This window comes from Acinetobacter sp. YH12131, from assembly GCF_013418635.1.
Lineage (GTDB): Bacteria > Pseudomonadota > Gammaproteobacteria > Pseudomonadales > Moraxellaceae > Acinetobacter > Acinetobacter towneri.
Genome location: NZ_VPBQ01000001.1, coordinates 1 through 230,686, shown reverse-complemented (window position 1 = coordinate 230,686; position 230,686 = coordinate 1). Strand labels below are relative to the sequence as shown.

At 41.7% G+C, this 230,686-nt stretch carries 209 protein-coding genes, 10 tRNA genes, 1 other RNA gene and 3 pseudogenes (1 of these 223 cut by a window edge); 109 read left to right on the top strand and 114 right to left on the bottom strand.

What is annotated here, in order from left to right:
• Together FTU66_RS01115 and glnA are read right to left on the bottom strand one after the other, a co-directional pair.
• Positions 1-464, bottom strand: partial view of a chorismate lyase gene (locus tag FTU66_RS01115; protein WP_131261596.1) — the 5' portion only. The gene continues 25 nt to the left of window position 1, outside the view; the window shows 464 of its 489 coding nt (coding positions 1-464); its start codon is at positions 462-464; its stop codon lies beyond the left edge, outside the window.
• Between the two features lie 208 nt (positions 465-672).
• A complete protein-coding gene (glnA, locus tag FTU66_RS01110) occupies positions 673-2,088 on the bottom strand; it encodes a type I glutamate--ammonia ligase (RefSeq protein ID WP_180112180.1) in 1,416 nt (471 codons plus the stop codon).
• Between the two features lie 854 nt (positions 2,089-2,942).
• Here glnA and FTU66_RS01105 point away from each other — a divergent pair.
• The 5 genes from FTU66_RS01105 to folE all read left to right on the top strand — a co-directional run bounded on the left by FTU66_RS01105 (position 2,943) and on the right by folE (position 6,767).
• Entirely contained in the window at positions 2,943-3,527 is a 585-nt protein-coding gene (locus tag FTU66_RS01105; RefSeq protein ID WP_218949269.1) for an aminodeoxychorismate/anthranilate synthase component II, read from the top strand.
• 17 nt (positions 3,528-3,544) lie between these two features.
• Positions 3,545-4,591 (top strand): anthranilate phosphoribosyltransferase, encoded by a 1,047-nt coding sequence (gene trpD, locus FTU66_RS01100; RefSeq protein WP_004971918.1) that lies wholly within the window; start codon positions 3,545-3,547, stop codon positions 4,589-4,591.
• A gap of 21 nt (positions 4,592-4,612) precedes the next feature.
• Positions 4,613-5,419, top strand: a complete 807-nt coding sequence (gene trpC, locus FTU66_RS01095) for an indole-3-glycerol phosphate synthase TrpC (RefSeq protein WP_104853201.1) — start codon at positions 4,613-4,615, stop codon at positions 5,417-5,419.
• Between the two features lie 16 nt (positions 5,420-5,435).
• The gene (locus FTU66_RS01090) at positions 5,436-6,125 is read left to right on the top strand and encodes a Smr/MutS family protein (protein ID WP_104853200.1); all 690 of its coding nucleotides are present in this window, start codon (positions 5,436-5,438) and stop codon (positions 6,123-6,125) included.
• 93 nt (positions 6,126-6,218) lie between these two features.
• Positions 6,219-6,767: a GTP cyclohydrolase I FolE gene (gene folE / locus FTU66_RS01085; RefSeq protein ID WP_171062567.1), complete on the top strand. Its 549-nt coding sequence runs from the start codon at positions 6,219-6,221 to the stop codon at positions 6,765-6,767.
• Between the two features lie 98 nt (positions 6,768-6,865).
• On the opposite strand, the gene FTU66_RS01080 is transcribed toward folE, so the two are convergent.
• The 5 genes from FTU66_RS01080 to hemE all read right to left on the bottom strand — a co-directional run bounded on the left by FTU66_RS01080 (position 6,866) and on the right by hemE (position 13,042).
• Positions 6,866-8,221 (bottom strand): diguanylate cyclase, encoded by a 1,356-nt coding sequence (locus FTU66_RS01080; protein WP_180112179.1) that lies wholly within the window; start codon positions 8,219-8,221, stop codon positions 6,866-6,868.
• A gap of 105 nt (positions 8,222-8,326) precedes the next feature.
• On the bottom strand, positions 8,327-10,276 hold the full coding sequence (locus FTU66_RS01075; protein WP_179990135.1) for a DUF4105 domain-containing protein: 1,950 nt from the start codon (positions 10,274-10,276) through the stop codon (positions 8,327-8,329).
• A 93-nt stretch (positions 10,277-10,369) separates the two neighbouring features.
• Entirely contained in the window at positions 10,370-10,840 is a 471-nt protein-coding gene (locus tag FTU66_RS01070) for a DUF3015 family protein (protein WP_104853198.1), read from the bottom strand.
• Positions 10,841-11,077: 237 nt separating this feature from the next.
• On the bottom strand, positions 11,078-11,899 hold the full coding sequence (locus FTU66_RS01065; protein ID WP_179991124.1) for a DUF817 family protein: 822 nt from the start codon (positions 11,897-11,899) through the stop codon (positions 11,078-11,080).
• 72 nt (positions 11,900-11,971) lie between these two features.
• Entirely contained in the window at positions 11,972-13,042 is a 1,071-nt protein-coding gene (gene hemE, locus FTU66_RS01060) for a uroporphyrinogen decarboxylase (protein ID WP_004971944.1), read from the bottom strand.
• 272 nt (positions 13,043-13,314) lie between these two features.
• Here hemE and FTU66_RS01055 point away from each other — a divergent pair, with 272 nt between their 5' ends.
• Both FTU66_RS01055 and FTU66_RS01050 read left to right on the top strand, forming a co-directional pair.
• A complete protein-coding gene (locus FTU66_RS01055) occupies positions 13,315-14,559 on the top strand; it encodes a L,D-transpeptidase family protein (protein WP_004971948.1) in 1,245 nt (414 codons plus the stop codon).
• A gap of 202 nt (positions 14,560-14,761) precedes the next feature.
• On the top strand, positions 14,762-15,454 hold the full coding sequence (locus FTU66_RS01050) for a pirin family protein (protein WP_004971950.1): 693 nt from the start codon (positions 14,762-14,764) through the stop codon (positions 15,452-15,454).
• 138 nt (positions 15,455-15,592) lie between these two features.
• Here FTU66_RS01050 and FTU66_RS01045 read toward each other — a convergent pair whose 3' ends face one another.
• Complete coding sequence (locus tag FTU66_RS01045; protein ID WP_373684813.1) at positions 15,593-16,648, bottom strand: ArsO family NAD(P)H-dependent flavin-containing monooxygenase; 1,056 nt, start codon at positions 16,646-16,648, stop codon at positions 15,593-15,595.
• A 252-nt stretch (positions 16,649-16,900) separates the two neighbouring features.
• Between FTU66_RS01045 and FTU66_RS01040 the strand changes: the two are divergent.
• Positions 16,901-17,972, top strand: a pseudogene (locus FTU66_RS01040) (sigma-54 interaction domain-containing protein); the annotation flags it as partial.
• Positions 17,973-18,035: 63 nt separating this feature from the next.
• Here FTU66_RS01040 and FTU66_RS01035 read toward each other — a convergent pair.
• The 5 genes from FTU66_RS01035 to FTU66_RS01015 all read right to left on the bottom strand — a co-directional run bounded on the left by FTU66_RS01035 (position 18,036) and on the right by FTU66_RS01015 (position 20,790).
• Positions 18,036-18,455, bottom strand: a complete 420-nt coding sequence (locus FTU66_RS01035; protein WP_180112177.1) for a DsrE family protein — start codon at positions 18,453-18,455, stop codon at positions 18,036-18,038.
• A gap of 216 nt (positions 18,456-18,671) precedes the next feature.
• The gene (locus FTU66_RS01030) at positions 18,672-19,169 is read right to left on the bottom strand and encodes a DUF2505 domain-containing protein (protein WP_104488713.1); all 498 of its coding nucleotides are present in this window, start codon (positions 19,167-19,169) and stop codon (positions 18,672-18,674) included.
• A gap of 156 nt (positions 19,170-19,325) precedes the next feature.
• A complete protein-coding gene (locus FTU66_RS01025; RefSeq protein ID WP_104488712.1) occupies positions 19,326-19,619 on the bottom strand; it encodes a hypothetical protein in 294 nt (97 codons plus the stop codon).
• Between the two features lie 9 nt (positions 19,620-19,628).
• Complete coding sequence (pnuC, locus tag FTU66_RS01020) at positions 19,629-20,207, bottom strand: nicotinamide riboside transporter PnuC (protein WP_136144112.1); 579 nt, start codon at positions 20,205-20,207, stop codon at positions 19,629-19,631.
• A 118-nt stretch (positions 20,208-20,325) separates the two neighbouring features.
• Positions 20,326-20,790: a hypothetical protein gene (locus FTU66_RS01015; protein WP_180112176.1), complete on the bottom strand. Its 465-nt coding sequence runs from the start codon at positions 20,788-20,790 to the stop codon at positions 20,326-20,328.
• Positions 20,791-21,071: 281 nt separating this feature from the next.
• Here FTU66_RS01015 and FTU66_RS01010 point away from each other — a divergent pair, with 281 nt between their 5' ends.
• Positions 21,072-21,539 carry a GNAT family N-acetyltransferase gene (locus FTU66_RS01010; protein WP_179994663.1) on the top strand — a complete coding sequence of 156 codons (468 nt, stop codon included), beginning with the start codon at positions 21,072-21,074 and terminating at the stop codon, positions 21,537-21,539.
• Between the two features lie 101 nt (positions 21,540-21,640).
• Here FTU66_RS01010 and cysN read toward each other — a convergent pair whose 3' ends face one another.
• Complete coding sequence (cysN, locus tag FTU66_RS01005) at positions 21,641-23,257, bottom strand: sulfate adenylyltransferase subunit CysN (protein WP_096900965.1); 1,617 nt, start codon at positions 23,255-23,257, stop codon at positions 21,641-21,643.
• Positions 23,258-23,401: 144 nt separating this feature from the next.
• Positions 23,402-24,310: a sulfate adenylyltransferase subunit CysD gene (cysD, locus tag FTU66_RS01000; protein ID WP_026438300.1), complete on the bottom strand. Its 909-nt coding sequence runs from the start codon at positions 24,308-24,310 to the stop codon at positions 23,402-23,404.
• A gap of 354 nt (positions 24,311-24,664) precedes the next feature.
• On the opposite strand from cysD, the gene FTU66_RS00995 reads away from it, so the two are divergent.
• From FTU66_RS00995 to FTU66_RS00985, 3 genes are all read left to right on the top strand, one after another.
• Complete coding sequence (locus tag FTU66_RS00995) at positions 24,665-25,195, top strand: hypothetical protein (RefSeq protein WP_179996876.1); 531 nt, start codon at positions 24,665-24,667, stop codon at positions 25,193-25,195.
• 126 nt (positions 25,196-25,321) lie between these two features.
• Positions 25,322-25,630, top strand: coding sequence for a type II toxin-antitoxin system RelE/ParE family toxin (locus tag FTU66_RS00990; protein WP_180050456.1), 309 nt, complete (start codon positions 25,322-25,324; stop codon positions 25,628-25,630).
• A complete protein-coding gene (locus FTU66_RS00985; protein WP_004971994.1) occupies positions 25,627-25,908 on the top strand; it encodes a HigA family addiction module antitoxin in 282 nt (93 codons plus the stop codon). Before FTU66_RS00990 ends, FTU66_RS00985 begins: the two co-directional genes overlap by 4 nt.
• A gap of 73 nt (positions 25,909-25,981) precedes the next feature.
• On the opposite strand, the gene lysS is transcribed toward FTU66_RS00985, so the two are convergent.
• Entirely contained in the window at positions 25,982-27,508 is a 1,527-nt protein-coding gene (lysS, locus tag FTU66_RS00980; protein WP_096900968.1) for a lysine--tRNA ligase, read from the bottom strand.
• 316 nt (positions 27,509-27,824) lie between these two features.
• Here lysS and FTU66_RS00975 point away from each other — a divergent pair, with 316 nt between their 5' ends.
• Complete coding sequence (locus FTU66_RS00975) at positions 27,825-28,331, top strand: YqiA/YcfP family alpha/beta fold hydrolase (RefSeq protein ID WP_026438299.1); 507 nt, start codon at positions 27,825-27,827, stop codon at positions 28,329-28,331.
• Positions 28,332-28,441: 110 nt separating this feature from the next.
• Here FTU66_RS00975 and FTU66_RS00970 read toward each other — a convergent pair whose 3' ends face one another.
• Positions 28,442-28,984, bottom strand: coding sequence for an adenine phosphoribosyltransferase (locus tag FTU66_RS00970; RefSeq protein WP_004972003.1), 543 nt, complete (start codon positions 28,982-28,984; stop codon positions 28,442-28,444).
• A gap of 484 nt (positions 28,985-29,468) precedes the next feature.
• On the opposite strand from FTU66_RS00970, the gene rubA reads away from it, so the two are divergent.
• From rubA to FTU66_RS00945, 5 genes are all read left to right on the top strand, one after another.
• Positions 29,469-29,633 (top strand): rubredoxin RubA, encoded by a 165-nt coding sequence (gene rubA, locus FTU66_RS00965; RefSeq protein ID WP_004972007.1) that lies wholly within the window; start codon positions 29,469-29,471, stop codon positions 29,631-29,633.
• A gap of 72 nt (positions 29,634-29,705) precedes the next feature.
• Positions 29,706-30,884, top strand: a complete 1,179-nt coding sequence (locus FTU66_RS00960; protein WP_096900969.1) for an FAD-dependent oxidoreductase — start codon at positions 29,706-29,708, stop codon at positions 30,882-30,884.
• 56 nt (positions 30,885-30,940) lie between these two features.
• Positions 30,941-31,879 carry an alpha/beta fold hydrolase gene (locus FTU66_RS00955; RefSeq protein ID WP_154320942.1) on the top strand — a complete coding sequence of 313 codons (939 nt, stop codon included), beginning with the start codon at positions 30,941-30,943 and terminating at the stop codon, positions 31,877-31,879.
• Positions 31,880-31,892: 13 nt separating this feature from the next.
• A complete protein-coding gene (gene oxyR / locus FTU66_RS00950; RefSeq protein ID WP_096900971.1) occupies positions 31,893-32,798 on the top strand; it encodes a LysR family transcriptional regulator OxyR in 906 nt (301 codons plus the stop codon).
• 363 nt (positions 32,799-33,161) lie between these two features.
• On the top strand, positions 33,162-33,797 hold the full coding sequence (locus FTU66_RS00945) for a LuxR C-terminal-related transcriptional regulator (RefSeq protein WP_180112175.1): 636 nt from the start codon (positions 33,162-33,164) through the stop codon (positions 33,795-33,797).
• Positions 33,798-33,918: 121 nt separating this feature from the next.
• Here the strand turns inward: FTU66_RS00945 and ppk1 are convergent, their stop codons facing one another.
• Together ppk1 and mtgA are read right to left on the bottom strand one after the other, a co-directional pair.
• Positions 33,919-36,000, bottom strand: coding sequence for a polyphosphate kinase 1 (ppk1, locus tag FTU66_RS00940; protein ID WP_180112174.1), 2,082 nt, complete (start codon positions 35,998-36,000; stop codon positions 33,919-33,921).
• A gap of 133 nt (positions 36,001-36,133) precedes the next feature.
• The gene (mtgA, locus tag FTU66_RS00935) at positions 36,134-36,808 is read right to left on the bottom strand and encodes a monofunctional biosynthetic peptidoglycan transglycosylase (protein WP_004972019.1); all 675 of its coding nucleotides are present in this window, start codon (positions 36,806-36,808) and stop codon (positions 36,134-36,136) included.
• Positions 36,809-36,884: 76 nt separating this feature from the next.
• Here mtgA and FTU66_RS00930 point away from each other — a divergent pair, with 76 nt between their 5' ends.
• The gene (locus FTU66_RS00930) at positions 36,885-37,700 is read left to right on the top strand and encodes a rhomboid family intramembrane serine protease (RefSeq protein ID WP_096900974.1); all 816 of its coding nucleotides are present in this window, start codon (positions 36,885-36,887) and stop codon (positions 37,698-37,700) included.
• A gap of 46 nt (positions 37,701-37,746) precedes the next feature.
• On the opposite strand, the gene FTU66_RS00925 is transcribed toward FTU66_RS00930, so the two are convergent.
• Positions 37,747-40,236 (bottom strand): ABC transporter permease, encoded by a 2,490-nt coding sequence (locus FTU66_RS00925; RefSeq protein WP_179988963.1) that lies wholly within the window; start codon positions 40,234-40,236, stop codon positions 37,747-37,749.
• 1 nt (position 40,237) lies between these two features.
• Positions 40,238-40,987 carry an ABC transporter ATP-binding protein gene (locus FTU66_RS00920; RefSeq protein ID WP_179988964.1) on the bottom strand — a complete coding sequence of 250 codons (750 nt, stop codon included), beginning with the start codon at positions 40,985-40,987 and terminating at the stop codon, positions 40,238-40,240.
• Positions 40,988-40,999: 12 nt separating this feature from the next.
• On the opposite strand from FTU66_RS00920, the gene FTU66_RS00915 reads away from it, so the two are divergent.
• Positions 41,000-41,629 carry an arylesterase gene (locus FTU66_RS00915; RefSeq protein ID WP_257222028.1) on the top strand — a complete coding sequence of 210 codons (630 nt, stop codon included), beginning with the start codon at positions 41,000-41,002 and terminating at the stop codon, positions 41,627-41,629.
• Positions 41,630-41,668: 39 nt separating this feature from the next.
• Here FTU66_RS00915 and FTU66_RS00910 read toward each other — a convergent pair whose 3' ends face one another.
• Positions 41,669-42,283 carry a carbonic anhydrase gene (locus FTU66_RS00910; protein WP_019837464.1) on the bottom strand — a complete coding sequence of 205 codons (615 nt, stop codon included), beginning with the start codon at positions 42,281-42,283 and terminating at the stop codon, positions 41,669-41,671.
• 296 nt (positions 42,284-42,579) lie between these two features.
• On the opposite strand from FTU66_RS00910, the gene FTU66_RS00905 reads away from it, so the two are divergent.
• Both FTU66_RS00905 and FTU66_RS00900 read left to right on the top strand, forming a co-directional pair.
• Positions 42,580-43,641, top strand: a complete 1,062-nt coding sequence (locus FTU66_RS00905; RefSeq protein WP_180112173.1) for an alpha/beta fold hydrolase — start codon at positions 42,580-42,582, stop codon at positions 43,639-43,641.
• A 17-nt stretch (positions 43,642-43,658) separates the two neighbouring features.
• Positions 43,659-44,678, top strand: coding sequence for a hypothetical protein (locus tag FTU66_RS00900; RefSeq protein ID WP_180112172.1), 1,020 nt, complete (start codon positions 43,659-43,661; stop codon positions 44,676-44,678).
• A gap of 66 nt (positions 44,679-44,744) precedes the next feature.
• On the opposite strand, the gene nfuA is transcribed toward FTU66_RS00900, so the two are convergent.
• Positions 44,745-45,383: a Fe-S biogenesis protein NfuA gene (gene nfuA / locus FTU66_RS00895; protein ID WP_168418699.1), complete on the bottom strand. Its 639-nt coding sequence runs from the start codon at positions 45,381-45,383 to the stop codon at positions 44,745-44,747.
• A gap of 157 nt (positions 45,384-45,540) precedes the next feature.
• Here nfuA and FTU66_RS00890 point away from each other — a divergent pair, with 157 nt between their 5' ends.
• From FTU66_RS00890 to FTU66_RS00880, 3 genes are all read left to right on the top strand, one after another.
• Positions 45,541-46,158 (top strand): rhomboid family intramembrane serine protease, encoded by a 618-nt coding sequence (locus FTU66_RS00890; RefSeq protein WP_180112171.1) that lies wholly within the window; start codon positions 45,541-45,543, stop codon positions 46,156-46,158.
• Between the two features lie 317 nt (positions 46,159-46,475).
• A complete protein-coding gene (locus tag FTU66_RS00885; protein WP_004972042.1) occupies positions 46,476-46,670 on the top strand; it encodes a hypothetical protein in 195 nt (64 codons plus the stop codon).
• Positions 46,671-46,922: 252 nt separating this feature from the next.
• Positions 46,923-48,470: a hypothetical protein gene (locus FTU66_RS00880; RefSeq protein WP_136144403.1), complete on the top strand. Its 1,548-nt coding sequence runs from the start codon at positions 46,923-46,925 to the stop codon at positions 48,468-48,470.
• Between the two features lie 128 nt (positions 48,471-48,598).
• On the opposite strand, the gene FTU66_RS00875 is transcribed toward FTU66_RS00880, so the two are convergent.
• The gene (locus FTU66_RS00875) at positions 48,599-50,215 is read right to left on the bottom strand and encodes an inorganic phosphate transporter (RefSeq protein WP_136144404.1); all 1,617 of its coding nucleotides are present in this window, start codon (positions 50,213-50,215) and stop codon (positions 48,599-48,601) included.
• A gap of 508 nt (positions 50,216-50,723) precedes the next feature.
• On the opposite strand from FTU66_RS00875, the gene metH reads away from it, so the two are divergent.
• Positions 50,724-54,413, top strand: coding sequence for a methionine synthase (metH, locus tag FTU66_RS00870; protein ID WP_180112170.1), 3,690 nt, complete (start codon positions 50,724-50,726; stop codon positions 54,411-54,413).
• A gap of 344 nt (positions 54,414-54,757) precedes the next feature.
• Here the strand turns inward: metH and FTU66_RS00865 are convergent, their stop codons facing one another.
• From FTU66_RS00865 to greB, 3 genes are all read right to left on the bottom strand, one after another.
• Positions 54,758-56,113: a hypothetical protein gene (locus tag FTU66_RS00865; RefSeq protein WP_179993576.1), complete on the bottom strand. Its 1,356-nt coding sequence runs from the start codon at positions 56,111-56,113 to the stop codon at positions 54,758-54,760.
• Positions 56,114-56,219: 106 nt separating this feature from the next.
• Positions 56,220-56,309 (bottom strand) — tRNA-Ser (locus FTU66_RS00860).
• Positions 56,310-56,395: 86 nt separating this feature from the next.
• Entirely contained in the window at positions 56,396-56,893 is a 498-nt protein-coding gene (gene greB, locus FTU66_RS00855) for a transcription elongation factor GreB (RefSeq protein ID WP_004972106.1), read from the bottom strand.
• A 363-nt stretch (positions 56,894-57,256) separates the two neighbouring features.
• Between greB and FTU66_RS00850 the strand changes: the two genes are divergently transcribed.
• A complete protein-coding gene (locus FTU66_RS00850; RefSeq protein ID WP_004972108.1) occupies positions 57,257-58,372 on the top strand; it encodes a transglycosylase SLT domain-containing protein in 1,116 nt (371 codons plus the stop codon).
• Positions 58,373-58,535: 163 nt separating this feature from the next.
• On the opposite strand, the gene FTU66_RS00845 is transcribed toward FTU66_RS00850, so the two are convergent.
• Entirely contained in the window at positions 58,536-58,919 is a 384-nt protein-coding gene (locus FTU66_RS00845) for an SCP2 sterol-binding domain-containing protein (protein WP_004972111.1), read from the bottom strand.
• Positions 58,920-59,167: 248 nt separating this feature from the next.
• Complete coding sequence (gene ttcA, locus FTU66_RS00840) at positions 59,168-60,088, bottom strand: tRNA 2-thiocytidine(32) synthetase TtcA (RefSeq protein ID WP_104853169.1); 921 nt, start codon at positions 60,086-60,088, stop codon at positions 59,168-59,170.
• Between the two features lie 556 nt (positions 60,089-60,644).
• On the opposite strand from ttcA, the gene FTU66_RS00835 reads away from it, so the two are divergent.
• Together FTU66_RS00835 and htpX are read left to right on the top strand one after the other, a co-directional pair.
• Positions 60,645-61,532, top strand: a complete 888-nt coding sequence (locus FTU66_RS00835) for a lytic transglycosylase domain-containing protein (protein WP_218949268.1) — start codon at positions 60,645-60,647, stop codon at positions 61,530-61,532.
• Positions 61,533-61,721: 189 nt separating this feature from the next.
• On the top strand, positions 61,722-62,627 hold the full coding sequence (gene htpX, locus FTU66_RS00830; protein ID WP_004972117.1) for a protease HtpX: 906 nt from the start codon (positions 61,722-61,724) through the stop codon (positions 62,625-62,627).
• 111 nt (positions 62,628-62,738) lie between these two features.
• Here htpX and FTU66_RS00825 read toward each other — a convergent pair whose 3' ends face one another.
• The 3 genes from FTU66_RS00825 to FTU66_RS00815 all read right to left on the bottom strand — a co-directional run bounded on the left by FTU66_RS00825 (position 62,739) and on the right by FTU66_RS00815 (position 68,078).
• Positions 62,739-63,329: a DUF4112 domain-containing protein gene (locus tag FTU66_RS00825; protein ID WP_004972119.1), complete on the bottom strand. Its 591-nt coding sequence runs from the start codon at positions 63,327-63,329 to the stop codon at positions 62,739-62,741.
• Positions 63,330-63,474: 145 nt separating this feature from the next.
• Entirely contained in the window at positions 63,475-64,809 is a 1,335-nt protein-coding gene (gene mgtE / locus FTU66_RS00820; protein WP_179988559.1) for a magnesium transporter, read from the bottom strand.
• 164 nt (positions 64,810-64,973) lie between these two features.
• Positions 64,974-68,078 carry a multidrug efflux RND transporter permease subunit gene (locus FTU66_RS00815; protein ID WP_180112169.1) on the bottom strand — a complete coding sequence of 1,035 codons (3,105 nt, stop codon included), beginning with the start codon at positions 68,076-68,078 and terminating at the stop codon, positions 64,974-64,976.
• Positions 68,079-68,358: 280 nt separating this feature from the next.
• Between FTU66_RS00815 and FTU66_RS13575 the strand changes: the two genes are divergently transcribed.
• Positions 68,359-70,233, top strand: a complete 1,875-nt coding sequence (locus FTU66_RS13575) for a hypothetical protein (RefSeq protein ID WP_257222027.1) — start codon at positions 68,359-68,361, stop codon at positions 70,231-70,233.
• 37 nt (positions 70,234-70,270) lie between these two features.
• Here FTU66_RS13575 and FTU66_RS00805 read toward each other — a convergent pair whose 3' ends face one another.
• The 5 genes from FTU66_RS00805 to FTU66_RS00785 all read right to left on the bottom strand — a co-directional run bounded on the left by FTU66_RS00805 (position 70,271) and on the right by FTU66_RS00785 (position 75,541).
• Positions 70,271-71,422 (bottom strand): helix-turn-helix transcriptional regulator, encoded by a 1,152-nt coding sequence (locus tag FTU66_RS00805; protein ID WP_180112168.1) that lies wholly within the window; start codon positions 71,420-71,422, stop codon positions 70,271-70,273.
• A 261-nt stretch (positions 71,423-71,683) separates the two neighbouring features.
• Positions 71,684-73,318: a chaperonin GroEL gene (gene groL / locus FTU66_RS00800; protein WP_168418833.1), complete on the bottom strand. Its 1,635-nt coding sequence runs from the start codon at positions 73,316-73,318 to the stop codon at positions 71,684-71,686.
• A 60-nt stretch (positions 73,319-73,378) separates the two neighbouring features.
• Positions 73,379-73,669, bottom strand: a complete 291-nt coding sequence (groES, locus tag FTU66_RS00795) for a co-chaperone GroES (RefSeq protein ID WP_004972131.1) — start codon at positions 73,667-73,669, stop codon at positions 73,379-73,381.
• 185 nt (positions 73,670-73,854) lie between these two features.
• Positions 73,855-74,628: a metallophosphoesterase gene (locus FTU66_RS00790; RefSeq protein WP_180112167.1), complete on the bottom strand. Its 774-nt coding sequence runs from the start codon at positions 74,626-74,628 to the stop codon at positions 73,855-73,857.
• Complete coding sequence (locus FTU66_RS00785) at positions 74,609-75,541, bottom strand: diacylglycerol kinase family protein (protein ID WP_257222026.1); 933 nt, start codon at positions 75,539-75,541, stop codon at positions 74,609-74,611. The genes FTU66_RS00790 and FTU66_RS00785 overlap by 20 nt, the downstream gene beginning before the upstream one ends.
• Positions 75,542-75,960: 419 nt before the next feature.
• Between FTU66_RS00785 and FTU66_RS00780 the strand changes: the two genes are divergently transcribed.
• Entirely contained in the window at positions 75,961-77,790 is a 1,830-nt protein-coding gene (locus FTU66_RS00780) for a phosphoenolpyruvate carboxykinase (GTP) (RefSeq protein ID WP_180112165.1), read from the top strand.
• Between the two features lie 293 nt (positions 77,791-78,083).
• Positions 78,084-78,518, top strand: coding sequence for a hypothetical protein (locus FTU66_RS00775; RefSeq protein ID WP_131260784.1), 435 nt, complete (start codon positions 78,084-78,086; stop codon positions 78,516-78,518).
• A 39-nt stretch (positions 78,519-78,557) separates the two neighbouring features.
• On the opposite strand, the gene FTU66_RS00770 is transcribed toward FTU66_RS00775, so the two are convergent.
• Together FTU66_RS00770 and folD are read right to left on the bottom strand one after the other, a co-directional pair.
• The gene (locus FTU66_RS00770) at positions 78,558-79,226 is read right to left on the bottom strand and encodes a methyltransferase (RefSeq protein WP_004972140.1); all 669 of its coding nucleotides are present in this window, start codon (positions 79,224-79,226) and stop codon (positions 78,558-78,560) included.
• Positions 79,227-79,496: 270 nt separating this feature from the next.
• Positions 79,497-80,345 (bottom strand): bifunctional methylenetetrahydrofolate dehydrogenase/methenyltetrahydrofolate cyclohydrolase FolD, encoded by an 849-nt coding sequence (gene folD / locus FTU66_RS00765; RefSeq protein ID WP_180112164.1) that lies wholly within the window; start codon positions 80,343-80,345, stop codon positions 79,497-79,499.
• Between the two features lie 152 nt (positions 80,346-80,497).
• Here folD and FTU66_RS00760 point away from each other — a divergent pair.
• From FTU66_RS00760 to FTU66_RS00750, 3 genes are all read left to right on the top strand, one after another.
• Positions 80,498-80,571: transfer RNA gene (locus tag FTU66_RS00760), tRNA-Cys, on the top strand.
• A 15-nt stretch (positions 80,572-80,586) separates the two neighbouring features.
• Positions 80,587-80,672, top strand: a tRNA-Leu gene (locus tag FTU66_RS00755).
• Between the two features lie 109 nt (positions 80,673-80,781).
• Positions 80,782-81,513, top strand: a complete 732-nt coding sequence (locus FTU66_RS00750) for a hypothetical protein (RefSeq protein WP_180112163.1) — start codon at positions 80,782-80,784, stop codon at positions 81,511-81,513.
• Positions 81,514-81,583: 70 nt separating this feature from the next.
• On the opposite strand, the gene FTU66_RS00745 is transcribed toward FTU66_RS00750, so the two are convergent.
• On the bottom strand, positions 81,584-83,356 hold the full coding sequence (locus FTU66_RS00745; RefSeq protein ID WP_180050640.1) for an alkaline phosphatase: 1,773 nt from the start codon (positions 83,354-83,356) through the stop codon (positions 81,584-81,586).
• 209 nt (positions 83,357-83,565) lie between these two features.
• Here FTU66_RS00745 and FTU66_RS00740 point away from each other — a divergent pair.
• Positions 83,566-83,651, top strand: a tRNA-Leu gene (locus tag FTU66_RS00740).
• 119 nt (positions 83,652-83,770) lie between these two features.
• Positions 83,771-84,196 carry a hypothetical protein gene (locus FTU66_RS00735; protein ID WP_167845853.1) on the top strand — a complete coding sequence of 142 codons (426 nt, stop codon included), beginning with the start codon at positions 83,771-83,773 and terminating at the stop codon, positions 84,194-84,196.
• 25 nt (positions 84,197-84,221) lie between these two features.
• Here FTU66_RS00735 and FTU66_RS00730 read toward each other — a convergent pair whose 3' ends face one another.
• The 4 genes from FTU66_RS00730 to rlmE form a co-directional block, all read right to left on the bottom strand.
• The gene (locus FTU66_RS00730; protein ID WP_131260668.1) at positions 84,222-84,536 is read right to left on the bottom strand and encodes a DUF5713 family protein; all 315 of its coding nucleotides are present in this window, start codon (positions 84,534-84,536) and stop codon (positions 84,222-84,224) included.
• Between the two features lie 90 nt (positions 84,537-84,626).
• A complete protein-coding gene (gene folP, locus FTU66_RS00725; RefSeq protein ID WP_096900999.1) occupies positions 84,627-85,481 on the bottom strand; it encodes a dihydropteroate synthase in 855 nt (284 codons plus the stop codon).
• Between the two features lie 177 nt (positions 85,482-85,658).
• The gene (ftsH, locus tag FTU66_RS00720) at positions 85,659-87,548 is read right to left on the bottom strand and encodes an ATP-dependent zinc metalloprotease FtsH (protein ID WP_004972155.1); all 1,890 of its coding nucleotides are present in this window, start codon (positions 87,546-87,548) and stop codon (positions 85,659-85,661) included.
• Positions 87,549-87,684: 136 nt separating this feature from the next.
• Positions 87,685-88,335 (bottom strand): 23S rRNA (uridine(2552)-2'-O)-methyltransferase RlmE, encoded by a 651-nt coding sequence (gene rlmE / locus FTU66_RS00715; protein WP_004972157.1) that lies wholly within the window; start codon positions 88,333-88,335, stop codon positions 87,685-87,687.
• A 297-nt stretch (positions 88,336-88,632) separates the two neighbouring features.
• On the opposite strand from rlmE, the gene yhbY reads away from it, so the two are divergent.
• Both yhbY and FTU66_RS00705 read left to right on the top strand, forming a co-directional pair.
• Positions 88,633-88,956, top strand: coding sequence for a ribosome assembly RNA-binding protein YhbY (yhbY, locus tag FTU66_RS00710; protein ID WP_004972158.1), 324 nt, complete (start codon positions 88,633-88,635; stop codon positions 88,954-88,956).
• 6 nt (positions 88,957-88,962) lie between these two features.
• Positions 88,963-89,502, top strand: a complete 540-nt coding sequence (locus tag FTU66_RS00705; protein ID WP_180059959.1) for a DOMON-like domain-containing protein — start codon at positions 88,963-88,965, stop codon at positions 89,500-89,502.
• Between the two features lie 125 nt (positions 89,503-89,627).
• Here the strand turns inward: FTU66_RS00705 and FTU66_RS00700 are convergent, their stop codons facing one another.
• On the bottom strand, positions 89,628-90,107 hold the full coding sequence (locus FTU66_RS00700) for a hypothetical protein (protein WP_180112162.1): 480 nt from the start codon (positions 90,105-90,107) through the stop codon (positions 89,628-89,630).
• Positions 90,108-90,430: 323 nt separating this feature from the next.
• Here FTU66_RS00700 and carA point away from each other — a divergent pair, with 323 nt between their 5' ends.
• The 6 genes from carA to FTU66_RS00670 all read left to right on the top strand — a co-directional run bounded on the left by carA (position 90,431) and on the right by FTU66_RS00670 (position 97,107).
• The gene (gene carA, locus FTU66_RS00695; RefSeq protein ID WP_180112161.1) at positions 90,431-91,570 is read left to right on the top strand and encodes a glutamine-hydrolyzing carbamoyl-phosphate synthase small subunit; all 1,140 of its coding nucleotides are present in this window, start codon (positions 90,431-90,433) and stop codon (positions 91,568-91,570) included.
• A gap of 15 nt (positions 91,571-91,585) precedes the next feature.
• Complete coding sequence (gene carB / locus FTU66_RS00690) at positions 91,586-94,816, top strand: carbamoyl-phosphate synthase large subunit (protein ID WP_180112160.1); 3,231 nt, start codon at positions 91,586-91,588, stop codon at positions 94,814-94,816.
• An 82-nt stretch (positions 94,817-94,898) separates the two neighbouring features.
• Positions 94,899-95,375 carry a transcription elongation factor GreA gene (greA, locus tag FTU66_RS00685; RefSeq protein WP_004972169.1) on the top strand — a complete coding sequence of 159 codons (477 nt, stop codon included), beginning with the start codon at positions 94,899-94,901 and terminating at the stop codon, positions 95,373-95,375.
• Between the two features lie 25 nt (positions 95,376-95,400).
• Entirely contained in the window at positions 95,401-95,703 is a 303-nt protein-coding gene (locus FTU66_RS00680) for a hypothetical protein (RefSeq protein WP_257222025.1), read from the top strand.
• 135 nt (positions 95,704-95,838) lie between these two features.
• Positions 95,839-96,477: a CatB-related O-acetyltransferase gene (locus FTU66_RS00675; protein ID WP_180112159.1), complete on the top strand. Its 639-nt coding sequence runs from the start codon at positions 95,839-95,841 to the stop codon at positions 96,475-96,477.
• Between the two features lie 189 nt (positions 96,478-96,666).
• Complete coding sequence (locus FTU66_RS00670; RefSeq protein WP_180112158.1) at positions 96,667-97,107, top strand: universal stress protein; 441 nt, start codon at positions 96,667-96,669, stop codon at positions 97,105-97,107.
• A gap of 183 nt (positions 97,108-97,290) precedes the next feature.
• Here the strand turns inward: FTU66_RS00670 and FTU66_RS00665 are convergent, their stop codons facing one another.
• The 3 genes from FTU66_RS00665 to FTU66_RS00655 form a co-directional block, all read right to left on the bottom strand.
• Positions 97,291-97,629, bottom strand: a complete 339-nt coding sequence (locus FTU66_RS00665) for an MGMT family protein (RefSeq protein ID WP_180112157.1) — start codon at positions 97,627-97,629, stop codon at positions 97,291-97,293.
• 86 nt (positions 97,630-97,715) lie between these two features.
• Complete coding sequence (locus tag FTU66_RS00660) at positions 97,716-98,621, bottom strand: neutral zinc metallopeptidase (RefSeq protein WP_168418047.1); 906 nt, start codon at positions 98,619-98,621, stop codon at positions 97,716-97,718.
• A 70-nt stretch (positions 98,622-98,691) separates the two neighbouring features.
• On the bottom strand, positions 98,692-99,621 hold the full coding sequence (locus FTU66_RS00655; protein ID WP_180112156.1) for a DUF808 domain-containing protein: 930 nt from the start codon (positions 99,619-99,621) through the stop codon (positions 98,692-98,694).
• 191 nt (positions 99,622-99,812) lie between these two features.
• On the opposite strand from FTU66_RS00655, the gene trpS reads away from it, so the two are divergent.
• Positions 99,813-100,826 carry a tryptophan--tRNA ligase gene (gene trpS / locus FTU66_RS00650; RefSeq protein ID WP_004972183.1) on the top strand — a complete coding sequence of 338 codons (1,014 nt, stop codon included), beginning with the start codon at positions 99,813-99,815 and terminating at the stop codon, positions 100,824-100,826.
• Between the two features lie 591 nt (positions 100,827-101,417).
• On the opposite strand, the gene sucD is transcribed toward trpS, so the two are convergent.
• The 9 genes from sucD to sdhC all read right to left on the bottom strand — a co-directional run bounded on the left by sucD (position 101,418) and on the right by sdhC (position 113,494).
• The gene (gene sucD / locus FTU66_RS00645; protein WP_136144279.1) at positions 101,418-102,311 is read right to left on the bottom strand and encodes a succinate--CoA ligase subunit alpha; all 894 of its coding nucleotides are present in this window, start codon (positions 102,309-102,311) and stop codon (positions 101,418-101,420) included.
• Between the two features lie 11 nt (positions 102,312-102,322).
• A complete protein-coding gene (gene sucC, locus FTU66_RS00640; protein WP_070153939.1) occupies positions 102,323-103,489 on the bottom strand; it encodes an ADP-forming succinate--CoA ligase subunit beta in 1,167 nt (388 codons plus the stop codon).
• A gap of 174 nt (positions 103,490-103,663) precedes the next feature.
• Complete coding sequence (gene lpdA, locus FTU66_RS00635; RefSeq protein WP_004972188.1) at positions 103,664-105,097, bottom strand: dihydrolipoyl dehydrogenase; 1,434 nt, start codon at positions 105,095-105,097, stop codon at positions 103,664-103,666.
• 60 nt (positions 105,098-105,157) lie between these two features.
• Positions 105,158-106,372 (bottom strand): 2-oxoglutarate dehydrogenase complex dihydrolipoyllysine-residue succinyltransferase, encoded by a 1,215-nt coding sequence (gene odhB, locus FTU66_RS00630; RefSeq protein WP_004972191.1) that lies wholly within the window; start codon positions 106,370-106,372, stop codon positions 105,158-105,160.
• Between the two features lie 16 nt (positions 106,373-106,388).
• Positions 106,389-109,211 (bottom strand): 2-oxoglutarate dehydrogenase E1 component, encoded by a 2,823-nt coding sequence (locus tag FTU66_RS00625; RefSeq protein WP_180112250.1) that lies wholly within the window; start codon positions 109,209-109,211, stop codon positions 106,389-106,391.
• A gap of 883 nt (positions 109,212-110,094) precedes the next feature.
• Complete coding sequence (locus tag FTU66_RS00620; protein WP_004972196.1) at positions 110,095-110,805, bottom strand: succinate dehydrogenase iron-sulfur subunit; 711 nt, start codon at positions 110,803-110,805, stop codon at positions 110,095-110,097.
• A gap of 14 nt (positions 110,806-110,819) precedes the next feature.
• Complete coding sequence (locus FTU66_RS00615) at positions 110,820-112,718, bottom strand: FAD-binding protein (RefSeq protein ID WP_004972199.1); 1,899 nt, start codon at positions 112,716-112,718, stop codon at positions 110,820-110,822.
• Positions 112,719-112,730: 12 nt separating this feature from the next.
• Positions 112,731-113,096 (bottom strand): succinate dehydrogenase, hydrophobic membrane anchor protein, encoded by a 366-nt coding sequence (gene sdhD / locus FTU66_RS00610; RefSeq protein WP_004972200.1) that lies wholly within the window; start codon positions 113,094-113,096, stop codon positions 112,731-112,733.
• Complete coding sequence (sdhC, locus tag FTU66_RS00605; protein ID WP_026438062.1) at positions 113,096-113,494, bottom strand: succinate dehydrogenase, cytochrome b556 subunit; 399 nt, start codon at positions 113,492-113,494, stop codon at positions 113,096-113,098. The genes sdhD and sdhC overlap by 1 nt, the downstream gene beginning before the upstream one ends.
• Before the next feature lie 1,154 nt (positions 113,495-114,648).
• On the opposite strand from sdhC, the gene gltA reads away from it, so the two are divergent.
• The 3 genes from gltA (at position 114,649) to FTU66_RS00590 (ending at position 118,616) form a co-directional block, all read left to right on the top strand.
• On the top strand, positions 114,649-115,923 hold the full coding sequence (gene gltA / locus FTU66_RS00600) for a citrate synthase (protein WP_180112155.1): 1,275 nt from the start codon (positions 114,649-114,651) through the stop codon (positions 115,921-115,923).
• Between the two features lie 196 nt (positions 115,924-116,119).
• A complete protein-coding gene (locus FTU66_RS00595; protein ID WP_004972203.1) occupies positions 116,120-116,635 on the top strand; it encodes a hypothetical protein in 516 nt (171 codons plus the stop codon).
• A gap of 355 nt (positions 116,636-116,990) precedes the next feature.
• On the top strand, positions 116,991-118,616 hold the full coding sequence (locus tag FTU66_RS00590) for an NAD+ synthase (RefSeq protein WP_180112154.1): 1,626 nt from the start codon (positions 116,991-116,993) through the stop codon (positions 118,614-118,616).
• A 143-nt stretch (positions 118,617-118,759) separates the two neighbouring features.
• On the opposite strand, the gene FTU66_RS00585 is transcribed toward FTU66_RS00590, so the two are convergent.
• Positions 118,760-118,836, bottom strand: a tRNA-Met gene (locus FTU66_RS00585).
• 193 nt (positions 118,837-119,029) lie between these two features.
• On the opposite strand from FTU66_RS00585, the gene FTU66_RS00580 reads away from it, so the two are divergent.
• A complete protein-coding gene (locus FTU66_RS00580) occupies positions 119,030-119,443 on the top strand; it encodes a hypothetical protein (protein ID WP_004972205.1) in 414 nt (137 codons plus the stop codon).
• 38 nt (positions 119,444-119,481) lie between these two features.
• Here the strand turns inward: FTU66_RS00580 and FTU66_RS00575 are convergent.
• The 4 genes from FTU66_RS00575 to coaD form a co-directional block, all read right to left on the bottom strand.
• A tRNA-Met gene (locus FTU66_RS00575) sits at positions 119,482-119,558 on the bottom strand.
• 73 nt (positions 119,559-119,631) lie between these two features.
• Positions 119,632-120,009, bottom strand: an RNA gene (gene rnpB, locus FTU66_RS00570) — RNase P RNA component class A.
• Positions 120,010-120,036: 27 nt separating this feature from the next.
• Positions 120,037-120,300: a YfhL family 4Fe-4S dicluster ferredoxin gene (locus FTU66_RS00565; RefSeq protein ID WP_004972206.1), complete on the bottom strand. Its 264-nt coding sequence runs from the start codon at positions 120,298-120,300 to the stop codon at positions 120,037-120,039.
• 1 nt (position 120,301) lies between these two features.
• Positions 120,302-120,793: a pantetheine-phosphate adenylyltransferase gene (gene coaD / locus FTU66_RS00560; RefSeq protein ID WP_004972207.1), complete on the bottom strand. Its 492-nt coding sequence runs from the start codon at positions 120,791-120,793 to the stop codon at positions 120,302-120,304.
• Positions 120,794-120,972: 179 nt separating this feature from the next.
• On the opposite strand from coaD, the gene smpB reads away from it, so the two are divergent.
• Entirely contained in the window at positions 120,973-121,449 is a 477-nt protein-coding gene (gene smpB, locus FTU66_RS00555) for an SsrA-binding protein SmpB (protein WP_004972209.1), read from the top strand.
• Between the two features lie 78 nt (positions 121,450-121,527).
• Here smpB and FTU66_RS00550 read toward each other — a convergent pair whose 3' ends face one another.
• The 3 genes from FTU66_RS00550 to rluD form a co-directional block, all read right to left on the bottom strand.
• Positions 121,528-122,097 carry a flavodoxin family protein gene (locus FTU66_RS00550; protein ID WP_004972210.1) on the bottom strand — a complete coding sequence of 190 codons (570 nt, stop codon included), beginning with the start codon at positions 122,095-122,097 and terminating at the stop codon, positions 121,528-121,530.
• Positions 122,098-122,136: 39 nt separating this feature from the next.
• Positions 122,137-122,880, bottom strand: coding sequence for a peptidoglycan editing factor PgeF (pgeF, locus tag FTU66_RS00545; protein ID WP_167845845.1), 744 nt, complete (start codon positions 122,878-122,880; stop codon positions 122,137-122,139).
• A gap of 71 nt (positions 122,881-122,951) precedes the next feature.
• Complete coding sequence (gene rluD / locus FTU66_RS00540; RefSeq protein WP_096901019.1) at positions 122,952-124,004, bottom strand: 23S rRNA pseudouridine(1911/1915/1917) synthase RluD; 1,053 nt, start codon at positions 124,002-124,004, stop codon at positions 122,952-122,954.
• A 71-nt stretch (positions 124,005-124,075) separates the two neighbouring features.
• On the opposite strand from rluD, the gene FTU66_RS00535 reads away from it, so the two are divergent.
• Together FTU66_RS00535 and FTU66_RS00530 are read left to right on the top strand one after the other, a co-directional pair.
• Entirely contained in the window at positions 124,076-125,056 is a 981-nt protein-coding gene (locus FTU66_RS00535; protein WP_180112153.1) for an outer membrane protein assembly factor BamD, read from the top strand.
• A gap of 198 nt (positions 125,057-125,254) precedes the next feature.
• Positions 125,255-127,225, top strand: a complete 1,971-nt coding sequence (locus FTU66_RS00530; RefSeq protein WP_180112152.1) for a DNA primase — start codon at positions 125,255-125,257, stop codon at positions 127,223-127,225.
• Between the two features lie 68 nt (positions 127,226-127,293).
• Here the strand turns inward: FTU66_RS00530 and hemA are convergent, their stop codons facing one another.
• The gene (hemA, locus tag FTU66_RS00525) at positions 127,294-128,568 is read right to left on the bottom strand and encodes a glutamyl-tRNA reductase (RefSeq protein ID WP_180112151.1); all 1,275 of its coding nucleotides are present in this window, start codon (positions 128,566-128,568) and stop codon (positions 127,294-127,296) included.
• Positions 128,569-128,646: 78 nt separating this feature from the next.
• Here hemA and FTU66_RS00520 point away from each other — a divergent pair, with 78 nt between their 5' ends.
• The 11 genes from FTU66_RS00520 (at position 128,647) to panD (ending at position 134,746) form a co-directional block, all read left to right on the top strand.
• Positions 128,647-130,362: a tetratricopeptide repeat protein gene (locus FTU66_RS00520; RefSeq protein WP_180059955.1), complete on the top strand. Its 1,716-nt coding sequence runs from the start codon at positions 128,647-128,649 to the stop codon at positions 130,360-130,362.
• A gap of 3 nt (positions 130,363-130,365) precedes the next feature.
• Positions 130,366-130,944: a lipoprotein insertase outer membrane protein LolB gene (gene lolB, locus FTU66_RS00515; protein ID WP_180112150.1), complete on the top strand. Its 579-nt coding sequence runs from the start codon at positions 130,366-130,368 to the stop codon at positions 130,942-130,944.
• Positions 130,945-130,963: 19 nt separating this feature from the next.
• The gene (gene ispE, locus FTU66_RS00510; protein ID WP_131260682.1) at positions 130,964-131,794 is read left to right on the top strand and encodes a 4-(cytidine 5'-diphospho)-2-C-methyl-D-erythritol kinase; all 831 of its coding nucleotides are present in this window, start codon (positions 130,964-130,966) and stop codon (positions 131,792-131,794) included.
• Positions 131,793-131,867, top strand: a tRNA-Gln gene (locus tag FTU66_RS00505). The genes ispE and FTU66_RS00505 overlap by 2 nt, the downstream gene beginning before the upstream one ends.
• 27 nt (positions 131,868-131,894) lie before the next feature.
• A tRNA-Gln gene (locus tag FTU66_RS00500) sits at positions 131,895-131,969 on the top strand.
• Positions 131,970-131,988: 19 nt separating this feature from the next.
• Positions 131,989-132,063 (top strand) — tRNA-Gln (locus tag FTU66_RS00495).
• A gap of 93 nt (positions 132,064-132,156) precedes the next feature.
• Positions 132,157-132,231, top strand: a tRNA-Gln gene (locus FTU66_RS00490).
• A gap of 36 nt (positions 132,232-132,267) precedes the next feature.
• The gene (locus FTU66_RS00485) at positions 132,268-133,221 is read left to right on the top strand and encodes a ribose-phosphate pyrophosphokinase (protein WP_004972226.1); all 954 of its coding nucleotides are present in this window, start codon (positions 132,268-132,270) and stop codon (positions 133,219-133,221) included.
• 101 nt (positions 133,222-133,322) lie between these two features.
• Complete coding sequence (rplY, locus tag FTU66_RS00480; protein ID WP_004972228.1) at positions 133,323-133,619, top strand: 50S ribosomal protein L25; 297 nt, start codon at positions 133,323-133,325, stop codon at positions 133,617-133,619.
• An 18-nt stretch (positions 133,620-133,637) separates the two neighbouring features.
• Positions 133,638-134,219 (top strand): aminoacyl-tRNA hydrolase, encoded by a 582-nt coding sequence (gene pth, locus FTU66_RS00475; protein WP_004972230.1) that lies wholly within the window; start codon positions 133,638-133,640, stop codon positions 134,217-134,219.
• A gap of 146 nt (positions 134,220-134,365) precedes the next feature.
• Positions 134,366-134,746, top strand: a complete 381-nt coding sequence (gene panD / locus FTU66_RS00470) for an aspartate 1-decarboxylase (RefSeq protein WP_004972232.1) — start codon at positions 134,366-134,368, stop codon at positions 134,744-134,746.
• Positions 134,747-134,842: 96 nt separating this feature from the next.
• On the opposite strand, the gene FTU66_RS00465 is transcribed toward panD, so the two are convergent.
• Positions 134,843-135,328 (bottom strand): DUF1289 domain-containing protein, encoded by a 486-nt coding sequence (locus FTU66_RS00465; protein ID WP_004972234.1) that lies wholly within the window; start codon positions 135,326-135,328, stop codon positions 134,843-134,845.
• A 217-nt stretch (positions 135,329-135,545) separates the two neighbouring features.
• Between FTU66_RS00465 and FTU66_RS00460 the strand changes: the two genes are divergently transcribed.
• From FTU66_RS00460 to FTU66_RS00440, 5 genes are all read left to right on the top strand, one after another.
• Positions 135,546-136,478, top strand: a complete 933-nt coding sequence (locus FTU66_RS00460) for a rhodanese-related sulfurtransferase (protein ID WP_104853141.1) — start codon at positions 135,546-135,548, stop codon at positions 136,476-136,478.
• Between the two features lie 342 nt (positions 136,479-136,820).
• Positions 136,821-137,108, top strand: a complete 288-nt coding sequence (locus tag FTU66_RS00455) for a hypothetical protein (protein WP_180112149.1) — start codon at positions 136,821-136,823, stop codon at positions 137,106-137,108.
• Positions 137,109-137,183: 75 nt separating this feature from the next.
• Positions 137,184-137,798 (top strand): DedA family protein, encoded by a 615-nt coding sequence (locus FTU66_RS00450; protein ID WP_004972240.1) that lies wholly within the window; start codon positions 137,184-137,186, stop codon positions 137,796-137,798.
• 48 nt (positions 137,799-137,846) lie between these two features.
• Positions 137,847-138,263: an ABZJ_00895 family protein gene (locus FTU66_RS00445; protein ID WP_004972241.1), complete on the top strand. Its 417-nt coding sequence runs from the start codon at positions 137,847-137,849 to the stop codon at positions 138,261-138,263.
• 225 nt (positions 138,264-138,488) lie between these two features.
• Positions 138,489-139,031 carry a hypothetical protein gene (locus tag FTU66_RS00440; protein ID WP_096901027.1) on the top strand — a complete coding sequence of 181 codons (543 nt, stop codon included), beginning with the start codon at positions 138,489-138,491 and terminating at the stop codon, positions 139,029-139,031.
• A gap of 105 nt (positions 139,032-139,136) precedes the next feature.
• On the opposite strand, the gene FTU66_RS00435 is transcribed toward FTU66_RS00440, so the two are convergent.
• Together FTU66_RS00435 and FTU66_RS00430 are read right to left on the bottom strand one after the other, a co-directional pair.
• On the bottom strand, positions 139,137-139,661 hold the full coding sequence (locus tag FTU66_RS00435) for a YecA family protein (RefSeq protein WP_180112148.1): 525 nt from the start codon (positions 139,659-139,661) through the stop codon (positions 139,137-139,139).
• A 68-nt stretch (positions 139,662-139,729) separates the two neighbouring features.
• Positions 139,730-139,939, bottom strand: coding sequence for a PA3496 family putative envelope integrity protein (locus FTU66_RS00430; RefSeq protein WP_004972246.1), 210 nt, complete (start codon positions 139,937-139,939; stop codon positions 139,730-139,732).
• A gap of 373 nt (positions 139,940-140,312) precedes the next feature.
• Here FTU66_RS00430 and rpoD point away from each other — a divergent pair, with 373 nt between their 5' ends.
• From rpoD to FTU66_RS00400, 6 genes are all read left to right on the top strand, one after another.
• Positions 140,313-142,199, top strand: a complete 1,887-nt coding sequence (gene rpoD / locus FTU66_RS00425) for an RNA polymerase sigma factor RpoD (RefSeq protein WP_004972247.1) — start codon at positions 140,313-140,315, stop codon at positions 142,197-142,199.
• Between the two features lie 113 nt (positions 142,200-142,312).
• On the top strand, positions 142,313-142,606 hold the full coding sequence (locus tag FTU66_RS00420) for a YbeD family protein (RefSeq protein ID WP_004972250.1): 294 nt from the start codon (positions 142,313-142,315) through the stop codon (positions 142,604-142,606).
• Between the two features lie 150 nt (positions 142,607-142,756).
• Positions 142,757-143,413 (top strand): lipoyl(octanoyl) transferase LipB, encoded by a 657-nt coding sequence (gene lipB / locus FTU66_RS00415; protein WP_180112147.1) that lies wholly within the window; start codon positions 142,757-142,759, stop codon positions 143,411-143,413.
• Between the two features lie 75 nt (positions 143,414-143,488).
• On the top strand, positions 143,489-144,022 hold the full coding sequence (locus FTU66_RS00410) for a hypothetical protein (protein ID WP_168418011.1): 534 nt from the start codon (positions 143,489-143,491) through the stop codon (positions 144,020-144,022).
• Position 144,023: 1 nt separating this feature from the next.
• Complete coding sequence (locus FTU66_RS00405; protein ID WP_019837059.1) at positions 144,024-145,208, top strand: iron-containing alcohol dehydrogenase; 1,185 nt, start codon at positions 144,024-144,026, stop codon at positions 145,206-145,208.
• A 267-nt stretch (positions 145,209-145,475) separates the two neighbouring features.
• Positions 145,476-146,870 (top strand): APC family permease, encoded by a 1,395-nt coding sequence (locus FTU66_RS00400; protein ID WP_178866175.1) that lies wholly within the window; start codon positions 145,476-145,478, stop codon positions 146,868-146,870.
• Positions 146,871-147,065: 195 nt separating this feature from the next.
• On the opposite strand, the gene FTU66_RS00395 is transcribed toward FTU66_RS00400, so the two are convergent.
• The 7 genes from FTU66_RS00395 to rplU form a co-directional block, all read right to left on the bottom strand.
• Entirely contained in the window at positions 147,066-147,545 is a 480-nt protein-coding gene (locus FTU66_RS00395; RefSeq protein WP_004972260.1) for a tRNA (cytidine(34)-2'-O)-methyltransferase, read from the bottom strand.
• A 92-nt stretch (positions 147,546-147,637) separates the two neighbouring features.
• Positions 147,638-149,008 carry a siroheme synthase CysG gene (gene cysG / locus FTU66_RS00390; RefSeq protein WP_180112146.1) on the bottom strand — a complete coding sequence of 457 codons (1,371 nt, stop codon included), beginning with the start codon at positions 149,006-149,008 and terminating at the stop codon, positions 147,638-147,640.
• Positions 149,009-149,071: 63 nt separating this feature from the next.
• Complete coding sequence (serS, locus tag FTU66_RS00385; RefSeq protein WP_104853137.1) at positions 149,072-150,343, bottom strand: serine--tRNA ligase; 1,272 nt, start codon at positions 150,341-150,343, stop codon at positions 149,072-149,074.
• Between the two features lie 120 nt (positions 150,344-150,463).
• Entirely contained in the window at positions 150,464-151,261 is a 798-nt protein-coding gene (locus FTU66_RS00380; RefSeq protein ID WP_131260689.1) for an RsiV family protein, read from the bottom strand.
• 459 nt (positions 151,262-151,720) lie between these two features.
• Positions 151,721-152,419 (bottom strand): outer membrane lipoprotein chaperone LolA, encoded by a 699-nt coding sequence (gene lolA / locus FTU66_RS00375; RefSeq protein ID WP_096902723.1) that lies wholly within the window; start codon positions 152,417-152,419, stop codon positions 151,721-151,723.
• Positions 152,420-152,649: 230 nt separating this feature from the next.
• Complete coding sequence (gene rpmA / locus FTU66_RS00370) at positions 152,650-152,904, bottom strand: 50S ribosomal protein L27 (protein WP_004760935.1); 255 nt, start codon at positions 152,902-152,904, stop codon at positions 152,650-152,652.
• A 19-nt stretch (positions 152,905-152,923) separates the two neighbouring features.
• The gene (rplU, locus tag FTU66_RS00365; protein ID WP_004972275.1) at positions 152,924-153,235 is read right to left on the bottom strand and encodes a 50S ribosomal protein L21; all 312 of its coding nucleotides are present in this window, start codon (positions 153,233-153,235) and stop codon (positions 152,924-152,926) included.
• Between the two features lie 472 nt (positions 153,236-153,707).
• Between rplU and sdsA the strand changes: the two genes are divergently transcribed.
• The 8 genes from sdsA (at position 153,708) to FTU66_RS00325 (ending at position 164,442) form a co-directional block, all read left to right on the top strand.
• Positions 153,708-154,685 (top strand): All-trans-nonaprenyl-diphosphate synthase, encoded by a 978-nt coding sequence (gene sdsA / locus FTU66_RS00360; RefSeq protein ID WP_180112145.1) that lies wholly within the window; start codon positions 153,708-153,710, stop codon positions 154,683-154,685.
• Positions 154,686-154,697: 12 nt separating this feature from the next.
• On the top strand, positions 154,698-156,758 hold the full coding sequence (locus FTU66_RS00355; RefSeq protein ID WP_004972279.1) for a site-specific recombinase: 2,061 nt from the start codon (positions 154,698-154,700) through the stop codon (positions 156,756-156,758).
• A gap of 142 nt (positions 156,759-156,900) precedes the next feature.
• The gene (locus FTU66_RS00350; RefSeq protein ID WP_180112144.1) at positions 156,901-157,518 is read left to right on the top strand and encodes a phosphatase PAP2 family protein; all 618 of its coding nucleotides are present in this window, start codon (positions 156,901-156,903) and stop codon (positions 157,516-157,518) included.
• Positions 157,519-157,539: 21 nt separating this feature from the next.
• The gene (locus FTU66_RS00345) at positions 157,540-158,802 is read left to right on the top strand and encodes an efflux RND transporter periplasmic adaptor subunit (RefSeq protein WP_180112143.1); all 1,263 of its coding nucleotides are present in this window, start codon (positions 157,540-157,542) and stop codon (positions 158,800-158,802) included.
• A gap of 13 nt (positions 158,803-158,815) precedes the next feature.
• The gene (locus FTU66_RS00340; protein WP_180112142.1) at positions 158,816-161,995 is read left to right on the top strand and encodes an efflux RND transporter permease subunit; all 3,180 of its coding nucleotides are present in this window, start codon (positions 158,816-158,818) and stop codon (positions 161,993-161,995) included.
• Entirely contained in the window at positions 161,995-163,440 is a 1,446-nt protein-coding gene (gene adeK / locus FTU66_RS00335; RefSeq protein ID WP_180072285.1) for a multidrug efflux RND transporter AdeIJK outer membrane channel subunit AdeK, read from the top strand. Before FTU66_RS00340 ends, adeK begins: the two co-directional genes overlap by 1 nt.
• Before the next feature lie 152 nt (positions 163,441-163,592).
• Positions 163,593-163,949, top strand: a complete 357-nt coding sequence (locus tag FTU66_RS00330; protein WP_004972285.1) for a YbjQ family protein — start codon at positions 163,593-163,595, stop codon at positions 163,947-163,949.
• Positions 163,950-163,980: 31 nt separating this feature from the next.
• Positions 163,981-164,442, top strand: a complete 462-nt coding sequence (locus FTU66_RS00325; RefSeq protein ID WP_167845835.1) for a YbjQ family protein — start codon at positions 163,981-163,983, stop codon at positions 164,440-164,442.
• A 27-nt stretch (positions 164,443-164,469) separates the two neighbouring features.
• On the opposite strand, the gene FTU66_RS00320 is transcribed toward FTU66_RS00325, so the two are convergent.
• From FTU66_RS00320 to FTU66_RS00310, 3 genes are all read right to left on the bottom strand, one after another.
• Positions 164,470-165,204 (bottom strand): hypothetical protein, encoded by a 735-nt coding sequence (locus tag FTU66_RS00320; RefSeq protein WP_096902728.1) that lies wholly within the window; start codon positions 165,202-165,204, stop codon positions 164,470-164,472.
• A gap of 115 nt (positions 165,205-165,319) precedes the next feature.
• On the bottom strand, positions 165,320-166,126 hold the full coding sequence (locus FTU66_RS00315) for an SDR family NAD(P)-dependent oxidoreductase (RefSeq protein WP_096902729.1): 807 nt from the start codon (positions 166,124-166,126) through the stop codon (positions 165,320-165,322).
• A gap of 42 nt (positions 166,127-166,168) precedes the next feature.
• Positions 166,169-166,837: a hypothetical protein gene (locus FTU66_RS00310; protein WP_004972289.1), complete on the bottom strand. Its 669-nt coding sequence runs from the start codon at positions 166,835-166,837 to the stop codon at positions 166,169-166,171.
• 251 nt (positions 166,838-167,088) lie between these two features.
• Between FTU66_RS00310 and FTU66_RS00305 the strand changes: the two genes are divergently transcribed.
• Complete coding sequence (locus FTU66_RS00305; RefSeq protein WP_180112141.1) at positions 167,089-169,983, top strand: valine--tRNA ligase; 2,895 nt, start codon at positions 167,089-167,091, stop codon at positions 169,981-169,983.
• A 64-nt stretch (positions 169,984-170,047) separates the two neighbouring features.
• Positions 170,048-170,623, top strand: a complete 576-nt coding sequence (locus FTU66_RS00300; protein ID WP_136144609.1) for a hypothetical protein — start codon at positions 170,048-170,050, stop codon at positions 170,621-170,623.
• 148 nt (positions 170,624-170,771) lie between these two features.
• Here FTU66_RS00300 and FTU66_RS00295 read toward each other — a convergent pair.
• Positions 170,772-171,160, bottom strand: a pseudogene (locus FTU66_RS00295) (endonuclease domain-containing protein).
• A 149-nt stretch (positions 171,161-171,309) separates the two neighbouring features.
• On the opposite strand from FTU66_RS00295, the gene FTU66_RS00290 reads away from it, so the two are divergent.
• Entirely contained in the window at positions 171,310-171,987 is a 678-nt protein-coding gene (locus FTU66_RS00290) for a YetF domain-containing protein (RefSeq protein WP_131260696.1), read from the top strand.
• A gap of 270 nt (positions 171,988-172,257) precedes the next feature.
• On the opposite strand, the gene FTU66_RS00285 is transcribed toward FTU66_RS00290, so the two are convergent.
• Positions 172,258-173,541, bottom strand: coding sequence for an MFS transporter (locus tag FTU66_RS00285; protein WP_179996290.1), 1,284 nt, complete (start codon positions 173,539-173,541; stop codon positions 172,258-172,260).
• 227 nt (positions 173,542-173,768) lie between these two features.
• Between FTU66_RS00285 and FTU66_RS00280 the strand changes: the two genes are divergently transcribed.
• The 5 genes from FTU66_RS00280 (at position 173,769) to putP (ending at position 178,589) form a co-directional block, all read left to right on the top strand.
• Entirely contained in the window at positions 173,769-174,422 is a 654-nt protein-coding gene (locus FTU66_RS00280; RefSeq protein ID WP_004972299.1) for a 1-acyl-sn-glycerol-3-phosphate acyltransferase, read from the top strand.
• Between the two features lie 62 nt (positions 174,423-174,484).
• Positions 174,485-175,402: a patatin-like phospholipase family protein gene (locus FTU66_RS00275; RefSeq protein ID WP_096902052.1), complete on the top strand. Its 918-nt coding sequence runs from the start codon at positions 174,485-174,487 to the stop codon at positions 175,400-175,402.
• Positions 175,403-175,532: 130 nt separating this feature from the next.
• The gene (locus FTU66_RS00270; RefSeq protein ID WP_096902094.1) at positions 175,533-176,018 is read left to right on the top strand and encodes an NfeD family protein; all 486 of its coding nucleotides are present in this window, start codon (positions 175,533-175,535) and stop codon (positions 176,016-176,018) included.
• 1 nt (position 176,019) lies between these two features.
• Entirely contained in the window at positions 176,020-176,877 is an 858-nt protein-coding gene (locus FTU66_RS00265) for an SPFH domain-containing protein (protein ID WP_004972306.1), read from the top strand.
• Between the two features lie 221 nt (positions 176,878-177,098).
• Positions 177,099-178,589, top strand: coding sequence for a sodium/proline symporter PutP (putP, locus tag FTU66_RS00260; RefSeq protein ID WP_180112140.1), 1,491 nt, complete (start codon positions 177,099-177,101; stop codon positions 178,587-178,589).
• Positions 178,590-178,692: 103 nt separating this feature from the next.
• Here putP and bfmS read toward each other — a convergent pair whose 3' ends face one another.
• Together bfmS and bfmR are read right to left on the bottom strand one after the other, a co-directional pair.
• Positions 178,693-180,360, bottom strand: a complete 1,668-nt coding sequence (gene bfmS, locus FTU66_RS00255; RefSeq protein WP_373684812.1) for a sensor histidine kinase BfmS — start codon at positions 180,358-180,360, stop codon at positions 178,693-178,695.
• A 62-nt stretch (positions 180,361-180,422) separates the two neighbouring features.
• Positions 180,423-181,139, bottom strand: coding sequence for a response regulator transcription factor BfmR (bfmR, locus tag FTU66_RS00250; RefSeq protein ID WP_070152993.1), 717 nt, complete (start codon positions 181,137-181,139; stop codon positions 180,423-180,425).
• Between the two features lie 587 nt (positions 181,140-181,726).
• On the opposite strand from bfmR, the gene FTU66_RS00245 reads away from it, so the two are divergent.
• The 5 genes from FTU66_RS00245 to FTU66_RS00230 all read left to right on the top strand — a co-directional run bounded on the left by FTU66_RS00245 (position 181,727) and on the right by FTU66_RS00230 (position 187,230).
• Positions 181,727-184,549, top strand: a complete 2,823-nt coding sequence (locus FTU66_RS00245; RefSeq protein WP_180112139.1) for a ribonucleoside-diphosphate reductase subunit alpha — start codon at positions 181,727-181,729, stop codon at positions 184,547-184,549.
• 88 nt (positions 184,550-184,637) lie between these two features.
• On the top strand, positions 184,638-184,832 hold the full coding sequence (locus tag FTU66_RS00240) for a hypothetical protein (protein ID WP_179988535.1): 195 nt from the start codon (positions 184,638-184,640) through the stop codon (positions 184,830-184,832).
• A gap of 62 nt (positions 184,833-184,894) precedes the next feature.
• Positions 184,895-185,029: a hypothetical protein gene (locus FTU66_RS13755; protein WP_004972322.1), complete on the top strand. Its 135-nt coding sequence runs from the start codon at positions 184,895-184,897 to the stop codon at positions 185,027-185,029.
• A 139-nt stretch (positions 185,030-185,168) separates the two neighbouring features.
• Complete coding sequence (locus FTU66_RS00235) at positions 185,169-186,452, top strand: ribonucleotide-diphosphate reductase subunit beta (RefSeq protein WP_178319240.1); 1,284 nt, start codon at positions 185,169-185,171, stop codon at positions 186,450-186,452.
• Positions 186,453-186,738: 286 nt separating this feature from the next.
• Positions 186,739-187,230, top strand: a complete 492-nt coding sequence (locus FTU66_RS00230) for a pyridoxamine 5'-phosphate oxidase family protein (RefSeq protein WP_104853115.1) — start codon at positions 186,739-186,741, stop codon at positions 187,228-187,230.
• Positions 187,231-187,788: 558 nt separating this feature from the next.
• Here the strand turns inward: FTU66_RS00230 and lysM are convergent.
• The 6 genes from lysM to FTU66_RS00195 all read right to left on the bottom strand — a co-directional run bounded on the left by lysM (position 187,789) and on the right by FTU66_RS00195 (position 191,567).
• Positions 187,789-188,262: a peptidoglycan-binding protein LysM gene (lysM, locus tag FTU66_RS00220; RefSeq protein ID WP_168418821.1), complete on the bottom strand. Its 474-nt coding sequence runs from the start codon at positions 188,260-188,262 to the stop codon at positions 187,789-187,791.
• 246 nt (positions 188,263-188,508) lie between these two features.
• Positions 188,509-188,745 (bottom strand): acyl carrier protein, encoded by a 237-nt coding sequence (gene acpP / locus FTU66_RS00215; protein WP_001279871.1) that lies wholly within the window; start codon positions 188,743-188,745, stop codon positions 188,509-188,511.
• 83 nt (positions 188,746-188,828) lie between these two features.
• The gene (gene fabG, locus FTU66_RS00210) at positions 188,829-189,563 is read right to left on the bottom strand and encodes a 3-oxoacyl-ACP reductase FabG (RefSeq protein ID WP_019837736.1); all 735 of its coding nucleotides are present in this window, start codon (positions 189,561-189,563) and stop codon (positions 188,829-188,831) included.
• Positions 189,560-190,546 (bottom strand): ACP S-malonyltransferase, encoded by a 987-nt coding sequence (fabD, locus tag FTU66_RS00205; RefSeq protein WP_178319279.1) that lies wholly within the window; start codon positions 190,544-190,546, stop codon positions 189,560-189,562. Before fabD ends, fabG begins: the two co-directional genes overlap by 4 nt.
• A gap of 204 nt (positions 190,547-190,750) precedes the next feature.
• Positions 190,751-190,933 carry a 50S ribosomal protein L32 gene (gene rpmF, locus FTU66_RS00200; protein WP_004972331.1) on the bottom strand — a complete coding sequence of 61 codons (183 nt, stop codon included), beginning with the start codon at positions 190,931-190,933 and terminating at the stop codon, positions 190,751-190,753.
• Positions 190,934-191,009: 76 nt separating this feature from the next.
• Positions 191,010-191,567, bottom strand: a complete 558-nt coding sequence (locus FTU66_RS00195) for a DUF177 domain-containing protein (protein ID WP_019837738.1) — start codon at positions 191,565-191,567, stop codon at positions 191,010-191,012.
• A 98-nt stretch (positions 191,568-191,665) separates the two neighbouring features.
• Here FTU66_RS00195 and FTU66_RS00190 point away from each other — a divergent pair, with 98 nt between their 5' ends.
• The 6 genes and pseudogenes from FTU66_RS00190 to rluB form a co-directional block, all read left to right on the top strand.
• Positions 191,666-192,328, top strand: a complete 663-nt coding sequence (locus tag FTU66_RS00190; protein ID WP_180064422.1) for an elongation factor P hydroxylase — start codon at positions 191,666-191,668, stop codon at positions 192,326-192,328.
• A 91-nt stretch (positions 192,329-192,419) separates the two neighbouring features.
• Positions 192,420-193,037 (top strand): L-threonylcarbamoyladenylate synthase, encoded by a 618-nt coding sequence (locus FTU66_RS00185; RefSeq protein WP_004972336.1) that lies wholly within the window; start codon positions 192,420-192,422, stop codon positions 193,035-193,037.
• A gap of 68 nt (positions 193,038-193,105) precedes the next feature.
• A complete protein-coding gene (locus FTU66_RS00180; protein WP_096902074.1) occupies positions 193,106-193,378 on the top strand; it encodes a hypothetical protein in 273 nt (90 codons plus the stop codon).
• 227 nt (positions 193,379-193,605) lie between these two features.
• Positions 193,606-194,400: a ScpA family protein gene (locus tag FTU66_RS00175; protein ID WP_096902076.1), complete on the top strand. Its 795-nt coding sequence runs from the start codon at positions 193,606-193,608 to the stop codon at positions 194,398-194,400.
• Positions 194,397-194,990: an SMC-Scp complex subunit ScpB gene (gene scpB, locus FTU66_RS00170; protein WP_004972340.1), complete on the top strand. Its 594-nt coding sequence runs from the start codon at positions 194,397-194,399 to the stop codon at positions 194,988-194,990. Before FTU66_RS00175 ends, scpB begins: the two co-directional genes overlap by 4 nt.
• Positions 194,991-195,031: 41 nt before the next feature.
• Positions 195,032-195,952, top strand: a pseudogene (rluB, locus tag FTU66_RS00165) (23S rRNA pseudouridine(2605) synthase RluB); the annotation flags it as partial.
• 404 nt (positions 195,953-196,356) lie between these two features.
• Here the strand turns inward: rluB and bioD are convergent.
• The 6 genes from bioD to bfr all read right to left on the bottom strand — a co-directional run bounded on the left by bioD (position 196,357) and on the right by bfr (position 201,743).
• Complete coding sequence (bioD, locus tag FTU66_RS00160) at positions 196,357-197,007, bottom strand: dethiobiotin synthase (protein WP_096902081.1); 651 nt, start codon at positions 197,005-197,007, stop codon at positions 196,357-196,359.
• Positions 197,004-197,813: a malonyl-ACP O-methyltransferase BioC gene (bioC, locus tag FTU66_RS00155; protein ID WP_179988531.1), complete on the bottom strand. Its 810-nt coding sequence runs from the start codon at positions 197,811-197,813 to the stop codon at positions 197,004-197,006. The genes bioD and bioC overlap by 4 nt, the downstream gene beginning before the upstream one ends.
• 8 nt (positions 197,814-197,821) lie before the next feature.
• Positions 197,822-198,979 (bottom strand): 8-amino-7-oxononanoate synthase, encoded by a 1,158-nt coding sequence (locus FTU66_RS00150; RefSeq protein ID WP_180112138.1) that lies wholly within the window; start codon positions 198,977-198,979, stop codon positions 197,822-197,824.
• The gene (bioA, locus tag FTU66_RS00145) at positions 198,976-200,259 is read right to left on the bottom strand and encodes an adenosylmethionine--8-amino-7-oxononanoate transaminase (RefSeq protein ID WP_180112248.1); all 1,284 of its coding nucleotides are present in this window, start codon (positions 200,257-200,259) and stop codon (positions 198,976-198,978) included. Before bioA ends, FTU66_RS00150 begins: the two co-directional genes overlap by 4 nt.
• Positions 200,260-200,358: 99 nt before the next feature.
• On the bottom strand, positions 200,359-201,090 hold the full coding sequence (locus FTU66_RS00140) for a hydrolase (protein ID WP_179988530.1): 732 nt from the start codon (positions 201,088-201,090) through the stop codon (positions 200,359-200,361).
• Positions 201,091-201,278: 188 nt separating this feature from the next.
• Positions 201,279-201,743, bottom strand: a complete 465-nt coding sequence (gene bfr / locus FTU66_RS00135; protein WP_004972356.1) for a bacterioferritin — start codon at positions 201,741-201,743, stop codon at positions 201,279-201,281.
• A gap of 324 nt (positions 201,744-202,067) precedes the next feature.
• Here bfr and FTU66_RS00130 point away from each other — a divergent pair, with 324 nt between their 5' ends.
• Positions 202,068-203,129 carry an aldehyde reductase gene (locus FTU66_RS00130; protein WP_180112137.1) on the top strand — a complete coding sequence of 354 codons (1,062 nt, stop codon included), beginning with the start codon at positions 202,068-202,070 and terminating at the stop codon, positions 203,127-203,129.
• A gap of 86 nt (positions 203,130-203,215) precedes the next feature.
• On the opposite strand, the gene ligA is transcribed toward FTU66_RS00130, so the two are convergent.
• From ligA to FTU66_RS00105, 5 genes are all read right to left on the bottom strand, one after another.
• Positions 203,216-205,252, bottom strand: a complete 2,037-nt coding sequence (gene ligA / locus FTU66_RS00125) for an NAD-dependent DNA ligase LigA (RefSeq protein ID WP_004972359.1) — start codon at positions 205,250-205,252, stop codon at positions 203,216-203,218.
• Positions 205,253-205,436: 184 nt separating this feature from the next.
• On the bottom strand, positions 205,437-206,486 hold the full coding sequence (locus FTU66_RS00120) for a cell division protein ZipA C-terminal FtsZ-binding domain-containing protein (protein WP_179988528.1): 1,050 nt from the start codon (positions 206,484-206,486) through the stop codon (positions 205,437-205,439).
• Position 206,487: 1 nt separating this feature from the next.
• On the bottom strand, positions 206,488-209,952 hold the full coding sequence (gene smc / locus FTU66_RS00115) for a chromosome segregation protein SMC (RefSeq protein WP_180112136.1): 3,465 nt from the start codon (positions 209,950-209,952) through the stop codon (positions 206,488-206,490).
• 10 nt (positions 209,953-209,962) lie between these two features.
• On the bottom strand, positions 209,963-210,658 hold the full coding sequence (locus FTU66_RS00110; protein WP_004972365.1) for a GntR family transcriptional regulator: 696 nt from the start codon (positions 210,656-210,658) through the stop codon (positions 209,963-209,965).
• Positions 210,659-210,877: 219 nt separating this feature from the next.
• Entirely contained in the window at positions 210,878-211,687 is an 810-nt protein-coding gene (locus FTU66_RS00105; RefSeq protein WP_004972366.1) for a sulfite exporter TauE/SafE family protein, read from the bottom strand.
• A 28-nt stretch (positions 211,688-211,715) separates the two neighbouring features.
• On the opposite strand from FTU66_RS00105, the gene FTU66_RS00100 reads away from it, so the two are divergent.
• Positions 211,716-212,483 (top strand): biotin--[acetyl-CoA-carboxylase] ligase, encoded by a 768-nt coding sequence (locus FTU66_RS00100; RefSeq protein WP_004972369.1) that lies wholly within the window; start codon positions 211,716-211,718, stop codon positions 212,481-212,483.
• A complete protein-coding gene (locus FTU66_RS00095) occupies positions 212,480-213,220 on the top strand; it encodes a type III pantothenate kinase (RefSeq protein WP_004972372.1) in 741 nt (246 codons plus the stop codon). Before FTU66_RS00100 ends, FTU66_RS00095 begins: the two co-directional genes overlap by 4 nt.
• A 136-nt stretch (positions 213,221-213,356) precedes the next feature.
• On the opposite strand, the gene ffh is transcribed toward FTU66_RS00095, so the two are convergent.
• Positions 213,357-214,766, bottom strand: coding sequence for a signal recognition particle protein (gene ffh / locus FTU66_RS00090; RefSeq protein WP_096902093.1), 1,410 nt, complete (start codon positions 214,764-214,766; stop codon positions 213,357-213,359).
• A gap of 139 nt (positions 214,767-214,905) precedes the next feature.
• Between ffh and FTU66_RS00085 the strand changes: the two genes are divergently transcribed.
• Both FTU66_RS00085 and FTU66_RS00080 read left to right on the top strand, forming a co-directional pair.
• A complete protein-coding gene (locus FTU66_RS00085; protein ID WP_004972376.1) occupies positions 214,906-215,715 on the top strand; it encodes an inner membrane protein YpjD in 810 nt (269 codons plus the stop codon).
• 316 nt (positions 215,716-216,031) lie between these two features.
• Positions 216,032-216,967 (top strand): tRNA-dihydrouridine synthase, encoded by a 936-nt coding sequence (locus FTU66_RS00080; RefSeq protein WP_180112135.1) that lies wholly within the window; start codon positions 216,032-216,034, stop codon positions 216,965-216,967.
• Positions 216,968-217,298: 331 nt separating this feature from the next.
• Here FTU66_RS00080 and FTU66_RS00075 read toward each other — a convergent pair whose 3' ends face one another.
• The 13 genes from FTU66_RS00075 to acnD all read right to left on the bottom strand — a co-directional run bounded on the left by FTU66_RS00075 (position 217,299) and on the right by acnD (position 228,486).
• A complete protein-coding gene (locus FTU66_RS00075; RefSeq protein ID WP_180112134.1) occupies positions 217,299-218,366 on the bottom strand; it encodes a DUF1176 domain-containing protein in 1,068 nt (355 codons plus the stop codon).
• A 146-nt stretch (positions 218,367-218,512) separates the two neighbouring features.
• A complete protein-coding gene (locus FTU66_RS00070) occupies positions 218,513-218,854 on the bottom strand; it encodes a YegP family protein (RefSeq protein ID WP_004972386.1) in 342 nt (113 codons plus the stop codon).
• Between the two features lie 240 nt (positions 218,855-219,094).
• Positions 219,095-219,436: a zinc ribbon domain-containing protein YjdM gene (locus FTU66_RS00065; RefSeq protein ID WP_004972388.1), complete on the bottom strand. Its 342-nt coding sequence runs from the start codon at positions 219,434-219,436 to the stop codon at positions 219,095-219,097.
• Between the two features lie 93 nt (positions 219,437-219,529).
• A complete protein-coding gene (locus FTU66_RS00060) occupies positions 219,530-219,895 on the bottom strand; it encodes a DUF488 domain-containing protein (protein ID WP_004972391.1) in 366 nt (121 codons plus the stop codon).
• 115 nt (positions 219,896-220,010) lie between these two features.
• Positions 220,011-220,388: a ribonuclease E inhibitor RraB gene (locus tag FTU66_RS00055; RefSeq protein ID WP_096901552.1), complete on the bottom strand. Its 378-nt coding sequence runs from the start codon at positions 220,386-220,388 to the stop codon at positions 220,011-220,013.
• Positions 220,389-220,573: 185 nt separating this feature from the next.
• The gene (locus FTU66_RS00050) at positions 220,574-221,506 is read right to left on the bottom strand and encodes a DUF5660 family protein (RefSeq protein ID WP_180079618.1); all 933 of its coding nucleotides are present in this window, start codon (positions 221,504-221,506) and stop codon (positions 220,574-220,576) included.
• A gap of 281 nt (positions 221,507-221,787) precedes the next feature.
• The gene (locus tag FTU66_RS00045; RefSeq protein WP_104853295.1) at positions 221,788-222,453 is read right to left on the bottom strand and encodes an RluA family pseudouridine synthase; all 666 of its coding nucleotides are present in this window, start codon (positions 222,451-222,453) and stop codon (positions 221,788-221,790) included.
• Positions 222,454-222,618: 165 nt separating this feature from the next.
• Positions 222,619-223,332, bottom strand: coding sequence for an SIMPL domain-containing protein (locus FTU66_RS00040; protein ID WP_180112133.1), 714 nt, complete (start codon positions 223,330-223,332; stop codon positions 222,619-222,621).
• Positions 223,333-223,415: 83 nt separating this feature from the next.
• The gene (locus FTU66_RS00035; protein WP_179989198.1) at positions 223,416-223,667 is read right to left on the bottom strand and encodes a DUF6868 family protein; all 252 of its coding nucleotides are present in this window, start codon (positions 223,665-223,667) and stop codon (positions 223,416-223,418) included.
• Between the two features lie 571 nt (positions 223,668-224,238).
• Positions 224,239-224,811, bottom strand: a complete 573-nt coding sequence (locus FTU66_RS00030; RefSeq protein WP_168526271.1) for a DUF4126 domain-containing protein — start codon at positions 224,809-224,811, stop codon at positions 224,239-224,241.
• A 106-nt stretch (positions 224,812-224,917) separates the two neighbouring features.
• Positions 224,918-225,061, bottom strand: coding sequence for a zinc ribbon-containing protein (locus FTU66_RS00025; protein ID WP_004972403.1), 144 nt, complete (start codon positions 225,059-225,061; stop codon positions 224,918-224,920).
• 120 nt (positions 225,062-225,181) lie between these two features.
• On the bottom strand, positions 225,182-225,763 hold the full coding sequence (locus FTU66_RS00020) for a hypothetical protein (protein WP_180112132.1): 582 nt from the start codon (positions 225,761-225,763) through the stop codon (positions 225,182-225,184).
• A 116-nt stretch (positions 225,764-225,879) separates the two neighbouring features.
• Entirely contained in the window at positions 225,880-228,486 is a 2,607-nt protein-coding gene (gene acnD / locus FTU66_RS00015; RefSeq protein ID WP_178867332.1) for a Fe/S-dependent 2-methylisocitrate dehydratase AcnD, read from the bottom strand.
• A gap of 256 nt (positions 228,487-228,742) precedes the next feature.
• Between acnD and FTU66_RS00010 the strand changes: the two genes are divergently transcribed.
• Together FTU66_RS00010 and FTU66_RS00005 are read left to right on the top strand one after the other, a co-directional pair.
• A complete protein-coding gene (locus FTU66_RS00010) occupies positions 228,743-229,465 on the top strand; it encodes a folate-binding protein YgfZ (protein WP_180112131.1) in 723 nt (240 codons plus the stop codon).
• Between the two features lie 186 nt (positions 229,466-229,651).
• A complete protein-coding gene (locus FTU66_RS00005) occupies positions 229,652-230,458 on the top strand; it encodes a tetratricopeptide repeat protein (protein WP_026438287.1) in 807 nt (268 codons plus the stop codon).
• The last annotated feature ends 228 nt before the right edge of the window (positions 230,459-230,686 follow it).

Here is a 230,686-nt window from a genome sequence, read left to right as displayed (position 1 = left end):
AAACGCGGTAAAAAAGTTTCTTGCACAATAAATTTACAGCCATGCCAAGTATAGCAACTCTGTCGTGTCCAGCCTTCATCGAGCAAAACCACACGCCTTTGACACAACGGATTGGTACGCTGAAATAAAAACCAGCCAATGGGTTTATTGCCAATATGCTGAAATAAACGGGCTTTGCTTTGCAAACTTAGAATCGGAAAAATACTTTTGGCTTTGACCCATGGCTGTTCATCACACCCATATAAATAGCTTTCACGCACCCATGAAGTGTGCCAATGTGGCATTTGCATCCACTGGGCATCTTGTAAATTTAAACGCTGAAAAGATTGCTGCAGTGGTTCAACTTTAAATTGTCCGCCTGCGAGCTGAGTCAGTTGTTGGGTCAAAGAACCTGCTGCATATAGCCATGTTTTTAATTCAGAAGGCAGATTTTCCTGCTTGGGAAAAATAGGCTGTGTTCGCATGTTCCGCCACCTTAACAAGATAGCCTAGTGTAGCCCAAATTTAGGCAAAGTTTTGTGACCGATGGCGCAATTCCCTGCAATTATCCAAAAAAAATTAAGCGAATTCTTATATTTTGATAAAATCCATGCCAACTTAAAACCATGATTACCCAATCTAAAACAAAAAACCCGCCGAAGCGGGTTTTTCAAACTTGAGATTTTCGATGTCTTACAAGCTGTAGTACATATCAAATTCAACTGGGTGAGTCGTCGTGTTCAAACGACGTACATCTTCAGTTTTCAATTCGATATAAGCATCAAGCATGTCTTTGGTGAATACACCACCTTTTAATAAATAGTCGTGATCTTCTTTCAAAGCATCAAGCGCCATTTCTAGGTTGTGTGCCACAGTTGGGATTTTCGCTTCTTCTTCAGGCGGAAGGTCATACAAGTTTTTGTCTGCAGCTTCACCTGGGTGAATCTTGTTTTGAATACCGTCAAGACCTGCCATCAACAATGCCGCAAAACCTAAGTACGGGTTCATCATTGGATCAGGGAAACGCGCTTCAATACGTTTGCCTTTCGGGCTAGACACGTAAGGAATACGAATAGATGCAGAACGGTTACGCGCTGAGTAAGCCAACATAATTGGTGCTTCAAAGTGCGGTACTAAACGCTTATATGAGTTGGTCGATGGGTTAGTCAACGCGTTCAAAGAGCGGGCATGTTTGATAATACCGCCAATGAAGTACAACGCCATTTCTGACAAACCTGCGTATTCATCGCCTGCGAATAAGTTTTTGCCATCTTTAGAGATAGACATGTGTACGTGCATACCTGAACCGTTATCGCCTACCATTGGTTTAGGCATAAAGGTTGCAGTTTTTGCATATTGATGCGCAACGTTCCAAACTGCATATTTGAACTGTTGCACTTCGTCAGCCTTACGCACCATAGTATTGAAGCTCACACCAATTTCTAACTGGCAAGATGCAACTTCATGGTGATGTACTTCTACACGACCAGGCCCCATGATTTCTTCAATTTTTGCACACATATCTGCACGCATATCTTGAGAAGAATCTACTGGTGGTACTGGGAAATAACCGCCTTTCACACGTGGACGGTGACCTGAGTTACCAGCTTCGTAGTCTTTACCTGTAGACCATGCAGCTTCTTCAGCGATTAATGTGTGGCGCGCGCCAGACATATCGATGTCCCATTTTACTTCGTCAAATACAAAGAATTCTGGTTCTGGGCCAAAAAAAGCAGTATCACCAATACCTGTCGATTTTAAGTATTCTTCTGCACGGCGAGCGATTGAACGTGGGTCACGGTCATAACCTTGGCCAGTTGAAGGTTCAATGACATCACAAGTCACAACAACTGTCGGCTCAGCGAAGAACGGGTCGATAAAACCTGTTTCAGCATCTGGGCGTAAAATCATGTCTGACGCTTCAATGCCTTTCCAACCAGAGATTGAAGAACCATCGAACATTTTACCGTCTTCAAATGTATCTTCATCAATAGTGTCTGCTGGGTAAGTCACGTGTTGCTCTTTACCTTTAGTGTCTGTAAAACGGAAATCGACCCATTTTGCGCCACTTTCTTGGATGAGTTGAAGGACCTTGTTCGCCATGCTCATTTTGCTCCGATGTTTTTTGTTGCACCCGAAAGTGCGTGTTAGTAGTTGGCAGTTATAAAGCAATTAGCGTACCAACTTTTAAAAGCAAAGCTAAAACCATGAATTCCGTATGAGAATACATCATTTAAAAAATTGCTTTGTCGCTATTATACTGTCAGAAATATGATTTGCACCATATTCAAACACTGTTCATTTGATTTGATTTAAAACTGCAAAATATAGCACTATTTTGGTGCATTTATGTTTTTTTTCTGTTGAATTGTAGATCAAAAAATAGCTCAACCTGTAACTACGCAGCCATTTTTGCGGTGTTATGCTTGGTCCAACAATATTAAATACATTTTATTTTTTATTGAGCAAAAATAATAAAATCGTTTAACAATTCTAAATCTGCATTCTTTTGAGCAACCCGATTGAAAATACCTTTACTACACATTTGTATTTTCTATCGATGTTTTGCAATCAAACTGCCTGACGTGAACCGCTATTAACATGCGCCATGATGCTACTTTTTAGCGCATTTTTTACGTTATCTATAAGTGTGAAGCTAAAATATGACTGCTGAATGACCCTGCTTGATCAAGTGATCATTTCTTTCAGATCAAACTTGAACAATGTGTAATAAGCTTTGAAAATCTATGAACTGGTGAATGCGCTGATAAGCTTTAACAGGGATTATCATATAAATAGTCCGCAGAAAATGCTTATTATTTGCTATGATGATAAGTGCTTTCTTATTCCACCTTCTTTTCGACAAGAAAAATAAAGTCCTTTCTCATTATAGGCGCAGGAATAAAGCAAATTATCTCAGACTCTTTAGCACTTAAAGTGTTCAATTTTCAATAGGTTAGCTCATGCTTTTAATGATCGATAACTATGACTCTTTTACCTACAACATCGTCCAGTATTTTGGCGAGTTAAATCAGGAAGTAAAAGTCGTTCGTAATGATGCCGTGACATTAGAAGATATTGAGCGATGGCAACCCAAGTATTTGGTGATTGGCCCAGGCCCTTGTTCTCCATCTGAAGCAGGGATTTCTATTCCTGCAATTCAGCATTTTGCAGGCAAAATTCCGTTACTGGGCGTGTGTTTAGGACACCAAAGTATAGGACAAGCCTTTGGTGGAAACATTGTGCGCGCTAAAACCGTGATGCATGGTCGTTTATCGGATATGTACCACAGCAACACAGGTATTTTTAACAATCTGCCTTCACCATTTTCTGCAACCCGTTACCACTCGTTGGTAATTGATCAAGCAACCTTGCCAGATTGTCTGGAAGTGACATGCTGGACCAAAGAAGCAGATGGTTCGATGGAAGAAATTATGGGCGTGAAGCACAAAACTTTGCCTGTTGAAGGCGTGCAATTTCACCCCGAATCGATCCTGAGCCAACACGGTCATCAAATCTTTAAAAACTTTTTGGAAATTTACGCATAATGAGCGAGTCAAATCACATGAATATTCAACAAGCACTCAACCATATTACAAAACAAATTCACCTGACTCAGCCTCAAATGGAAGATGTGATGCGCGCGATTATGTCGGGCGAAGCAACAGACGCTCAAATTGGTGCATTGATGATGGGCTTACGCTTAAAAGGCGAAAGCATTGATGAAATTACTGCTGCTGCACGTGTAATGCGTGAATTTGCCATCAAAATTGATGTCAGCGATATTCCTTACCTCGTAGATATTGTTGGTACAGGTGGCGATGGTCAAAACCTATTTAACGTATCTACCGCCTCTTCCTTTGTCATTGCAGCTGCAGGTGCAACCATTGCCAAACACGGTAACCGTGGGGTTTCAACCAAATCAGGCTCATCTGACTTACTTGAGCAAGCAGGCATTAATCTTGATTTAAACATGCAACAAACTGAACGCTGTATTCGTGAAATGGGCGTAGGTTTCTTGTTTGCACCGAATCATCACAAAGCCATGAAATATGCGGTTACCCCGCGTAAAGAGTTGGGTATTCGCAGTATTTTCAACTTGCTTGGGCCATTGACTAACCCTGCGGGTGTAAAGCGTTTTGTCATTGGGGTGTTTAGCAATGAATTATGCCGCCCGATTGCAGAAGTGATGAAACAGCTCGGTGCTGAGCATGTCATGGTGGTGCATTCTAAAGATGGTTTAGATGAAATTAGCCTTGCTTCGAGCACTTATGTTGCAGAACTCAAAGATGGTGAAATTACCGAATGGGAACTTACCCCTGAAAGCGTGGGAATTGAATCTCAAACTTTAACAGGACTGATTGTAGAAAACTCTGCTGAAAGCTTGAGTTTGATTAAAGATGCTTTAGGCAAAAACAAATCAGATAAAGGCGAAAAAGCGGCCAATATGATTGCACTCAATGCGGGTGCGGGTATCTATGTTTCGGGTCTAACTACAAGCTACAAACAAGGTGTCGCTTTGGCACATGACATTATTTATGGTGGACAAGCTTTGGAAAAAATGGGCGTGTTGTCTGAATTTACCAAAACGCTCAAACAGTACGAAGCATAAAGCAAATCAGGAAGGTGCATCATGGTGGATATTAGCAATACCATTTTAGGTAAAATTGTAGAACGTAAAAAAGAAGAGTTTGCCGAGCGTTTAAAACAACGCAGTTATGCAGACCTAGAACAATTGGCACGTGCAGCAACACCTGCACGTGGCTTTGCACAAGCCTTGCATAACAAACGCCCAGCGGTGATTGCGGAAATTAAAAAAGCATCACCATCTAAAGGCATTATTCGTGAAAACTTTGACCCTGCCGAAATTGCACAGCAATATGAAGCCGCAGGCGCAGCCTGTTTATCTGTGCTGACTGATGTCGATTTCTTTCAGGGTGCAGATGAAAATATTCAGATTGCCCGTTCACACTGTAACTTGCCTGCTCTGCGTAAAGATTTCTTGATTGATCCGTATGGTGTGGTAGAAGCACGTGCCTTACACGCAGACTGTGTGTTATTGATTGTGTCTTGCCTATCTGACCAACAGTTGGAAGAAATGTCGGAAACGGCTTTTGAACATCACTTAGATGTGTTGGTTGAAGTGCATGATGAAAATGAATTGGAACGTGCTTTGAATCTTTCAGAGCGTTGTATTTTAGGGGTCAATAACCGAAATTTAAAAACCTTTGAAGTCGATTTAAACACCTCATTGCGTTTAAAAAACTTGTTGCCGCCTGCGCGTTTATTGGTCACTGAAAGTGGTATCGCCACACCAGAAGATGTCCGCATGATGCAAGACCATGAGATTCACAGTTTCTTGGTCGGTGAAAGTTTTATGAAACAAGCACGTCCTGACCATGCCTTTACGGCACTGTTTGGTCAGCCTGAAAATCTATAATCCAATTTGAAATACCATGAGTAAACATGATTCTTCGCTTTCTAAAGAACAGTACAATTTACTAAAATCTTTTAAAAAGCAAATCACTCAGCCTCATACTTCAAGCATTGCCAAGCCGTCTGAACCCAAAGTTCAGACGCCTGAGCAACAACAGGAAGATGATCTCGCATTGTTTCGTCAGCAAATGCAAGGCGTTCAAAAAATGGACGCAGGCAATATTGCAAAAATCGAACACACTGCCAAGAAAAAACCAGATGCCCAAACGCTGGCCAAACGTGCAGCAGCCATAGGCCCTATGGAAACCGATGATACCTTGCTGTCCGATACGCAAGCCATGCTTAACCCTGTGGGCAGCCAAGCTTCGCTGAGCTATCGCATTGCAACTTTGCAACATAAAGTCTTTGAAGATTTAAAAGCAGGCAACTTACGCTGGTTTGAAGCTGTTGATTTGCACGGTTGTACGGTAGAAGAAGCGCGGGTAGCCGTTTTGCAAATCATTCAAATGGCTAAAGATGAAAACCAGAACGTGATTAAAATTGTGCATGGCAAAGGCCCTGAAGCCATTTTAAAAACTTATGTAAATGGCTGGCTGCGTCAGCATCGTGATGTTTTGGCTTTTGTGAGTGCGCCTGAAAAACAAGGTGGCACTGGTGCAGTTTTAGTGTTGCTTAAACGCAGCGAAAAGAACCCAAAGTTTAAACAGTAATCGGTTTCATCTTTTAAACAAGGCATTGCAATAGTTTTCTGTTACAATGCCGACCTTGTTCAATATCAGTGTAAGTGAACACGTCTTATGTCTATGCAGCAATCCTACGCAAACATCCTAACCGCCGTTGGTGAAGATCTTAATCGTCCAGGTCTAAAAGATACGCCGATGCGTGCTGCTAAAGCTTTTTCGTATTTAACTTCGGGCTATAGCCAAACCTTAGCCGAAGTGACCAATAATGCCGTATTTCCATCCGACAACCGTGAAATGGTCTTGGTGAAAAATATTGAGTTCTACTCACTGTGTGAACATCATTTATTGCCATTTTATGGTCGCGTGCATATCGCCTATTTACCTGAAGGTAATGTTTTAGGCTTGTCTAAATTTGCCCGTATTACCGAAATGTTTGCACGTCGTTTGCAAATTCAGGAAAATCTGACTCAGCAAATTGCGGAAGCTGTGGCTGAAGTGACCAAAGCACGCGGTGTTGCTGTGGTGATTGATTCAGCCCATATGTGCATGATGATGCGCGGTGTAGGCAAACAGGAATCGACCACACGTACCGTATCTTTTGTAGGTGACTTTAAAACAGATAAAGAAGCCCGTCGTGAATTTTTAAGTGCGGTGCCTGAGAGTTTTTAAATTGTGGCTAAGTTCCTCAATCAAATAAAAAATCCCGAAATTTATGTTCGGGATTTTTGGGTTTTAGATTAAAAAATTAGCTTGATACATCTTCAGATTCAACCTACAGACACATTGTTGCGTCCATTATTTTTTGCCATATACAAGGCTTTATCCACTTCTTCAAAAAAACGTTGATAGTCTGGATGCCCATCATATTCATGCACACCTATACTAATGGTAAAGTTAAATTCTTCACCTGTTGATGTTTTTAATGTGGCTTTTTCGACACGTTTACGAATATTTTCAGCGACTACCAAGGCACGATCAATGGTGGTATCAATCTGTAACAGTAAAAATTCTTCGCCGCCAATTCGGAAGGCATAGTCACTGCCTTTTGCATATTGCAAAATCACATCAGCTAAAAACTGTAATGCATCATCTCCTGCTGCATGTCCATAACGGTCATTGATTGATTTAAAATGATCGGCATCTATCGCCAACAATGTTAAAGGCGAATTATTTTTTCGTGAAAAATTAATTTCACGGGACACGATGGTATTTAAATAACGGCGGTTGAGCAGTTGAGTTAAGGCATCATTGCCTGAATTGATATATTCAGACACCTGAAAAATTTGATCGACTAAATGCAAAATTTCACGATTCTTGGCACGAATGGATTGAATCATTTCAATTGCCTGTGCCTGACTTTCACATTGACCAATTTTCTGAATTAATTCATCCACCTGATAAATAAATTCAGTAATAGCTTGTACTTGTTCCGAACTTGAAAATGCATAAGCCGCTTTATGAATAAACCATAAACCAAATTCTGTTTTAGATAAAATCGGTTGCGTCATTTTGGTGTGATCGGACACCACCTGAAACATCAGTTCATTTTCCCAATCCAGCAAAGTTCCGCGTTGTCGATCTTTGTGCACGGCAACATCTTGCATGGCAGAAAATAAGCGATAGGTATGTTTCATATCATTATGTACTTCGACCTTCATTTCATAAGATCGGCACATAATTTCTGTGGCAAAGCATAAAATTTGGCTTAAATAATTAAACTGATTTAAGTTGCTATTGGCTTCTGTTGCAAAAAACTCAAAAGCCTTTTTTATAATAACGCGCACACCACGAATAATCAGCCAAGATGGAATTTGTACACGTGCATGCACATCGCCCACTTTAAATTGCTTTTCTACAATCTCGTTATAATTGTGTTGAAACGGAACTTCAAAACTGGAAATTAGCCACTGATATAAAGAGTTTTTTAAGCGATTCTTCACCATCTCTGCAGACAAAAATTCTGTCGCATGTTCTTCAAGCAACATTTGCTGATAGAACTCGATCACAAAATCTTCTGCATGTGCTTGAATAAACTGGAATGTCGCTTGCAAATCTTCTGGCTTAAATTGCTCGCAAATTGACTTCCATTGCTCTGCAAGCTCATGCGTACACTCTTGATACATCCACAACAACCCAGCCAAAAGAAACTGCTAAATTTTAACGGGTTTCACCAGCAACTCAACTTGTTTAGCTGGTTTTTTACAATTCAGTATAAATTCAACAGCTCTTTAAAAAAAATGCACATAGCCTAAACTGGTCTTGTTCCAGTCCTGTTTGTCCTGTTGTTGATATTCCCAACCCAATCGCAACACATGCTGCGGGTTGAGTACATATTGCAACTGGCTGTTCAGCTTAAATTGCCATTGGTGACGATCTTCCCAATACGGTAATTCAAGCTGAACCAAACTATTCATGCGTGCTGACCAGATATTTTGACAACCCAGTGTTGGGCCAATTCCAACACGCCAGCCTTTGTCTAAAGCCTTACCCGCTTGCACATGATTTTGAATTTGCACATAACACAAATGTTCACGCGCTTGATTAGCCACGCTATAACCAAACTGTGTTTTTAAACTTAAAACACCATGCTGTTCCGTTTCGCTAAAAGCCCCGTGCGAATTCAGGGCTTCTTGCTGCCAACCCAAATTAAAGCCCCAACTAAGTGGTGTTTTAAATGCGGTCATTGGGTTATAAGAGTTCACCGAGAGTAAATCTAACTGATTCAGTTTTAAGCGGTCTTCACGATATTGCACAGAAGCTTCTAAAAAGTTGAGTTGCGTCCCTGTACGAAAACCACCTTGCGGATCAAGTAAGTCATGGTAAGCCTGTCGATGACTCAACTCTACAAAATGCTCGCCTTGCACCTCGCCAGTACGCACAGCAAAGCTTCGTGCATGATGCCCCTGCACAGGATCGACCTGAGGGCGTGCGACATCCTGACGTTGTTTTTCTAAATTGATCTGACTTCTTAAACTTAAAATTTGTCTCAGTCGCGGTTGTGCAATTTTGGCTTCAATTTTGCGTCCAATCAGTTTCAGATACAAATCGTCATAAGCCATTTCCAGAATTTTAGCTTGATCGATTTGGCTGTGATTTTGCAAAACTGCCGCCACATTTTCAGGTTCTGCTTCGGCCACTTGATGGGCAGTTTTTGCCAACGCTGTGCCATGTTGTCTAGCTTGCGCCAATAACTGAGTTTCCAAAGCAGGACGATAGACAACATCTGCCACTAAATTTTCCTGCTCTACAGCTTTTAGTGTTTCAATTGGAATAGATGCGACTCTAAACTGCTGCTGTAAATTCAGCTCAGGGCGCACCAAATCCATTAAACCCAATAAGCGATAGGCACAATTATCACTGATAAAATAATACGGAAATTGCACATGCTTCATTTCCCAAATGTGCTGCACCAAAAATGTGGTTTCCTGCTCATTCAGTGCCAGTTCATATTCCCACAAATCTCGGCTTTCTAAATCGCCATATTCTTTTACTTTGCGGTAATACGGCATCAGTGAATATTCACCCGGATATTGCCCTGTAAGTCCTTTCCATGCATAAGACCAACCTTCGCTGCCCGTTACCGTTGCTGCATAATTGACAGCATAAGAAATTAAATTCAGTTGTTTTTGATCTTTTGGGTCTAAGCGCAATAAAGTATGCCCAAACATAGAACTTGGATTGCCCATAAAGTCTGTGGCATAAATCAGCACTGCTTTATAAGGTTTAATTTGTCCAATCCATTCGTCCAATTCAGGACATTGCACCTGTGCCAAATCTTGTTGAGGAATTTGTAATTGTTCAATTAACCAGCGGCTACGTGCAGGAAATTTACACTGCACCGATTGATTGGCAGGCGCTGTTTCAAATAATGCCTGCACATTGCGAAGTAACTCTTGGTTTAAATTGCTTCCGCCTTGTTCCGACACAAAATAGCCTGCATATTGCACTTCACTTTTGCCTTGCTGCGCATACATTAAACGCTGCCAAGTCACCTGTTCTGCCAAGTGTAGGTCTTTGGCTTTTTGCACATAATGTGCGGAAGATATTGCTAATTTATTTGTATTTTGTACTGTAGAAGTGGCTGTAAGTGGCTGAATCTGTATTGGAGATATTTCAGGAGATAACGCAAAAACCGTAGGAGATAAAAAAACTAAACTACTTAAAATAATGGATTTCATGGACATTTTATAAATTTTATATACATATTCAGGCTTAAACGTATTCTTGTGCTATAAAAAAGCCCTGCGAATAATGCAGGGCTTTATTCAAACTTAAACGTATGCTTTTAAAACGTCATCATTCGCCATCACGCTCTGTAAAGATGCCAATACTTCTAAAGAAGTCTGGTTTTCTGCAGAATAAATAGATGCAAAGTTTTGCTTAGAAACCGCAAAGAAATGTGCTTTATCTTCTGCTTTAATGCTTAATAATTCAGCCAATACGTTCAAGCTTTCGCCTTCACCAACTGCCATATCGCGTGCCAATGTTTCAGCATTTTCATTGGTAAATGTCACAACTTGTGCAGTTACTGTACCTGTACCGCTACAACCTAAAGTACCAAATGTGATACCAAACAATTGGTTTGCAAAAATACCGTTTGTAGTTGCTGCTAAAATTTTTGCAACTTTGCCAGACTGACCTGCCCAAACTTGAGAACCGATACCACAACCTGCATCACGGTCTGCAAATGCTGCTGTAGAACCCACTGCCAAGACAGCAGCCAATGCTAATTTTTTAATCATCGCCTTACTCCAGAGATTTATTATTCGAAAAATTATGCTTCGAATCGTTATTCTTTATTGCTATGTGTAATTTTTATTACACTATTTTAAGATAGCGAGATGTCACTCAGAAGGCAAAACATTTATCACAAAATCAGGCATTATTTTTGTGCATTTTTGTAGCGTCGATTGGTTTTTAGCTTAAAGATTGGTCTTAAATTTGAAAATAGATTTTAGTGTTGAAGATAGCATTTAGATTTACAGCTGCTGTTGATCCTCAGTTTTCAGTGTCCACTGCCCTTCTGCATCGCGATAACCCAAAATTTTCATGACCAGAACCAGACTCAGTAACAGCAATAAATACCAAGAACCGAGTTTGCCCCAGCCGACCATGTGCCACGCATCGACCTGACTTGGATACAACCATATTTGATAAAAGGTGCTAATGTTTTCTGCGACCCAAATAATAAAAGCCAAAAGCATCAATACAGGCAACATTGGCAGTTGTAATTGAGACCGTTGTAATTGAAAACGAATTTTGGTTTTCCAGAAAATCACAACGCTCCACGCAAACAAGCCATAACGAATATCGGGGATAAAAAACTTGCTCATGAAGTTGATGTACGACAACACTGCCAAGGCCATCATATTGCTAAAAGTCGGCAAATTCCGTAAAGATACCCGATACAAACGCAAAGAACGCGCAAAGAAACTGCCAACTGCAGAATACATAAAGCCTGCAAAAAGCGGTACGGTCATAATTTTAAAGACAGCAGGTTGAGGATATTGCCACGATGCAATTTGTGGATGAGTTAAAAAAATTTCCATGATCATCGCTAAAATATGAAACAAAGCGATGACTTTGGCTTCTGCCCAAGATTCCAGTTTTAAATATAAAAGACAAACTTGAATAATTAAGGCATAAAACAATAAATAGTCGTAACGGAAAAATCCGAAATATTCCTGGCTACCCATTGATGCAGTGAGTGCAAATGCAATCAGCAATAAAATTCCAAATAAGGCAGCCGAAGCTGCCTTAGTCGAAAACTCAAGTCCTGACTTTAACCATGTTATCCACATGATCTGACAACCTGACCGAAGCTGAGATTACACCTATACATCTACAAATGATCCATCTATATCATTGTGCGATTATAGATATTTGGCACTGTATTCATGAACCGTGTCGATAAATACTTTAGGACGTTCAGGATCTACCCATTGGGTAATGCCATGCCCTAAGTTGGCCACATAACCTGTTTTTTCACCATTGGCATAGGCATCATCTAGCATCGCACGTGTCGCTTTAGCAATTGCTTCAGGTGAACCATATAAAGTCGCTGGATCTAAGTTACCTTGCAATGCGGCACGACCACTCACCGTTTGACGTGCGACATTTAACGGTGTTGTCCAGTCCAGACCAAAAGCATCTGCACCTGTTGCAATCATTGGCTCCAGCCATTGACCGCCACCTTTGGTAAATAAAATAACAGGGATTTTACGTCCATCTTTTTCACGTTGCAGACCTGACACAATTTTCTGCATATAGTGGAGTGAAAATTCAAGATATTCACGATGGGCCAATGCACCGCCCCAACTATCAAAAATTTGTACTGCCTGTGCGCCTGCATCAATTTGTGCATTTAAGTATTCGGTCACTGCATCGGCCAAACGGTCTAATAGTGCATGTAAAACTTCAGGCTGTGCGTACATCATGTTTTTGGTGAAACGGAAATCTTTGCTTGAACCACCTTCAACCATATACGTTGCCAAAGTCCATGGACTACCTGAAAAACCAATTAAAGGCACTTGTCCGCCCAAAGCAGAACGAATGGTCGATACTGCATTCATGACATAGTCTAAGTCTGACTTGGCATTAAATTTAGGTAAATTGGCAACGTCTTGCTCGGTACGCACCGTTTTATGAAACTTTGGCCCTTCGCCTACTTCAAAATACAGACCTAAGCCTAATGCATCGGGTACAGTTAAAATATCTGAAAATAAAATAGCGGCATCTAATTCATAACGACGCAAAGGCTGTAAAGTCACTTCACAGGCAAATTCAGTATTTTTGCATAGAGAAAGAAAATCTCCTGCCTGCGCACGTGTAGCACGATATTCTGGTAAATAACGTCCTGCCTGACGCATCATCCATACGGGCGTGCAATCTACTGGCTCACGTAATAAGGCACGAAGAAAACGATCATTTTTTAAGGTCGTCATTTACTTTCCCAACTCATTTTCAATCTTGCAGCCATCATATCAAAAAGGTTGAAGTTTTAATAACTTCATTTCTTGCTCGTCTTTTTTAGCTTATTCTCAGTGTTCAAATTCAGCTTACGTTTATGTGAAATACATCACACAAACAAAAGTCACTGTAAAATTGGGGTTATCTTGCATATTTACACAAAACAACTACTGCATCTCCTTAGTTTTTCTGCAATACTTGGCTAGTTTTTATCTATGTAAATGAATAATTCTCAAGGTTGAATTACATGTTGGTTCGCACAATACTCGCAATGAGTTTAAGTTGCATTTTTGCAGGGACTACTTTTGCTGCATCTACTGCTGAACAACCGTTAAATCCACAAGTGATTAGCAATACCGCTATTGAAGATCCGATTGATCCTTTAGCGACAGAAGCATCGGCTGCACAAAATAATCTAAATGCAACAGACACTGCTATTACGCAACAAGAACAAAATGATTTAAATAAGGCTTCAAAAACCTTAGATGATCTACACAAAACTGAAGATACCACTGCCGATGTAGGCACTGCACCAACAAAAAGCTCTGCAAGCCAAACTGCTACATCCAACACAGCAGCACCAAAAGCTTCATGGACTTTAGATGGTTTAAATAATGCCACTTGGTATGAAAATATTGGTAAAGGTCAGTTCCCTGTGTATGCACGTGCACACGTGATGCTGAACAATTCACATGCTTCTCCAGGTGCAATTGATGGCACTAGTGGTAAGAACACCCTAAAAGCAATTGCATCATTCCAGCAAATGAATGGCATTAGCCCAACGGGTATTTTAACCAAAGAAACTTGGGATGCGTTGGTTGCACGTCAAGGTTCACGTCCTGCATTTGTAGAATACACGGTTACTGAAGCGGACTTAAAAGGTCCTTATGCGAAATCTATTCCGCATGACTATGCAGAACAAGCCAAAATGAAAGGCTTGTACTACACCCGCGTAAGTGAAATGTTAGGTGAAAAATTCCACATGGATGAAAATTTCTTAAAGAAATTAAATCCGAATGCAACATTTAATAAAGTGGGTGAAAAGTTATTGGTGACCAACGTTCGCAATGACTTACCTGAAGACATTCACCTGATTGTGGCGCACAAAGGTGCAAAACAACTGTATTTGTTCAACAAACAAAACCAAATGGTCGGCTCATTCCCAGCAACCATTGGCAGTGCAGATACTCCATCGCCAACAGGTACTTATAAAGTGACAGGTGTTGCACCAAACCCATGGTACAGCTATTCACCAAGTAACTTTATTCAGGGCAAAAACTTAAAACCGCTGTCTTTACCACCAGGCCCTAACGGCCCTGTGGGGAATATCTGGATTGGTTTAAGTAAAAAATCATTCGGTATTCACGGCACACCAAACCCATCGACCATTTCAAAAACGGCGTCGCATGGTTGTATCCGTTTAACCAACTGGGATGCAAACGATTTAGGTCGTAAAGTACGTTCTGGCGTGACTGTAAAATTCCTTGAATAATCAGTGATCGCTTTAAACCGCAAAAGACCCACGTTTTTACGTGGGTTTTTTAATGCCGCGATAAAACTCTAAAATGTCTAGGTTCTGCAAAAAATCTACACATGTTGCAATTTTAGAACGGCATGTTGCAGTTCGCCTCTAGGTCGGCTGCGGTGAAAAGATTAAGATTAGTTCAAGTTAAAAAAATGATAGGAACATTATCATGAATGCTTATTTACACCGTAGTGAAGATCGTGGTCATGTGAAAATGGGGTGGTTAGACACCAAACATAGTTTCTCTTTTGGTAATTGGTATAACCCGAAATATATGGGTGTTAGTGCCTTACGTGTCATTAACGATGACCGTATTGCCGCACATAATGGTTTTGGTACTCACCCACACGACAACATGGAAATTTTGACTTGTGTATTAAGTGGTACGATTTCCCACCGCGACAGCATGGGCAATGAACGCCATATTACTGCAGGTGAATGGCAGTTAATGAGCGCAGGTACAGGCGTTCAGCACAGCGAAATTAACAATGGTGATGAAGAAGTACACATGCTGCAAATTTGGATTCAGCCGAATGTACGCGATGCAGAGCCGACGTATCAGCAAATTCAACGTGACCCAAATACAGCACCCAACCAGTGGCATTTAATTGTCGGCCCGAATGACAATGCCCCAATGCACATTCGTCAACAGGCAGAAGTAAAAGCAGCTGTTTTAGAAACTGGACATCGTTTAGAAGTTACAGCAACACAAGCGGTAAACTATGTGCATGTAATTCGTGGTGAAATCACCATTGGCGAGCAAACAGTTAAAGCGGGCGATGCTTTGTTATTTGCTGATAATGCTGTGATTGAAGCAAAAGAAGACAGCCAGTTCATTTGGTTTGATTTACCAAAACAGTAAGTCCTGACTGTCACCTTATTATGATTGAGCATCTTTAATTTTTTGAGTTACCCTCTTGCCCTCTTCTACAGAGGGCTTTTTTATGGCTGAAATTGCATGATTCATTTTTTAAACACAGTTTTTGTCACGTTAATGACTTTACGCTGCTGTCTGCAAATACGCAGCAATTTGCTCTGCCACATTCCGTGCGGTTCGGGAAACACCAATTAAAGTTGCCGAGGCTGCGCCTGTCCAATCGCCATAACCAACCAACCATAAATTTTGCTGTTGTAACGCTCGATTTTCTAACACATCGACTGTGCCTTGTGCATTAACCACATTCAAACTTTGTAAATGCGACAATGCTGCCTTAAAACCTGTGCACCAAATAATGGCAGCAATTTCCTGTTCGCGCCCATCTGCCCAAACTGCACTATGTTCGGTTAAATAGTCAAATGGCGGCAGACCATGTAATACATCACGTTGCCGTGCTTCTTTGACACTTGGAATCATCACAATATCGCCCAAACCACCGATCGGTTGTTCAATACTGCGACCTTCCTGCTGGGCTTTTAAGCGCTCCGTGGCACGTAAAAATAAAACCCGTCCATCTACATCATCGGCTAAAAAACTTGGCGGTTGCTGTGTAACCCAAAAAGTTTCGGCCACTTTAGACACTTCTGCCAAAATTTGTGCGCCTGAGTTACCCCCGCCGACAATCATGACTCTTTTGCCCTGAAAAGCATTGGCATTGCGGTAATGAGCCGAATGAATTTGTGTGCCTAAAAAGCGTTCGCGTCCTGTATAAGCAGGAATAAAAGGCTGACTCCACGTTCCAGTAGCACTCACAGCGGCTTTGGCTCGCCAGCTTTGCTGTGCCGAACACACAATTAAATCATTGCCTTCCTTCAGGACTTTTTCGACCTGCACAGGACGCAGCACAGGAAATTGATAGCGTGTTTCATACGCTGTTAAATAGTCAATCACTTCTAATCGTTTCGGATATTCCTGTTCGGTTTTTGGCATTAACCAGCCGGACAAAGAACTCCATGTATTTGGAGAGAACAGCTGTAAAGAATCCCACGCATGTTGCCACGCACCGCCCGACTGCGTTTGATTATCCAAGATCAGAAAATTGATTTTTTGCCGTTTTAAAAAGTAAGCCGTGGCCAATGCTGCTTGTCCGCCACCAATAATAATTACATCGGCATCCATTATTTGATTCAAAATGGCTCTCCTGCTCGCAATACGCACCCTGTTGCTATGCCTAATCTTAGCGCATAAGTGCAACACGTGAGAGATTAAAAATTCAGTCCACCAAACTCAACTTATGGAAGCACGTAATTAGAAGCAAGCCATCTTGAAAAATGATGCTGCAAAAAAGCCAAGTCTTTCAACTTGACTTTGTTTTGTAAGATAGCTTGATGTGCAACACTGCAGAATCAGGTTCAGGTGTTAAAACGCCCTGCCGATGAGCTAATTCAGTTCATGTCGCCCTAACCGATGGAACAGGAACTCATTTCACTGCAAGCCGAATTGTATGAACTAAAAAAGTCGATTTATACCATCAGTAAAAATTACTACAGTATGTTCAGCTCAGTCGGACAATCAGCAGCTTATCAACGGGTTTGTGACTTACTCAAAAAAGCGGCAGGTGCCAAAGTTTCCACTTTGCTGCAAGGTGAAACAGGTGTCGGGAAAAAAGCCCTTGCTCGTGGTGTGCACGAACTCAGTCAACGTAAAAAACATGCTTTTGTCGCGGTCAACTGTGCGGCTATTCCACCTGAACTGATTGAATCTGAGCTATTTGGTGTCGAAAAAGGAGCGTTTACAGGTGCACATCAATCACGCTTAGGTAAATTTGAACGCGCCCATGGCGGTACTATTTTTAGATGAAGTGATTAAACTTTCACCACGCGCTCAAGCGGCTTTGCTGCGTGTGCTACAAGAAGGTGAAGTGGAACGCGTTGGAGATTCGCAAACCCGTCATATTGATGTTCGCGTGATTGCTGCAACCAATGAAGATTTAGAACAAGCGGTTAAAACTGGGCGTTTCCGTGCCGATTTATATTACCGTTAAAATATTTTTCCTGTGCAAATTCCACCACTGCGTGAACGCCGTGAAGATTTACCGCTTTTGGTTGCACATTTCTTAATAAGCTTTGAAAAAATGTATGACAAACAGATTCATGGCATCAGTGAAAAAGCCACTGATTTTATGCAAAGCTATGCTTGGCCTGGCAATATTCGTGAACTGGAAAACCTGTTGGAACGTGCAGTACTGCTGACGTAAGATCAACAACTGATTAAACTGAATGCCCTGTTTCCACAAATACACAGCTACGATGCCGTAGATGAGCAAGACAGTGTAGATTTAGATACGCTTTTAACCGAAGGTTTTGATTTAGAACAGCATGAACAACTGTTAATTGTGACCGCCATGCATAAAGCCAAACAGAATGTGTTAGAAGCGGTACGCTTATTGGGAATTTCCCGCGCAGCACTGGATTATCGTTTAAAAAAATACGCCATGCGTTAAAACTTCCTTCAATAAAAAAAGCCTTGTTTTTCAACAAGGCTTTTGCACTTTAAAGCAGCAATATTACCAACTCAGGGTCTGTGTGCCTGGGCGGAAAATCGCTTCACCCATCACATCTGGATTTGAATATTTTAAACCTTGGATTAAATCACCTTCGGCAACACCGTACTGATCCATACACATTTTGCAAATATAGACCTCACCACCTTTGGCCATAATACTTTTTAGCATTTTTTGATGCTCTGCATACTTATGTTCAAAACGGTTGGATGCCAACATCACACCCTGATCAACCAAGTAAATGGTCAGTGGATGACCTTTGCCAAACTGGTTATTGCTCATGCCAATTGCCATTTTGGTACGGTGTGCATCATTACTGGTGAGCAATACAAATAGCGGATCTTTGTTATTCTCTGCCATAGCAGGCGATAGACTTGCAAAGCTCAGGAATAAAGACAGACACAACAGCTTAATCAATTTCATGGTTGATCTCAGAGTCAATTTAGATGTGATTAAAATAGTAGCATAATAAATATAATATATTTAAATAATTAATATATTATGCTTCGCATATACAATTGACTTAAAAACCAGTGCTGCAAATGACCAAGTGCAGCCATCCCAGCTACAAAAAAACAAAGCGCCACCCAATAGGCAGCGCTAAATACAAATTAAGCATTCGTGTTTTAAATAAACAGTTTAAGCGGCTAAATTTTTCTTAAGCTCATCTTCTACAATGCTAATTTCTAGCTCACTGAAACGACGGATTTCACCTTCTGCATGTTTTTCTAACATACCACCAATCAATGGAACTTTAACTTTAATGGTCCAGTCCAACTGAATTTCAATTTTTTCTTGATTACCTGTAACGGTACGCTCGCCTTTGGCTTCCAAAGGTAAGTTAGCGCCCAACTCAACTGTAGAAGTAAGTGCTGATAAGTTGGTCACATCATTACGTTTTAAACGAAATGCATCTTTTAATAGTTTTTTTGCCATATCTGGAATATTCACATCCAAGTTATAAGCACGACGCAGGGTGTAAATATCACCATTCTTTTTTGATTCTAAAATTTCTAAATTTTCACCTGGAATACGTTTACACACCGCTTCATGTAACGCAATATCTGCCACTAAACGCTTAAATTCGTCAATTGAAACGCCATGAATAGTGGCATTAACAGTAAATTGATGAGCCATTTGAGTTCCTTTTATTTTGTTTATTGATGGAGTAGGTCTAGCATCATCGTGCAATATAATTTGGCTGATGCTCAACGGGTATAAGTTGTTTTATATCCTAAATACAACTTTATTTTCAGGCTATTAAAGTATTTTTTCCACCTGCTGTCATTGACTCTAATTGTTCAAATCTGTGTGTAGGATGCCAAATTCAGCAGCATAAATATCATGACTATATAAAGTAAGATAATGCCCACAAAATTCGATTTTGGCATAAAAATGCTCTGCCCCATCATCCAATCCTGTGGCATACCAAGTGGTGCCTTGAGGAAAATCATCCAACCATTGGGCTTGATAAAAATCTGCAATTGAATCGAACTGTAAATAACGTTCTGGATTAGACAGAATATTTTGTGCAAGATGATCAAACTGAGCAAGCTGTGCCTGTTTAAAATGGATCAGGTTACTCATGCTTATCCTTTAAGGCAAAACTTGCACATGTTGTTGCTGACGTATTTTACTCCATTCACGCCATCCTAAATAAGCCAATACCACAAATCCTACATAAAGCGCTGCGGTTAAAAATAAAGCTTTATAAATAAACATGCCTACGTAGAGTAGATCGACCACAATCCAAAGCAACCATGTAGCCAAATATTTACGACTGGTCCAATAGGTTGCCAACAGACTCAAAGCTGCAAGTTGTGCATCTAATAACGGTACAGATGCCTGCGTCCACTGCATTAAACTTAGACCAAAAATAAGCCCCAAGCCCATACTGAGTATAAGCTGCTGCAGCATTTTATTTTGCGATAAGGTCTGAATCACGATGGCTTGAGTGTCTTGCTGTGTAGTTTTCCACTGGTAAAAACCGTAAATTGCCATTCCCATAAATAAGGTTTGCAATACTGTTTCGCCATACAATTGATATTCAAAGAATAAATAGGCATACAACAAACAGGCAATAAAATTTACCACCCAACAAGCAATATGCCGTTTGATGGTTAACGTCACGCCTAAGACACTGATCAATACAGCAATTATTTCTAAAACCGACATTGATGCAGCCTATGAAAAAGAAAAATGCATGATACCTTGTTTCTGTAATACTGCTCAAACTCAGACTGAGTTAAGCACAAGTCAAAACAATAAAAATAAACACCCGATAAAATTGGCTTTATACATCTGCATGATTATATTTATGCTCTTGCCCAAAGCGGTCTACATGGGTAATAAAAACTCCGTATTTGCCGACAAAATATTCAAGGGATTGCTCGTAAAAACTCCAGTAAATTGACCACTCCCCCAAGTCTAACTGACGAATTTGCGTATGTGCTTTGGCAGGCATTTTATTCAGCACTTCTTGTTGAATAGTTTCGGCATCTTCAGGGTCACGACTAGATACTTTTAAGCTTAAAAATATTTCTGCGATATCATCAAATAATTGCTGTTCGTATTCGGCAACTTCTTCCACCACCTCTTCTACAGGGCGCGGTGCTTTGTGGGTAATCGGGTCTTGGACAATATTGGCAATATCTTGACAGCTTTGCTGAAAAGTACGATTAATTTTTATTTTGAACCAGACTTTCCAGACTGCATATACGGCAATCAACAACAAAATCCATAACAATAGTTTTGCCATCTTGGTCTTCGCTCTTATTTCAGGCGTTTCAATAAAGTATAACCATTTCAGGGCTTAGCGTCTATTCGCTGCTGCACGCTTCAACGCTTATGCTTTAACAGATGATTCCATCCATGCATCGCTAAAAAGTGCAATGCTCAATTACACAATGATACCGATTGCCTTAAAAATAGGACTTGTGCTGCAGTATAACGCAGTAAAACACAACAATTTTCTGCTATTTCTTTAAACACTTTTCGCTTCCAATAGAGCCTTGTTTTTATCTATCACCCTAAGCCTAGATGATTAGAGCTGCACAAATTCAAGATGTCGCCAATTTGGTTGCGGTATTACACGCCAGTATTCGCTCTTGTATTCAAGATCATCAACGCAATGAAGCCAAAATTCAGGCATGGCTAGAAAATAAAAGCTATGAAAATATTTTAATGCTGCTGCATTACAACAATTGTTGGGTCTATGTCTTACAGCATGTGGTGGTTGGCTTTATTATGATGAGTGATCGCGGGCAAATTTTACAACATGCCATTGCCCCCGAAGTACAACAACGCGGTATTGGTCAAGCCTTGTTATTTGAAGCAATAAGCGATTTAAAGTGCAAAAATGTATCGCACATGAGTGTATTTAGCACACAGACTGCTTTAAGTTTTTATGAAAAAAATGGCTTTGAAATACAACCTCAAAAAATTAGCTATGGGCACTTCACACCCATGCTCAAACATCTCAATGGCGAACCCTTAGAGCACACTTAAAAAACAAACTTTCCAATATAGTGAACGCACATAAAAAAACCGCTTTCAGGTGAAAGCGGTTTTTTGGGGATGTGGATTCGATTTTATAAACGAATCTAATTTTATAAGCGAACTAGGGCAATAATTTTTTCTGCCAGTTCTTCTGTAGCTGTCGCAGTCAACTCTGCATCTGCACCACTGTTTACATCACTAATGACCACAATGCCCGTTTCGCGGAGTAATGCAACCTGCGCAGCATCTAAACCTGCTTTGGCAATGGCAACAATACCCTGCTGAATCAGCAAGCTTTCAAGTGCTTGTGCCTGTTCAAGTGCTTGGCTTGGTACACATACCGCTGCAGGTTTTTGACCCAAACGTGCAGCACGGTCTTCGGCTGTTACAGGTGTACTGTGTGCAGTCCATTCTACGCAAGCTTCAACCATACCTGCGCCAATGGTCACGTTATTTAAACGATCAATGAAAATAAACGAACCCGTATAACGACTGTCTTGATAACGGTCAAATACCACAGGCGCATCAAATTCGATGGTGACATTGGCAATTGCATTCAGTTCAAGCTGTTCAACCTGCACCTGTTCCAAAGTATTCACATTGGTACGGTAATGAATGGCTGTGACTTTTGCAGGCACAGTTTGTGTACCCACTTTTAAGTTATACAGCTTGCCAATAGATAGTGGCTGATCAGCCATCCACACCACAGTGGCATTTACAGCACGTGAAATTTCAGGACGCACTTGATCTTCACGCACCAACACATTACCACGTGAAATATCAATTTCATCGTTCAGTGTTAGGGTAACTGCTTGACCTGCAATTGCATGTTCAAGATTGCCATCAAAAGTCACAATCTCTTTTACTGTCGAGCTTTTACCCGATGGCAATGCCACAATGCGGTCACCCACATGAATATCGCCCAAAGCAATCGTGCCGCAGAAACCACGGAAGTCAAGGTTTGGACGGTTGACATACTGCACAGGGAAACGGAAATCATTTTGAGCCGAGTTACGGTTAATTTCTACCGACTCCAATGTTCCCATTAAAGTATCGCCTGTGTACCAAGGGGTATGCTCAGACTTGTTCACCACGTTATCGCCATTTAAGGCAGAAATTGGCGTGAAAATAATATTCGATGGTTTACGATCACCCAGTTGATTCACAAAGTTCGCATATTCCGTCTGAATTTCGTTAAATCGTGCTTCTGAATAATCCACCAAATCCATTTTATTGATGGCAACCACAATATTGTTAATGCCCAATAAACTAGAAATAAAAGTATGACGACGGGTCTGAGTTTGTACGCCATAACGCGCATCAATCAAAATAATCGCCAAGTCACAAGTCGATGCACCTGTTGCCATGTTACGTGTATATTGCTCATGCCCAGGTGTATCGGCAATGATGAACTTACGCTTTTCAGTAGAAAAATAACGATAAGCCACATCAATGGTAATGCCCTGCTCACGCTCGGCTTGCAAACCATCGACCAATAAAGCTAAATCAGGTGCATCGCCCGTAGTGCCGACTTTTTTCGAGTCACGAGTCACGGCTTGTAATTGATCTTCATAAATCAATTTTGAGTCATACAACAAACGACCAATTAATGTCGATTTACCATCGTCTACGTTACCGCAAGTTAAAAAGCGCAGTAGATCTTTGTTTTCGTGCTGTTTTAAATACGCCAAAATATCTTGGCTAATTAAATTCGATTGATGAGACATTGCTCAAAGCTCCACATATTTTTTAGAAATCGGTTTTTTAATCTTTAATCCCTCTAAATCTCCCTTTTATAAAGGGAGGCTTTGCTCCGCTTTTTATAAGTCCCTCTTTATAAAGAGGGGTTTGGGGAGATTTTTCAGGAGAGATTAGAAGTAACCTTCTTGCTTTTTCTTTTCCATCGAGCCAGCTTCATCGTGGTCAATCATACGACCCTGACGCTCTGAACTGGTTGCCAATAACATTTCCTGAATAATTTCAGGCAAGGTATTCGCTTCTGATTCGACTGCACCCGTAAGTGGATAACAACCTAAAGTACGGAAGCGTACCGATTTCATTTGTGGAACTTCACCTTCTAGCAACGGCATGCGTTCGTCATCGACCATAATTAAAGTGCCGCTACGCTCAACGACAGGACGTTCTGCAGCCAAATACAACGGTACTAATGGAATACTTTCGAGGTAAATGTATTGCCAAATATCCAATTCAGTCCAGTTAGACAATGGGAACACACGAATACTTTCGCCTTTATTGACCTTGCCATTATACAAATTCCACAATTCAGGACGCTGATTTTTCGGGTCCCAACGATGTTTTGCATCACGGAAAGAATAAACACGTTCTTTGGCACGTGATTTTTCCTCATCACGACGCGCGCCACCAAATGCCGCATCAAAACCGTATTTATCTAAAGCTTGTTTTAAGCCTTGGGTTTTCATGATGTCGGTATATTTAGAACTGCCATGATCGAATGGGTTAATGTTGGCATCTACCCCTTCTTTATTTTGATGAACAATCAAGTCAAAACCGTGCTGTTTTGCCATGTTGTCACGGAAAGTGATCATGTCTTTGAATTTCCAGCCTGTATCCACATGTAACAGTGGAAATGGCAGTTTCGCTGGATAGAATGCTTTTAAAGCCAAATGCAACATTACCGCTGAATCTTTACCAATCGAATACAACATGACTGGATTTTCAAACTCGGCTGCAACTTCACGGATAATATGAATACTCTCAGCTTCAAGCTGTTTAAGATGAGTAAGTCTTTCCTGATTTATTGACATTGATCACACCAGATGTACTTAAACTTGTGTACGAATAACACAGATAGAATTTGATTTTCATTATAGTGACTTAGTTATGCAGACTATTGCTTGTTTTATTATATTTATATGCAAAAAGCTCATATAAAAGAAAACCAATAAGCAGTATAAGTTTTATTTAATCAATAGTTTATTCCATCATATATTGAAATTTAACGTCATTCTCGCTACGTTTGATACATACAAATCGCGCTTACAAGCTGCTCATTTTTGAATAACTTCATAGATTATTCATCTAATTCAGTGCTTCAAGCATGAACAAAAAATGCTTAAAGTAAAAACATATTTTTTTATTTTTAAGATGCTCCCATGCCACAGATTGAACAGATCAAATCCAAACTTGAACAGGCGCAGCTGGCTGGTTTTTTGTATCAGCACAGCCCTGAGCTACTCGTCCTACAAGAGCCTTTAAACGATGATGCTTCAATGCTGAATGTTTTTGTGCAACATGAACTCAGTGCAGATCAGATTGGGCTGCAATTTGGTTTGCGTTGCCGTGATCAACAACTCTCCTTTTTAATAGGCGTGACGCATAGCAATCAAGACCGCAGCTATGAAATTGGTGCGGGCAATTTAAAGGCCGAACAAAAAGCCTTTAACTTAATGTATGCATTTTATAATTATCCTAAAGGTTTTTATTTGGTAGATGTGCCTTTAAATGCAACCACGGCAGAACTGCATCAAGCGATTAAAACGCAATTATTTTCTCAAGAAAAACTGGATTTCTTAAACACTGCTATTAAAACCAACCCCATGGGTACACAAGTAACTTGGATGAAAGCGCATATTTTGCAGCAAGCTTTAGAGATGAAAGTACGGATTCAAACGGCGTTGTTATAAGCATCATCACTTTAAGTTTCTGCGGATTACGCAAGATGCACTTAAACCCCGCCAAAACTGGTTGATTGATTAAACTCGAAATTATCGTATACTGTACATATACACAATACACTTGGATACTAAGGCTTGATTAAGAGTTTTAAACATAAAGGTCTTCAGGCTTTTTTCCAAACTGGTTCAACAGCAGGTATTCAAGCAGCGTATTCTACAAAATTACGTTTAATACTTGCAGCACTACATGCTGCATCTACGGTGAATGATTTGCGAACTCCACCCAATTGGCGTTTACATAAATTGAGTGGAAATCTACAAGATCAATGGTCACTAACAGTAAATGGTAATTGGCGTGTAATTTTTAAATTTGAAGATGGTGATGTCTACATTGTAGATTATTTGGATTATCACATAGCTTCTAGCGCAGGAGTACAAAGATGAATATGATGTTTAATGCACCTCATCCGGGCGAAATGTTGCGCGAATATATTGGTGAAACTTCTGTGACTGAAGTGGCTCAAGCACTTGGAGTGACACGTGCAAACCTATCTCGCATTTTGAATGGTCATACTGGAATTTCTGCAGATATGGCGATTCGTTTGAGTGAAGCCTTAGAAACCTCACCAGAGTTTTGGTTGAATTTACAAATGCAGCATGATTTATGGCTTGCCAGTCAACGCCAGCGACCTATGATCAAAAAATTGGTGGCAAGTGTTTAACTTTAAGTTACAACAAAAAAACAACCTGCATTTCTGCAGGTTGTTTTTTATGTCGTCAACGATGCGCTAAAACTTAGTTTTTATGACGCATGTGTGGGAATAAAATCACATCACGGATACTCGCAGCGTTGGCAAACAACATTACCAAACGGTCAATCCCGATGCCCTCACCTGCAGTTGGTGGTAAGCCGTATTCCAAAGCTTCAACAAAGTCTGCATCGTAATGCATCGCTTCATCATCGCCTGCGTCTTTTTCTGCAACCTGTGCTTGGAAACGCTCAGCTTGGTCAATCGGGTCATTTAATTCTGAGAAACCATTCGCCAATTCACGACCACCAATAAAGAACTCAAAACGGTCAGTAATGTGTGGGTTATCGTCATTACGACGTGCCAAAGGCGACGTTTCTGCAGGATATTCTGTAATGAAAGTCGGCTGACGTAATTGAGTTTCTACGGTTTCTTCAAACACGATGGTTTGTAGTTTGCCCAAACCAAAACCAGGCTTCACCTGTTCTTTCAATTCTTCCTGCACAAATTTAGCCAAGAAATCACGGTCATTAACATTTTCTGGCGTGAATTGTGGATTATGCTCAAGAATGGCATCAAACATAGAAATTTTCTTGAATGGGCCTTTGAAGCTATACACTTCATCGCCATACGGCACATCGGTAGTACCCAAAATATCCAAAGCCAGTTTTTCTAGCATTTGCTCAGTCAATGCCATCAAATCTTTATAGTCGGCATAAGCTTGGTAGAATTCGATCATGGTAAATTCAGGGTTATGACGTGTAGACACCCCTTCATTACGGAAGTTACGGTTAATTTCAAACACACGTTCAAAACCGCCAACCACTAAACGCTTTAAATATAATTCAGGCGCAATACGCAAGAATAACGGCATATCTAAAGCATTATGATGCGTTTCAAATGGACGTGCCGATGCACCGCCAGGAATCACATGCATCATTGGCGTTTCAACTTCCATAAAACGCTGTTCAGTTAAAAATGCACGAATACCCGAAACCACTTTGGCACGAATTTCAAAGGTTTTACGGGTGTCTTCATTTACGATTAAGTCTAAATAACGCTTACGATATTTCGCTTCGGTATCGCTTAAACCATGATATTTGTCTGGTAATGGACGTAAAGATTTGGTCAACAATTCAAAATGTTGAATATGAACATATAAATCGCCTTTGCCTGAACGACCAATATAGCCTTTCACTGCGATAATATCGCCCAAATCTAGGCTCTTGATCGTCTCTAATGTTTCAGCACTAAGTTCTTTACGCGCCACATACAACTGAATACGACCTGTCATGTCTTGAATTACGATGAATGAACCGCGGTTCAACATCACACGACCTGCTACAGACACATACACTTTTTCGCCTGCTTCAATTTCTTCTTTAGAAACTTCTGCGAATTGTGCCTGCAAATCTTCTGCGTAGTTTTCACGCTTAAACGTATTTGGCCAAGGGCTAGTTCCCTTCGCCTGCGCTTGTTCTTGAATTTGCTTTAACTTGGCATGACGCTGCGCAATTAAATCGTTTTCGGAAATAGTGGGTTCAGAAGTCGATTGAGCGTTATGTTGCGTCATCTCTGCCTCGAATAATTACTAAAAAAAGAAGTTCAATAGAATAGCAGATTTAGACACGATTTCGTATGCCTTCTCTGACTCGAGCAATTTATTTTTTAAATTGCCACTTGCTTTTGTGATTTTTTGTAGACTTAGACCAAAAGCTAACTTCTTTCTCAGGCTAAGCGCACTACAATATTGTTCAGAAAATAGATGAAAAAGACCGTATTTTGCTGTTTTTAAACCTGCTTATGTATCAGTCTAAATATTTTATTTTCTATCCACTTTATCTTTAGGCTCAGTTTGACTCAAGATGTTTAACTTTGTGAATCTGACAATGAATACATGTGCTTTAAAAGTCTTGTTTTTACATGGATTAGATTCCTCGCGGGAGTCGACTAAATTCCATGCCATAGATGCAAAACAAAAATTTTGTATCAATGTCGATTATCGCAACTTAAATTATCAAACTGTTGCCGATTTTTATCACAATATCATTCAAAAAATTAAGCCTGAAATTTTGGTGGGACATAGTCTAGGCGGCTATTGGGCACTCAAAATGTCTTTGTCGCACCATATTCCGTGTGTGGTGGCAAATCCAAGTTTAGCTCCCACGTTTCGCAATGACTATCCTGCAATTTCAGATGATGACTTGCAGCACGATATTCCACAATTGGCTTATTTAGAATTGGGCGATGAAATTTTGGATATGCATGCCGCGCAAGCATTTTTAGAAAACTATATGCAGACCTCTACTTTTGAGTCTGGGCATCATCGCTTATTGCATCCAGAAAATATTAATTCTTGTATTCAGCAAATCGAACAAGCTTATCTTGCCAAATAAAGTCAAAGCTATCCATTAAAAATAATCAATTAAACATCACCCATTAAAAAAGCCTGATCACAACTATGGAGATCAGGCTTTTTTACAGCAGTTACAATAACTTAAAAGGATTAAGCCACTGCTTGTTCTGGTTTAGATTTATTGTCCAATACGGACCAAATATCTAAACCTAAATTTTTGTGTAAATCTGGTAAGTCTAGGAAAATGCTTGCACCTAAAACTTGATGATTACATTTTTCAGCCAATTGTTTCACTGCTTTTAAAGTGCCACCTGTCGCCAATACATCATCTACAATAATGACTTTTTGCGCTTGCACATCGGCAGCCATTTCTAAACGGTCTAAACCGTATTCTAAGCTATAACCCACACCCACAACTGGTGGTGGCAATTTACCTGCTTTACGCACAAGTACCAAACCTTTGCCTGTACGCTGTGCCAAAAGGCTCGCCAATACAAAACCACGTGCTTCTACTGCAATAAAGCTTTCAACTTCAGCTAATTTTTCTGCAGGAATGCTGGCAATTAAAGCATCTGTTAATGAATCCAAATTATTCATAAACAAAGGCGTTAAATCATAAAAATCTACGCCTGGTTTTGGAAAATGAGGAACTGTACGAATATGCGACCACAAAAAAGTAGACAAATTGCTCATGGAAGATCAGAAATGTGACTAAAGAATGGTTGAATTTTACCGTTTATTTTCACATAAGGCTAGTGATCGAATCGGCAAGACTGCCATCAATCACGCATCAAAACACTACAAGGTTTTGATTTATATAAACTTTAATATACTTAAAAATATTAATATATATTTATTCCATAATAAAATAGCAAAAATATAAGACTTTTACTGTACGACCAAGGTCTTAAATGGCATTTAAACGCATAAAAACGTAATTTTTCCTGCAGCCATTCTCTCATTACAATGCTGTATCTATATCAAAAGAGGTCTTTTCTGCGCGGTTATGTCCCATGCAGCTATTCATTCTATAAAAGCACAGATTAAAATCGCTTATTTACTTTACTTTAGCCGTATAACTGCGTAAAAATTTAATCAAATAGATATATCATACAACTAGTCGTAGATAAGTTTTTTGCTGATCTGGAAATTTAAAGATCGGTTTATGGAGAATTGAATGAAAAAGTATCAATGCATCGTTTGTGGATGGATTTATGACGAAGCAGAAGGCTGGCCTCAAGATGGTATTGTGGCAGGTACATTATGGGAAGATATTCCTGATGACTGGACTTGCCCAGACTGCGGCGTTTCAAAAGCTGATTTTGAAATGATTGAAGTTTAAGACCACGAAAAGACCATGTCCGATGGTCTTTTTTTAACGCCAATTTCTATGCCCTCATTTGGAGTACACCTTATGCATCCTATCGTTATTATTGGTTCAGGCATGGCAGGTTATACTGTTGCACGCGAGTTTCGTAAGCTAAATGCAGAACAAGAGTTAGTCATGATTTGTGCAGATGATGCTGCCAATTATGCCAAACCAACTTTATCTAACGCATTGGCGGGCAATAAAGCCCCTGCTCAAATTGCATTGGGCGATGCAGCTAAAATGGCAAGCCAACTCAATATGCGTATTGAAACCCACACTTGGGTTAAAGCAATTGATGCAGAAGCGCATGTACTTGAATTAGAAAAAGAGGGTGTAAGCAGCCAACAACCTTATTCTAAATTGGTTTTGGCAGTGGGTGCGAATCCTGTACGTTTAGCCATTGCGGGCGATGGCAGTGATGACATTCATGTGGTAAATAATTTAAGTGATTACACCGCATTTCGCCAACAGCTTGAACAACGTCAAGACAAACGTGTGGTGATTTTAGGTGCAGGTTTAATTGGTTGTGAATTTGCCAATGACTTGCAGCAAACAGGACACCAAGTCACGGTGATTGACCTTGCACCACAACCACTAGGTCGTTTATTGCCGGATTATGTAGCCAGTGCTTTTAAACAAAACCTAGAAGAAACGGGTATCCATTTTGTATTGGGTACAACCGTTGAAAAAGTTTCGAAAATTAAAAATGACGACTATTTAGTGACCATTACCAGTGGTCAGTCTTTAATTGCCGATGTGGTACTGTCTGCCATTGGTTTACAACCAAACATTGCTTTGGCTAAAACAGCAGGCATCGAAACCAGTCGTGGGGTCTTAACCAATGCGCAACTTGAAACCAGCCAAGCTGATATCTATGCAGTAGGTGACTGTGCGGAAGTGAATGGTATTTTATTGCCGTATGTGATGCCAATCATGCAGCAAGCACGTGCCTTAGCCAAAACCTTAAATGGTGAAACTACTCAGGTACACTACCCTGCCATGCCTGTTGCAGTGAAAACACCTGCTGCACCACTGACCGTTTTACCTGCGCCACTAGGGGTAGATGTCAACTGGCATACCGAAGAATTTGACGATGGCATGATTGCCAGAGCCTATGACCAAACCGATACCTTACGTGGCTTTGTCCTATTAGGCGCAACAGCGGCCAAACAACGCTTGAGTTTGACCAAATTAGTGCCAGACTTATTGCCTGTATCGGAATAAAATAAAAACAATAAAGGGCGATTGATTTCGCCCTTGCCTGACATGAGGATCACAACATGAATAGTGCACTTCAGTTCACCACATCGCCCTATACGGCATTTATGCACGAAACCAAAGTCGATTTAGGCAACGGAATTCAGCTGCATGTCGAAGTGGGCGGCAAAACTGAAGATCCACCTATTTTGCTGATTATGGGTTTAGGCGCACAAATGTTGTACTGGCCCGATTTCTTTTGTAAATCACTGATTGATCAGGGCTATCGTGTCATTCGCTATGACAACCGCGATATTGGTTTGTCATCCAAAATTCGCCACAAAGGTCCACGTCTGAACACCTATAAAATGATGGGGCGTTTTAGCTTAGGTCTGCAAAACCACGGTGCGCCTTATAACTTATTTGATATGGCGGATGATGCTGCATTGCTATTAGAGCGCTTAGGCATTGAAAAGACCGAGGTGATTGGTGCTTCTATGGGCGGCATGATTGCCCAAATTTTGGCTGCCAAATATGCAGATCGCGTGAATAATTTAGGCTTATTATTTACCAGTAATAACCAGCCTTTTTTACCACCACCATTTCCGAAACAACTGTTCAGTTTGCTAGAAAGACCAAAATCGCAAGATGAAAATGGCATTGTTGATCATAGTTTAAAACTCTTTAAGGTGATAGGCTCACCAGGCTATGTGAATCAACTCGAAGCGATGCAAACTGCACGCAAATTATATCAGCGAAGTTATTACCCTGCGGGTGTACTTCAACAGTTTTTAGCAATATTATGTACAGGCTCGTTGCTACAACTGGACAAACAAATTCAGCAACCTACCCTTGTGGTACATGGTTCGCAAGATCGTTTGCTCCCACCAGGGCATGGTAAGGCTGTTGCGAAAGCGATTCCGGGCGCTAAGTTTGAATTAATCAAAGGAATGGGGCATGATATTCCTCCACACTTTATTCCTCATCTTAGCGAACTGTTTGCTCACCACTTTAAATCATAATCATTAGGACACTATGGCTGCATTACCATCTTTAAGACAGCTGTCATACCTCGTTACACTGTCTGAAACGTTACATTTTACAGAAGCGGCTCGCCGTTCTTTTGTAACTCAGTCGACTTTGTCTGGCGGTATCATGGAACTGGAGCGCCTGCTTGGCGGCGTACTGGTAGAACGTGATCGACAGAATGTACGTTTAACCCCATTGGGTGAACAAGTCGTAGCACGCGCCCGTGTTCTGTTAGCAGATGCACAGGACTTAATGCGTTTAAGCCGTGAAATGAGTGAGCCTCTCACAGGTGATTTACACTTAGGCGTGATTCCAACCATTGCCCCATTTATTTTGGCGCAACTGTTAGATGAAGTGCATAAGCAGCTACCTAAAATTCAATTGCATTTACACGAAGCGCAAAGTGAAAAAATTGTCGAAAAACTGGAACACGGCAATTTAGATATGGTGGTGTTAGCCCTGCCATTCGATACGCGTGGTTTGAAAGTGGCTGAAATTTCTAAAGAAGATTTGTTCTTGGTTTATCACAAGGGCGATCAAAAATCGGCGCAGGCCAATTCTTTAGATGATTTGGATTTATCGCGTTTAATGCTGCTTGAAGAAGGTCATTGCTTACGTGATCACACTTTAAGTGCTTGCCCGATTGGTGAACGCAAAAACGATCATCGTTTAAAAGCCAGCTCTTTGCCGACCTTGGTTGAAATGGTGTCTGCAAATTTAGGCTTTACCCTATTGCCTGAAATTGCAATTCATAATGCCATGATCAAATCGAATCCAGATTTACAGATCAAAAGTATTGAGGCTGCACCAAGCCGTACTTTGGCTTTAGTGACGCGTAAAAGCACGCCATTACAAAGTGAATTTGACGTTTTGCTGCAGATTTTACAGAAAATCACTCAAAACGCAGTCTAAATTTAGACACACGATCCAACATTTCATTAAGGAGCCAACATGGCTCCTTTTTTATTTTTCGTTCAAAAATGCGTATTGTTTTTGCAGTTCACTATGATTTAAGTGACTTATAAATATGAATAAGTTTTAAAATGTGAGATTCATCACAAATTCAACAATTCACTCTTACCACTGAACGAAAGAACGGTATCGAGTTACATTACTCACGTTTTCAACACATTTCAAAAAAAATATTCAGCAACAATTACTTATATTTACCATTTTTATATAAAAATCACTATATTTAAGGATATTCAGTTACAGCAATATCACGCACAATCTATTTATCAAAATTATTTATAGAACAGCACAGGAGTAATTGCCATGATTCACAGAGATCTCATTTTACCTGTACCTGTTCTGCTGATTGATGATCAGGTAGAAGCACTAAAAAATTTAAGCCACATTTTACAAAATTTTGGCTACCCTAAAGAGGTTTTGCTTTGTAGCTCATCGCTCGCAAATGCAGTGTTGATGGTGCAGCAACATTTACCTAATTTGGTATTTATCAATTTACAGTCTTGGTCAAAAGCTCAAATTGATTTTATTCAAAATCTCAAACATTTCCGTAAAGACACCTTAATTGTGGCAGTGCTGCCTTCCAGTATGCCCAAACAATTGCTACAAGCCATCCATTTAGGCATTTCAGCCTATGTCTTTAGCGACCAATCTGCTACAGGCATGCAAAACCAGATTCGCACTATTTTACGTGGTGGCTCACCGCTAGATGTCAACTTGGCCAATGAAATTTTAGCCTGCGAACAATCCATTGTCGCACATGGCCATTCTTTGGCACTCTCTAAAACTGAACATGAAATATTGGCGCTTTCAGGACAAGGTTTGCCCTCACAACAAGTCGCAGCCAACTTGCATGCTTCGGAACAACTGGTGCATGGTTATGTGAAAAGTATTTATCGGAAAATTATGAATGCGGATGATGCGATGTGCTGTTTTTCTTAAGCTGATCAATATAAAAGATAAATCAAAAACATAAGTATTAAATAAGCATCAAACAATTAATTAGAAACAAAAAAGAGCGATGTCTGGCATCGCTCTTTTTACCTGTTATAAATGCTTTAAACTAAACAATACTATCGGTCAGTATACGCTGCGCATTGTGTGGCTCTTCACCCTCAGCTGCTTTTACACGCACCCAAGTTCCATCACCCTGCAACAACCACGCCTGTTGATTGTCTTGCATGTAGGTCAATAAACCTTGCTCATAAATACGCTTTTTCAAGGCAGGATCTTCAATTGGGAAACACGCTTCAACACGGTTAAATAAGTTACGATCCATCCAGTCAGCACTTGAACAATAAATACGTGGATTGCCATTATTAGAGAAATAATAGACACGGGTATGTTCAAGGAAACGTCCGACAATCGAACGCACACGGATATTTTCCGATAAGCCCGGCAAACCTGGGCGCAAGCAGCAAATTGAACGGATGATGAGATCAATTTGCACACCCGCCTGAGACGCCTCGTACAATTTATTGATCAATTGCATTTCAGTCAGTGCATTCACTTTCACAATAATTTGTGCGGGCTTACCTGCTTTAGCATTGGCAATTTCTTCATCAATATAATTCACCAACTGTGCGTGCAGGGTAAATGGTGCATGCAACAACTTTTTCAGTTTTGCCATTTTACCCATGCCTGTTAGCTCTTGGAAAATACGATGCACATCTTCACACAGCTCTTTGTCTGTGGTCAGTAAACCATAGTCGGTATAAATACGCGCATTGCCTGCGTGGTAGTTACCTGTGCCTAAATGTACATAACGCACCAATTTATTATTTTCACGGCGCACCACCAAAATCATTTTGGCGTGGGTTTTATACCCCACAATACCGTACACAACCACAGCGCCCGCTTCTTGCAACACGTTAGCCACAGCAATGTTAGATTCTTCATCAAAACGTGCACGCAGTTCAATCACCGCAGTCACTTCTTTACCGTTTCGTGCAGCCTCTGCAAGCACTTGTACAATTTCAGAATCTGCGCCACTACGATATAAAGTTTGTTTGATTGCCAAGACTTGTGGATCACGTGCAGCTTCACGCAGCAAGTTAATCACGGGTGCAAAAGATTCAAACGGATGGTGTAATAAAATGTCTTGCTTTTGCATCGCTGAAAAAATATTTTCAGACTTTTTTAACACCTTTGGAATGGCGGGTGTATGTGAATCATAACGTAAATGTGGACGTTTAAAATTAGACAATAAACGCGCCAAGTTCACTGGGCCATCTACTTTATAAAGTTGTTCTTCTTCAAGATCGAACTCATCTAGCAAATAATCATAAATGGCTTTCGGGCAGTTGTGCGTTACTTCTAAACGTACCGCACGACCAAAACGGCGTGAGTTTAATTCGCCTTTTAGGGCTTTGGCCAAGTCTTCTACATCTTCATTTAACGCCAAATCTGCATTACGGGTCACACGGAATTGATAGCATCCAGTCGCAGTCATGCCCGGGAATAAGTCAGACACATGCTCATGAATAATTGCTGAAAGCATGACGTGGTGCTCTTTACCGCCTGTAAATTCATCGGGTAAACGCACTACACGTGGTAATGAACGTGGTGCAGGAACAACCGCCAAATCAATTTGACGACCAAAAGCATCTTTCCCTTCTAAAGTCACAATAAAATTCAGACTTTTATTGACCAAACGTGGAAATGGATGTGCAGGGTCTAGGCTAATTGGGGTTAATACAGGGGCAACTTGCTCTTGGAAATATTTTTTCACCCATGCCGATTGTGCAGGGGTTAATTCACCACGACGTAAGAAACAAATGTCTTCTTCACGTAATTTTGGCAAAATTTCCTGATTTAAAATACGGTACTGGCGTTCAATAGCAGCATGTGCTGTTTTAGAAATTTGATCTAACACCTGCTTAGGGGTTAAACCATCTGGACTACGGCTTTCATTGCCCAAGTCCAATTGTTCCATCATGCCCGCAACACGAATTTCAAAAAACTCATCCAAGTTACGTGAAAAAATCAGCAGGAAGTTCATGCGTTCCAACAAAGGATGCAACGGATCGACAGCTTGCTCAAGCACGCGTAAATGGAAATCTAAAATAGACAGTTCGCGGTTAATGTAGCGATCATTATATGTATATTCTGTTTGCGCAGGAGTCGCGCCTGTTGCCGTATTCATACCCACCTATGCTTTTTTAAAATGTTTGGCACTGCTACAAGTATGCTTCAATTTTGTGACATTTTCATAAAAAAAGCCTAAAAAATTAGGCTTTGTGGATATTTTCACATTTTATAGTTTGTTTTCGCTCAATTTAGGGAATTTCCGCATAACGCATATAGCGCTGCACCATCTGTTTACGGGCTTTTAATGCCCCCGCATTACGATGTTCCTGAAAATATTTTGGATTGGTTAAAATCGCAGCCAAGAAAATTGCTTGATCACGGCTTAAACTTTTTGCACTTTTGCCAAAATAATGCTGTGCCGCAGCTTCGGCACCATAAATATTATCGCCAAATTCTACCGAGTTGAGATAGACCTCTAAAATACGCTGCTTTGACCACATGCGTTCCATCATCCATGTCGCCACAACTTCTTGCCCTTTACGCAAAAAAGATCGCTTATTGTATAAAAACAAATTCTTGGCGAGCTGCTGAGAAATTGTGGAACCACCTGCAACAACCTTGCCTTCATCTTTGTTCCGTTCCAGCGCAGTTTGAATACCTTCCCAGTCAAAGCCATGATGTTGCATAAATTTGCCATCTTCGGCAGTCACTACAGCACGTTTTAAGTTGTCACTGAGTTGGTCATAGTCGCGCCATTGGTGTTGAATAGGCTTGCTCGGTTCAGCCCAATAATCCAAACGCATCATCATGGTCGATTGCACAGGCTGCGTACGCCACCACACCAAGCTGCTAAAAATCCATAATTGAACCAAAAGCACCACACTAACAAGAATTAACAAAGTTCGTATAAAAAAAGCTTTCATCTTGGTGCATGGCTCCTGAAGCGTTATTTTTTCGTGTTAAGCTTAGATTGATCACTACGACACAATATTCAAATATATGTCCCAACATCCCCCAAACCTGCGCAACAATAAAGTTGAAATTCACCTGTGGTGGATTACCGCAGCCCTGATTGCAATAAACGTGGCTTTGTTTGCATGGCAAGTGCTCAACGGCATGAACATTAGCAATCCTAGCCCGCAAGATGCAATACGCTGGGGTGCTGATTATGCACCTTTAACCTTTTTGGCGGAACCCATTCGCCTGTTCAGCAGCATGTTTTTTCATTTCGGTTTAGTACATTTAATGTTAAATATGTGGGCCTTGTATATTTTTGGCAGCGTCAGTGAACAGTTGTTTGGGCGTGTCTATTTTATAGTGTTATATGTTTGCGCAGGTTTGATGGGTAGCCTGCTTAGTGGCTATGTCAGCATTCAAGACAGCTATACCCTGCTCGAACAAGGTGTCGCTAATCCAAAGCTGTTACCTAGCGTGGGTGCAGGTGCATCGGGTGCAGTGATGGGACTTGGAGCTGCACTGACGGTATTGGCGTTATTGCCCCAATTACCTCGCCAAAAATTTCTGTTGGATGGCAAGACTTTGGTGATGGTGATGGCACTGAACTTAGGTATGGGCTTTATGATCAGTGGCATTAATAATGCTGCACATATTGGCGGCATGCTCATGGGCGCAGCCATGACAATCATTTGGTACCTTGGACAACGCAGCAAACACAGTAACTTAGTGAACAGTTTTGCGATGCTCCTTGCACCATTGGGTTGTGCTGCATTTTACTGGTATTGCCATAAACTGCTTGCTCCAATTCAACCCCTTTGGCAAGAACTGCTTAGCATGATGCAACGCAGTCTGGGTTGAACAATCAACCTTTACAGCAAGTAAAACAACATCAACTAGAGATGAATCAGGACTGATTCATCTCCCTTAAACTTTGCAGTGGCGGAATATCGCATAAATAACTTAAACGATAACGTCCAATCAAGGCACACAGCACGGTCATAAATACAGGCAAAATCAGCCAGATTTCCCAATGTGGTTGCAGCATTAAATCCATGCGGTAACTGGCAACAGCACTAATGACTTCGGCAAATAAACACGCCACTATTCCCGCTATAAAGCCCATAAAACCGATTTCCAGACTCAACATACGTTTGAGTTTTTGTTTAGAACTACCAAAAGAACGCAGTAATGCGACTTCGCGTTTGCGCTCATCCATCAGCAAGTTTAAACACGCGATTAATACCAACAGCCCAGACACACTCACCAAAATGGCTAAAATGGTGATGATCTGCACCAACACATTCACAATGCGTTTAATTTCATCCAAAATTAGGCTGACATCAATAAACACTGTGTTGGCAAATTGCTGAATCAATTGAATTAGTTTCGGTTTATCTGCTTCAGGCACATAGAAACTGCCCAAATAACTGCCTGCATTTTCATCCATAGTGTGCGGTGAAAAAATAAAGAAAAAATTTGGACTAAAGCTTTCCCACTCCACCGTACGCAGATTAATCACTTCGGCTTCAAGTATGCCTTCAGGCAAACTAAAACTGAGTCGATCACCAATTTGAATGCCCAACTCGGCAGCCGTATCTGCTTCTACTGACACTTGTCCCACTGCACTGAAATTGGCTTGCCCATTTACAATGATATTATCGGCAGGATAACGGTCAGACTGTGTCAGGTTGAGTTCGCGTCTTAACGTATTGCTTTGCTGAATTAAGGCGTCGGCAAAAGGTTGATCATTTTTGGCGACCAAACGCCCGCGTATATTTGGATAAAGTGGCGTGCTGTGCCACTGCTGCTGCGTTAATTGTTGTTGAAACTCAGGCATATCAAACGGTGGCAAGCCGTAAACAAACTGATTGGGTGTTCCTTCGGGCAATTGCTGCTGCCAACGATCTAGCAGGTCGGTACGCAACACTGCAAGTACCGTAATTAAACTTAATCCTAAAGCCAATGCAGTAATTTGAAATGCCGTGACAGCAGGCGCACGAATATACGCTGCGAGTCTGCCTTTAGAATGACGCAATAATTTTAATAAACTCCACACCACTCCATACAGCAATACGCACAGCGCAATAATCGCACCAATCACCCATGTACTAAGCACTAAACTTTCGGTCAAGACCATACAAAATACGATTAGACTTAGCGTCCCTGTAAGCAACATCCACCACCAAGCGCGCATGCTTTTGTCTTGTTGGCGAATCACGCGAATCGGTGCGGTATTCAGCAATTGCAATAAATTAGGCAGCACAAAACCCAACAACACCACAGCACTGGTGAGCATGGCGATTGGCAATGGCCCAAGCAACATTGCCATGGCTGAAAATTGAATTTCCAGGTGCGGAATCAGTTGCAGCATGATTTGCAACAAAGCATAGCCCAACGTCACGCCCAAAATACTGCCAATGCCCATAGCGATACTTAAGACCAAAGCCAGCAACGCCAAATAAGCGGCTAAAATTTGTCGTTTACTTGCACCAATACAACGTAATAAGGCGATATGATCCTGATTTTGTTGCACATAGCGCTGACTGGTCAACCCAATCGCAATGCCACACAATAAAATGGTCAGGATGTTAGCCAACTGCAAAAAGGTGTCTAAATTGGCAATTGGGCGCATTAAGCGCGTATTGCCTTCACTGGCATTACGTAGTCTTAAACTGCTTTGTTCTTCAAAGTTTTGTTCAGGGCTAGCGCTCTGCTGCACCTGTGCAGGCTGCTGTGTATGTGTTTTAAAGTACTGCTCAAAATTTTGTGTATCTTTGGCGCTGCCTGCCAACAACAAACGATAATCTATGCGGCTACCCACTTGAATTACGTGGGTACGTGCTACATCTGCCTGTGAAATAATCACTGTCGGCGAAAAACCTGAAAAACCGAGTTCCTGATTGGAGTCATGTTCAATTTTGGCAGTTACGGTAAATGCTGCATCGGCAATATTTACTGTTTCACCCAGTTTAACGTGAAGTAAATCCATAGCACGTTGGCTTAGCCAAATTTCGCCAGACTGAATCTTGTCCGCTGCAGGATTGACCCGTAATTCACCGCGTAACGGAAAATTGTGCTCAATCGCTTTGACATTCACCATCACAAATTGTGCTTGAGTATGTGCCATCGAACTAAATACAGTCACATGCGACTGTTGTAACTGATGTGCAGTCGCCTGATCCTGCCAGTCTTGTGCAATGGGTTCATTGTCGCTCAGGACTAAATCACCCGCCAACATTTCTGCCGCTTGCAACGCTACAGCATTTTGAATTTGCTCATTGCTAAACTTTAAGGCTGTGGTCGCGCTAATCGCTAAAGTCAGCGCAATAATCAGTAAATAGACACCACTGCTTTTAAAACTCTGCTTTAACAGTGGATGAAATAATGCGTTCATTTCATCCTCCTGTTATGGCAGCGGTTGGCTTAGCTGCAAATTGCTCAACCAATTGCCCATCAATTAAAGCGTAATGGCGCTGACATTGTGCCGCCAGTTTCGGGTCATGCGTGACCAACACCAAAGTTGTGCCCAACTCACGGTTCAATTCAAATAACAATTGCTCAATTTCAGTTGCAGTTTCACCATCCAAGTTTCCTGTCGGTTCATCGGCAAAAATAATTTTAGGTTCACGAATTAAAGCACGCGCAATGGCGACACGTTGTTGCTCGCCTCCCGAAAGCACTTTCGGCGTTTGCTGTGCCTGACGCTCTAAACCGACACGTTTCAGCAAATTCAGCGCTTTTTGTTCAGCTTCTGCATATTTAAATTTTTCCTGTAAACGCAGGGGCAACATCACATTTTCCAGTGCAGTTAAATGTGGCAACAACTGAAAAGACTGAAACACAAAACCAATATGCTTTAAACGAACTTCTGCACGTTGTTCTTCATTTAATTCTGCAATCGACTCACCACAAATCAGCAATTTTCCACTACTGGCTTGATCTAAAGTTGCCAAAATACCCAATAAGGTCGATTTTCCCGAACCCGAACGACCAGTAATAGCAACTTGTTCGCCTGCCTGAATATCGAGGTTTAAATTCTCAAAAATGGTCAATTGTTTTTGTGCAAGTTGTATCTTTTGTGTCAAATTTTGGGCAGAAATAATCGTTTGTGGCATGATATTAGATTCTTTAGTGTTTTGAGTCATACGTTTCCCATTATGCAAAATCGCAATCTAACTAGTCGTGTCTTCCCGCGTGTGTTGCTGCTCGGACTATGTTTCAGCCCACTCGTGGTATCTGCAAAAACCATTATGATTGTAGGTGACAGCTTAAGTGCAGGTTACGGCATACAACCACAACAAGGTTGGGTTCACTTATTGCAAAAACGTTTAGAACAACAGTATCCGAAACAGCATAAAGTGGTCAATGCAAGTGTCAGTGGCGAAACCACCAGTGGTGCTTTGGCGCGTCTGCCTAAATTGCTGCAGACCCATCGTCCAGACGTTGTAGTCATTGAGTTAGGCGGAAATGATGGCTTGCGTGGACAACCGCCACAAATGATTCAAAAAAATTTAGCGAACTTAATTCAGCATAGCCAAAAAGCCAAAGCGAAAGTGGTGATTTTTGGGATGAAAATGCCGCCAAATTACGGCTCGGCGTATAGCAAAGCATTTGAAAATAACTATAAAGTGGCGAGTCAGCAATATAAAGTCAAATTACTGCCATTTTTTATGGAAGGTATTGCGGGCAATAAGCAATTGATGCAAAAAGATTTAATTCATCCAAATGCCAAAGCTCAGCCTATTTTGCTAAATAATGCTTATCCATATATCAAAGGCGCTTTATAAAGCGCCTTTGAGGAAAATCTAATTGCTGTGCGGTTCGGATTAAAAATCAAAAAAAACCACTTCACCTGTTTCCAGTGAATATTCTGCACCGACTACTTTCAACTGACCTTGTTCAATCAGGTTTTCTAAAACTGCTGAACCATGACGCAATTGATTTACCGATGCAAATACATTGGAACGTACTGCATGCTTAGACAATTTCGCCAAATCATTTTTCAGTTCAGTCTGCATTAAGGTTTCAACTGAAGGGCGAACACGGTTCACAATCGACATTAAATTTGCCGATGGTGGACAGTCTGGGCACATTAAAGTATCAATTGTCGCTTGAATTGCACCACAGTGACTGTGTCCTAAGACAACAACCACAGCACAGTCATAACGCTCTGCCGCAAATTCAACACTACCTACCTGTGATGGCGCAACCACATTGCCCGCAACACGAATTACAAAAAGATCACCCAATCCTTGGTCAAATACCATTTCTGCAGGAACACGTGAATCTGAACATCCTAAAATAATGGCAAATGGATTTTGGTCTTCTGCCATTTCTGCACGCTGCTGGTGCGACAATTGTTTAGGATGTTTGGTGTCACCAGAAACAAAACGTTGGTTTCCTTGTTTAAGACGTTCTAAAGCTTCTTGAGCTGTTAGCATTCTTGATTTACCACCGATCTTTGAAGTTGCAATATTCTAAAGCCAGACTGGGTGAATGTCACTTGCAAAAAAATTAGCTTATGCTTTTTTATTTCATGATTTTTGTTATAAATTTTTTCCATTTTTCTTGAGATGTATCACATTTTCTACCATTTGTTTCCATACCATCAAAAAAGTAAGGGGTGACTTTCTAGGTGAAATATCTACAATGAAAGCAATAATCTTTCGCAATTAGACCTAAGATCTAATGCCTTAATCATTGGAGCCTGTTTGGGTTCGTCAGGGGAAGACTTTTCATGTTGCAGTTTATACGATCACGCTATCTACAAGTGGCTTTGCTCACTTTGGGTCTAAGCGCGTCCTGCTTCGCTCAAAGTGCCAATCAAAATAAAAACATTCCTGTAAATACCAACAATTCAATCAGTGCCAACAGCATCGAATTACAATTGCTACAGCAACACTTTCAGCAACAGCGTAAACAAGCTGGACTCACCGCTAAAAATATTCGTGTGGGCGATGTGGTCTGGAGCTATAACGAGGGCGGTTCACGCAGCAAACCGACCATTTTACTGATTCATGGTTTAGCTGGCACACGTGACAATTGGAACCGTGTGGCACAATTTTTAACCCCAGATTATCATGTGATTATTCCAGATTTACCCAATAGCGGTGACACCAAAACCCCATCACATTTTGACAATTCTGTACCCAACGTCACCTCGCAATTACGTCAGTTTATTGAAGCGATTGATTGTGAAGAAAACTTACACGTTGCAGGTCATTCTTTAGGTGGCTCCATTGCAACAGTCTACGCAGCACAATACCCTTTTGACACGCAAAGCCTATTTTTACTCAACAGTGCAGGCATTTATAAACATGCCAATACGCCTTATACCAAAAATCCTTTATCTTTAAATGATTTAATTGTGAGCAAGCATGGGGATTTAGCCGATGTTGCCAAACAAGTCATGCAAAACCCGCCTGTAATGTCATCACAAATTCAACATGCACAAGAAGAAGTGTTGATTTCTCGCTCAGCGCAAACCCGCAAAGCAATTGAGCAAATTGTCAAACTCAACCGTATTTATACTCCAGACTCTTTTGCCCGTTTAACGGCATCTATTGAAGCACCCACCCTAATTTTGTGGGGTAAGCAAGATCGCATCATTAATGTTGAAGTAGCCAAAGAATTACAATCATTATTAAAACGTGCGGAAACGCCTGTTATTTTGAATAATGTCGGGCACATGCCTTTACTAGAAGCAGAAAAACAAGTGGCACAATATTATTTGCCGTTTCTGTCTAAAACACAGAACCTAAAAAACCCACTTGCTGATAAACTGATTCCTTTAAATTAATTATTATATCAACCATCATGCAAAAACATTCGATGATTGAGCAACTGATTGATGCTCACCTAGATTTTTTGGATCAGGAATTTGCTCAAGCCGAAACTGTGCAAATGGAATTTGTGCAATTTTACCAATGGTTCCGCAAACAAACATTACAGGACTTATGGCGCTCGGAAGCAATTTACGCACTTATTCAACAACAAATTTTAAATACCCCAGCTAGCTCATTTTTAATTGAACAAATTGCAGAGCATATCCGCTTTGCCTTGGTACACCCTGCGAATGACAACAGCAAAATTTCCGATGTCATCCCAGTTTTGACCATAGATAAAATTGCCCAATACGTTGCCAGTAAAAGTGGGCATCGCCAACGCCTAATTAAAACCGTGGTAAATAATCCTGCCTTTGCCGCTATGATCACCCAACTCATTCAACACTCAATTCAGGACTATTTGGATAACTCTGTGATAGCCAAAAATGTTCCAGGTGTTTCGCGCTTTATGAAAATGGGTAAATCAGTTTTAGAAAGTGTGACCGATACCAATTTGGATCATGCTATTCAGCATTATTTGCAAAAAAATGTGCAAAAACTGACGCAAATGAGTGAGTCAGTGCTTAATCAGCATTTTGATGATGAAAAGCTGTATCATTTTCAGGCAAATTTATGGCATAAAATTAAAGATTTACCACTTTCGACCTTAAAAAATTATATCGAGATTCAAGACCTACCCCAAACCGTGAATCTTGGTCATGAAATCTGGGATCATTTACGTCAAAGTGATTACTTAAAACAACAAGTACATGACGGCATTTATGCATGGTATGTTCGCAATCAGGCTCGCCCTTTTGACTTGTTGTTACGTGATTTGAATATTGATGAAGCCTTAGTGCAGCAGCAATTGCAGAACCTACTGTATCCAATTATTCAAAAAATGATTGCAGAGCAATATTTAAGACAACGTGCACGTCACTATTTAGAAAAGTTTTATTATTCTGAAAAAGCACAACAAATTTTAAACCTTCCAACCGATCAACCAAATTAAATTCTAATTTCGGATAAAAAAATAACCTCCTGTTTTAGGAGGTTATTTTATTTTCAAATCAGCAACTTATTTAAAGTAAGCACCGTCAGACTGGCTATGGTCGGTTTGATCCACAACTCGCATTAATTCTGGTACATGCTGCTTCAAAGTAGTTTCAACACCTTGCTTTAAAGTCACATCAATTGCTGAACAGCCTTGGCAACCGCCACCAAATTTCAACACTGCTGTTAAACCATGTTCTTCATCTTCCACAACTTCTACCAAAGCACAATTACCGCCATGCCCTGCTAAGCCCGGGTTAATTTCAGACTGTAAAACATAAGTAATACGTTCTTCTACCGAAGCATCTGGGCCAACACGTGGCACTTTTGAATTCGGTGCACGAAACGTCAACTGACCACCAAAACGGTCTTTGTTGTAATCAATTACGGCATCCAATAAATATGGAATAGACGGTGTGTCAATAAATGCAGGAAAGTCTGGGTATTCCTGTTTGTAATCTGTTGGTACAACTTCATCAGGTGCACTATAAGCCATGCAACATTCAGCACGCGGTGTACCAGGATTTTCCACAAAAACACGTACACCAATACCCGGTGTGTTTTGCTTTGCCAATAAATCCTTCAAATACTCTTGAGCAGTTGGCGTAATCAATAAGTTTGGAATTTCATCTACAACTGCTGTGCTGCTGTTCTCAGTCGACATAACAATAATTTCCTCAAGCTGAAGTGGCTATTTTAACTGAAGATGCGGGGTAATAAAAAAAAATCAACCAAAATTGTCGGATTTATTCCTAAAGTTCGACTCAAACTTGGTTTTGATGCATTATTACAGCAGAATTCAATTAAAAGAATAGGCGTTTATGCTCGATTTACCCATTAATCATACCGTAACTCTGATCATCATTACGGTCATTGTCTCATTGCTGGCATTTTCCAAACAAGAATTGATGAACCGACTGATCTTTTGGCCACCTGCCATGCAACGTGGGCAATATGACCGCTTTATCACGCATGGCTTTGTGCATGCCGATGGTACGCATTTGCTGTTCAATATGATCACGCTGTTTTTCTTCGGGAGCATTATTGAAAGCTTTTATCGTCAATATTTGTATGATCTAGGCTTTGTTTTATTCTATTTGGGTGGTTTAATCGCCGCGATTATTCCAAGTTATTTAAAGCATAAAAATGACCATCGTTGGGCCAGCTTAGGCGCATCTGGTGCTGTATCTGCGGTGTTGTTTGCCTATATTTTGTTTGAGCCGTGGAAGTTGATTTTCGTGTTCTTTATTCCAGTGCCTGCCATTATTTTTGCAATACTGTATGTAGCGTATAGCATTTGGTCGGGTAAACGCGGCAATTCCAATATTAATCACAGTGCGCATTTATGGGGCGCAGCTTATGGTGTGGTTGTCACTATTTTAATTGAACCACGCATCTTGCCTCACTTCCTGAATAAACTGGCGCAACTGCCGTTTTAACTTTTGAAACTATAACGACTCGGTACATCTACCACTGAGTCGTTGCTACTTTAAAGAATTTTCAAATCCGTCAATAGACTGCTTTCATAAATCCGCTTAACACCATCATTTATTGCCTCTCATCTTCAGCCTCTCTCATTGGGAAAAACGACTTTCAATCGTCATTTTATGAACTGCTGATAAGTATTTTTGATTGATGAAAGCATCTGAATGATCCAATACAGCATAAAGCACACAACAAATAACATGCAGTTACTCGACAAGCACTTATACTAAGAATATAAAGACTAAAACTATCAAGCAATTAGGAGTCAGCCATGAAAAAGTTTGCACTTCTAAGCGCCCTGTTACTCAGTCTAGGATTAAGCGCCTGTGCCGTACATACCCCTGAAGGCAGTGTAGTGATTGATCCTGACCGCACGATCTACCCGAAAGGCTATTATCCACACCAACATCCGCATGGTGATGGTGATTTTTGTCCTCCAGGTCAGGCGAAAAAAGGACGTTGTTAAGCTGTTGGTCTGAATAAATAAAACATTGTTGATACAGCATCAGACTCATTTATGATTAGAACCTAAACATTTAAACACTGACCTTTAAATCCCAATAACATCTCATTCATATTAAAAACCTTTACGCTTCGTGAAGGTTTTTTTATTCAAATTTCACTCAATTTTGGTAGTTTTTGCTACCCAATATCGTAACTTGGCATAGATAATGTATACATCTGTATATTAATTTCAATTTAGTTTGCGAGTTTTTGCATGTCCACTTCTTACGATGGCTTACAGTTTCCAATTCATCCAGAAAACCATAAACCCAGCACCTCAAGCACAGGCAAACAAATTATTGCCGAAGCCTTAGCCACAGTCGATCATCAAAGCTCAGTTGATGCTTTGGCAGAAAAAAACTGGCGTAAGCACTATCCAAAATACTTTAAAGCCCTCGTGACCAATGGTATTCGTGAACAAGCTAACGCAATTCAAATTGCAGAAGATGGATTAAGAAAAGCCCATCAATGTTTTGAGTTTTATCGTCATGAGCAAAAATATGTGCTGAAAGATGTCATGCACTTGCCTACTGAAACTTTACATACCTTTAAATTACAAGGCAGCAGCCAAGCAGCACCTGAATGGTATGTGCCGTATCGTGGGCAAAAGTTACAAGGTCAAGCTCTGCTAGATCAAGTTGCAATTTGGCTAGCAGCAGGCATTATTGAACCAAGTCATGCCGAAGCGTTAAATGCAGCGGTGGCGCATCCTGAATGGTTTGATTTGTCTGACCGTAACATGGTGCTATTTGGCGCAGCTTCAGAAGCAGGGCCACTCACATGGTTAGCCAAATGGAAAGCCAATATTATTGCAGTCGATTTACCAAATAGCCGTGTGTGGAATAAAATTTTAAGCACTGTGCAACAAGGCAATGCCACCTTATACGCACCCAGTACAACACAACTCGCGGCAGATACCCCACTTGACGTTTTAACAGAACAATTGGGTGTAAATCTGCTAACGCAAACCCCAGAAATTGCACAATGGTTAGCTCAAAAACCTCAAACGCTAGATTTAGCAGCCATTGCCTATTTAGATGGTGAAAAACACGTGCGTGTTGCGATGGCAATGGATGCGATTATGCAATATGTCAGCGAACACAAAGCTGATAGCAGCCTTATGTTTATGTGTACCCCAACCGATGTTTATGCCGTTCCTGAAGAAGTGATTAGCGCATCGGCAGAGAAGTTTCAGCAGCGTTCGCAAGGGCAAAAGCTACTTACCAAAAGTATTGAAACCATTTCACGCAGTCATTTCTTCCAAAAGAATCTGCATAATTTAATTGCTTCAGACAATGGTCAACATTATGGTATTGCCGACTGTTTGGTGGTTGAACAAGGGCCAAACTATGCTTTAGCAAAACGCATCCAGCAATGGCGTGCAATTTTAGCGCGTCATCAAGGACAGCATGTCAGCATCAATATTGCACCTTCGACCACCACACACTCTGTGACCAAAAATCCATTACTCAAAGCAGCATTTAGTGGCGCAAGTTTGTTTGATGTTGAAGCATTTAGCCCTGAAACCACCAATGCGATTATGGCGGCATTGTGGATTCATGACTTACGCAATCCAAACTCGGCAGCCAATCCTGAAGTGAAACTTGAGCATCCGCTCGAATTGATGATGGAAGGTGCGAACCATGGTGGATTGTGGCGCGTGGCGTATTTGGCACGAACGGCCCTACCTTTCGCTGCGCTCTATGGCTTTGCTGCAGATAAATTACCGCTGGACAAAGTCATCCAAAAATTTAAAAAGTAATGTAAACCGCTAAACTATCTATTCAAAAACTTGCCTGCAAATATTTCTCTAGACTGATCTGCAGGTATAAAAAAAGCGCTGTATCATCACAGCGCTTTTTTCAACCACTCAAAAAAGTTGAGAATGGATTAAAACACTTTTAAGAACAACCAGAACAAGCTACCCGATAAACAAATTGTCGCAGGTAAAGTGAAAATCCAAGCCGAAAGAATTGTACGCACCATTTGGAAATTCAGACCCGATTTATTTGCCACCATGGTACCTGCCACCGCACTGTTCAGTACGTGTGTAGTTGAAACTGGCATCCCCAAACCATCTGCAGCAGCAATAGTTGACATTGCCACAAGCTCGGCAGACATACCTTGACCATAAGTCATGTGCTGCTTACCGATACGTTCACCAACAGTCACCACAATACGTTTCCAGCCAACCATCGTACCCAAGCCTAGTGCTAAGGCAACGGCAACTTTGACCCAAGTTGGAATGTATTGTAAGAATGAATCTAAATGGCTGCGGTAGCTTTTAACCACTTTTTTCTGTTCTTCCGACATTTCAGGCAAGGCATTGGCTTTGTCTAAACGCTTGAATGAAGTCGTGCTTAAATACATATCATTACGCATTTCTGCTACTTCAGCTTCAGGCACATCTTTCAAGTTGCCATATTGACCCACACGCTCACCCAAATGATCCGTTAAGCTTGCCAAAGCAGGCACGACTTCAGGAGTAATTTCTTTGGTCTGAATATAACTAGTAATAATCTGACGCGCTTTTTCATCTGGCATATCGGCATGTTGTGGATAAATCACATCAGCCGTTTGCGTTGAAAGCTGCTGGAACGATTGAATGTGGTTTTGGCCTAACTCTTTATTTAATGAGTACGCCAACGGCACAATCCCGATCAAAATCAACATGATTAAACCCATGCCTTTTTGACCATCGTTTGAACCATGCGCAAAACTTACCCCAGTACAAGTAAAAATTAGAATGGCACGAATCAGTGGTGGTGGTGGCTTATTGCCTTCAGGCGGCTGGAACAACTCCATTTGTTTCTTGAAGATTTTTTTCACCAAGAAGAACAAAATCGCAGCAAAAGCAAAACCAATCAGTGGCGAGAACAATAAAGCCTTGCCCACTTTCATGACTTGTTCCATATCTACACCACTTGCACCCGCACCTGAGTTAATCAAGTAGTTCATAATCCCCACACCTAAAATCGAACCGATTAAAGTGTGCGAACTTGAAGCAGGAATACCGAAGTACCACGTTCCCAAGTTCCAGACAATCGCGGCAATCAACATGGCAAAAACCATGGCAAAGCCTGCGCCTGAACCGACATTCATAATTAGTTCGACTGGAAGTAAGGCAATAATACCGTAGGCAACTGCACCACTGGCGACCATCACCCCAAGGAAGTTACAGAAACCCGCCCACATTACTGCCACAGGTGCAGACAAGGCATTAGTATAAATGACCGTTGCCACTGCGTTGGCTGTGTCGTGGAAACCATTCACAAATTCAAAGCCTAAGGCAATGAATAAAGCGGTCGCCAATAAAATCACCGAGTACATACTCAGCGCAGGCACGTGGGATAAGTCCGCAGACAATTGGAAACCAATATAAATAAGGGTAGAAACGATGATCGTTAAAAACACCGGCATAAAAAATTTCGGTGTAGGCACATGAACATTGGTCGATTTAGTGGTCGACTTGTGTGCTGAATCTACAGGAGTTGGATTAGAATTCATGCAAGCAGAAAAGAGGATTTAAAATCCCCTTATTGTTCAATTAAATTGTGACAATTATATGACAAAGAGCTGTTATATAAAGCAACTTTCATACTTTATTTTCACACTTTAAGCTGTATTTTTTGTGCATAAAATTAAAATTAACTTTTAAATTTAAACACTTAGAATAAATAAACCTACTTTTCTTATGCCATTCTCTCAAATTTAGATTGTTACACCTTTGTCATATTTGCCTAAAGTGTCAGACAAAATTCACCGTGAGCCAATTTTGCCTGAGCAATATGACAAAGCGATGACGCATTAAAGAAAATCAAAATTAGAATAAGCATCATCACGACTTATCTTTAAGATCAAAACCTACAATAAAATCCCCAGCAAAATCCTAAAAATACCGCTATATGCACTATTTTTACGACTTCCACTCGCTCTGGTCGCTTCAAGTGCACGAAAGCCGTGTGAACTCTGCTAAAATAGCGCTCATTTCGGATTCAGTCATAAAGGGTTTTTTATGTCCACGCTTACCACCCTGAAAGCGCTTCTTGCCCAAAGAATTTTAATTATCGATGGTGCCATGGGTACTATGATTCAACGCCATCAATTGGAAGAAGCCGATTATCGTGGTGAACGTTTTGCAGATTGGGCACATGACCTCAAAGGCAACAATGATTTATTGGTACTGACCCAACCGCACATTATTCAGGGTATTCATGAAGCCTACTTAGATGCGGGTGCAGACATTATTGAAACCAACAGCTTTAACGGCACACGCGTTTCTATGTCTGACTATCACATGGAAGATTTGGTTCCAGAAATTAACCGCGAAGCAGCCCGTTTAGCCAAAGCTGCCTGTGAAAAATATTCAACGCCAGACAAACCACGTTTTGTGGCAGGTGTACTTGGGCCAACATCGCGTACCTGTTCAATTTCACCAAATGTAAACGACCCTGCATTTCGTAACATTACATTTGATGCGCTCAAAGAAAACTATATTGAAGCTGCGCATGCCTTAATTGAAGGTGGCGCAGATATCCTGCTCATTGAAACTGTATTTGACACCTTAAACTGTAAAGCTGCGATTTTTGCGGTCAAAGAAGTGTTTAAACAGCTCGGGCGTGAATTGCCGTTGATGATTTCAGGTACCATTACCGATGCTTCAGGACGTACCTTAACGGGTCAAACTGCAGAAGCTTTCTGGAATTCGGTACGTCATGGCGATTTACTTTCAATTGGTTTTAACTGTGCTTTGGGCGCAGATGCCATGCGTCCACACGTTAAAACCGTTTCTGACGTTGCCGATGTGTTTGTTTCTGCACACCCGAACGCAGGCTTACCCAACGCATTTGGTGGTTATGATGAAACGCCTGAAGAAACCGCAGCTTTCCTCAAAGAATTTGCTGAAAGCGGCTTGATCAATATTACAGGCGGTTGCTGTGGTACAACGCCTGATCATATCCGCGCGATTTACAATGCAGTAAAAGACATTCCACCGCGTAAAATTCTAGAGATTAAACCTGCATGCCGTTTAAGTGGTTTAGAACCATTTAACATTTATGATGACTCTTTATTTGTAAACGTGGGCGAACGTACCAACGTCACAGGTTCTAAAAAATTCCTGCGTTTAATTCGTGAAGAAAACTTTGCCGAAGCCTTAGATGTTGCACGTCAACAGGTAGAAAGCGGTGCACAAATCATCGACATCAACATGGATGAAGGCATGCTCGATTCAGAGGGTGCAATGGTGCACTTCCTGAACTTGGTGGCATCTGAGCCTGATATTTCTCGCGTACCTATCATGATTGACTCCTCTAAATGGGAAATCATTGAAGCAGGCTTAAAATGCGTACAAGGTAAAGCCGTTGTCAACTCTATTTCCCTAAAAGAAGGTTATGACGAGTTTGTCGAAAAAGCCCGCCTCTGCCGCCAATACGGCGCAGCTGTCATTGTTATGGCCTTTGACGAAGTCGGACAAGCCGATACTGCAGCACGTAAACGCGAAATTTGTAAACGCTCTTATGATGTTTTGGTCAATGATGTTGGCTTCCCTGCCGAAGACATTATTTTTGACCCGAACGTGTTTGCAGTTGCGACAGGTATTGAAGAACACAACAACTACGCAGTCGATTTTATTGAAGCCACAGGCTGGATTAAACAAAACCTACCGCATGCCATGATTTCAGGCGGTGTATCGAACGTATCTTTCTCATTCCGTGGTAACGAACCTGTACGTGAAGCCATTCACGCGGTATTCCTATATCACGCTATTCAGCAAGGCATGACCATGGGGATTGTCAACGCAGGTCAGTTGGCAATTTACGATGACATCCCGAAAGAACTGAAAGAAGCAGTTGAAGCCGTTATTCTGAACCAGAACCAAGGTGAAAGCGGTCAGGATGCCACAGAAAAACTGCTAGAAGTGGCAGAAAAATATCGTGGTCAATCAGGCGCACAAAAAGCCGAAGAAAACTTAGAATGGCGTAGTGAATCTGTCGAAAAACGTCTTGAGTACGCTTTAGTTAAAGGCATCACCACCTTTATTAATGAAGACACCGAAGAAGCGCGCCTGAAAGCCAAACGTCCATTAGATGTGATTGAAGGCCCGTTGATGGATGGCATGAACGTGGTCGGTGACTTGTTTGGTGCAGGTAAAATGTTCCTGCCACAAGTGGTGAAATCTGCCCGTGTGATGAAACAAGCTGTTGCATGGCTCAACCCTTACATCGAAGCTGAAAAAACCGAAGGTCAGTCCAAAGGTAAAGTTTTGATGGCAACGGTAAAAGGCGACGTTCACGACATTGGTAAAAATATTGTAGGCGTAGTCTTGGGCTGTAATGGTTACGATATTGTCGATCTCGGCGTAATGGTGCCTGCAGAAAAAATCCTGCAAACGGCTATTGACGAAAAAGTCGATATTATTGGCTTGTCTGGCCTGATTACCCCATCTTTAGATGAAATGGTTTTTGTTGCCAAAGAAATGCAGCGTAAAGGCTTTAATATTCCATTATTGATTGGTGGTGCAACTACATCTAAAGCGCATACGGCAGTTAAAATTGATCCGCAGTTCTCAAATGATGCAGTGATTTATGTTGCCGATGCTTCGCGTGCCGTTGGTGTTGCGACAACCTTACTCTCCCCTGAAATGAAACCTGCTTTTGTTGCAGAGCATCGTGCGGAATACGCTAAAATTCGTGAACGTATTGCCAATAAGCAACCAAAAGCTGCGAAATTGTCGTATGCAGAAGCCATCGACAATGGTTTAAAAATTGATTGGGACAACTACACGCCTGCAGTACCAAAATTAATTGGTACACAAGTGCTGACCAATTACCCGCTTGAAACCTTGTTGCCATACTTTGACTGGACACCATTCTTTATTTCTTGGAGTTTGGCGGGCAAATTCCCGAAAATTCTGGAAGATGAAGTGGTGGGCGAAGCTGCAACCGACTTATATAACCAAGCGCAAGCCATGCTCAAAGATATTATTGCAAATAATCGCTTTGATGCACGTGCAGTCTTTGGGATTTACCCTGCCAACCGTTCTGCGGCAGATTCAGTACAAGTATATGATGCAGCACGTAATCAAGTAACGCATACCTTCCATCATATTCGTCAACAGTCAGACAAAGTCACAGGTAAACCAAACTTGTCTTTGGCAGACTTTGTCGCAACTACAGAGCAAGGGCAAGATTACTTGGGCGGCTTTACCGTGTCGATTTTTGGTGCGGAAGAAATGGCCAATGAGTTTAAAGCCAAAGGCGATGACTATTCTGCCATTTTGGTGCAGTCTTTGGGTGACCGTTTTGCAGAAGCATTTGCAGAGCATTTGCATGAGCGTATTCGTAAAGAATTCTGGGGCTATCAGCCGAATGAGCAGCTAAGCAATGAAGAGCTGATTAAAGAGAAATATGTAGGGATTCGTCCTGCACCGGGCTATCCTGCGTGCCCTGAGCACTCTGAAAAAGCCACACTGTTTAACTGGTTAGGTTCGACTGAAAAGATTGGCACACAGCTGACCAGCAGCTTTGCAATGTGGCCGCCTTCATCTGTGAGCGGCTTCTACTATGCCAACCCTGCTTCTGAGTACTTTAACGCGGGTAAAATCTCGTTAGATCAGCTTGAAGATTATGCACAGCGTAAAGGCTGGAGTTTAGATGAAGCGAAGCGTTGGTTAGCTACAAACTTGGATGATTCGATTAATTAAGTGCATTGCGCTGCATGGGTGGTCCATCTGCCCATGCGCTCTACATAATGTCATTTCAAAAGCCAGTGAATTGTAAAATTCACTGGTTTTTTGTTTAATGGGACAGTTCGTTACTTAATCTAAATTTGTTGAGTAATTTGACTGTTAAAGGTGTTTTCTCACCTCTATGGGAAAGGTATTCAGCTAAACGAAACCCACAGAAAGAACAAAGCGACTACTATTAAATTAGTAGCCGCTTTTCCACCTATTTTATCTTATGATGAGTGGGAAGCTATTGCTGTACCACATCAACAACAATTAGTTGACGATACTAGGAATTAAATATACCTTTTCTACTATAATATTTAAAATATACATGCATTATCATACTCATTAACCCAGTCTCGTAGTAATTTAATATTTTCGATTTCTTGAGAATAGTCAATGTCTTCAAGTAAGTTATTATCTCTTTTTATTAATATTTCAAACCCTGAATACATTTCTACACGCGGCATATCTAGATACTCAATAAATTTTAGAAGAAAATTAAAACCATCTTCTTCATCTCTGAATTTCGATATCCTATCCAAGTTAGGGGAAATAGTTTGAGCAATTTTAGAAAAATAATTTATTTGAGAGTTGAAGACTAGTCTAGCTTTATCTTTTATAAAAGCTTTTGAATCAATCATTATATCTTTGCATGTCAAACCACAAATATTGAGGATTTTGTCCAACTCGCCAATTACCTCTTGTTTATTGTGGTATTCTTTTATTTCCATTAAATTTAATAATACATAAAATAAAATTGGTCGTTCTAAAAATTTAAGACCATTTTTTAAAGATGAATTGAAATAAATATAATCTTGTAATTCTTCAGCACTAAACCTCTGTGATGGCTTATATAGCCGATCCACTAAATTACTTTGATTCAATAATTCAAAATGCCTTTCTGTGAAATTCAAACATATATCTATTAGAACCCTAGAAATATCAAATAATTTTTGTAAATGTGTAATTCTAAAGCGGTTAGCAGTTAAATGAAAACAAGTCGAGTATTCTGTCAAATTAATATTATAAATATAATCCATATTAATTTTATCAAAACGGGCTATTAGAAAATTATAACTTGCTTCATCTTTAGATAACGACGAAATAAGCCCCATAGAATTTATATATTCATCAATAGTCGCAGAGCATTCCAATAAACTCACCATTGAAAAAGGGTGTCTAGATAAAGCCTCACCCTGAGAATTAAAATACCGAGCAAATAAAACTGGTCTATCAGATACGTGCCCATAAGAATCAAAGACCTTTCCGATAGTAGGTCGCAACTCCCATTGCTTGCTATTATCTTCCTGCCATAAATGACTGTAATAAGATGGATATCTAATCTTTTTTAATTCATTCGTAAAACTTTTTATTTTATGAAAACTAAATTCATCACCTTTATTCTGCTTAAATCTTTGTCTTAATGCTTGATCTAAATTATAAAAATGAGTAATCCCATAAGTTGTATGCGTCATATCAAAGTAATGTCGATATTCGTGGATAGCTGCAGAATAAAGCTTTAAAGACTCCTCAAAATCACTTAATTCTGCATCATTCTTTAAGTGTCGCAAAAAACTTTTATCATCTACATTTAAAAACACAGAATAGTCTTCAAACCCAAAACTTCCTAATAAATCTGAGTCTGCAAGAATATAGTTACTATTTAACCCCAAAACTGTTCTCCAAAATATTATTTTATTTAGCTTACTACAGGCTTACGTTGCATAAACCCCAAAAACAACAAAACCCTGACAATGTCAGGGCTTTGTTGGTAATATTTGGCGGAAGCGGTGAGATTCGAACTCACGGAGGACTCACACCCTCGTCGGTTTTCAAGACCGGTGCATTAAACCGCTCTGCCACGCTTCCAATGGCGGCTATCATATAAAGAAAAATTCAGCTTGGCAAATATTTTCTAAAAATTATGATCCAAATGTTCAAAATAAAATCAAAAATCAGTCATTTTCTGCAATTTCAGGCTTTTCATAGCGTATCGAATTAATAAACCAGCTCTTTTTGCCTAACGGCGTCTGCACTTCCACCTCATCATCTACCTGTTTAGACAACAAAGCTCTAGCCATAGGTGAATCAATCGAAATATGTTGTGGATGATGATCATAAATTTCATCCACGCCCACAATTCTCAAGGTCTTTTGCTCGCCTTGTTCATTTTCAATTTCGACCCATGCGCCAAAATATACTTTACCCTCTTGTTCTGGTGCAAAATCGACAATACGCAGCTCTTCTAAACGCTTGCCCAAATAACGTACCCGACGGTCAATTTTACGCAAAAGCTGTTTGTTATATTGGTAATCTGCGTTTTCAGAGCGATCGCCGAGACTTGCCGCCCAGTTTACTTTTTTGGTGATTTCAGGGCGTTCTTCATGCCACAAATGCTGTAACTCAGCCACGAGTTTATCGTGTCCAGAACGTGTAATTAAGTTAGATTTCATGGTGTTTTTGCAGCCGGTTTTTTACATTTGGTTAACATCAATCCTATATTTTATTGCATTTTTATACACAATAAAAATTTATAAAATTTATTTCTCAATGAAATGAATATCTTATGTTACATTTTTCAAAAAATTTATGTACAAAATTTGACATCCAAAATTTTCATCTTTATTATTCGCACATCTTTTAGTTTTGATCACTTTTTAACCCGTGTATAAATTTTACACATTTTCCCTTTAATCCCAAGTCATTTTGAATGACGTCATGACTGCCCAACCCTTATTGAATTTATCAAACTTGAAAAAGTTTAAGGTGTGTTGCCTTTGCTTTTTAGGGCATAAATTACTTGTAGCGGAGCCAACATGCACAGTAGTTCAACGTCTGGGTCTAGGCTTAGCCTTCACTCATTTTTTAATCGCCTCCCATTCAAAGTCCTCGCTTTCAGTACTGTTCTTCTCCCATTCCACAGTATTAACGCAGGCAAAGCCGTTCATCAATTTGACAGCGTCGTCAATCAGAACAAATTGACCGTTGTGTCTGTGGAAAATCCAACCACAGTGTTTAAAGATGGACAACATTTACATGGCTTTGGTTATGACCTTGTGCGTAACTATGCCGACAGCATGAATGTGAAACTCGAATTTAAAACGGTAAGCGACAATGCGACCGCTTTAAAATGGGTGTCTTCTGGTAAAGCGAACTTTGCCATGACCACGTCGAGTATCCAAAGCATCGAAAAGCAGCAACTCACGGCATTTTCTGCCAGTTGTGGCGATTTAAATACTTTAAAGCGTAATGGTTTAAATAGTGAGCTGAACTGGGTGTTTAAACACGCAGATGATCCTCTTAGCCAAACCGCAAGCAACTTTGTTTGTCGTGGCAAGCAAAACGGCTCAATTACCCAATTGGCTTCATTTTATAATCGTAATGTGGTCAAACAAGAATCGTGGGATGTGATCCAGCGGGATTTGCGTAATCGTTTACCTTTATATAAGGCCAACTTTAAAAAGACTGCCACGCAGTACGATTTAGACTGGCATCTTTTGGCGGCAATTGGTTATCAGGAATCTTACCTCAAACCCAACTCGGTTTCGCCAACAGGTGTGCGCGGTATTATGATGCTGACCAATAATACAGCCAAAGCGATGGGCGTAAGCAACCGTACCGATCCTGCACAAAGTATTCAGGGTGGTGCTAAGTATTATGACCAAATGCTGAGCCGTTATGAGCATATTCCATTTCCTGATCGTAACTGGTATGCCCTAGTCGCTTATAACATGGGTCCTGGTGCAGTCAGTCAAATTCAGAAGCGTATTCGCTCACAAGGCAAAAACCCGAACAATTGGGTTAACCTATATGCGTATTTAGACCGTAACAAAGCGAGCAACGGTCGTTATCGTCAAGCAGTGCAATATGTGACTCGTATTCGCGCCTACCTTGAGCATATTAAGACCACACCGCAATTGGTGAATATCTAAAATTTACCTCGCGTGATTGAGTTGCAGTGTATATCAGCTGCAATTCAAACATGAATAATGCGCTGTTAAAGCTGCAGTGCATAAAAAAGCCTAGTTGATACTTCAGCTAGGCTTTTTTGTACTATAGCGGGAAATTCGCCTGCTACAGCGTAAATCGCTTGAATTAAGCAGATTGCTCAAGAATCTTCTTAAATAAGTCTTTTTGTTCTTGGCTTGGTTTTGCAGTTTGTAATGCCATTAATTGTGACATATCGCCCTGTACTTTGATTTTACCTGTCATAAAGGCTTGCATAGCAGCCGCCATGTCAAACTCTAGGAATACTTTACGTAAAGTTTCCGCATCCATATTTAATGTTGTTTTTGCGTTGTCCGCCAAACCTTTTTGGATTTTACCGCCATCTAAAGACAATTCTGTGTTGCCTGCAGCATCAGTCACCACTAAGTTAATTGCCAGATTTGCAAGTGCTGGAGGTAGGTTTAAATCACCAGCTTGAGCCGTTAGATTTTCTACAGTTGCAAACCAATCATCAGTTAAAAAAGCAGGCATGATTTTTCCTCAATATATTTGTGCATGTGTGTTGTCTATCCAGACACCATCATTATTAAGCTGTTTTGCTTGCTGATTGTTATAGCATGAACCTTTCGTGAAAGGCTAAGAAATTTTGTACGGGACGTTCAGTTTTTGTATTTTTAGTCGAAATGACGACTTTCTCAAATAAATCAAATTCATAAAAAAACACCAAGCTCTGGCTTGGTGTTGATTACATTTTAAAGGGATTGACAGGCTGTTATCGCTTAGTCTGCAGCGTAGCCTAAATTGACCATATTGATGCGTTTGTTTTGCTCTGCTGCGTTTTGTTCGGCCTGATCGGCAAAATCAAATACGCGCTGGCTGTCTAACGCTTCAAAGTCGAATAATTCACGGTCTGCCAACTGCGATGGCGATACATTCTGTAATGCGCCAAAAATACTGTGCAAACGCTTAGGATGTGCTTTATCCCACTCACGTAACATGTCGTTAATAATGGCACGCTGTAAGTTTTCCTGTGAACCACACAAGTTACACGGAATAATTGGGAATTTACGCATTTCTGCATATTTAATGATGTCTTTTTCTTCCACATAAGCCAGTGGACGAATCAGCATATTTTTCTTGTCTGATGACAACAACTTCGGTGGCATGGCTTTTAAGCTACCGCCATGGAACAAGTTTAAGAAAAAAGTCGCCAAAATATCATCACGGTGATGCCCAAGCGCCACTTTGGTTGCCCCTATTTCCTGCGCAAAGCCATACAAAGAACCACGACGCAAACGCGAACACACTGCACAGTAAGTTTTACCTTCAGGCGTTAAACGCTTGGTGATGCTATAGGTGTCTTTTTCTAAAATGTAATATGGGATGTTATTTTCTTCTAAATAACGCGGCAATACATCTTCAGGGAAGCCCGGTTGCTTTTGGTCTAAGTTCACAGCCACCACATCAAAATTGATGGGTGCGATGCGCTTGAACTGCAACATAATGTCCAGCAAGGTATAACTGTCTTTACCACCAGAAATACACACCATGACTTTATCGCCATCTTCAATCATGTTGAAGTCACGAATCGCATGCCCGACTTGGCGACGCAGCTTTTTCAACAAACGATAATACGCAGAGCTGGTTGGAAGTTCTGGTTTGAAATTAAAGCCTTGATCGGACTCAACTGGTGAGAACATAGACGCGATTAACCCATGAAAAAAATTACCGCGCAATTTTAGCCGATTCAGACCAATCCCGCATCAAAAGAATGTAATTTCATCGCAATCTTCCTTTTCGTCAGAGAACTTAATTTCTGACTGCGCGTTCATTTCTGTTTACACACTTTATTTCTATCTGCGCAGATCGTTTTTTTCTGTGGCAAGTTTGAACCCTCAGGTTCACTTTTTCGCCAAGATGCTTATCTTTTGGACTTTTCCACAGTTTTCCACAAAAGCTGTGGATAACTTTGTGGATTTAAAACAACTTGACAACGCCTCTTGCCGTTATTCTAAGGCTTCTCTTTAAATTGATTACTTTTTGATCGATTTTATTTTAATTTAAAATCATACACTTAAGTGTGTCAAGCTGATCCAATTAAAAAAAATAAATATTTTTTTTGATTACTCTGTCAGCAATTAAGCTTGATTTTTTTCGACACTACTGTAAATGAATTTGTACAAAGCCTTTTCATCTGTGAGATTTTTGTTAAACTCCTCATAACTGTTTGGGGACAGCTTTTAGTGTATTCACAGCATGAACAATAAAATTAATGCCTTTTTACTGTATATTTTGGGGACTGCCAGCATCATGCCTTTGGCAACGACAACGCACGCAGGTCAAATTTATATGTATAAGGACAGCAATGGCAGTACCTTGCTGACCAACCGTAAAAGTGCAGATCGTTCACTGACAAAAGTAAAAGTCACATATTATCCAGACAGCAATATTCACAGTTATCGCAACTGGGGCAATTCCGAAGCGTCGGTATTGCCAAGTTATAGCCGCAATAAAAACGCCTTTGACCACATTATTCAGCAAGCAGCACAACAACACGGTGTTTCAGAAGGTCTAATTAAAGCGGTAATGCATACTGAATCGGGGTTTAATGTCAACGCCCGCTCGCCTGTCGGTGCGCAAGGTTTAATGCAGCTCATGCCTACGACAGCACGACGTTTTAATGTTAGCAATGCTTATGACCCGCATGAAAACATTATGGCGGGTGCAAAATACTTGGCTTGGTTACTCAAACGCTTTAATGGCAACACCACTTTAGCTTTGGCGGGCTATAACGCAGGCGAAGGCAATGTTGCAAAATACGGCGGCGTACCGCCTTTTCGTGAAACACAGGATTATGTACGTCGTGTGACCAGTCGCTATAACAACCTATATGCTAGCGGCGTTAGTGCAAGTTCTGGCAGTAACGCGATTACGGCAAATAACAATAGCAATACTCAGAGTCAAAATGCACAAGTGATTGCGCAGTCAGACAATTACACTGCCAGTAATCATCAAGTGGCGGCAAACAAACGTCCACAACGTCAAATTATTATGGCTGCCGATGGTCGCTTTACCGATGCACCTGCAGGTTCATACGCGACAGGGAATGCCACGGCTTCGGCACGTATTTTTATTTCAGAATAAAAGCTGCAGCACTTCATTTGAGCTTGCGGCAACGCAAGCCTTTTTGAAATGCCAATTGCAGTATCAGCGCAAAATATTTTTAGTACAGTTTTATTATTTTTTCTTGAATTTTTAATACATACACCGCATATTTACGGCATGGTTTATTAATAAATCAGATTACATTTTTAATATAAGAGGATTTACTCAATGATGCGGATTGGTTTGTTCTTGCTAACCAACCTCGCGGTACTGGTTGTAGCTGGCATAATTTTGTCACTCTTCGGTGTCGGTAGTTACCATGGCGCGGGTGGCTTAAACCTAGGCAACCTGTTGGTCATCTGTTTTGTCTTTGGTATGGTTGGCTCTTTAATTTCACTATTCATGTCTAAATGGATGGCGAAAAAAACAACTGGGACTGAATTAATTGACCCGAATGCCCCTCGTAACCAAGCTGAAGCGTGGTTATTAAATGAAGTTGCGCAATTGTCGCAGCGTGCTGGTATCAAAATGCCAGAAGTGGGTATTTTCCCTTCTTACCAATCGAATGCTTTTGCAACAGGTTGGAATAAAAACGATGCTTTAGTGGCTGTATCTACAGGGCTGCTTGAGCGTATGAACAAAGATGAATTACGTGCAGTTTTGGCACACGAAATTGGTCACGTTGCCAATGGTGACATGGTGACCTTGGCACTGATTCAAGGTGTGGTCAACGCATTCGTCATGTTCTTTGCCCGTGTTGCAGGTGACTTCATTGACCGTAACGTATTTGGTCGTGAAGATGGCGAAGCACCAGGCTTGGCTTATTTTGCAATTACCATTGTACTGGATATCGTATTTGGTATTTTGGCCTCTTCAATCGTGATGTGGTTCTCGCGTCAACGTGAATACCGTGCCGATGAAGCAGGTGCACGTTTGGCAGGTAAACAAGCCATGATTTCTGCATTATTACGCTTACAAGCAGAATCTGAAATGCCAGATGCAATGCCAAAAGAAATGAAAGCTTTTGCGATTTCTGCAGGTAAAGAAGAAGGTTTTAGCTTGGCAGCGTTATTCCAAACTCACCCAAGCATTGAACAACGTGTTGCAGCTTTACAGCAATTAAATTTACCTTAATACTGCTAGCAAGATATTGTAACAGCGACACCAAAAAGCTTCCTCAGGGAAGCTTTTTTCATGTCTGTAAATTAGATCTGCCAGATGGTTTTGTACTTTAAACAGGTTCATTTAAACAGCAAAACTTTGTGACCAGTGCCACAACCAACTTGCACCGAGCCATGCTGCCCAAATAAAGAAAATAAGAAAAATCACACCAAGCAAATCAGGCAAATGTAGCCACAGCCATGCCACTACAGGATTACGCCAAAATGCTGACTGCTGCTGTTTACGTTCCAATCGCTCATGTAAAAAAGGATGTACCACATGATGCTCACTGTGAATCTGATATTCTTCACGGATATGCGTATGCACTACATCTAAAGCTTTACGGCTTGGACGAATAAATACATCAAATACTGTGCCGACAATTGGCACAAAACCAACTACTGCATCCATCACAGCAAGTTTAATCACGGGAGTGAGTTTGGTTTGTGGTACACCAATTTGTTTGGCTTTATAAATCGCATAACAGGTCAGTGCAAAACCTGCGACATCCCCCGCGACAGGTACAGTGCCTAATGCGGCATCTGCTCCCACGCCCTGCTTGGTAAATGGAATACGCACCACAGAATCCATCATATTGGCAAACTTGGCTAAATCGCGCTCTAAGCGAATCACCTCTTGCTGGCTAAGTTTTTTTGAAGATGCAGGTTCTGGCATAGAAAACGTATCGTTGGGTAAATGCAATCTACTTGAGAATAAAGCAGTTTTTTACTCAGGTCTGTTATGATTTTATAAACAGAATTTTGATCAATGCAAAAAGTTTAAGATGAGGTCTTGAATAAGTCATCATCACCGACAGTGTTTAAAGTAACAACTGTGAAGCAATAAATAAGTACACCACCACGCCCGTTGCATCACAAATCGAGGTTACCAAAGGCGCTGAGGCACTGGCAGGGTCTAGTTTCAGGCGATGCAAAATAAAAGGCAAACTCATGCCAATTAAACAGCCCATCAGCACAATGCCCAGCATACTCAGTGCCAATACCACAGACACCATCATATCGCCACGGTAATAGCCTAAAATTGAAACCGCAAAAGCCATAGTTCCACCCAAACATAGCGCCACCAAACTTTCACGTCCGAGTAAATGCAGCCAATCTTTAAATTGCACATCACCTGTAGCCAGTGCCCGTACCATTAAGGTCGCAGACTGAGAACCCGCATTACCACCACTACCGACCAAAAGCGGCAAGAAAAAAACCAGTACAATATGTGCTGCAATAGTGTCTTCATAATGCGCAATGCCAATTCCAGACAATAAACTGCCAAATACCAAAATCACCAACCAAAACACACGTTTGCGATATAAAAATAAAATTGGCGCAGTTTTTATACTCATGCCAGGTGAAGACGCTACCGCACTTGATTTTAAAAAGTCTTCTGTAGTTTCTGCCTGTACCACGTCCATCGCATCATCATAGGTGACAATCCCCAGTAAATGCTGTGCATCATCTACAATCGGTAAGGCCAAAAAATCATAATGGCTGAGTTTTTGCGCGATACTTTCCTGATCTTCTGTCACTAAACCAGTGACTAAATCTGTGCGCATCACATTTTTAATTTTCTGTTCAGGCGGGTTTTGAATTATTTCTCTTAAAGAAATCACCCCCAATAGTTTCATCAGTTCATCGACAATATAAATCAGGTACAAAGTTTCCCGATCTGTGGTCATTCTGCGTAATTCATCTATGGCTTGCTGCATGTTCAGTTCTGGCGAGAGCACCACGAAATCCGAACTCATAATCGCGCCCGCAGATTCTTCAGGATAGCGCGCTAAAGTCTGAATCTGTGCGCGTTTTTCTTCCGTAATGTGTAAGCTGACAAAACGCTGTAAATGTGGAGAAAGTAACTTAAATAAGTCGGTGCGGTCATCTGAATGCATGGCTGAAATCAGTTTGACCAATTGCTGCGGTGCCATCGCCTCTGCAATTTGATGTTGCGAATGCAGTGGTAAAAACTCCATCACCAAGGCAGCACTGTCAATTTGTTCAATTAAACTCAGCTGTGCTTTCAGACTCAAGTGCTGCATTAAGTCGGCTAAATCGGCAGGGTTGATACCATCGATCAAGCTGCGCACTGTACTTGACTGATGTAATTGCAAGGCTTGTTCTAACTGTTCAGCGTGCAGATTGGTCATTAATCTCACCCACTCCATCATTCCAAAACGTAAAATGAAGAATGGGCAAAGTTTCTCAGCCCAAACCAACCCTTAAAAACCCGAAAATCTGTAGATTTATACAAGATTTTTAGCGTTTCATATCATAGCCTATAATTTTGCTAAGTGCCTAATAAAAAAAATCTTTAGTTTATGGGTGATGAACGATTCACTTGAAATATAGAACGAACCAGCACATACATAAACGGAATAAAAACAAGCACTAAAATTGTGCCAAAAATAACTCCACCTAAAACACTCACCCCAATTTCCTGACGGCTTGCTGCACCTGCACCAAAGGCAAATACTAGCGGCAAAATACCTGCACCAAATGCCAATGAGGTCATTAAAATAGGTCTGAGCCGTAAGCTTGCACCTTCTAAAGCGGCTTGAATCACCTGTTTGCCTTGTTGCTGCGCAGCCGAAGCAAACTCCACAATTAAAATGGCATTTTTACATGACAAACCAATGGTGGTAAGCAAGGCAATTTGGAAATAAATGTCGTTCGGGAAACCTGCCAAATAGCTGAAAATAATATTTCCACCAATTCCTAAAGGAATGGCACTCATCACGGCTGTTGGAATACTCCAACTTTCATACAAGGCAGCAAGGCATAAGAAAATAAACCCGATGGAAACCAAATACAGTAACAAAGCCTGATTGCTGGACTGATTTTCTTCAAAAGACAACCCACTCCATGCCAAGTCAATGCCCTGCTGCTGTGCCACCATCTGTTCTAAATCACGCATCGCCTGCCCTGAGCTATATCCTTCGGCAGTATCGGCTTCCATTTGCACGGCGCTATACCCCATAAAACGATTGACGACTTCTGGCCCACCGCTCCAACTGAGTTGAGCAAACTGGCTAAAAGGTACCATTTGATTTTGCTGACTGCGTACCGACCATTGATTCAAATCTTCAGGTTTACCACGAAATTCGGCATCACCCTGCATAATCACACGTTTAATTCGACCACGGTCAATAAAGTCGTTGATATAACTACCGCCCCAAGCTGCCGCTAAGGTACTGTTAATAGCCGTTTGATTTAAACCTGCTGCCATCGCCTGTTTCTGATCAATCGTGACGTTTAACTCCGCTTTTTCAGGATTGGCACGTTGATCTAAATTTTTAAAGCTTTGATATTGAGCGGCTTGCTGCTGTAAATTTTGAAATTGCTGAATTAAAAAATCGCGTCCTGTACCATTCACATCGCGCATCCAGAACTCTAAGCCATCGGTTTGCCCCAAACCACGAACTGCTGCGGGCATGCCAATGGTAATTTGTGCATTGGGATGCTGTCGAAAATGCTGCATGGCACGTTCACGAATAGCTTGTGCGGTATGCTGTTGCCCTTGACGCTCATCCCAATGTTTTAGCGCAATAAAACCCTGCCCTAAATTCTGCCCTGTTCCCGAAAAATTACGTCCATAACGAATCATCACCAAATCAACATTGTGGGCTTCATGCTGCATAAAGTATTCACGTATGCTTTCGCCCACTTCACGACTTTTAGACAACGGCGCACCTTCCTGTAATTTAAATTGCACCGACAACATGCCCTGATCTTCATTCGGGATAAAACTGGTAGGTAAGGCACGGTAAAACAAGGCAAACACCGTCAATAAACCTGCAAAAATAACCAGACACACCGCTTTATGCTGAATCGTCCAACCTGATAATTTGAGATAGTGTTGTTTTAAGCTTTCCAGTTTTTGATTAAACCAGATGGCCCATTGGGCTGGTTGTGAATTGGGTTTTAAAATCAAAGCACACAAAGCAGGCGTTAAAATTAAGGCCACACCTAAAGACAGCGCCATCGCAGTCACTAAGGTGATAGAAAACTGGCGATAAATTACTCCAGTCGAACCACCAAAAAATGCCATAGGAATAAATACTGCGGTCAAAACCAAGGTAATGCCGACCAAAGCACCGCTAATTTCCTGCATTGATGCGATGGATGCCTGTTTAGCCGAGAGCTGCTGTTCGTGCATTAAACGCTCGACGTTTTCCACCACGACAATCGCATCATCCACCAATAAACCAATGGCTAAGACCAAAGCGAATAATGTCAGCGTGTTAATACTCATGTCAAACAGTTGTAACACGGCCATGGTGCCTAAAATCACTACAGGCACGGTTACGGTAGGAATGAGCGTCGCGCGCCAGTTTTGTAAAAACAAGAACATCACAATGACGACTAAAATTACCGCTTCAATTAAAGTTTTCACCACTTCTTTAATTGATTCCTGCACGAAAGGTGTGTTATCGCGTGGATAGACAATTTGGTAACCTTCGGGCAATTGTTGTTTTAAATGCTCAATTTGTTTTTGAATTAAGGCTGAAGTTTGTAACGCATTGGCACCAGAAGATAATGAAATCCCCATCCCTGCCGATGGAAAACCATTAATGGTATTAAAGCTTTGATAATTTTCTGCACCAAGTTCAATACGTGCCACATCTTTTAAATAAACAAAGCCACCTGCCTGATCTGCTTTTAAAATAATATTTTCAAATTCTTCTACCGTTTTTAAGCGTGAACCTGAGGTGACTTTGGCATTGAGATATTGTTCTTGTGCTGTGGGTAATTCACCAATTGCCCCTGCTGCGACTTGGGTATTTTGTGCCAATACTGCAGCACGTACATCACTTGGCATGAGTGCGTATTGTTTTAACTTTAACGGATTCAGCCAAATCCGCATTGCATATTGTGCACCAAAAACATCGACCTCACCCACACCTTCAATGCGTGCCAACTCTTGCTCTAAATGACTCATCATATAGTCAGACAAGGCAATATTGCTGCTTTTGGCTGTGGCATCGTACAGCCCAATGACCATGTGGGTATCACCCAATGATTTAAAGACATTTACCCCCTGACGCTGTACATCTTCAGGTAAGCGGTTAATTGCGCCATTAATCGCATTTTGTACCTGGACTTGTGCGGTATCGGGGTTGGTACCATTTTCAAAGCTAATGCTGATTCGACTTCGTCCTGAAGAATCACTGCTAGAACTGAAATACAGCAAATGATCTAGCCCTTTAATTTGCTGCTCTAAGATTTGCGTTACACTTTCTTCAACTGTTTCAGCAGAAGCGCCCGTATAGGTCGCACTGACGGTAATACGTGGTGGTGCAATATCTGGATAGCGTTCTACAGGTAAATTTAATACTGAAAAAATCCCCAGTGCCATCACAATAATTGCGAGCACACCAGCGAAAATCGGACGTTCAATAAAAAATTTAGACAGCATAAAACAGGGTCACTTTTAGGTGGCAGTGTTGAATTTCAAATCGCGGAATCATCAACTTTTTGCATGCAACAAAACTTTTTAAACCGTAGTTCAAATTAACACAGCTCAATACAACTTCGATGACTGCACATCAAAAAATCTAGTTTTGTCACAAAAATGTTGATTGGTCTTCATTTTTCTCACAGATTTTTGTGTTTACCCTCCCAATTTTGGGATAGCTCCTAAACTCATCTAATTTCTATACTGCAGATATGACAATTTGAATAACAAGGAATTCGTAATGAAAAAAACTTTATTATGCTTAACTTTAGCAGGCTTACTGAGTGCATGTGGCGGTTCAGACAATGATTCTGGTAGTTCTGCTCCCCCACCTTCAAGCTCCCTAAAAACTGGGATACTGACCGATGGACCTGTGAGTGGCGCAACTTATACAATTAATGGTGTCTCTAAACGTACAAATGCTCAAGGGGAGTTTGAATATCAAGAAGGTGATGAAATCACTTTCTCTATCGGGAATATTGAAATTGGCACAGTAACTGGTGCTGATCGTATTACCCCTGTGGAGTTAGCCGATGATGTAACAACACGAACAAATTTACTTATTTTTTTACAATCTTTAGATTCTGAGGGTGATCATGACGATGGTATTCAAATCCCTGACTCAGTGAGTGAACTCGATGCAGACTCAATTGACTTCTCTAAACCAACAACAGAATTTATTACAAGCTTTCAACCTGTTCTACAAAAAATAGAAATTTTTAAAGATAAAGTCGTAGTTAGCTCAACAGAAGCACAAGCTAACTTTAACCAAACACTCCTCAAAGATATCGTTGGGGTTTGGTACGCAAAAAATGCTGAATCAGAAATCGTACTTCAAGTAACCTCAGACGGGAAATACCTGATTGGCGAACCTATTGTTAGCTCACCATCTAATAGTGCGAATGGCATGGAGTACGGTGAGTTATCGGTGAATGCTGTTGCTGGAGATTTAAGGGCGCAATCTTCAATTGATACAAATGAAGATTGGGGCTTAACTGATTCTGGAAAAACACGTGATATGAAAATATCATTTGATGGTACACAGTTAAAAATTTCTGAAGCTCAAAACCCTAATGAAAGTGCAACATTTACTAAAGTCCCTCAAAACAATTCGAGCATTGCAGGTGCTTGGAACTCAAGTTCAGGCAAGCAACTATTTGTTTTCAATCCGGATAATAATACCTATATCATGGTTGATGCTGTTGGGGACGATCAAGTGGAAGTTGGAGAAACACCTTGTGGTGGACCAGGTATCGAATATGGTAAATATCGTGTTCAAGATGGAAAGTTATTCGTAGATAATATCCTGATCGATACAAATGGCTGTGCAGGCTTATCTGACAATAGTGCAAGCTCAAGCTCAGGTCTACCAGTCACGGTTAATACGACATCACTAACACTCCACGAACCAAATGAAGGTACATTTATACTCACAAGACCCAATATAGAAGGTACTACCACAAGTAGCGCAAGCCAATTCTATAAAGATATTGCTGGAACTTGGGAAATTGGACGCACCAACACATCTGCTGTTTTATTACATATTTTACCCGATGGACGTTATGCGCTAGGTGAAGCAGATGAAGCTGATGTAACGGGGCAACCTGGTATTGAAACAGGACGACTAAATTGGAATGCTTTAACCTCAGCGCTGAGCCCTGTGATCTCAGTAGATACTAATGGAGACTACGGGCTTTCACATCCAGACAATGATGGTCATTACCGCCTAAGTTATAACGGTACAGATTTAGTGCTGACTGATGTAGGAAGTAATAGCACCTATATTTTAACTAAAGTCAAACAATCATCAGGTTTAGTCGGCACTTGGCAATTTAATCAAACTCATTTATTTGCTTTCTTTGACACAGGATTCTATTTCTTCTTAGACACTGAAGGCGATGATGATTGCGCTAACCCAGGTATTGAATATGGCAAATATTCAATGACAGCCAATACACTTGCCGCAACAGAAGTGTTATATGACACCAACGATTGCGGTGGCTTACAAGACTCTTCGGATGGCAGTAAAGTGAATGCAACTTATAGTATTTCAGGTACAAGCTTGATCTTACATCCTCAAGGTGAAGACCCTGTCACTCTACAACGTAGTAACTAAAATACTCAGAAGCAGCCTAAGCCCGACTTAGGCTGCTTTAACCAATATGCTCAAAATGAATGGTACAACCCATTAATAAATGCATGAGTTCAATTTGCGAGTTGCATTGGGTTTTTTCATAAATATTTTTAAAATAAGTGCGCACCGAACTGAGCGTAACTCCACAATGTTCCGCAATTTCTTCTAACTTACAACCATTCAACAACAACTCACACAGCTCAAACTCACGTTTAGACAATTGATAAGCTTGCTGCAAATAGGCTTTTGACAAAGCATAGTGCTGATGCTTATCGGTCAGAAATACCGCAATTTGATGTTGTCCTGCATCTTGATGCTGCATATTTTTTAATTTAGAAAAAGGTACGATAGTCAGCATTAATTGTTGTCCTTTCGCATCTGACGAAGCCAATACACCGCCTACATCTGCGTTTAAAGCCGACTGTCCCAACAACGCTGAATGTAATAATTGATCTAAACGATTTTGATCATAAGCATGGGTTTTTAAACGATTATACAAGTCCAAATCTAAACATGAATCGTGTTGCAGCATGCTTTGAGCTAAAGGGTTTGAATAAGTCAAATTCAGCTGATGATCAAGCAAAATCACACCTGTTTTTAAATGATCGAGCACGCTATACAAACTTAAATTTTCTTGTTTAACTAAACTAAACTGACGATGGATTTGTAAAGCACGGCGCAAATGCACACCCAAATGCTTTAAAAAATCCAACTCTTTTTGTTGATACGGCGCTGCATCAGGCGCACGGTGTAACCCTAAAACCGCCCAGCGATGTGATCCTTGATCAAGCAAAACAGCGGATATATAACTGATTCCCGTTGGATTCAAACAGCGTTCATAAAAGATATATTCATCACTTTCAGGGTTTTCCCCATAATGCGATAAATCCGAGCTCGCTACTTGCCCCACACCCGAATTTTCCCACAATACTCGGTGTAACTGCATGTCAATCACGCGAATCCGCTCATCACGATAGGCATGCAAAGCTTCATCTGGAATATTGTGACTAAATAAAAAATCGTAACTTGGACTAAATTGATCTAAGGCAGTAAAAATGGCGGTTTTACTGTCTGTATATTGAACAATTTTTTCAATTACTTGCGGCCATAAATTCACATCTACAGCGGCATCATAAATACTGCCTATAATTTCGTGTTCTCGGTTATCCATTTTTATCCCCTTTATGCCTACTCCAATCTGCATTACATTTATTTAATCATTTGTTTTTCTTATTGTTCTAAAAAGAATAATGAGTTTTATTCACAAAAAAAAGCATTTTAAATATCTATTTCACATTAAATTTCCCGATTGAACAGTGCTTTGCAATTTTCACAATAAAGGTTTTCTTTTATACAACTTTATTGAATAAACAATAAAAAAACCCCGTATTAAAAATACGAGGTTTTTTTGAACTTTATGGAAGATGATGTATTACATCATGCCGCCCATACCACCCATTCCGCCCATGTCAGGCATTGCTGGTTTTTCTTCTGGGATTTCAGTGATCATACATTCAGTCGTCAACATTAAGCCCGCAACAGATGCAGCATGCTCAAGCGCAGAACGTGTTACTTTTGCAGGGTCAAGAATACCCATTTCAAGCATATCGCCATATTCAGAAGTTGCAGCGTTATAACCGTAGTTACCTTCACCGCTCTTCACTGCATTGATCACTACAGATGGCTCATCGCCTGCGTTTGCCACAATTTGACGAAGAGGCGCTTCAATTGCACGACGTAAAATGTTAATTCCGACATTTTGATCGTCATTTGCACCAGTTACACCGTCAAGTGCTTTCGCTGCGCGTACTAACGCAACACCACCACCTGCAACAACACCTTCTTCAACCGCAGCACGAGTTGCGTGAAGTGCGTCATCTACACGGTCTTTTTTCTCTTTCATTTCAACTTCAGTTGCCGCACCAATTTTGATCACTGCAACACCGCCCGCTAACTTAGCAACACGTTCCTGAAGTTTTTCTTTGTCGTATTCTGAAGTTGATTCTTCAATTTGCGCACGGATTTGTTGTACACGCTCAGCAATTTGACCTGCATTACCTGCACCATCCACAATCACGGTGTTTTCTTTAGATACTGTTACTTTGTGTGCAGTACCCAAGTGCTCTAGTGAAGTTTGCTCCAAAGACATACCAATTTCTTCAGAAATCACAGTTGCACCTGTCAAGATTGCGATATCTTGAAGCATTGCTTTACGACGGTCACCAAAACCAGGTGCTTTCACCGCACATACTTTAATAATGCCGCGCATGTTGTTTACAACAAGTGTTGCTAACGCTTCGCCTTCTACATCTTCAGCGATAATCAATAATGGCTTACCTGTTTTCGCAACTGCTTCTAAAACTGTGATTAATTCACGAATGTTGCCCACTTTTTTGTCTACCAACAAAATGAATGGGTTTTCAAGTTCAGCAGTTAAAGTATCTTGTTTGTTTGCAAAGTATGGTGAGATATAACCACGATCAAACTGCATACCTTCTACAACGTCTAGTGAGTCTTCAAAGCCTGAACCTTCTTCAACGGTAATCACGCCTTCTTTGCCCACACGCTCCATTGCTTCTGCAATTAACTTACCTACAGTCGTATCAGAGTTAGCAGAAATCGAACCAACTTGTTCAATCGCTTTAGTATCTGATGCAGGTTTAGCCGTCGCTTTAATGTTTTCAACCACTGCTTTTACAGCAATGTCGATACCACGTTTCAAATCCATTGGGTTCATGCCCGCAGTTACAGATTTGATGCCTTCATTTAAAATGGCTTGTGCAAGTACAGTTGCAGTTGTTGTACCGTCACCTGCGATGTCGTTGGTTTTACTTGACACTTCACGAACCAACTGTGCACCCATGTTTTCAAATTTATCTTTTAGGGTGATTTCTTTAGCAACAGATACACCATCTTTAGTGATGTGCGGTGCGCCAAAAGAACGGTCGATCACTACGTTACGACCTTTAGGGCCTAAAGTTACTTTTACTGCATCTGCAAGGATGTTTACGCCTGCAATCATTTTTGTGCGGGCTGAATCACCAAATTTTACGTCTTTAGCTGACATGTTTGACTCCAAATATCTTTAAATAATGTTCAAATTGACTTTGAATAACGAGTGCTGAAATTAGCCTTCAAGTACCGCTAGAATGTCAGACTCTTTCATAATAAGAAGTTCTTCACCGTCTACTTTAACTGTGGTGCCTGCATACGTACCAAACAAGACTTTGTCGCCCACTTTAACGTCTAAAGCGCGCACGCCATTGTCTGTGATTTGACCATTACCTACTGCAATCACTTCACCTTGAGCTGGTTTTTCTGCAGCAGAACCTGGAAGCAAAATACCGCCAGCTGTTTTTGTTTCTTCTTCAACACGACGAATAACTACGCGGTCATGTAATGGACGAATGTTGCTCATAAATAACTCCATCAGACTAAGTCTATGTATAGATTCCTGATGACGACTTATTTATTCCATGTGTCATCATCAAAATAAATTTTAGATGACACAGTTCTGGGGATGGAAAAATTCGCTTCAAGGGGAAACGCTAAAAATATTTCAGTTTTTGTTGTTTTTTTAGACAAGTTGAGTGGATCAACCTTTTATTCTGTGTTTTGCAGCCACAACACGAATTGTTTTTGTTCTTCATCAAAGATGTAATGCTGCACATCACCATTATTGCAGACTATATTTAAGCTATTCGGCATACCTTGATGCAAACGCTGTGAAATTGCAGTTCCTGCATGAATATCGAGCACAGGATGTGCTGCGCCAAGTGCATAGATTTGATTGAGGTCATATACAGCAGGTTGGTGTAAATGGCCATGTAGCAAGGCATGCAAGCCGTTTTTACTCCATTGCTCTAACGCAATACGTCCCAACACAGGACAATCTTTAATACCGTGCAGATTATCGGGCTGTGTATAGAACGGCTGATGCGCCACCAAAATTTTTAATTTATTGCTGGGCGCAGCTTGCAATAAGGCATCTATCTCCTGAATTTGATGCAAAGAAATATGCCCACGGGTATGAAAACGTCGCCGAATACTGTTCACCCCTATCACATAAAAATGGGCAGTTTCCAAAATTGTTTCCATACGGCCAAAAAACAACTGATACCGTGCAAACGGACTAAAAAAACGATTCCAAAGGTGATATAGCGGAATATCGTGATTACCTGGCACAACCAAATACGGTAAATTCAAACTGTCTAAAAAATGCTTACAGGCATAAAACTGTGCGTAGCGTGCACGTTGGGTTAAATCACCACTGACCACGACCGCTTCTGGTCGCATACTTGCACACAGTTGTTGTACTGCCTGCATACAAGCCACATTTTCAGTGCCAAAGTGCAAATCAGATAGATGCAGCAGCATGCGGCACCTTAATCTTCAATGCATTTTTCAATACTGAAATACGCAGCGGCGGACGCATTTTGACAATTTCTCCATCAAGCGCCACGGTCAGTTGTAGGCGTTTACTATGAATGACCACCTGCTCTGCTGCAAAACTATACATATCATTGGCTTGCTCAGCTTTCCCCTGAATTAATTGCCACAGAATTTTAAACAAAGTCAATTTATCAGACTTTGCCACGGTAACACCTGCGACTTTGCCTGCTGCAGCAGCTTTGGCAATACGTAAATTCATTTCAGACAGTTGCAATTGATTATTCCCAAAGAAAATGAGCGGCGTTTTCAGCGGATAGCGCTTTGTATCGACCTCTATTTCTAATTTTAATTCTTTACGGTCACGCAGCAGTACATCTAAAGCCGAGGTGTAGGCATGTAAAGGAAAGCGTCCTAAATAACGGTTATAACGCTCACGTTTTTGAATAAATAGAGGGTATAAACCCAAACTGGCATTATTTAAATAGATGTGTTGATTGATTTGCGCCACATGCACTGCACGCGTACTGCCAGTTGCGATCACATGTGCTGCTTCAATTAAATCTAACGGAATATTCAGTAAGCGTGCCACATAATTAAACGTGCCCAAAGGCAAAATCCCCATGGGGATAGATGTCCCTTTTAACTTTGCAGCAACCGCATTTAAAGTACCATCTCCACCCGCTGCCACCACCACACCCGCTAAATCAGGATGTTGATGACGTGCCAACACCTGTTGCATTAACGCATCAAAGCCCGTACTTGCCCCAATTTCAAAAGATTGAATTTCAAAGCCATGCTGCGATAAAACGTGCAACAATTCTTCATAAATATCGTCTTTATGATTGGCATGAAATCCAGATTTTTGATTATAAACAATTGATAAGGGCTGTAGCTGCATAAACCTCTGTGCCATTTTTAAAGCTTTTGTTCTAATTTCAGTCAATTGATGCGGAATGAAAAGCAGCTTTATGTAAAATTCAAATGATGACCATTCATTAAATCAATGACGAACCGATCAAAAAATAAAGATTCAACATATTGAATTGTATAAAAATAATTTAAATAAATAATGTCCATCAAATATTTAAATAATGAAAAATACAGCAACTTAAAGATGTAAGTATATGTTTCATATGCAGTATTATTAATTTATCCAAACATTTTAATCAGAAAGCCAAATCATGCCTAAGTCTTATTTTTTTTATGATTTTGTGCTTTAATACAGCCACTTTTTTTCATATTTCATCTGAACGATGTATCCCGTTGTTCAGATTGTACTTTGTACATCATTTGTACACATTTAAGATAGGCCTCACCATGACCCAAGTGAACGCACCAGAATTCGTTCGTCACCCTAAGCTTATTGCATGGGTTGAAGAAATTGCAAAGTTAACGAAACCAGCAAAAATTGAATGGTGTGACGGTAGCGCTGAAGAATATCAACGTCTCATTGACTTGATGATCGCTAACGGCACCATGCAAGCATTAAACCAAGAAAAACACCCTGGTTCGTACCTTGCAAACTCTGATCCTTCTGACGTTGCTCGTGTTGAAGACCGTACTTTCATCTGCTCTGAAAACAAAGAAGATGCTGGTGCGACCAACAACTGGGAAGCGCCAGCTGAAATGCGCGCTAAATTAAACGGTTTATTCGACGGCTCAATGGCTGGTCGTACCATGTACGTGGTTCCATTCTCTATGGGCCCATTGGGTAGCCACATTGCGCACATCGGTATTGAATTAACTGACTCTCCTTATGTTGCAGTTAGCATGTCTAAAATGGCTCGTATGGGTAAAGCTGTTTATGACGTATTGGGCACAGATGGCGAATTTGTTCCTTGCGTACACACTGTGGGCGCACCATTGGCTGAAGGCGAGAAAGACGTTGCTTGGCCATGTAACAAAGAAAAATACATCGTACATTATCCAGAAACTCGTGAAATCTGGTCATATGGTTCTGGTTACGGCGGTAACGCATTATTGGGTAAAAAATGCTTAGCGCTTCGTATTGCTTCTGCAATGGGTCGTGAACAAGGCTGGTTAGCTGAACACATGCTTATTTTAGGCGTGACCAACCCACAAGGCGAAAAACACTACATCGCAGCAGCATTCCCTTCTGCATGTGGTAAAACCAACTTTGCGATGTTAATTCCACCTGCAGGTTATGAAGGCTGGAAAATTGAAACTGTAGGTGACGATATTGCTTGGATCAAACCAGGTGAAGATGGTCGCTTATATGCAATTAACCCTGAAGCTGGTTTCTTCGGTGTTGCTCCTGGTACAAACACCAAGACTAACCCGAACTGTATGGCAACTCTGCACAAAGACGTGATTTATACCAACGTTGCTGTGACTGACAACGGCGAAGTATGGTGGGAAGGTCTATCTAAAGAAGTTCCTGCAAACTTAACCAACTGGAAAGGTCAACCACATACTGGCGCAGAAAAAGCAGCTCATCCAAATGCGCGCTTCACTGTTGCAGCGGGTCAATGTCCTTCTATTGATGCTGACTGGGAAAATCCAGCAGGTGTTCCAATTTCAGCGTTCATCTTCGGTGGTCGTCGTGCAGACACAGTGCCTCTAATTTCAGAAGCATTTGACTGGGTAGATGGCGTATATAAAGCTGCAACTATGGGTTCTGAAACTACTGCAGCAGCCGTTGGTCAACAAGGTATTGTACGCCGCGACCCATTTGCAATGCTTCCATTTGCTGGTTACAACATGGCAGACTACTTCTCTCACTGGTTAGAAATGGGTGAGAAAGTTGGCGAAAAAGCAAAAGCTGCAGGCAACAAATTACCAGGTATCTACAACGTAAACTGGTTCCGTCGTGATGCAGAAGGCAACTTCGTATGGCCTGGTTTTGGTCAAAACATGCGTGTACTTGAGTGGATCATTGATCGTTGCGAAGGTCGTGCAGAAGCTGTTGAAACTCCAATTGGTTTTGTTCCAACGTATGAGCAATTGAACTGGACTGGTTTAGATTTCTCTAAAGAGCAATTTGAAACTGTAACAGCGCAAGACAAAGAACAATGGATCAAAGAGTTAGAAAGCCACACTGAGTTATTCAACAAACTTGGTGAGCGCCTACCTGCTGCATTGAAAGCACGTCAAGCTGCTTTACTTGAAGCGGTTAAATCTGCGTAATTCAACGCTGATTGCTAAGAAAAGGTCACTTCGGTGACCTTTTTTATTGCCCTAATATTTTAGTTGCTAAAAACATCAACATTCCAGCTTCAACATCCCCCGCTGATGTGTAAATACTAAATAATACGAAGATTCAAGGTAAAAACATGACATCATCAAAACACACTTATCACCCCCAATATAGACAGCCTACCACATCACCAACAAAGCCATGCTTTGTCCACTCAGCTATGGCATACTTAAAACAAGAATGAAATGACATCAAAACATGAGACATGATCATGAATAAAACCATGAAGAATACAATGATTATTTTGGCTATGACGGGACTTGGGTTAGGTTTATCCGCTTGTCAAAGTTTGCCTGAGCAAAACGAGAATAGTTTTATTGGCTATAAAGTCGAAAGCAAAACTGATCGCAACGCAGTATTAGCCTACACTCTTGCAGGACGTCAAAACCAACAGCGCGATGAAAGTAAATTACAGCGTGCCTGCCAAAAAGAACTTGGTGCGCATAAAACTTATCAATTGCGGATTTTAAGTATTAATGAAGTGGTGAATCCTGCAGCCAACCAACAAGACCCGTATGGTCGCCAACTTGGGCAAAGCCGCACCTCTATTGGCTTATCGAACACACCTGAGCTACATAGCAGTGAAAACTATGCTACACGTCAGGCCTTAGATGCTCGCCCAAGCACACTGCGCATTGTGCGTTATAGCTGCAATTAATTCGCGCCACAAAACTGGCTTCCTATAAGACGTGATGAGTTATCGCGTCTTATAAAAACTCACATTACGGAACTCTTTGGCTTCATCCAAATCTGGCCATGTGGTCGCGCTGCGTTCATCTATTTTTATATATTGTGGATGACTAAAGTTTTTCACTCGGCTGTCTGCCACCCAAACTTCTGGGGCGAACTTTAAGAACTCATCTAAAAAAAAGCGATTGCATTGATCATAAAGTACATCGGCAGCCAACAATACATCCACTTGTTCTGCTTTGTATAGATCATCTAAATATTCAAGCACCACATCATTCAATTCAGCATTGGCTCGACAGGCTGCAAGGCTAATGGGGTCAATATCACAACAAATTACCCGTTTGGCACCTGCCATTTTTGCAGCAATCGCCACCACGCCCGAACCTGCACCAAAGTCTAAAACGACTTTATTTTTTACTTGCTGCGGTTCTGCCAATAACCATTGCGCCATTGCAAGTCCTGAAGCCCAACAGAAAATCCAGTACGGCGTATCATTCCAAATACGACGAATCACTTCATCATCTAGCTTGTCGGTAGGAAATACTGGTGGAATAAGCCAAAGTGAAATAGGCGTTTCAGGCAATTGCTGTGCCAGTAATTCACAATTTGGAATTACATCATGTAAAGCATCTAAAAGATGTTCAGGGGCTTTAGGAAATTGAAAGGTACAGCTCATTGGATTTTTATTCGTTCTAATTTAAAAAGTTCCCTCTGCTTTTTTAAAGGAGAGGGAGCATTCATTATTTTTACAATGAATTCCCCACTCTTTTTTAGGAGAGTTAGGGAGAGAATTTTTAAGCCCTCATTCCAGCCTTCTCCCTGAGCCGTATACGGCGCAAGAGAAGGAGCATCCATTATTTTCACAATGAATTTCCCCTCTCCTGAGCAAAATTTAAAGCACTGCTTTTAAATTGAAGCGCAAGAGAGGGTTAGGGAGAGGTCTTCATCAACCTAAAGCTTTCTCAGCAGCTTCAACTGTTTGACGAATCAAAGTTGTAATCGTCATTGGGCCAACGCCACCTGGTACAGGCGTATATGCAGAAGCAATCTCTTCAATGCCTTGCAATTGGATATCTCCAACACCACCGCCATCACGTGGATGGAAGCCTGCATCAACAACTACAGCACCTTGTTTGATCCAATCTTTTTGAATCAATTCAGCTTTACCCACTGCACCAACAATAATGTCCGCTTGTTTCACAAAACTTGCAAGATCTTGAGTACGTGAATGGCAAATCGTCACTGTGGCATTTGCTTCAAGAAGCATCGCAGCCATTGGTTTACCTAAAATTGCCGAACGCCCCACAACAACGGCATGTTTGCCTGCGATTTCAATGTTGTTTTCTTTCAGGATGGTCATAATGCCTGCAGGTGTTGCAGAACCGTATGCCGCTTCGCCCATTGCCATACGGCCATAACCTAAACAGGTCACGCCATCTACGTCTTTTGCAAGTGAGATCGCATCAAAACAAGCACGCTCATCAATTTGCGCAGGAACTGGGTGTTGCAACAAAATACCATGCACATCAGGATTGGCATTCAATTTTTCAATCTCTGCCAATAATTGTTCTGTGGTGGTTTCTGTTGGCAATTCTACTTTTAAAGAATCCATGCCCACACGACGGCAAGCATTGCCCTTCATGCGTACATAAGTTGCAGATGCACCGTCATCACCGACCAAAATAGTCGCTAGAATTGGGGTACGACCTGATTTTGCTTTTAACGCTTCTACACGTGTTAACAGATCAGCTTCAATTTGTTTTGCCAATGCACGACCGTCTAAAATTAATGCCACGGCACATCTCCAAATGTTGATATGAATCAATTTTGCAAATAATACATGATTATTTAGACTATTTTATTCTATATGTCGAATTAATGTGCATCTGCTCATTTAATAGTATTGTTTTTTTTTCAGAGCTTGCTAATATACGCATCACAAGACGCGGCGGGGTGGCAGAGTGGTCATGCAGCGGACTGCAACTCCGTGGACGCCGGTTCGATTCCGACCTCCGCCTCCAATCTTGTAAAACTATGCCCGAGTGGTGAAATCGGTAGACACAGGGGATTTAAAATCCCCCGCCCTCAAAGCGTGCCAGTTCGAGTCTGGCCTCGGGCACCATTTTAAAATAGATTAAAATGGTGCAAATAAAGAACCCAGCATTAAGCTGGTTTTTTTATGCCTAAATTTTAGGTTTTCCCCTCTTTATTCAATATTCAATGATGCCTCTATGAACCCTAAACAAGCGCTTCTTGATTTGCAGCAATTGCAACAACAACACCCTGCTGCATTTAAAAGAAATATTTTGTTTTATGGTTTTATTCAAAGCAAAGGCATGCTGGATGATTGGAAAGAAATGATTCCATGGGTCTTGGCCTGCCTGATTTTTATTCCTATTTCAATCAGTCTGGCGCACGGGATTCAAAACTTTGCACCGCAGTACGATGCCTTTCAAGCCAAGGCATTGGCGATTTTAGCCATCATGTTAGGTTTTATGCTGCTTCTACCTTATGTGTTGTATCAAGTTAAACACAGTTCGGCATCGTGGTATCAACTACAGCAACATGCCACCATAAAAATAGCAGTATTGATTCTGCTACAAGCGGTAAATTTCGCCTATTTTCAGAGTGCAATTCTGCAAGGGATTTTATTCTTTTTCTGCATCAGTTTTGGTTTTGTACGTTTCTATAAAGAGAATATGTTCCGTGACCACATAAGCCTTGAACAAAAATATTGCTTAACGCAATTTCGCCGTGCTGCGTATTGGTCATATCGTCAAGCTGCTAAAATTCAATATCGGATGTATTTTTCCAATAAAAATAGCCCTCGTTTTGCCCAATTGAATCAGCAATATCAACATGCAATTCAGTTACATCAACAACTGATGCAGGTTGAACACAATTTATGTAAAAGCATTAAATACATAGATTTAGACAGTTATATTCAAGATAAACTCGATTAAAAACCTCCGCTTAATCATCAAAAAAAACCGAGCAACTTAGACTCGGTTTTCTGTAAATATCACACCAATTTTAAGCAGTTTTAGCGACATCAATGATTGGTTTTAAGTCTACACCATACTTCTGTTGATGACCACGCGTATCATCGAGTTTGTATTCACGTGCCTTAACCGTATCTATAAACTTCCAATCTGCAACCACTTGCGCACGATCAAAAGTCACCGTTAAATAACCACGTTGATTTAAGTTGCAATAATCTAGTTCATCAATCAGTTCTTGAAAGGCATATTCCAAGGCTGCCATTTCGTCTGCAGGCACATTTAAGTAATACTCAATTCCGGGCGATGATACCGAGCTGGTCGCGAATTCCAACCCAACCTCATGATTTGTTTCATGTGTATGCAAGGTTGCAGCCCAAGCATTGTGAGTATCACCTGCCAACACCACTGCTTTTTTCCCAAGTTGCTGCAATGTCCCATACACAACTTCTCGCTCGTAGGCATAACCATCCCAAGCATCGAGGTTATAAGGTGCAACCGCATACAAACGTGACTTATCTACTGCTGTCAAAGTTGGATCATTCGCTTTTAAACGCAATTTCAGCGTGACCAATTCTGTAATTTTCTGCTTCATTTGTGCAAGTGTTTCAGGTTGCTGATCACCATTGGTGATTTTCGCTAAAGGCAATAACAGTTCTTGTGGAATCAGTATTTTCGCCATCAACACTTGTTGAGCCAAAACATTCCAAGTAGCCTTAGACTGCCCCAACTGCTTTTGCAACCATTCTCGTTGAACTCCACCCATCAATGTGCGTTGATCACTAAATAAATCTGCCTGAAATTTAGCAGCATCAATACCTTCTGCCGTCATATAGTTAGCATAATCTAATTGCTTATGACGCGCCAAAATACGCGTATCCAGCATCATCAAATTCACCAAACCACCAAAATCAAACTGGCGATAAATATTCAAATGATCATTTTCTGCAACTGGACGAATTGGCATCCACTCGAAATAAGCCTGTAATGCGGCAATTTTACGTTCTATAAAGCTGCCTTCACCTTCTTGATGATTATCTGCACCCGCTTCCCAAGTATCATTACTGAGTTCATGGTCATCCCAAATGACAATAAATGGATGGCGTTGGTGAGCAGTCTGCAAATCAGCATCGGTACGATATAAAGCATAACGTTTACGATAATCATCTAACTTGATAATTTCTTTATCATTGTCTGCAGCAAAGGTACGTCCTAACTGTTTTGCATCGTCAGTCGCGTAGCCACCTTGTCCATATTCATAAATATAATCACCCAAGTGAATAATCACATCCAGATTGTTTTCCTGTGCAATTTCTTTATACACATGAAAATAACCTGCGGGATAGTTCGAGCAAGAACAGACCGCAAATTTCACTTGATCGCTGCGTTGTGGCAAGGTTTTGGTCTGTCCTATAGCAGAAACCGTATTACCAAAGCGGAAACGGTAATAATATTTAGTCCCTGTCTGCAAACGATCTGCATCGACCTTTACAGTAAAATCTTGCGCTGCACTGGTTTGTACTTTGCCTGTGTTTACTAATTGCTTAAACACCTCATCGCTAGCAATTTCCCAAACCACTTCAATGCGCGCTGCTGTATCACTTGGCGTTACACGTGTCCATAAAATGATACGGTCATGCAGCGGATCACCACTGGCGACACCATGCAAAAACTGCACCTTTAATGCATTTTCTGCTGTATTTTCATTGTCATCACCACATGCAGTTAATGCGACTGGCAATGACAACGCCCCAAAACCAGCCAAACTTTTTTGAATCAACTCTCGGCGAGTTAAGCGAATGTTCATGAATATTCCTTTTATTTTTCTTGAGCGCTCAACATAGAAATTTATGATTTCGCTTTGATCTCAAATTCATGAAATATTGATGACAAACAGCAGAAATATACTGCAAACCGAACTTTTTTCAAGCTAATAAGTTGAATTGATTGAAAAGAAAGCAATTGTAAATAAATTTACTTGCCAAGATTTATTTCGTCCTCTATTATTGCGCACATGCCCGAGTGGTGAAATCGGTAGACACAGGGGATTTAAAATCCCCCGCCCTCAAAGCGTGCCAGTTCGAGTCTGGCCTCGGGCACCATTTTAATGAATCAAATCATTCAAATGGTGCAAATAAAGAACTCCAGCATTAAGCTGGTTTTTTTATGCCTAAAAAATATAATATTGAAAACGATAACACTTATGTGCCGATGATTTGAAATGTCTCTACAACGCTTTATCTTCTCTTTCAAATGGGTGATCTGTTTATGCTGCTTGCTCAGTTTTGCAAGCCATGCACAAAATCCCAGCCTTGAGTCAGCAACCGAATCCGTAAACCCAATTGAAACTGATGCAGAATTTTATGATGTTTTTGCAGGAACATTGCAATATAAAAATCAAGAATTACAATTACGTCGTTGCAGCTTAGGCAACAATTTATATTTATTAAATTTCCAAAATCCTGAAGAAGAAAAGCAACTCAAAACTTTGCTGCAACAAAATACAAAGTTTTGGGTCAATTTAATTGCACAGCCGAATGAACATAATGGGCTATATACGTTGAATGTTCGGGAAATTGCAGAACTACATACACAGCAAAGTTGCCATTTGGATGATGTTTTAGATGATTTATTGAATCACCCATAAATTAAAGCTGAAAGAGAGTGACCTATCACCACTCTCTCGTTGCAATCAACTCTTCCATTTCAATCTCGAAATAGCCTTGATCTTGCAGCACCATCATCATCGCCTCAGCAATATAATCTGCTGCGGTATCGTCCAAATCTGAATCCAGATCTTCAAATTGTGGTTTCATTTTATTAATGGCTTGCACGGTCTGATCTGCAAAATGATAAATATCGGTTTCAGATAAATTGGATTTAGACACGTGTTTTGCAAACTGTTGAATCAGTTGTTTTAACTCAGCAACTAAAATATCAGGATAAAACTCATCATCAAACATCGGGAGAAGTAAATCTGCAAACATACAGGCACTCAAAAATACAGAGATTCAAGCGTGCCTATATAGCATAAGCAAGGCTTTAATTCTAGCTTCGCCCCAATTTGCATACTGCGATTAATTTGCCAACTGCATTGCTTGCCAGACTTTAATGGCGTCAGACATGGCTTTCACATCATGCGCACGCACCATACAAGCACCTTGCTGAATACTGAGTAAATGTGCCGCTACAGAACCAACTGCACGCTGTGTTGGCTCTGCCCCACCCAAAGCTTCACCAATAAAGCGTTTACGGGACAATGCCGATAAAATTGGATACCCCATACCATTAAGTTGATGCAACTCATTTAACAATTTCAGATTCTGTTGTGCATTTTTCGCAAAACCAAAACCTGGATCAATCATGATATTTTCAGGCTTGACCCCTACCGCCAAAGCATCAGCGACACGTTGCTGCAATTCTGCAATCACATCTGCAGTGACATCATCATATTGATCTAAATTGTTCATGGTGGTCGGTTCACCACGCATGTGCATAATAATCACGGGGATATTTAACTCAGCAGCTGTTTGCAACGCATTTGGACGGGTCAGCGCACGTACATCATTCCAGATATGCGCCCCCGCAGCTACGGCAGCACGAATCACTTCAGGCTGTGACGTATCAATCGAAAGCACTACATCATAAGTAGATAAGGCTTCCGCCACAGGAACCACACGACGAATTTCTTCTTCTACACTCACAGGACTTGCCCCCGGACGTGTAGACTCACCGCCAATATCAATCACGGTTGCACCTTCGGCTATCATTTCCAAAGCACGCGCCACAGCAGCATCTTTTTCATTATGTCGCCCACCATCACTAAACGAGTCTGGTGTCACATTTAGAATTCCCATCACATGCGGCTGAGATAAATCTAAACGCAAACGTCCACATTGCAATACACGTTTGGGTAATGGCATTAGCTGCATGCTGGTCTTCCTTTCAATTTGAAAAGCTTATTTTAACAAGGCTAATTTTAAAGATGTGGAATTCTTTTCGATGAGCGTCAACAGACCTCAATATTCCGGTCACAACTGCACATAAACCACACGAATAAAAAAAAGAGCCTTTATACAAAGACTCTTTTTTAACATCATGTGAGCTGATTAGCTCGCTGGTAATGGTGGCGGTGTGCTTGGACCATCGGTTGGTGTTACATCAATCACAGGATTGTCTGCAATATACACCTTCGGTGGCTGTGGCTCACGACCTTCCATAATGTCACGGATTTGGTCACGATCAATGGTTTCCCATTCCAACAATGCTTTTACCATTGCGTGGGCAATGTCTTGGTTATTTTCCAAAATATCGCGGGCAACTTTATATTGCTCATCAATAATACGACGAACTTCAGCATCCACTTGTTGCTGGGTGGCTTCAGAAATCGTACGGCTGCCTAAACTACCCATGAATGATTGTTGTGTATCGTCTTCATAGACCATTACGCCTAACTTGTCAGACATACCGTATTTGGTCACCATCGCACGTGCTAATTTAGTCGCACGCTCAAAGTCATTCGATGCACCTGTCGACATTTGATTAATAAAGACTTCTTCTGCAATACGACCACCAAACAAGATAGACAAGTCGTTCAGCATTTTGTCTTTATAATGGCTAGTTTGGTCATGTTCAGGCAATTGCCATGTCACACCCAATGCCCAGCCACGCGGCATAATCGTTACTTTATGCACAGGGTCTGTACCCGGCAGCATTTCAGCAACAATCGCATGACCTGCTTCATGATAAGCCGTTGCACGACGTTCTTCTTCACGCAGCACCATCGACTTACGTTCAGGGCCCATATACAACTTATCTTTAGCATCTTCAAAGTCGTGCATATCCACCGTATTTTTATTACGACGGGCAGCAAACAATGCAGCTTCATTCACAAGGTTCGCCAATTGCGCACCAGAGAAGCCTGGTGTACCACGTGCCAAGACTTTGACATCTACACCTGTAACTGAAGGCAGTTTTTTCAAGTGAACATTCAGAATTTGCTCACGACCTTTAATGTCTGGCAAGCCAACCATTACTTGACGGTCAAAACGACCTGGACGCAATAAAGCTTTATCCAGTACATCGGCACGGTTTGTCGCAGCGATAACAATAATGCCTTCATTGCCTTCAAAACCATCCATTTCAACAAGCATTTGGTTAAGTGTTTGCTCACGTTCATCGTGACCACCACCTGTACCTGAACCACGGTGACGACCTACCGCATCAATCTCATCAATAAAGATGATACATGGTGCATGGCGTTTAGCTTGCTCAAACATATCACGAACACGAGAAGCACCTACACCCACGAACATTTCAACGAAGTCAGAACCAGAAATGCTGAAGAATGGAACTTTGGCTTCGCCTGCAATGGCTTTGGCCAATAAGGTTTTACCTGTACCCGGTGGACCTACCATCAACACACCTTTAGGAATAGTTGCACCTAAACGCTTGAATTTAGCAGGGTCTTTTAAGAAATCTACAATTTCAACCACTTCTTGTTTTGCTTCGTCACAACCTGCTACATCGGCAAATGTGACTTTAATTTGGTCTTCAGACAACATTTTGGCTTTAGATTTACCAAAGCTCATCGGGCCGTTTTTACCACCTGCACCGCCACCCATGTTGCGCATAAAGAACATGAATAACAAAATGATTAAAAGTACAGGGAAACTTGCGATCAATAGTTGCATTAACAAACCTTGACGTTGAGGTGCAGTACCTTCAACAACAACGTTGTTTTTAATCAGATTCGGCATCAGTTCAGGGTCTTGAACTGCTGGACGAATGCTTTCAAAGGACGAGCCGTTGACTTTTTCGCCACTAATTCTTTCGCCATCAATTGTGACTTGCTTAATTTGACCAGCATTCACCGCTGTAACGAACTCTGAATAGTTCATTGCAGTTGGCTTTTCACTGTTATTGATGTTGCTGAAAATTAGAATCAGCACACCAAGTATAATCAGCCACAATACGGCATTCTTGAAGAGATCGCTCAAAGCTTTATTCCCATATCAATCTAATTTGATCATGCCCGTTACTGGGTGACCTTTCATTCAAAAAGCTGAAGATCAGCTAGACAATTCATTAAAAACGTACAAAATGCACAATTTTTAACGGCTTGGCAAGTAAACTTTATTTAGACGCTTTTTTACGTCCTTGTCCAATAAGGAATACTTCTTTGGAACGCGCCCGTGAAGCAGCGGGTTTTGCTGTCTTTAGAACATCAAAACTGTCCACGACCTGTTTACGAAATTCGTCAAACCCCGAACCTTGGAACACTTTGACCACAAACTGACCATTAGGTCCCAATACGCGATTGGCAAAATCGAGAGCCAACTCACATAAGTAAATTTGACGCGGTTGATCTACAGCTTTATTACCTGATGTATTGGGGGCCATATCGGAAATTACAACGTCTACCGTGCGTCCGTTTAAAATATTTAACAATTTTTCGAAAACTTCTTCTTCGCGGAAGTCACCTTGTAAAAAGGTCACATCTGGTAGTGCGTCCATTTCCAAAATATCGGAAGCGATCACCAAACCTTTGTCGCCGACAAGTTTCCCTGCGATTTGCGACCAACTACCCGGTGCTGCACCTAAGTCCACCACCGTCATGCCCGGTTTGATCAGTTTATATTTTTCTTGAATCTCAAGTAGTTTGTATGCAGCACGTGCACGATACCCTTCTTTTTGCGCTCTTTTCACAAAGGGATCATCTAGGTGCTCTCTCATCCACGCACGACTACTTTTGGATAACTTTTGGTTGGTAATGCGTGTTGCCATAACTCTCTTAGTAACGAATAGCCATCTAAATTGCGATTGTACGTGAAAATTAGCAAGCTTGCAGTAGACATCTGTATCTAAATGCCAATAACTAACAAGTTTTTTCTATTAAATCCATCGCTTATTTCTGTACTGTGGCATAAAAAACCTCTCTCATCACTAATGGATAAACCTAAGCAAATGTTCAATTTTGATATTTTTGTACTGCTGCAAGATCGCGGATTATTTGCATAGAATTTACAGCGTTTCAAATTGGCTTTTGTTATACTAAGCCGTTTTTAAAATTAGGTTATCTTTATGGCGGCTCTCTCTATTCAGGAACGCAAGCGTTTACGTCAAATTGGTCATGCACTTAACCCTGTAGTGATGGTTGGCGGTCAAGGTTTGACTGAAAATGTAATTGAAGAAACCAACCGTGCTTTAAACGATCACGAATTGATTAAAGTTAAAATTGGTGGTGAAGACCGTGAAGTACGTGCAGCTGTAATTACTGAAATTGCTGCAGCAACAGGTTCTGAAGTGGTACAAACAATTGGTAAAATTGCTTTACTTTATAAAAAAGCAGCAAAACAAAATGCCAAGTTGTCAAATTTAGTTCGTCACGCTCATTTGTCTAACTAAGCTTATATGGCAAGTTACGAACTCAGCGCCTTTGATCGTCAGTTTCAAGCGATTTCTTTGGTCGGTGCAATTGAACAACAAAGTCCGTTTAGCTTAAATGTAGGTTATTGGCTGCGTGATCCGAATCAGTGGGTCGAATGGCCTGCATTGGTAGCTTCACATCCACGTCAGGACTTTTTGTGGAAACAGACCTGCTTTGAAATTTTCATTGGCGTTCAGGGCGAAGATTTTTATCGTGAAATCAATCTCTCCTCTTCTCAAGCTTGGCAAGCCTATGCCTTTGAAGAATATCGTTATCCTGAGCAAATGCCACCTGTGGCCGCTTATGATATTGAGTTGAATCAGCTAAAACGTACGCATTACGGTTTAAATGTCAGTTTGGATTTAACCGAATTTATGCTGAAACATAAACTGAAATGGACAGATTTGTTTATTGGGCTCACAGCTGTATTAAAAACCAGTCAGGGCGAGCAGTTTTATGCCATGCAACACAGCAGCCCTGCCGCCGATTTTCACAATAAGCGCGATTGGCTACATCAGTTCTAACTGTGATTAATAGTAGTTTAGATTGAAACAACTAGTTTTTGGTTTGAGCAAGAAATTTAAATAAAAAAGTGAGGCGCATGACCTCACTTTTTTTTATGGCTGAATCAGCAACAGATTAAACTGGATTATGCTTGATCAGTTTCATCATTAGTTTCAGTTTTTGATGGATTTACTTTTTTCCACGCTTCTAGTGTGTGCTCTTTAGAACGCTTAAAAGTTTCAGCCAATTGATCTTTGTGTTTTACTGAAATGCTGCTGACATCTTCTTTCAACTCTTTACCAAGTTTAGAAAGATCTTCAATAATTGCGCTAAATTCAGTTTTTACAAAGTCTTTTAATTCGCCTAAATCTTTAGGTGAACTACCAAATTGTGCTTTTAAAGCTTCAATTTTTTGCAACACATCTTGCTTTAACTGACCCAATTGCTCTTGCACGCTGGCATTGAGTTGTTTCGCTTCGGCTTGAAGTTTTTCTTGCGTTTCCGCAACCACATCAAGCACCTGTTCTTTGGCATCATGAGTGACTTTTTCAAGCTTTTCAGCACCCTCATGCACCGCATCTTTGATTGCTTTATTGTCAGCTACTGATTTTTCTTGTTCAGTCATTTTGCTTCACCCAAGGTCGTTGTTGTTTATATTTTCAGCATAAGTGAATTTGCTCGAATATGGGTTTTGTATTGTTAGACAATCGTAGATTACTTACATTTTACTACATTGCTAAAACATAAATCAGCCAAAAAAAGCAAGCCCTTTATCTTACATATTCATCAGAAACTGAATGGACTTTTGGTGAGCTCATGCGTATAATGCAATGTTAAGTTCAAGCGAGCAGACATAGGAGGGTAGGTTTAAACATTGACCTTCCTTTTTTTTCGTCTACTCGCTTTTTTACAGCCCTATTTTTGTGGTTTTAGTTCAGGAGCTTTGGTTTGAGCACCCCCGCCATTTTAGCCCTTGCCGACGGTACAATCTTTAAAGGTACGTCTATCGGTGCAACGGGAAGTACGACTGGTGAAGTCGTTTTTAACACTGCCATGACTGGCTATCAAGAAATTTTGACCGACCCGAGTTATGCACAGCAACTTGTGACTTTAACTTACCCGCACATTGGGAACACAGGTTGTAATGATGAAGATGTCGAGTCTGGTCGTATTCATAAAGTATGGGCAAACGGTTTAATTATCCGTGATTTGCCTTTACTACACAGTAACTTCCGTTCTAATCAATCTTTAGCAGAATATTTGCAAGCACACAACGTGGTTGCGATTGCAGATATTGATACCCGTAAATTGACCCGTATTTTACGTGCCAAAGGTGCGCAAAACGGCTGTATTCTTGCTGGTGAAAATATCACTGAAGAAGAAGCAATTGCTAAAGCACGTGCATTTGGCGGCTTAAACGGCTTAGATCTTGCAAAAGTATGCTGCGACCCTGAAGGTTTTGAATGGACTGAAGGTTCATGGGAACTTGGCAAAGGCTTTACTCAACCTGAACTTAAATATCATGTGGTTGCATACGATTACGGTGTCAAAACCAACATCCTGCGTATGCTCGCAGACCGCGGTTGTAAATTAACCGTTGTTCCTGCACAAACCCCTGCTGAACAAGTCCTTGCGTTAAACCCAGATGGCATTTTCTTGTCAAATGGCCCTGGCGACCCTGCTGCATGTGACTACGCAATTGAAGCTGTAAAAACAATTGTAGAAACCACGAATACTCCTGTATTTGGTATCTGTTTAGGTCACCAAATTCTTGCACTTGCATCAGGTGCAAAAACAATGAAAATGCCGAACGGACACCACGGCGCAAACCATCCTGTACAGAACTTAGAAACTGGTACAGTGATGATTACTTCTCAGAACCACGGCTTCGCGGTAGATGAAAGTACCTTACCAAACAATGTACGTTCAACGCATCGTTCATTGTTCGATGGCACAAACCAAGGTATTCATCGTACAGACAAGCCTGCATTTAGCTTCCAAGGTCACCCAGAAGCAAGTCCAGGTCCACATGACTGCGCACCATTGTTCGATCATTTCATCGAACTTATTGAAGCCGCTAAGAAGTAATTAAGGAGCGAAATAATGCCTAAACGTACGGATATTAAAAGCATCTTAATTATTGGTGCTGGTCCTATTGTTATTGGTCAGGCCTGTGAGTTTGACTATTCTGGTGCTCAAGCATGTAAAGCGCTGCGCGAAGAAGGTTACCGCGTTATTTTGGTAAACTCGAACCCTGCGACCATCATGACTGACCCTGCAATGGCAGATGCAACTTATATCGAGCCAATCACATGGCAGACTGTTGCAGCGATCATTGAAAAAGAACGTCCAGATGCAGTACTTCCGACCATGGGCGGTCAAACTGCGTTGAACTGTGCACTTGCATTAGATGCCAACGGCATTTTAGCCAAATACAATGTTGAATTAATTGGTGCAACCAAAGACGCGATTGAAAAAGCCGAAGACCGTAAATTGTTTGATGAAGCAATGCGCAAAATTGGTCTTGAATGTCCAAAAGCTGCGATTGCTGAGTCAATGGAAGAAGCCCTTGAGATTCAATCTCGCTTTGGCTTCCCTGTGATTATTCGTCCATCATTCACGATGGGTGGTTCTGGTGGCGGTATCGCATACAACAAAGAAGAATTCCTTGAAATCTGTGAACGCGGTTTCGATCTTTCTCCAACCAAACAGTTATTGATTGATGAATCACTCATTGGTTGGAAAGAATACGAGATGGAAGTTGTACGTGACAAAAACGACAACTGTATCATCGTATGTTCAATCGAAAACTTTGACCCTATGGGCGTACACACAGGTGACTCAATTACCGTTGCTCCTGCGCAAACCTTGACTGACAAAGAATACCAATTGATGCGTAATGCATCTTTAGCAGTACTGCGTGAAATTGGTGTAGAAACTGGTGGTTCTAACGTTCAGTTCGGTATTTGCCCGAATACTGGCCGTATGGTTGTGATTGAGATGAACCCGCGTGTATCACGTTCATCTGCACTTGCATCTAAAGCTACTGGTTTCCCTATTGCAAAAGTTGCAGCAAAACTGGCTGTAGGCTACACCCTTGATGAATTGAAAAATGACATCACAGGCGGCACAACACCTGCATCATTTGAACCATCAATTGACTACGTTGTCACTAAAGTTCCACGTTTCAACTTTGAAAAGTTCCCACAAGCAGATGCGACTTTAACCACACAGATGAAATCTGTAGGTGAAGTGATGGCAATTGGCCGTAACTTCCAAGAGTCGATCAACAAAGCGCTTCGTGGTTTGGAAACTGGTTCTTGCGGTTTTGAAGAACAAATTGAAGTGGGTACTGAAGGCGCACGTGACAAAATTTTGGTTGAACTCAAAGTTCCTGGCCCAGAGCGTATTTGGTACGTGGCAGACGCTTTCCGTCATGGCTTCTCTGTAGAAGACGTATTCCAAGCGACCAAAATTGACAAATGGTTCCTCGTTCAGATTGAAGACATTGTTAAAACTGAAGAACAAATCAAATCTTTAGGTTTTGGTGACTTAACTGCTGAAAATGTACGTTCATTTAAACGCAAAGGTTTATCTGACTTACGTATTGCCAACTTGATGGGCATTTCACAAAAGCAATTCCGTAAACAACGTTGGAACATGGGTGTATATCCAGTTTACAAACGTGTAGATACCTGTGCTGCAGAGTTTGAATCTGACACTGCTTACATGTATTCAACTTACGATGAAGAGTGTGAGTCGAATCCTTCAGCGAAAGACAAGATCATGGTGATTGGCGGTGGTCCAAACCGTATCGGTCAAGGTATCGAATTCGATTACTGCTGTGTACACGCTGCGCTTGCAATGCGTGAAGATGGTTTTGAGACCATCATGGTGAACTGTAACCCTGAAACAGTATCTACCGATTACGACACTTCAGACCGTTTGTACTTTGAACCAATTACTTTGGAAGATGTACTTGAAATCGTACGTACTGAAAAGCCAAAAGGCATTATCGTACAGTACGGTGGTCAAACTCCATTGAAATTGGCACGCGCTTTAGAAGAGGCAGGTGCGCCAATTATTGGTACATCACCAGATGCAATTGACCGTGCAGAAGACCGTGAGCGTTTCCAGCAAATGATTCAACGTCTGCAATTGCGTCAGCCTAACAACAGCATTGTAAAATCTGCTGAAGAAGGTATCGCAGAAGCAGCGAAAGTGGGTTACCCGCTCGTTGTTCGTCCATCTTATGTATTGGGTGGTCGTGCAATGGAAATCGTGTATAACGAAGAAGAATTGAAACGCTACTTGCGTGATGCAGTTCAAGCATCTAACGATGCACCTGTACTGTTAGACCGTTTCTTGGATGATGCGATTGAAGTTGACGTAGACTGCGTATCTGACGGTAAAGATGTGGTGATTGGCGGTATTATGCAGCACATCGAACAAGCGGGTATTCACTCTGGCGACTCAGCATGTTCAATTCCACCTTATTCATTGTCAGATGAAGTACAGGACGAAATGCGTCGTCAAACTGTTGCAATGGCAAAAGAGTTGGGCGTTATTGGTCTAATGAACGTACAGTTTGCAGTGAAAGGCAATGACGTTTATATCTTGGAAGTGAACCCACGTGCATCACGTACTGTTCCGTTCGTTTCTAAGTGTATTGGCGAATCATTGGCTAAAGTTGCAGCACGTTGTATGGCAGGTCAATCTTTAGAAGCACAAGGCTTTACTAAAGAAATTATTCCGCAACACTTCTCTGTGAAAGAAGCTGTGTTCCCATTCAACAAGTTCCCTGGTGTAGACCCTGTGCTTGGGCCTGAGATGAAATCTACAGGTGAAGTGATGGGTGTGGGCAAAACTTTTGGTGAAGCATTCTATAAAGCTGTGTTAGGCTCGAATGATCGCTTACCAGGAATCCCAACTGAAGGCGAAGTAAAACATGCATTCTTATCTGTACGTGAGTCAGATAAACCGCATGTGGCGCGTATTGCAAAACAATTGGCTGATTTTGGCTTCAAACTTGTTGCAACGGGTGGTACGCATAAAGTCATCACCGATGCAGGTATTGAGTGTGAACGTGTGAATAAAGTGACTGAAGGTCGCCCACACATTGTAGACCGCTTGAAAAATGGTGAGATTCACCTCATCATCAATACTTCTGAAGGCAAACAAGCTCAGCAGGATTCATTCTCAATCCGTCGTTCTGCATTGCAAGGTAAAGTGTATTACACCACGACCTTGAATGGCGCAGATGCTGTATGCCAAGCCTTAGCGATTAAATTACCAATGGATGTATATCGCCTGCAAGATCTTACTGTAGGTTAATACATTTCAATAAAGTCCCGTCACCTTTCGGGTGGCGGGCTTTTTTCATTTATAGACTTCAATATTTTTAAAGAGGGACAACATGCAACGTTATCCTATGACGCCTGAAGGTAAACACGCTTTAGAGCAAGAATTACAACAACTTAAATCGGTTGAACGTCCACGTATTACTGCAGCGATTGCAGAAGCGCGTGAACATGGCGATTTAAAAGAAAATGCTGAATACCATGCCGCACGTGAACAGCAAGGTTTCTGCGAAGGTCGTATCCAAGACATCGAAGGTAAATTAGGCGCTTGCCAAGTAATTGATGTTAAAGAATTGGAACAAAACGGACGTGTGGTTTTTGGTGTGACTGTGACCATTGAAAACCTAGACACCGAAGAGCAAAAAACCTACAAAATTGTAGGTGATGATGAAGCTGATTTTAAAATCAATAAAATTTCAGTGAATTCGCCTATTGCACGCGGTTTGTTGGGCAAAAATGAAGGCGATGAAGCCAAAATTGTCACTCCGCAAGGCGAAGTGGAATATGAAATTGTAAATGTAGAATATCTTTAAGTTTTAATAAAGATGACTACACGCGATGCCCCTCTTTGAGGGGTTTTTTTTATTGCCTATAAATCATACAGCCGAGCTTATAGATTATACTGCGATAAAAATAGAGAAAAATAAGATGGAAAATCGCATCATTCATGCATTTGTTTATGCGCTTTCTGGGGCTGTGTTAGGACTGATTTTAATTCCAGTCTGGGGACTCTTTATCAATACACAAACCAGTCCTGTCAGTATCGTATTGGCATCATCACTCTTTTTTGCTATTTGGGGATTCTTATTTCCAAACAGTGTTAAAAATGTTTTTATGTATTTGTGGAATTTTTTAAGATAGATACTTTAAGCTTTCAAATCACTAAAGTGTAGTGGTCAACTAATATTTTGAACATTCCCTCTCCTTCTAGGAAAGGGCTAGGGAGAGGTTCAAAATTTCAGATATAATCCCCTCATCTCTCCACACGAAAAAACCATGTCCGAAACGCTGATTAATTCCCCTGTTAAACACTGGTGCGAATTTGAGTTCATCTCCAAAACTGTGAAAAACCCCAACATCCACATCAAAGGCAATTACTCTTATTATTCAGCCTATTGGGATCAGGGTTTTGAACGTTGTGTGGTGCGTTATTTGCACGACAAACCCGCCACAGCAGAAAAACCAATTGATCAGCTCTATATTGGTAATTTTGTCTGCTTTGGTGCGGAATGTGTGATTATGATGGGCGGCAATCAATTGCATCGCAGTGACTGGATTGCGGCTTTTCCGTTTGATACTCGCAGCTTTGTTGCCGCAGGTGATACTAAAATTGGCGATGGTTGCTGGATTGGTAGTCGTGCCATGATTATGCAAGGCGTTGAATTGGGCGAAGGTGCAATTGTGGCTACAGGTGCAGTGGTTACGCAAGATGTACCACCTTATGCCATTGTGGCGGGCGTACCTGCTAAAGTGATTAAACACCGTTATAATGCAGCTGAAATTTCCGACATTCTGGCACTAAAACTGTATGATTTAGATGAAAAATATCTGCTACAAATACGAGAACAATTGCAGACAGATGACGTTAAAAAACTGGTGGAATTTTTTAAAAATCAGCACAACAATAAGGACTAAAACTTTAGTTGAATTTCAAGCACAGCGTCATAATTTCATGCTAAATTAAGGTGAAATAAGGACTTACAGCACTCAATTATCTTTATGAAATTACTGGGTTTTATTCTCTATAAATTCAGCGTAAGATAAGACAGGACTCAGAGCGAATATTTTATTAAAGTATTGAAATTACAATAAGGAGAAACACTCATGGCTTACCAAAACATCCTCGTACCAGTGGACGGTTCTGAAACTTCTTTTGCTGCTGTTGCAAAAGCTGCTGAACTTGCAAAAGCATTTGGTAGTAAAATTACTGTGGTTCAAGTACTTACTCTTGACCCATACATTGCTGCAGAATACATCACAGCAAACCAAACCAATGACTTAATTGAACGTGCGCGTGCTTCTATCGTAAAAACCTTAGAAGAAACGAAACAAAAATTCACTGAGCAAGGTGTTGAAGCTGAAACTAAATTACTTGAAGGTCAAGTCATTGCACGTGAAATCAGCAATGCTGCGAAAGAGTTAAATGCTGACCTGATCGTGATCGGTTCTCATGGCCGTACTGGCTTGAAAAAATTATTCTTAGGTAGTGTTGCTCAAAGCATTTTAAGCGAAGGCACAACACCTGTACTTGTGGTACGCCAATAAGTTTCTTGTTCCTCATTTCTACGGAAATGGGGAACTTTTCGCTTCTTCCTTTCTTTTTCACATCTTCGTGCACTTAAAACTATACTGTTTTTCATTTCAACAATTTCCTTAAATCGCTTTCCTGACGGCATAATAAATCATCTACTTAACCTTTGTTTTCTTCCCTCTTGTTTCTTCAACGACTCAAGTTCGCCATTGGTATTGTTTTAAATTTACTCTACCTTCAAGCACAACTATGTTTTCAGCCATTAACTTTAATGCCTGCTCATTCTCTTCCTGAGTATTCAACTTACTTAGGCTAATTTTGCCTTGTGCATTAATCACTCTATGCCACGGGACTTGATGACCTGCCGACAAATGCTTTAAGACATACCCCACTAATCGCGCATGTTTGGGTAAACCTGCCAATGCCGCCACTTGTCCATAAGTCGCTACATGCCCTTTAGGAATTAGACACACCACGGATAAAATCTGCCGTGCTAATTCATCACTGGGTTTTGTACTCGTTCTATTTGGCTTCATAAACAGCCTGATTTCCTGCAATTGTTAAAAAGAAAAAGGAGTGAATCAATCACTCCTTTTATCATAATCATACAAGTTTAAGTCACTCAAATTGCAGCATTAAAGGTATCACAATCGTTAATCAAACCTGACTTTAAGCCTGTTTGGAACCATTGTACACGCTGCGCACTAGTACCATGCGTGAAGCTGTCTGGTACGACTTGTCCACGTGCACGTTTTTGCAAGTAATCATCCCCAATTTTATGTGCAGCGTCCATCGCTTCTTCAATATCGCCCTGCTCTAAGAATTGAGTACGTTGATGGTTATGATGCGCCCACACACCCGATAAACAGTCTGCCTGTAATTCTTGACGAACTGAAAGCTGGTTGCCCTGCACGTCACTGACTTGCTGACGTGCTTTATGCACTTGTTCAGAAATGCCTAAAATGGTTTGAATATGATGTCCAACTTCATGTGCCACCACGTAAGCTTGTGCAAAATCACCAGCCTGATCGTTTCGGCTAAGTTCAGTCTGATTTTGCTCTCCACCAATCCCCATTTGCTGACGCATGGCTTGGAAGAATGAAGTATCAATATATACTTTTTGATCGGCAGGGCAATAAAATGGCCCCATGGCAGATTGTGCAGTACCACAACCCGAATTCACCACGCCCGTAAACAACACCAGTTTAGGTGGAATATATTGGCTATTTAATTGCTGCTGAAACACTTGTGACCAGGTGTCTTCAGTATCTGCCAAAACGGTACCCACAAACTCAATGGCTTCTTGCTGCTCAGGGCTTGGGTTGTCTAAACCTTTGGTTTCAGCACTTTGTGCATGTGAGGTGACTTGCTTAGTTGCCTGATAAGCAGATTGAGGATCGACCCCAAAAAATTTCCACGCAACAAAGGCGACCACCAAGCCCAAGATACTGATACCGCCCGCTTTTGCTCCACCGCCACCACGGCGGTCTTCTACATTCGTACTAACTCGACGACCTTTCCAACGCATTATTCTTATCCTTTCTCAATTTTTTGAATGATAGTTCATTCTAAATATAGTCTAAGTCTTGAAGCAGGTCTTATTGACTCGGTTTAGACTTTGGCCATACTTTTTGAATCAGTGTAACCATAATCACAACCAACACACCCGCTAAAATACCCACTGCAAAATTCATTAAGGTTGGCGTTACAGCCCCTACAATGCTGCCCATAGTTGGGATGTCTTGAACATACTCTACTGTATCTTCTGTGAAATGGTGCACAAATGGAATAGCATGATTGATAATACCACCACCCACTAAAAACATGGCAGCAGTCCCAACAACTGACAAGGTTTTCATTAATATTGGGGCGAATGCCAATAAGCCACGACCAATACGTTGTTTAAAATTAGATGCTTGTTCAGTCAGATGTAAACCAATGTCATCAATTTTGACAATAAATGCAACTAAGCCATAAACCCCAACGGTCATGGCAATGGCAATCACACTCAAGACGGTTACTTTAGTTAAAAAACTAGCGGCTGCCACTGTACCCAATGAAATCACCACAATTTCAGCCGATAGAATAAAGTCAGTACGCACTGCACCTTTAATTTTTTCATTTTCAAAACGAGCAAGGTCTTGCTCAGTCTGAATCAATTCTAATTGCGCTTCTGCGGCAGTTTTTGCTTTTTTGTGCTGTAAGGTGTGCATGATTTTTTCCACACCTTCATAACTTAAAAATAGACCACCAACCACCAATAAAGGATTGATTAACCACGGCGCAACGACACTAATTAATAACGCGAGCGGTACTAAAATTAGCTTATTGATGAATGAACCTTTAGCCACACGCCATACCACAGGCAACTCACGCTCTGCACGTACACCACTGACTTGCTGCGCATTCAACGCCAAATCATCGCCCAAAACCCCTGCGGTTTTTTTTGCAGCCATTTTGCTCATAACTGCCACATCATCTAAAACGGTTGCAATGTCATCTAATAAAAGTAATAAGCTGCTCGCCATTGCGTTGTTATCCTTATGCGATTTTCTATCTATTCTAAAACTGTACGTAAATAAACTCTGTATTTACTTCATTAATTTTTTAAACGAATTCAATTCAATTTATATAAGGAAGTGACATTGAAAATTGTTATGCCTTACAATGTAGCAATTCATCGGTACAGAGATGTCGTAGATACGACTTGGAATAAAAAATGAGTAATCAAGATAATCGTCCTGTGATTTTGACAGGCGATCGTCCAACTGGACAATTACATTTAGGTCACTTTGTGGGTTCTTTACGTTCACGTGTAGGTTTACAAGACTCACATCATCAACATCTGTTACTTGCCGATGCTCAAGCCTTAACTGACAATGCCGATAACTTTGAAAAAGTCCGTCGTAATATTATTGAGGTAGCAACCGATTATTTAGCGGTGGGGATTGATCCAACAAAAACCACCATTTGCGTGCAATCTTGCCTGCCTGCATTAAACGAACTCACCATGTTGTATTTAAACTTCGTGACTGTGGCACGTTTGGAGCGTAACCCAACCATTAAATCTGAAATTCAGATGCGTGGTTTTGAGCGTGATATTCCTGCAGGTTTCCTGTGCTACCCTGTAGCTCAAGCAGCCGATATTACTGCATTTAAAGCAACGGTCGTTCCTGTAGGTGAAGACCAAATTCCAATGATTGAACAGACCAATGAAATTGTGCGTCGGGTGAATCGTCAAATTGGTCATGACTTGCTACCTGAATGTCAGGCATTGTTGTCAAATGTCGGACGTTTACCTGGTTTTGATGGTAAAGCGAAAATGTCAAAATCACTGGGCAATACCATTGTGTTAGATGCCACAGACAAAGACATTAAAAAAGCTGTCAATGCAATGTACACCGACCCAAATCACCTGCGTATCGAAGACCCAGGTCAGGTTGAAGGCAACGTAGTATTTACTTATTTAGATGCCTTCGATACCAACAAAGAAGAACTTGAAGAACTGAAAGCGCATTATCGTCGTGGTGGTTTGGGCGATGGTACGGTGAAAAAGCGTTTGGAAGGCATTCTAAAAGAATTGATTGGGCCGATCCGTGAACGTCGTATCGAACTTGCTAAAGATCCTGACTACATTATGGATATTTTGAAAACAGGCACCGACAAATGCCGTGATATTACCCAGCAAACTTTAGATGAAGTGAAAGCTGGCTTGGGTGTATTCCGCTTCTAAGCATTTTGTAGATACAAATATTTTAAAGTCTCTTATTCACATGAATAAGAGACTTTTTATTTGAGTGAAAAATCAACATAAGATGACGTGATTCACAAAAAACACTTATTACTTACGTGATTTAACATCACGTAACCTGAATACTGCGGATTAGTATTTCTTCTCAGTTTAGTTTACTTACATGCTTTAGGAGTAATCCTAATTTCATAACATTTCTCCGTTATCGAAGCTGTGAAAGCAGATTCGTTTTCATACGCAATGATCACCCCAATCATTGCGTATTTTTTTTATTTGAATCAGCTGTTTATACAGCTTGTTCAACAATAAAAAATCATTTCCCTAGATGCAAAAACTACTTGAACGGCTTTGTCGCACAAAGATTTCATAACTATATGATTTAAAAGTTTTGATTATTTTTTGATACAAAATTAAATTTATTTAAATCAGATGCTTACATATTTATGCAACAAAGCAATACCAAATTAACTCTTATCATATACTTTATCTCTCAAATGTGGCTAATTTTTCAACATAAAAAATCCCCAAAATTGGGGATTGAGTACTGAATAAAATCAAGATCTTCAAAATTTGTTATTTAAGCAAACCTTGATCTTTTAATACTTGCCACATGGTAGAACCCAATTCAGCAGGGCTACGCGTATAAGCAATTCCAGCACGCTCAAAGGCTGCAAATTTTTCTTCCGCAGTGCCTTTACCGCCTGAAATAATTGCACCCGCATGTCCCATACGCTTACCTTTAGGTGCTGTCACTCCTGCAATATAACCCACCACAGGTTTGCTAACATTCGACTGGATATATTCCGCAGCTTCTTCTTCTGCCGTACCACCAATTTCACCAATCATAACAATCGCATCGGTGTCTGGGTCGTCTTGGAACAATTTTAAAGCATCAATTTGGTTCATACCTGGAATTGGGTCACCACCAATCCCGATACAAGTCGATTGCCCTAAGCCTAATTTGGTGGTTTGTGCCACAGCTTCATAGGTCAAAGTACCTGAACGTGAAATAATGCCAATTCGTCCTGGTTGATGAATATGCCCTGGCATGATGCCAATTTTACATTCACCTGGTGTAATCACACCTGGGCAGTTTGGTCCCACCAAACGTGTACCATTGCCATTGGTTTCTAAATAACGCTTGGCTTTGAGCATGTCGATGGTTGGCACACCTTCCGTAATCACCACAATCAAACCTACTCCAGAATCGACTGCTTCTACAATCGAATCTAAAACAAACGGTGCAGGCACATAAATCACCGATGCATCTGCACCTGTTTCACGTACAGCTTCTTTCATGGTGTTAAATACAGGTAATTCCAAATGGGTTTGACCACCTTTTCCTGGCGTTACCCCACCCACCACTTTAGTTCCATAATCAAGTGCTTGTGCTGAGTGAAAAGTACCATTTTTACCAGTGAAACCTTGTACCAATACTTTGGTGTCTTTATTAATTAATACGCTCATCCTGATTCTCCTTAAGCTTTCACTGCAGCAACAATTTTTTCTGCGGCATCAGACAAGCCGTTTGCAGAAATAAGTTTTAATCCTGATTCATCGAGTAATTTTGCACCAAGTTCCGAGTTGTTCCCTTCTAGGCGAACCACTACAGGTACCGTCACATTTACTTCCTGAACCGCTGCAATAATTGCTTCCGCAATCATGTCACAACGTACAATTCCACCAAAAATATTAATCAGTACGCCTTTAACCGAGTGATCTGCCAAAATAATTTTAAAGGCTTCAATTACGCGTTCTTTGGTTGCACCACCACCTACATCCAAGAAGTTCGCAGGCTGACCACCATAGAGTTTAATAATATCCATAGTCGCCATCGCTAAACCTGCACCATTCACCATACAACCGATATTACCTTCTAATGCAACATAGTTCAGGTCAAATTCTGATGCACGCAATTCACGTTCGTTTTCTTGTGTTTTATCGCGCAGTGCCAAGACTTCTGGCAAACGATACAGTGCATTAGAATCAATACCAACTTTGGCATCCACACATAAAATGTCGCCATTTTCACGTACAGACAATGGGTTAATTTCAAATAAGGCAAAATCATTGTCGATAAATGCCTGATAAGCCGCTGTCATAATCTTCACAAACTGCGTGATTTGACTGTCTTTGAGTTTTAATGCAAAAGCCACTTCACGTGCCTGAAATGGCAATAAACCCACCAAAGGATCAACTTCTACTTTAATAATTTTTTCTGGAGTTTCTTCTGCCACTTTCTCAATTTCAACACCACCTTCAGTAGATGCCATAAAAGTGACGCGACGGCTAGAACGATCTACCACTGCACCCAAATACAGTTCACGCTCTACAGGATAAACATCTTCAGCCACTAAAATACTGTTTACAGGCTGACCATAGGCATCGGTTTGATAGGTTACCAAACGTGTTCCAAGAATTTGGTTGGCATAGTCTGCTGCTTCTTGTGCAGATTTTACGACCTTCACGCCGCCCGCTTTACCGCGACCACCTGCATGCACCTGAGCTTTCATCACTGCAAATTTACCGCCCAGTTGCTCGAAAGCTTGCACGGCTTCTACGGCTGTAGTTGCCAAAATGCCTTCTTGTACTGGCATACCATATTTTTTTAATAGCGCTTTTGCTTGATACTCATGTAGATTCATTGACTAACCTTTTACTACTTCTTTTATTCAGTTATCACCACCAATATCAAACCTGCGTTTTAATATTGCTTTCCTTGTGTGGTGTTTTTCCTATGCTCTTTACTTTTAGATGATTATTCCCATAAATACAACCATCAAATGCAAAAAGAGCGGCCTAAGCCGCTCTTTTTAGTTTTATTTGCGTTTACGCTGAATCGCGTGAATCGCACGCCCATCTACAGCTAAAGCGGCTTCATGCACCACTTCAGAGAAGGTTGGGTGACCAAATGTCATTAATTGTAAATCTTCAACTGAAGATACAAACTCAAGTGCAATCATACCTTGGTGAACGATGTCAGACGCAGCAGGGCCAATCACGTGCATACCCAATAAACGATCTGTTTTTGCATCTGCAACAAACTTCACGAAACCAGCACCTTCGCCTGCAGCTAAAGCACGACCATTTACCGCGAAACCGAATTGACCAGTTTTCACTTCGTGGCCTTTTTCTTTCGCTTGCTCTTCAGTTAAACCAACCCACGCCGCTTCAGGGTGTGTGTAGATTACTGAAATGATTGTGTCGTAGTTGACTTGTGCAGCATGACCATGAATACGCTCAACTGCCATTACGCCTTCTTCCATTGCTTTGTGTGCAAGCATTGGACCACGTACCAAGTCACCAATTGCATATACACCTTCAACAGAAGTTGCACACCAATCGTTTACTTCAACCAAACCACGTTCAGTCAGTTTAATACCGCAGTCATCTGCCAATAAACCTTCAGCATAAGCACGACGACCTACACAAACGATCAATTTATCGAAAGTTTGTTCTTTGTCTTCGCCGCCTTGGGTATATTTAACAGTCACTTCACGACCATTAACTTCAGTACCTGAAACTTTCGCACCGATACGGATATCCATACCTTGCTTGGTCAATAGTTTTTGGTAGTCTTTTGCCAAAGCTTTGTCAGCCATTGGTAAGAATGCATCCATTGCTTCAAATACAACAACTTCTGCACCTAGACGACGCCATACTGAACCAAGTTCAAGACCAATTACGCCTGCACCAATCACACCTAAACGCTTAGGCACTTCTGGGAATTCTAATGCACCAGTAGAATCAACAATAATGTCTTGATCTACAGGAGCAACAGGAATATTTACAGGAACTGAACCAGTCGCAAGAATCACATACTTAGGCTCTAAAACTTGAGTTTCGCCTTCATGAGAAACGAACTCAACTTTTTTACCTGCAAGCAATTTACCCGTACCTTTTAACCACTCAACACCGTTACCTTTTAATAACTGATCAATACCGCCAGTTAATTGGTCAACGATTTTGTCTTTACGTGCTAATAGCTTCGCAAGGTCAAACTGTACTTCCCCTGTAGTGATACCATGATCAGCCAAGTGATGAACCGTATCTTCATAACGATGTGAAGAATCAAGTAATGCTTTAGATGGGATACAGCCCACGTTTAAGCATGTACCACCCAAAGATGGTTTACCTTTGTGAATACGTTTTTCGATACACGCAACTTTAAAGCCAAGTTGAGCCGCACGAATTGCCGCTTCATAACCACCTGGGCCACCGCCAATAACAACAAGATCAAATTGTTGAGACATTTTTATCTCCAAAAATGGGCTTAGAGGATCGCTCCAAGCCCACTGATTTATTCTTTAGAATTAAAGGTCAAGGATGAGTTTAGCTGGCTCTTCTAACAATTCTTTGATTGTTACAAGGAAACCTACAGCTTCTTTACCATCAATTAAACGGTGGTCATAAGAAAGCGCTAAGTACATCATTGGCAAGATTTCAACTTGACCATTTACCGCCATAGGACGCTCTTGGATTTTGTGCATGCCCAAAATTGCAGTTTGTGGCGTGTTTAGAATTGGTGTAGATAACAATGAACCGAAAGTACCACCGTTAGTAATGGTGAATGTACCGCCAGTCATATCTTCAATACCAAGCTTACCGTCACGTGCTTTGTAAGCATAGTCACGAATACCGTTTTCAACTTCAGCATAGTTCATGCGGTCTGTATCACGTAATACAGGAACCACTAAACCACGGTCAGAAGAAACGGCTACACCGATGTCGTAGTAACCGTGATATACGATATCTTCACCATCAATAGAAGCGTTTACTGCTGGGTAACGTTTCAATGCTTCAGTTGCAGCTTTTACGAAGAAAGACATAAAGCCTAAACGTGCACCATGGCGTTTCTCAAATGCGTCTTTGTATTGTGCACGCATTTCCATGATTGGCTTCATGTTCACTTCGTTGAATGTTGTCAACATTGCAGTTTCTTGAGTCGCTGCAAGTAAACGCTCTGCAACACGCTTACGTAAACGTGTCATAGGAACACGTTTCTCGATACGCTCACCTACCGCAACGCTTAATGGCGCAGCTGCAGCAGCAGGTTTAGCTTGATGATTTGCAACATCTTCTTTAGTGATACGACCACCACGACCTGTACCAGAAACGTCTGCAGCATTGATACCTGTTTCAGTCAACGCTTTACGTACTGCTGGTGCTTGGTCAGCAACTGGTTGGGCACGCTCAACAACTGGCGCAGCGCCTGCTTCAGTTTTCGCCGCAGCTTGCTCTACTTGTGCTTCAGACTGAACTGCTTGAGTTTGAGCAGCGCCAGAAACAGCACCCGCTTCAAATTGAGCAATTACTTCGTCAGAAAGAACTGTATCGCCTTCGTTTTTGATGATTGCAGAGATTGTGCCATCAGCAGGAGCGACTACTTCCAAAACAACTTTATCGGTTTCAATATCACAGATCACTTCATCACGTGAAACTGCTTCACCTGGTTGTTTGTGCCAAGTTGCAATCGTACCGTCTGCAACTGACTCTGGAAATACCGGTGCTTTAATTTCGGTTGCCATTACTTCGAATCTCCTGTTATTCAGCTACGATCGCAAGCGCGTCATTGATGAGCTGAGCTTGTTGTTTTGCATGCAAATATGGTGAACCACACGCTGGTGCTGCAGATGCTTCACGACCCGCATAACTAATGCGAATCTGTTTACCAGTTTTCATTACGTCATCATATAAACGTGGCGCGATGAATAACCAAGCACCTTGGTTCTTCGGCTCTTCTTGAGTCCAAACTAATTCTTTTACGTTTGGATAAGAAGCAAGAACTTCAGCAATACGTTGTTCTGGATATGGGTACAACTGTTCAATACGAACAATTGCAGTGTTGTTCAATTCTAATTCACGACGTTTTTCAAGCAAGTCGTAATACACTTTACCACCACACAATACCAAACGCGTCACGTCTGATTTGTTGATGTTGTCAATTTCATCAATCACAGTCTGGAATGTACCAGTTGCAAGCTCATCAAGGTTAGACACTGCTAACTTGTGACGAAGTAAAGACTTCGGCGACATGATGATCATTGGCTTACGGATTGGACGAATCGCCTGACGACGTAAAGCGTGGAAAATCTGTGCAGGTGTTGTTGGTGTCATCACTTGCATGTTTTCTTCCGCACAAAGCTGTAAGAAACGCTCTAAACGTGCAGATGAGTGCTCAGGACCTTGACCTTCAAAACCGTGTGGAAGAAGCATCGTTAAACCACACACACGCTCCCACTTGGTTTCGCCAGATGAAATGAACTGGTCGATTACCACTTGAGCACAGTTGGCAAAGTCACCGAATTGTGCTTCCCAAATAATCAAGCTCTTTGGAAGGGTCGTCGCATAACCATATTCAAATGCCAATACTGCCATTTCAGACAATAATGAGTCGTAGATTGCAACGCGTGGTTGGTTCTCTTTAATGTGGCAAAGTGGAATATAAGTTTTACCATCGACTTGGTTGTGCAATTTCGCATGACGGTGTGAGAAAGTACCACGACCTACGTCTTCACCAGTCAAACGAACTAAATAGCCTTCATCCAACAAAGTTGCATAAGCTAAAGTTTCAGCTGCACCCCAGTTCAGTGGCATTTCACCTGTTTGCATTTTCAAGCGATCGTCAATCACTTTGGCAACTTGGCGCTGCATCACGAAACCTTCTGGAAGTTTACGCATGGTTTGACCAAGTTCTTTCAAACGCTCAACAGGGAAAGTCGTATCCCAAACGTCTGTATAATCGTGACCTAAGTACGGAGACCAATCTACAAACATTTTGGTATTTGGCTCAAGTACCAACGCATTCGCAACGTGATTACCCGCTTCTAAATCAGAACGGTAGTCTTCAACCATTTGATCTGCCGCAGCGCGATCCAACACACCTTCTTGCACCAATTGGTCAGCATATAAAGTACGTGTTGTGGTCTTTTTGTTGATCACTTGATACATCATTGGCTGAGTTGCTGCTGGCTCGTCAGCTTCGTTGTGACCACGACGACGGTAGCAGAACAAATCAATCACGACGTCTTTACGGAACGTATGACGGAAATCGTGCGCCAATTGAGATACAAAAATCACAGCTTCAGGGTCATCGCCATTCACGTGGAAAATTGGCGCCTGAATCATTTTTGCAATGTCAGTACAGTATTCTGTAGAACGTGCGTCACGTGGGTCAGAAGTTGTGAAACCAACTTGGTTGTTAATCACAATGTGAACTGTACCACCTACAGTATAACCGCGAGTTTGTGACATTTGGAAGGTTTCTTGGTTCACACCCTGACCTGCAAATGCTGCGTCACCATGTACGATTAATGGCAATACGTCATCACCACCAATGTCTTTACGACGTACTTGACGTGCACGAACAGAACCTTCAACCACTGGACCAACAATTTCCAAGTGTGATGGGTTAAACGCAAGTGCCAAGTGCACTTCACCACCTGGGGTCATCACGTTAGATGAGAAACCTTGGTGATATTTTACGTCGCCAGAACCTTTTTTGTGCAAGCTCTTACCTTCAAACTCACCAAATAGGTCTGCTGGGTTTTTACCCATGATATTCACAAGCAGGTTCAAACGACCACGGTGTGGCATGCCAATGACGACTTCTTTACAGCCAACAGCACCCGCACGTTGAATGATTTCATTTACCATCGGGATAAATGATTCACCGCCTTCTACACCAAAGCGTTTCGCACCAACGTATTTATTACCTAGATATTTTTCTAGACCTTCAGCTGCTGTTAAGCGCTCAAGAACGTGTTTCTTTTGATCTGCAGTAAATGTGAACTTACCACGTGCGCTTTCTAAGCGTTGTTGAATCCAGCGTCTTTCTTTGGTATCAACAATGTGCATGTATTCTGCACCAATTGAACCGCAGTAGATCGCCTGCATGGCATCAACCATTTCGCCTAGTGTTGCTTCAGATTTACAAATTTCCAAATTACCTGTATGGAAAACGGTATCTAAATCAGACTTAGTTAAACCATGCGCAGCAAGATCAAGATCTGGCACGTCTTCACGTTTTGCCAAACCTAGTGGATCTAATTTTGCTTTTTGGTGACCACGGTTACGGTAAGCAGCAATCAGTTGCAACACGCCAATTTGACGTTGTTCATGTTCAGAACTCACTGAACCTTGAACAATGGCTTGAACGCGATTTGAATTACGACCTAATAAAAGGAATTGCTCACGTACATTACTGTGTGGTTGATCACCCTTCGGGAATTTATCGAAATATTCGCGCCAATCAGCACCGACTGATTCCGGTGACGTCAAATAATGCTCGTAAAGTTCTTCAATATACGCTGCACTATCAGCGGAAAGTTCAGTGTCAAGACGCAGTGCGTCAGCAACTTCTTGCATTTGTGGACCCATTTCCTATTGCAAAAACATTTTCCAGGATGCTTTTTAAGCAAAACCCATGATTGATAATGTCAAATTGGTAACATGACATTAGTCCCCAGTTGACATATGTCATGAGGCGTTATCACTACATTAGGAAAACCCAATGTCATTTATGAATCATAACGCCCTCATTGGCATCATCACTCATTTATATACTCGACCCAAGCCGAGCAATTTTTTGCAAAATCGTTTTAGAAAAAATAAGTGCTCAGTCTTAGCTTTTCTAATACGACTTTTCTGCAATAGTCCTGATTTAATAACACATCATTTGCACTTAAAATGTTGATAAAATGTACAAAAATTCAACATTTTTCAGATATAGTCATTTGTTAATCGTAACATGATCTCAGAAATGCAATTGATTTTTTTGACACATACCTCCTATAAATTGGCGAAATACACTGATTCTATTTTCATCTAACATATGGTGCTTTATTTAAAAAACAGATGCAATTTAGACCAAAGTCCAACACCGCTATTTCAGATAAAATAAAAGAGAGCACATCTCTCAATCTGCCCTCTCACTTACACGTTACATGATAACATCTAAAAATAAATATTGCAGCTAAACTTGGCATTTGCCCATGCTTTACAACAAAATAGCAGCACTGGATTACAATTGTGTGCAACTTTAGTCGGCTAAATGCTGTTTTTGTCTATTTATCCAACAGTTATACCTAAAAAATATCAAATACTCACTTTTTAATCACTTCTTTGCATGCAACATTTTTCATTTACGTACTCATCAAAAACAAGCAACTTATCACACGACTTTTATCGTAATTTTGGCACAAAAAAAAGCACACCTAGGTGTGCTTTTCTCAACTGATCACGCAGTCTATTAGCCAGCCATATCTAAAAGCATGTTACGGATGTGACCGATTGCTTTAGTTGGGTTCAAGCCTTTAGGACATACAGATACACAGTTCATAATACCTTTACAACGGAACAAAGAGAATGGATCGTCAAGACGAGCCAAACGCTCTTGAGTTGCAGTATCACGCGAATCGATAATGAAACGATATGCATTCAACAACGCTGAAGGACCCAAGAACTTGTCTGGGTTCCACCAGAATGATGGGCATGAAGTTGAACAACATGCACAAAGAATACATTCATACAAACCATCAAGATGCTCACGCTCTTCTTGAGATTGTAAACGCTCTTTTGGTGGCGCAGGTTGGTTGTTGATCAAGAACGGATGAATCTTGTTATACTGATCGTAGAACTGATTCATGTCTACAACCAAGTCTTTAATTACAGGAAGACCTGGAAGCGGACGAATTGTGATCACTTCAGGTAAATCGTTTAGGTTCCAAAGACACGCTAAACCATTTTTACCATTGATGTTTACACCATCAGAACCACAAATACCTTCACGACATGAACGACGGAATGTCAAAGATTCGTCTTGTACCTTCAATTCAAGAAGTGCATCAAGCAACATACGGTGCTTATCAGTCAATTCAAGCTTAAAAGTTTGCATGTACGGTGCTTTATCCTTATCAGGATCGTAGCGGTAGATATTAAATGTACGAGTACCTCTACTCATCTTACTTCTCCCAATTAGAATGTACGTGGTTTAGGTGGAATAGCAGCTACAGTAAGCGGCTTGTAACGTACTGGTTTGTACTCAAGACGGTTATCTGTAGAGAACCATAAAGTATGCTTCATCCACTCATCATCACGACGACCATAAGAATAAGTTGGGTGATCTGGTGGTAACTCAAAGTCTACAACCGTATGCGCACCACGACATTCTTTACGTGCAGCAGCTGAGATTAGTGTCGCTTTAGCAACTTCATACAAGTTTTCAACTTCTAATGCTTCTACACGTGCAGTGTTGAATACTTTAGATTTGTCTTTCAAATGAATGTTGCGAACACGTGGCTCAAGCGCAAGAATTTGTTTCACACCTTCATCAAGCAATGCTGAAGTACGGAATACACCTGCGTGGTCTTGAACGATGTTACGAATTGCATCAGCAACTTCTTGAGCGTTTTCACCTGAAGTCGATTCGTCAAGTTTACGAATACGGTTCACAGTATTTTCAAGTACAGTTGTTGGAAGTGGTTCGTACTCACCATCATGTTGCTTAGTCACATACTCAATGATGTGTTGACCAGCAGCCTTACCAAATACAACCAAGTCAAGCAATGAGTTTGTACCTAAACGGTTTGCACCGTGTACAGATACACATGAACACTCACCAATTGCATAGAAACCTTTTACTGGTTTAGCAAAGTCACGGTCACCCGCGTTGGTTGTATATGTATCAGTTTCTGCGTTGTAGTTCGCAACCAACTCTTGAGTTTCACGGCTTTCTGGAACAACCACTTGACCATGAATATTGGTTGGAATACCACCCATTTGGTAATGGATTGTAGGCACAACAGGAATTGGCTCTTTAGTACAGTCAACGTTCGCGAATTTCTTACCAATCTCAAATACAGATGGAAGACGCTTCATGATTGTGTCTGCACCTAAGTGCGTCATATCAAGCAAGATGTAGTCTTTGTTTGGACCACAACCACGACCTTCTTTAATTTCTTGGTCCATAGAACGTGATACGAAGTCACGTGGCGCCAAGTCTTTCAAAGTTGGTGCATAACGCTCCATGAACGGTTCGCCTGAATCGTTACGAAGGATACCACCCTCACCACGACAGCCTTCCGTTAACAATACGCCCGCGCCCGCAACACCTGTTGGGTGGAACTGCCAGAATTCCATATCTTGTAATGGAATACCTGCACGCGCAGCCATACCAAGACCGTCACCAGTGTTGATATATGCGTTTGTAGATGCACGGTACACACGACCTGCACCACCTGTAGCAAACAATGTCGCTTTCGCTTGGAATACTGCGATTTTACCTGTTTCTTGGTCAATTGCAGTCACACCTAGTACATCGCCAGCTTCGTTACGGATCAAATCAAGAGCAATCCATTCTACGAAGAATTGAGTGCCCATTTTCACGTTGCTTTGATAAAGCGTGTGAAGAAGTGCGTGACCTGTACGGTCAGCTGCAGCACATGCACGTGGAACTGCTTTTTCACCGTAGTTTGCAGAGTGACCACCGAATGGACGTTGGTAAATTGTACCGTCTGCGTTACGGTCAAATGGCATACCCAAGTGTTCTAATTCATAAACCACTTGTGGCGCTTCACGCGTCATGAATTCAATCGCGTCTTGGTCGCCCAACCAGTCAGAACCTTTTACTGTGTCATAAAAGTGGTAGTGCCAGTTATCTTCTTGCATATTACCAAGAGATGCACCAATACCACCTTGCGCTGCAACAGTGTGTGAACGTGTAGGGAATACTTTGGTCAATACCGCAACTTTCAAACCTGCTTGAGCAAGTTGGTAAGATGCACGCATACCTGAACCACCACCACCAACGATGACTGCGTCAAAGAATTGGTGTGGAATATTTGTATAATCTTCTTTAGGGTTAATCGCGCCCATGATATTTTCCTATCAATTCGCCCAGAAAATCTGGATTGCCCAGATTGCGTATGCAAAAACAGCAATAATCACTGCTGAAGTCAGCACTAGGCGTAAACCTGAAGCTGAAGGACCCATTTGACGAGTAGTCACATAGTCAGTGAATACTTGCCACATACCGATCCAAGCATGTGCAACAAGAGATAAGACTGCCAATAAAGACATAATCTTCATTGGTAATGTCATCATAAAGCCGTACCACTGTTCAAAGTTGAATCCACCGTTAAGAAGAATCCAACCAAATACCACAACGGTATAAACAGCAAGAACAACAGCACTAATACGTTGGATAAACCAATCGCGAGAACCTGAACCCGTTAAACCTGTAGCACTTTTCATTAGATTACAATCCATACAAATGCTGCAACGATACCGATAGCAGACAAGATCAATGAAATAGTAGCTGCAATGCGACCACTTTGCAGTTCTTCTGCAAAACCAAGGTCAGCAAGTAAGTGCTTAACACCAGCAATGAAGTGATAGATTAAGCCGGCTACAAATACCCATACGATAAAGCGCACAAAGAAACCGTTAAAAATTTCTTGAACTTGAGCAAAACCTTCAGGTGAAGACAAAGACTTGTCTAACAACCATAAAAGTACCGGTACGAGTAAAAATACGATGACACCAGAAAGACGGTGTAGAATTGATGCAATAGCCACGGGCGATTTTAAGTTTACTTCTAAAACTTGACCCATGGACAAATTGACAGGTCTGTTGCTTTTCACAGCGGGCATCCTGTAAGTAAAAACTCCATCCGGAGTTTGTTGGAATAAATTCGAAGGAAAGCTGGCATTGTCAGGCAAATTCATGCCTAACCTTAAAACGACACTGAATTATAAAACGTCAACTGTCAAAATACAAACAACACAGCTCGGCTTTTTTGCCAAAAATCCTTTAAATAAGAATCGTTAACAACAACAAGAAGCAACAACCTGCTTGAACGAATTGCAATTACACTTCTAACACAATGTTTTTATACAAATTATTCAGTAATAGGCTCTATATATGGCTTTATACCTGTTTAGAATATTTAGACTAAAGATAAATTTGTACTTTGTTTTTCAGATGTTCTTCGGGTTTTCACATACTTATATATAAGTAGCAGCACTATATATGTGTGTACTCCACTGTTTGCAGCAATTTACAACCACAACACAAGACTCTTAGATCCAGACAGCCCATCACTTTGCTTTGGTCAAGGTACACCTGATCATGGATTAAACTTTAATGTCGGCACATACCTCAATCTATTTATACAACTTATATTTACTTTAAACACCACACCTAAATAAATATTAAAAATGATAATCATCATGCGAATGAATGACTTATCCAGTATTTTTTGTCTCTGTATAAACAAAAAACCGCGCTTTACTCACAAGAATTTCATCATTTCCCACTCAAAATATGATGGATCATGGCTATTTTCTGAAGTTCAATCAGTCATTTTTTGATCAATCAATATCGAATTTAAATACCAGACTCACTGCCCACTCCAACCAATCTGACCACCCTACCGTGTATATAAAAACGTGTAAGTTATGAGAATTAGATAAATTTAAGTAATAGACTTAATCCTGCCAAAGAAATAGCCCATCAAAACCAGTATTTAAAATTGCTTACAATTAATCCGTATTGATGATTTTTTTCTGCACATCCGACAAATTTTGACTTATGATACGGCGGCTGTGCTGTGATTTTATTGATTTTTTTACTGGAATTTTTTCGGCTTTTTCTATAAACAGTCGTCTGCTTAATCCATAAGTATAATTGACAAAATTTCAGTACTCTCTAATCTTAGAGCTAATTTTTAATCCGTCTGACTTGCGCATTAAAAGATTGATACTTCGAGTCAGATCAACATTCACCAGGACAGGAGATCTATTGAATGTCTGAAGCAACTGGCAAAAAAGCCGTATTACAGCTTGATGGAAAAGAAATTGAATTACCAATTTACAGCGGCACATTAGGCCCAGATGTAATTGACGTTAAGGATGTGTTGGCGGCAGGTCACTTTACTTTTGATCCTGGTTTTATGGCAACAGCGTCTTGCGAGTCTAAAATTACGTTCATTGATGGTAACAAAGGTATTCTTTTACACCGTGGTTACCCAATTGACCAATTAGCGACTAAAGCTGACTACTTAGAAACTTGCTACTTATTATTAAATGGCGAGCTTCCAACTGCAGAACAAAAAGCTGATTTTGACGCTAAAGTTCGTAACCACACTATGGTTCACGACCAAGTAAAACGTTTCTATAACGGTTTCCGTCGTGACGCTCACCCTATGGCAATCATGGTAGGTGTTGTTGGTGCGTTATCTGCGTTCTATCACAACAACTTAGACATCGAAGATGTTAACCACCGTGAAATCACAGCGATTCGTTTAATCGCGAAGATTCCTACTTTAGCGGCTTGGAGCTACAAGTACACTGTTGGTCAACCATTTGTTTACCCACGTAACGACTTAAGCTACGCAGAAAACTTCTTGTACATGATGTTTGCTACTCCAGCAGACCGTGATTACAAAGTAAACCCTGTTCACGCTCGCGCAATGGATCGTATCTTCACGCTTCACGCTGACCACGAACAAAACGCGTCTACTTCAACTGTACGTTTAGCTGGTTCTACTGGCGCTAACCCATACGCATGTATCTCTGCAGGTATTTCTGCACTTTGGGGTCCTGCTCACGGTGGTGCGAACGAAGCTGTTCTTAAGATGCTTGATGAAATCGGCTCTGTAGAACACGTTGCTGAGTTCATGGAAAAAGTGAAGACTAAAGAAGTTAAACTTATGGGCTTTGGTCACCGCGTTTATAAAAACCATGACCCACGTGCAACTGTAATGAAGCAAACTTGTGACGAAGTACTTAACGACTTAGGTATCAACGATCCACAACTCGCTCTTGCAATGGAACTTGAGCGTATTGCGTTATCTGATGAATACTTCATCAAGCGTAACTTATACCCTAACGTAGACTTCTACTCAGGTATCATCCTTAAAGCGATTGGTATCCCAACAGAAATGTTTACTGTAATTTTCGCACTTGCACGTACAGTTGGTTGGATCAGCCACTGGTTAGAAATGCACAGCGGTCCTTACAAAATCGGTCGTCCTCGTCAGCTTTACACTGGCTACACTCAACGCGACATCAACCGTTAATTCGGTCTGCGTTGTAGCGTGTAAAACGACACGACAAAAAAACCACCTTCGGGTGGTTTTTTTATTGCTTTTATTTAGCTCACCAAACTCATTTCTGTTTGGTTTGTCCTAAACCACAACCAAAACGTAAAATAAAATTTAGATCATTGCGGATTTAGGCTATATTTTTGATGTCTGCCACTTACGACTCATTTCCATGCTACAACTGCATTTATTCATTCTCAGCTTATTGATGCGACTGCTCAAACTAGATCAGTTTAGATGTCGAAGCCTAACTGCAATGGAAATACAGTTGTGCCAATCTGTGTTTGGCAATCTGATTGACTACAGCCAAGTCAAAGTCATGAACCATCCTTATTTGCCTTGGCAGCCACAGCACATTTTTATGGCCCCCTGTGGCTATATTCATGTGCGTAATCGGCATTATCTAGCCGACTACAGCCAAGCACACCGTGGCTATCAAGCGATCTTTATTCATGAGATGGCGCACATTTTACAGCATCAACATCACATCAATGTCTTACTGCGTGGTGCGGTATTGCAAACCGCGTATTTTTTGAGTTTTAAGCGTTACAATCCATATCATTATCGCTTAATTGAAGCGAAACCTTTTTTTGCTTACAACATTGAGCAACAAGGTGAAATTGCCAAAGATATTTTTCTAAAAAAAATAGACAATATTATTTTAAACAGCCCGCACCGCTCGACTTAACCCGCTCATCTTGATACATGCTTATTTCACGAAAAATACATGCATCATACAACCTAAAAATATAATGCTTTTCAAATAAATAGCATAAAAATTCTGTCACATTTCAATGATATTCTTGCAGACAAGACAATAAAGTGTATTCGATGCTAGCATCTATTCTAAATTAAGATAAAATAGCAAAAGTCTCCATTTTTGCACTGCAAAATAAGATCTTTATCTGTTAGATAATAAATGGTTTTTATTTGTGCCTTTCGGCAGTCGTTTAATCCACAATACACTGCGCTGAAATTTTTATAACAATAATCATCAGCCACTTACGTGTATTCTACACCTATAGGAATAGGACTTAATTTAAATGAAATCTTTTAAAATTGCCCTTGCACAGTTCTCTCCACACATTGGCAATCTCGAAGCAAACGCGCAAAAAATGCTTGAACAAGCAAATGAAGCGAAAAAACAACATACAGATTTGATTATTTTTCCTGAACTTTCAATTTTGGGCTACCCTGCAGAAGATTTATTACTTCGCCCAAGCTTGAATCAACGCACACAACAAGCATTTGAACAATTACGTGAAATTAAAGATATTGTTTTAGTTTTCGGCTTTGTCAATGAAACTGAAGATGGTCAGCGCTTTAACTCGGCTGCCGTCATGAAAGATGGCAACATCTTAGGTATTTACAACAAGCAAAATTTACCAAATTATGCTGTATTTGATGAAAAACGCTATTTTGATGAAGGTCATCAACACTTAGTTTTTGAATACCTTGGTCATAAATTTGGCGTTTTGATTTGCGAAGATTTATGGTCTTTGCCAACCGTGCAGCAATTGGCACAGTTGAATGTAGAAACTGCATTGGTCTTGAACGCATCGCCTTATGAAGTGGGTAAACCGCAGCATCGTGTACAGACCATGACCGAACTGGCAAAACAATTACATCTCAATGTGGTGTATGTAAACCAAGTTGGCGGTCAAGATGATTTAATCTTCGATGGTACGAGCTTTGTGATTAACCAAGCAGGCAATGTTGCATTACAAGCCCCAACCTACCAAGAAGGTTTATTCTACGCAGAATATGACGCTGCACAGAAGCACTTTAAAACTGCCGAAATTAGCCCAGCTTTAGACACCCTTGCAGAAATCTATCAAGGTTTAGTATTAGCAACCCGTGACTATGTGCAACGCTCTGGCTTTCCAGGTGTAATTCTAGGCTTGTCGGGTGGAATTGATTCAGCACTTACCCTTGCCATTGCGGTTGATGCAATTGGTGCAGATAAGGTACAAGCGGTAATGATGCCGTACACTTATACCGCGCAAATTAGTGTGGAAGATGCTGCAGAGCAAGCCAAAACTTTAGGCGTGACTTTTGGTATTGCCGAAATTCACCCGATCGTAAATAGCTTTATGCAAACGCTGTATCCTTTCTTTGGTAACAGCCCTAGCGACACCACAGAAGAAAATTTACAAGCTCGTGCACGCGGTACGATTTTGATGGGGCTTTCCAACAAATTTGGTAACTTAGTCCTGTCTACAGGCAACAAATCTGAACTGGCTGTTGGCTATTGCACCTTATACGGCGATATGGTCGGTGGTTATGCCGTACTCAAAGACGTGTATAAAACCATTGTATTTGAACTGGCAAAATACCGTAACAGTATTGCTGACGCCCCTGTTATTCCAGAACGTGTGATTACTCGCCCACCTTCTGCAGAATTGCGCCCTGACCAAAAAGACCAAGATTCTTTACCACCATACGAAGTGCTCGATGCGATTTTGTATGCGTATATTGAAGAAGATCAGAGCCAAGAAGACATCATTAGCAAAGGCTTTGAACGCGCGATGGTCGAGAAAGTCATTCAATTGGTTGATCGCAACGAGTACAAGCGTCGCCAAGGTGCATTAGGACCACGTATTAGTTCACGCGCTTTTGGTCGTGAACGTCGCTATCCGCTCGTCAATGGTTGGAAAGCAGGGATTTAACGCTAAAGCATTGCTTAAACAAAGATATAAAAAACCAAGCTACGGCTTGGTTTTTTTGTACCTGCCATTAAACCAATGCTGCAAAAAGTAGCCTAAAATTTTGACATAAAAAAAGACCAAGCTGAGAGCTTAGTCTATAAAAATGGTGGCTATGACGGGACTTGAACCTGTGACCCCCGCATTATGAGTGCGGTGCTCTAACCAACTGAGCTACATAGCCATAAACTGTGTGCGCATTATCTAAACTTAGCCCTGCATCGTCAAGTATTTTAATTTACAAACGCTCACAGTTTAAGCAAAAACAGTGCAATTTGTTTAATTTTAATCAAATTACTATTTTCTTACGGAGATTCTTAAATATTTGCAGCAAAATCTATATCAAGTCACACAGAAAAAAGAGAATAAATTCAACCATGATCTTGAAGTCTATAATACTGAGTAGCCTTGTTGTTGGCTTAAGTTCCTGCGCTTTGGTTTCACCTATTTTTGTAGATTACAACGGTGTACGGCGTGATGTTGCGCAATTTATTAATTCTAAAATGAGTTATAGCATCGCAGACCGACGTGTCTTGGTTGCTTATGCCAAAGGGCAGCAAAAGATTTTAACGGCACATCAACTCAATGCTGCAGCGCAGCAACAACTGGCTTATGAGCGTGCTGTAGGGCGTTATTGTGCATCACAACACATTTCGCTAAAAAAATTAAATCAGGTCGATGCCAAAATTTTTGCTCACTCTGATCAACAAGCCAATTGGCAACAGATTCAAAACCTACAAATGCAGATTCAACTAGATACAGCTCAAATAGATTGCACAAATAAATTTTAAACAAAAAAAGACCACGTTAGTGAACGTGGTCTGAAAAATGGTGGCTATGACGGGACTTGAACCTGTGACCCCCGCATTATGAGTGCGGTGCTCTAACCAACTGAGCTACATAGCCAAAAACTGTGCGCGCATTATCTGCTGTAATCTAGGTAACGTCAAGCCTTATCACGCATCAATTGCTTAAAATTTGGTGAAGTGAACCGATAAGCCGGGTTCTGTCGAGAACGATCATTCCTCTAGGCGTACAATCACTCATACGCTCAAGCGACCTACCCGAATCCAGTACGGGCCGTACCTCAGGATTCCTATTTGGTCTTGCTTCTGGTGGGGTTTACCATGCCATGAACTGTTACCAGCCATGCGGTGCGCTCTTACCGCACCCTTTCACCCTTACCTTCAATTTCTTCCGAAAAAGAAACCATACGAAGGCGGTCTACTCTCTGCTGCACTTTCCGTCGGCTCACGCCGCCCAGGCGTTACCTGGCACCCTGCCCTATGAAGCCCGGACTTTCCTCCCCTGTTTCAGTCACGGAGACCTCCACAGCAGCGATCGTCTGGTTCACTTCGAAGGCGCATCTTAGCAAAATTATAAGTTAATTGCTTGCGCTTTTTTGAGCAATCAGTTTTTTATATTTTTCCAGCAATTGTTCCTGTGTTTCTACATGCTCTGGATCGAGCGGAATACAATCGACTGGGCAAAATAACTGACACTGCGGCTGCTCGTGATGTCCTACACATTCAGTACATAATGCTGGATTAATCTCATAAATCAGCTCACCCATATAAATTGCCTCATTTGGGCATACAGGTTCACAGACATCACAGTTAATACATTCATCGGTAATATATAAAGACACGCTACCAACCTTGTCGTAATTTACGCTCAAAGGCTTCGACCACAACAGGTGCAACAAATTTAGTCACATCACCTTTTAAGCGTGCAATTTCACGAACTAATGTAGAAGAAATAAATGAATATTGCTCTGAAGGAGTCAGAAATACCGCTTCATATTTCGCATCTAATTGACGGTTCATATTTGCCAACTGAAATTCATATTCAAAATCTGAAACAGCACGCAAACCACGCAAAACTGCAGTCGCATTTTGCTCACGGAAAAAATTAACCAATAAACCATCAAATCCGACAAATTCAACATTAGGCAAATGCTTTAAAGATGCCTGTGCCAATTCCACACGTTCTTCCAAAGTAAAAATTGGATTTTTATGATGTCCAATGGCAATTGCGACCACGACTTCATCAAACATTTTTGCAGCACGTGTCACCAAGTCAATATGACCATTAGTAATCGGGTCAAAGGTGCCCGGATAAATTACGCGAGTTTTAGACATCCATTATGCTCTAGTTGGTTTTGTCAAAGTTAGTTTAACAAATACAAAAAATTTTAGTGAACTAAAGTCTACCAAATTATGAAATATCAAAGCAGTTTAGCCAACAGTTGTGATGATTTTGATTTGTCAGCAAGCCTTGGTTTGAGGCACAATAGTCATAAGTTTGGAAGTAATTGAATATGGCGAAGCTAACTGTAGTTAAAAAAAATACGGGCGGAACAATTGCACAGAATAAACGTGCACGCCACGATTATTTTATTGAAGAAAAATTTGAAGCAGGACTTTCTTTGCAAGGTTGGGAAGTCAAATCTTTGCGCGCAGGACGTATGACTATTACCGAAAGTTATATCCTGTTTCGTGACAATGAAGCCTTTTTATTTGGTGCACAAATTCAACCACTCTTGTCGGCTTCAACGCATGTAGTGCCTGAAGCGACCCGTACCCGCAAACTCTTACTTTCACGACGTGAAATTGAAAAGTTGATGGGTGCAGTCAATCAAAAAGGTTATTCTTGCGTACCTTTAGCATGTTATTGGAAAGGCCCTTTAGCGAAGCTTGAAATTGCTTTGGTGAAAGGTAAACAATTGCACGATAAACGCGCTTCTGAAAAAGACCGCGATTGGCAGCGTGATAAAGCACGTTTGATGCACAAATAATTTTGCACATTCCGCCCATAAAAAATGCTCGAGATCAACATCGAGCATTTTTTATGGAAGTTGTAAAACTAAAAATGCTTAGTCTTTAAGTTTTAATTCCACCAAATATTTACCAAATTTGACTGCAGTTTCCAAATCACCTTCGGGTGGCGTAACTTCAACACTGGCATTATCAGACTGCGTCATTAAACCCAAAAAGCTCGACATGCGGTTAATATCGTGTGGACTACGCCCTGTCGGCATAAACGGTAAACCTGACCACAACATGCCATGCTGCATCGCAAATAAATTAATTTGTTGCAGCACCGCCAGTTTATCGCCACTTAAACCACCGCCATTGGTAAAACCTGCCGCCAGTTTGCCCTGCCAAGTTCTGGCCAACCAACGCTTAGACGATTGCTCCATAAACTGTTTTAAAGCCGAAGTAATGCTGCCCATATAAGTTGGACAGCCCATAATGATAATATCGGCTTGATCTAGGCTATCCCATTCAATTTCAGCCACATCCATCAAAGTCACCTGAGCATCCATTTGCGCAGCACCTTGTGCAATATGCTGTGCCACCTTAGCAGTATGACCATAAGGACTGTGATAAACCACCGCCACACGAATAGCAGCGCAAGAAGATGTTGAATGAGTCACTGACATGAGAATGTTTAAAACCAAATAATTAAGTCAAGTTTAACACTAAGCCTGCATAAACACGAATGTTGCCATACGTCCTGTACGTGCTTGACGGCGGTAAGAATAGTAATCATCGGCTTGTTGATACGAGCACTGATCACCGCCCAAGACCGTTGTAACACCATGCTGCTGCAAAATAAAACGCGCGATCGCATACAAGTCAGCGAGATATTTACCTTGCTGCTGCCCTGCAATAAAAGCCGTGTCTAATTCAGGATATTTATCGCAAAATGCCTGTTTCACCTCAGCCCCAACTTCAAAACACGGCTGACTAATAGCCGCACCCAACCACGCCCATGTTGGAGCACTTTGCATTTCGACGATGGTGTTTTCGATAATACCGTTGGCAAGACCACGCCAGCCTGCATGCAGATTCGCAACCTCAGTGCCTTCGGCATTGCCCAAAACCACAGGTAAACAGTCTGCGGTCATCATCATTAAAGCATGCGCTTTACGCTGAGTGACCAAACCATCGCCTTCTAAAGCTTCACAAGTGATTTGCTCATTAATGGTCTGACACAACACGCTATGTGTTTGCGTCATCCACGTCATTTTATCGACCCCATATTCAGCAAACTCTGCCAGTAAACTCATACGATGCTGCTGCACACGCCATGCATCATCCTGCACATGCAGCGCCAGATTAAAACCAGATACATCGGCACAGTCTGTCGCTAAAGCTTGCACATGTTGTATGCGGGTTTGCCCAACATACACACCTGCAGGTAATCCTTGAACAAATTGCATAAATCTATCCTTAGTCGTTTTCTGGCATTGCCGTATCTGAGTTGATCTTGTTAATGCTGTCTATGCAACAATTAATAGGCAGCATTTTCACTGCGTAACACGTCTACCAATTGTTTAAAGTCTTCAGGCCACGGCGCTTCAAACATCATTTCTTCTTGAGTACGTGGATGCACCAAACCGAGTTTGACGGCATGTAAGGCCTGACGTTTAAAGTTACGCAAGGTATCGTTTAATAATGCCGATGCGCCTGCTGGCACACGTACACGTGGCGTATAAACAGGATCGCCAACCAAACCATAACCAATATAACTTAGATGCACACGAATTTGATGAGTTCGCCCAGTTTCCAAACGTGCCTGAACACGGGTGAAATGCTGAAAGCGTTCTTTAACATTGTAATGTGTGACGGCGTCTTTGCCGCCCGGCAAGACAGCCATTTTCACCCGATCTACAGGATGGCGTTTAATCGGCTCATCGACTGTGCCACCCGCAATCATGTTGCCGTACACCACCAAGTCGTATAAACGATAGACTGACTTTTTCGCCAGTTGTTTAGTCAAGGCAAACTGTGTTTCCAGATTTTTAGCAACCACCAGCAAACCCGAAGTGTCTTTATCAATACGATGCACCAAACCTGCACGAGTCAACTCAGCCGATTTTGGATAATGATGCAGCAAGGCATTTACCAGAGTTCCAGAGCTATTTCCCGCCCCCGGATGCACCACCATGCCCACAGGTTTATTAATCACCATGATGTCATCATCTTCATAAATAATATCCAGTGGAATATCTTCAGGCAGGCTGCGGGTTTGCGCTTCAAGCTCGACTTCTAGGGTAAGAAGCTCATCTCCTTCACACTTATATTTAGGTTTGACCGTGTTACCATTTACCAACAAATGACCGTCTTTGAGCCACTGTTTTAGCTTTTCACGTGAAAATTCACTCCAAATGATGGCTGCAACTTGGTCGATGCGTAGTCCTAAGTGGCTGTCATCCAATTGAAATTGCAACGATAAACGTGTTGCAGTTGAGTCTGAAGTATGGTTATCTGCATCCTCAGCATCTTCAAGTAAATTGAACTCAGTTTCAGGTAAATTGGAATGGGTAGATTGTGCTTGACTCATTTGCTCATTCAGACAAAAGTGGTTTAATAGCGCAATTGTAGCTCATTGCCCGTATTAACAGAGGAATTTTTATGTCGCTACCACGTTATAAAATAACAATGCTTGCTCTTTCACTCGGCGTTGCGTCTGCAATTGTGGGCTGTAGCAGCAATCCAAAAAAAGAAGTGGTCGATACTGGTCCGCAATCTAGCGAACAAGTTTATATTGAAAAAGCAGAAAAAGCACTGGATCGTGGTCAATACACCGATGCCGTTAAGCATCTTGAAGCTTTAGAAACCTATTACCCAACGGGTGATTATACGCAGCAGGCGCAGCTTGAATTGTTGTATGCAAAATTCCAGCAAAAAGATTATGAAGGCGCAATTGCTGTTGCAGATCGTTTCATCCGCATGAACCCGCAGCATCCTAAAGCCGATTATGCCTACTATGTACGTGGTGTGGCGAATATGGAACAAAACTATGATGGTTTGTTGCGTTATACCTCGCTCAAGCAATCACACCGCGATGTTAGTTATTTAAAACTGGCCTATCAAAACTTTGTCGATTTTATCCGTCGCTATCCATCAAGCACTTATGCAGTAGATGCGGCACAGCGTATGCAGTTTATTGGTCAGGAACTGGCTGAAGCCGAAATGAATGCAGCACGTTATAACATTAAACGTAAAGCATGGGTGGCTGCAGTTGAGCGTTCATTGTGGGTAATTGAACACTATCCGCAAACACCGCAAATTCCTGAAGCATTGGCAACGGTGGCTTATGGTTATGGCAAATTGGGCGATCAAGCTACGGCTCAACAATATATTGATGTATTGAAACTAAACTATCCAAACTTAGTTAAAGCAGATGGTAGCGTGAATTTACGTGCTGCCCGCCATGATGCCAGCTGGCTTAATCGTGCAACTTTGGGTATTTTCGGACGTGAAGCGCAAAGCAGCACCGAAGCACAGCAGTCAGATGCTAAAGCGCAAGCAGAGCCGTCACGCAGCCTCACCAACCGTTTGAGTTTTGGTTTGCTAGATCGTCCAAAATCTCAAAATGACAGCGCTGAATAAACCCTTTCCGACTGGTTTTTCAGTTTTGAAAAATGTAAAGGGCAAGTTATGATACTTGCCCTTTGATCTTTTATGGGCTTGTTTCCCGCCCTAGAAAAAGATACAAAAGAGAATAATCATTGAGTCAATCAGCACAGTCTGATGTATTCGACCTGTTCGGCGAACCTTTTACTACCAAGAGATAACAGACAAAACCGTATGGCCATTCCACAGCACACGATTGATCAAATTTTAGATCGCACTGATATTGTCGATCTGATTGGTCAGCGCGTGAAATTAAAAAAAACTGGTCGTACCTATTCGGGCTGCTGCCCGTTCCATCAGGAAAAAAGCCCGTCTTTTCACGTTTACCGTGACAAGCAGTATTATCATTGCTTTGGTTGTCAGGCCAATGGTAACGCCATCCGCTTTTTAATGGATATTGATAACCGTAATTTTATAGATGTCATGAAAGACTTGGCCAGTCAAACAGGTATCGAACTCCCGAAAGATCAGCACGACAATAAAAAACTGTCTTATAAACGCGAAGCCAAAAAGCCAACACCGATAGCTCAACCCAAGCCAACAGCAAAAGACCAAAACGAAATTTCTGCGACTCAAGCTGCAACAAACGAGCAAGCTTTGGATGCTACAGGCATCGACTTTGATCCTTTTGCCGAATTTCAAAGTGCTGAATACGCAAATTCGGAATTTCAGAACTCGGAATTTCAAAACAGTGCCGACCCGTTTGCAAGCTTTGAGCAATGGGACAGCACGCAGGAAACTCCTGCACAGGAAGGCAACTTATACGACTTGCTAGAAAATGTAGCGCAATATTATGAGCAGCAATTGCCGCACAGCCCTGCCGCGCAACAGTATTTTCAAAAACGTGGTTTAACCGCACAAACCTTGCAGTTTTGGCGTTTGGGTTATGCACCTGAAGATTGGCAGCATTTAGAAAAAGCCTTTCCGCAAGACATTGCAGGTTTAAAACTGCTAGGCTTAATTCGTACCAGTGACAAGGGACGTGACTTCGATTTATTACGTGATCGGGTGATTTTTCCAATCCGTGACAGCAAAGGACGTGTGGTCGGCTTTGGTGGTCGCGCACTTAATGATGAAATCAAACCCAAATACATCAACTCGCCCGACTCAGAAGTGTTTCATAAAAACCAATTGCTCTATGGTTTATATGAAGGACGCAAACAAAAAGCCCAAGATTATTTAATGGTCGAAGGCTATATGGATGTGATTGCCTTGCAGCAATACGGCGTTCATGGTGCTGTAGCGACACTCGGTACAGCCAGTAATACCGATCATTTAAACATTCTATTCCGCCAAAACAACCGCATTACCATCGCGTTTGATGGCGATGCCGCAGGTCAAAAAGCCGCACGTCGTACACTGGAAATTGCACTGCCTTTGCTCAATGATGGACGTGAACTGAAGTTCTTTGTTTTACCCAATGAGCACGACCCTGACTCACTTATTCGTCGTGAAGGCATCGAAAATTTCCGACGTTTATTAGATCAAGCACCTTTGCTATCAGATTTTGTCTTTGCGCATCTCACCCAAAACCATAATATCAGTACCCCTGAAGGCAAAAGTCAGGTCATGGGTGAACTGCGGCAGTTGACCGAACTTTTGCCCAAAACGGGTTCTTATCGCTATTTGCTGCAACAGTTTTTCCGTGAAAAGTTAGGCTTTAACCGTAAATGGCAGGCACAGACCAATAACGATGCATCTTTAAGTTTTAGCACCAAAGTCGATGCCGAAGAATATGTGATTGCGATTCTAATCAATCACCCGTATTTGTATATTCACTTTGAACCGTTACGTGCGCTGATTCCAAATGATCATCTGCTACACCAAATCTTAAATATTTTAAATACTATTTTTGATGATCTACCCGATGATCCTGAACAAGCCAAATATTATATTTTGGGTGCATGCTCAGCGTATCACTATGAATTACAGCGCATTTTACAACAAGCCAATGTCAGTGATTACACGACTTCTCCTGAACACGTCGATAAATTGGCGCAGGATTTTTCGACCAAATTGCAATACGACTGTTTACAGCAAAAAATTCGCTCCAAAAAATTCAGCAGTATTGAAGAAATGAAGCGATTGAAACATCAAATTTATGAAATTGATAAAAAAAGATCGCTGACCTTGTTAGAGGAATAAGCGATCTGGTCTGATTAGATTAAGTTTGTATCGTCAAAAATCTTTTTTGTAAATCACGTTAATCTTACTTATTTGCGACGACGTTTGGCAGTCGCTGCTAAATTTTCCTGCATAAACTCAAAACATTCAGGCTCATCACCTTTGGCTGCTTCACGCAATAAAATAGAAGTTGGATGCAGCAGTTTTTGGGTTAAACGATAGGAAAATTCTTGCATAACTTGTGCAGCATCTTCACCTTTGGCAATACGCGCCATCGCCAAATTTAATTCTTCCTGACGCAAGCTTTCGCCATGTTCACGGTAAGCATGAATGGTCGCACCTGCTTGCTGAACTTTTTGATGGGTCACCAACTCAGTCACAAGCTGATTGACCATTAGCTCTGCTTCCACAGCCGCCTGACGACGCTGCGCCAAGTTTTCATCAATCACGCTTTGCAGGTCATCGACCCCGTACAAATACACGCCATCCAAATTTTCAATTTTAGGATCAATATCACGTGGTACGGCCAAATCGACCAACAACATTTGCTGATAGCGACGTTTCTTTAACGCTGCTTTCACTTCAGGATAAGCAATCACCTGATGCAAACTACCCGTACAGCTTGAAATTACATCAGCGCGGTGTAAATTGGCCGCTAACTGATCAAATTCAATAATTTCAACTTCAACCCGATGCGCAATTTCTTGTGCCAAAGCTTCGGCACGAGCGCGGGTACGGTTACAAATTAAAATTTTAGCGACGCCCATCTCGGCCAAATGCTTCGCCACAAGGCTATTCATTTCGCCTGCAGCCACCACCATCACTGTTAGTTTTTCAGGATGGCTAAATACTTGTAACGCCAGTTGCGCTACCGCATAACCCATAGACACGGCATGGCTGCCTACGGCAGTTTCTGAACGTACCCGTTTGGCAGCATAAAACGCATATTCAAAAATTCGGTTGAGTTGTTGCGAAACCGTATGTGAGTCTTTGGCTAAAGACAGCGCAGTTTTGACCTGACCTAAAATTTGCGGCTCACCCAACATGAGTGAATCTAGCCCACTGGCTACGCGCATTAAATGCGACACCGCCTGTGCATTTTCATAACGATAAACATGACGACTCAATTGCTTCGCATCAATACCATTGACGTGTGCAAGCCAATCCAACACCTGTTCTGGATGTTCAGACATGGCGTAGACTTCGGTACGGTTGCAGGTAGACACCACCACCAAATCATTCAGTTCGGGATGTTGGCTTTGCTCAGCAAGTAAGGCACTTAACTTTTCTGGGTTAAATGCAATTTGCTCGCGCAACTCTACAGAGGCGGTTTGATGGTTGACACCCAATGCAAAGAAAGACATATCAGATCATCATTTCGCTAAATTTATGCTATTGTGCAATAACGGTGTCATAAAAAGCATTACTTGGATCAAGAAAAATTGCGTCAAACAAATAGCCGACCATACGGCGCGACAATTAAGCAATATTCTACCACATTCTTACTGGTCGGTAGCATGGCTTCAGTTGCTCATCTTAGAGCATCTGAAGAAATTTATCATGCAAATTCAAATTATAATGCGGTAAAACAAACCATGGTGGCAGAATTTGCCTTGGCTTATGGCGATATTCCAACTGCATTACACAACTACACGGTCTTGGCAATTAAGAACAATTCGACTTCCATTAAACAACGCGCCCTGAATATTGCCATTGAACAAAATGACCTACGTGCCGCATTAGATATTGCAACACATTGGGTGGTACAAGAACCATCCGATGTCCCTGCACTGTTTTATTTGGCGCACATTGCACTCAAAGCGCATGAATATGACTTGGCTGCAGAAACCTTAGATAAAATTCTAAATATTGATGCCACGGCTGACTTAGAACAAATTTTGGCGGGAATTTCCCCTGAATCTGTAGAAGACCGTGAATTTCTGATTCAAGCCCTGCGCACCAGCAAAGCCAAAGACAATCCATCTATTTTGGTATTGATTGCAGGTTTAAAAGCGCAAAATGGACAATATCAAGCCGCGCTCGATACCATTAACCGAGCGCTGCGTAAACGCCCGAAAGTCACTGGCTATATTTTAATGAAAGCCAATTTGTTGAGCGTACTTGGCAATGAAGAAGAAACGGCAGCTTGGTATGCAAAATCCAGCCGTAAACACAAAAATAATTTTGAAGTCCGTTTAGCCGAAGCCAAATATTTGGTCAAAAAAAATGAAGCAACTTTGGCGCTAACAAAGCTAGAAGCTATTTTAAAAAAATGGCCTACGGAAGATGAAGCCTTATTTATTGCAGGTTTGACCAGTATTGACTTGAAACAATACGAAAAAGCCGAAAAATATTTAGTAGAGTTGCGCTATTCAGCCCAATATCAAAACGAAGCCTATTTCTATTTGGCAGTCAATGCCGAACGTAAACAGCACTTTGAAACAGCCAAAGCCTATTATCGTTTGGTGGATGGTAGCCTCTATACGGTTTCACGTCGCAACATGATCAGTATTTTTGCCCAGCAAGATAAACTGAACGATGCCCTGCGCTTTTTAACGCAGGAACGGGTCAACTATCCGCAGCATGCCAGTTTTTTATATCAGGCACAGGCCGATATTTTAAAACGCATGGACAATAAAAAAGCAGCTCTGCGTTTGTTAGATGAAGCCATCAAAAACCTGCCCGATGATCCTGACCTGATCTATTCAGAAGTCTTACTGCTCGATGCACATCAGGAAAAAGACAAACTGGATCAACTGCTCACCAAGTTACTGGAAATTGAGCCGAACAGCCCAACCTATTTAAATGCCTACGCCTATACCCTTGCACTGCAAAATCGCCGTTTGGATGAAGCACGTCGCTATGTAGAACAAGCACTTGAGTTTGCACCTGAACAGGCCTCTATTTTAGATACTTTAGGTTATGTCAGCTATTTGCAAAATGACTACACCGCTTCGGCACAAGCTTTAGAAAAAGCTTACGCCCTGAGTCATAGTGCCGCGATTGGCTCACGTTATGCAAAATCGTTGTATATGCAAGGCGATATTCAAAAATTCAGCCAAGTGTTACAACAATTACAACAAAATCATCCGAATGATCCGCAATTGCAACAATTAAATTCGCTATTGTTACCGCAGCCAGTTAAAAGAGTTAAATGATTCATGCGTTTATTTTCAAAATTAGGATTAACCCTTTTTGCCACCAGTAGCCTTGTACTGACAGGTTGTCAGCCTTTCGTACAAAAAACAGCCAACATTTCACAGCAAGTTGAAGCCGAAAATCAATTTAACCTGCAAGGCAAAATTGGCGTGCGCACTCCGCAGCAGTCTGGCAGTGCCTTTTTTACTTGGGTGCAGCAGCAACAGCAGTTTGATATTGAACTGAGCGGTATTTTGGGTGTGGGTAAAACGCAAATTAGTGGACAACCGGGACAAGTCACCCTCAACAGTGCCAAAACAGGGTTAATTTATGCCGAAAGTCCTGAAGAACTGTTAGAACAAGCCACAGGTTGGCAAGCGCCCATCACCCACTTGGTCGATTGGGTACAAGCCCGACCTGCAACAGTGAATGCACAAATTCAAAAAGATCCCCAACAGCGCCCGACTCAATTTATTGAAGATGGCTGGACAGTCGATTTAAGCTATAACGACAGTGCCAGTTTGCCAAACCGTCTGATTTTGAAACAAGCACTTGAATCAGGGCAAGAAAACCGTATTACAATGCTCATCCAAAATCGTTAATCACTTGCCAAGTTTCGCCATGATTCGTGTACCCTCACCTGCCAAATTAAATCTGTTTTTGCACATTACTGGGCGTCGTGACAACGGCTACCATGAATTGCAGACTATTTTTCAACTGATTGATTTATACGACTGGCTAGAATTTGAAGTCAATGATACTCAAAGCATTCAAATTCAGGGTTTAAACAGTGTCAATTTAGAGCAAAACCTGATTTACAAAGCCACGCAAATTTTAAAACCCTACGCGAAACAAGCCACAGGTTTAAATATTAAAATTGAGAAGCACATCCCTATGGGTGCAGGGCTTGGCGGAGGTTCATCCAATGCCGCAACCACCTTAATTGTAGTCAATCAACTTTGGCAATGTGGCTTGGATACTCAAAAACTAGCTGAACTTGGTTTACAGCTCGGAGCAGATGTACCGATCTTTGTGCATGGTCGTAATGCATGGGCAGAAGGCATTGGTGAACAGTTAACATTCATAGACTTAGCCCCAAAACAATATATTGTGTTAAAACCTGACTGTTTTATCAGCACTCAACTACTTTTTTCACAAAAAACATTGACAAGAAACACGAAGCCCACTAAATTCTGCGGCTATCAGATAAAGCCATCTGACTTTGGAAATAATTTTGAGCCTGTGGCACGAAATTTATACCCCGAAGTTGATGAAGCAATGCGTTATTTAGACCAATTTGGTCAAGCAAAGCTTACAGGTACAGGTGCTTGTGTCTTTACTGAAGTGACTGCAGAAATGAATGTAGACGACATTTTGGCACACTCACCATGTACTGCGTACGTTGTGAACAGCTTAGATGAATCTCCATTACGACATTTCACAGTACAATAGGGGTATCGCCAAGTGGTAAGGCACCGGTTTTTGATATCGGCATCCGTTGGTTCGAATCCAGCTACCCCTGCCATCTCTTTCACCTGTAGATTACTGTATTAGGGGTATCGCCAAGTGGTAAGGCACCGGTTTTTGATATCGGCATCCGTTGGTTCGAATCCAGCTACCCCTGCCATCTTACAGTGATCAAATCTAGGGGTATCGCCAAGTGGTAAGGCACCGGTTTTTGATATCGGCATCCGTTGGTTCGAATCCAGCTACCCCTGCCATTTTCTCGCATTAGACAGAACCCCCAATATTACCGCTATCCTGTTAATTTACCTTGACAGAACGCAGTAAAAATATTAAAGTTCTGCCGCATTAGGGGTATCGCCAAGTGGTAAGGCACCGGTTTTTGATATCGGCATCCGTTGGTTCGAATCCAGCTACCCCTGCCATCTATTCTTACATACACCAACCGCCAAGGGTGCTTCATGCCCAATCTTGTCGTTTTTAGTGGAACCGCGCATCCACAATTCGCTCAAAAAGTCGTAAGCCACTTGCACATTCCTTTAGGTGCTGCATCAGTTTCTACCTTCTCTGATGGTGAGATTGCTGTAGAGATTACCGAGAATGTCCGTGGTAAAGACGTATTTATCGTACAACCTACTTGTGCGCCAACCAATGACAACCTCATGGAAATCTTGGTGATGGCTGACGCGTTGCGTCGTGCAAGTGCAGGTCGTATTACTGCCGTTATTCCTTACTTCGGTTATGCCCGCCAAGACCGTCGTCCTCGTTCTACACGTGTTCCAATTACCGCTAAAGTGGTTGCAGATATGCTCACCACTGTAGGGATTGACCGTGTAGTGATGATTGACTTGCACGCAGACCAAATTCAAGGTTTCTTCGACATCCCTGTAGACAACATTTATGGTACGCCTGCGCTATTGGCTGACCTGCGTCAACAGTCACACGACAATCTCATGGTAGTTTCACCAGACGTTGGTGGTGTGGTTCGTGCGCGCGCTGTTGCAAAACAAATGGGTGATATCGATCTTGCAATTATCGATAAACGTCGTCAAAAAGCGAATGAATCACAAGTGATGCATTTGATTGGTGATGTAAAAGATCGTGACTGTGTCATTGTAGATGACATGGTGGATACTGCAGGTACATTATGCAAAGCTGCCGATGCACTTAAAACTTTTGGTGCTCGCCGCGTTGTTGCTTATGCTACCCACCCTGTACTTTCAGGCAAAGCGATTGAAAACCTGAAAAATTCTGTGATTGATGAACTGGTTGTTACAGACACCATTCCTCTTTCAGAAGAAGCTCAAGCACTTGGTAAAATTCGCCAAGTATCTGTAGCAAGTATGGTTGCAGAAACAATTCGCCGTATTAACAACGAAGAATCTATTAGCGCAATGTTCGATTCTTATCTATAATAGAGCGCTAAATTTTCAAAGCCCTGCCACTTGGCAGGGTTTTCTATCACTAGATTGGTCGCAGATCTAGTTTATTTAAACTCAAAATAAGGATGTCTATCATGGCAAACTTCGTATTAAACGCTCAAGCGCGTGAAGCAGCTAACCAAGGGAAAGGTGCGAGCCGCCGCCTTCGTCACGCTGCATTAGTTCCAGCTATCATTTATGGTGGCGACGCTGAGCCTGTAACAATCACTTTAGAACTTCGTGAGCTTGTAAAAGCTTTAGAAAGCAATGCTTTCTTTGAAGAAGTTGTAGAAATCAAAGTAGGCGACAAAGTTGAAAACGTGAAAATCCAAGCGTTACAACGTCACCCTGCTAAAAACACACCTATGCACGCTGACTTCAAACGCGCATAAGTGTTCATGGTATAATTAGTGGCTAATATTTCACTGATTGTTGGTTTGGGCAACCCTGGTAAAGAGTATGCCCAAACCCGCCATAATGCAGGCTTCTGGTTTGTAGAACGCCTTGCAGATCAATATGGCATTACATTAAAAGCCGATCCTAAATTTCACGGGATCAGCGGACGTGGTAATATCGAAGGTCAAGACGTTCGTCTGTTATTACCCACAACCTTTATGAATCGTTCTGGTCAAAGTGTTGTTCCCTTCGCCAAATTCTATCAAATTGCACCTGAAGCAATGCTGATTGCTCATGATGAACTGGATATGAACCCAGGGATCATTCGCCTAAAAACGGGTGGTGGTCATGGTGGACATAATGGTTTACGTGACATCGTGCCGCACACAGGTCCAAACTTCCATCGTTTACGCATTGGTATTGGGCATCCGGGTTCAAAAGAACGCGTGTCTGGTCATGTACTGAGCAAAGCACCAAGTAGCGAGCAAACTTTAATGGATGATGCACTTGCACATGCATTAGGTCGTATCAAGTTACTGGTCAATGGCGAAGTACAACAAGCCATGAATCAAATCAATGCCTATAAACCGAACTGATGAATCCACAATTGTTGAACAATCACACTTGCCATGTCGCAATTTTCAGAGCAAAATGCGCTTTCTGCTCGGAACTGACATCCATCAAGCAGTGTTTGAATTCAACCATAAGATAAAATCTTAGGTCCACTAAGGAGACGCTCACCATGCTATCTCGTTTATTAAAATGCAAAATCCACCGTGCTTTTGTAACTCATGCAGAACTTCACTACGAAGGTTCATGTGCAATTGACGGAACACTCATGGATTTGGCTGGCATTCGTGAATATGAAGAAATCCACGTATGGAACGTGACCAATGGTAAGCGCTTCACAACTTATGCAATTCGTGGTGAAGACAACTCAGGCATCATTTCAGTCAATGGTGGTGCTGCACACCAAGCCGATGTAGGCGATATTATTATTATCGCAACCTTTGGTGACTTCACTGAAGCAGAAGCCAATGCACACGAACCACGTTTGGTCTATGCAAACCCAGACAATACCGTGAGCCACACTGCAAACTGTATTCCTGTACAAGTGGCTTAAGCCATTCCTGTACAAAATAAAAAAACTCGCAAATTTTGCGAGTTTTTTTATGGTTCAATAAAAGTCTTTCTAGTCTTTAATCGCAAGAATTACAAATTAGTCATCGTGCAAGCTATGCAATAAGCTATGGCTAATACCATCAGCCCTTAAAAATGCAAAATCATAACTTGCGGTTGCAAGCGCCAACACGCGACGCTCAAATTCCTGCCACAAAGGTCGCACTTCTTTGTAGTGAATGCCCAAGCCACTTTCATCGGTAAAATGTCGATTTTTTTCACAAATTTTCAGTGCATGATACAACTTACGCCCTTTTGAAGCATCATCACGTAAACGCACCCGCTTAGAGCGGATAAACCCTTCGACATGACGCAGGTCAGCAAAAGGCAACATAGGCACTAAAATCTGATCGAGCTGTGCATCTAAACGACGCCAAACGGCAGTGTGTTGTTCAGACGTATAACTGTTCCATTGAATCACTTCATGGTTAAAGCGACGGCAACCTCGACAGACAGCATCACCAAACACCGTAGAACAACGACCTGCACACGGGGTTAAAGTGGCAATTTGACGATCCTTACTCAACACAACACTCCAATATTTAACAACACCTGTTGGCGCATCAACATGAACACAACATTCTTCTTTGAAACGAGTGGCATCATACCCCGTTCTGCTACATTTTTAAAATGTTGTGTCGTGCTTTAAAACCATGTACCGCACTCGGTTTTCTCGCATATTCACACAAAGCAGGTTAGAATATGCGCCTTAAATTTTTGTCTTTCATCTATTGGAGTACTCCATGAACGCTACTGTAGAACAGCTTGCACCTGTAGAACAGCCAGCGACCACGACTTGGGTTGTTGCCGCACTTTATCAATTCAAAGAAGTTGCAGATCCTGCCGATCTTCAACAACGCTTATTAGATTTGGTAAATTCAATCAACCTTTGCGGTACTCTTATTGTGGCAGGTGAAGGCATTAATGGAACTGTAGCGGGTGATCGTGCCGCGATTGATCAAGTTCACCAATTTCTGTTGAATGAAGGCTTTACTACAATGGAATACAAAGAGTCGCACAGCTCTGAAAAGCCATTCCGTAAAATGAAAATCAAGCTGAAAAAAGAAATTGTGACTTTGGGTGTAGAAGTAAAACCACGTGATTTAGTCGGTCACTACCTAGACCCGAAAGAATGGAATGAACTGATTGCCCGTGACGATGTCATTCTGATTGATACCCGTAATGACTATGAATACAAAGCAGGAACGTTTAAGGGCGCAATTGACCCGAAAACTGAAACGTTCCGTGAATTTCCAGAATATGTGAAACAAAACCTAGAACAGCATAAAGATAAAAAAATTGCGATGTTCTGCACAGGCGGGATTCGTTGTGAGAAATCGACCTCGTTATTGTTGCAAGAAGGTTTTACCGAGGTTTATCACTTAAAAGGTGGCGTACTTAAATACTTAGAAGAAACACCAGCAGATGAAAGCTTATGGGAAGGTGAATGTTTCGTATTTGATGGCCGTACTGCGGTGACACATGGTATGCAAGAAGGTCAAAACACCAAATGTCATGCTTGCGGTTGGCCATTACTGCCTGAAGAAGTTGAATTACCAAGCTATGAACACGGTGTATCTTGTGTGTACTGTATTGATAAGACCAGTGAGAAACAAAAAGAAGGATTCCGTATGCGCCAATCACAAATTGCCGCAGCTAAACGTAAACGTCTGTAATCCGTACAGGCTCATACACATCAACAAGGTCTAACAAAAGCCATGTTGATGTTGTATCGACCACTCTAATCATATTGAAAAAGTCCTCATCCAGTATGGGGATTTTTTATGTCTACATATATGCTTCACGCAAGATTACATAGAACATAAAAATACAACGCTTGTTTACCAAGCATTGCGCAATATCCCCAGATTGGGTGATAGCATTCAATCAAAATAAGCCACAAAATCTGTGGCTATATTGGTGCAGATGTTTAGCACAAACTCAACATCTCCCATAACCCAAAATTCAAGGATCGTTATGTATTCCTAAATTTATATGCCGCAATCAGGAGTGACGCTATGCCTAAAACAACAATTTCAAATTCAATGCACACACTACGTTTTACGCCTGTAAAATCTGTGACTGCTGCGCATATCACAACAATGCAAGATTGTTTGGAACATGAGTCACATACTTTTATTGTGGCTTTAGGTGCAATTTTAGGCGGTATTATTGCAGCATTTGTGGGCTACCATCTGCAAGCGCATTTCTTGAATTACGCCCTGCTCTGTGCCATTCCTATACTTGTGGCATATAGCTTAAGACGTGTATATATCTATACCCTGACCCATGCAGAGCTTGATTAAGTCTAGATTGCGCAAGACTTTACTGTTCGTCCAGTACTGCTTAGGATAGAAGCACTTTTCTAAAGCACAACTGGCATGAACTTAACTGAATGGATTATTTCCATTATGGAACAACTGGGCTACCTTGGTATTGCCCTGTTAATGTTTCTGGATAATGTTTTTCCACCCGTTCCTTCTGAAATTATTATGCCCTCTGCAGGCTATTCTGCATCGCAAGGGCAATTACTGCTATTGGGTGTCATCATTGCAGGCTGTATCGGCTCGTTGTTCGCAGCGGCAGTGTTATATTGGGTAGGTTATCGCTGCAAACATGAAAGTATTTACCACTGGGTCAATCGCTACGGTAAATATCTATGGATTAAAGAACAAGACGTCCGAAACTCCCTGCATTGGTTTGAACAATATGGACATCGGATTGTATTTTTTGGGCGCATGATTCCCGCTATTCGTTCTCTCATCAGTATTCCTGCAGGCATGAGCCACATGCCATTTTGGAAATTTATGTTTTATAGTGGTTTAGGCACAATTATTTGGACCACTTTTTTAGCTTGCGTGGGTTATTATTTTGGTGAAAACCAACAATTGATGCAGCAAATTTTCAGTCAGGTCAGCCATGTCATTATAGGCTTGGTGCTCTTAGTCATCGCAATTATTTTATACCGTAGGCATCGCCGTAAAATGCGTGACTAATGCTTGTGTTGCTGCGCAATTGAATCAATTTTTTGGGGAAAATCAGACATGAAACCATATTTATTATTTTTTGCTGCGGTTTACAGTATTACGCTGGTCTTACTCATTACCGTATTGATTTTTGGTCTGAACTTAGGTGGCTTGACCTTGCTCCCTGCATTAATTGCCGCAGCATTCATTAGCGCAGGACATTTTGTCAAAAAAGAACAACGCTTACCGAGCAGTGATGAAAAAATTCAACTGGTTTGGGGCTCAAGTGCGGTGGCAATTATTATTGGTAGCTTCTTTGTGTTTTTCTTGGTGCTGATGAATCCGAATGCAGAAGCCATTTTAAAAGCTGCAGATAAAGCAGGACTAGCACTGGCTGCGGTGGTGATGCTGTGTTTGATTGCGATTCATGGTGCAGTTTTTCATGTTGCCTATGGTTGGTATGCGAACCGTTATTATCAAAAAAAGTACTTATAAGCTTACCTAAAGTACGTATTTCACACTGAACCGCAACATCAAACACTTAAAATCAACATCAGGCTGATATATCACACATAAATTTACGTCTGACATGCGCTGTAACTGAAATGCATTCTGAATAGGCTATAAGCCTACATTGTAGCAGCGTAGATTAAGCCTATTCATAGCGATTTATGAATATAGGAACGCTATAACGCATACAAAGATAAAAAGGTGATTCGAATGTCAGATTTTGAACGCAATGAAAAAATTGACCGTGATGTGGTTAAGAACTTACCAAAAGAAGAACGTGATCGCTTAAATGCCGATCCAATTACAGGAGAACCTGGTGCACACCCTGTCGGTACTGGTTTAGGTGCTGTTGGCGGTGCGGCTACTGGTGCAACAGTAGGTGCGCTGGGTGGTCCAGTAGGTGCTGTGGTCGGTGGTGCTGTAGGCGCTGTAGTGGGTGGTTTGGCAGGTAAAGGTGCAGCAGAAGTTGTGAACCCTACCGAAGAAGAAGCTTACTGGCGTACCAATAGCTTAAATACAACCTACTTTACAGAAACACGCAACCATTATCATGATTTAGATTATGATCGTGACTATCAAAATGCCTATCGCATTGGTTATGAAAACCGCCCACATTATGATACGCACACACGTTTCGAAGATGTTGAGCCCGATCTAAGAAGCAAATGGGAGCAAATTAAAGGCAGTTCACGCTTAACGTGGGAACAAGCTAAATTTGCTGTCAAAGATGCTTGGGATCGTGCGACACGCTAATTGGTAACATGATCATTGAAGCGCCATAATAAAAAACGCACTGCGATTTGCGCAGTGCGTTTTTTTTATGAGGATTACATATTACACAATATGTAAACCAAGCCATTAATCAGGCGTGTGGTACATCAAATATAATTCATTCAGGTTTTCAGGAATTTCTTCTGCAATTTCGTCCATTAACTGACCATTGCGACGGAAAGATTCCATTTGTGGATCTTCTTCATCAATGCCGCTAAACACCATCATTGGCAAAGTTAAATCAACCAATTGCTCTTCAAATTCAGGCGTAAACCATGCTTCTTCGTTTAAGAACATCGCATCGACAAAGCCAACGCTCCAATCACCCAAACTTGAATCAACTTCTGCTTCTTCAATTTCAAATGGAAACTCAATGCCTTCTTCATTGGCTAAACTTTGGCGAATGCTTTCTAACCAAGCCTGAATTTGCGCAATAATTTCAGCAGGCACTTTCTTTTGGTTGCCTTCAAACAATTCATTTAACCATGGGTCAAATTGAGGTCCAACTGCAATGGCACACAAGAAACCATGCGTTGCAGCGAGGTCTAGACCATACTCGTTTTGGTCACCATCTAGATATTCACTTAACAGGTCTAAATCTAAAGCAGTCATTTCAAATCCATCGGTGTCAATTTAGGGGTGTAGCATAGCATTTTCAATGCCAGATACAGTACCTGATTTTAGTCATCTTCATCGTCAAAATCGTCGTCATCGTCAAAATCATAATCAAAATCTTTGAGCTCACGTTCCAAACGACGTTGTGCGAGTAAATCATCAATCAAACGGCGCTTTTCTAAAGATTCTTTCGCGCTTATTTTGTTTGATGCCTCATCGAAATTAACATCATCATCACCGTAGTTATCATCTAGTTCAAAATCTGTAGAAGACACTAAAACTACCTCAGAATGAAAAAATGTGAAGGGTCTAGCCGCTATTTATCTGCCTTTATAAATATTGTCAAGTTTTATTTATTTTTTTCAAAAAACTGCAACATAGGCAGCTTGCAACATTGCGGCAAATTTGTGTATTTATGAACAAGTTAGTATCATTATTTGAGATTCGCCCCAATCATAAAAATATTTTGCGGGCAAAAAGGAAATTGACTTGAAAAACAGTAATGAAGCCCCATATTCCTATCACATTCTTCATTCAAACATCATTTTAAAATCATGCTTGATTGATCAATTCACCCCCTATTTAAAGCGAATTGTGCTATCATGCACGGTTTTTCACTGCCACAGATTCAACGAAGAGTAAGCAAAGATGAGCGATATGAATTCCCCTACTTCGCAAGTAGCGGCTCTGATTAGCCGAGGCAAAGAGCAAGGTTACCTAACTTACGCTGAGGTTAACGATCATCTCCCGGACTCAATCACAGAAAGCGAGCAGATTGAAGACATTATTCAAATGCTTCAAGACGTCGGTATTCCTGTGCATGAACGTGCGCCTGAATCTGATGATGCAATGTTCGAGGATAATGCGGAAGCTGCCGACGAAGTTGCTGAAGAAGAAGCTGCAGCGGTACTTGCCTCTGTAGAAAATGAGCCTGGTCGCACCACAGACCCTGTGCGTATGTATATGCGTGAAATGGGTACGGTTGAGCTGTTAACGCGTGAAGGTGAAATTAGCATTGCGAAACGTATTGAAGAAGGGATTCGCGATGTACTTCACTCGATTGCCTACTGGCCAAACGCAGTGCAAGTGGTACTGCAAGAATATAAAGATTATGAAGCAGGCGAACGTCGCCTTGCCGATATTTTATCAGGTTATTTAGACCCTGAAACCGATGAAGAAATTCCAGAAGTTTTAGAAGACGAAGCCGATTTAGACAAAGAAGAAGACACCAGCAACAAACCAACCAAAGACGTCAAACTTGATGATGACGATGAGGAAGAAGAAGCTGAAGCCGAAGAAGAATCTGAAGCAGATTCAGGTCCAGACCCAGAAATTGCAAGAATGCGTTTTGGTGAATTGGAACAGGCTTATCTTGCAAAAATTGCTGCCATTGAAAAACATGGTCGTGAAAGTGCCGAAGCTCAAGAGGCTTTAGAAGCTTTAGCGACTGTATTCATGATGTTTAAATTTACGCCACGTTTATTCGATATTATTTCGGAAATGATTCGTGGTACACATGAACAAATTCGTACTGCTGAACGTGAAGTGATGCGTTATGCGGTGCGTCGTGGTCGTATGGATCGTACTCAATTCCGTACCTCATTCCCAGGTCAGGAATCTAACTTTGCTTGGTTAGACGAGCACATTGCCAAAGCACCTGCCGACCAAAAAGGCTATTTGGAAAAAGTACGTCCAGATATTTTGGCGTTCCAACAAAAAATTGCCGACATTGAAAAAGAGTTAGGCTTAGATGTTAAAGGCATCAAAGAAATTTCTAAGCGTATGGCAGTAGGCGAAGCCAAAGCCCGTCGTGCGAAAAAAGAAATGGTTGAAGCCAACTTGCGTCTGGTTATTTCGATTGCAAAAAAATACACCAACCGTGGTTTACAATTCCTAGACTTGATTCAGGAAGGTAACATCGGCTTGATGAAAGCGGTAGACAAGTTCGAATACCGTCGTGGTTATAAGTTCTCGACTTATGCAACATGGTGGATTCGTCAGGCGATTACCCGTTCTATTGCCGACCAAGCGCGTACCATTCGTATTCCAGTACACATGATCGAAACCATTAACAAGATCAACCGTGTATCGCGTCAATTGCTTCAGGAAATGGGTCGTGAACCGACTCCAGAAGAATTAGGCGAACGCTTGGAAATGGATGAAGTTAAAGTTCGTAAAGTTCTGAAAATTGCCAAAGAGCCGATTTCTATGGAAACGCCAATTGGTGATGATGAAGATTCACATTTGGGTGACTTCATTGAGGACAGCAACATCACCTCACCTGTTGATGCGGCAACCTCTGAAGGCTTAAAAGAAGCGACCCGTGAAGTGCTTGAAAACTTGACTGAACGTGAAGCCAAAGTTCTGAAAATGCGTTTTGGTATTGATATGCCAACCGATCATACTTTGGAAGAAGTTGGGAAGCAGTTTGATGTGACCCGTGAACGTATCCGTCAGATTGAAGCCAAAGCCTTACGTAAACTTCGTCACCCTTCTCGTTCTGAACACTTACGCTCGTTCTTGGAAAATGACTAAGATTGCTGCATAAATGAGCTATTGAAATTTTTAAATTCAGCCTCATTTATTCAACAAGACAAAAAACGCCTGCCCTATGCAGGCGTTTGATATAGAGATAGAGACACACGCTTATGACGTTATTCAACCGTACCCCATCTCGTGAACTACAAGAGCATCTTTGGGTGTTTCCAATGGATTACCCAATTAAACTCATTGGTGACGCGGGTGATGAACTGCGTATTGCTGTGCTTGAAATTTTAGTGAAGCACTTCCCTGAGTTTGATGCACAAAGCATCAGCATTACCCCATCACGCACAGGCAAGTATCATTCAATTACAGCACAATTGCGTTTTGAAGAATTGGAACAAGTGCATGCCATTTATGCAGATTTGGCAGCTTGCCCACTGATTAAAACTGCATTGTAATTTTGCAGATTCATCTTTAAAAACACGCTTTCGAGCGTGTTTTTGTTTCTGAACTCACAAAATCTTATTCATTCCACAAATCCCCTACACCCGCCACATTTTCGTATAATAAAATCAATTTCTTGCTTTTACGGATAGGACTGCATCACTGTGGACACTGCACAACGGCCAAACCTGATTATTCGTCAATACCATGACCTGATAGACTACGAAGCTCGCTTTCAGGAAATGAAACACTGGACTGAACAACGTGATGCAGACAGCCCTGACCAACTCTGGATTTTGCAACATCCAAATGTACTGACCCAAGGGCAAGCAGGCAAAGCCGAACATATTTTAATGGCGACAGATATTCCTGTGGTACAGACTGATCGTGGTGGTCAAGTCACATGGCATGGCCCAGGCCAATTGGTCGCCTACTTCATGTTTGACCTGAACCGTTTAGGCTGGAATGTCCGTACTTTGGTATCTTATGCTGAAAACTTGATGATTGAGCTGCTTAAAAAATACGGCATTGAAGCCTATGCCAAAGCCGATGCACCGGGGGTATATGTCAATGAACGGAAAATTGGCTCACTTGGTTTTAAAATTCGTAAAGGCCGTAGTTATCATGGTTTAGCCCTTAATATTGATTGTGACTTGACTGGTTTTCAAAGTATCAACCCTTGCGGCTATGCAGGTTTGGAAATGGTACGTGTGATGGATTTAGTCGAGAACTATCCACATTTTGAAAACTTCTGCGCAGATATCATTGAAACTTTACAAAACAGCGGTTACTTTAATGACGTTCAAGTCATTCACGTATAAATGGCTTTCTTTTCAATAAGAAATAAAATAGAGTATTTACTCTAAATAATGATTTATAACACAGGGATTCAGCGCGTGATTTCAACTAAATCTGTGAAACCCGCTTTGCAACTAGCCTATGTCAAACTCATGATGGATATCATTGGCAGAGGTTTAGTCATGGCAAGTCAGGTCGATGAAGAAATTAAACAAGAAGTTGCCAAATTCCCAAGCAACTTTGTCTTGTCTATGAAAGTTTTTCCAAATGGTCCAGCCTTTATTGCCAAAGTCACTGAAGACCACCAACTGGAATTGCTACAAAATACAGCCCAAAAACCAGATTTAACCATTACCTTCAAACATTTAAACCATGCCTATTTGGTCTTTTCCTTTCAGGAAAGCACAGCACAAGCCTTTGCACATGACCGCATGATTGCCGATGGTGATGTGTCTTATGCCATTCGTTTAGTGCGTTGCCTGAATAAAATGGAAGCACTGATCTTGCCTAAATTACTGGCAGAATTGGCAGTAAAACAATATCCAAGCGAACTTAGCTTAAAAGAAAAACTATCAGGTGCAGCCAATATTTATCTAAAAGTTGCCCAATCTTATTTCAAACGGAGTGCATAACATGGCGAAGCCTTATTACGAATTTTTTTGCCCAGTCAAAGTCATTGCGGGTCATGCCGCACTTGAACACATCCCGTTTGAATTGGCGACACTAGGTTCTCAACGCCCAATGATCATTACCGACAAAGGTGTGCGTTCCAACAATTTGCTTGCACCGATTGAAGCGGCTTTTGAATCTACCGATGCCGTGATTGGCTATGTTTTTGATGATGTCCCGCAAGATTCAAGTGTGGCAACAGTGCGTCGTGCGGCACAGTTGTACCGTGAAAATAACTGTGATGCCATTATCGCGGTGGGTGGCGGTTCAGTAATTGACACTTCTAAAGCCACCAATATTTTAGTCAGCGAGGGCGGTGATGACTTATTGCAATATTCAGGTGCGCATAACTTACCACGCCCACTGAAACCTTTTTTTGTGATTCCAACCACATCTGGAACAGGTTCAGAAGTGACTATGGTTGCGGTGGTATCCGACACAGAAAAGAACGTCAAAATGCCATTTGCATCGTATTACTTAATGCCACATGCAGCCATTTTAGACCCGCGTATGACGCAAACTTTGCCACCACATTTAACAGCAATGACGGCTATGGATGCCATGACGCACGCCATTGAGGCTTATAGTTGCATGGCAGCCAACCCAATTTCTGATGCTTATGCCACTGCAGCAATTAAAAAAATCAGCAATAACCTGTTCAATGTATTAGACAACCCAAGCGATGAACAAGGCCGTTTGGAACTGGCACAAGCATCGACTATGGCGGGGATTGCGTTTTCAAACTCTATGGTCGGGTTGGTGCATTCCTTAGGTCATGCCTTGGGTGCTGTGGCACATTTGCCACATGGACTGTGCATGAATTTATTCTTGCCATACGTGTTGGAATACAACAAAGACGTCAATGCCGATAAAATTGCCGAGCTACTATTACCTTTGGCTGGCGCAGACGTCTATGCACAAACCCCTGCACATTTACGTGCCGATAAAACCATTTCGACACTCTTAGCCATTCGTGACCGCTTATATGCACTGACTAAATTGCCACGCACTTTACAAGAAACTGGTAAAGTCAGCGAAGCACAATTAGATGAAGTCGCTGAAAAAGCCCTGAACGATGGTTCGATTATTTACAACCCGAAAGAAGCCAATTTAGAAGAACTCAAAGCTATCTTAAAAAAGGCTTGGTAATTCCTACAAAATAGGCGAACATAGCCGAAAATCTAGCCTGATGTTTTTCTAAACATCGGGCTTTTCATTGGTAGACTGCTGCGTCTGATGTTTTTTCATCAATATGGCGTTTTTTCTGCTAAAAAAGAAAGCAAAGATACTGACAAAGCGCGTCATTATGGAATAGATTGGCGCGTTTTTACTTTTTATGTAGGGGGGATTGTTCGTCTCAAACAATCCTGAACAAACATGACTGATCCTTGATCAACGATTAAGAGGATAACGCCGTTGACAAATATCTCTGGGACTCAATCGGCAGCTAAACTGCAAAAAACGCTAGGACTCTGGCACATTATTATTATTGGTTTAGCCTACATTCAACCGATGACGTTATTCGACACTTTCGGCTTAGTATCGGAAGAAAGTCATTTTCACGTACCCACATCTTATATTTTTGCACTGGTTGCCATTCTTTTAACTTCTTTAAGTTATGGTCACATGATTCGTCGTTATCCTTCTTCTGGGTCGGCGTATACCTATGCACAAAAATCGATTCATCCCAACGTTGGTTTTATGGTGGGTTGGTCATCTTGGCTAGATTATTTACTCTCACCAATGGTCAACATCATCTTGGCGGTGATTTATCTGGAAGCCTTATTCCCTGATGTGAATCACTGGATTTGGGTGGTGGTACTCACGGCATTTATGACGGGTGTCAACTTGCGTGGCGCGCGTTTTGTCGCCAACTTTAACAGTATGATCGTTTTGGTACAGTTGGTGGTCATTGGCGTATTTACATGGATGATGTACACCAAACTTCAGGCAGGCTTCAATGCCGATGGTCCAATTACTGCCGAGCAACGTTATCAGTTATGGAGCTTAGAACCTTTCTGGAATGAACTTACTTCGGTAGGCGCATTGATTACAGGTGCAACCCTACTCTGCTTCTCATTTACAGGTTTTGACTCACTCAGCTCACTTGCAGAAGAAACCAAAGACACTGAAAAAACCTTACCGAAGGCAATGTTCTTAACTGCGCTAATTGCGGGTGTAATTTTTATTGTCAGCACCTATTTCATGCAGATTTTCTTCCCAAATGAACCGGGCAGCTACTTTAAAAATATTGCAGAAACGCAGCCAGAAATTCTGCTCTTGGTCGGCGGCTCGCTGTTCCAGTCTTATGTGCTTGCCTTTGCTATTGTAACGGTAATGGCATCTGGTATTTCGGCTCATGCGGGCGTATCGCGTTTAATGTACGTGATGGGTCGTGATGGCGTGATCAACAAAAAAATCTTTGGTCATATCAGCCCACGCAGCTATACACCTTCATACAATATTTTAATTGTAGGTGCTGTAGCGTTAACTGCTGGTTTTATGGACTTGGATTTTGTCATTTCATTAATCAGTTTTGGTGCCCTCACCGCATTTAGCTTTGTGAATTTATCGGTGATTTCACGTTACGCGCTACGTGATGGTCGTACCAAAGGCTTTAAAGACCTTCTCAATTTTGTGATCGTACCGTTGTGCGGCTTTATTGCAGTCTTTGCTTTATGGCTCGAAGTCGATGAAACTTCATTGAAGTATGGCTTATGGTGGGCGATGTTTGGGGTTTTATACCTCGGTTATAAAACCAAAGGCTTTAAACACCCTGCTCCGCAGCACAATGAGTTTGATGATCGCTAAGACAAATAGCATCTCAACCTCTTAAGATCAGGCGCTTTATGCGCCTTTTCTTATGCCTCAAATGGGTTTCAGCTTTAAAGCAGCAAAATAGCGAAAATAAAAAAGCTAAGTACAATTTTGTCTCAGCTTTTTATCTATCAATGCATACAATTACGATGAAGATCGCATCAAATTTGAAATGAATTGATGCTCAAATTAGAGCAATGCTTTAAAACCTTGCTGACGCCATGCCTCATACACAATCACAGCCGTTGCATTGGACAAGTTTAAACTACGTGAGTTTTCTGCCATGGGTAAACGAATCCAGTGCTGCTGCGGAAACAACATGCGTACGGCTTCTGGCAAACCGCGTGTTTCAGGCCCCATCAACAAGGCAACAGGTCGGTTTAAATCCGAAGTATGTGGTGTTTCTGTGCCTTTGGTGGTTAATGGATAAATCGCATCTAAACCCACGCCTTTGCTGTCTAAATCAGCCAAGCATTGCTCAAGATTGTCCCAAATCTGCATACGTGCCCATTCGTGATAATCCAAACCTGCACGTTTCAGCTTTTTATCATCCAACTCAAAACCTAATGGCTTAATCAAATGTAATTGCGCACCTGTATTGGCACACAAACGAATGATATTTCCTGTATTGGCTGGAATTTCAGGCTCATATAAAACAACGTGGATCACAAATTTACTCTACTTTTCACAATCCCTCCCCAGCTCCCTTTAGAAAATGTAGGAACTCCCCTCTTTTTAAAAGAGGGATTGGGGGAGATTCATTACCATTTCAACTGTTCACGTAAATTGACCACTTCACCAATAATGGTCAAGGTAGGCGCCTGAATGTGGTGCTGTGCGACTTTACTAGCAATATCCGCCAACGTCCCCACCACCACTTTTTGTTCAGGGGTCGTGCCTTTAGAAATTAAGGCGACAGGCATATCCGCCCGTTGTCCATGTGCAATCAGTTTTTCACAAATGCTTTCTAAGCCAATCAAGCCCATATACAGCACCAAAGTCTGGTGTTCATACACCAATTCTGACCACGGCAATTCAGGCGAACCTTCTTTTAAATGCCCAGTAAGGAAACGCACACTTTGCGCATAATCTCGATGAGTCAGTGGAATGCCTGCATAAGCCGAACAGCCCGAGGCTGCGGTGATGCCCGGTACGACCTGAAATGACACACCTGCTTCATACAATTCTTGAATTTCTTCACCGCCACGCCCAAAAATAAACGGATCGCCACCTTTTAAACGGCAAACTCGCTTACCTGCTTGTGCATATTTCACCAATAATGCATTGATGCCTTCTTGCGGTACAGCATGGTTAGAACGTGCTTTTCCGACATAGACTTTTTCGGCATCACGGCGACACAATTCTAAAATAGGTGCAGACACCAAACGATCATAAATCACCACATCGGCTTGCTGCATTAAACGCAAGGCTTTTAAGGTCAGTAACTCAGGATCACCTGGCCCTGCACCAACCAAATACACCTCGCCTTTCGGTGTTTGCCATTCCGCTAAAGCCTGTTGGATACTTTGGTTTGCAGCGTCAAGATTGTCGTTGAACACCTGTTCTTTAAGAGGACTGGCATATAGCTCCTCCCAAAAAATACGGCGCTCATCTGGATTTACAATTTTCTGTTTTACTGCGGCACGCCACTGACCTGAAAACTCTGCCAGTTTGCCCATACCATGCGGAATGGTACTTTCCAGTTGTGTACGAATTTGACGTGACAATACAGGCGATGTGCCATTACTCGCGACTGAAATCACCAAAGGCGAACGGTCAATGATGGCAGGCACCATAAAACGGCAATGTGGTGGGTCATCAACACTATTGACCAGCACATTTTCGGCTTCGCAAGCTGCAAAAACTTGCTGATTGACCAAATTGTTATCCGTTGCAGCAATCACCAAACGATAGTGACGTAACGCAGTAGATGGACTAAAAACATCCTGTACATACTGCCCCTGACTTTGTTGCACCAGTTGCAATAAATTGACATCAATTTCAGGGGCAAGCACATCAACTTTTGCGCCCGCTTTAGCCAGTAACACCGCTTTGCGATAAGCAATATGCCCACCGCCCACAATCAGACAAGGTTGGTGCTGCAACTTTAACGAGATTGGAAAAATATCCACACTAAACCTCAATATTTAAATCTGATTGTAAGCAATTTCATCCTAAGTCGACCTGCACTCAACTTAGTCAATAAACTCTAAACCGCCCATGTACGGACGTAATACTGCAGGAATTTCAATCGAACCATCGGCACGTTGATAGTTTTCCATAACAGCCAATAAAGTACGTCCTACCGCCAAACCTGAACCGTTTAATGTATGCACAAATTCAGTTTTCTTTTGGTCGGCACGGTAGCGTGCTTTCATACGACGCGCTTGGAAATCCCCCATGTTTGAGCATGATGAAATTTCACGGTAAGTGTTTTGACTTGGCACCCAAACTTCTAAGTCATAGGTTTTGGTTGCGCCAAAGCCCATATCGCCACCACATAGAATAATTTTACGGTACGGTAAACCAAGTGCCTGCAAAATACCTTCTGCATGTCCAGTCAATTCTTCTAAAGCCTGCATTGAGGTTTCTGGTTTTACAATCTGCACCATTTCGACTTTATCAAATTGGTGTTGGCGGATTAAACCACGAGTATCGCGACCATAAGAACCTGCTTCGCTGCGGAAACAAGGGGTATGAGCGGCATATTTTAATGGCAAGCGTTCAGGATCAATGATTTCATCACGCACAAAGTTGGTTACTGGAACTTCGGCAGTTGGAATTAGATAGTATTCTTTTTCACCTTGTAGCTTGAACAAATCTTCTTCAAATTTAGGCAGCTGACCAGTACCACGCAATGAATCTGCATTGACCAAATACGGTACATACGCTTCGGTATAACCATTTTGAACAGTATGCGTATCTAACATGAACTGTGTAATCGCACGTTGTAAACGCGCCAATGGCCCTTTCAGAACGCTAAAACGAGAACCTGTTAATTTGGTTGCAGTTTCAAATTCCAAACCACCCATCATTTCGCCAAGGTCGGTATGATCTTTAATTTCAAAATCAAACTGGCGTGGTGTGCCCCATTTCAATACTTCCACATTATCAGCTTCATCTTTACCTTCAGGCACAGACTCATCTGGCAAGTTTGGAATAGACAATGATTTAGCTTCTAACTCATCTTGTAACTCTGCCAAAGCCACTTCAGCGGCTTTGATTTCATCGCCAATAGCAGCCATGCGCGCCATAATTTCAGAAGCATCACCACCTGCTTTTTTAATCTGACCGACTTGTTTTGCGCCCGAATTACGCTCTGCCTGTAATGCTTCGGTTTTAGATTGCAATTCTTTACGACGTGCTTCAAGTGCTGCCCACTCTGCCACATCTAATTGCACACCACGTTTTGCCAAGGCTAAATTTACAGCCTCAATATTATTTCTGAGTAATTTCGGGTCAATCATAGCCAGTCTTGGAATAAGAAAAAAACTGGCTATAGTGTAAGCGCTTCGGGTTAAAAAATACAGTAACCCGATTCACGGCTGCACCTTATTACAGCAATCTCTGTGTATTTTTGTGCAATTTTATTGGCTAGGATACTGCGGCAAACTTGGCAAATATTCAGACTTTATTAATTTTTCTGTCGCGTAGTAAGGCAGAATCAACTCAGGCATACCTTCTGCATAAGATGCCAATTCATACAACGGGTAGACAAAGACCAAACCATTGGCGCCATAATAAAAATTATCGCTCAGTTTAAACTTTTCACGGGAAATATCATGTTCATCTAGCCAGTTATAATTATGGTTAAATAATTCTTCTGTCATTTTGGCTTCCGTATTGGGCAGCATAATATCTTGCAACGCCAAACGCTTTTTCTGTTTTAAATCAAAAGTCACAAATTCTTGGTGATGAATACCATGTGCTGCACCCGCAGGGTAACTATAGCTTTGCAAACTAAACGTCGCTAAATTGGCATGTTGCCCGATATAACGCACATAGCTCGAACTCTGACTCAGTCGCATAGGATCGGTTTCTTCTACCTTTGGCGTTGCAGTTGATGCCGCAGCTTCAGAAAATGCAATTGGGTCTGCCTTTTGCAAACGCTGCATAAAATATTCATCAATCCACGCCACATTGGTTTTTACTGTCTGAATATCGTAAGCAGTACAGCCTTCTTCATCACAAATTTGCTGTTGTGGCAATTTAAGCGCCACCACTTTAGCTTGAATCACAGGAATCTCGGCTGTGACAGATGCAGGCGCAGCTTGCTCAGTTTCGGTTTTAGAAGTTGCCTCACTCTTTGGCTGACATGCAGTCAACAACAGAACCGAACTTAAAGCGACAGCACCCAAAAACACCTGTGATTTTAAATATTGCATTAAATTCCCCTTCTACCACGATTCATAAAGTCCAATGATTAGAAATGCAAACCTGCACAAATCTTGCGATAAAATTGCTTCAATTGAATTAGTCAAGACTATAGATAACTCTCGCTGTTCAATCCTAGAGCAGTTGTGTAACGGAATAATCGGGGGATAAAGTTGCTTAAAATTAATGCTCATATTTTTGTATGATTATTTTTATTTTTTCATTATAAATCAAAATATTGATAACACATCATTAGTGCAAAATGATGATCTGTGATGACTCAGTCTATATCCTGCATACTGCAAAATGTGAATTATCCCAAGATTTATCCACAGAAATTGTGGATTTCTCGGGAAGAATATTCAAATAAATTTCCGCTATGCTGAAGCTGAAAACCTTCTCCCTGTGGGAGAAGGCTAGGATAAGGAATAACAAATTATGCTTTTAAAAGAATGTATGAAAACATTCAATTATTGATCAATAATGTCCGTGCCTTTTGGTGGAGTAAAATTAAAAGTTGAGGCTGGTATCGCCGCATTGACTTTTACATTATTAAAGCGCACATGCGTGGTTTGTCCCAATGAGTCCTGTAAAATCATTAAGGTTGGCGCGTTACGCGCACCAAAACTAATGGTTAAACTCTGAAATACGCCATCATCACTTTTTGGGTATAAGGTGTAATAAGTCTTTGACTTATTCGGCTGGGTCACACGATACGACTGCATGATTTGATTGGTATTGCCCGAAAGCAACAACGCAGGCGTATTTGCCACTTGATCATCTAGGCTTTGGCGTACAGCTTGTTGTAAGTCTGGGTCATAAATCCATACGGTTTTACCCGTAGTCACAATTGTTTGTTTGGCTGGACTGGTGGTTTCCCAAAAGAATTTACCCGGACGCTCAACTTTCATAACCCCTTTAAAATTCTGGTTCATGTGCTGTGCCGATAAACCACGGTTTGGCAAAGCCTTGCCATTGTTGCTAACTTTTGTGGTTTGCTCAAAATTGGCGGTAAAACTTTTAATACCATTCAATTGTTTAACAAGGTTTGCTGTCGCTTGTTGCTCCGATGCTGCCACTGGCGCAGCAAACACTGTAGTACTCATGATTGGCGCTAAAGTGGTTGCACCCAATGCCACAGCACACATCGTTTTACGAAGCATATTCATAGATTCACCTTTTTATATTTGCTCAATCGCAATGTTTTGGATGTCCCATCTTAAACCAATTTCTGGCGCTAATATGATAGAAAATAAGAAGTTTTGTATGCTTATTAATATAAAATGTAGAAATTTATCCATCATGATGAAGAACTAAAAGTTATCCTTTGACCCTAATTTTCCATCATACAAGCATAAAAAAACCCACAATCACTTGTGGGTTTTTTCACTATTTCAGCTTACGCTTCAACAGATACGTAGCGACGGCCAAATTGACCTTTCACTTCGAATTTTACTACGCCGTCAGCAGTAGCAAATAAAGTATGGTCACGGCCCATACCTACGTTTGCACCAGCGTGGAATTCTGTACCACGTTGACGAACGATGATGTTACCAGCAGTTACAGTTTGACCACCGTAAACTTTAACACCTAACATCTTAGGATTCGAATCACGACCGTTCTTAGTCGATCCACCGGCTTTTTTAGTTGCCATGTCTATTTACTCCTAGTGATTAGCCTGCAATACCAGTAATTTTCAACTCGGTAAACCATTGACGGTGACCTTGTTGCTTACGGTAGTGTTTACGACGACGCATTTTAACAATACGGATTTTGTCGTGACGACCATGACCAACCACTTCTGCAGTTACTTTAGCGCCAGCAACAACTGGAGCACCGATTTGAACGTTGTCACCGTTTACAACCATTAATACGTCATCAAACGTAATAGTTGCGCCAGTTTCAGCTTTCAATAATTCAACTTTAAGGGTTTCACCCTCAACAACACGGTGCTGTTTACCACCGCTTTGGATTACTGCGTACATAATGTACTCCAAACATGCCCGTGTCGTCGTGCCGATAAAGGGATATATCGATCTTAAAACGAACGCCACTGGGGGTTATTCAAGGGCAAAGATTTTAAGCGATATTCGCACAAACAACAAGCCATTTACGGCAATTATTGCACAACAAGGTTGATTATTTAATACCCAGCCGCGTAAATGACTTTCTGCAGCCTCATCCATATTCAATGGATCAATCAATACAGACAGATTGTGTTGGCGTAAACTGCTGTGCTTGTTAAAATCATGCCCAACTTGAGCAAATAACTGAATTTACCCACAAAGTTATTGACTTCGTTTTCTAGTAGAATTAACAATTACAGCATTTGGCAGGTGCCTAACTATTGCATTCATTGCGTTATTTTCGCAGACTTAAGCAGTTTTCTTGGCTGTAACATAAGTTACAACTGATTCAACTAAGTTGTCATTCAATATTATTGAGGTTTCTCTTCACATGACCATCGACTTTAAGCAAGACATTCTCGCCCCTGTTGCTTCTGATTTTGCCGCGATGGATACATTTATTAATGAAGGGATTTCCTCTAAAGTCGCGTTAGTGATGGCGGTTAGTAAGCATGTGGTCGAAGCTGGCGGTAAGCGCATGCGTCCAATTATGTGCTTACTTGCTGCCAAAGCTTGTGGTGCAGAAGATTTAGAGCGTCAACGTAAACTGGCTGCAATTATTGAAATGCTGCATACCGCAACTTTGGTGCATGATGATGTGGTGGATGAGTCTGGTTTACGTCGTGGTCGACCTACTGCTAACGCCACTTGGAATAACCAAACAGCGGTTTTAGTCGGTGACTTTTTAATCTCCCGCGCCTTTGACTTATTGGTCGATTTAAACGATTTGGTATTGCTAAAAGACTTTTCTACAGGGACTTGTGAAATTGCCGAAGGTGAAGTTTTACAATTACAGGCACAGCATCAACCTGACACTACAGAACAAATTTATTTAGACATTATTCACGGCAAAACTTCACGTTTATTTGAACTTGCCACTGAAGGTGCAGCAATTTTAACAGGCACGCCACAGTACCGTGAGCCGTTGCGTTTATTTGCAGGACACTTTGGCAATGCCTTCCAAATTATTGATGATATTTTAGATTACACATCAGACGCTGAAACATTAGGTAAAAATATTGGCGATGATTTAATGGAAGGCAAACCAACTTTGCCTTTAATCTCTGCATTAAGAAATACCACTGGCGAACAACATCAAATTATTCGTCGCAGTATTGCGACAGGTGGTACTTCTGACCTCGATCAGGTTATTGCCATTGTGCAGTCCTCTGGCGCTCTCGATTATTGCCGCCAACGTGCCACAGAAGAAACAGAAGCCGCTATTGCCGCTTTAGAAGCACTGCCAGACTCGGAGTATCGTCAGGCCTTAAAGAATTTAGCCTTATTGGCTTTACATCGCATTCAATAATTTAAGCAGCTTATGCATATAAAACTCAACGATTTATTTAGAAAAATGCAAGAACAGCTGGATACACCAAAAGCTGTTCTGGATGAAAATCTGCTGATTGAACTGGTCAATCGTATCCGTCCAAGTGACACTCAAGATTTAGAAGAAACTCATCAAAAGTTTCAAGCTTTCTTACAAGCCTTGCTGCTGACACCCGATGCCAGCTCAACCTTGCAACATTTTGTTTTACGTCTAATCAATCAATACAAACAAACCAGTTTATATGCCGACACGGGAATTTTATCGCTCGATGGTTTTTGGAATCAGTTGTTTCAGCGTTTGGGCGCGCACTTTTTACCGCTGATTAATGATGAAAGCCAACTGCAAGATTTAGTCCGTCGAGTTTTTCCACTACGTAGTGATAAATACTGGCTCGACAATATTGAAGATACCGAATGGCAGCAATTATTTACTTTACTGAATCGCGGACATGGCGGACAAACACAAAAACGCCTGATTCGCAGTGAAATTATTAAAGCTCTAACAGTGCTGTCATATCGGGTCAGCGGCATTGGTTTATATCCTGAATTTATTAGTGCCTATCCTGAACTAAGTGAATATGATTCACCTTTTTTGGCACAAAACCGCGAAATCAACGAGTTTATTCAGCTTTATAAAGTTGCCGATCAACAACACGATCAAATCAGTGCCATTCAACCACCCGATGCCTCTCAAGCTTTGGTGATGATTGACCAATGTCATGATGTCAGCAGTAAAATTCGTCGTGCCACCAAACGAACTGGCGTCAGCATCAGTCTGACCTACTTATTGTCTTTACTTGAACAATGTTTAGAGCGGATTGAACTGTTGCTGAATTTAATCGTGGCGCAAGACAAAGTCCGTTATGTTTCCGCAGGACAGTTACTTGTAGATGTCACTGCGGCACTATATAGCGAACGCAGTGTACGCTCCTTGCTTGCAGAAAACAGTGAGTTAATTGCCTTACAAGTCACTGAAAATGCCAGTAAAACGGGTGAGCATTATGTAAGTACCGACAAAGACGGCTTTTGGGGCATGTATAAAGCTGCGGCAGGTGCAGGTGTTTTAATTGCCACGATGGCGACTTTAAAAACCCTCGCCTCGCGTTTAGTGCTCGCTCCGATGATGCAGGCCATCATCAACAGCATGATTTATTCATTTGGTTTTATGCTGATTCATGTCTTGCACTTTACTGTTGCCACCAAACAACCCGCAATGACTGCTGCAGCATTGGCTTCTACGGTACAGCATCGTAAAGGCTCTAAAATGGCACAAATTGCCGAACTTGCTGCCTTAATTATTAATATTATCCGCACGCAGTTCGTCGCCATTTTGGGCAATATCTCGATTGCCATTCCAGTCGCAGCCTTAATTGCTTTTAGTTGGGATGCCATGTTGCATGAACCGTTGATGTCACATGCCAAAGCATCCAATATGCTGCACGACTTGAATCCGTTTACTTCACTTGCCATTCCACATGCCGCCATTGCAGGGGTATTTTTATTTCTGTCTGGTTTGATTGCAGGTTATTTCGATAACATGGCCGTGTATCGTAAAGTCGGGCCACGCCTAAAAGCCCATCTGCATTTAAAAAAGCTACTCGGACAAGAACGTCTCAATATATTTGCCAATTATATAGAACGAAACTTAGGGGCTTTGGCAGGTAATTTCCTGTTCGGGATTATGCTCGGCAGTACCGCTACGCTGGGTTATATTTTGGGTTTACCGATTGATATTCGCCACATTGCCTTCGCTTCTGCCAACTTTATTCAGGGTTTAATGAATATTAATGGCTCACCTGAAATTGGCCTGATTATTGTGTCCTTTTTAGGCGTGCTGCTAATTGGTTTAACCAACTTATTTGTCAGCTTTACTTTAACCATTATTGTGGCATTGCGTGCGCGTCGGGTACGTTTTGAACAGTGGAAACCTTTGGCAAAATTGGTGCTGACTCACTTCTTAACCCGTCCAAGTGATTTCTTTTGGCCACCGAAACAACCAATTACAGTGGATGACGATTCATCCTCAAATACTGAACGAAATGCTAAAATTTAGTGCACATTTACATTGCGCACAAAGTAACAAAAAAAGAAATTCTTCTCATTTACATTGGCTTGAAATAAAGTGTACTGACTAGTACACTTTATTCCATTCATCAACCGTGCTCAAATCGGTTAAACTTACAGGGATTTTTAGCATGCCTAAAATACTGCTTTATCTCGGTAGTTTACTATTTATAATCAGTGTGTTAGTGCTAAACATTCCAAGTTGGCAACAATTTGATGTTGCCAGTGTGGAGTTTTTAAGTACCCAGCGCACCGCACATTTGAATCAATTGGCAATCACACTTTCTGTATTAGGTGGCATGCCATTTGTATTATTTTTAACCTGCCTATGGTGTTTCTATTTGGCATGGTATAAAAAATACACAAAAATTGTTTTTATCAGTGTAGGACTGGTCGTAAGTATTGCGCTTTCATGGCTGCTCAAATACCTATTCGCGCGACCTCGCCCGCCTGAAGCATTGCATTTGGTGGAAACTTTTGGCGCATCATTTCCAAGCGCTCATAGTTTTTATGCTGCAACTTTAGGTTGTTTGGTGATTTACCTGAGTTTGCAACATCCAGCGCATAAAATTTTGTCTGTGTGCGCGTGGTTATGGATGTTGCTGATGGGCATTTCCCGTGTGTATCTGGGAGTGCACTATCCTTCAGATGTCCTCTCTGGTTGGAGCATAAGTTTTATTTGGATCAAATTGTGGTATCTGTTTTGCGCTCAATATCTGCAAGACAAACCAATACATAAGTTTAGATAAAAATCTAATAGAGGTGAAAGAATGATGTCTGCAAAGCTTTGGGCTCCTGCCCTGACTGCTTGCGCATTAGCCACAAGTTTAGCACTTGTGGGTTGTAGCAAAGATCCAAAAGATGCACAGCAAGCAGGTGCAGCTCAGCAAATGCCACCGACTGAGGTTGGCGTACTGGTGGCACAGCCACAAAGCGTGGAACAGTCTGTAGAACTGTCTGGACGTACCACAGCCTTTGAAATTTCAGAAGTTCGCCCACAAACCAGTGGTGTGGTTCTGAAACGTTTATTTACCGAAGGCAGCTACGTGCGTGAGGGTCAGGCGCTTTATGAAATTGACTCACGTACCAACCGTGCCAGTCTAGACAGTAGCCGTGCAGCACTCACCCGCCAGCAAGCGCAATTGAATGTGTTACGCATTAAAGAAGGTCGTTACCGTCAGTTGGTAGGCAGCAATGCAATCTCTAAACAAGAATATGATGACATTGTGGCACAGGTAAAACTTGCCGAAGCCGATGTTGCTGCGACTCAAGCAGAAGTACGCAATGCCGAAATTAACTTAGGTTATTCGACTGTACGTGCCCCAATTTCAGGGCAAACCAACCGCTCTACTGTGACTGCAGGTGCATTGGTTACTGCGAGTCAGGCGGAACCGTTGGTGACTATTCAACGCTTAGACCCAATTTATGTAGACATCAATCAGTCCAGCGCAGAGTTACTACGTTTACGTCAGCAATTGAGTCAAGGTAGTTTAAATAGCAGCAACAACACCAAAGTGAAATTAAAACTTGAAGATGGCAGCTACTACCCTGTTGAAGGTCGTTTGGCTTTTTCTGATGCCAGCGTGAACCCAGAAACAGGCACCGTGACTTTACGCGCCGTGTTCCCAAATTCAAATCATTTATTATTGCCGGGTATGTTTGCCACTGCGCAAATTGTGCAAGGTGTGATTCCTAACGCAATCTTGATTCCACAAGCTGCAATTAGCCGCACCCCAACTGGTCAGGCAATGGCAATGATTGTGAATGCCAAAGGTATTGTTGAGCCGCGTCCTGTAACCACAGTTGGTACGCAAGGCAGCAACTGGATTGTGACTGAAGGTTTGCAAACTGGCGATAAAGTGATTGTCGAAGGTATTGCCAAAGTAAAACCTGAACAGCAAGTGGTCGCTAAGCCGTATCAACCGCAAGGCGCTGCTCCTCAAGCTGCACCTGCTGCACCAGCAAAATCGGGGGATGCCCAACCAGCCTCAGAAGCCCAAGCAACTGAATCAAAAGCTACTTCAAATACATAAGGAGTAGACGTTAATGGCTCACTTTTTTATTCATCGCCCCATTTTTGCATGGGTGATTTCATTGGTAATCATGTTGGCGGGGATTATTACCCTCACCAATATGCCAATTGCCCAATATCCGACCATTGCACCGCCAACGGTCACCATTGCTGCAACCTATCCGGGTGCATCTGCTGAAACTGTGGAAAACACAGTAACGCAAATTATTGAACAACAAATGAACGGTTTGGATGGTCTGCGCTATATTTCATCCAACAGTGCGGGGAACGGTTCTGCATCCATTACGTTAAACTTTGAACAAGGTATCGACCCAGATATTGCACAGGTTCAAGTACAGAACAAATTGCAATCTGCTACGGCGCTCTTGCCTGATGATGTGCAACGTCAAGGCGTGAAAGTGACCAAATCAGGAGCGAGCTTCTTACAGGTTCTCGCTTTTTATTCACCTGATGAAAGCCTGTCTGCCGATGATATTAAAGACTATGTTAACTCTAACATTTCTGAACCGCTGAGCCGTGTTGCAGGTGTGGGTGAAGTACAAGTCTTTGGTGGCTCATACGCAATGCGTATTTGGATGGATCCTGCCAAAATGGCAAGCTTGCAAGTCACACCAAGTGATATTGCTCAAGCGATTCGTACCCAAAACGCACAGGTTGCGGTAGGTCAATTGGGCGGCGCACCTGCAATTCAAGGTCAGGCTTTGAATGCTACAGTAACTGCGCAAAGCTTGCTGCAAACACCTGAACAATTCAGCAATATTTTTCTAAAAAATACCGCTTCAGGCGCTCAAGTGCGCTTGGGTGATGTGGCACGAATTGAACTTGGTGCAGACAACTATCAGTTTATTTCTAAATACAACGGCAAGCCTGCGGGCGGTGTCGCAATTAAATTATCTACAGGTGCTAACGCCCTAGATACTGCTGCTGCTGTGGAAGAACGCCTCAAGCAATTACGTCCTAACTACCCTGCGGGTTTAAAGGATGAGTTGGCTTTTGATACCACGCCATTTATTGAACTTTCGATTAAGAGTGTTGTTAAAACCTTAATTGAAGCGATCATTTTGGTCTTTATTGTGATGTTCCTGTTCTTGCAGAACTGGCGCGCCACAATTATTCCAACTATGGCCGTACCTGTGGTGGTACTGGGTACCTTTGCCGTGATCAATATGTTTGGCTTCTCGATTAACACCCTGACCATGTTTGCCATGGTACTGGCGATTGGTCTATTGGTCGATGACGCAATTGTCGTGGTGGAAAACGTAGAACGTGTCATGGTCGAAGAACATCTTGACCCTGTGGCGGCGACTGAAAAGTCGATGAAACAGATTTCAGGCGCACTGATCGGGATTACCTCGGTATTGTCTGCGGTATTCGTACCTATGGCATTCTTTGGTGGGACTACAGGCGTTATTTATCGTCAATTCTCAATTACGCTTGTGACTGCAATGGTGTTGTCACTGGTCGTAGCGTTGACCTTTACCCCTGCCCTATGTGCCACGATTCTTAAACAACACGATCCAAACAAGCCTGAAAGCAACGGTATTTTTGCGCGTTTCTTCCGCTGGTTTAACCGCAGTTTCGATAAGCTCTCGGTTAAATATCAAGGTGGTGTTAACCGCATGACGCATCATAAAATCTTCTCGGGGGTTTTATATGCAGTGGTACTGGGCATTATTGTGTTAGTGTTCCAAAAACTACCATCATCATTCTTGCCTGATGAAGATCAGGGCGTGGTGATGACATTGGTACAACTCCCACCAAATGCAACTTTGGAACGTACTGACGCCACCATGACCAGCATGACCAACTTTTTCAGAGAAAATGAAAAAGAGCATGTGCAGTCGGTATTTAGTGTTTCAGGCTTCTCTTTCTCAGGCGTTGGTCAAAACGCAGGTATGGCGTTCATTAAGTTAAAAGACTGGAGTGAGCGTACAAGCCCTGAATCTCAAGTTGGTGCAATTATCCAGCGTGGTATGGCACTGAACATGATTGTGAAAGATGCCACTTACATCATGCCATTACAGCTTCCTGCGATGCCAGAATTAGGGGTCAGCTCAGGCTTTAACTTGCAACTGAAAGATGCTGCGGGCAATGGTCATGAAAAACTCACCATGGCACGTAATATTGTGTTGGGTGAAGCGTCTAAAGACCCTCGCTTAATGGGCGTACGTCCAAATGGTCAAGAAGATACACCACAGTACCGTATTATTATTGACCAAGCGCAAGCAGGTGCGGCAGGTGTCAGCATTGCTGAAATCAACAGCACCATGGGCATGGCTTGGGGTGGTTCGTACATCAATGACTTTATTGACCGTGGTCGCGTGAAAAAAGTCTATGTGCAAGCCGAATCTGATTCACGCATGATGCCTGAAGACCTGAACAAGTGGTATGTCCGCAACAACCGTGGTGAAATGGTGCCATTCTCAGCCTTTGCAACAGGCGAATGGACTTATGGTTCACCTCGTTTGGAACGCTATAACGGCGTATCTGCCAAGAACATTCAGGGTGCACCTGCGCCAGGTATCAGCTCTGGTGAAGCCATGCAAGCGATGGAAGAAATTGTCGCAAAACTTCCATCTATGGGCTTAAACGGCTTTGACTATGAATGGACAGGTTTATCACTTGAAGAACGTGAATCGGGCGATCAGGCACCATTCCTCTATGCACTGTCATTACTGATTGTATTCTTGTGTTTGGCAGCCTTGTATGAAAGCTGGTCTATTCCATTCTCGGTGCTGTTGGTGGTACCGTTGGGTATTGTCGGAGCATTATTGCTCACCTTCGGGGGCATGATCTTGTTCAAAAACCCGAACCTATCCAACAACATTTACTTCCAAGTGGCGATTATTGCCGTGATTGGTTTATCTGCCAAAAACGCGATTTTGATTGTGGAGTTTGCCAAAGAGCTACAAGAAAAAGGTGAAGACCTGTTTGAAGCGACCTTGCATGCTGCAAAAATGCGTTTACGTCCAATCATTATGACCACTTTAGCCTTTGGTTTTGGTGTATTGCCGCTTGCACTTTCTTCAGGTGCAGGTGCAGGTAGCCAACACTCGGTCGGTTATGGTGTTTTAGGTGGTGTGATTAGCTCAACCTTGTTAGGGATCTTCTTTATTCCTGTATTCTATGTCTGGATTAGAAGTATCTTTAAATACAAACCAAAACAACAAAATAATCAGGAGCATGTATCGTGATGCAAAACTTATGGTCGCATACAGGCCGTGGTATTGCGGTTTCTGCCCTCGCGCTTGCTTTGACAGCCTGTCAAAGTATGCGTGGGCCAGAGCCCGTCGCTCAGACAAGTATTCCAAGCAGCTATACTGCTGCTGCATCGGGTACTTCAGTGGCTGAACAAGGTTATAAAGATTTCTTTGCCGATCAACGCTTATTACAAGTCTTGGATATGGCATTGAACAATAACCGTGATTTACGCACAGCGACGCTGAATATCCAACGTGCCCAACAAGCCTATCAAATTACCGAAAACAACCAGTTACCTACCATTGGTGCTAGCGGTGGCGTACTGCGTCAAGATCAAGGTACTGCTTTAGGCACACACACACGCTATAACGTTGGTTTAGGTGTAACTGCCTACGAACTAGATTTTTGGGGTCGTGTACGCAGCTTAAAAGACAATGCATTAGATAACTTCTTGGCAACTCAAAGCTCGCGTGATGCCACACAAATTGCCTTGATTGGTCAGGTGGCGCAAGCATGGCTCAACTATTCTTTTGCCAATGCCAATTTAAAACTGGCAGACCAAACCTTAAAAACACAGCTTGAGTCTTATAACCTCAACAAAAAGCGTTTTGATGTCGGCATTGATAGTGAATTACCTGTCCGTCAGGCACAAATTTCAGTTGAAACTGCACGTAATGATGTCGCCAACTACAAAACCCAAGTCGCGCAAGCACAAAACTTGCTGAACTTGTTGGTGGGCGAACAAGTTCCAAGTGCGTTATTGCCAACGCAACGTGTGACGCGCATTACCAAAACTACCGCAATTGACGCTGGTTTACCAAGTGACTTGCTGAATAACCGTCCTGATATTCGTACTGCAGAGTATCGACTATCGGCTGCGGGTGCCAATATTGGTGCAGCAAAAGCACGTTTATTCCCAAGCATTAGCCTCACGGGCAATGCAGGCTATGCATCAACTGACTTGAGTGATTTGTTTAAATCAGGCAGTTTTGTTTGGGCAGTGGGCCCGAGCATCGACTTGCCAATTTTTGATTGGGGCACACGCCAAGCCAACATCAAAATTTCAGAAACGGATCAACAAATTGCTTTGGCTGACTATGAAAAATCAATTCAGTCTGCATTCCGTGAAGTGAATGATGCTTTGGCAGTTCGTCAAAATATTGGTGATCGTTTAGCGGCACAAAAACGCTTGGTTGATGCGACCAATACCACTTATAAATTATCTAATGCACGCTTCCGCGCAGGCATTGACAACTATTTAACCGTGTTGGATGCACAGCGTACGTCTTATGCAGCAGAACAAGGTTTATTGTTGTTGGAACAAGCCAATTTGAACAATCAGGTGGAGTTGTATAAATCTTTGGGTGGCGGTGTGAAAGCCAACACTTCAGATGCTACTTTGCAACCTGCATCATCGGCAGAACGTAAAGCGCAATAAGCCTTTGCGTCTACCTTAAATTTGCTGCTTAACAGCTCAATACATACAGACACATACAGACTAAATCAGCTCACTTCGGTGGGCTTTTTTATTGCTTTTTGCCAGTACATTTCATATCTTCAATACGTCTTGTTTTTAAATATTAGAATCTTATGTTGCTCAGTAATCTTGAATCTGTACCAGGTCATCGTATTTCACGGCAAATTGATGTGGTCTATGGCAGCACCGTACGCAGTAAGCATGTGGGGCGTGACTTCTTGGCAGGACTCAAAAATATTGTCGGTGGTGAATTAACGGCTTATACCGAATTACTAGAAGAATCACGCCAAGAAGCGATGGATCGTATGATTGCTAAAGCACGTGGTTTAGGTGCCAATGCTATTGTTGGGATTCGCTTTTCTACCTCGAACATTGCCCAAGGTGCTTCGGAATTATTTGTTTACGGTACAGCAGTGGTGGTCGAGGCAGATATTCCTAAACTTCCAGACCCATTTCCAGCATCACACTAAAGTAAAGATTATTGGACAGGAATAACATCACATGGATAATTTAATTCTGCAAATTGTTGTCTTTGCGATTTTATTTGCTGTAGGCTTTGGTTTTGGGCGACGCAACGAACGCAAGCATTTCAAATATTTAGCCGAGCAAGAACTGCGTTTAAGCTATATTCAGATTGATAATAACCGCTTCCAGACCAGTCCCAATTTTGGGCAATTGATACATAGTAATGTGGTCATTTCTCACGATTATTTTAAGTTTGTGATTGCCAATATTCAGAACTTCTTTGGCGGGCGTTTGACCAGTTATGAAAGTATTGTCGAGCGGGCGCGTCGTGAAGCCATCGTCCGTTTAAAATTAGAAGCTGAAAAAATGGGCGCAAATCATATTATGGGGCTGCGTTTAAGCACCACAGAATTGGGGATGCAAGGCGGCATGGTCGAAGTCTTTGCTTATGGAACGGCGGTTCAAAATAGCGTTAGTCAATTCTCTGCAAAACGCTGAGTACATCTTTCAGCGTTTGTAAAGAATTTAGTATAAATACTGATCTCGATAAGGCTGAGGAATTTGATATTGCCGACCATCAAATTTTAAAGTGAAACGCTGTTGAGTAGACACTCGTTTAGTTTCTTTGCAATTTTCTAAATCGCCCGACATTTCATAATGTTGAATACGATCACGTAATTGCATATCAAAATATTGTCGAGTTGTATTTCGCAAGATCATTAAAATAGCTTTGCTTTCTATTACTTTGGCATTACAACGTGTATCGGTTTCTGCCTGATAGCGCGCTACGATTAAGCCGTTTAAAATTTTCTTGTTATGTTGTAAATCATATAAATCGAGTACTTGCGCCGAAAAAGGATTGGCACTTGAACGTCCTGCATAATTCCTTCTTAAACCAATTGCCCTTAAGCTTTCAGAAACTTGATACGGCGCCAAATCTAAATGGATAGAACGCAGTTCAATTGCATCTGAAGGCAAAAGCTCTTTCACGTGATAGATTGAATGAAGCTTTTGCGTTTTACTATTTACGGTTAAAAAAGTCAGCTGATAATCATCTACAGGTTGATCATCTTTTGTCTGAGTTTCAGCATAAGCAATTAAAGTTTGTTCAGTAACATTGGGGAAATCTGCACAAGCCAAAAAGTCCTCATTCACTGTGGTTGTATTTGTGTGCTGTCGTAAAATCTTTTCAATATATTCAGGTTGTTTACACAACGAATCATCGTTTGTTTGTAATTTGGCAAATGTCGTTTGAGTCATCCCTAAGAAAGCGAAAAGCCACGCGCTGATAAAAAAAAACCTTTCATTATTAAACGCATGGCTCATCCTTCTTTTTGTTTTTATTATTTTATTTTGAAGTCACTTTGATTAAAAATTACTTCACTTTGGTTTTACGAATCATTTTATATAAAGTACTTGGCGATAAACGCGACACCAACACGCCCAGTTTTTCTTTAGCGCCCCCGACCACGATATATTCATCGCCTGCCATGAGTGCTTTAACTGTATTTTTAGCAAAAACATCGGCATCTAAACCATTTTCAATGGCTTCATCTTGATGTCCTTGTGGTTTGCCTTCACCATTCAACGCATTAAAAGACACCTTGGTATTCACAAATCCTGGGAAAACAACTGAAACCTGTACGCCCTGCTCCGCTACTTCGGCACGCAAACTATTCGCCCACATGTGAATGGCACTTTTCGCTGCAGAATATGACGCGCGATATTGCGTACCCAATAATGCTGCAACACTAGATACAAAAATAATGCGACCATGTTTTTGCTGTAAAAAGGTCGGCAAGACAGTTTTGGTCAGAAAGACCTGAGAGAAATAATCCACTTCCATAATGGTGCGTTCAGTCTGCATAGTGGTATCGGCAATTAAAGCGCGCTGACTTAAACCTGCATTATTAATTAGCCAGTCAATGCGTCCTTTACGTGCCAAAACTTGTTCATACGCATGTAACACCTGACTTTCATTGGTAATATCTGCACATACAGAAAGATGACGTTCAGGATTCAGCAAACTCACGCGTACTTTTTCAAGTTCTTCATAACGACGTGCGGTTAAAATCACTTGTGCACCTTGTAAAGCACACTCTTTTGCCAATGCCTTACCAATGCCAGAAGATGCACCTGTAATCCACACCACTTTATGTTCCAAGTTTTCCCGTTTTGCCATAACCGTTTGTCCGCGTTATTTAAAAATTTAAGTCATCAAAATTTAAGTCTTAGGTTTTGCAGGATGCTGCAAAAACCCAAGAAAATGGTTTAAATATATCTCTGCACTTTCCAAATCGAATTGCGCACCCATTTTTTCTAGGCGTTTATACCCCAGTTGCGTAGTCAAATGAATCACGCCGTTTAAAGTTTTATCGACCACCAAATTAAATTTCAGCATTTTTTTCGGATCACGAATTAAATAACCCACGCCCTGATCAATAATTTGAGTAAACCCTTTAAATGCAGGCGCAATACATGCACTGTTGCCCTGCCGAATTTGCTCAATACAACCCAACGTTTCTTTCATAACAATACTATCGACAGGATAAGTCACAAAACCTTGCCCTTCCTGCTGATACATCATGCTTGCCAGATAATTCACCATAGGCGTTAAGCGTTCATTGCCAAAAAACGACACCGACCATGGCATATATTTTTGCATGGTTTGTATGACTTGCTGAATAATTTTTTCAGATTCACCATCCAGTGAATGACTAGAACGTGACAATTCACCAAAAAGTTGCTCAATAATTTCACAAGAAATATCGGTCAGTACCGCCCCCAAAGCTTTAGATAAACTTTCCGATTCACCTGCATTGAGTTGTTGATGAATGTGTTGAAATCTTTGATATGTTTCTGGTTTTAATTTTAAAGATACAGCATAAGTCATAACTGAACTTGCCTATTTTGACCGTATTGATGTGTTTTCATCTATTTTAAAATCCATTGCTTAAACCCAGTTTAAAACAGTGTTACAGGCAACGGAGAACTTGAAGTTTTTATCATACTTGTCGCCCATCATACGATGAGTTTGCCCAACTGCCAATTGCGATAAGTTTGGCTGAGTTGAATCTCGCTTAGCGGGCAATTTTTTTGCTACAATAGTTGCAATTTTTTATTCACTTTTAACCTGTTCTTACTATGACTGATTCAGCGCAAAATATTGCTACAACCTACGATCCTACCGAGATCGAGAAAAAATGGTACAAGACTTGGGAAGAAAACGGCTACTTTAAGCCGTCTGAAAAAGGCGAATCATTCTGTATCATGATTCCGCCGCCAAACGTCACAGGTAGCTTGCACATGGGTCATGGTTTTAACAACGCCATTATGGATGCCCTCACGCGCTTTAACCGTATGTCGGGTAAAAATACTTTATGGCAACCGGGTACAGACCACGCGGGTATTGCCACACAAATGGTAGTAGAGCGTCAATTGGGCGCGCAAAATATCAGCCGCCATGACTTAGGTCGTGAAAAATTCATCGAAAAAGTCTGGGAATGGAAAGCACAATCTGGCGGTAACATTACCCGTCAAATCCGCCGTTTAGGTTCTTCGGTAGATTGGTCACGTGAACGCTTCACTATGGACGAAGGCTTATCGAATGCGGTGAAAGAAGTTTTCGTGAAATTACACGAAGAAGGTTTAATTTACCGCGGCAAACGCCTTGTAAACTGGGATCCAAAATTACAAACTGCCCTTTCTGACTTAGAAGTTGAGTCGGATAAAGAAGAACAAGGTTCATTGTGGCACTTCAAATATTTCTTTGAAGATAAATCACTACGCACTCACGATGGTAAAGATCACATTGTAGTGGCAACCACTCGTCCTGAAACATTGCTGGGTGATACTGCGGTTGCGGTTGCCCTTGATGATGAGCGTTACTCGCACCTTGTTGGTCAAAACATCATCCTCCCAATTACAGGTCGTGCCGTTCCAATCGTAAAAGATGAGTATGTCGATAAAGAATTCGGTACAGGTTGTGTAAAAATTACCCCTGCACACGACTTCAATGACTATGAAGTGGGTAAACGCTGCGAATTGCCAATCATCAATATCTTCAACAAAAATGCTGAAGTATTGGCTGAGTTTGAATATATTGCGAAAGCAGGCGAACAAATTTCTAAAACCATTCCTGCACCTGCAGACTACATTGGTTTAGAGCGTTTTGAAGCACGTAAAAAATTAGTTGAACAAGCGAAAAGCGAAGGTTGGTTAGATCAAATCCAACCGTACACCTTGAAACCACCTCGCGGTGACCGTTCGGGCGTAATTGTTGAGCCATTATTGACTGACCAATGGTATGTGAAAATTGCACCGTTAGCGCAACCTGCAATTGAAGCGGTGCAAGATGGTCGCATCAAGTTCGTGCCTGAGCAATACAGCAATATGTATATGGCGTGGATGAACAACATTCAAGACTGGTGTATCTCGCGTCAATTGTGGTGGGGTCACCGTATTCCTGCTTGGTACGATGCTGAAGGCAATGTTTATGTAGGTCGTAACGAAGAAGAAGTTCGTACGAAAAATAATATCCCTGCCGATGTTCAATTAAACCAAGACGAAGACGTACTGGATACATGGTTCTCCTCTGCACTTTGGACATTCTCGACCTTAGGTTGGACGGGTGATGCCAAGAAAGATGCAGAAAACTACTTCTTAAATACCTTCCACTCCACTGATGTATTGGTGACAGGTTTTGACATCATCTTCTTCTGGGTGGCGCGTATGATCATGATGACCATGCACTTCATGAAGAATGAAGATGGCACGCCACAAGTACCGTTCAAAACAGTTTACGTTCACGGTTTGGTACGTGACAGCGAAGGTCAAAAAATGTCGAAGTCTAAGGGCAACGTGCTTGACCCATTAGACTTGATTGACGGTGTAGATCTTGAAACTTTAGTACAGAAACGTACGACGGGTTTGATGAACCCGAAACAAGCAGCGAAAATTGAAAAATCGACCCGCAAAGAATTCCCAGAAGGGATTCAGGCTTATGGCACAGACGCGGTTCGTTTTACCTTCTGCGCATTGGCAAATACAGGTCGTGACATCAAGTTTGATATGAAACGTGTGGAAGGTTATCGTAACTTTGCCAACAAAATTTGGAATGCTACCCGTTTTGTATTGATGAATGTTGAAGGTCAAACGGTTGGTCAAGAGGCACGTCAAGACCTTTGGGAATTGCCTGAACAGTGGATTGTGAGCCGTTTACAAAAGGCAGAGCAAGCTGTTCATCAAGCGTTTGCAACTTACCGTTTAGACTTGGCTGCGCAAGCGATTTATGACTTTATTTGGAATGAATACTGCGACTGGTATGTAGAGCTAACCAAACCTGTTCTGAATGATGAGTCTGTTTCTGAAGAACGCAAAGCCGAAGTTCGTCGTGTATTGCTTGCGGTGATGGAAGCTTCTTTACGTCTTGCTCATCCAATCATGCCGTACTTAACTGAAGAAATTTGGCAAACCCTTGCGCCAATGATTGGCTTGGGTGGCGAAACCATTATGTTGGCAAACTACCCTGTTGCAGATGAAGCCAAAATCAACGAACAAGCCGAAGCAGATATGCAATGGCTACAAGGTTTGATTGGTGCGGTGCGTAACATTCGTGGTGAAATGGGTCTAGGTAATGCACGTTTATTGCCTGTACTTTTACAGAACACGACTGAAGCAGAAAAAGCACAAATTTCTCGTATTGAACCGTTGTTTAAAGCATTGGCGAAAGTTGAAAGCATTACCTTCTTGGCAGATGGTGAACAACCACCATTGTCTTCTTCTTCTGTAGTCGGTCACGTGTCTGTATTCGTTCCAATGAAGGGTTTGATTGACCCGAAAGCAGAATTGGGTCGTCTACAAAAAGACTTAGACAAGGTTCAAAAGCAGCATGACCAAATTGCAACTAAACTTGCAAATGAAGGTTTTGTGGCGAAAGCCCCTGCGGCTGTGGTTGAAGGCGAGAAAGTGAAACTTGCTGAATTTGCAGATCAGTTAGCGAAAATTAAAGCGAATATGGAGCAGATTGCAGCGCTTTAATGTGTTGTTAGCTTGATCTAATTTGTGTATAAAGGGCTGATTATTCAGCCCTTTGTTTTTCAATATGAGCCAAGATGACATCAATAAATATAAAATTCTATTTGAAGTTTCCAAGCATGAATATCAACTAGAGATCGATAGAAGTAAATCACTGGATGATAAAGCAATTAAATATTCAACAATGGTTGGTATTGTGATAGTTGCCTACTCAGCAGCACTAACCAAGTTAGAAACTTTTACTGCTTATGCTTGCACTTCATTAACTAAATGGATTTTATATATTTTATGTGTAATCTTGTTTATAGCAATTCTAAGCTGTTGGTATAAAATTGCAAAAGTACTTAGTCTTTCTGCACTAGAAAAAGTTCCGTTGGATGACACCAATTTAATTAACACTTTTATGGATAATGACGAAAGAACATGCCTGTGGTATATGGGAGAAATTTATCAGGATTTAATTTCTCGAAATGCCCAAATGCTTGAAGACAAAGTTATTGCTTTAGAAAAAGCTTATTCAGAGATTAATTGTGCAGCAGCTATTTTTAGCATATTATGTCTATATCTATTAATTTTATGGTTAACGGGAGAATGCAATGTCCAGACATACACAGAACTCTCAAAACTCTACATCAAGAAATAATCAAAATACTTTAACAACCCTAACAGCTTCTAGCCGTCCTAGACCTACATGGGTTAAAGATTCTGTTAATTTACCGTCAAATTACAGAGTAACTACGGAAAGTGCTGATCCCCGTGTAGATTTTGAATCAAGCAATCGTCGATAATTTTCAAAATACCTCTTTAATAAAAGAGGTATTTTTCAATTCAGAACACACCTGCCACAAATCCTCCAACACCACATCCACCCTTCCCAACACATCAGAATTCCAATACTGCACGACAGTTAAGCCCAAAGTCTCTAAAAACTGAGTGCGCTCGACATCATAAGCCTGACCATTTTCCGTATTGTGCTGACCGCCATTCAACTCAATGACCAAGCCAATCTCATGACAGTAAAAATCTACAATATACGGTTCAATCATCTACGGACGTCTAAATTTGAGCACCATAAAGCGTTTGCACTAAGTAGTTGCCACAGCAAATTTTCAGCATCCGTAGCAGCATGACGCATAGATTTGGCAAATTGTAATAGTTGTGAATTCATCTTCTGATTCATTATTTTTGTATTTATAGTTTTTAGGCAATATAACAAATTTCTATGTTTCTAAACCACTAAAATAATTGCAGTTCTTTACTCAAAACCACTATTTTACCCACTCAATTTAAGCATAGTATCAAGCATCAAAATAACAAAATAGACAATCTATGGATTGGTTCACCATCTTCATTCACGACACCACATGGACATTTGTTGCAGAATTAATGATTCGTGCTGCACTCATGTTTGGCATGATTATTCTATTTTTACGCCTCACAGGAAAACGCGGAGTACGCCAGCTTTCTATTTTTGAATTGGCCATTATTTTATCGCTCGGTTCTATTGCGGGCGACCCTATGTTCACTGAAGATTTACCCTTGGTACATGCCTTGGTGGTGATGACAGTGGTGATTGGGATGTATCGCCTGACCACATGGCTCATGATGAAATACCAACCCTTTGAAGATTTGATTGAAGGTAAATCGCTATATATTGTAGAAGATGGTGAATTGGTCTTAGAAAAAATTAAGTACGGTAAAATGTCGCATGATGAATTCTTTGCCGAAATGCGCCAACAAGGCGTGGAGCATTTAGGGCAAGTACGTGTTGGCTTACTAGAAAGTGATGGAAAATTCAGCATGTTGTTTTTTCATGGCGGTGCCACACGCTATGGTTTACCCTTATTCCCTAAAGCTTACCAACCCGTGAACCGCACAACTCCAAACACGTATTATGCCTGCATGTATTGTGGGCATGTCCGTTTACTTGAACACGCCAATGAAGTCTGTCCGCGTTGTAATCACCAACAATGGACACTGGCAATCAATACTGCATATCGCAGCTAGAATATGTTGATTTTAGCTGCAACACACCTCTATGCGACTTAAATTGTCGCAGGATTGTCATAATTTAACGTTATACTGCCTGCGCTGCCGAAGAGAAGCACTGAAAGCGCAAATAATAATTTTTGAAAATACAAAAACGAGGTCGGTATTGGCTTTAATGTGGATACCTTTTATACTCCAGCGACTCTTTAAAGGTCGCTTTTATTTTTTCCACGCAATGACTTTTTAACGTGGTTTAGGTCTGTCATCCTGTCTTGATGATCTACCTTGTTATTCAAGTGCTGATGATTGAACGCTTTTCGCAAGCTTTGCCCATTTCCAGATCAGTACAAAGCATAGAATCGCAACAATACAAATCAACAGTAAATAATTCGCGTAGCCTAAAGCATCGCCTAAGATTCCACTCAGGGTATAAAGTACCCCGCTCACAGTCGCCATAATCGCAACCTGAAATGTAAAATCAGTCCCTGCATATTGTTTACGACTGTACTGCATAATCAAGGTTAGCATCACTACAAGTAACATGGCAGAGCAAAAATCTTCCGCAGCATTAATGCTATAAATCAGCCAGTGTGCCACATCAACTTGCTGTTCATACAATTCAGCCAAATAAGCATAGGCCACTAAACTCAAAATTTTAAGCACAGAAAAAATGATGAGGGCATGCGCTCTAGACCACCATTTCAGCATCAACCCTGCGATGCCTGCACCCAACAAAGCGGCCATTGCTCCCAACATGGTCACATAAATGCCAATTTGAGAAAAGCTTAAGCCTAAATCTACCATTAAAGGTTTTAATAAAGGGCCAGCCAAACCATCGGCAATTTTAAAGCTGAGTAACACCCATAGCCATGCGTACAGTACAGGCGTTTCCACAAAATAGCGCAGATATTCACGAATCGCAGCAAGACGTGCGTGAAATGACATTTTACTTTGAGCTTGAACAAGCACTTGTTTAGCAGCATGTTGTGGCTCTTTAAACATTAAAATTGGCAAGGTATTTAAAAACACCAATCCCGCTAAAATTAAGAAAGTTTTTTGCCAATCTAGCCAATCCAATGCCCACAGAATTGCACCACCACCCACAATAAAGCCCAGTCGTGAACCAACCACCTGAAAGGTATTACCCCAATGTTGCTGTTTGGCTTGTAAAATATTGACCGCCAAACCATCGGTGGCAATATCTTGGGTTGCACCGACCAAGTTCATACCGAGCAAAGCCACAAAAAACACCCACAAATATATAGGATGATTTAAGGACTCAATCGGTAAAAAGGACAGCCCAATCAGCACCAAAACACTCAGCCACTGGCACGGCAAAATCCAGCTACGATAATGCCCAAAATATGAATGTCCAAAGCGATCCACCAAAGGTGCCCAAAACACTTTGATTGACCATGGCAGCATTAACAAACCGAAACCGCCAATATGTGCCAAAGACACACCTTGCGCACGTAAAATCACAGGCAAGGCATGGGTCATAAAACCAACAGGCAAGCCCTGCGCCCAATACAGAGAAAATAACAACAAATAAGTTTGGCGCAAATTGGGCATAGCATCTCAATTTAGATATGGGCAAAAGATCAAAAAAACGCAGTACTACACTAAAATTTTGAATAATGGATTGTTATTTTTCATCACTTTCACATTCAGATTTCGACTATTTTGCCAATGAATCAGACAAAGCGAAAGTCTAATATCTTGAATAGATTTAGATTCATGCGTCATGATATTGGGTATTTATTGTTGTTAATCACGCACGTCAGGATGACATCGCATTCATGAAAATCACCAATCCTTTTGCACGCAGTGCACGGCAATTTCCACAGTTACCCGACCAAGTTCCACAACGTGGAACAGCCAGCAGTCGTGCTTTATTTAAAAATATTTTTTTGGCGCAAGGCTGGCAAATGGTGGGCGAATTTCCCAACTTGCCCAAAGCAGTTGCTATTATCTCACCGCATACGTCAAATATTGATGCGTGGCATGGTTTTACCGCCCTACTCGGTTTAGGTATTCAAATTACTATTTTTGGTAAGCATACTTTATTTGAAACCCCACTCAAGCCACTTTTAAACTGGATTGGGGTAATTCCTGTGGTGCGCCATTCTCCTCAAGGACATACCCAAGATATTATTGAGATTGTACGAAAAAAAGAAAAAATCTGGATTGGTATGGCGCCCGAAGGCACACGTAAACAAGCCGAAAATATCCGCAGTGGCTTTTACCATATTGCCTACGGCGCCAATATCCCAATTGTGATGTTCTCTTTTGATTATGCACACAAAACCATTCATATTTTGGGCGTGTTTCATCCTACGGGCGATTATGCTCAAGATTTAGATGCAATTTATACGCAATATCACGGCAAGTTTTCGGCTAAAAATCCACATTGGTTGGCAAAACCGTTACAAAAGCTTTTGAAAAAGGGCTAGTCAAAGTTTCTATTTTTTGTTCAGATGGGCGCAATATTCTTTGATCTAAATTTAGATTTGATATGCAACTGATTCGTTATTCTTTAGTGGGCGTACTAGCTCTAACTTTGGCTGGCTGCGACAAAACAACAAAAACACCGCCAAGCACCACACCTATCCAAGCACGTGAACCTGTAATTGCACTGGCGCTGGGTGGCGGTGGTGCTAAAGGTTTTGCACATATTGGCGTCATTAAAGTTTTAGAGTCTCACGGGATTAAACCAAAAATTGTCACAGGCACCAGTGCAGGCAGCTTTGTCGGCAGTTTATACGCCAGTGGTAAAAGTCCTTATCAGCTCCAACATATTGCCCTAACCTTTAAAGAATCCGACATTCGTGATTTAACCTTAAACCGTCAGGGTTTTATTGCAGGTCAAAAGTTACAAGACTTTGTCAATCAACACGTAGCCAATAAACCGATTGAAAAATTTCCAATTCGTTTTGCTGCCGTTGCCACACGTTTAGATAATGGACGTAAAGCCGACTTTATTAAAGGCAATGCTGGTCAAGCCGTACGTGCCTCTTGCAGTATTCCGAATGTTTTTGTACCTGCCACCATTGGCGGAACACAATATGTGGATGGCGGCTTGGTCAGCCCAATTCCCGTACAGACGGCTAAAGCGATGGGTGCCGACTTAGTCATTGCAGTGGATATTTCTGCACGTCCGACAGGCAATCAACCTGTCAGCATGTGGGGCTTACTCGATCAAACTTTAAATATTATGGGACAGCAAAGTATCAATCAGGAATTGGCGCAGGCCAATATTGTGATTCAACCTAAAGTTGGACATATTGGTACTCTAGATTTAAAAGCCAGTAACCAAACCATTTTAGAAGGTGAAAAAGCCGCACAATTACAGGTCAAAGCAATTCTGCAAGCCATCAATAACTTTAAAAAATCACCTGCCGCGCTGAAACCTGCACCGCGTCCGAAATTTTAGGATTCAGTGATTTTTTTAATATTCATAAACTTATTGATCTGTTAAAGTGATGAGAGCGCATCTTTTTAAGTCGATGCGTTTCTCTAAGCAATTAGAATTAACCAATCGTAAAAAATACGCGAGTAGATGTATGGAATTCGTTCTTGAACCTTGGCACTGGTTTGTACTAGGCGTTCTGTTAATGCTTTCAGAACTGGTCTTGCCTGCGTTTGCCGCTTTATGGTTTGGCATTGGGGCAGTCATGGTCGGTATTTTATACTGGATGTTCCCCATGATGGGTACCACTACCCAATTGGTGATGTGGATTATCTTGTCGGTACTGTGTACCTTGGCGTGGTTTAAATTTATCAAACCCTTATCTACCGATAAAACCAAAGCAGGCTTGTCACGCGAAGCCACTATTGGACAAATTGGCATGGTTATTCAAACCAACTTGGAACATGATCAAATTAAAGTCCGTTTCCCGATGCCCGTACTTGGTTCAGACGAATGGAACTGCCGCACCACAAGCCCTGTGCAAGTGGGAGATCGTATTCGCGTGATTGATATTTTGGGTAATGATTTGGTGGTGCAGCCGCATCACAGCGCACATGACAACGAAAAAGTGAGAAATTAAAATGTCTGGTGGATCTATTATTGTTTTAGCGATTTTAGCCTTTGTTGGAATTACCATTTTTAAAGGCGTGCGAATTGTTCCGCAAGGTTATAAGTGGATTGTGCAACGTCTGGGTAAATACCACACCACGCTTGCACCGGGACTTAACTTCGTCATTCCTTATGTCGATGAAGTGGCCTATAAAGTCACCACCAAAGATATTGTATTAGATATTCCATCTCAGGAAGTTATTACCCGTGACAACGCAGTTCTACTCATGAATGCGGTTGCGTACATAAACCTCACGACTCCTGAAAAAGCAGTGTATGGCATTGAAAACTATACTTGGGCGATTCAAAACCTTGTTCAAACCTCATTGCGCTCTATTGTGGGTGAAATGGATTTGGATGATGCCTTGTCTTCACGTGATCACATCAAAGCCAAACTCAAAGCAGCCATTTCTGATGATATTTCAGACTGGGGAATTACCCTTAAAACTGTAGAAATTCAGGATATTAAACCATCGCATACCATGCAGGCAGCTATGGAAGAACAAGCTGCAGCAGAACGTCAGCGTCGTGCTACCGTAACCAAAGCCGATGGTGAAAAACAAGCGGCTATTTTAGAAGCCGATGGTCGTTTGGAAGCTTCACGTCGTGATGCAGAAGCGCAAGTTGTATTGGCAGAATCTTCTCAACGTGCTATTGAAATGGTTAGCTCTGCGGTGGGTGATAAAGAAATTCCTGTGGCGTACTTATTGGGTGAGCAATATGTAAAAGCCATGCAAGATATGGCGAAATCCAACAATGCCAAAACTGTGGTCTTACCTGCAGATGTCCTGAATACCATTCGTGGTGTTATGGGTCGCAATAATCCATAAGCAAATCAGATAAACATCAAGATGATAGGCAGCTTTCAAGCTGCCTATTTTATGCCCATTCAGAAAAAAATCTGAAATATTTTTTAATGTATGGTTAAATTTCGCGTTTCTTGATGAAATCAGCACCGCAGATGAGATGTCTGCACTCACAAAATTGAGTGACTCACGTCTAGCAGCAGTCTGTATTTTAATCGACTGTCCAAAACCCAAATGGATACTGTATGAGCGCACTCAACCCCACCATTATTACTTTCCTGTTTTATATTGTCGCCATGATTGTCATTGGTTTATTGGCTTATCGCGCGACTCGAAATTTCTCGGACTACATTTTAGGTGGTCGTCGTCTTGGCAGTTTTGTCACTGCACTTTCTGCAGGCGCATCCGATATGAGTGGCTGGTTGCTGATGGGCTTACCCGGTGCCATTTATCTTTCAGGTTTGTCTGAAATGTGGATTGCCGTTGGTCTGATTATTGGCGCATGGCTAAACTGGCTTTTGGTGGCAGGTCGTTTACGAGTACACACCGAAGTACAGCACAATGCACTGACTTTGCCTGATTATTTTTCTAACCGTTTTAATGATCAAAGAAAAATTTTAAGGATTGTATCTGCCTGCGTAATTCTAATTTTCTTTGCGATTTATTGTGCTTCGGGCATGGTTGCAGGTGCGCGCTTATTTGAAAGTATGTTTGATCTGCCTTATAGCACTGCATTGTGGATTAGTGCTATTGCCACCATCAGCTATGTGTTTATTGGTGGTTTCTTGGCAGTCAGCTGGACGGACACCATTCAGGCTGGCTTGATGATTTTTGCGCTCTTGCTGACCCCTATCATTACCCTACTCAGCTTTTCTGACCTAAGCCAAGTCACACTTGCTTTAGAAGCGGCTCGTCCGCAGGCGCTGAATTTAGTCGGAGATTTAAGCTGGGTCGCGATCATTTCCCTCATGGCATGGGGCTTAGGCTATTTTGGACAGCCACATATTTTAGTGCGTTTTATGGCAGTTGATTCAGTCAAGTCTATTCCGAATGCACGTCGTATTGGCATGACATGGATGACCTTATGTTTAGGCGGTGCGGTGGCTGCGGGCTTTTTTGGTATCGCCTACTTCCAACAACATCCTGAACTGGCAGGTGTGGTCAATGCCAACCCTGAAACAGTATTTATGGAACTTACCAAAATTCTGTTTAACCCGTGGGTAGCAGGTGTGGTACTGGCGGCAATTTTAGCTGCTGTGATGAGTACCCTAAGCTGTCAACTTTTGGTCTGCTCAAGTACTTTAACTGAAGATTTTTACAAATCTTTCTTACGCAAAAATGCTTCACAAAATGAATTGGTCTGGGTCGGACGTGGCATGGTTCTCATGATTGCACTGCTTGCTATTTGTATGGCGGGTAATCCTGAATCGAAAGTCTTGGGATTGGTTTCTTATGCTTGGGCAGGCTTCGGTGCAGCATTTGGCCCACTGATTATTCTGTCTTTATTCTGGAAACGCATGACTTTAAACGGTGCATTGGCGGGGATGGTTGTCGGCGCACTTATGGTTATTCTCTGGAAAAACCTTTGGGCAGATACGGGTATTTATGAAATTATTCCAGGCTTTGTGTGTTCTTGGATTGCGATTGTCGTGGTGAGTTTATTGGGTAAAGCGCCAAGTCATGAAGTGACAGACCGTTTTGAACAGGCCGATCAGCAATATAAAGAATCGCACTAAGCTGTAGATTGATCTGCATAGAGATAAAAAAGCAATTAAAAAAACCAGTGCCTTGAATTGCACTGGTTTTTTTATGTCTAAAATTAGTTTTGGTGCACTCAATTCAAGTCAATGAATCGGTGGTTTTTTCTTTCTCTGCTGCGGCTTTTTTTCTTGCCTTACTAAACCGTTTGGCAGGCCAAACCATCATAAAACGTGCACCGCCCAAGTTCGGACTCTGATCGACTTCAACCTTCCCACCAAACCAATAAGCAATGCGGCTCACAATAGGTAATCCTAAACCGTAACCACCTGAAGCGCGGGTACGGCTGTCATCCAAACGGGCAAAGACTTCAAATACACGTGCACGGTCTTGTTCAGGAATCCCTGGCCCATCATCTTCCACACAAACATAGGCCATGCCTTGCTCGTTAATGCCGCCACTGATCAAAATTTTATGCTCACAGTAACGGACTGCATTGCCCACCAAATTCTGTACCACACGGTGCAGGTAACGGCGTTCAGCTTCCACTTCCAACGTTACAGGTGGTGCAAGCAACTGAATATCTTTTTGAGTTTTCAGCGCTTCGGTTTCCGTAACCACCTGCTCTAGCACTTCAACCAAAACAATTTTTTCAATCTCTAAAGATGGCATGCCCTGTTCAAGCTTGGCATAGGTCAGGATCTCATCAATCAAGGTGTTTAAAGCCTCGATATCTTTATCAATCATTTCGACTTGCTGTAAGCGGTATTCATAATCATCTTCTTCTGCCAGCATTTCCATACCAAAACGGATACGTGCCACAGGCGTGCGCAGCTCATGCGAAACAGCACGCATCAGTTCACGCTGCGCCTCAATCAAACGCTGAATATGGTCGGACATGCTGTTATAGCTCGATGCTAAACTTGCCATTTCATCTGTGCCATCTACAGGCAAACGCATGTTTAAATCGCCCGATTTGGTACGGTCTAAGGCATAGTTCACTTGGCGAATTTTACGCTGCATAGGCAAGATCAGACCGTAAACCCCTAAACTCAACATAAACATACTGAGCAAGGTAATGCCTGCTGCCAACTGGAATGGCATCCAGTCAAATAACGGTACAGGCCCTAAAACCAAAACTTCTGAGGGGGAGTTTGGCATCGGTGACACAATCGAGATGGTTGTACCACGCATGCTGACACTGTCTTTATACAGCAGCACGCTCTGGTCCTGACGCAAACGGCTAATCTGCTCAGGGTCGAGGTTAATGTCTCGGATATCGGCAATTTCAATGGGATAATAGAAGTGCTTTTTAATTTTTTCCAGATATTCGCGCTCTTGACCTGGATAAAAGCTCAGGTAGTCCAGCACAAAAATCGGCAGCGCTCTCATCTGCCGCTCCCTAATTTTATGCACCTTAATGTAGAGAAAATGCTTGGGATCATCTTTCATGCCCAAAATAATATAGGCAATCATATTTTCGGCATTAAAGCGCACAGCGGCTTTACGTTCTTTAATCCGTCGAAGCTCTGTGCGCGACAAATCTACTTTGTCTGCCTGCACATAATACATGGGCAATTCTAGCAAATCCGATGCATCAGAAATCCAGTCTTTCTTTTGCTGTTCGTTTTGTTGTCGTGCAATCCCTTCACTAATAATATAAGCCATACCATCAGTTAAAGACTCACGATATTCTTGCGCACGCTGATAGTTGATGATTTGCACCAATAAGTAAGCCAAAATGGCAACTACCGCAACTAAGATCACCAATCCTGCATAGATGCGCAAGAATATACTGTGTTTAAGCACAAAACCCGTCCTATGTGACTTATTTTATATTTGAGTCGGTATTAAACTCAGAAAAAAGCGTATTACATGCCGTTGGTTTCTTTAACGAACAAATAACCTTTACTGCGTACCGTTTTAATACGTTTTGGATTTTCAGGATCATCGCCAATTTTTGGACGAATACGCGAAATACGCACATCAATTGAACGGTCTTGACCATCATATTCAATGCCGCGCAGACGCTCAAAAATATCTTCACGAGATAAAATACGCCCTGCATTCGAAGCCAATAACCATAATAAGTCATATTCTGCGCTGGTGAAATCAACCAATTCACCATTTAAAGTCACAGAACGGCCACCGTTATCAATCACTAAATCATCAAATTCAATGCGCTGTGCGACTTCATCTTCAGTCACATTGTCGGTACGGCGTAATAAAGCACGAATACGCGCCAACAATACGCGCGGCTGCACAGGTTTTGCAACATAGTCATCGGCACCCATTTCCAAACCTAGCACCTGATCCATATCTTCGGTACGTGCAGTCAACATCAAAATCGGTTGGTGATAATGTGGACGAACTTCACGGCAAATAGTTAAACCATCGGCACCTGGTAACATCACATCGAGCACCACAAGATCTGGTTGCTCGGCAATAATACGGCGAATCGCGCGGTTGCCATCTGGTTCTACCCCAACTTCTAAACCATTACGAATTAAGTATTCCTGCGTAAGTCGTGCAAGACGTTCATCATCTTCAACAATTAAAATTTTTGTTAACTTTTCTTCTTGACTCATAGTCTGTCCCTTTATTGGATTCAACCTATCCTTTTAAAATCTGAGAGATAGGGCTTGATATAGTTTGCAATATACACACGTTTACATTGTAAACAAGATACTGTTCACCAAAATGATACATCTGCGTAGTATTTTGTTGTATTTTTATTAAGCATTGAATTTATAGTATTTTTCTAGTTTTAGTGATTTTTGGGCACATTTAAGAAATATTAAGTTACAAAATGGGTATTTTTTGCACTAGATCAAGCCCTTGCTTGATTTAGAAAAATTATCTCCTAACTTTCCAAGTTATCCACAAGGTTATCTATAAGCAGTTTTTCCGAGCTTTGCTATGCTATGCCCTTGTCTGATAAGGCTTATAGCCAATAGGACAAAATTCGGTATTTTTGAGATAAATTTTAATTCAGAAAAAGTCAAAATTTAAAAAAAAGTCAATATTGATCTACCCTCAATTTTCCCGTATCTTGTGTTCAATTCAATTTTAAACCACTAAGTCTTGTGTTTATCCCTCAATCACTGCGGCCTAAGTTTTGCCCAGTTTAATGGTCCATAAACATAACAATAGATGACAATGGAGCTATGCTGACATGAGCGTAATCACCTCAACCCCTGGTCAATTACAAGTGATTAAACGCACTGGTGATGTTGCCGCTTTTGATGCTGAAAAAATTGCAGTTGCAATTGGCAAAGCGTTTTTGGCTGTAGAAGGTCAACAAAGCGCCGATTCAAGCCGCATTCATGATCGGATCGAACAACTGACTGAAATGGTGTTGAACACATTCAACCGCCGTTTACCGTCTGGCGGAACTATTCACATTGAAGAAATTCAAGACCAAGTTGAACTTGCGCTCATGCGTACAGGCGAGCAAAAAGTTGCTCGTGCTTATGTCATCTACCGTGAACAACGCTCAGAAGCGCGTAAGCAAGCAGGTGAAAACCATCACCCAACTTTACAAGTGACTGATGCAAACGGTCAGCTTAAACCACTAGATTTAGGTGCGTTAAAAGCAACCGTGAATAAAGCGGCAGAAGGTTTAGAAGGCATTGATGTAGATGCCATCATTGATGAAACCGTGAAAAACCTCTACAACGGTGTAAAAGAGTCTGACATCTCAACCACCATGATGATGGCGACTCGTACCCGTATTGAGCAAGAGCCGAACTATACTTATGTGACTGCGCGTTTATTGCGTAATGACTTGGTGGCAACAGGGTTAGAATTCTTGGGCTTATCTGTAGACACTCCAGAAGGCGACGCTTTAGAAACCTTCCTGAAAAAAGGTGTAGCACTTGATTTGCTTTCTGCAGACTTGCTTGAGTTTGACCTTGCTAAACTTGCAGCTGCAATTCAGCCTGAGCGCTCAAACCAGTTTACCTATTTAGGTCTGCAAACTTTATTTGACCGTTACTTCATTCACTCAGATGGCGTACGCTTTGAACTTCCACAATTGTTCTTCATGCGTGTGTCAATGGGTCTGGCGCTTAATGAAGATGACCGTGAAGCACGTGCAATCGAGTTCTATAACTTATTGTCTAGCTTCGACTACATGGCTTCTACGCCTACCCTGTTTAACTCAGGTACGCTACGCCCACAGTTATCAAGCTGTTACTTAACTACAATTTCCGATGACCTTTACAACATTTATGGTGCAATGCGTGACAACGCAATGCTGTCTAAATGGGCAGGTGGTTTAGGCAATGACTGGACGCCAGTACGTGCCTTGAACTCATACATCAAAGGAACAAACGGTAAATCTCAAGGTGTTGTTCCGTTCCTTAAAGTTGCTAACGATACAGCTGTTGCGGTCAACCAAGGTGGTAAGCGTAAAGGTGCGGTATGTGCGTACTTAGAAACTTGGCACTTAGACATCGAAGAATTCCTAGAGCTGCGTAAAAACACAGGGGATGACCGTCGTCGTACCCATGATATGAACACAGCCAACTGGGTACCTGACTTGTTCATGCAACGTGTCTTTGAAGATGCAGAATGGACATTGTTTACGCCATCTGAAACACCAGACTTGCACGACTTGACGGGCGAAGCTTTTGCTGAGCGTTATGCGTACTACGAAAGCATTGCCAAAGAAACTAACATGCTGCATAAGAAACTTCGTGCGAAGGACTTATGGCGCAAAATGTTGTCAATGCTGTTTGAAACAGGTCACCCGTGGATCACATTCAAAGACGTATGTAACTTACGTTCACCGCAACAACACGTTGGTGTAGTGCACTCATCTAACTTGTGTACTGAAATTACCCTCAATACTAACCAAGATGAAATCGCGGTATGTAACTTGGGTTCTATCAACCTTGTACAACACGTTCAAGGTGGTGTGTTAGACCGTGAAAAATTAGCACGTACTATTAAAACTGCAGTGCGTATGCTCGACAACGTCATCGACATTAACTACTACGCTGTACCACAAGCACGTAATTCAAACTTGAAACATCGTCCTGTAGGTATGGGCATCATGGGCTTCCAAGATGCGCTTTATGAGATGAACTTGGCTTATGGTTCAGATGCTGCAGTTGAATTTGCCGATGAATCTATGGAAGTAATCAGCTACTACGCGATTCAAACGTCTAGCGACTTGGCGGTTGAGCGTGGTACTTACGAAACATTTAAAGGTTCATTGTGGGATCAAGGCATCTTGCCAATTGACTCTTTAGACATTGTGGCGAAATCACGTCCAGAACGTATGTTTGAAGTAGACCGTACACAGCGTTTGGATTGGGACAGCTTACGTGCCAAAGTTCAAAAAGATGGTATGCGTAACTCAAACGTGATGGCGATTGCTCCGACTGCAACCATTTCAAATATTTGTGGCGTTTCTCAGTCTATTGAGCCGACATTCCAAAACCTATATGTGAAATCGAACTTGTCTGGTGAATTTACAGTAATCAACCCTTACCTCGTTCGTGCATTGAAAGCGCGTGATTTGTGGGATTCTGTAATGGTGAATGACCTGAAACACTTTGAAGGTTCAGTACAAAAAATTTCACGTATTCCTGAAGAATTGAAAGCAATTTTCGCGACAGCGTTTGAAGTTGAGCCACGCTGGATTGTAGATGCAGCATCACGTCGTCAAAAATGGATTGATCAGGCGCAATCGTTGAACTTGTATATTGCAGGTGCAAACGGTAAGAAACTTGACCTGACTTATAAAATGGCATGGTTACGTGGTCTGAAAACGACTTATTACCTACGTGCATTGGGTGCAACGTCTGCAGAGAAATCGACTATTAACACGGGCGCATTGAACGCAGTAAAACCTGCAACAGTGACAGCAGCGCCTGTAGCAACTCCTGCACCAGAAGCGACTGCAGCTGTTGATGAAGATTTTGCTCAAGCAGCGCCAGTGCCAATGGCATGTAGTATTGATAATCCTGATTGTGAGGCTTGTCAGTAAAATAAATAACTAGAAGTCAGAAAACATTATTAGCTACCTACGTGGCAAATAATGTGACTCTAGTAGATGTTTTTACTAGCACATCGCCATGAAAGTAGCTTCTTACAATATAAATGGAGCTATCGTGAGCTTATTAATCATTACATTTTTACTAGCTTTAGCTGATATTTTAAACAGTTGTGCAAATTTAGTAGAAGCAACATCAAGCCTTTTGCTAGCGATTAATATTCTGTTAGAGAATGAGTTAGTAACAAAATTATTGAGTTCAACTTTTAATTTATAAGATTTTTTGGTTGTCTTAAAACTTAGGGCAACCAATCCAGTTGAATAACCAAGGAAATCACCATGCCACACATGACCCACAACTATATGTTAGGACTCGCGGTCTTGCTGGTTTCCTTTGTAGTATTGTTTTACGCACCAATAGCTTACTTTTGGGTACAAGCGGCAAAACAACAGCGAAAGCAAAATAAGTCGTGAGCAAACTGGTCGGAATGTACATTTTTCAGACCAAGATGAGCAAAACTTAATTTTGCTTTCACAAATTAAGCGTATATTAAGACATCTCAGCGTAGCTGGATGTCCATAAAAGATATAAAGCAACGAAGAGAGAATTGATATGTCTATCCTAAGTTGGGACGATTTCGAAGATGATTCGCAAAAACCGGCTGCTCCTGAACACAAGTCTGCGCCCGTCGAGCCGCAAAAAGCGCATGATACGCAGATGGTATCTCATGCAGAGCAACCACAGACGACTGTGGCAGCTGCACAACCCGCTGCAGCCCCTAGAAGTAGAACAACAGATTCAACCGATCCGTTGGCAAGAGCATCTAACGCTCTAGATCAATTGGACGTTGCTCCTGGTCTTGAAGAACTGGAAATGGGTGCATCGCGCGTACAGGTTGATGATAAAGCCATGATCAACTGTCGTGCAGACTTAAACCAGCTTGTACCGTTCAAATACGAGTGGGCATGGCAAAAATATCTAGATGGTTGTGCAAACCACTGGATGCCGCAAGAAGTCAACATGAACCACGACATCGCGTTGTGGAAGTCTGAAAATGGCTTAACTGAAGATGAGCGCACCATTGTAATGCGTTCACTTGGTTTCTTCTCTACCGCAGACTCATTGGTTGCTAACAACTTGGTATTGGCAATTTATCGCCACATTACCAACCCTGAATGCCGCCAGTACATTTTGCGTCAAGCCTTTGAAGAAGCGATTCACACTCACGCTTACCAGTACTGCATCGAATCTTTAGGTATGGATGAAGGCGAAGTCTTCAATATGTACCGCGAAGTACCATCGGTTGCGCGTAAAGCAGCATGGGGCTTGAAGTACACGCAATCTTTAAGTGATCCTACTTTCAAAACAGGTACACCAGAAAACGACCAAATTTTGCTACGCAACTTGATCGCATTCTATTGTGTACTTGAAGGTATTTTCTTCTACTGCGGTTTTAGCCAAATTTTGTCAATGGGTCGTCGTAACAAAATGAATGGTGTTGCAGAGCAATTCCAATACATTTTACGTGATGAATCTATGCACTTGAACTTTGGTATCGACATGATTAACCAAATCAAGATTGAGAACCCACACTTGTGGACGGCAGAATTCCAGCAAGAAGTGATTCAAATGATTCTTGAAGGCACGATGCTTGAAATTGAATATGCGCGTGACACTATGCCACGTGGTGTATTGGGTATGAACGCAGGCATGATGGAAGAATATTTGAAATTCATCTGTAACCGTCGTTTAAGTCAGCTCGGTTTACCTGAACAGTTTGTTGGCGTAAACAACCCGTTCCAATGGATGTCTGAGATGATGGACTTGCGTAAAGAGAAGAACTTCTTTGAAACGCGTGTGACCGATTACCAGACTGGCGGTGCATTGAGCTGGTAATAATTACCGCGGCGTATAACGACACAACTTATGTCATTTGCGACACATCCGTGTCACTCGAAAGCAAAACTTGAATGACAGATGATGTTAAATAAAAAAATAGAGCCTAATGGCTCTATTTTTTATTTACTTTAAAAAATCAAAAAGGATAATATCCAACAGCTTTTGGAGTTAAATCTGTATTATGTTAAATTTAAAAACTCTATAAAATATAAAATTAGTTCTATTGATCAATGAACTAAAATTATATGTAAGTTAAAAATAAATAGAATAAGGGGTTATAAAAATGAATCTTGACTTAAGTAAATGGAGTCTAGTTAAAAATGTTTTTTCTAAAGCACAAAAAGCAAATATGCATGTAAATATTGCGAGTGTTTCTATAGAGGGCATACCTAACATCACCCCAATAGGAACAGTTTTCTTAAATGATGATGGAACAGGCTTTCTATTCGATTCATTCTCTAAACAACTCGCAGAAAATCTCCAAACAAATAACAATATTTGCATCAGTGCTGTAAATTCAAGCAAGCTATTTTGGTTATCTTCATTTATTCAAGGTCAATTTAGTTCTTATCCTGGTGTAAGGCTCTATGGGGAACTTGGGGACTTGAGACCTGCAACACAAGAAGAAAAATTAAAAGTTAATCGACGTATCCAATCTCTAAAATGGACTAAGGGCAGTAAATTAATTTGGTCTGATTTTACAAATGTCAGAGAGTTTAAAATTAAGAGCTACAGATGGATTAGCTACCCTAATATGATGGATCATTTAACATAATAGTGGTCACAATATAGCCACATATTGGCATAAAAACAGCAACTTAAAAAGCCACGCAACGCCCTAAAACCCAATTTTAATCTATAAAAAGCACCACTCAATATGACGACCCTCACCCAAAATTTACTGGCCTTATTACAGTTAGAACAAAAAAAGTGAACATTACTTTATTGGACAAAGCCAAACGCACTTTGGCACGCGTGTATATGGCGGGCAATTACTGGCGCAAAGTATTATGGCTGCAGCAAACTTGACAGCTAAGTCTCTGTATAGCCTGCATGCTTATTTCTCTATACTGGCGATACCACCGCACCTATTCTGTATCACACAGAACTTTTACGTGACAGCCCAAGTTTTAGCACCATACAAGTCACCGCCTTACAGTTTGGACGTCAAATTTATAAAGCCATGTTGTCATATATGCAGCCTGAAGACGGATTGGAGTACCAAACCACTGCGCCTGAATATCCCGCAGCAGAACAACTACAGACAGAACAATGCTATAAACAAAATAAAGAAAGGCGCATCACGCGCCTTTTTTATTCAGGCTGCTCACATTTAAGCTGGAATACGCAACACTTGACCAGGGAAAATGTCATCGGCATTTTTCAATAATGGACGGTTAGCTTCAAAGATTTTGTTGTATTGGTTGGCATCCCCATAAAACTCTTTAGAAATTTTAGATAAGGTATCGCCTGATTTTACTGTGTAGAACTTGCTTTCTGGCTCTGGTGTTGCAACAGTGAGTTGATCATCTACTTGTGCAACGTGGTCAATATTACCTACCGCAAGAACAATTTTTTCACGGTCTGCCTGACTATTTACCTGTCCACGCACCGTAGCTAAGTCTGTCGTTGCGTTATAGCTGACCGATAAACCTGTAATTGGCAAACCTAAGCTTTTTACATGCCCCAAAAGTTTGTTGGCAATTTCTTGTGCAGAAGGTTCTGCCGGTGTGCTTGGTGCAGCTTGTGGCTCTGCAGGTGCTGTGTTTTTCTTACCAATCCCTTTTACAAAATCAAAAAGACCCATGAGGTGCTCCTATTTTCTTTTCTGCTGTTATAAAGCGTCACTCATTTGCATGAGCACGATGTTCTCATTTATTTATAACTAAAAAATAAGCCACTTCGGTTGTGATTAGACATTAGCTTGGTAACAAAATGTAAACTGCATCACATATTCAAAAACAAGCCGTTTTTCATGTTTCATTTTAAAACTCCAGCACATAAAAAAGCCACCTTGCGGTGGCTTTCATTTCAGCAGTGCTGAAATCAACAATTAACCAAGTTTTTTAGTTACGTAGTCAATTGCTGATTGAACTGTTGTGATTTCGTTAGAATCTTCGTCTGGGATTGTGATGTCAAAATCGTTTTCGAAAGACATTACAAGCTCTACTAAGTCTAAAGAGTCAGCACCTAAGTCATCCATAAAAGATGCTTCGTTTTTGATTTCTTCAGCTTTAAGACCAAGTTGTTCTGCAACCGCTTGTTTAACGCGTTGTTCGATATCGCTCACAGGAATTCTCCTCATTGCTTGTGGCGTTTTTAATGCCGTTAGTTTAATTGAATCTATAAAATTTTGAAAGTTTATACTTGAGCTTAGCTCATGTATAAACCACCATTTACGTGTAACACTGTACCAGTGATGTAACCAGCTTTGTCAGAAGCCAAGAAACTCACTGCATTTGCGATATCTTGTGGATCACCTAAACGGTTTAATGCCACTTGCTCACTCATTTTTTTGCGAATTTCTTCACTTAACTGATCTGTCATTTCAGTTGCAATAAAGCCCGGCGCAACCGAGTTTACTGTAATTTGACGACTGCCCATTTCTTTGGCAAGGCTTCGGCTGAATGCTTCAATACCGGCTTTTGCCGCAGAATAGTTGGCTTGTCCTGGGTTCGCAAAATGTGCCACCACAGAACTAATATTAATAATGCGTCCAAAACGTGCTTTGGTCATGCCTTTCAAGACACGTTTAGATAAACGGTAAACTGCCTTTAAGTGAATGTTGAGAATGTCATCCCAATCATCTTCTGACATACGCAGTAACAAATTATCTTTGGTGATACCCGCATTGTTGACCAATACCAAAACTGAACCATAGCTTTGTTCAATGTCAGAAACTAAGGCATCAATGGCAGCACCATCACGAACATCTAAAACTTTACCTGCACCGTTTTCTGCAAAACTTGCCGATAATTTTTCTGCGCCCGCTTCAGAAGTGGCAGTACCTACCACAAAAAAACCGTCTTGAATGAGTTGCTGAGCGATGGCGGCCCCAATCCCTCGGCTTGCACCTGTGACTAATGCAACTTTACGTTCTTGTGTCATGCAATTTTCCCTTCTGCCACTAAAATGGCATTTAGTGCATCTTCCATACGACTTTGTGTGTCGAGTGGGAATGCTTTTTCGATATTCGGTAAACGCTTCGCAAGATTCGCCAATACGTTGCCTGGGCCACATTCCACGATATATTCAATACCCTGATCTTGTAGGTATTGCATGGTTTGTGTCCACTGCACCGATTGGTACAATTGCGCAGTGAGTGCCTGACCTAATTGCGCAACATCTGCCGCGATTCCAGCGTTGACATTTTGTATTACAGGAATACGCGGTAGCTCAATGGCAGTTTGTTCCAAAGCTTGTGCAAACTGTTCGGCAGCAGGTTTCATCAATGAACAGTGTGAAGGTACAGATACAGGCAGGGCAATGGCTTTACCGCCATTTTCTTTGGCCAATGCCATTACTGCTTCGACTAAAGTTGTATCGCCTGCAATAACCACTTGCCCTTGTGCATTGTAGTTGGCTGCTTCTACCGAGCCACGACCTTGCACATTCACTTGTTCACATAGCTCAAGCACTTTGGCATCTTCAAGGCCTAAAATGGCAGCCATTGCGCCCTGACCTTGTGGCACAGCGTTTTGCATTAATTTGCCGCGCAAGTTTACCAGTTTAACGGCATCGCCCAAGCTCAAGCTGCCTGCAGCTACTAATGCGCTGTATTCGCCCAATGAGTGTCCTGCCAAATATTTTGGTGCAACACCACCCAACTCTAACCACACACGCCATAAAGCGATACTTGCAGTGAGTAATACAGGCTGAGTAAATTCTGTTTGGTCTAAACCTTCACCACTTTGTGCAATGTGCCATAAGTCAAAGCCAATCGCTTCAGAGGCTTCTGCAAATGTTTCGCGCACACCGCTAAACTGTTCTGCAAGCTCAGCCAACATACCGGCTTTTTGTGAGCCTTGACCAGGAAAGACAAATGCAGTTTTAGTGGCTTGAGCTGCTTGCTCGAGTCGTTTAGCAGACATAAAAAATCCTTTAATTAAGATGCGCAAATTGTAGTTTTTTGCAGCTACAACCCACACCTTCTCATGTAAGCTCAGTTATGGAGCGGAAATTTAACACTTAATTTTGTTTTTAGTAATTGCCAAATACAACAAAAATCGGGCACAAAAAAAGGGAGCTTACGCTCCCATTTTTTCTACTAAGCTTGACGCTTAATACATCACCAATTATTCAGCATCTGCTTTAGCGAATAATTGACGACCACGGTAGAAACCATCTTTAGTTACGTGGTGACGACGATGAGTTTCACCAGTAGCTTGGTCTACAGTTAATGCATTCTCGGTTAAAGCGTCATGTGAACGGCGCATGTCACGGCGAGAGCGACTTTTACGGTTTTGCTGAACGGCCATGATGGCTCCTTACAAAGATCGAAAAAATGGATCAGAACAAATTGAGTTGTCTTAACTAAAAATTATAACATAATTTTCAGTTAAGTTTACCTTTCAAACTTGCCAAAACATCAAACGGATTATCACGTTTTTCTTCGGCAATGTTCTGAATGGCAGGTTGATGCTTATGCTCGCAAGCGTCATGCTTAGGAGATAAAGGCAACAACAATAACAATTCATCTTCTATAAGTGACAGTAAATTAGCCGTCGCAGGCGAATCATAATCGCCTTTGGTGGTGGCTTCACTTTCACCTAATACAATGAAATCAGCATCCTCATCCAAGCGCTCTATCAGTGACTCATCATCCACAAGAGCTAGATGAAAATCTAAAACGAGGTCTATTTCTACAGAACCCAAGCAGCGCTGGCATTCCATTGGAACTTTCGTTTCAATATGACCATCTAGCCATACAATGCGATGATACGCATCCATTGATAGCTTACAGTCTATGTTAACCAATTGATCATCAATTGATCCAACAGCTTCACGGGCGATACGAGCAAAGCGATACGATGGCAGGTTACCTGACCATGTAAAGCCCTGTTCAGCCCATTTAAACGGCTCAATCTGTGCCGGAAAGGTATTTGCTGACATAATTAAGGCGGCAATTCTACAAATTCATCAGTACTCTGTCAAAGATTAAGATACAATTTTGTACTTATTTAGACAGACCAATTTTGGGTAACACAGTCATGCATCTGTTGCAGCCGCAAACAGAAGTGAATTTTTCATCACTTGAGAGCACACTTCCAACCACCAATTCTGACACTTCGCACCCCCAAGTGCAACTCTCGGACTGGGCAAAACTCAATACAGAAACGGAACAGGTGGACTGGCTCATCTTACACTTTAATCACTGGTTTTCCCACCTAAATGTGAACTTGGTCAAAGGTGATTTTGAACCTGAGTACTTTCCTGCCACGGCAACACAGCCTGCACGCATTCAATTTGCACATGGTTTCTTTAATAGCGCTTTACATGAAATTAGCCATTGGAGCATCGCAGGCGAACAACGACGTTTACTGCCAGACTTAGGCTATTGGTATGCTCCCGATGGTCGTACTCAGGAACAACAAGCCTTATTTGAACAGGTTGAAATTAAACCTCAAGCCATTGAATGGCTGTTTGCTCAAGCGTTTGGACGAAAATTCCGTGTATCTTTAGATAACCTGACCGGTGAAGGTGGAGATGGCCGCACATTTAAAGACAATGTCTTTGCCCAAGTGCAGCGTTATTTTAACGGAGAAGCCAAATTACCACGCGATGCAAAACGCTTTATTGAATGTATTTGTTACTGCACCCGAGGTGGCAAAACATTACAAATTGCAGAGTTTGAACGAAAAAATTTGGATTAAATGTAATAAAGCACAAGGCAATGATTGCAAGTGACATCAATCCCCTTTCATAATGAGCCTAACGTCACATTTACGCTACTGAGGAATTCATATGTTGCATTTAAGAGTACATCCTGAAAATCCACAGCCGCGTCTAATCAGCCAAGCGGTTGAACGCATACGCGCAGGCGATGTGGTGGTCTATCCAACCGATGCTGCTTATGCGATTGGTTGCCAAATTGGTAATAAAAACGCGATGGAGCGCATTTCACAAATTCGTGGTTTAGGCGCAAAACACCAATACGCCATTATTTGTGCCGATTTATCGGATATTGCCACCTACGCCAAAGTGGACAATGCCATGTATCGTCTGCTGAAAAACAATACGCCTGCGGTCACCACATTTATTTTACCTGCGACCAGTGAAGTTCCGCGTCGCTTGATGCATCCCAATAAAAAAACCATTGGTTTGCGTATTCCAAGCAACCCCATTTGTCGCATGCTGCTTAAAGAATTAGGCGAACCTTTACTGACCAGCACCCTGATTTTGCCGGGGCAAGAAGACCCTTTAGATGATCCATACGAGATTGATCTACAACTCAACAAACGTATTGATGTACTGATTGATGGTGGCTTAGGCACACTTAGCACCACCAGTATTATTGATTTATCGGGCGACAACCCGCAAATTGTGCGTCGTGGTGTGGGAGATGTGAGTGCTTTTGAATAAGCATTCACTACCTTCAAAGTGATTGACAGCACGGCAGTTTAAAAGCCTTGCTTGCATGAATTAAACCGATGACTTTATTTCAGGTATTGTTAAATTTGCAGCAGTTCTCGGATGAGATGCACATTTATGTGCAACATCCTTGGACATTAGAGTCCGATGCAATCGTATGTTCCAAAACTGCATTCACAGCAACAATGCCTGAACCTCCCGCTACTTATACTTATTTTTTAGATGCAGCATTATGCAAAGCACTTTTGGCACAATCAGAAAGCCGTAATCTTTGCCTGCAAGACAGCTGCATGGCAATGATTGAATACGCATTACAGAATAAACAGAAATAAATACTTAAAGATTGAATGAGATAATTTTTACAACTTGCCTTAAATCTCCCTCAATCCCGATTTATTTTAGGCTTTTTTTGATATTTGGTCGTAGAACAGATTTATTTCAATCACGATATCCTTTAGACTAGCCGCTATTAATTCTGAGCTATTTCTCCATCTCCTTCTTATCTGAAGCGGAAATAGCATTTGCATGCTTTTGAAAATTCGCGTGGCCCAACACTGTAATGAATCAATCCCTCCACAATGCGATGGAACCTGCCCAACACATTCGTGTGTTAGATGAGTGGCAAGAGTCGATTCCTGAGGATTTGTATATTCCTCCTGCAGCATTTGAAATTCTGTTAGAGCATTTCGAAGGACCACTCGACTTTTTAATTTACTTGATTCAAAAAAATGGCTTCGATTTACTCCAGTTAGATATTGCCCCGATTGCATCGCAATATTTGTCCTATATGGATGCCATGAAATCACTAAATATTGAACTAACTGCCGATTATATGGTGATGGCGGCATTACTGGCCGATTTAAAATCTCGCCTGTTATTGCCTAAACCTGCCAGTATCAGCAGTATTGAAAAAGACCCAAAACAAGAGCTGATTGACCGTTTAGAAACCTATTTAAGAGTTAAGCAAGCGGCTGAACGCTTGGGGCAAATGCCTGTTTTGGAACGCGATACCTTTGCTACCAATGTTAGCTTAGGGCATACCGCAGTCAATAATGTTGGCTATGCAGCCGATCAATTACGTGATGCCTTGTTCTGCATTTTTAATCGTCCTGAACCTGTCACCCATCAAATTTTGCAAGAACCTGTTTTACTTGAAGAACGGATTGCATTTATTGAAGCCAAACTTGCATCGGGTGAAGTGCTGAGTTTTGATGCGTTGCTTAAACCAAGTCAGGGACGCATGGGCATGGTGGTGACCTTTATGGCGATTTTAGAACTGACCCGCCAGCAAAAAGTATGCATTATCAGCAGTGGGATTGAAGCACCATTGAGCATTCAAGGAGCACAGGCATGAATCCAGAACCCATAATTTCGAGCTTGTCTGAAGGCGAACAACAGCATGAAGTGCTGATGCAACTCGAAGCAATTATTTTTGCCAGTGACAGTGCTGTGTCTTTAGCGCGTCTGAAAGAAGCTTTTCAGGACAAATACAGCAAAGCGCAATTGCGCCAGTTTTTACAACAATTGGCCATGTTACAACATGGTCGCTCAATTGAACTGATCGAAACCGCACAAGGTTTCCGTTTTCAGGTGCGGGCAAAGTATCGTACAATTATTACACAGGTGTGGCCTGAACGTCCGACCCGACTTTCGCCCTCACTGCTAGAAATACTGGCGGTGATTGCCTACCACCAACCTGTGACCCGAGCAGATATTGAACAAATTCGCGGAGTATCAAACAATAGTCAAATTTTACGTACATTGTTTGATTGGAACTGGATTAAAGAATCAGGTTTCCGAGAACTCCCAGGAAGACCTGCGTTGTTGGTTACAACGCCTCAATTTTTAAATGCGTTTGGCTTGAATTCCTTAAGTCAATTGCCTCCCCTACAGGATGCCAAGGAAGCTTTCATGGCACTCGATGCATCTGCGTCTGTGTCTTGAATAGGTAAACTGTTGATGATCATTTCTAAGGTTATGCTGTCATGAGTGAAAAGTTGCAAAAGGTACTCGCACGAGTAGGCTTGGGTTCTCGCCGTTATATGGAAGAAGTCATTGCCGCTGGTCGTGTGAGTGTCAACGGCCAAGTTGCCCAAGTGGGTGAACGTATCGAACCAGGTGATGAGCTTCGCATCGATGGTCGTAAAGTTCAGTTCCAAATTGAAGATGAAATTCGTCGTCGTGTTCTGATTTATTACAAACCAGAAGGCGAAATTTGCTCACGCAACGACCCAGAACAGCGCCCAACTGTATTTGATAACCTACCTGCAATTGCCAATGATCGTTGGGTAATGGTTGGTCGTCTAGATATTAACTCGACAGGTTTATTGCTATTCACCAACGATGGTGAATTAGCCAACCGTTTAATGCACCCATCGAACGAAATTGAACGTGAATATGCAGTTCGTGTGATGGGTGAAGTGACACCACAACTGAAAAACAACATGCTGCGCGGCGTAGTGCTAGATGATGGCCCTGCCAAGTTTGAATCTTTCTCTGAAATTGGCGGTGATGGTATTAACCGCTGGTATCAAGTGGTGGTAAAAGAAGGTCGTAACCGCGAAGTTCGTCGTATTTTTGAATCACAAGGTCTGAAAGTCAGCCGTCTATTGCGTACCCGTTACGGCACGGTAATTTTACCGCGTGAATTACGTACAGGTCGCTGGATGGAATTGGATAAAAATGACATCGATAACCTTGCCAAAGCGGTTGAGTTAAAACCACGTCAAGGCACAGGTTTGTACGGCATGGCAAAACGTCGCAATGAGCGTATGCAGGAAAAACCATTGGCGGCTCGTCGTGGTGGTTTCTTGCGTCAGCAACGTCGTGACACCGAAGAAGCTGCACAAAACACAGGTTTTGCACCGCGTGAACGTCGTCAGGACGGTAACAGTTACGGCAACCGCGAACCACGCCAAGACGGTAACAGTTACGGCAACCGCGAACCACGCCAAGACGGTAACAGTTACGGCAACCGTGAGCGTCGTCAAGATGGTAACAGCTATGGCAATCGTGAACGTCGCCAAGACGGCAATAGCTATGGCAACCGTGAGCGTCGCCAAGACGGTAACAGCTATGGCAACCGCGAACCACGTCAGGATGGTAACAGCTACAGCAACCGTGAACCACGTCAGGATGGCAACAGCTACGGCAACCGTGAACGTCGTGACGAAAATGCACCACGCAAACCGTTTGGCAATAAAAGCTTTAAAAAATTCTAAAAGCTGAAATACGCCAAATTGATAAAAAGCCACACGTTCATGTGTGGCTTTTTTATTGGGCAAATTTGTTGGACAAAAAATAATAAAAATTAAATATTTGGCAATACAGGAATTTCAATCCACTGTGCTTTTGGAAAGCTTTTTGACAAATAATTTTTTAAATATTTGGCAGTATCCTGCGAAATTAAAGGGTCTTGTGATTCATCGTTCAAATTATATGCCAATGCATGTAAATTCAAACCACGTGTTTTTAAAGCTTCCAAACTGAGCAAAGTGTGGTTAATACTGCCCAAACGCCCAGAACTCACCAAAATAACAGGATATTGTTTTTGCTCAATATAGTCGATGGTGAGTAGGTCTGTGGTCAGCGGCACCATGAGCCCGCCTGCACCTTCCAATAATACCGCATCATACTTTGCCGCCAATTGCGCAGTTGCAGCCTCAATTTTAGCAAAATCAATCTCACGACCATCAATTTGTGTAGCCAAATGCGGTGAAGCAGGATAACTAAAAATTTCAGGCATGGTGAGCTTGTCATCATCTTCAGGCAACCATTCACTGCCCATAATTTTACGATGCTGCTCAATATCTTCTGAAACGTCTTGATTGCCTGTTTGAATCAGTTTTTGGGTAATGGTCTGAATACCCTGTTCATTCATGGTCTTGGCTAAATAACCCGTGGCATAGGTTTTGCCAATCCCTGTATCAATACCACTCACAAAATAGACTTGAGCTGTCATGGCATTCTCCGTGCAAGACAATAAATAGGATGATACGTGAGCGTATAACTTTTTTGCTGTGAGCTATGCTGCTGACTAAACTGTTCATAGCCCCGATAAAATTCGGTTAAAGTCGTTTTGTTCCAACGCTGCCCTTGTGCTGTACCCGTGACACCTGTGGCTTTTAAATGCTGCAAAATCTGTTTGGGATGTTCAAAACTTAATGATTCAAGCTGCTCTGAACAGTGTAATACTTCAAAGCCCTGCTGTTTAAGCTGTTGTTGTAACGCATCCATACTCAAATAATGTAAGCCTTGACCTGTTAATTGCTTAATTTCAGTCAAGTTTTGAGGGCCAAACGTCGAAAAGCACAAATACCCTTGCGGCTTTAACGCTTGATTCGCCTTGCGCAATAATGCTCCAAAATCTTCCACCCATTGCAAAGCCGAACTCGAACAAATTAAATCCAAAGACTGCGGAAAATCGAGCTGTTCTATATCGCCAATTAAGCCATGTATTTGCGTACTAGTTGTTTGAGGATGATGCAGATACGCATGCAACACTTCGGCATATAAATCATTTAAAGTCAGCTGTTGAATTTGAAATTCACGCAGTAGCAAGTCGGTTAAATTCCCTGAACCACAGCCGATTTCCAAGACGTTTTCAAAGCAAGGCTGAGGTTGATCTGACAACTTTTGCTGCACAATATATTGCTGCATTTTTGCCATTAACTGCTGACAAATTTGCTGCTGTACCACGGCATGCGTTTTATAACTCTGATGAGCGCGGGCAAAACGCTGTGCCACTTGTGCCTTATCTATACGCATACGCACACTCAAAGCAAATCCAGTAACTGTGTTAAATCTGCCGTTTCAAATTGCGTATTTAAACAAATCCGCAGTCGTGAACTGCCTTGCGGCACAGTCGGTGGACGTACAGGCATCACATAAAAACCTGCAGTCTGTAACTGTCGGGCTTTGCTTACAGTTGCAGTAGAGTCGCCAATAATCACAGGTACAATTTGCGAAGTTGATGGGCAAGCAAAACCTTTGGCCTGAATCCCCTGCTGTATAGATTGGCTCAAGGCCGCCAAATGCTGACGCTGTGCCTGCATGTGCACAATCTGATTCAGCATAAACTGCGTCCACGCCATACAAATAGGTGGCTGTGCGGTACTAAAAATTAGCGGGCGCATCCGATTAATTAGGTAATCACGGATAATCGGATCACAGATCAAATATCCCCCAACTGAAGCAACGGCTTTGCCAAACGTCCCAACCAGAAAATCAATGGCATCAATCACGCCATATTGTTCGGCACAACCTAAACCTTGCTGCCCACGTACGCCAATCGCATGTGCTTCATCGACATATAACATGACTTTGGCAAAATGCTGTTTCAGCGCGACCAATGCGGCTAAATCAGTTTCATCACCATCCATACTAAAAATGGATTCAGTCACCACAATAATGCGTTCATAATTATCATCGGCATGATATTGCGTCAGCAATTGCTGCAAATGTGCCAAATCATTATGCCGATAACGCAAATATTTTGCAGATGACAAACGAATGCCGTCAATCATGCTGGCATGTACCAGTTTATCGGCCAAAATTAGGGTTTTCGCATCTGCCAATGCAGGTAAAATACCAATATTCATGTGATAGCCGCTATTAAACAGCAAGGCAGCTCGCCCTTGAAATAATTGCGTTAATGTGGCTTCAAGCTGTTCATAGGCAGGGAAATTTCCAGTCAGCAAACGTGATGAAGATGCACTCATTAAACGCTGTGCATTGGGCGTTTCATCAAAAAACTGTTCACGTAAGCGCAAATCAGAGGCTAAACCCAAATAATCATTGGAAGATAAATTCAGCATCTGCTGTTGCTGAATTTCAATTGTTTTACCTTGCTGCTGATTGCTGCGAAATTGACGAAAATTGCCCTGTTGGCGAAGCTGATCAAGCTGTTCTGCATAGTGATCGAGTAAACTCATGCGCTCGCTCCTTGCATACCTGTCACCACCTCAGCCAATTGCTGCAATAAAGTATTTAGTTCTGCTGCTGTAATCACATACGGCGGCATCACATAGACCAATTTACCAAAAGGACGTACCCAAATACCACGTTGCACAAATTCTTGTTGCAGGCTTTGCATATCGACAGCATGTTTAAGTTCTACCACACCAATTGCACCTAAAACTCGCACATCCTGCACCCATGCCAAATTAGCCAATGGCGTTAAATGCTGTTCAAGTTGCTGCTGAATGCGTTGAATATTGGCTTGCCAGTCTTGTTCTAATAATAATTGGGTACTTTTTACCGCAACCGCGCAGGCCAGTGGATTTGCCATAAAGGTCGGGCCATGCATAAACACACCTGCCTCACCTTGCGAAATCGTTTCTGCAACATGCTTCGTGGTCAATGTGGCAGACAAGGTCATATAACCGCCTGTCAGCCCTTTGCCGATACACATAATATCGGGTTCGACCTGTGCATGTTCCCATGCAAACAACTTGCCTGTACGCCCAAAACCTGTGGCAATTTCATCAAAAATTAACAACACATCATATTGCTCACAAAGCAATTTGGCTTGACGCAAATATTCAGGATGATAAAAACGCATGCCGCCTGCACCTTGCACAATTGGTTCAATAATCATGGCGGCAATCTGCTGATGATGCTCTACCAAACTTTGCGCCAATTCTGCAATATCAGCAGGATTCCACTCTTGGTCAAAACCTGTTTGTGGTGCAGATACAAAATAACGACGCGCCAAACTTGAGCCAAAAACCTGATGCATCCCTGTGACAGGATCACAGACCGACATGGCATTCCATGTATCGCCATGATAGCCAGAACGGGTGGTAATAAAATTGGTTTTCTCGGTTTTGCCTTGTGCTGTCCAGTATTGCACCGCCATTTTCAGCGCCACTTCAACAGCAACTGAACCTGAATCTGCATAAAAAATTTTATCTAAACTCGGTGGGGTAATTTCGAGCAGCAAACGCCCTAACTCAATAGCAGGACGATGGGTCAATCCACCAAACATGATATGCGCCATACTGTCGAGTTGCTCGGTCACAGCACGGTTCAGTTTAGGATGGTTGTAGCCATGAATCGCACACCACCACGATGACATGCCATCAATCAACTGGCGACCATCTTCAAGTTCAATGGTGCTGCCAAATGCCCGCTTAACCTTAAAGGTTGTTAAGGGCTGAGTCATAGAGGTGTAAGGATGCCAAAGATGTTCACGATCAAAAGCCAAATCCATCTGTTCTGTCATCCCACCATCATCCTTGATCTTGTAAAAAACTTGATGTGCTAAATCTTAAACCTGTCTACAGATAAAATAAATTGCGAGATTTGTCACTTATGGACCTGTTGGCGGGTTTTTCTGTAAATATTGGCAGATTTTGCTAGTCAACTCATCGGCATGGAACAATGGCAGCCCATGCGAGCCTTGCAAAACATCTACGCTTAAAAACTTTGCAGCTAAATTTTGCAGTTTAGCTGCAACTTTGCAATCAACTAAAACATCCTGCTCGGCAAAAAGATGATACTGCAGACCTGTATAATTTTTAATCTTAGTCACCAAGTTTAAGTTTTCCAATAAATCCAAACCGTGTTGAAGCAAAGATTGCGGCTGTGGCTGAACCAAACTTTGTAATTGTAATAGGTCGGTTTTACTACTAGTGACACCCTGACACACCATAAAACCAAAACGCTTTAGGGTCAGAATTGGGTCTTGTGCAAAAGATTGTTTAAACTGGGCAAACGTGGCTTGTGGCATAGCGGTATCCCAATCGGCTTGTGCAACAAAACACGGATTGGATGCAATGGTAATTAAGGTTTTATATCCTGCATATTGGCTGGCAATCGCATCGACCAGTAGCGTTGCCAATTGCCCACCCAGTGACCAGCCCATAATTACATCAAACTGACGTGCAAATTCAACCTGTTGCTGCATGACTTGAGCATCAGTAGCGTTAAAAATATTGATGAGCTCAACCCGAAAACCTTGTGCAGTTAAGGCTTGCTGTAACGGATTTAAGAGTGCAGTACCACCGCCCCAGCCTGTAATCAATAAAATCTGTTGTTGCACGTGGCTTGCTCTCAAGTTAGAAAATCACCTCAGTATAATACTGAATCGGCTCAATCGACATCTGCAAAGCACCAAGATACATCCTTAAAAAAACCAATTGATATAAAAAAGCCAATCTATAAAAACCGATCTATAAAAAAACCCGACTTATCATAAATCGGGTTTTGGTCTATTTTGCTTTGATCAGATTACATTTGCGATTGAATGTAGTTTTGTAAACCAATCAATTCAATTAAACGTAATTGTTTTTCCAACCAGTACGTATGATCTTCTTCTGTGTCGGTCATTTGCTGACGCAACATATCACGGCTGACATAATCGCCTTTTTCTTCACACAATTTTACGCCTTGCGCCAATTTTTCACGTACTTCGTATTCCAGTTTTAAATCGGCTTTTAAGCAAGACACCACATCTTCACCCACGTCGATGTCATCGCGCTGCATATTTGGAGTGCCTTCAAGGAACAATACACGACGAATTAAAGCATCGGCATGCTGCGCTTCTTCCTGCATTTCATGGTCAATGCGCTCAAAAATTTTGCTTAAACCCCAATCTTCATACATACGCGAATGAATCAGGTATTGATCGCGAGCAGCCAGTTCGCCACCAATCAACATATTTAAATAGTCTACGACTTCTGGATTGCCACGCATTTGCTGTACTCCCTTTCTTAATCCAGTCATTATGGACACATTCAGGCAAAATTGCAAAAGTTAATTATTGTAAACCCATGATTTTTATAAAATTAAAATGAGAAACATACGCATTTGCAATATAACTTAAAAATTCCCATATATAAAACAACTGCTTGGCAAAACTTAGCTTTAAAAATGACAATACAATGATTTTGCATCATTTTGTAAATATTGAAAGAAACCATACTTTGACGCTCAAGTATCGTAAAAAACGCCTAAAAAGCGGATTTTAAAACCCAGCTGCTTTATGATAGTCACGAGTTCCATCACTTTCTTAAAATAATGACAAATCTAAATACATCTGCACCCATTTTAGTCACAGGCGCAACAGGCTATATTGCCAGTTGGGTCATTAAAAACCTGCTTGAACAAGGACATACCGTACACGCGACGGTGCGTGATCCGAATAAAACCCACAGTTTTCAACATCTGACTGATATCGCGGCAAAAAGCACAGGCAACTTACAATTATTCCAAGCCAACTTACTTGAAGAAGGTGCTTTTGATGCCGCCATGCAAGGTTGTGAAATCGTGCTGCACATGGCCTCGCCTTTTGTGGTCACCAATTATAAAGATGCAGTTAAAGACATTATTGAACCTGCCGTCATAGGCACCGAAAATGTATTAAACAGCGTTAATCGTACTGCATCGGTAAAGCGTGTAGTGGTGACTTCAAGTATTGCTGCAACCTATGGCGATGCGATTGATATTTTAAATACGGCCAATAATCGCTTTGATGAAAGTCACTGGAATACTAGCAGTAGCCCTGAGCATCAGCCTTATCCTTATTCAAAAGTGGCAGCTGAACGCAAAGCTTGGGAAATGGCAAAGGCACAAAACCGCTGGGATTTGGTCTGTATCAACCCTGCTTTGGTGCTTGGCCCATCGTTGACCAAAAACACCCAATCGGGCAGCGTGGAAGTGTTATTGCAGTTTGCCAACGGTATGACCTTGGCTGGTGTCCCTGCTATGTGGAATGGCATTGTCGATGTGCGTGATGTTGCCGATGCTCACATTCAGGCCGCATTCAACCCTGCTGCTGAAGGTCGCTATATTATTAGCGGTGGCACACTCAGCTTATTGGAAATGGGCAAAATTTTAGCGCAGCACTTTGGACGTAAATACCCTTTCCCACGCAATCAGTTACCTAAATTTGCCTTTAAAGCCTTTGGCCCTCTACTTGGTTTTTCCCGTAAATTTGTGGAACTGAATATGGGCTACCCAATTTATTTTAATGCGGAAAAAAGTCAGCGTGAATTGGGTATGCACTACCGCAATATTGAAACCAGTCTAGTCGAACATTTTCAGCAACTCATTGATGATGGCATTGTGAAGAAACGTTAAACCTTCGACTTCTCTCAGTAAAAACCAAGGCACTTCATCGTTGAAGTGCCTTTGTACCTATTAGTGGATAAAATGTAGGATGATGCTTATTCAAGCACACCATATTCCTGCATCAGCTGAATAAACTCAGCTTCATTCATGACCTGCACACCCAACTTCTCGGCTTTTTCCAGCTTTGAGCCAGCTTTCTCACCCGCCACGACACATTTGGTTTTACCCGAAACACTACCACTCACCCGTGCACCCAAAGCCTGCAACAACTGAGTCGCTTCATCGCGTCCCATTTGGCTCAACGTCCCTGTAATCACCCAACTTTCACCATTCAAAGGCTGACGTGTCGGTGCAATCGGAGCATCCCAATGAATGCCTGCAGCTAATAAACGATCCAACACTTCTAAATTATGCGGCGCTTGGAAAAAGTCCAAAATCCATTCTGCCGTAATATCTCCCACATCTGGAGTTTTCTTTAACGCTTCTAAATCAGCTTCACGCAAAGCCTCTAAAGTCTGAAAAGTATTGGCAAGCATCCGCGCGGTGGTTTCGCCCACACCACGAATTCCCAAGGCATAAATAAACGCAGCCAAAGTAGTTTTTTTGCTGTTTTCAATCGAGTCAATCAAGTTTTGAACCGACTTCTCACCCATTTTTTCAATGCCGAGCAAAGTGTCGCGGTGTTCGTGTAAATGATAAATATCAGCCACATTTTGTAGCAAGTTCAGATGCAGTAATGACTCCACCCAACGATCACCCAAACCTTCAATATCCATGGCTTTACGTGACACAAAATGACGAATCGCTTCAATACGCTGTGCCGCACAATACAAACCGCCTGAACAACGCGCCAAAGCCTCACCTTCAGGCATCACCACAGGCGAATCACACACAGGGCATTGTTCAGGTAAATGCACTTCTTGCGCATCGGCAAGGCGAAATTCAGGCCAGACTTTTTCAACTTTGGGAATCACATCACCACTACGGTAAACACTGACCGTATCGCCTAAACGCACATCCAAACGGTGAATTTCACCAATATTATGCAAAGTAACATTGGATACCGTCACACCACCTACCGCAACGGGGTTTAAACGTGCCACAGGCGTCAACGTACCTGTGCGCCCCACTTGCCAATCAATATTTTCAATGGTGGTTAAAGCGGCAACTGCAGGGAATTTATAGGCAGTCGCCCAGCGCGGCTCACGACTTAAAAAGCCCAATTGCTGTTGCTGTTTCAAGTCATTGACCTTGACCACCATGCCATCAATTTCAACGCTTAAATTCGGACGCTCAAGGTTAATTTGCTCATAGGCCGCCTGAACATCTTGAATGCTCTTGCAGACAAAATGACGTTCGCCAATTTCAAAACCAAACTGCCCCAACCATGCCAAACTGTCGGACATGGTGCTTTGTCCATGAGGCGGCACACATTGCGCAATGCCATAAGCATAGAATGCTAAAGGACGTGAAGCCGCAATATTCGGGTCTAACTGACGCAAACTGCCTGCTGCTGCATTGCGTGGATTGGCAAAGGTTTTTTCACCTTTGGCTGTATTGGCCGCATTGAGTTTTTCAAAACCAAGTTTTGGCATCAACACTTCACCACGCACTTCCAAAAATTCAGGAATAGCCGTTTCTGTCGCACTCAAAACTTTCGGTAAATTGCGGATAGTTTTGACGTTGTGGGTAATGTCTTCCCCTGTTTCCCCATCACCACGGGTCACACCACGCACTAAAACACCATGTTCATACCAAAGTGAAATCGCCAAACCATCAAATTTGAGTTCGACATCGTATTCAATATTTTGGTTGGGCAAACGCTCTTCGACACGTCTTGCAAAGGCAAATAATTCTTCCTGATTAAACACATTGCCTAAAGACAACATTGGCACAGCATGTGTAACCGTGGTGAACTTTGCCAAAGGTGTGCCACCGACTTTATTGGTCGGTGTATCGGGTTGAACTAAATCTGGATACTGTTGTTCCAACGCTTTTAGTTGATGGAAAAGCTGATCATATTCACTGTCTGCAATTGTCGGTTGATCCATCACATAATAGGCATGATTGTGCTTGGCAAGCAGTTGAATCAATTGACGCATTTGCGCCACGACGGTTAAATCTACAGACATATTTTCCACCATAAAAAAGGGCGGTCTTGTTCCGCCCTTCAATTTTTTCTATGTAGCGCATGCTACAGCTTGTATTGCTGCGCACATTATAAAAATGCGGCTGCAAAGTTGCAATTTATCCTACTGCACTCAGTTCATTTGCCAAACACTTGACGTAGCTTATACCCAGTACGAGATCGCAATTCTAGACATGACTTGCCTGACCAGCACGATAATCTATCGCCTGATGACGCCAGTGTTCACGTAATTGTGGAGTAAACTCTAAATGGTTTTGGTCATAGACCGTTCCATCAATTTCACGTGCAATCAGTCCTGAAATGCTGACCATGGTATCAAAGGCATTTTGCACATCGCTGTGCGGCAAAGCGAGGAAGAACGCTAAACCTTTAACTTGTTCGCTCGATAAAGTTTCTAAATCAAAACCATCTGCGCCTTCATCATTAATTTGTAAAACTGAAAATAATAATTTAGTGCCATCTTCGTTATAGCGATGGAAACATGACATTTCACCGAAACGTAAACCATATTTCATCAAGACTTTTAAGGCTTTATCGCCCGAAAGTATGCGACGTTCAGGGAAGACATTCAGCGCGATAAAAGATTCAGCGGTTGCCAAGGCACTTTCTTCATCCATGATTTTTTGTTCATGCAAATGCGAATCTAAAATGCTGCTTTCTTCATTAAATTCTGAAATTTCGGCAGTTTCAATGTGTTGATTCAGACTGTATTCAGTCGAAGCTTTGTTTTGCTCGACAGTCTGCGCATTCGGTTCAGTTTCTACAATCACTTGCTGAATTTCATCCGATAATGAATATTCTGAAGTTGTCGCTGTCGGGCTTGGCGTGTCTTGTGCAACTTCAGACTTCGATATCGTTGTGGATGGATCAAGCTCAGAATTTTCTGTATTTGCCTGCAAACTCGGTTCAACTTTGTCAGTTTCTGTGCTTGAAGAAGCCACGACATCATCCGTTAAAGCCTGTGGTTCAGACTTGGCAGGCGCATCTTGCGTAACTTCATCTACCGTTAAAGTCGGCTCCACACGCGGTGGCGTAGCGTCGCTTTGCAATTGGTCACGTACATGGCGTGGAATAATCGGTTTTTGGCTTTCTGCATTAAATTGCAGTTCCGAATCTAAGGATGGCGCTGAATCTACAGGTTTTTTTAGAATCATTTTCAAACCAAACGCCATGATCACAATAGCGATGACAATTCCAACGATTGTGGTGATTTCCATATTATGCCTCCGCGACTAGGCCGTATTCTGCGGCTTCTTCTAAATTTACGGTTACTAATTTTGAGGTTCCCGGTTCAGGCATGGTAACACCTAAGAGGTCGGTTGCCATCGTCATAGCAAGTTTATTATGTGTAATGTAAATGAATTGCACTTGTTCAGAAAGTTCTTTTACTAAATTACAAAAGCGCCCCACGTTAGCATCATCTAACGGTGCATCAACTTCATCGAGTACGCAAAATGGCGCTGGGTTTAAACGGAAGATTGCAAAAACCAAAGCCAAAGCTGTCAGTGCTTTTTCACCCCCTGAAAGTAAGGCCAAAGAACTGTTGCGCTTACCTGGTGGACGCGCCATCAATTTCACCCCAGATTGCCAGTCATCTTCCAAGCTCAGACTCGCTTCACCGCCATTAAAGACTTTAGGAAACAACTCCTGCAATTCGGTATTCACCTGATCAAAAGTATTCATAAACAGTTTACGAGTTTCCTGATCAATACTTTTCATTGCCGCCTGTAACTGCGAAACGGTATTTTCCAAGTCTTCAATTTGATGGCTTAATTCTGCAAAACGGGCAGATACTTCTTCATATTCTTCCGAAGCCGCCAAATTGACCGCACCCAATTTATCAAACTGTTGCTGCGCTTTCGCCAGTTTTTGTTGATGCGCAGGGACATCAATCTGCAAACCTGTGATGATCTCGCTGTTTAAATCTTTTAACTGTTCAGAATAATGCTGATAGTCCGACTTTGCCGATTGCCATGCCAAGCGCTTTTCTTCGAGTTTGGCACGTAATTGTTCATCTTGCTGCTGTTGCTGCTGCCGTTGCTCGGTCAGTTGCTGCTGTTTGGACTGCACACTGTTCAATTCCACTTGCCATTCCTGCCAAGTTTTTTGCAGCTTTTCAGTCTGCTGCTGCTGCTCTGAAAACTGAGTTTCCAAGTCAGGCAATTCCAACTGAACAGGATCGACAAACTTTTTGGCTTGTTCCATTTGCGCCACAATTTGTTGATATTGTGCTTTTAAGAAAGTGGCATCTTTTTCTAACAGTTCAATTTGCTGCTGAGTTTGTACCGCTTGACGACGTAACAGATCCACTTCTTGTTGCTGCTGCTGAAACTGTTGCTGTGAACTATCCAGCTGCTCATTCAGCTGCTCGACCTGAAATTGCAAGATTTTATACTGCGGTAAGGCTTGCTCAAGTTTAAAAGCCAAAGCATGCAAATCAATTTCCAGATCATCTTTTTGCATGGCATCTTCTTCAAGCTGCTCATCTAATTGTGCCAATTGATGCTGTAATTGCTGTTGCTGTACTGCAAAAGCCTGTACCGCACTTTCGGCTTTCGCCATTTGCACATCTAGCGTTTGCAAGGCTTGCTGTTGCTGTTTGAGCTGTTGCTGTTGTTGCTGCAATTGCTGCTGCAACTGTTTTACCTGTTGCTGCAATTCAGGCAGTTGCTGTTCTGCTTGCTCATATTGTGGCAGTTGCAACGCCAACGCCTGTTCAATTTCATCCAAGCGAATCCGATGGCTTAATGCCCCTTGCCCTGCCTGTGCCGCTTCATCATAAAACAGCCCGATTACCCAGTCTGCTCCCACATGATAACCATCTAAACTAAGGATAGACTGCCCTGCTTGTAATTGCACTTGCAATGCCAAAGCCTGCGATAAACTTTCTGTAATTGCGACACTTTGCCACAAGCTACTTTGCGGTGAAGCAATCCAGTCACTGAGCGACTCACACCCCGAAAGCTGTATTTTTGATGTTTTTGAATCTACAGCCAAATGAATTTTTAGCTGACGTGCGCGGCTGTCCTGAAATTCAATATCTGCTTCTACCACCTGCGCAGATAACCATTTAGCCAAGAACTTTTCAATTAAATTGGCATGTGGTTTCGCCACATCTGCAAGTTGTAATACTTGCATCAACTGCACCACATCGGTTTGGGCTTTTGGACTTTGCTTAATGAGCAATTGATTGAGGTTTTTCTGTTCTGACTGCAAAATCTGAATCTCAGATTTTAAGGTCGCACACTGTGCTTTGTGCTCATTATAGTTGGTCTGCAACGTGGCGAGTTGCTGAGTGCTGTCTTGAATATTCTGTTCTAGTGTTAGCATTTCAGCCTGCAAGCGGGTCTTTTCGTCTTGCAGTTGTTGCATTCCCTCTTGCTGATCTTGCGGCTGAATTTGTGCAAACTGCTGTGTCAGGGTTTGTTTTTGCTGTTCAATACGGCTGATATTTTTGGCTAACTGCTCACTTTGCGCCTGCATGTGCACATGCTTTTGTTGTTGCTGTTCTACTTGCGCTTTGACTTGGGCATATTGTGCAGCTTGGGTTTGTTGCTGTGCTTTTAAATCCTGAAATTGCTGGCTCTGCTGCTGCGCCAAATGATCTTGCTGCTGTAGATTTGCCTGTTGGTTTTCTTGCTGATCGACCAAACTCTCTAGCTGCAATTCAATCAACTGCAAACGCTCTTTGGTTTGTGCTTTTTGTTGTTCAAGCTGCGATAAAGTCGCGGTATTTTGCTGAAACAAACTTTGTTTTTGTTCCAAAGTCATTTTCAGTTCAGCCAGTTTCTTTTCTGCCTGTTGCCATTCTTGCTGTAGCGGTGTCGATTGCTGAATCAAACGCTGAAACAACTCACTGGTCGCAGTTAAGTCATGTTCCAAAGTGGTCAGCTCAGAGCGCACCAATTTAAAACTTTCCCCTAACTCATTCATACTCAGGGTATATTCTTGCTGTAAACGTGCACTGTGTTCACACTGAAAAGACAACACTTCGACTTTAATGGTGCGAATTTCGCTCTCAAGCGCTTTGTATTGAATTGCTGTTTCTGACTGACGTTTTAAGGTTTTTAATTGCGATTTTAGTTCTGAAGCAATATCTTCCAAACGCGCCAAGTTCTGCGTGGTGTGATCCAAATGCAACATGGTTTCACGACGACGCGCCTGATAACGTGACACACCTGCGGCTTCTTCAATAAACACCCGCATTTCTTCAGGTTTGGCATCGACCAAACGGTTGATCATGCCCTGTTCAATAATTGCATATGAACGTGGGCCTAGACCTGTGCCTAAGAAAATATCGGTAATGTCACGACGGCGGCATTTGGTACCATTTAAAAAATATTCTGACTTGCCATCACGGTTGACCTGTCGACGGACTGACAGTTCATTATAGGCATTATAGGCACCGCCTAATTTGCCGTAGGTATTATCAAAACGCAGTTCTACACTGGCCACGCCCACTGGTTTACGCTTGGCGGTGCCCGTGAAAATGACATCCTGCATACTGCCGCCACGCAACTGGCGCGCACTAGATTCGCCCATCACCCAACGAATGGCGTCAATCACATTGGATTTACCACAACCATTCGGCCCCACCACAGCGGTACGGTTGGCTTTAAAATGTAAGGTCGTACTGTCGGCAAAAGATTTGAAGCCAGAAAGTTTTAAACTGCTTAAACGCATAATGTCCCAATTAACGGCGTGAACGTCTTGCCCATGCAAGCTCGATCTGTTTCATACGGGTCAGAGATTCCAACACCAAGTTGCGCAAGTGTCGGCAAAAATCTTCCATAAATAAAGTGGCTTGTTGTGATTTTCTGCTTAAAATTGCATCACTCACCAGTTTAAATAATTCAAAAGATTCTTGTAACTCCCGACGCGAAGTATTTAAGGTCAAAAAGTAACTGCGTCTTAACGATGGCAATAACTCTTGATAGAACTTCATTAAATATAAATTTCCCACCATATCAGGCTGCCGTGCCAGATATTGAAAAATTAAATCATAAAACTTTTCAGTATTGCCCAAGCGACATTGCTCTGCCAGTTGCAGCAAAAGTTGTTGTAAGGCTTCGGCTTCATGCATTCGCCACGTGTCCGCAATACGCTGCACAATATAACCCAATAACAAACTGCTGCTGTCAAACAAAGCTCGGACTTGCTGTGCCGACATTTCCGACACAATTGCACCACGACGTGGAAAAATTTCAATCAGATGAGTACGTTGCAATAACAACAGCGCTTCACGTACCGAACCACGACTCACGTCCAGTTCTTTGGCGATGCGCAATTCCTGAATACGCTCACCTTCAACCAAATCACCGCTAATAATCTGTTCTGCGATGTGTCGGGCAATTTGTTCCGATAAACTTTCTGATTCTTGTTGTTGCATACTGTTCCTATCTTGTTTTTATAAGATGCAGTGATGAAAATTCGGAGCTACTCTCATTTAAGACATCTCAGGATCATCCTTCGACTGCAAGCATAGCTCCGATACAAGCATCTTTCTTTTTACTGCGAAACAGATCACAACGCCATGACATTGTCCGACAATTTCATGGCGCTAGAGCCAATTTTACATGGCTTAAAACAAAGAAAATAGCGACTCAACTTAGAAAAATACTCGCATACCCTGATATACAAAATAACAGCCAACGGTGGTCAGCAAGCAGGCAAAACATTTTTTCAACATCGCTGGCGATAACAAATGTGCCACTTTCGCACCAACTTTGGCAGTAATAAAGCTCATCACACTAATGCCTATAAATGCATAAATGTGGATATAACCAATGGTATTGGGTACTGCAACTTCGGCTTGCTTACCAAACCACATAAAGCCTAATGCCCCCGCCACCGCAATTGGCAAACCACAAGCGGCTGAGGTTGCTACCGCTTTTTGCATGACCACGCCGTAACGGTTTAAGTACGGCACTGTTAAACTGCCACCGCCAATCCCAAAAATTGCAGAGGCAATGCCAATCCCACCGCCCGCCATGACTTGCTTTGCAGTTGAAGGCAAATGATGTGAAGGATCAACCGCAATATTTGCGCCTCTAAACATCTTAAAAGCCACCCACAGTGCAAAACCGCCAATTAATAATTGTAAGCCTTGCCCCGAAAGGAAATCGGCAATACCTGCACCAACAAATGCACCCACAATTAAACCAGGCGCAAGATTACGAAATACAGGCCACATCACCGCACCTTTTTTATGGTGTGCCGTAACTGAGCTGATCGAAGTTACAATAATGGTTGCCAATGATGTCCCCACCGCCATGTGCATTAACACCGATGGGTCATAATTGAGTTGAGTGAACACAATATATAAAATTGGCACAATAATTAAGCCGCCGCCCACGCCAAACAGCCCTGCTGCAAATCCAGCAATTGCACCAATCAATAAATATATGATTAACTCCATAAATATATTCCACTATTTGTAAATTCGTATGGATGTAGAAACCCGACAACTGCAACAACAACTCACAGAAGCAGGACAGCTTCCAGAAGTACTCATCCTGAAGCCGATTACCACTTCCACCAATGATGATGTACGGGAAATTGCACAAAAAGGTGTGCAGAGTGTCTTGGTATGCAGTACCAGACAAACGCATGGTCGAGGACAACGTCAACGGCAATGGGTATCACCCGAAGGGAACATCTATTTAAGCACATTGCTAAATTTACGAACACCTGTAAATGGGCGTTTGGCTTTAGAAATTGCGTTAAATATCTTGCAAATGCCGAGTCTACAGGCGCTGAATCTACAAGTAAAATGGCCAAATGACTTATACAGCCCGCAAGGCAAATGGGGCGGCATCTTAATTGAGCCAATTTCTGCACAGCAAGTCATTGTTGGGGTTGGGCTTAATCTTGCACCTGTCAGCTCAGCAGTTATTGATCAAAAAACCACATCTTTAACCGAACTGGGTTTGGTATCTATTGATCGTGTGCGCCTGATCGCAGAGCTTTATCTTGCCATTCAACAAGCCTGCGACTGGTTTAATCACGATTGCTATAATTTGGCATCTCGCTTCAATCATCATGCCGCATTTATGCAACAACAAGTTGAATTTGAACATTTTAAAGGTACTTGTCAGGGTACTTTTTTAGGCATTCAGGATGATGGCGCAGTGCAAATTGAAACAGCACAAGGGCTTGAAGTTTTTTATCAGGGACGTTTACGCCCTATCGATCATGCCGAGTCATCTTCATGAAAAATTTATGGCTAGATATTGGTAACACCCGCCTGAAATATTGGGTCACAGAACAAGACCGCATCATCGAACATGAAGCAGAATTGCATTTGCAATCTCCTGCCGATTTGTTGCTGGGTTTGATTCAACACTTTAAAAGTCTGAATGTGCATAAAGTAGGCGTGTCATCGGTACAAGATCAGAAGAATAATCAACGCATTCACTTGATTTTAAAAACCCTGAATGTGCCTGTGATTTATGCCAAAGTGCATGCAGATTATGCAGGTTTGCATTGTGAATATGATATTCAACAACTGGGGATAGATCGCTGGCTGCAAGTGCTTGCCGTGGCAAATGACCCACAAGAAAATTATTGTGTCATTAGTTGTGGTACGGCGCTGACTATTGATTTGGCGGATGGACTGACGCATTTAGGCGGCTATATTTTACCGAACTTATATTTGCAACGTGATGCACTGATTCAAAACACCAAAGGCATTAAAATTCCCGATGCTGCATTTGATGAACTCACCCCAGGACGCAGCACCATTGATGCTGTTCATCATGGTATTTTACTCGGCTTGCTCAGCACCATTGAGCATGTAATTCGACAGTCACCACGTAAACTGATTTTAACGGGTGGCGATGCACCGCTGTTTGCCAAATTCTTGCAGCAATATCAACCGCAAGTCGAGCAAGATTTATTGCTCAAAGGTTTGCAGCGTTATATTCAATATGCAACCCATGAAGTGCACTAAAAACCAAACATTGCTCCATCTACGCTGATAAATCTTTCGGTGTAGCTGTCATCTACGAATAAAGAACAACAAAAAAGCAGGCGCATTTTTATGCGCCTGCTTTTTTAACACTTTGATTCTAAGATGTTTTTAACAATTATTTCTTGGTTGGGTCGTTGCCACCAAACAATGGCCCCATACCGCCGCCACTGAATTGCTTTTGTAAACCGCCCAGTGAACGCATCATTTTTGCCATGCCCGATGGATTGGCAAATTTTTTCATCATTTTTGCCATTTGTGCATGTTGCTTGATCAACTTATTCACTTCTGACACATCCATACCACAACCCGCAGCAATACGTTTTTTACGGCTTGGATTCATCAGGTCTGGGTTACGACGCTCTTTGATGGTCATCGACTGGATAATCGCTTCCATCTTTTTCACTTGCTTTTCAGGATTGGCTTGCGCAATTGCATCTTGAATACCTGAGTTGCTCATGCCAGGCAACTTGTCTAAGAAGCCCATCATGCCGCCCATTTTATTCATTTGTTCAAACTGCATCAGCATATCTTCAAAGTTGAAGCTGCCGCCTTTTTGCAGTTTTTTCGCCATTTTTTCGGCTTTTTCTTTGTCGATTTTACGTTCAACTTCTTCGACCAAAGACAGCACGTCACCCATGCCCAAAATACGTTGTGCAACACGTTCTGGGTGGAATGGCTCTAGGGCATCGAGTTTTTCACCCATCCCCAAGAATTTAATTGGTTTACCCGTAATCGCACGAACTGAAAGTGCTGCACCACCGCGCGCATCACCATCAGTTTTAGTAAGGATTACACCTGTTAATGGCAAGGCATCATTAAAGGCTTTGGCTGTATTTGCCGCATCCTGACCCGTCATGGCATCGACCACGAACAAGGTTTCAGTCGGTTTAATCGCTGAATGTAATGCCTTGATTTCATCCATCATGTCATCATCGACGTGCAAACGACCTGCAGTATCGACAATTAACACATCAGCAAACTGAATTTTTGCCTGTTCGATGGCACGGTTGGCAATATCGACAGGGTTTTCATTGGCATTCGAGTCAAAGAAAATCGCGCCGACTTCACCTGCAACCGTTTGTAGCTGTTTAATTGCCGCAGGACGGTAAACGTCGGCAGATACCATCGCTACTTTTTTCTTCTGACGTTCTTGTAAGAAACGTGCCAATTTTGCTGCAGTGGTGGTTTTACCCGCACCCTGCAAACCTGCCAGTAACACCACAACCGGTGGCTTGGCAGCAAGGTCAAGGCTTTCATTGGCCTCGCCCATCATTTTTGTGAGTTCGTCATAGACAATTTTGACGAACGCCTGACCAGGGGATAACTGAGTCATCACTTCCTGACCCAATGCCTCTTCCTTAACTTTCGCGATGAATTCACGAGTTACAGGTAACGCCACATCGGCTTCAAGAAGTGCCATACGTACTTCACGTAACGTATCTTTAATATTGTCTTCGGTTAGCTGCCCTGAGCCAGTAACATTTCTTAAACTCTGCGTGAGTCGTTCTGTTAAGGTATCAAACATTGCAAATTCCGCTTAAAATAGCCATTAGCAAAAAAATGTTTCTTTAAAATAGAAAATTTATGCACAAGATGCTATAGGATACTGTAGTTCGCATCGAATTTATATAAATGAATATTCATCATCCTGAAAAAGGTTTGACATGATCAGTCTCCCCTTGGTTTATACGATTTTAGCATTAATCGCTTATACCAGTTCTTTTTGGTATTTATTTTCACATTTAATGTCTAAACGTGCGCCAAATCACTGGTTTATTCGTTCTCTGCTCAGTTTGGGCTTATTGCTGCATGCTGCCGTGTTGTATAACGATATGTGGACGCCGATGGGTGTCAACTACAACGTGTTTAACCTAATGTCATTTACTGCGGGTTTAATGTTGTTATTGAGCTTGCTGTTCAGCAGTTACCGACCTGTAATTGCGCTAAATTTGATTGGTATTCCTGTAGCAGCAGTGGGTTTAATTGCAGGTTTTTCATTCAGCCAACATAATTTATTTATTAACCAAAACTCGATTGGTTTAGATATTCATATTATTTTATCGCTGTCTGCTTATGCCGTATTGTTGATGGCGACCATTCATGCCGTGCTCATGTGGTTTCAAAACCGCGAACTGAAAAACAAACAAAAACGTCGGGTTTGGGTAAATTTGCTGCCGTCTTTGCAAGATATGGAATCTTTGCTGTTTGATATGTTGATTGCAGGTTTTGCCTTACTCACAGTCGCACTAGGTTTTGGTTTCTTTACGGTAGAACATTTCTTTGCACAGCATTTAGCACATAAAACTGCCTTTAGTATTATTTCTTGGTTTGTCTATGGGTCGTTGTTACTTGGGCGTTATAAGTTTGGCTGGCGTGGACAAAAAGCGATTCGCTTTACCATTATTGGCTTCTTTTTATTGGCGCTCGGTTTTATTGGTTCTAAATTTGTGTTGGAAATGATTTTGAGTAAGTAAGGTGTTTTTATTTTGCTCATTCAAAGTGTAGGATGATCAATTATTTAATAGCATAGTCGAGGGGGAATGGGCTGTTTAAATTAAGCCAATCATTTAAATGATTTCTAACGATGTAAGAACTCAATTAAAAGATCTAGTCTAGGATGCACATCAACTGCATGGACTAGATAAAACTTGAGATACAGATCACTGTGTCAAATAAAACAGCTTAAATACCAGAACCTTAGCTACAACCACTTCAATTCAAAACCCTTTTCCTAGACAACCCACAGAAAAAAACGTATAACTCCACTTTTGTTTGAACTGGCAGCATCTTGTGAAACTGATTCTTGCACCCATGGAAGGCTTAACCGACCCCATCATGCGTGATGTAATCACGTCTGTAGGCAGTTTTGACTGGTGTGTAACAGAGTTTATTCGGGTCACAGACAGCATTTTGCCAGACCATATCTACCACACCTATTGCCCAGAACTACTCACCAATGGCAAAACTGCGGCAGGTACGCCTGTGCATGTTCAGTTTTTGGGGAATAATCCTGAAATGTTAGCCGCCAATGCAGCCAAAGTTGCGGCTATGGGTGCACCTGCAATTGATATGAACTTTGGCTGCCCTGCCAAAACAGTCAATCGGCATCGTGGCGGTTCAGTTTTACTCGATGAACCCGAAGTAGTATATGAACTGGTTAAAGCGGTTCGCGATGCCGTTCCTGCTCATATTCCAGTTTCCGCCAAAATGCGTCTAGGCTATATGGATCGGAACTTCATGCTAGAAAATGCGCACGCCATTGAAGATGCAGGCGCAGCATGGGTTACAGTACATGCACGTACCAAAGCCGATGGCTATACGCCTCCCGCATTTTGGGATCAGCTACGTCCTATTCGTGAAGCCTTGAAGATTAACGTCATCGCCAATGGTGAAATTTGGAACAATACCGATGCCAAACAATGCCAGTTAGAATCGGGCTGTGAAGATTTGATGATTGGTCGTGGTGCGGTCACCACCCCAGACTTGACCCAATGTATTCGTCAAAATTCAGACCTGCCTTTGCTGAGTTGGCAAGATTTGCTGCAACTACAAATTCGCTTTATTCACGGCCCTGCCAAAACAGAAATTGGGATGCTGGGACGTTATAAACAATGGCTCGGCATGATGTCGAAACATTATCCCGAAGCCAAAGCTTTGTGGGATGAAATCAAGCGTCTGAAAAAGCTGGATGAAATCATTGAAAAATTAGTCGCGCACACGACTTAAACATTGAATCCATCAAACTCAAGCTTCATCTAAAAAATTTCAGCTTTTATTAGGGTCTGCTGACAATTCGTCTATGTTTGCGGCGATGCATATTTTTTAGCTGATATAAGGCATGGGACAGGAAATTTAGTCATTCTAAATGACTGGCACATAACGCAATAGCAGCAAAAAATATGCTCGCCCTGAAAGGCTGTGGCTAAAACTTTCTCAGATTGTGTTATGAAACTTAGCAATAGTCTCGCTATTACTTGCGTTTCATGCCTGATCTGCTCAGTTTTAGCCTACAGCGCAAGCCATTTATGAAATGTCAAAAGCCCCTAGTGAATACCGGCTATTCAACCTTGCTGACAAAGCTTGGCATTTCCCATGCACTGCCTGCAAAACCTTTGCATTGTCCTGCATCGAATTGATAGCTTTTGACAAACTGCTGACCATTCCACGCCCACTCAATTTGACTGAAACAATCGCCAATTCCACGCCCTTTTTGATAGGCAAAAATCTGTCCATTGCTAAATTCTGAAGCAGAATCAGTTACAAATTGCTGTATCTTTTGCAGTTTTTTATCCATAACCCAATAAGCCACACCCCAATTATAAGCCCCTCGCCAACAGCTTGCCTCAACCAACACGCTATCTTGATTTAAGAGATAAGTATGAATCTGCTGTTCTGCTTGTTCAGGTTCAAACAGCATATAACAATCTTCACGATCTACGGTTTTTTGTAAAATTGGATATAACTTTTCTGCACTGGCCGCGGTAAGCACCTGTGCTTTGGCGGTTCGGTGTTGAGGCTGCATGAGAATGTTAATTTTAGGCATCGCTTGCGCTTTTAAGACCTGCGTGGATGCTTGATTGCCTTTTGCCAATATTGCGGAGTCTGTACCCACACGTTTTTGAAATTCATCCATTTTTAGCAACACTGCACTCATGCCTGCATCAGACAATTTCCAGCGTTGTTGACCATGTTTCAACTCGATCACGACATGCTGACGCGCCTGTGCCAACAGCTTTTGCACACTGGCAGCAGATAAATTGGCGATACTTTCATGAAAGTTTAATTGCTGCAAAGCGCGTTCATTTAAAAATAAAGTGGCTTGAGCAATATCTTCTTGAATTTGCAATTGCCCTTGTACAGCACTCTTTGCACCTGCTTGACGGGTCAATAACATACTGATCGGTTGTTCAAAATCATCATCGCTTTGGTAGCCTGCGGCACGGCAGGTTCCTGTATTATCACAGGCCAACTCCCAATCTTGATGCTGAAAATACAGTCCTTGCAAAGCAGTCGACTGGCTTGAAGCAATCGTTTTTTCAGCAGTGATCGGTGCTGCAAAAATACCAACACTACCGAATAAACCACTGATCGCCAGCAATATTTTTAGATTGCATCTGAAATTCATAATCTTCGCAACTCCTGAAATGGTCATCTATAATTCAACGGCTCAATCAAAGCTAAATTTAGCACCTTGCCTACTCAGCTCAATAAAAAAGCACGCCAGAGCATGCTTTTCTAATGCAATTGAACATCAAGATTTAATGTAAAAAATTACGATTCCTGTGTTAAATCCTTGACCGTGGTGCTTGCGCCATTGGTTTTCACTGACTCAATTCCTTTGTCACGTGATTGTTCAGAAGTATAGAGCTGACTCGTACCAATAATCTGATGGTTGGCAGCTTTTAAATTAAAATACGGCTTATCATTCTTAGATGTCAGTCGATCATAACGCCCATCATCCTGACTGTTCTTTTGTACCGAAGCGATGCCATTTTTTGCCGATGCTTTCGCCTTATACTGTTCACTGGTTAAGATAATTTCGCCATTCCCAGCTTTAAGTACAAAGCGGTACTGACCATTGCTTGCTTGTGAAATCTCAAACCATCCTGACATACTTGCCCCCAGTTTTCTTGTGAGTGGTGAAGTGTGTTGTTGAATGATGCTAGGCTTTAAACTGCCTAAAAATTATTCTTTTCACTTAAAATATAAAGGACTTAGGCACAAGAAAACAGTATTAATTTTGTACACTCTTAAAGTTATTGTTGCTCAATTTGAATACTAAAATACTTTTATAAACTCCATAAAAAAGCGCAGGCAACTCAAGTCGCCTGCGCTGTTGAAATCTGCTTAAACTTAAGCTTTTTTCACATATTCAGATTTTAATTTCATAGCCCCCATGCCATCAATCTTACAATCAATGTCATGACCATCTGCTGCATCTGGAATTAAGCGAATATTTTTCACTTTCGTTCCCACTTTTACAGCAGCCGAAGAACCTTTAATTTTCAGGTCTTTAATCACAGTCACCGTGTCGCCATCTGCCAACACGTTGCCGTTTGCATCTTTAATCACAGCAGCAGTTTCTTCTAGCTGTTCCCCTTCTTTCCACTCATGTGAGCATTCAGGACAAATCAGTAGGTCGCCATCTTGGTAAGTGTATTCTGATTGGCATTTTGGGCAATTTGGCAAAGACATAAAAAACCTCAAAAACTATATTATAGCATTTTTTACTGAATTTTCATAAACTTAAAATCCTTATAAAGCACAAGGATAATCAAATAAAACTCTTTAATTGGACTGTGCTAAGCGTTGCAGCATCACGCGTTTTAATACCACTACATGATTGTGCTGCTCATCTTTAGCTGCTGTGACCAGAGTGATTTTTTGCTGCTGTGCCAGTTCACACAACGCCTGTAAAGCCTCTTCTTGCTCTGCTAATTCAGCTATATAACGCTGCTGAAACTCATCCCAATGTTGTTCAGGGTTTTGATGATACCATTTACGCAGCCCAGTCGAAGGCGTAATTTCTTTGGGCCATAAGTCAATACGAGCGCGTTCTTTACTCACACCACGCGGCCATAAGCGATCAACCAGCACCCGTGTTCCATCTGCCTGAGTCGCTTCAAGATAAGCGCGTTTCATTGCAATATCCATATTTGCACCTCTGCATCTTTTATGATGACGTCATCAGCGCCAAAGTTTTAGGCAGCAGATTATGTATCACAAATAAAAAAGCATGTGATCAACACATGCTTTTCAGATACCCGATTTAATCTTCGTAATCGTCTTCGTCTTCATCATCGTAGACGTAAGCCATACAGCCCCAGCCATCGTATTCACCGCCATGTTCTTCAGCAATTTTGCTGAACCATTGCTCTAAATCGATAATGTCTGAATACTCTGGTTCCATGTAAACATAAATGGTAATGATCCATTCAACTGCGTCAGATTCTTCATCTTGGAATAATGAAATTTTTTGTTCTTCGGCCAACAAATACAAAGCACATTTTTCAGCTTGTTCTTGTGTGGTAAAAGCGATGGAGTACTCAATCTCATGTGGCTCTGTCAGGTCATCCCCATCTTCATGCATTTGCCAAAGTACATTGCCATTATCATCATCAGGGAATTGTTCATAGTCACGTGTCATGCGAATATCCTTGTTATCTTTTTAGCCAATATATATCTGGCAAGTGACAAAATAGTGAATTCAACATAGCACAAATTTGCCCGAAGGACTCAATTTTCATCTCGTTTTACACTGACTTTAGTCTGAATTACCCAGAAGCTTGCTTTTACATGACACTACAATTGCTTTAAGCATTTGCAGCCAGTTTAATTTGTGGCATCTGACAAGATGCTTTCCTGTTTAAATGCCAACAGTAAAGCAGCAAACTTTAATTCTTCTTGTCGAAGTGTTAAGTAAGAGTCTAGAATTTTTGCGTGTCCAAATGCAGCCGCATAATGATTCAGCAAAGTAAAATCATCCTGCAAAGCTTGAAGCGATTCAGCCAGATTATGTTCAGTCAGCTGCGCCAAATATAAATCTGCTTTACTATTAAATGCTTGAGCCAGCAAAGTCACTGCCGCTAGACGGCGTTGCTCATCGACAAAAGCACAATGCGCAACTTCTTGATTTTTAACCGCATCTTGAATCTTGTGTCGTACTTGCTGCAGGTGTTGTGCTGCATCACTATAGCCATAACCTTCAATCAGATCATCCAATAGCTGCTGTGCAGGCAACTGAAAAGCAGGCGTATGATGTTCAATTTTATGATACAGCGCGGTCATAATCTGTTCGAGTTGCTGACGTTCTTCAACCAAGTTATAAAAAGCACCCAATTGATCTTGTGCTGTTTTAAGCGTTTTGGCTTTGGTTTTTTGCTCATGCTCGGCTAAAAAATTTCGGACTTTTTCAACTTGTTGCTTGCACTGCTCCCGCGTATTTTCCGCTTCGGATTTAATCATTTCTACAAACATTTCTACTTGTTGACGACGTTCTAATACATATTGCTCAACGTCTAAAATATGTTGATAGTGCTGCAAGGTTTCTAAACGACCTTTTAAACTGCCTATTTCGATGCGTAGCATGGTGAGCTGATGCTCTAATTCATTACTTTCTAACTCATCGGACGCCAAATTGGAGCGAGTGCGGTCTAAATTGCTTTGTAAAGATTGAATGCTGGCAGACAACTCACGGCGGCGCTGAGATTGCCAAAAAATAATCACCACCAAAACAATAATGATTGCACCCAATATATACAGCATATAACTTCTCCCACCCGCATTGGTCTGCCATATTTTGAAAAACCATCTTCAGTTTTTAAAGACGCTTTCTAACCCGCTTTGACAGCCCACCACACTCAAAAACACAAAGTTTTAAAACAGCGAGTTATTCACATCCTTTATTTATGCCAAGGCAAATGAATAACGACAGCTCTAAGGATACGTTAGCGAGTTAGCGGCACGAAGACTATCCCAATTTTTGAGTATTTTCACAAAAAAATTGAAAAATATGCGCCTGTTAGAAAAATTGAATCCAAAAATCTCTAAAAAGGAAGCTGTGCCCGAATTGCAACAGGAATTTGGCTTAACGGTTGCGTAAAAGCCAAATAACTAGCATGCAGCGCCATCCGACCTAAAGTGCTTTTTTTCGGTTCAGGATGATATAACTTATCGCCTGTAATGGGATGTCCAATATATTGCATGTGTACTCGTAACTGATGTGAGCGCCCTGTAATCGGGGTGAGCAATACACGGGTAATATCTTCAACCGCACAATATTCCAAAGCCTGATACAGCGTTTGCGCAGGCTTGCCTAAATCGAAATGCACAATTTGGCGTGGACGGTTTTCCCAATCGGTAATTAAAGGCACATCGACACTGCCCTCACCTTCAAGTTTGCCTTGAATTAAAGCAATGTAGTTTTTTTCTACTGTTCGCGCCTGAAACATTTTACTCAATGCGACTTCTGCATCACGATGCTTGGCGAACATGAGAATGCCTGAGGTCGCCATATCTAAACGATGGGCAATTTTTGCCTGAGGATAATCTGCGAGTACTCTTAAATATGCGCTGTCCTGATGTTCGGGCAAACGCCCAGGCACCGACAATAAACCTGCGGGCTTATCAATCACCAATAAATCGTCATCTTCATAGACAATTACTAAGGGATCTTGTGGAGGTGCATAAATAAAGTTGTCGTTTAAAGCCATGAACATACAGCATACAAAGCGGTGCGGGCAAAATATCAAGCACAGCCCGAACTGTCAATTCAGTCGGGCGATGTACTTTTTAGTGTAAAGATTTAGATTTTAAATTGGCTGAGTCTGCCAAGCTTAATCTGTCAAACTTAGTCTGCGAAACTTAGTCTGCGAAACTTAGTCTGCTAAATAGTATTCCACCGTAGACACCACACGTACTTTTTTCAAATATGGCGTGTTGCTGTCACGATCTTCAATACTAAATACACCCTGATTGGCTGATTTAATTTTACCTAGACGACTGTCAGAATCTGCGGCAAATTTTTCTGCAACACTGCGGGCATTTTGTGTGGCTTGCTCAATCATGGCAGGTTTAATGTCATTTAGTTGTGTATATAAATATTCGGTACGTTGCCCGTAATCTTCACCACCAAAGGCAATTCCATTTTTGCCTAAATCGACCAAACGGCTTTGTGCGCTGCGCACTTTATCAATATTTTTGGTATAGACCGTAATGGTTTGATGTGCGGTATAACGCAAAGCAACATTGCCATCGCCACCATATTGCTGGGCGTATTTATCGGTAATTACAGGAGCAGCAATGGTGATTTCTTCAGGACTAAAACCTTCATTTTTTAAAAAGTTTTGAATCTGGGATGTTTGGCTTTGCATGGTGTCGTACAGCGCGGCCAAGTCTTGACTGGCGGTACTAAAACGAATTGGCCACACCGCGACATTGGCTTTTACTTCACGTTCAGACAAACCTTTGACTGAAACCACACGCTCATATTGTTTAATTTTGAGTGCGCTATTGCCCAAAATCCAGCCTGCTAGCACCATCCCCAAACAAATCAGCCCACCTAAAATCAGTGCGGGTTTTAATTGATTCATGTTTGTAAACTCCTTGAATTGTGGTCTTTCAGCCTTGCTGTGACAACATCTTGTATTTTAAACGTGCTTTAAAACTGTGGTATTTAAGGTCGCATCATATACAGCGCAATGAGCGGTGCAATATTGAACAGCAATACCCCTATTTTATAAACTACCATGCCACCATAATGAATCGCATCAAAACTTGCATCGGAGAGTTTGAACCATTTGCCATGTAACTGCCGAAGCCAGTCATGGGCAAATATCAACACAACAAACCACAGCATTAAAATAGCGTAATTAATTAGGGCGCAAGTCAGTAAAAATCGACACCAAAAATCGTAATCAACACTCATATCACACCTGTTTAGATGCAGATCACAAGCTCAATTTAGCAGATTTAGATAAGTGACTTGATGGGAGTTTTGTAGCGAATATTTAAAAGAGATTTAAATTTAAACTGATATTTTATTTAGATTTTTATAATTTTATGGCTGTTATTTTAAGTTGTTATTTGTTTTCAAAATTCTTGGGGGTGTTAGGGAAAACAACTGTGGTTTACTTCAACTATCATGCTGGATAAGCCATGATCTTATAGCCTATAAACTTTTAATCTATAGCGTCCTAAGCCGAATCGAGACCTTTTGGGTAAGTACTACACGCACGTTGTACGCAACTGGCAGCAATCTACTCTTTTCGATCCCCATCACACCCTTGGGATATATAGTAATGATTTAAGCATGGGATTGTTTCCCCAAAATGATTTAATTCTCATATTTTTTTGAATTTTTTATTACATTTTTAACAATATTTTAAAATATTTTCCAAATAGGCAATTTTTATGCGTTTAAACCATCAAATAAAGCAGAAATATTGAATTTATTACCACATATTTTATGAAATGGTTTCAAACTGCTCCTGCAAGGCTTATACCGAAGATTCTGCAACTTTCTTTTTGCCTCGAATCCAACGAATAGCCCAAATTAAAGCAATGACCACTACAAATACCACTAACACTGGCACAATTAAAGACAATACCGAAAGTACTGCTGCACCAATCCACTCTCCTGTTGAAACAATAGGATTCGCAACTCCACCTGTAGTTGCAGTTGATACTCCACGTACCGCAACCGTGCTCATTTGCACTACACCTGCTGTACCTCCACCCACAATAATTGCCGAAGCCCAACTGGCAAATTGCGACATTTCGCCACTGCTTACTGCCATAGTGGTGAGTGTTCCTGCAATCATGGCAGCAGGTGTGGCAACGGTGTCGAGCATATTATCGACCCACGGCACATAATATGCGGCTATTTCACTGACTGTTGCTACAGCCAAAGCTAGACAAACAGCAGGCATGGCCAGCCATTCAAAACCTTTTAAGGGTTCAAACCACCCCATCAGAGCTGCGACACTCATAACCAATAATGGTACGAAAACCCGAAAGCCACTGGCAGCACTCAGACCAATGCCGACACATAAACCGAGAATTGTTTCCATGCTGTACCTCATTGCTTGTGGTTTTCTATGGCTAAAATAGCAAAAAGCCCCATCGGGTGATAGGGCTTTAGATTAAAAACAGGATCAGCTGTTTTTGTCGTGTAGCTTAGGCAACCTTGTTGTTATATTGGGTGCCATGGCATTTGGTACACGGTGGTAGACGGTCTGTACCAATTTCTAAGTAAACGCGATGCCCGCATTGGACACAAAAATAGAAGCCTGTTCCTGGTTTATCACCTGCAGTTACCATCTTTGTTCTCCGTATGGTTTAGAAATGGTCAATCCAGTATATCTATTCTGTGATGATTGTCTATTGTCCATTTTGACAGGTGATGATGGCAATTGGGCGAAAGCCTATACTAATTAATTACTATAGCAGCACATCATTTATTGCAATTCCAGTTTCAACATAACGTGCATACCATTTGCCATATAAGCTGTGATTATCTTCATAAAAACTTGCAGGCATACAATCATTTAATTTATTTATCCTGAGTAACGCATCTTCATCTTTTGTAATAGTTGTATGAAAAATTTGTTTATCTAATAACTCTCGTAAGCTTTCTAGAGTTAAGGGCTTTTTTAAATGCTCTTCCAATAATATCTTAGAAATTACTTTTAAAGGAATAGAGTGATCTCGTGTAACTAACTTGTCTCTTCTTTTGATTAAATCATTACGATCCTTACTGTTTGTAGTTAGGCTTATTTTAGACTCGAAATCCTCATAAATTTTCTTAGCTTTTTCTGATGTTTTCGTATTCCAAAGTAATTTAGACCATTTAGCATTTCCATTTTTACTTATAGAATTATTTGCATAACAGTAATATGAGTCTATGAAATGCCTCATATGCTTCACTCTGCCATGATTTAATTCTAATAGTATATGCTTTAATTCAATTTCTGAATTTTCTAAATGCCCAACCATAATGCTTTTCCTCTGTTTTAATTTCATGATAAATATCAATATATTATCACTATTTTTATGGGTGAATATTTGTCTATTTTTAATTTTTATAATTTCTCCCAACTCTTTTTTTCAAGAAAAGTTAGGAGAAATTTTTTAAAAAATCAAGCCACATTCCCTTCCAAGAAGTCCTGCGCAAAGCGTTGCAATACACCGCCCGCTTCATATACAGACACTTCTTCTTCAGTATCTAAACGGCAAGTCACAGGCACTTCAATCATTTGATTTTTTCCGTCTGCTGTTGAACGCTCAATCACCAAAGTTAAGTCTGAACGTGGCGCAATATTACCCATCACGCTATAGAGTTCTGTACCATCCAAACCTAAAGTTTTACGGTTTACACCCGCTTTAAACTCAAGTGGTAATACGCCCATACCCACCAAGTTAGTACGGTGAATACGCTCAAAACCTTCAGCCACAATTGCTTCCACACCAGCAAGACGCACACCTTTTGCAGCCCAGTCACGGCTTGAACCCTGACCATAATCCGCACCCGCAATAATAATTAACGGCTGTTTACGGTTCATATAGGTTTCAATCGCTTCCCACATACGCATTACTTCGCCTTCTGGCTCAACACGCGCTTTAGAACCTTGCTTAATTGTGCCGTCTGAACGTACCACCATTTCATTAAACAGTTTTGGATTCGCCAAAGTTGCACGCTGTGCAGTCAAATGATCACCGCGATGCGTTGCATAAGAGTTGAAATCTTCTTCTGGCAAGCCCATTTTTGCCAAATATTCCCCTGCTGCCGAGTCTAAAATAATCGCATTCGATGGAGATAAATGGTCTGTGGTGATGTTATCGCCCAAAATTGCCAACGGACGCATATTGGCTAAAGTACGTGGCGCAGCCAATGCACCTTCCCAATATGGTGGACGGCGGATATAAGTACTTTGTGGACGCCAGTCGTAGAGTGGACTTTCAGATTTTTCCGACTCTCCCAAATCGAACATTGGAATGTACACTTGGCGGAATTGTTCAGGTTTAACCGATTCTTTCACCAAAGCATCAATTTCAGCATCAGATGGCCAAATATCTTTCAGATAAATCGGGTTACCATTTTGATCTGTGCCCAAAGCATCTTTTTCGATGTCAAAACGAATCGTTCCTGCAATCGCATAAGCCACAACCAACGGTGGCGATGCCAAAAATGCTTGTTTCGCATACGGATGGATACGACCATCAAAGTTACGGTTACCCGACAGCACCGCAGTCGCATACAAGTCACGGTCAATAATTTCTTGTTGAATCGCTGGGTCTAATGCACCAGACATACCGTTACAAGTAGTACATGCATAAGCGACAATACCAAAACCAAGTTTTTCTAAGTCTTTCAGTACGCCTGCTTCTTCCAAATACAATGCAGCCGCTTTAGAACCTGGTGCAAATGATGATTTCACCCAAGGCTTACGCACTAAACCTAACTCATTGGCTTTACGTGCCAACAAACCTGCTGCTACAGTATTACGCGGGTTTGAGGTATTAGTACAAGAGGTAATCGCAGCAATGATGATGGCACCATCTGGCATTAAACCATCAGTACGGTTTTCAACCACACCTGCAATGCCTTTTTCTTTTAAGTCTGCAGTTGAAACACGCGCATGCGGATTCGATGGGCCTGCAATGTTACGAGTTACTGTTGAAAGGTCAAAACGTAATACACGTGGATACTCTGCCTGTGTCATTTCAGATGCCCAAAGACCAATTTCTTTAGCATAAGTTTCAACCAGTTTGACCTGATCTGCTTCACGACCTGTTAAGGTTAAATAGTCGATGGTGTTTTGATCGATGTAGAACATAGCGGCAGTTGCACCATATTCAGGTGTCATGTTGGAAATCGTGGCACGATCCCCCACCGACATGCTATCTGCACCTTCACCAAAGAATTCTAAATATGCACCGACCACACGTTCTTTACGCAAAAACTCGGTTAAAGCCAATACGATGTCCGTTGCCGTAATACCAGCCTGACGCTGACCGACCAACTCCACACCAATAATGTCTGGCAGACGCATCCAAGAAGCACGACCCAACATCACGTTTTCAGCTTCAAGACCGCCTACACCTACAGAAATGACACCCAAAGCATCGGTATGTGGTGTGTGTGAGTCTGTACCCACACAAGTATCTGGGAATGCAATGCCTTCACGGTTTTGAATGACTGGTGACATTTTTTCCAGATTAATCTGGTGCATGATGCCGTTGCCTGCAGGAATCACATCAACATTTTCAAATGCAGTTTTCGTCCATTCAATAAAGTGGAAACGGTCTTCATTACGACGATCTTCCACTTCACGGTTTTTACGGAAAGCATCTGGGTCAAAACCGCCATATTCCACAGCTAAAGAGTGATCGACAATTAACTGGGTAGGTACGACAGGATTCACTTTAGAAGGATCGCCACCTTGATCGGCAATTGCATCACGTAAACCTGCTAAGTCAACGAGCGCAGTTTGCCCCAAGATGTCGTGACATACCACACGCGCTGGATACCACGGAAAATCATGCTCTTGTTTACGCTCAATCAATTGTTTTAAAGATTGTTCTAAAATTGCAGGATCACAACGGCGCACTAACTGTTCTGCAAGTACTTTTGAGGTATAAGGAAGTTTGGCATAAGCGCCTGGCTGGATATCTTCAACGGCTTGTCGCACGTCATAAAAATCGAGCTGAGTGCCTTGCAGTGGTTTGCGGTAGTTGTTATTCATCTGGTATTCGCCCTTACTCTATTGTTCTCAACATCTTATGGGATGATTGTTTCCACCCATCGAAAGCATTGTACGCTGCCAAAAACCCATTTCCCAAATCCTATATATTTCATACACTTAAATATAAAAACAGGGGTTTTTGAAACATTTAATTACATTTTGAGTAAAATTCTTGCCCTAAAAATGCTTTTTTTTGAAAAATAGCGCAAAATTGACCTCATTCTTTAGTCTTAGATTTCAATGTGAAAGGTTATTCATGCGCGATTTAGCTTTCAGTGCTTTAAGTTTAAACGGTGTCGATGCACAAAAATTCCTGCAAGGTCAGGTAACAGTCAATGTCGAAACATTAGCTGAAAATACAACCTATTATACCGCAATTTGCAGTTTAAAAGGACGCGTTCAGTTTGGCTTCTGGCTTAAAAAAATCTCGTCCGAATGTTTTGAAATCATCAGCACAGCCGACCAAGCCGAAGATTTAGCCAAACATATTAAAAAGTTTGGTGCATTTTCAAAAATGCAGCTTGAAACCATCGGTACGGTTTACCCAACCATTCAGGGCAATCAAACTGAATTTTCAGCTGAAGTGACTGATTTAAACGCATGGCAACTACAAGCGATTGAAACAGGTCAGGCATGGATTCAAGCCTCAACAGCAGAAGTGTTTCAACCGCAGGAATTGCGTTTGCATCAACGAGATGGCGTGCATTATGACAAAGGCTGTTATTTGGGTCAGGAAGTCGTGGCACGTTTATGGTTTAAAGCCAAACCAAAACATTGGTTGCATTTAATTCAGGGTTCAGGCGAAGCACCTGCACCTGCCGCCAAACTGAATAATGATGTGGAAGTGGTGAATAGCATAGCGACTGCAGAAGGTTTTAAAGCGTTGGTGGTTGCCAAACCAAGTGCTTTGGAAGAGTTAGCTGTACAAGTATTGGCTTTGCCTGAACATTTGAATGGCGATGTTGCACGTCCGCAATAAAATAGATTCCACCCGCTCAGGTTAAGGGAGTCGCAAGATTCCCTTCAAATGACAATGAAAAAGCATTCGTACACATTTTTTATATTTACATTCACACTTTTCAACTTATGATGAATGCACCACTGTAAAAACAAAACGCACATCAACGGAATGATGTGTAAAAGAGAACAAGGTACAACTCAAATGATGAAAAAACTACTCATTGCGGGTGCAATCGCCCTATCTAGCAGCATCAGTATGGCAAATAGCAACATTCCAACCGATCCTGCTTTTGCCAAAATTGAACAATTAATGCAAGCCAACAAGGTTAAAGATGCCTATCAGGAATTAGAAAAGCTTGCCAAAACAGGCAATGCGCAAGCCATGTATAACTTAGGCTATTTGACACAAACTGGACAAGGCACAGCAAAAAATGAAAAGAAAGCCATTCAGTTGTATGAGCAATCTGCCCAAAAAGGCTACCCTGTTGCGAGTTATGTTTTAGGCAAAAACTATCTTACTGGCGCACTGGGTTTAAAACAGGATGCTGCTAAAGCCAAACAATATTTACAGACGGCATCCAATCAGGGTTTTAATGATGCCACAGTCGATTTAGCCGTTTTATATTTCTCGGAAAATACGGCAGCATCTGACCAAAAAGGTTTAAAACTATTACAACCTTTAATTGCCAAAGATCATTATCAAGCCATACATGCAAAAGCCTTGTACGAAATTAGCACAGGCTTTAAAAACAAAGATGAAGCACCAATAAAGCAAGGGCTGCAAAGCATTCAAAACTTGGCGCAAAAGGGTTATATTCCTGCACTCATGGCAGTGGGCAATATGTTTGTGAATGGCAATATCGTGCCGCAAAACTTGCCTGAAGCGAAAAAGATTTTTGCCTCACTGGCACAGGAAAATGTAGCGCAAGCCAAAGAATCATTGGCTGTGGTTGAAAAAATGATGGCAGATCAAGCCAAAGCTTCCAACAAGGCAACCGCTAAGAAAAGTTAAGATAGTTTCTTTATAAAGGCTATTAATCAGAGAAATTTTAAAAAAAGTCTGTATCAGCATGGTACAGACTTTTTTATGATTTGAGCACTTCGATACCGTTGCTATCTCCAAGTGAAAGAGGACTCCACCCGTCAGTCAGGGTGGAGGTGAATTTCACAAATTTCAACCTTGTTGATTCTGAATATATTGTTTGATTATTTCCAAAGGCGCACCACCACAAGACCCTGC

What these genes read in the sequence shown, in the direction of transcription:
- glnA (WP_180112180.1), bottom strand. Translation starts at nt 2,088, where the DNA reads ATGAGCATGGCGAACAAGGTCCTTCAACTCATCCAAGAAAGTGGCGCA.
- FTU66_RS01105 (WP_218949269.1), top strand. Translation starts at nt 2,943, where the DNA reads ATGCTTTTAATGATCGATAACTATGACTCTTTTACCTACAACATCGTC.
- trpD (WP_004971918.1), top strand. Translation starts at nt 3,545, where the DNA reads ATGAATATTCAACAAGCACTCAACCATATTACAAAACAAATTCACCTG.
- trpC (WP_104853201.1), top strand. Translation starts at nt 4,613, where the DNA reads ATGGTGGATATTAGCAATACCATTTTAGGTAAAATTGTAGAACGTAAA.
- FTU66_RS01090 (WP_104853200.1), top strand. Translation starts at nt 5,436, where the DNA reads ATGAGTAAACATGATTCTTCGCTTTCTAAAGAACAGTACAATTTACTA.
- folE (WP_171062567.1), top strand. Translation starts at nt 6,219, where the DNA reads ATGCAGCAATCCTACGCAAACATCCTAACCGCCGTTGGTGAAGATCTT.
- FTU66_RS01080 (WP_180112179.1), bottom strand. Translation starts at nt 8,221, where the DNA reads ATGTATCAAGAGTGTACGCATGAGCTTGCAGAGCAATGGAAGTCAATT.
- FTU66_RS01075 (WP_179990135.1), bottom strand. Translation starts at nt 10,276, where the DNA reads ATGAAATCCATTATTTTAAGTAGTTTAGTTTTTTTATCTCCTACGGTT.
- FTU66_RS01070 (WP_104853198.1), bottom strand. Translation starts at nt 10,840, where the DNA reads ATGATTAAAAAATTAGCATTGGCTGCTGTCTTGGCAGTGGGTTCTACA.
- FTU66_RS01065 (WP_179991124.1), bottom strand. Translation starts at nt 11,899, where the DNA reads ATGTGGATAACATGGTTAAAGTCAGGACTTGAGTTTTCGACTAAGGCA.
- hemE (WP_004971944.1), bottom strand. Translation starts at nt 13,042, where the DNA reads ATGACGACCTTAAAAAATGATCGTTTTCTTCGTGCCTTATTACGTGAG.
- FTU66_RS01055 (WP_004971948.1), top strand. Translation starts at nt 13,315, where the DNA reads ATGTTGGTTCGCACAATACTCGCAATGAGTTTAAGTTGCATTTTTGCA.
- FTU66_RS01050 (WP_004971950.1), top strand. Translation starts at nt 14,762, where the DNA reads ATGAATGCTTATTTACACCGTAGTGAAGATCGTGGTCATGTGAAAATG.
- FTU66_RS01045 (WP_373684813.1), bottom strand. Translation starts at nt 16,648, where the DNA reads ATGGATGCCGATGTAATTATTATTGGTGGCGGACAAGCAGCATTGGCC.
- FTU66_RS01035 (WP_180112177.1), bottom strand. Translation starts at nt 18,455, where the DNA reads ATGAAATTGATTAAGCTGTTGTGTCTGTCTTTATTCCTGAGCTTTGCA.
- FTU66_RS01030 (WP_104488713.1), bottom strand. Translation starts at nt 19,169, where the DNA reads ATGGCTCATCAATTTACTGTTAATGCCACTATTCATGGCGTTTCAATT.
- FTU66_RS01025 (WP_104488712.1), bottom strand. Translation starts at nt 19,619, where the DNA reads ATGAGTAACCTGATCCATTTTAAACAGGCACAGCTTGCTCAGTTTGAT.
- pnuC (WP_136144112.1), bottom strand. Translation starts at nt 20,207, where the DNA reads ATGTCGGTTTTAGAAATAATTGCTGTATTGATCAGTGTCTTAGGCGTG.
- FTU66_RS01015 (WP_180112176.1), bottom strand. Translation starts at nt 20,790, where the DNA reads ATGGCAAAACTATTGTTATGGATTTTGTTGTTGATTGCCGTATATGCA.
- FTU66_RS01010 (WP_179994663.1), top strand. Translation starts at nt 21,072, where the DNA reads ATGATTAGAGCTGCACAAATTCAAGATGTCGCCAATTTGGTTGCGGTA.
- cysN (WP_096900965.1), bottom strand. Translation starts at nt 23,257, where the DNA reads ATGTCTCATCAATCGAATTTAATTAGCCAAGATATTTTGGCGTATTTA.
- FTU66_RS00995 (WP_179996876.1), top strand. Translation starts at nt 24,665, where the DNA reads ATGCCACAGATTGAACAGATCAAATCCAAACTTGAACAGGCGCAGCTG.
- FTU66_RS00985 (WP_004971994.1), top strand. Translation starts at nt 25,627, where the DNA reads ATGAATATGATGTTTAATGCACCTCATCCGGGCGAAATGTTGCGCGAA.
- lysS (WP_096900968.1), bottom strand. Translation starts at nt 27,508, where the DNA reads ATGACGCAACATAACGCTCAATCGACTTCTGAACCCACTATTTCCGAA.
- FTU66_RS00975 (WP_026438299.1), top strand. Translation starts at nt 27,825, where the DNA reads ATGAATACATGTGCTTTAAAAGTCTTGTTTTTACATGGATTAGATTCC.
- FTU66_RS00970 (WP_004972003.1), bottom strand. Translation starts at nt 28,984, where the DNA reads ATGAGCAATTTGTCTACTTTTTTGTGGTCGCATATTCGTACAGTTCCT.
- rubA (WP_004972007.1), top strand. Translation starts at nt 29,469, where the DNA reads ATGAAAAAGTATCAATGCATCGTTTGTGGATGGATTTATGACGAAGCA.
- FTU66_RS00960 (WP_096900969.1), top strand. Translation starts at nt 29,706, where the DNA reads ATGCATCCTATCGTTATTATTGGTTCAGGCATGGCAGGTTATACTGTT.
- FTU66_RS00955 (WP_154320942.1), top strand. Translation starts at nt 30,941, where the DNA reads ATGAATAGTGCACTTCAGTTCACCACATCGCCCTATACGGCATTTATG.
- oxyR (WP_096900971.1), top strand. Translation starts at nt 31,893, where the DNA reads ATGGCTGCATTACCATCTTTAAGACAGCTGTCATACCTCGTTACACTG.
- FTU66_RS00945 (WP_180112175.1), top strand. Translation starts at nt 33,162, where the DNA reads ATGATTCACAGAGATCTCATTTTACCTGTACCTGTTCTGCTGATTGAT.
- ppk1 (WP_180112174.1), bottom strand. Translation starts at nt 36,000, where the DNA reads ATGAATACGGCAACAGGCGCGACTCCTGCGCAAACAGAATATACATAT.
- mtgA (WP_004972019.1), bottom strand. Translation starts at nt 36,808, where the DNA reads ATGAAAGCTTTTTTTATACGAACTTTGTTAATTCTTGTTAGTGTGGTG.
- FTU66_RS00930 (WP_096900974.1), top strand. Translation starts at nt 36,885, where the DNA reads ATGTCCCAACATCCCCCAAACCTGCGCAACAATAAAGTTGAAATTCAC.
- FTU66_RS00925 (WP_179988963.1), bottom strand. Translation starts at nt 40,236, where the DNA reads ATGAACGCATTATTTCATCCACTGTTAAAGCAGAGTTTTAAAAGCAGT.
- FTU66_RS00920 (WP_179988964.1), bottom strand. Translation starts at nt 40,987, where the DNA reads ATGACTCAAAACACTAAAGAATCTAATATCATGCCACAAACGATTATT.
- FTU66_RS00915 (WP_257222028.1), top strand. Translation starts at nt 41,000, where the DNA reads ATGCAAAATCGCAATCTAACTAGTCGTGTCTTCCCGCGTGTGTTGCTG.
- FTU66_RS00910 (WP_019837464.1), bottom strand. Translation starts at nt 42,283, where the DNA reads ATGCTAACAGCTCAAGAAGCTTTAGAACGTCTTAAACAAGGAAACCAA.
- FTU66_RS00905 (WP_180112173.1), top strand. Translation starts at nt 42,580, where the DNA reads ATGTTGCAGTTTATACGATCACGCTATCTACAAGTGGCTTTGCTCACT.
- FTU66_RS00900 (WP_180112172.1), top strand. Translation starts at nt 43,659, where the DNA reads ATGCAAAAACATTCGATGATTGAGCAACTGATTGATGCTCACCTAGAT.
- nfuA (WP_168418699.1), bottom strand. Translation starts at nt 45,383, where the DNA reads ATGTCGACTGAGAACAGCAGCACAGCAGTTGTAGATGAAATTCCAAAC.
- FTU66_RS00890 (WP_180112171.1), top strand. Translation starts at nt 45,541, where the DNA reads ATGCTCGATTTACCCATTAATCATACCGTAACTCTGATCATCATTACG.
- FTU66_RS00885 (WP_004972042.1), top strand. Translation starts at nt 46,476, where the DNA reads ATGAAAAAGTTTGCACTTCTAAGCGCCCTGTTACTCAGTCTAGGATTA.
- FTU66_RS00880 (WP_136144403.1), top strand. Translation starts at nt 46,923, where the DNA reads ATGTCCACTTCTTACGATGGCTTACAGTTTCCAATTCATCCAGAAAAC.
- FTU66_RS00875 (WP_136144404.1), bottom strand. Translation starts at nt 50,215, where the DNA reads ATGAATTCTAATCCAACTCCTGTAGATTCAGCACACAAGTCGACCACT.
- metH (WP_180112170.1), top strand. Translation starts at nt 50,724, where the DNA reads ATGTCCACGCTTACCACCCTGAAAGCGCTTCTTGCCCAAAGAATTTTA.
- greB (WP_004972106.1), bottom strand. Translation starts at nt 56,893, where the DNA reads ATGAAATCTAACTTAATTACACGTTCTGGACACGATAAACTCGTGGCT.
- FTU66_RS00850 (WP_004972108.1), top strand. Translation starts at nt 57,257, where the DNA reads ATGCACAGTAGTTCAACGTCTGGGTCTAGGCTTAGCCTTCACTCATTT.
- FTU66_RS00845 (WP_004972111.1), bottom strand. Translation starts at nt 58,919, where the DNA reads ATGCCTGCTTTTTTAACTGATGATTGGTTTGCAACTGTAGAAAATCTA.
- ttcA (WP_104853169.1), bottom strand. Translation starts at nt 60,088, where the DNA reads ATGTTCTCACCAGTTGAGTCCGATCAAGGCTTTAATTTCAAACCAGAA.
- FTU66_RS00835 (WP_218949268.1), top strand. Translation starts at nt 60,645, where the DNA reads ATGAACAATAAAATTAATGCCTTTTTACTGTATATTTTGGGGACTGCC.
- htpX (WP_004972117.1), top strand. Translation starts at nt 61,722, where the DNA reads ATGATGCGGATTGGTTTGTTCTTGCTAACCAACCTCGCGGTACTGGTT.
- FTU66_RS00825 (WP_004972119.1), bottom strand. Translation starts at nt 63,329, where the DNA reads ATGCCAGAACCTGCATCTTCAAAAAAACTTAGCCAGCAAGAGGTGATT.
- mgtE (WP_179988559.1), bottom strand. Translation starts at nt 64,809, where the DNA reads ATGACCAATCTGCACGCTGAACAGTTAGAACAAGCCTTGCAATTACAT.
- FTU66_RS00815 (WP_180112169.1), bottom strand. Translation starts at nt 68,078, where the DNA reads ATGCTGTCTAAATTTTTTATTGAACGTCCGATTTTCGCTGGTGTGCTC.
- FTU66_RS13575 (WP_257222027.1), top strand. Translation starts at nt 68,359, where the DNA reads ATGAAAAAAACTTTATTATGCTTAACTTTAGCAGGCTTACTGAGTGCA.
- FTU66_RS00805 (WP_180112168.1), bottom strand. Translation starts at nt 71,422, where the DNA reads ATGGATAACCGAGAACACGAAATTATAGGCAGTATTTATGATGCCGCT.
- groL (WP_168418833.1), bottom strand. Translation starts at nt 73,318, where the DNA reads ATGTCAGCTAAAGACGTAAAATTTGGTGATTCAGCCCGCACAAAAATG.
- groES (WP_004972131.1), bottom strand. Translation starts at nt 73,669, where the DNA reads ATGAGCAACATTCGTCCATTACATGACCGCGTAGTTATTCGTCGTGTT.
- FTU66_RS00790 (WP_180112167.1), bottom strand. Translation starts at nt 74,628, where the DNA reads ATGCTGCTGCATCTATCTGATTTGCACTTTGGCACTGAAAATGTGGCT.
- FTU66_RS00785 (WP_257222026.1), bottom strand. Translation starts at nt 75,541, where the DNA reads ATGCAGCTACAGCCCTTATCAATTGTTTATAATCAAAAATCTGGATTT.
- FTU66_RS00780 (WP_180112165.1), top strand. Translation starts at nt 75,961, where the DNA reads ATGACCCAAGTGAACGCACCAGAATTCGTTCGTCACCCTAAGCTTATT.
- FTU66_RS00775 (WP_131260784.1), top strand. Translation starts at nt 78,084, where the DNA reads ATGAAGAATACAATGATTATTTTGGCTATGACGGGACTTGGGTTAGGT.
- FTU66_RS00770 (WP_004972140.1), bottom strand. Translation starts at nt 79,226, where the DNA reads ATGAGCTGTACCTTTCAATTTCCTAAAGCCCCTGAACATCTTTTAGAT.
- FTU66_RS00750 (WP_180112163.1), top strand. Translation starts at nt 80,782, where the DNA reads ATGAACCCTAAACAAGCGCTTCTTGATTTGCAGCAATTGCAACAACAA.
- FTU66_RS00745 (WP_180050640.1), bottom strand. Translation starts at nt 83,356, where the DNA reads ATGAACATTCGCTTAACTCGCCGAGAGTTGATTCAAAAAAGTTTGGCT.
- FTU66_RS00735 (WP_167845853.1), top strand. Translation starts at nt 83,771, where the DNA reads ATGTCTCTACAACGCTTTATCTTCTCTTTCAAATGGGTGATCTGTTTA.
- FTU66_RS00730 (WP_131260668.1), bottom strand. Translation starts at nt 84,536, where the DNA reads ATGTTTGCAGATTTACTTCTCCCGATGTTTGATGATGAGTTTTATCCT.
- folP (WP_096900999.1), bottom strand. Translation starts at nt 85,481, where the DNA reads ATGCAGCTAATGCCATTACCCAAACGTGTATTGCAATGTGGACGTTTG.
- rlmE (WP_004972157.1), bottom strand. Translation starts at nt 88,335, where the DNA reads ATGGCAACACGCATTACCAACCAAAAGTTATCCAAAAGTAGTCGTGCG.
- yhbY (WP_004972158.1), top strand. Translation starts at nt 88,633, where the DNA reads ATGGCGGCTCTCTCTATTCAGGAACGCAAGCGTTTACGTCAAATTGGT.
- FTU66_RS00705 (WP_180059959.1), top strand. Translation starts at nt 88,963, where the DNA reads ATGGCAAGTTACGAACTCAGCGCCTTTGATCGTCAGTTTCAAGCGATT.
- FTU66_RS00700 (WP_180112162.1), bottom strand. Translation starts at nt 90,107, where the DNA reads ATGACTGAACAAGAAAAATCAGTAGCTGACAATAAAGCAATCAAAGAT.
- carB (WP_180112160.1), top strand. Translation starts at nt 91,586, where the DNA reads ATGCCTAAACGTACGGATATTAAAAGCATCTTAATTATTGGTGCTGGT.
- greA (WP_004972169.1), top strand. Translation starts at nt 94,899, where the DNA reads ATGCAACGTTATCCTATGACGCCTGAAGGTAAACACGCTTTAGAGCAA.
- FTU66_RS00680 (WP_257222025.1), top strand. Translation starts at nt 95,401, where the DNA reads ATGCCCCTCTTTGAGGGGTTTTTTTTATTGCCTATAAATCATACAGCC.
- FTU66_RS00675 (WP_180112159.1), top strand. Translation starts at nt 95,839, where the DNA reads ATGTCCGAAACGCTGATTAATTCCCCTGTTAAACACTGGTGCGAATTT.
- FTU66_RS00670 (WP_180112158.1), top strand. Translation starts at nt 96,667, where the DNA reads ATGGCTTACCAAAACATCCTCGTACCAGTGGACGGTTCTGAAACTTCT.
- FTU66_RS00665 (WP_180112157.1), bottom strand. Translation starts at nt 97,629, where the DNA reads ATGAAGCCAAATAGAACGAGTACAAAACCCAGTGATGAATTAGCACGG.
- FTU66_RS00660 (WP_168418047.1), bottom strand. Translation starts at nt 98,621, where the DNA reads ATGCGTTGGAAAGGTCGTCGAGTTAGTACGAATGTAGAAGACCGCCGT.
- FTU66_RS00655 (WP_180112156.1), bottom strand. Translation starts at nt 99,621, where the DNA reads ATGGCGAGCAGCTTATTACTTTTATTAGATGACATTGCAACCGTTTTA.
- trpS (WP_004972183.1), top strand. Translation starts at nt 99,813, where the DNA reads ATGAGTAATCAAGATAATCGTCCTGTGATTTTGACAGGCGATCGTCCA.
- sucD (WP_136144279.1), bottom strand. Translation starts at nt 102,311, where the DNA reads ATGAGCGTATTAATTAATAAAGACACCAAAGTATTGGTACAAGGTTTC.
- sucC (WP_070153939.1), bottom strand. Translation starts at nt 103,489, where the DNA reads ATGAATCTACATGAGTATCAAGCAAAAGCGCTATTAAAAAAATATGGT.
- lpdA (WP_004972188.1), bottom strand. Translation starts at nt 105,097, where the DNA reads ATGTCTCAACAATTTGATCTTGTTGTTATTGGCGGTGGCCCAGGTGGT.
- odhB (WP_004972191.1), bottom strand. Translation starts at nt 106,372, where the DNA reads ATGGCAACCGAAATTAAAGCACCGGTATTTCCAGAGTCAGTTGCAGAC.
- FTU66_RS00625 (WP_180112250.1), bottom strand. Translation starts at nt 109,211, where the DNA reads ATGCAAGAAGTTGCTGACGCACTGCGTCTTGACACTGAACTTTCCGCT.
- FTU66_RS00620 (WP_004972196.1), bottom strand. Translation starts at nt 110,805, where the DNA reads ATGAGTAGAGGTACTCGTACATTTAATATCTACCGCTACGATCCTGAT.
- FTU66_RS00615 (WP_004972199.1), bottom strand. Translation starts at nt 112,718, where the DNA reads ATGGGCGCGATTAACCCTAAAGAAGATTATACAAATATTCCACACCAA.
- sdhD (WP_004972200.1), bottom strand. Translation starts at nt 113,096, where the DNA reads ATGAAAAGTGCTACAGGTTTAACGGGTTCAGGTTCTCGCGATTGGTTT.
- sdhC (WP_026438062.1), bottom strand. Translation starts at nt 113,494, where the DNA reads ATGCCCGCTGTGAAAAGCAACAGACCTGTCAATTTGTCCATGGGTCAA.
- gltA (WP_180112155.1), top strand. Translation starts at nt 114,649, where the DNA reads ATGTCTGAAGCAACTGGCAAAAAAGCCGTATTACAGCTTGATGGAAAA.
- FTU66_RS00595 (WP_004972203.1), top strand. Translation starts at nt 116,120, where the DNA reads ATGCTACAACTGCATTTATTCATTCTCAGCTTATTGATGCGACTGCTC.
- FTU66_RS00590 (WP_180112154.1), top strand. Translation starts at nt 116,991, where the DNA reads ATGAAATCTTTTAAAATTGCCCTTGCACAGTTCTCTCCACACATTGGC.
- FTU66_RS00580 (WP_004972205.1), top strand. Translation starts at nt 119,030, where the DNA reads ATGATCTTGAAGTCTATAATACTGAGTAGCCTTGTTGTTGGCTTAAGT.
- coaD (WP_004972207.1), bottom strand. Translation starts at nt 120,793, where the DNA reads ATGTCTAAAACTCGCGTAATTTATCCGGGCACCTTTGACCCGATTACT.
- smpB (WP_004972209.1), top strand. Translation starts at nt 120,973, where the DNA reads ATGGCGAAGCTAACTGTAGTTAAAAAAAATACGGGCGGAACAATTGCA.
- FTU66_RS00550 (WP_004972210.1), bottom strand. Translation starts at nt 122,097, where the DNA reads ATGTCAGTGACTCATTCAACATCTTCTTGCGCTGCTATTCGTGTGGCG.
- pgeF (WP_167845845.1), bottom strand. Translation starts at nt 122,880, where the DNA reads ATGCAATTTGTTCAAGGATTACCTGCAGGTGTGTATGTTGGGCAAACC.
- rluD (WP_096901019.1), bottom strand. Translation starts at nt 124,004, where the DNA reads ATGAGTCAAGCACAATCTACCCATTCCAATTTACCTGAAACTGAGTTC.
- FTU66_RS00535 (WP_180112153.1), top strand. Translation starts at nt 124,076, where the DNA reads ATGTCGCTACCACGTTATAAAATAACAATGCTTGCTCTTTCACTCGGC.
- FTU66_RS00530 (WP_180112152.1), top strand. Translation starts at nt 125,255, where the DNA reads ATGGCCATTCCACAGCACACGATTGATCAAATTTTAGATCGCACTGAT.
- hemA (WP_180112151.1), bottom strand. Translation starts at nt 128,568, where the DNA reads ATGTCTTTCTTTGCATTGGGTGTCAACCATCAAACCGCCTCTGTAGAG.
- lolB (WP_180112150.1), top strand. Translation starts at nt 130,366, where the DNA reads ATGCGTTTATTTTCAAAATTAGGATTAACCCTTTTTGCCACCAGTAGC.
- ispE (WP_131260682.1), top strand. Translation starts at nt 130,964, where the DNA reads ATGATTCGTGTACCCTCACCTGCCAAATTAAATCTGTTTTTGCACATT.
- FTU66_RS00485 (WP_004972226.1), top strand. Translation starts at nt 132,268, where the DNA reads ATGCCCAATCTTGTCGTTTTTAGTGGAACCGCGCATCCACAATTCGCT.
- rplY (WP_004972228.1), top strand. Translation starts at nt 133,323, where the DNA reads ATGGCAAACTTCGTATTAAACGCTCAAGCGCGTGAAGCAGCTAACCAA.
- panD (WP_004972232.1), top strand. Translation starts at nt 134,366, where the DNA reads ATGCTATCTCGTTTATTAAAATGCAAAATCCACCGTGCTTTTGTAACT.
- FTU66_RS00460 (WP_104853141.1), top strand. Translation starts at nt 135,546, where the DNA reads ATGAACGCTACTGTAGAACAGCTTGCACCTGTAGAACAGCCAGCGACC.
- FTU66_RS00455 (WP_180112149.1), top strand. Translation starts at nt 136,821, where the DNA reads ATGCCTAAAACAACAATTTCAAATTCAATGCACACACTACGTTTTACG.
- FTU66_RS00450 (WP_004972240.1), top strand. Translation starts at nt 137,184, where the DNA reads ATGAACTTAACTGAATGGATTATTTCCATTATGGAACAACTGGGCTAC.
- FTU66_RS00445 (WP_004972241.1), top strand. Translation starts at nt 137,847, where the DNA reads ATGAAACCATATTTATTATTTTTTGCTGCGGTTTACAGTATTACGCTG.
- FTU66_RS00440 (WP_096901027.1), top strand. Translation starts at nt 138,489, where the DNA reads ATGTCAGATTTTGAACGCAATGAAAAAATTGACCGTGATGTGGTTAAG.
- FTU66_RS00435 (WP_180112148.1), bottom strand. Translation starts at nt 139,661, where the DNA reads ATGACTGCTTTAGATTTAGACCTGTTAAGTGAATATCTAGATGGTGAC.
- rpoD (WP_004972247.1), top strand. Translation starts at nt 140,313, where the DNA reads ATGAGCGATATGAATTCCCCTACTTCGCAAGTAGCGGCTCTGATTAGC.
- FTU66_RS00420 (WP_004972250.1), top strand. Translation starts at nt 142,313, where the DNA reads ATGACGTTATTCAACCGTACCCCATCTCGTGAACTACAAGAGCATCTT.
- FTU66_RS00405 (WP_019837059.1), top strand. Translation starts at nt 144,024, where the DNA reads ATGGCGAAGCCTTATTACGAATTTTTTTGCCCAGTCAAAGTCATTGCG.
- serS (WP_104853137.1), bottom strand. Translation starts at nt 150,343, where the DNA reads ATGATTGACCCGAAATTACTCAGAAATAATATTGAGGCTGTAAATTTA.
- FTU66_RS00380 (WP_131260689.1), bottom strand. Translation starts at nt 151,261, where the DNA reads ATGCAATATTTAAAATCACAGGTGTTTTTGGGTGCTGTCGCTTTAAGT.
- lolA (WP_096902723.1), bottom strand. Translation starts at nt 152,419, where the DNA reads ATGAATATGCTTCGTAAAACGATGTGTGCTGTGGCATTGGGTGCAACC.
- rpmA (WP_004760935.1), bottom strand. Translation starts at nt 152,904, where the DNA reads ATGGCAACTAAAAAAGCCGGTGGATCGACTAAGAACGGTCGTGATTCG.
- rplU (WP_004972275.1), bottom strand. Translation starts at nt 153,235, where the DNA reads ATGTACGCAGTAATCCAAAGCGGTGGTAAACAGCACCGTGTTGTTGAG.
- sdsA (WP_180112145.1), top strand. Translation starts at nt 153,708, where the DNA reads ATGACCATCGACTTTAAGCAAGACATTCTCGCCCCTGTTGCTTCTGAT.
- FTU66_RS00355 (WP_004972279.1), top strand. Translation starts at nt 154,698, where the DNA reads ATGCATATAAAACTCAACGATTTATTTAGAAAAATGCAAGAACAGCTG.
- FTU66_RS00350 (WP_180112144.1), top strand. Translation starts at nt 156,901, where the DNA reads ATGCCTAAAATACTGCTTTATCTCGGTAGTTTACTATTTATAATCAGT.
- FTU66_RS00345 (WP_180112143.1), top strand. Translation starts at nt 157,540, where the DNA reads ATGATGTCTGCAAAGCTTTGGGCTCCTGCCCTGACTGCTTGCGCATTA.
- FTU66_RS00340 (WP_180112142.1), top strand. Translation starts at nt 158,816, where the DNA reads ATGGCTCACTTTTTTATTCATCGCCCCATTTTTGCATGGGTGATTTCA.
- adeK (WP_180072285.1), top strand. Translation starts at nt 161,995, where the DNA reads ATGCAAAACTTATGGTCGCATACAGGCCGTGGTATTGCGGTTTCTGCC.
- FTU66_RS00330 (WP_004972285.1), top strand. Translation starts at nt 163,593, where the DNA reads ATGTTGCTCAGTAATCTTGAATCTGTACCAGGTCATCGTATTTCACGG.
- FTU66_RS00325 (WP_167845835.1), top strand. Translation starts at nt 163,981, where the DNA reads ATGGATAATTTAATTCTGCAAATTGTTGTCTTTGCGATTTTATTTGCT.
- FTU66_RS00320 (WP_096902728.1), bottom strand. Translation starts at nt 165,204, where the DNA reads ATGACTCAAACGACATTTGCCAAATTACAAACAAACGATGATTCGTTG.
- FTU66_RS00315 (WP_096902729.1), bottom strand. Translation starts at nt 166,126, where the DNA reads ATGGCAAAACGGGAAAACTTGGAACATAAAGTGGTGTGGATTACAGGT.
- FTU66_RS00310 (WP_004972289.1), bottom strand. Translation starts at nt 166,837, where the DNA reads ATGACTTATGCTGTATCTTTAAAATTAAAACCAGAAACATATCAAAGA.
- FTU66_RS00305 (WP_180112141.1), top strand. Translation starts at nt 167,089, where the DNA reads ATGACTGATTCAGCGCAAAATATTGCTACAACCTACGATCCTACCGAG.
- FTU66_RS00300 (WP_136144609.1), top strand. Translation starts at nt 170,048, where the DNA reads ATGAGCCAAGATGACATCAATAAATATAAAATTCTATTTGAAGTTTCC.
- FTU66_RS00290 (WP_131260696.1), top strand. Translation starts at nt 171,310, where the DNA reads ATGGATTGGTTCACCATCTTCATTCACGACACCACATGGACATTTGTT.
- FTU66_RS00285 (WP_179996290.1), bottom strand. Translation starts at nt 173,541, where the DNA reads ATGCCCAATTTGCGCCAAACTTATTTGTTGTTATTTTCTCTGTATTGG.
- FTU66_RS00280 (WP_004972299.1), top strand. Translation starts at nt 173,769, where the DNA reads ATGAAAATCACCAATCCTTTTGCACGCAGTGCACGGCAATTTCCACAG.
- FTU66_RS00275 (WP_096902052.1), top strand. Translation starts at nt 174,485, where the DNA reads ATGCAACTGATTCGTTATTCTTTAGTGGGCGTACTAGCTCTAACTTTG.
- FTU66_RS00270 (WP_096902094.1), top strand. Translation starts at nt 175,533, where the DNA reads ATGGAATTCGTTCTTGAACCTTGGCACTGGTTTGTACTAGGCGTTCTG.
- FTU66_RS00265 (WP_004972306.1), top strand. Translation starts at nt 176,020, where the DNA reads ATGTCTGGTGGATCTATTATTGTTTTAGCGATTTTAGCCTTTGTTGGA.
- putP (WP_180112140.1), top strand. Translation starts at nt 177,099, where the DNA reads ATGAGCGCACTCAACCCCACCATTATTACTTTCCTGTTTTATATTGTC.
- bfmR (WP_070152993.1), bottom strand. Translation starts at nt 181,139, where the DNA reads ATGAGTCAAGAAGAAAAGTTAACAAAAATTTTAATTGTTGAAGATGAT.
- FTU66_RS00245 (WP_180112139.1), top strand. Translation starts at nt 181,727, where the DNA reads ATGAGCGTAATCACCTCAACCCCTGGTCAATTACAAGTGATTAAACGC.
- FTU66_RS00240 (WP_179988535.1), top strand. Translation starts at nt 184,638, where the DNA reads ATGAAAGTAGCTTCTTACAATATAAATGGAGCTATCGTGAGCTTATTA.
- FTU66_RS13755 (WP_004972322.1), top strand. Translation starts at nt 184,895, where the DNA reads ATGCCACACATGACCCACAACTATATGTTAGGACTCGCGGTCTTGCTG.
- FTU66_RS00235 (WP_178319240.1), top strand. Translation starts at nt 185,169, where the DNA reads ATGTCTATCCTAAGTTGGGACGATTTCGAAGATGATTCGCAAAAACCG.
- FTU66_RS00230 (WP_104853115.1), top strand. Translation starts at nt 186,739, where the DNA reads ATGAATCTTGACTTAAGTAAATGGAGTCTAGTTAAAAATGTTTTTTCT.
- lysM (WP_168418821.1), bottom strand. Translation starts at nt 188,262, where the DNA reads ATGGGTCTTTTTGATTTTGTAAAAGGGATTGGTAAGAAAAACACAGCA.
- fabG (WP_019837736.1), bottom strand. Translation starts at nt 189,563, where the DNA reads ATGACACAAGAACGTAAAGTTGCATTAGTCACAGGTGCAAGCCGAGGG.
- fabD (WP_178319279.1), bottom strand. Translation starts at nt 190,546, where the DNA reads ATGTCTGCTAAACGACTCGAGCAAGCAGCTCAAGCCACTAAAACTGCA.
- rpmF (WP_004972331.1), bottom strand. Translation starts at nt 190,933, where the DNA reads ATGGCCGTTCAGCAAAACCGTAAAAGTCGCTCTCGCCGTGACATGCGC.
- FTU66_RS00195 (WP_019837738.1), bottom strand. Translation starts at nt 191,567, where the DNA reads ATGTCAGCAAATACCTTTCCGGCACAGATTGAGCCGTTTAAATGGGCT.
- FTU66_RS00190 (WP_180064422.1), top strand. Translation starts at nt 191,666, where the DNA reads ATGCATCTGTTGCAGCCGCAAACAGAAGTGAATTTTTCATCACTTGAG.
- FTU66_RS00185 (WP_004972336.1), top strand. Translation starts at nt 192,420, where the DNA reads ATGTTGCATTTAAGAGTACATCCTGAAAATCCACAGCCGCGTCTAATC.
- FTU66_RS00180 (WP_096902074.1), top strand. Translation starts at nt 193,106, where the DNA reads ATGACTTTATTTCAGGTATTGTTAAATTTGCAGCAGTTCTCGGATGAG.
- FTU66_RS00175 (WP_096902076.1), top strand. Translation starts at nt 193,606, where the DNA reads ATGAATCAATCCCTCCACAATGCGATGGAACCTGCCCAACACATTCGT.
- scpB (WP_004972340.1), top strand. Translation starts at nt 194,397, where the DNA reads ATGAATCCAGAACCCATAATTTCGAGCTTGTCTGAAGGCGAACAACAG.
- bioD (WP_096902081.1), bottom strand. Translation starts at nt 197,007, where the DNA reads ATGACAGCTCAAGTCTATTTTGTGAGTGGTATTGATACAGGGATTGGC.
- bioC (WP_179988531.1), bottom strand. Translation starts at nt 197,813, where the DNA reads ATGCGTATAGATAAGGCACAAGTGGCACAGCGTTTTGCCCGCGCTCAT.
- FTU66_RS00150 (WP_180112138.1), bottom strand. Translation starts at nt 198,979, where the DNA reads ATGAGTTTACTCGATCACTATGCAGAACAGCTTGATCAGCTTCGCCAA.
- bioA (WP_180112248.1), bottom strand. Translation starts at nt 200,259, where the DNA reads ATGGATTTGGCTTTTGATCGTGAACATCTTTGGCATCCTTACACCTCT.
- bfr (WP_004972356.1), bottom strand. Translation starts at nt 201,743, where the DNA reads ATGCGTGGCAATCCAGAAGTCGTAGACTATTTAAATATGTTGATTGGT.
- FTU66_RS00130 (WP_180112137.1), top strand. Translation starts at nt 202,068, where the DNA reads ATGACAAATCTAAATACATCTGCACCCATTTTAGTCACAGGCGCAACA.
- ligA (WP_004972359.1), bottom strand. Translation starts at nt 205,252, where the DNA reads ATGTCTGTAGATTTAACCGTCGTGGCGCAAATGCGTCAATTGATTCAA.
- FTU66_RS00120 (WP_179988528.1), bottom strand. Translation starts at nt 206,486, where the DNA reads ATGGAAATCACCACAATCGTTGGAATTGTCATCGCTATTGTGATCATG.
- smc (WP_180112136.1), bottom strand. Translation starts at nt 209,952, where the DNA reads ATGCGTTTAAGCAGTTTAAAACTTTCTGGCTTCAAATCTTTTGCCGAC.
- FTU66_RS00110 (WP_004972365.1), bottom strand. Translation starts at nt 210,658, where the DNA reads ATGCAACAACAAGAATCAGAAAGTTTATCGGAACAAATTGCCCGACAC.
- FTU66_RS00105 (WP_004972366.1), bottom strand. Translation starts at nt 211,687, where the DNA reads ATGGAGTTAATCATATATTTATTGATTGGTGCAATTGCTGGATTTGCA.
- FTU66_RS00100 (WP_004972369.1), top strand. Translation starts at nt 211,716, where the DNA reads ATGGATGTAGAAACCCGACAACTGCAACAACAACTCACAGAAGCAGGA.
- FTU66_RS00095 (WP_004972372.1), top strand. Translation starts at nt 212,480, where the DNA reads ATGAAAAATTTATGGCTAGATATTGGTAACACCCGCCTGAAATATTGG.
- ffh (WP_096902093.1), bottom strand. Translation starts at nt 214,766, where the DNA reads ATGTTTGATACCTTAACAGAACGACTCACGCAGAGTTTAAGAAATGTT.
- FTU66_RS00085 (WP_004972376.1), top strand. Translation starts at nt 214,906, where the DNA reads ATGATCAGTCTCCCCTTGGTTTATACGATTTTAGCATTAATCGCTTAT.
- FTU66_RS00075 (WP_180112134.1), bottom strand. Translation starts at nt 218,366, where the DNA reads ATGAATTTCAGATGCAATCTAAAAATATTGCTGGCGATCAGTGGTTTA.
- FTU66_RS00070 (WP_004972386.1), bottom strand. Translation starts at nt 218,854, where the DNA reads ATGTCAGGATGGTTTGAGATTTCACAAGCAAGCAATGGTCAGTACCGC.
- FTU66_RS00065 (WP_004972388.1), bottom strand. Translation starts at nt 219,436, where the DNA reads ATGTCTTTGCCAAATTGCCCAAAATGCCAATCAGAATACACTTACCAA.
- FTU66_RS00060 (WP_004972391.1), bottom strand. Translation starts at nt 219,895, where the DNA reads ATGGATATTGCAATGAAACGCGCTTATCTTGAAGCGACTCAGGCAGAT.
- FTU66_RS00055 (WP_096901552.1), bottom strand. Translation starts at nt 220,388, where the DNA reads ATGACACGTGACTATGAACAATTCCCTGATGATGATAATGGCAATGTA.
- FTU66_RS00050 (WP_180079618.1), bottom strand. Translation starts at nt 221,506, where the DNA reads ATGCTGTATATATTGGGTGCAATCATTATTGTTTTGGTGGTGATTATT.
- FTU66_RS00045 (WP_104853295.1), bottom strand. Translation starts at nt 222,453, where the DNA reads ATGGCTTTAAACGACAACTTTATTTATGCACCTCCACAAGATCCCTTA.
- FTU66_RS00040 (WP_180112133.1), bottom strand. Translation starts at nt 223,332, where the DNA reads ATGAATCAATTAAAACCCGCACTGATTTTAGGTGGGCTGATTTGTTTG.
- FTU66_RS00035 (WP_179989198.1), bottom strand. Translation starts at nt 223,667, where the DNA reads ATGAGTGTTGATTACGATTTTTGGTGTCGATTTTTACTGACTTGCGCC.
- FTU66_RS00030 (WP_168526271.1), bottom strand. Translation starts at nt 224,811, where the DNA reads ATGGAAACAATTCTCGGTTTATGTGTCGGCATTGGTCTGAGTGCTGCC.
- FTU66_RS00025 (WP_004972403.1), bottom strand. Translation starts at nt 225,061, where the DNA reads ATGGTAACTGCAGGTGATAAACCAGGAACAGGCTTCTATTTTTGTGTC.
- FTU66_RS00020 (WP_180112132.1), bottom strand. Translation starts at nt 225,763, where the DNA reads ATGAAATTAAAACAGAGGAAAAGCATTATGGTTGGGCATTTAGAAAAT.
- acnD (WP_178867332.1), bottom strand. Translation starts at nt 228,486, where the DNA reads ATGAATAACAACTACCGCAAACCACTGCAAGGCACTCAGCTCGATTTT.
- FTU66_RS00010 (WP_180112131.1), top strand. Translation starts at nt 228,743, where the DNA reads ATGCGCGATTTAGCTTTCAGTGCTTTAAGTTTAAACGGTGTCGATGCA.
- FTU66_RS00005 (WP_026438287.1), top strand. Translation starts at nt 229,652, where the DNA reads ATGAAAAAACTACTCATTGCGGGTGCAATCGCCCTATCTAGCAGCATC.